General features: G+C 65.6%; 218 protein-coding genes, 1 tRNA gene and 1 pseudogene (1 of these 220 cut by a window edge). 116 read left to right on the top strand and 104 right to left on the bottom strand.

All coding sequences use genetic code 11. The features are described 5' to 3' along the window. Positions 1-102: 102 nt before the first annotated feature. Positions 103-345, bottom strand: coding sequence for a hypothetical protein (locus tag BMZ97_RS08535; RefSeq protein ID WP_092167479.1), 243 nt, complete (start codon positions 343-345; stop codon positions 103-105). A gap of 409 nt (positions 346-754) precedes the next feature. Between BMZ97_RS08535 and BMZ97_RS08530 the strand changes: the two genes are divergently transcribed. Next, a complete protein-coding gene (locus BMZ97_RS08530) occupies positions 755-2,392 on the top strand; it encodes an alpha-D-glucose phosphate-specific phosphoglucomutase (RefSeq protein WP_092168809.1) in 1,638 nt (545 codons plus the stop codon). Between the two features lie 183 nt (positions 2,393-2,575). On the opposite strand, the gene BMZ97_RS08525 is transcribed toward BMZ97_RS08530, so the two are convergent. Further along, positions 2,576-3,391: a GntR family transcriptional regulator gene (locus BMZ97_RS08525; protein ID WP_092167477.1), complete on the bottom strand. Its 816-nt coding sequence runs from the start codon at positions 3,389-3,391 to the stop codon at positions 2,576-2,578. Positions 3,392-3,578: 187 nt separating this feature from the next. Here BMZ97_RS08525 and BMZ97_RS08520 point away from each other — a divergent pair, with 187 nt between their 5' ends. From BMZ97_RS08520 to BMZ97_RS08490, 7 genes are read left to right on the top strand one after another with little or no spacing between them, the layout of a single operon-like run. After that, positions 3,579-4,853 (top strand): M20 family metallopeptidase, encoded by a 1,275-nt coding sequence (locus BMZ97_RS08520; RefSeq protein WP_244546307.1) that lies wholly within the window; start codon positions 3,579-3,581, stop codon positions 4,851-4,853. 11 nt (positions 4,854-4,864) lie between these two features. After that, positions 4,865-6,424 carry an ABC transporter substrate-binding protein gene (locus tag BMZ97_RS08515; RefSeq protein WP_092167475.1) on the top strand — a complete coding sequence of 520 codons (1,560 nt, stop codon included), beginning with the start codon at positions 4,865-4,867 and terminating at the stop codon, positions 6,422-6,424. A 13-nt stretch (positions 6,425-6,437) separates the two neighbouring features. Beyond that, a complete protein-coding gene (locus tag BMZ97_RS08510) occupies positions 6,438-7,385 on the top strand; it encodes an ABC transporter permease (protein WP_069692897.1) in 948 nt (315 codons plus the stop codon). Continuing rightward, a complete protein-coding gene (locus tag BMZ97_RS08505) occupies positions 7,378-8,202 on the top strand; it encodes an ABC transporter permease (RefSeq protein ID WP_092167474.1) in 825 nt (274 codons plus the stop codon). Before BMZ97_RS08510 ends, BMZ97_RS08505 begins: the two co-directional genes overlap by 8 nt. 8 nt (positions 8,203-8,210) lie before the next feature. Continuing rightward, on the top strand, positions 8,211-9,845 hold the full coding sequence (locus BMZ97_RS08500; protein ID WP_175525481.1) for a dipeptide ABC transporter ATP-binding protein: 1,635 nt from the start codon (positions 8,211-8,213) through the stop codon (positions 9,843-9,845). A 2-nt stretch (positions 9,846-9,847) separates the two neighbouring features. Further along, positions 9,848-11,065: a M20 family metallopeptidase gene (locus BMZ97_RS08495; RefSeq protein WP_092167470.1), complete on the top strand. Its 1,218-nt coding sequence runs from the start codon at positions 9,848-9,850 to the stop codon at positions 11,063-11,065. 3 nt (positions 11,066-11,068) lie between these two features. Further along, positions 11,069-12,235: a M24 family metallopeptidase gene (locus tag BMZ97_RS08490; protein WP_092167469.1), complete on the top strand. Its 1,167-nt coding sequence runs from the start codon at positions 11,069-11,071 to the stop codon at positions 12,233-12,235. A 9-nt stretch (positions 12,236-12,244) separates the two neighbouring features. Here BMZ97_RS08490 and BMZ97_RS08485 read toward each other — a convergent pair whose 3' ends face one another. Both BMZ97_RS08485 and BMZ97_RS08480 read right to left on the bottom strand, forming a co-directional pair. Beyond that, positions 12,245-13,585, bottom strand: a complete 1,341-nt coding sequence (locus BMZ97_RS08485) for an omega-aminotransferase AptA (protein ID WP_092168803.1) — start codon at positions 13,583-13,585, stop codon at positions 12,245-12,247. An 85-nt stretch (positions 13,586-13,670) separates the two neighbouring features. Next, entirely contained in the window at positions 13,671-14,552 is an 882-nt protein-coding gene (locus BMZ97_RS08480; protein ID WP_092167467.1) for a GntR family transcriptional regulator, read from the bottom strand. 84 nt (positions 14,553-14,636) lie between these two features. Here BMZ97_RS08480 and BMZ97_RS08475 point away from each other — a divergent pair, with 84 nt between their 5' ends. Both BMZ97_RS08475 and BMZ97_RS08470 read left to right on the top strand, forming a co-directional pair. Continuing rightward, entirely contained in the window at positions 14,637-15,779 is a 1,143-nt protein-coding gene (locus tag BMZ97_RS08475; RefSeq protein ID WP_092167465.1) for a C45 family autoproteolytic acyltransferase/hydolase, read from the top strand. A 48-nt stretch (positions 15,780-15,827) separates the two neighbouring features. After that, positions 15,828-17,420 carry an ABC transporter substrate-binding protein gene (locus tag BMZ97_RS08470; RefSeq protein WP_244546306.1) on the top strand — a complete coding sequence of 531 codons (1,593 nt, stop codon included), beginning with the start codon at positions 15,828-15,830 and terminating at the stop codon, positions 17,418-17,420. On the opposite strand, the gene BMZ97_RS08465 is transcribed toward BMZ97_RS08470, so the two are convergent. Further along, positions 17,363-18,064 carry a GntR family transcriptional regulator gene (locus BMZ97_RS08465; protein WP_092167463.1) on the bottom strand — a complete coding sequence of 234 codons (702 nt, stop codon included), beginning with the start codon at positions 18,062-18,064 and terminating at the stop codon, positions 17,363-17,365. The two genes, BMZ97_RS08470 and BMZ97_RS08465, sit on opposite strands and share 58 nt — an antisense overlap. A gap of 107 nt (positions 18,065-18,171) precedes the next feature. On the opposite strand from BMZ97_RS08465, the gene BMZ97_RS08460 reads away from it, so the two are divergent. From BMZ97_RS08460 to ggt, 6 genes are all read left to right on the top strand, one after another. Then, the gene (locus tag BMZ97_RS08460; RefSeq protein WP_092167462.1) at positions 18,172-19,056 is read left to right on the top strand and encodes an alpha/beta hydrolase family protein; all 885 of its coding nucleotides are present in this window, start codon (positions 18,172-18,174) and stop codon (positions 19,054-19,056) included. 33 nt (positions 19,057-19,089) lie between these two features. After that, positions 19,090-20,634 (top strand): ABC transporter substrate-binding protein, encoded by a 1,545-nt coding sequence (locus BMZ97_RS08455; protein WP_092167460.1) that lies wholly within the window; start codon positions 19,090-19,092, stop codon positions 20,632-20,634. A 35-nt stretch (positions 20,635-20,669) separates the two neighbouring features. Continuing rightward, entirely contained in the window at positions 20,670-21,614 is a 945-nt protein-coding gene (locus BMZ97_RS08450) for an ABC transporter permease (RefSeq protein WP_092167458.1), read from the top strand. Next, complete coding sequence (locus tag BMZ97_RS08445) at positions 21,611-22,429, top strand: ABC transporter permease (protein WP_092167456.1); 819 nt, start codon at positions 21,611-21,613, stop codon at positions 22,427-22,429. The genes BMZ97_RS08450 and BMZ97_RS08445 overlap by 4 nt, the downstream gene beginning before the upstream one ends. After that, positions 22,426-24,111, top strand: coding sequence for an ABC transporter ATP-binding protein (locus tag BMZ97_RS08440; protein ID WP_092167454.1), 1,686 nt, complete (start codon positions 22,426-22,428; stop codon positions 24,109-24,111). The genes BMZ97_RS08445 and BMZ97_RS08440 overlap by 4 nt, the downstream gene beginning before the upstream one ends. A gap of 140 nt (positions 24,112-24,251) precedes the next feature. Beyond that, on the top strand, positions 24,252-25,868 hold the full coding sequence (gene ggt / locus BMZ97_RS08435) for a gamma-glutamyltransferase (protein WP_092167452.1): 1,617 nt from the start codon (positions 24,252-24,254) through the stop codon (positions 25,866-25,868). Between the two features lie 94 nt (positions 25,869-25,962). Here the strand turns inward: ggt and BMZ97_RS08430 are convergent, their stop codons facing one another. From BMZ97_RS08430 to BMZ97_RS08400, 7 genes are all read right to left on the bottom strand, one after another. Further along, on the bottom strand, positions 25,963-26,985 hold the full coding sequence (locus BMZ97_RS08430; RefSeq protein ID WP_092167450.1) for an amino acid ABC transporter substrate-binding protein: 1,023 nt from the start codon (positions 26,983-26,985) through the stop codon (positions 25,963-25,965). A 93-nt stretch (positions 26,986-27,078) separates the two neighbouring features. After that, positions 27,079-28,263 (bottom strand): cystathionine beta-lyase, encoded by a 1,185-nt coding sequence (gene metC, locus BMZ97_RS08425; RefSeq protein ID WP_092167448.1) that lies wholly within the window; start codon positions 28,261-28,263, stop codon positions 27,079-27,081. A 103-nt stretch (positions 28,264-28,366) separates the two neighbouring features. Continuing rightward, complete coding sequence (locus tag BMZ97_RS08420; RefSeq protein ID WP_092167446.1) at positions 28,367-29,524, bottom strand: amidohydrolase; 1,158 nt, start codon at positions 29,522-29,524, stop codon at positions 28,367-28,369. A gap of 41 nt (positions 29,525-29,565) precedes the next feature. Then, positions 29,566-30,219 carry an ectoine/hydroxyectoine ABC transporter permease subunit EhuD gene (gene ehuD / locus BMZ97_RS08415; protein WP_092167445.1) on the bottom strand — a complete coding sequence of 218 codons (654 nt, stop codon included), beginning with the start codon at positions 30,217-30,219 and terminating at the stop codon, positions 29,566-29,568. After that, a complete protein-coding gene (locus BMZ97_RS08410; RefSeq protein ID WP_092167443.1) occupies positions 30,212-30,871 on the bottom strand; it encodes an amino acid ABC transporter permease in 660 nt (219 codons plus the stop codon). Before BMZ97_RS08410 ends, ehuD begins: the two co-directional genes overlap by 8 nt. A 43-nt stretch (positions 30,872-30,914) precedes the next feature. After that, positions 30,915-31,778 (bottom strand): ectoine/hydroxyectoine ABC transporter substrate-binding protein EhuB, encoded by an 864-nt coding sequence (gene ehuB / locus BMZ97_RS08405; protein WP_092167441.1) that lies wholly within the window; start codon positions 31,776-31,778, stop codon positions 30,915-30,917. 243 nt (positions 31,779-32,021) lie between these two features. Next, entirely contained in the window at positions 32,022-32,924 is a 903-nt protein-coding gene (locus BMZ97_RS08400) for a LysR substrate-binding domain-containing protein (protein ID WP_244546305.1), read from the bottom strand. Positions 32,925-33,095: 171 nt separating this feature from the next. Here BMZ97_RS08400 and BMZ97_RS08395 point away from each other — a divergent pair, with 171 nt between their 5' ends. Together BMZ97_RS08395 and BMZ97_RS08390 are read left to right on the top strand one after the other, a co-directional pair. Continuing rightward, positions 33,096-33,344, top strand: a complete 249-nt coding sequence (locus tag BMZ97_RS08395) for a hypothetical protein (RefSeq protein WP_092167439.1) — start codon at positions 33,096-33,098, stop codon at positions 33,342-33,344. A gap of 130 nt (positions 33,345-33,474) precedes the next feature. Next, a complete protein-coding gene (locus BMZ97_RS08390) occupies positions 33,475-33,846 on the top strand; it encodes a hypothetical protein (protein ID WP_092167438.1) in 372 nt (123 codons plus the stop codon). Positions 33,847-33,903: 57 nt separating this feature from the next. On the opposite strand, the gene BMZ97_RS08385 is transcribed toward BMZ97_RS08390, so the two are convergent. Next, on the bottom strand, positions 33,904-35,358 hold the full coding sequence (locus BMZ97_RS08385) for an undecaprenyl-phosphate glucose phosphotransferase (RefSeq protein ID WP_175525480.1): 1,455 nt from the start codon (positions 35,356-35,358) through the stop codon (positions 33,904-33,906). A gap of 380 nt (positions 35,359-35,738) precedes the next feature. Here BMZ97_RS08385 and BMZ97_RS08380 point away from each other — a divergent pair, with 380 nt between their 5' ends. Together BMZ97_RS08380 and BMZ97_RS08375 are read left to right on the top strand one after the other, a co-directional pair. After that, the gene (locus BMZ97_RS08380) at positions 35,739-37,157 is read left to right on the top strand and encodes a mannose-1-phosphate guanylyltransferase/mannose-6-phosphate isomerase (protein WP_092168794.1); all 1,419 of its coding nucleotides are present in this window, start codon (positions 35,739-35,741) and stop codon (positions 37,155-37,157) included. Between the two features lie 69 nt (positions 37,158-37,226). After that, positions 37,227-37,976 carry an aspartate/glutamate racemase family protein gene (locus BMZ97_RS08375; protein WP_092167435.1) on the top strand — a complete coding sequence of 250 codons (750 nt, stop codon included), beginning with the start codon at positions 37,227-37,229 and terminating at the stop codon, positions 37,974-37,976. A 16-nt stretch (positions 37,977-37,992) separates the two neighbouring features. Here the strand turns inward: BMZ97_RS08375 and BMZ97_RS08370 are convergent, their stop codons facing one another. Both BMZ97_RS08370 and BMZ97_RS08365 read right to left on the bottom strand, forming a co-directional pair. Further along, positions 37,993-38,910, bottom strand: coding sequence for a 3-hydroxyacyl-CoA dehydrogenase NAD-binding domain-containing protein (locus BMZ97_RS08370; protein WP_092167433.1), 918 nt, complete (start codon positions 38,908-38,910; stop codon positions 37,993-37,995). A gap of 7 nt (positions 38,911-38,917) precedes the next feature. Further along, positions 38,918-39,892, bottom strand: a complete 975-nt coding sequence (locus BMZ97_RS08365) for a Bug family tripartite tricarboxylate transporter substrate binding protein (protein ID WP_092167432.1) — start codon at positions 39,890-39,892, stop codon at positions 38,918-38,920. Positions 39,893-40,407: 515 nt separating this feature from the next. Between BMZ97_RS08365 and BMZ97_RS08360 the strand changes: the two genes are divergently transcribed. The 4 genes from BMZ97_RS08360 to BMZ97_RS08345 all read left to right on the top strand — a co-directional run bounded on the left by BMZ97_RS08360 (position 40,408) and on the right by BMZ97_RS08345 (position 43,530). Continuing rightward, positions 40,408-41,289: a transporter substrate-binding domain-containing protein gene (locus BMZ97_RS08360; protein ID WP_244546304.1), complete on the top strand. Its 882-nt coding sequence runs from the start codon at positions 40,408-40,410 to the stop codon at positions 41,287-41,289. Between the two features lie 85 nt (positions 41,290-41,374). Continuing rightward, positions 41,375-42,040: an amino acid ABC transporter permease gene (locus BMZ97_RS08355; RefSeq protein WP_244546355.1), complete on the top strand. Its 666-nt coding sequence runs from the start codon at positions 41,375-41,377 to the stop codon at positions 42,038-42,040. A 19-nt stretch (positions 42,041-42,059) separates the two neighbouring features. After that, positions 42,060-42,725 carry an amino acid ABC transporter permease gene (locus BMZ97_RS08350; protein WP_092168784.1) on the top strand — a complete coding sequence of 222 codons (666 nt, stop codon included), beginning with the start codon at positions 42,060-42,062 and terminating at the stop codon, positions 42,723-42,725. A 19-nt stretch (positions 42,726-42,744) separates the two neighbouring features. Continuing rightward, positions 42,745-43,530 (top strand): amino acid ABC transporter ATP-binding protein, encoded by a 786-nt coding sequence (locus BMZ97_RS08345; protein WP_092167430.1) that lies wholly within the window; start codon positions 42,745-42,747, stop codon positions 43,528-43,530. A 126-nt stretch (positions 43,531-43,656) separates the two neighbouring features. Here BMZ97_RS08345 and araD read toward each other — a convergent pair whose 3' ends face one another. The 3 genes from araD to BMZ97_RS08330 form a co-directional block, all read right to left on the bottom strand. Then, complete coding sequence (araD, locus tag BMZ97_RS08340) at positions 43,657-45,390, bottom strand: L-arabinonate dehydratase (RefSeq protein WP_092167429.1); 1,734 nt, start codon at positions 45,388-45,390, stop codon at positions 43,657-43,659. 146 nt (positions 45,391-45,536) lie between these two features. Further along, a complete protein-coding gene (locus tag BMZ97_RS08335) occupies positions 45,537-46,469 on the bottom strand; it encodes a dihydrodipicolinate synthase family protein (RefSeq protein WP_092167427.1) in 933 nt (310 codons plus the stop codon). After that, entirely contained in the window at positions 46,459-47,178 is a 720-nt protein-coding gene (locus BMZ97_RS08330; protein WP_244546303.1) for a GntR family transcriptional regulator, read from the bottom strand. Before BMZ97_RS08330 ends, BMZ97_RS08335 begins: the two co-directional genes overlap by 11 nt. Positions 47,179-47,417: 239 nt before the next feature. Between BMZ97_RS08330 and BMZ97_RS08325 the strand changes: the two genes are divergently transcribed. From BMZ97_RS08325 to BMZ97_RS08315, 3 genes are all read left to right on the top strand, one after another. After that, positions 47,418-48,386, top strand: a complete 969-nt coding sequence (locus tag BMZ97_RS08325; RefSeq protein WP_092167426.1) for a Bug family tripartite tricarboxylate transporter substrate binding protein — start codon at positions 47,418-47,420, stop codon at positions 48,384-48,386. 161 nt (positions 48,387-48,547) lie between these two features. After that, positions 48,548-49,261, top strand: a complete 714-nt coding sequence (locus BMZ97_RS08320; protein WP_092167424.1) for a ribonuclease activity regulator RraA — start codon at positions 48,548-48,550, stop codon at positions 49,259-49,261. A gap of 155 nt (positions 49,262-49,416) precedes the next feature. After that, a complete protein-coding gene (locus BMZ97_RS08315; protein WP_175525479.1) occupies positions 49,417-50,919 on the top strand; it encodes a methyl-accepting chemotaxis protein in 1,503 nt (500 codons plus the stop codon). Positions 50,920-50,949: 30 nt separating this feature from the next. Here BMZ97_RS08315 and BMZ97_RS08310 read toward each other — a convergent pair whose 3' ends face one another. Next, positions 50,950-51,981: an NAD-dependent epimerase gene (locus tag BMZ97_RS08310; RefSeq protein WP_092167421.1), complete on the bottom strand. Its 1,032-nt coding sequence runs from the start codon at positions 51,979-51,981 to the stop codon at positions 50,950-50,952. A gap of 442 nt (positions 51,982-52,423) precedes the next feature. On the opposite strand from BMZ97_RS08310, the gene BMZ97_RS08305 reads away from it, so the two are divergent. The 4 genes from BMZ97_RS08305 (at position 52,424) to BMZ97_RS08290 (ending at position 56,634) form a co-directional block, all read left to right on the top strand. After that, the gene (locus BMZ97_RS08305) at positions 52,424-52,999 is read left to right on the top strand and encodes a hypothetical protein (RefSeq protein ID WP_092167419.1); all 576 of its coding nucleotides are present in this window, start codon (positions 52,424-52,426) and stop codon (positions 52,997-52,999) included. Between the two features lie 447 nt (positions 53,000-53,446). Beyond that, a complete protein-coding gene (locus BMZ97_RS08300; protein ID WP_092167417.1) occupies positions 53,447-54,421 on the top strand; it encodes a GAF domain-containing protein in 975 nt (324 codons plus the stop codon). Positions 54,422-54,569: 148 nt separating this feature from the next. After that, positions 54,570-56,087 carry an aldehyde dehydrogenase gene (gene adh, locus BMZ97_RS08295; protein ID WP_092167415.1) on the top strand — a complete coding sequence of 506 codons (1,518 nt, stop codon included), beginning with the start codon at positions 54,570-54,572 and terminating at the stop codon, positions 56,085-56,087. A 139-nt stretch (positions 56,088-56,226) separates the two neighbouring features. Continuing rightward, positions 56,227-56,634, top strand: coding sequence for a DUF779 domain-containing protein (locus BMZ97_RS08290; RefSeq protein ID WP_092167413.1), 408 nt, complete (start codon positions 56,227-56,229; stop codon positions 56,632-56,634). Positions 56,635-56,832: 198 nt separating this feature from the next. Here the strand turns inward: BMZ97_RS08290 and BMZ97_RS08285 are convergent. After that, a tRNA-Met gene (locus tag BMZ97_RS08285) sits at positions 56,833-56,909 on the bottom strand. Between the two features lie 244 nt (positions 56,910-57,153). Between BMZ97_RS08285 and BMZ97_RS30665 the strand changes: the two genes are divergently transcribed. After that, complete coding sequence (locus tag BMZ97_RS30665) at positions 57,154-57,564, top strand: hypothetical protein (protein ID WP_139221178.1); 411 nt, start codon at positions 57,154-57,156, stop codon at positions 57,562-57,564. Between the two features lie 49 nt (positions 57,565-57,613). Here the strand turns inward: BMZ97_RS30665 and BMZ97_RS08275 are convergent, their stop codons facing one another. Both BMZ97_RS08275 and mnmA read right to left on the bottom strand, forming a co-directional pair. Continuing rightward, positions 57,614-58,261 (bottom strand): class I SAM-dependent methyltransferase, encoded by a 648-nt coding sequence (locus BMZ97_RS08275; RefSeq protein ID WP_092167410.1) that lies wholly within the window; start codon positions 58,259-58,261, stop codon positions 57,614-57,616. Between the two features lie 55 nt (positions 58,262-58,316). Beyond that, positions 58,317-59,501, bottom strand: a complete 1,185-nt coding sequence (gene mnmA, locus BMZ97_RS08270) for a tRNA 2-thiouridine(34) synthase MnmA (protein ID WP_092167408.1) — start codon at positions 59,499-59,501, stop codon at positions 58,317-58,319. Between the two features lie 238 nt (positions 59,502-59,739). Here mnmA and BMZ97_RS08265 point away from each other — a divergent pair, with 238 nt between their 5' ends. The 8 genes from BMZ97_RS08265 (at position 59,740) to BMZ97_RS08230 (ending at position 67,668) form a co-directional block, all read left to right on the top strand. Then, positions 59,740-61,236 carry a flagellar hook-length control protein FliK gene (locus BMZ97_RS08265; RefSeq protein WP_092167406.1) on the top strand — a complete coding sequence of 499 codons (1,497 nt, stop codon included), beginning with the start codon at positions 59,740-59,742 and terminating at the stop codon, positions 61,234-61,236. Positions 61,237-61,253: 17 nt separating this feature from the next. Beyond that, positions 61,254-61,943, top strand: a complete 690-nt coding sequence (locus BMZ97_RS08260) for a flagellar hook assembly protein FlgD (RefSeq protein WP_092167405.1) — start codon at positions 61,254-61,256, stop codon at positions 61,941-61,943. A 110-nt stretch (positions 61,944-62,053) separates the two neighbouring features. Continuing rightward, entirely contained in the window at positions 62,054-62,329 is a 276-nt protein-coding gene (locus tag BMZ97_RS08255; protein ID WP_038359348.1) for a CtrA inhibitor SciP, read from the top strand. A gap of 250 nt (positions 62,330-62,579) precedes the next feature. Next, positions 62,580-64,199, top strand: a complete 1,620-nt coding sequence (fliF, locus tag BMZ97_RS08250) for a flagellar basal-body MS-ring/collar protein FliF (protein WP_244546354.1) — start codon at positions 62,580-62,582, stop codon at positions 64,197-64,199. A 107-nt stretch (positions 64,200-64,306) separates the two neighbouring features. After that, positions 64,307-65,296, top strand: coding sequence for a flagellar motor switch protein FliG (gene fliG, locus BMZ97_RS08245; protein WP_244546353.1), 990 nt, complete (start codon positions 64,307-64,309; stop codon positions 65,294-65,296). Positions 65,297-65,298: 2 nt separating this feature from the next. Then, the gene (locus BMZ97_RS08240; RefSeq protein ID WP_092167400.1) at positions 65,299-65,898 is read left to right on the top strand and encodes a FliH/SctL family protein; all 600 of its coding nucleotides are present in this window, start codon (positions 65,299-65,301) and stop codon (positions 65,896-65,898) included. 10 nt (positions 65,899-65,908) lie between these two features. After that, entirely contained in the window at positions 65,909-66,259 is a 351-nt protein-coding gene (fliN, locus tag BMZ97_RS08235; protein ID WP_092167398.1) for a flagellar motor switch protein FliN, read from the top strand. 44 nt (positions 66,260-66,303) lie between these two features. Next, complete coding sequence (locus BMZ97_RS08230) at positions 66,304-67,668, top strand: sigma-54-dependent transcriptional regulator FlbD (protein ID WP_092167396.1); 1,365 nt, start codon at positions 66,304-66,306, stop codon at positions 67,666-67,668. A 15-nt stretch (positions 67,669-67,683) separates the two neighbouring features. On the opposite strand, the gene BMZ97_RS08225 is transcribed toward BMZ97_RS08230, so the two are convergent. The 3 genes from BMZ97_RS08225 to BMZ97_RS30660 all read right to left on the bottom strand — a co-directional run bounded on the left by BMZ97_RS08225 (position 67,684) and on the right by BMZ97_RS30660 (position 70,144). Next, on the bottom strand, positions 67,684-67,980 hold the full coding sequence (locus BMZ97_RS08225) for a hypothetical protein (RefSeq protein WP_139221177.1): 297 nt from the start codon (positions 67,978-67,980) through the stop codon (positions 67,684-67,686). A 124-nt stretch (positions 67,981-68,104) separates the two neighbouring features. Continuing rightward, positions 68,105-69,568 carry an MFS transporter gene (locus BMZ97_RS08220; RefSeq protein ID WP_092167392.1) on the bottom strand — a complete coding sequence of 488 codons (1,464 nt, stop codon included), beginning with the start codon at positions 69,566-69,568 and terminating at the stop codon, positions 68,105-68,107. A gap of 105 nt (positions 69,569-69,673) precedes the next feature. Further along, positions 69,674-70,144 carry a hypothetical protein gene (locus tag BMZ97_RS30660; RefSeq protein ID WP_139221176.1) on the bottom strand — a complete coding sequence of 157 codons (471 nt, stop codon included), beginning with the start codon at positions 70,142-70,144 and terminating at the stop codon, positions 69,674-69,676. Between the two features lie 91 nt (positions 70,145-70,235). On the opposite strand from BMZ97_RS30660, the gene flhA reads away from it, so the two are divergent. The 3 genes from flhA to BMZ97_RS08200 all read left to right on the top strand — a co-directional run bounded on the left by flhA (position 70,236) and on the right by BMZ97_RS08200 (position 73,969). Beyond that, positions 70,236-72,359, top strand: a complete 2,124-nt coding sequence (gene flhA, locus BMZ97_RS08210; protein WP_092167388.1) for a flagellar biosynthesis protein FlhA — start codon at positions 70,236-70,238, stop codon at positions 72,357-72,359. Positions 72,360-72,512: 153 nt separating this feature from the next. After that, complete coding sequence (locus BMZ97_RS08205; RefSeq protein ID WP_092167386.1) at positions 72,513-73,001, top strand: GNAT family N-acetyltransferase; 489 nt, start codon at positions 72,513-72,515, stop codon at positions 72,999-73,001. Next, positions 72,998-73,969, top strand: coding sequence for a DMT family transporter (locus BMZ97_RS08200; RefSeq protein WP_092167384.1), 972 nt, complete (start codon positions 72,998-73,000; stop codon positions 73,967-73,969). Before BMZ97_RS08205 ends, BMZ97_RS08200 begins: the two co-directional genes overlap by 4 nt. A gap of 127 nt (positions 73,970-74,096) precedes the next feature. Here the strand turns inward: BMZ97_RS08200 and BMZ97_RS08195 are convergent, their stop codons facing one another. Further along, positions 74,097-75,176 (bottom strand): lysylphosphatidylglycerol synthase transmembrane domain-containing protein, encoded by a 1,080-nt coding sequence (locus tag BMZ97_RS08195; RefSeq protein ID WP_175525477.1) that lies wholly within the window; start codon positions 75,174-75,176, stop codon positions 74,097-74,099. Positions 75,177-75,589: 413 nt separating this feature from the next. Between BMZ97_RS08195 and BMZ97_RS08190 the strand changes: the two genes are divergently transcribed. Next, complete coding sequence (locus BMZ97_RS08190) at positions 75,590-76,204, top strand: GNAT family N-acetyltransferase (protein ID WP_092167383.1); 615 nt, start codon at positions 75,590-75,592, stop codon at positions 76,202-76,204. A 183-nt stretch (positions 76,205-76,387) separates the two neighbouring features. Here the strand turns inward: BMZ97_RS08190 and fliJ are convergent, their stop codons facing one another. Then, the gene (gene fliJ / locus BMZ97_RS08185) at positions 76,388-76,798 is read right to left on the bottom strand and encodes a flagellar export protein FliJ (protein WP_092167381.1); all 411 of its coding nucleotides are present in this window, start codon (positions 76,796-76,798) and stop codon (positions 76,388-76,390) included. A gap of 363 nt (positions 76,799-77,161) precedes the next feature. On the opposite strand from fliJ, the gene BMZ97_RS08180 reads away from it, so the two are divergent. Further along, positions 77,162-78,382: an MFS transporter gene (locus tag BMZ97_RS08180; RefSeq protein ID WP_175525476.1), complete on the top strand. Its 1,221-nt coding sequence runs from the start codon at positions 77,162-77,164 to the stop codon at positions 78,380-78,382. Positions 78,383-78,490: 108 nt separating this feature from the next. Here BMZ97_RS08180 and BMZ97_RS08175 read toward each other — a convergent pair whose 3' ends face one another. After that, complete coding sequence (locus BMZ97_RS08175; RefSeq protein WP_092167377.1) at positions 78,491-78,844, bottom strand: DUF1304 domain-containing protein; 354 nt, start codon at positions 78,842-78,844, stop codon at positions 78,491-78,493. 143 nt (positions 78,845-78,987) lie between these two features. After that, positions 78,988-80,328, bottom strand: a complete 1,341-nt coding sequence (fliI, locus tag BMZ97_RS08170; RefSeq protein ID WP_092167375.1) for a flagellar protein export ATPase FliI — start codon at positions 80,326-80,328, stop codon at positions 78,988-78,990. A gap of 342 nt (positions 80,329-80,670) precedes the next feature. On the opposite strand from fliI, the gene BMZ97_RS08165 reads away from it, so the two are divergent. Further along, entirely contained in the window at positions 80,671-81,372 is a 702-nt protein-coding gene (locus tag BMZ97_RS08165) for a response regulator transcription factor CtrA (protein ID WP_069692841.1), read from the top strand. A gap of 494 nt (positions 81,373-81,866) precedes the next feature. Here BMZ97_RS08165 and BMZ97_RS08160 read toward each other — a convergent pair whose 3' ends face one another. From BMZ97_RS08160 to BMZ97_RS08135, 6 genes are all read right to left on the bottom strand, one after another. Further along, complete coding sequence (locus BMZ97_RS08160; RefSeq protein ID WP_092167373.1) at positions 81,867-82,757, bottom strand: CheR family methyltransferase; 891 nt, start codon at positions 82,755-82,757, stop codon at positions 81,867-81,869. Continuing rightward, positions 82,754-83,866, bottom strand: coding sequence for a chemotaxis-specific protein-glutamate methyltransferase CheB (cheB, locus tag BMZ97_RS08155; protein WP_092167372.1), 1,113 nt, complete (start codon positions 83,864-83,866; stop codon positions 82,754-82,756). Before cheB ends, BMZ97_RS08160 begins: the two co-directional genes overlap by 4 nt. 76 nt (positions 83,867-83,942) lie before the next feature. Further along, positions 83,943-84,308 carry a response regulator gene (locus BMZ97_RS08150; RefSeq protein WP_043237911.1) on the bottom strand — a complete coding sequence of 122 codons (366 nt, stop codon included), beginning with the start codon at positions 84,306-84,308 and terminating at the stop codon, positions 83,943-83,945. 31 nt (positions 84,309-84,339) lie between these two features. Then, positions 84,340-84,849 carry a chemotaxis protein CheW gene (locus tag BMZ97_RS08145; protein ID WP_092167370.1) on the bottom strand — a complete coding sequence of 170 codons (510 nt, stop codon included), beginning with the start codon at positions 84,847-84,849 and terminating at the stop codon, positions 84,340-84,342. After that, complete coding sequence (locus BMZ97_RS08140) at positions 84,846-87,467, bottom strand: hybrid sensor histidine kinase/response regulator (protein ID WP_092168777.1); 2,622 nt, start codon at positions 87,465-87,467, stop codon at positions 84,846-84,848. The genes BMZ97_RS08145 and BMZ97_RS08140 overlap by 4 nt, the downstream gene beginning before the upstream one ends. A 98-nt stretch (positions 87,468-87,565) precedes the next feature. Next, positions 87,566-88,207, bottom strand: coding sequence for a histidine phosphotransferase ChpT (locus tag BMZ97_RS08135; protein ID WP_092167368.1), 642 nt, complete (start codon positions 88,205-88,207; stop codon positions 87,566-87,568). Between the two features lie 130 nt (positions 88,208-88,337). Here BMZ97_RS08135 and BMZ97_RS08130 point away from each other — a divergent pair, with 130 nt between their 5' ends. Next, positions 88,338-89,177 carry a 3'(2'),5'-bisphosphate nucleotidase CysQ family protein gene (locus tag BMZ97_RS08130; protein ID WP_092167367.1) on the top strand — a complete coding sequence of 280 codons (840 nt, stop codon included), beginning with the start codon at positions 88,338-88,340 and terminating at the stop codon, positions 89,175-89,177. 19 nt (positions 89,178-89,196) lie between these two features. Here BMZ97_RS08130 and BMZ97_RS08125 read toward each other — a convergent pair whose 3' ends face one another. Beyond that, positions 89,197-89,778 (bottom strand): YHS domain-containing (seleno)protein, encoded by a 582-nt coding sequence (locus tag BMZ97_RS08125; protein WP_092167365.1) that lies wholly within the window; start codon positions 89,776-89,778, stop codon positions 89,197-89,199. A 341-nt stretch (positions 89,779-90,119) separates the two neighbouring features. Between BMZ97_RS08125 and BMZ97_RS08120 the strand changes: the two genes are divergently transcribed. From BMZ97_RS08120 to BMZ97_RS08105, 4 genes are all read left to right on the top strand, one after another. Beyond that, on the top strand, positions 90,120-90,647 hold the full coding sequence (locus BMZ97_RS08120; protein WP_244546352.1) for a DUF1134 domain-containing protein: 528 nt from the start codon (positions 90,120-90,122) through the stop codon (positions 90,645-90,647). A gap of 100 nt (positions 90,648-90,747) precedes the next feature. After that, on the top strand, positions 90,748-92,004 hold the full coding sequence (locus BMZ97_RS08115) for a coiled-coil domain-containing protein (protein ID WP_092167362.1): 1,257 nt from the start codon (positions 90,748-90,750) through the stop codon (positions 92,002-92,004). 194 nt (positions 92,005-92,198) lie between these two features. Beyond that, positions 92,199-93,143 (top strand): sugar kinase, encoded by a 945-nt coding sequence (locus tag BMZ97_RS08110; RefSeq protein WP_244546302.1) that lies wholly within the window; start codon positions 92,199-92,201, stop codon positions 93,141-93,143. Continuing rightward, complete coding sequence (locus tag BMZ97_RS08105; RefSeq protein WP_092167359.1) at positions 93,143-94,003, top strand: TIGR01459 family HAD-type hydrolase; 861 nt, start codon at positions 93,143-93,145, stop codon at positions 94,001-94,003. The genes BMZ97_RS08110 and BMZ97_RS08105 overlap by 1 nt, the downstream gene beginning before the upstream one ends. A 12-nt stretch (positions 94,004-94,015) precedes the next feature. Here BMZ97_RS08105 and BMZ97_RS08100 read toward each other — a convergent pair whose 3' ends face one another. The 4 genes from BMZ97_RS08100 to ribA form a co-directional block, all read right to left on the bottom strand. Beyond that, complete coding sequence (locus BMZ97_RS08100) at positions 94,016-95,545, bottom strand: MFS transporter (RefSeq protein WP_092168774.1); 1,530 nt, start codon at positions 95,543-95,545, stop codon at positions 94,016-94,018. Positions 95,546-96,045: 500 nt separating this feature from the next. Further along, positions 96,046-96,495 (bottom strand): hypothetical protein, encoded by a 450-nt coding sequence (locus BMZ97_RS30650; protein WP_139221175.1) that lies wholly within the window; start codon positions 96,493-96,495, stop codon positions 96,046-96,048. Positions 96,496-96,571: 76 nt separating this feature from the next. Then, on the bottom strand, positions 96,572-98,941 hold the full coding sequence (locus tag BMZ97_RS08095; protein ID WP_092167358.1) for a glycosyltransferase family protein: 2,370 nt from the start codon (positions 98,939-98,941) through the stop codon (positions 96,572-96,574). A 31-nt stretch (positions 98,942-98,972) separates the two neighbouring features. Beyond that, the gene (ribA, locus tag BMZ97_RS08090) at positions 98,973-100,100 is read right to left on the bottom strand and encodes a GTP cyclohydrolase II RibA (RefSeq protein ID WP_092167356.1); all 1,128 of its coding nucleotides are present in this window, start codon (positions 100,098-100,100) and stop codon (positions 98,973-98,975) included. Positions 100,101-100,370: 270 nt separating this feature from the next. Here ribA and BMZ97_RS08085 point away from each other — a divergent pair, with 270 nt between their 5' ends. Then, complete coding sequence (locus BMZ97_RS08085; RefSeq protein WP_244546301.1) at positions 100,371-100,955, top strand: cytochrome b; 585 nt, start codon at positions 100,371-100,373, stop codon at positions 100,953-100,955. Positions 100,956-101,077: 122 nt separating this feature from the next. Here the strand turns inward: BMZ97_RS08085 and BMZ97_RS08080 are convergent, their stop codons facing one another. The 4 genes from BMZ97_RS08080 to BMZ97_RS08065 form a co-directional block, all read right to left on the bottom strand. Then, positions 101,078-101,920, bottom strand: coding sequence for a class I SAM-dependent methyltransferase (locus BMZ97_RS08080; protein ID WP_092167355.1), 843 nt, complete (start codon positions 101,918-101,920; stop codon positions 101,078-101,080). Further along, on the bottom strand, positions 101,920-102,969 hold the full coding sequence (locus tag BMZ97_RS08075; RefSeq protein WP_092167353.1) for a glycosyltransferase family 4 protein: 1,050 nt from the start codon (positions 102,967-102,969) through the stop codon (positions 101,920-101,922). Before BMZ97_RS08075 ends, BMZ97_RS08080 begins: the two co-directional genes overlap by 1 nt. Continuing rightward, positions 102,966-103,367, bottom strand: a complete 402-nt coding sequence (locus tag BMZ97_RS08070) for a 6-pyruvoyl trahydropterin synthase family protein (RefSeq protein WP_092167351.1) — start codon at positions 103,365-103,367, stop codon at positions 102,966-102,968. The genes BMZ97_RS08075 and BMZ97_RS08070 overlap by 4 nt, the downstream gene beginning before the upstream one ends. Before the next feature lie 132 nt (positions 103,368-103,499). Next, a complete protein-coding gene (locus BMZ97_RS08065) occupies positions 103,500-104,507 on the bottom strand; it encodes a zinc-dependent alcohol dehydrogenase (RefSeq protein WP_092168768.1) in 1,008 nt (335 codons plus the stop codon). A gap of 74 nt (positions 104,508-104,581) precedes the next feature. Here BMZ97_RS08065 and mdoH point away from each other — a divergent pair, with 74 nt between their 5' ends. The 6 genes from mdoH (at position 104,582) to BMZ97_RS08035 (ending at position 111,232) form a co-directional block, all read left to right on the top strand. After that, complete coding sequence (gene mdoH / locus BMZ97_RS08060) at positions 104,582-106,450, top strand: glucans biosynthesis glucosyltransferase MdoH (protein WP_244546300.1); 1,869 nt, start codon at positions 104,582-104,584, stop codon at positions 106,448-106,450. Next, a complete protein-coding gene (locus BMZ97_RS08055) occupies positions 106,447-107,205 on the top strand; it encodes an FkbM family methyltransferase (protein ID WP_210188222.1) in 759 nt (252 codons plus the stop codon). The genes mdoH and BMZ97_RS08055 overlap by 4 nt, the downstream gene beginning before the upstream one ends. A gap of 8 nt (positions 107,206-107,213) precedes the next feature. Next, on the top strand, positions 107,214-108,197 hold the full coding sequence (locus BMZ97_RS08050) for a hypothetical protein (protein ID WP_139221174.1): 984 nt from the start codon (positions 107,214-107,216) through the stop codon (positions 108,195-108,197). A gap of 174 nt (positions 108,198-108,371) precedes the next feature. Beyond that, the gene (gene otnI / locus BMZ97_RS08045; protein ID WP_092167345.1) at positions 108,372-109,151 is read left to right on the top strand and encodes a 2-oxo-tetronate isomerase; all 780 of its coding nucleotides are present in this window, start codon (positions 108,372-108,374) and stop codon (positions 109,149-109,151) included. Continuing rightward, entirely contained in the window at positions 109,148-110,149 is a 1,002-nt protein-coding gene (locus tag BMZ97_RS08040) for a glucokinase (RefSeq protein WP_175525475.1), read from the top strand. The genes otnI and BMZ97_RS08040 overlap by 4 nt, the downstream gene beginning before the upstream one ends. A 36-nt stretch (positions 110,150-110,185) precedes the next feature. Further along, positions 110,186-111,232: an acyltransferase family protein gene (locus tag BMZ97_RS08035; protein WP_244546299.1), complete on the top strand. Its 1,047-nt coding sequence runs from the start codon at positions 110,186-110,188 to the stop codon at positions 111,230-111,232. Between the two features lie 56 nt (positions 111,233-111,288). On the opposite strand, the gene BMZ97_RS08030 is transcribed toward BMZ97_RS08035, so the two are convergent. Beyond that, a complete protein-coding gene (locus BMZ97_RS08030) occupies positions 111,289-111,648 on the bottom strand; it encodes a hypothetical protein (RefSeq protein WP_244546298.1) in 360 nt (119 codons plus the stop codon). 153 nt (positions 111,649-111,801) lie between these two features. Between BMZ97_RS08030 and BMZ97_RS08025 the strand changes: the two genes are divergently transcribed. After that, positions 111,802-113,613: an ABC-F family ATP-binding cassette domain-containing protein gene (locus BMZ97_RS08025; protein WP_092167340.1), complete on the top strand. Its 1,812-nt coding sequence runs from the start codon at positions 111,802-111,804 to the stop codon at positions 113,611-113,613. Between the two features lie 384 nt (positions 113,614-113,997). Continuing rightward, on the top strand, positions 113,998-114,744 hold the full coding sequence (locus BMZ97_RS08020; RefSeq protein WP_092167338.1) for an SDR family oxidoreductase: 747 nt from the start codon (positions 113,998-114,000) through the stop codon (positions 114,742-114,744). 147 nt (positions 114,745-114,891) lie between these two features. Here the strand turns inward: BMZ97_RS08020 and BMZ97_RS08015 are convergent, their stop codons facing one another. Further along, a complete protein-coding gene (locus BMZ97_RS08015; protein WP_092167337.1) occupies positions 114,892-115,785 on the bottom strand; it encodes a metallophosphoesterase family protein in 894 nt (297 codons plus the stop codon). 416 nt (positions 115,786-116,201) lie between these two features. Here BMZ97_RS08015 and BMZ97_RS08010 point away from each other — a divergent pair, with 416 nt between their 5' ends. Further along, complete coding sequence (locus BMZ97_RS08010) at positions 116,202-116,648, top strand: NUDIX domain-containing protein (RefSeq protein WP_244546351.1); 447 nt, start codon at positions 116,202-116,204, stop codon at positions 116,646-116,648. 216 nt (positions 116,649-116,864) lie between these two features. Next, complete coding sequence (locus BMZ97_RS08005) at positions 116,865-117,365, top strand: GNAT family N-acetyltransferase (RefSeq protein WP_092167334.1); 501 nt, start codon at positions 116,865-116,867, stop codon at positions 117,363-117,365. Positions 117,366-117,569: 204 nt separating this feature from the next. Here BMZ97_RS08005 and BMZ97_RS08000 read toward each other — a convergent pair whose 3' ends face one another. The 4 genes from BMZ97_RS08000 to BMZ97_RS07985 all read right to left on the bottom strand — a co-directional run bounded on the left by BMZ97_RS08000 (position 117,570) and on the right by BMZ97_RS07985 (position 124,656). Beyond that, positions 117,570-119,666 carry a hypothetical protein gene (locus BMZ97_RS08000; RefSeq protein WP_092167332.1) on the bottom strand — a complete coding sequence of 699 codons (2,097 nt, stop codon included), beginning with the start codon at positions 119,664-119,666 and terminating at the stop codon, positions 117,570-117,572. A 3-nt stretch (positions 119,667-119,669) separates the two neighbouring features. Beyond that, positions 119,670-122,486: a DUF4159 domain-containing protein gene (locus BMZ97_RS07995; RefSeq protein ID WP_092168758.1), complete on the bottom strand. Its 2,817-nt coding sequence runs from the start codon at positions 122,484-122,486 to the stop codon at positions 119,670-119,672. A 218-nt stretch (positions 122,487-122,704) separates the two neighbouring features. After that, positions 122,705-123,610 carry a DUF58 domain-containing protein gene (locus tag BMZ97_RS07990; RefSeq protein ID WP_244546350.1) on the bottom strand — a complete coding sequence of 302 codons (906 nt, stop codon included), beginning with the start codon at positions 123,608-123,610 and terminating at the stop codon, positions 122,705-122,707. Between the two features lie 23 nt (positions 123,611-123,633). Then, positions 123,634-124,656 (bottom strand): AAA family ATPase, encoded by a 1,023-nt coding sequence (locus tag BMZ97_RS07985; protein WP_092167328.1) that lies wholly within the window; start codon positions 124,654-124,656, stop codon positions 123,634-123,636. Between the two features lie 234 nt (positions 124,657-124,890). Between BMZ97_RS07985 and BMZ97_RS07980 the strand changes: the two genes are divergently transcribed. The 5 genes from BMZ97_RS07980 (at position 124,891) to opgC (ending at position 128,979) form a co-directional block, all read left to right on the top strand. Beyond that, the gene (locus BMZ97_RS07980) at positions 124,891-125,481 is read left to right on the top strand and encodes a DUF1285 domain-containing protein (RefSeq protein WP_092168756.1); all 591 of its coding nucleotides are present in this window, start codon (positions 124,891-124,893) and stop codon (positions 125,479-125,481) included. Continuing rightward, positions 125,478-126,137 (top strand): CoA pyrophosphatase, encoded by a 660-nt coding sequence (locus BMZ97_RS07975; RefSeq protein ID WP_092167326.1) that lies wholly within the window; start codon positions 125,478-125,480, stop codon positions 126,135-126,137. Before BMZ97_RS07980 ends, BMZ97_RS07975 begins: the two co-directional genes overlap by 4 nt. A 21-nt stretch (positions 126,138-126,158) precedes the next feature. Continuing rightward, positions 126,159-126,416 carry a DUF6111 family protein gene (locus BMZ97_RS07970; protein ID WP_092167325.1) on the top strand — a complete coding sequence of 86 codons (258 nt, stop codon included), beginning with the start codon at positions 126,159-126,161 and terminating at the stop codon, positions 126,414-126,416. After that, positions 126,413-127,681, top strand: a complete 1,269-nt coding sequence (locus BMZ97_RS07965) for a CCA tRNA nucleotidyltransferase (RefSeq protein WP_092167323.1) — start codon at positions 126,413-126,415, stop codon at positions 127,679-127,681. Before BMZ97_RS07970 ends, BMZ97_RS07965 begins: the two co-directional genes overlap by 4 nt. Positions 127,682-127,833: 152 nt before the next feature. Beyond that, complete coding sequence (gene opgC, locus BMZ97_RS07960; protein WP_092167321.1) at positions 127,834-128,979, top strand: OpgC domain-containing protein; 1,146 nt, start codon at positions 127,834-127,836, stop codon at positions 128,977-128,979. A gap of 42 nt (positions 128,980-129,021) precedes the next feature. Here opgC and hemF read toward each other — a convergent pair whose 3' ends face one another. Both hemF and BMZ97_RS07950 read right to left on the bottom strand, forming a co-directional pair. Further along, on the bottom strand, positions 129,022-129,909 hold the full coding sequence (gene hemF / locus BMZ97_RS07955; protein ID WP_244546349.1) for an oxygen-dependent coproporphyrinogen oxidase: 888 nt from the start codon (positions 129,907-129,909) through the stop codon (positions 129,022-129,024). 44 nt (positions 129,910-129,953) lie between these two features. Next, positions 129,954-130,430, bottom strand: coding sequence for a tRNA (cytidine(34)-2'-O)-methyltransferase (locus BMZ97_RS07950; protein WP_092167318.1), 477 nt, complete (start codon positions 130,428-130,430; stop codon positions 129,954-129,956). Between the two features lie 246 nt (positions 130,431-130,676). On the opposite strand from BMZ97_RS07950, the pseudogene BMZ97_RS07945 reads away from it, so the two are divergent. From BMZ97_RS07945 to BMZ97_RS07900, 11 genes and pseudogenes are all read left to right on the top strand, one after another. Next, positions 130,677-130,862 (top strand): annotated as a pseudogene (locus tag BMZ97_RS07945) (helix-turn-helix domain-containing protein); the annotation flags it as partial. A 129-nt stretch (positions 130,863-130,991) separates the two neighbouring features. Beyond that, entirely contained in the window at positions 130,992-131,153 is a 162-nt protein-coding gene (locus tag BMZ97_RS31200; RefSeq protein WP_175525474.1) for a hypothetical protein, read from the top strand. Positions 131,154-131,270: 117 nt separating this feature from the next. After that, a complete protein-coding gene (locus BMZ97_RS07940) occupies positions 131,271-133,136 on the top strand; it encodes an ABC transporter ATP-binding protein (RefSeq protein ID WP_092167314.1) in 1,866 nt (621 codons plus the stop codon). Positions 133,137-133,358: 222 nt separating this feature from the next. After that, positions 133,359-133,910, top strand: coding sequence for a ubiquinol-cytochrome c reductase iron-sulfur subunit (gene petA, locus BMZ97_RS07935; protein ID WP_210188221.1), 552 nt, complete (start codon positions 133,359-133,361; stop codon positions 133,908-133,910). 86 nt (positions 133,911-133,996) lie between these two features. Beyond that, positions 133,997-135,280 (top strand): cytochrome b, encoded by a 1,284-nt coding sequence (locus BMZ97_RS07930; RefSeq protein WP_092167311.1) that lies wholly within the window; start codon positions 133,997-133,999, stop codon positions 135,278-135,280. Between the two features lie 7 nt (positions 135,281-135,287). Further along, entirely contained in the window at positions 135,288-136,169 is an 882-nt protein-coding gene (locus BMZ97_RS07925; RefSeq protein WP_092167310.1) for a cytochrome c1, read from the top strand. A 204-nt stretch (positions 136,170-136,373) separates the two neighbouring features. After that, the gene (locus BMZ97_RS07920) at positions 136,374-137,252 is read left to right on the top strand and encodes an S-methyl-5'-thioadenosine phosphorylase (RefSeq protein WP_092167308.1); all 879 of its coding nucleotides are present in this window, start codon (positions 136,374-136,376) and stop codon (positions 137,250-137,252) included. Positions 137,253-137,326: 74 nt separating this feature from the next. Beyond that, on the top strand, positions 137,327-137,854 hold the full coding sequence (locus BMZ97_RS07915; protein ID WP_092167307.1) for an adenine phosphoribosyltransferase: 528 nt from the start codon (positions 137,327-137,329) through the stop codon (positions 137,852-137,854). Positions 137,855-137,858: 4 nt separating this feature from the next. Continuing rightward, complete coding sequence (gene mtnA, locus BMZ97_RS07910; protein WP_092167305.1) at positions 137,859-138,965, top strand: S-methyl-5-thioribose-1-phosphate isomerase; 1,107 nt, start codon at positions 137,859-137,861, stop codon at positions 138,963-138,965. Next, positions 138,962-139,606: a class II aldolase/adducin family protein gene (locus tag BMZ97_RS07905; protein WP_092167303.1), complete on the top strand. Its 645-nt coding sequence runs from the start codon at positions 138,962-138,964 to the stop codon at positions 139,604-139,606. The genes mtnA and BMZ97_RS07905 overlap by 4 nt, the downstream gene beginning before the upstream one ends. 61 nt (positions 139,607-139,667) lie before the next feature. Continuing rightward, on the top strand, positions 139,668-140,975 hold the full coding sequence (locus BMZ97_RS07900; protein WP_092167302.1) for a GGDEF domain-containing protein: 1,308 nt from the start codon (positions 139,668-139,670) through the stop codon (positions 140,973-140,975). Here BMZ97_RS07900 and BMZ97_RS07895 read toward each other — a convergent pair whose 3' ends face one another. From BMZ97_RS07895 to ychF, 3 genes are all read right to left on the bottom strand, one after another. Then, the gene (locus BMZ97_RS07895) at positions 140,976-141,986 is read right to left on the bottom strand and encodes a MaoC family dehydratase (RefSeq protein WP_092167300.1); all 1,011 of its coding nucleotides are present in this window, start codon (positions 141,984-141,986) and stop codon (positions 140,976-140,978) included. A 134-nt stretch (positions 141,987-142,120) separates the two neighbouring features. After that, on the bottom strand, positions 142,121-142,294 hold the full coding sequence (locus tag BMZ97_RS31195) for a hypothetical protein (RefSeq protein ID WP_175525473.1): 174 nt from the start codon (positions 142,292-142,294) through the stop codon (positions 142,121-142,123). Positions 142,295-142,417: 123 nt separating this feature from the next. Then, positions 142,418-143,515 carry a redox-regulated ATPase YchF gene (gene ychF / locus BMZ97_RS07890; RefSeq protein WP_092167298.1) on the bottom strand — a complete coding sequence of 366 codons (1,098 nt, stop codon included), beginning with the start codon at positions 143,513-143,515 and terminating at the stop codon, positions 142,418-142,420. 222 nt (positions 143,516-143,737) lie between these two features. Here ychF and BMZ97_RS07885 point away from each other — a divergent pair, with 222 nt between their 5' ends. After that, positions 143,738-144,343, top strand: a complete 606-nt coding sequence (locus tag BMZ97_RS07885) for a DUF5666 domain-containing protein (RefSeq protein WP_092167297.1) — start codon at positions 143,738-143,740, stop codon at positions 144,341-144,343. Between the two features lie 25 nt (positions 144,344-144,368). Here the strand turns inward: BMZ97_RS07885 and pth are convergent, their stop codons facing one another. The 7 genes from pth to BMZ97_RS07850 form a co-directional block, all read right to left on the bottom strand. Continuing rightward, entirely contained in the window at positions 144,369-144,983 is a 615-nt protein-coding gene (gene pth / locus BMZ97_RS07880; protein WP_092167295.1) for an aminoacyl-tRNA hydrolase, read from the bottom strand. A gap of 290 nt (positions 144,984-145,273) precedes the next feature. Further along, on the bottom strand, positions 145,274-145,894 hold the full coding sequence (locus tag BMZ97_RS07875; RefSeq protein WP_092167293.1) for a 50S ribosomal protein L25/general stress protein Ctc: 621 nt from the start codon (positions 145,892-145,894) through the stop codon (positions 145,274-145,276). Between the two features lie 150 nt (positions 145,895-146,044). Then, positions 146,045-147,910 carry a putative bifunctional diguanylate cyclase/phosphodiesterase gene (locus tag BMZ97_RS07870; RefSeq protein ID WP_175525472.1) on the bottom strand — a complete coding sequence of 622 codons (1,866 nt, stop codon included), beginning with the start codon at positions 147,908-147,910 and terminating at the stop codon, positions 146,045-146,047. Positions 147,911-148,007: 97 nt separating this feature from the next. Further along, the gene (locus tag BMZ97_RS07865; RefSeq protein ID WP_092167290.1) at positions 148,008-148,571 is read right to left on the bottom strand and encodes a VUT family protein; all 564 of its coding nucleotides are present in this window, start codon (positions 148,569-148,571) and stop codon (positions 148,008-148,010) included. Beyond that, a complete protein-coding gene (gene queC / locus BMZ97_RS07860) occupies positions 148,561-149,307 on the bottom strand; it encodes a 7-cyano-7-deazaguanine synthase QueC (protein WP_092167288.1) in 747 nt (248 codons plus the stop codon). The genes BMZ97_RS07865 and queC overlap by 11 nt, the downstream gene beginning before the upstream one ends. Positions 149,308-149,323: 16 nt before the next feature. Further along, the gene (locus BMZ97_RS07855) at positions 149,324-150,268 is read right to left on the bottom strand and encodes a ribose-phosphate pyrophosphokinase (protein ID WP_092167286.1); all 945 of its coding nucleotides are present in this window, start codon (positions 150,266-150,268) and stop codon (positions 149,324-149,326) included. Positions 150,269-150,533: 265 nt separating this feature from the next. Beyond that, entirely contained in the window at positions 150,534-151,094 is a 561-nt protein-coding gene (locus BMZ97_RS07850; protein WP_092167285.1) for a hypothetical protein, read from the bottom strand. Between the two features lie 340 nt (positions 151,095-151,434). On the opposite strand from BMZ97_RS07850, the gene BMZ97_RS07845 reads away from it, so the two are divergent. From BMZ97_RS07845 to BMZ97_RS07815, 7 genes are all read left to right on the top strand, one after another. Continuing rightward, positions 151,435-151,689, top strand: a complete 255-nt coding sequence (locus tag BMZ97_RS07845; RefSeq protein WP_092167283.1) for an accessory factor UbiK family protein — start codon at positions 151,435-151,437, stop codon at positions 151,687-151,689. A gap of 375 nt (positions 151,690-152,064) precedes the next feature. Further along, entirely contained in the window at positions 152,065-152,571 is a 507-nt protein-coding gene (locus BMZ97_RS07840) for a type III secretion system chaperone family protein (protein WP_092167281.1), read from the top strand. A 123-nt stretch (positions 152,572-152,694) separates the two neighbouring features. Then, positions 152,695-153,516 carry a pyrroline-5-carboxylate reductase gene (gene proC, locus BMZ97_RS07835; protein ID WP_092168754.1) on the top strand — a complete coding sequence of 274 codons (822 nt, stop codon included), beginning with the start codon at positions 152,695-152,697 and terminating at the stop codon, positions 153,514-153,516. Between the two features lie 66 nt (positions 153,517-153,582). Then, the gene (locus BMZ97_RS07830; protein ID WP_092167280.1) at positions 153,583-154,326 is read left to right on the top strand and encodes a TetR family transcriptional regulator; all 744 of its coding nucleotides are present in this window, start codon (positions 153,583-153,585) and stop codon (positions 154,324-154,326) included. Positions 154,327-154,430: 104 nt separating this feature from the next. Next, on the top strand, positions 154,431-156,395 hold the full coding sequence (locus BMZ97_RS07825; RefSeq protein ID WP_175525471.1) for a methyl-accepting chemotaxis protein: 1,965 nt from the start codon (positions 154,431-154,433) through the stop codon (positions 156,393-156,395). Next, on the top strand, positions 156,392-156,751 hold the full coding sequence (locus BMZ97_RS07820) for a tRNA-binding protein (protein ID WP_210188220.1): 360 nt from the start codon (positions 156,392-156,394) through the stop codon (positions 156,749-156,751). Before BMZ97_RS07825 ends, BMZ97_RS07820 begins: the two co-directional genes overlap by 4 nt. Before the next feature lie 30 nt (positions 156,752-156,781). After that, entirely contained in the window at positions 156,782-157,315 is a 534-nt protein-coding gene (locus BMZ97_RS07815) for a GNAT family N-acetyltransferase (protein ID WP_092167276.1), read from the top strand. 222 nt (positions 157,316-157,537) lie between these two features. Here the strand turns inward: BMZ97_RS07815 and BMZ97_RS07810 are convergent, their stop codons facing one another. Further along, complete coding sequence (locus BMZ97_RS07810) at positions 157,538-158,449, bottom strand: pyridoxamine 5'-phosphate oxidase family protein (RefSeq protein ID WP_092167275.1); 912 nt, start codon at positions 158,447-158,449, stop codon at positions 157,538-157,540. 5 nt (positions 158,450-158,454) lie between these two features. After that, on the bottom strand, positions 158,455-159,078 hold the full coding sequence (locus BMZ97_RS07805) for a glutathione S-transferase (RefSeq protein WP_092168748.1): 624 nt from the start codon (positions 159,076-159,078) through the stop codon (positions 158,455-158,457). A 98-nt stretch (positions 159,079-159,176) separates the two neighbouring features. On the opposite strand from BMZ97_RS07805, the gene BMZ97_RS07800 reads away from it, so the two are divergent. Beyond that, positions 159,177-160,085, top strand: a complete 909-nt coding sequence (locus tag BMZ97_RS07800) for a LysR family transcriptional regulator (protein WP_092167273.1) — start codon at positions 159,177-159,179, stop codon at positions 160,083-160,085. A gap of 21 nt (positions 160,086-160,106) precedes the next feature. On the opposite strand, the gene BMZ97_RS07795 is transcribed toward BMZ97_RS07800, so the two are convergent. Together BMZ97_RS07795 and BMZ97_RS07790 are read right to left on the bottom strand one after the other, a co-directional pair. Next, positions 160,107-160,799 carry an alpha/beta hydrolase gene (locus BMZ97_RS07795; RefSeq protein ID WP_139221173.1) on the bottom strand — a complete coding sequence of 231 codons (693 nt, stop codon included), beginning with the start codon at positions 160,797-160,799 and terminating at the stop codon, positions 160,107-160,109. A 129-nt stretch (positions 160,800-160,928) separates the two neighbouring features. Then, positions 160,929-161,852: a transcriptional regulator GcvA gene (locus tag BMZ97_RS07790; protein WP_092167270.1), complete on the bottom strand. Its 924-nt coding sequence runs from the start codon at positions 161,850-161,852 to the stop codon at positions 160,929-160,931. A gap of 104 nt (positions 161,853-161,956) precedes the next feature. Here BMZ97_RS07790 and BMZ97_RS07785 point away from each other — a divergent pair, with 104 nt between their 5' ends. Continuing rightward, on the top strand, positions 161,957-162,181 hold the full coding sequence (locus BMZ97_RS07785; protein ID WP_092167268.1) for a DUF1127 domain-containing protein: 225 nt from the start codon (positions 161,957-161,959) through the stop codon (positions 162,179-162,181). Between the two features lie 129 nt (positions 162,182-162,310). Here the strand turns inward: BMZ97_RS07785 and BMZ97_RS07780 are convergent, their stop codons facing one another. The 3 genes from BMZ97_RS07780 to BMZ97_RS07770 form a co-directional block, all read right to left on the bottom strand. Further along, on the bottom strand, positions 162,311-163,654 hold the full coding sequence (locus tag BMZ97_RS07780) for an ATP-binding protein (RefSeq protein WP_244546348.1): 1,344 nt from the start codon (positions 163,652-163,654) through the stop codon (positions 162,311-162,313). Positions 163,655-163,764: 110 nt separating this feature from the next. Then, positions 163,765-164,493, bottom strand: coding sequence for a response regulator (locus BMZ97_RS07775; protein WP_092167267.1), 729 nt, complete (start codon positions 164,491-164,493; stop codon positions 163,765-163,767). A gap of 120 nt (positions 164,494-164,613) precedes the next feature. Next, complete coding sequence (locus BMZ97_RS07770; protein WP_244546347.1) at positions 164,614-165,075, bottom strand: MarR family winged helix-turn-helix transcriptional regulator; 462 nt, start codon at positions 165,073-165,075, stop codon at positions 164,614-164,616. Positions 165,076-165,322: 247 nt separating this feature from the next. Here BMZ97_RS07770 and BMZ97_RS07765 point away from each other — a divergent pair, with 247 nt between their 5' ends. Then, positions 165,323-166,210 (top strand): branched-chain amino acid aminotransferase, encoded by an 888-nt coding sequence (locus BMZ97_RS07765; RefSeq protein WP_092167263.1) that lies wholly within the window; start codon positions 165,323-165,325, stop codon positions 166,208-166,210. A 162-nt stretch (positions 166,211-166,372) separates the two neighbouring features. Here BMZ97_RS07765 and BMZ97_RS07760 read toward each other — a convergent pair whose 3' ends face one another. The 5 genes from BMZ97_RS07760 to uvrC all read right to left on the bottom strand — a co-directional run bounded on the left by BMZ97_RS07760 (position 166,373) and on the right by uvrC (position 171,190). After that, positions 166,373-167,443: a DUF1176 domain-containing protein gene (locus BMZ97_RS07760; protein ID WP_175525470.1), complete on the bottom strand. Its 1,071-nt coding sequence runs from the start codon at positions 167,441-167,443 to the stop codon at positions 166,373-166,375. 12 nt (positions 167,444-167,455) lie between these two features. Continuing rightward, the gene (locus tag BMZ97_RS07755) at positions 167,456-167,917 is read right to left on the bottom strand and encodes a molybdenum cofactor biosynthesis protein MoaE (RefSeq protein WP_092167260.1); all 462 of its coding nucleotides are present in this window, start codon (positions 167,915-167,917) and stop codon (positions 167,456-167,458) included. A gap of 148 nt (positions 167,918-168,065) precedes the next feature. After that, entirely contained in the window at positions 168,066-168,317 is a 252-nt protein-coding gene (gene moaD, locus BMZ97_RS07750; protein WP_092168743.1) for a molybdopterin converting factor subunit 1, read from the bottom strand. Positions 168,318-168,343: 26 nt separating this feature from the next. Beyond that, positions 168,344-168,955 (bottom strand): CDP-diacylglycerol--glycerol-3-phosphate 3-phosphatidyltransferase, encoded by a 612-nt coding sequence (gene pgsA, locus BMZ97_RS07745; protein ID WP_092168740.1) that lies wholly within the window; start codon positions 168,953-168,955, stop codon positions 168,344-168,346. Between the two features lie 66 nt (positions 168,956-169,021). Beyond that, positions 169,022-171,190: an excinuclease ABC subunit UvrC gene (uvrC, locus tag BMZ97_RS07740; protein WP_092167259.1), complete on the bottom strand. Its 2,169-nt coding sequence runs from the start codon at positions 171,188-171,190 to the stop codon at positions 169,022-169,024. A 228-nt stretch (positions 171,191-171,418) separates the two neighbouring features. Between uvrC and BMZ97_RS07735 the strand changes: the two genes are divergently transcribed. Beyond that, positions 171,419-171,748, top strand: coding sequence for a hypothetical protein (locus BMZ97_RS07735; protein ID WP_092167257.1), 330 nt, complete (start codon positions 171,419-171,421; stop codon positions 171,746-171,748). Positions 171,749-171,826: 78 nt separating this feature from the next. Here BMZ97_RS07735 and BMZ97_RS07730 read toward each other — a convergent pair whose 3' ends face one another. Beyond that, complete coding sequence (locus BMZ97_RS07730; RefSeq protein ID WP_092167255.1) at positions 171,827-172,219, bottom strand: RidA family protein; 393 nt, start codon at positions 172,217-172,219, stop codon at positions 171,827-171,829. Between the two features lie 126 nt (positions 172,220-172,345). Here BMZ97_RS07730 and BMZ97_RS07725 point away from each other — a divergent pair, with 126 nt between their 5' ends. After that, the gene (locus tag BMZ97_RS07725; RefSeq protein ID WP_092167254.1) at positions 172,346-173,362 is read left to right on the top strand and encodes an NADP-dependent oxidoreductase; all 1,017 of its coding nucleotides are present in this window, start codon (positions 172,346-172,348) and stop codon (positions 173,360-173,362) included. Between the two features lie 33 nt (positions 173,363-173,395). On the opposite strand, the gene BMZ97_RS07720 is transcribed toward BMZ97_RS07725, so the two are convergent. Together BMZ97_RS07720 and BMZ97_RS07715 are read right to left on the bottom strand one after the other, a co-directional pair. Then, entirely contained in the window at positions 173,396-173,815 is a 420-nt protein-coding gene (locus tag BMZ97_RS07720) for a type II toxin-antitoxin system VapC family toxin (RefSeq protein ID WP_092167252.1), read from the bottom strand. Continuing rightward, positions 173,812-174,051, bottom strand: coding sequence for a FitA-like ribbon-helix-helix domain-containing protein (locus BMZ97_RS07715; RefSeq protein ID WP_092168737.1), 240 nt, complete (start codon positions 174,049-174,051; stop codon positions 173,812-173,814). Before BMZ97_RS07715 ends, BMZ97_RS07720 begins: the two co-directional genes overlap by 4 nt. A 145-nt stretch (positions 174,052-174,196) precedes the next feature. On the opposite strand from BMZ97_RS07715, the gene lgt reads away from it, so the two are divergent. The 5 genes from lgt to BMZ97_RS07690 all read left to right on the top strand — a co-directional run bounded on the left by lgt (position 174,197) and on the right by BMZ97_RS07690 (position 178,131). Continuing rightward, a complete protein-coding gene (lgt, locus tag BMZ97_RS07710) occupies positions 174,197-175,057 on the top strand; it encodes a prolipoprotein diacylglyceryl transferase (RefSeq protein WP_175525468.1) in 861 nt (286 codons plus the stop codon). Beyond that, on the top strand, positions 175,054-176,145 hold the full coding sequence (locus tag BMZ97_RS07705) for a class I SAM-dependent methyltransferase (RefSeq protein ID WP_092167249.1): 1,092 nt from the start codon (positions 175,054-175,056) through the stop codon (positions 176,143-176,145). The genes lgt and BMZ97_RS07705 overlap by 4 nt, the downstream gene beginning before the upstream one ends. A 32-nt stretch (positions 176,146-176,177) precedes the next feature. Continuing rightward, complete coding sequence (gene pgeF, locus BMZ97_RS07700) at positions 176,178-176,942, top strand: peptidoglycan editing factor PgeF (RefSeq protein ID WP_092167247.1); 765 nt, start codon at positions 176,178-176,180, stop codon at positions 176,940-176,942. A 118-nt stretch (positions 176,943-177,060) separates the two neighbouring features. Next, a complete protein-coding gene (locus BMZ97_RS07695; protein WP_348272100.1) occupies positions 177,061-177,330 on the top strand; it encodes a hypothetical protein in 270 nt (89 codons plus the stop codon). Positions 177,331-177,501: 171 nt separating this feature from the next. After that, positions 177,502-178,131 (top strand): 2-hydroxychromene-2-carboxylate isomerase, encoded by a 630-nt coding sequence (locus BMZ97_RS07690; RefSeq protein ID WP_092167244.1) that lies wholly within the window; start codon positions 177,502-177,504, stop codon positions 178,129-178,131. Positions 178,132-178,179: 48 nt separating this feature from the next. Here the strand turns inward: BMZ97_RS07690 and BMZ97_RS07685 are convergent, their stop codons facing one another. Together BMZ97_RS07685 and BMZ97_RS07680 are read right to left on the bottom strand one after the other, a co-directional pair. Then, complete coding sequence (locus BMZ97_RS07685) at positions 178,180-178,926, bottom strand: SDR family oxidoreductase (RefSeq protein ID WP_092168734.1); 747 nt, start codon at positions 178,924-178,926, stop codon at positions 178,180-178,182. Beyond that, the gene (locus tag BMZ97_RS07680; RefSeq protein WP_092167243.1) at positions 178,919-179,716 is read right to left on the bottom strand and encodes a glycosyltransferase family 2 protein; all 798 of its coding nucleotides are present in this window, start codon (positions 179,714-179,716) and stop codon (positions 178,919-178,921) included. Before BMZ97_RS07680 ends, BMZ97_RS07685 begins: the two co-directional genes overlap by 8 nt. Before the next feature lie 375 nt (positions 179,717-180,091). Between BMZ97_RS07680 and BMZ97_RS07675 the strand changes: the two genes are divergently transcribed. Beyond that, a complete protein-coding gene (locus tag BMZ97_RS07675; protein WP_092167241.1) occupies positions 180,092-180,766 on the top strand; it encodes an outer membrane protein in 675 nt (224 codons plus the stop codon). 168 nt (positions 180,767-180,934) lie between these two features. Here BMZ97_RS07675 and BMZ97_RS07670 read toward each other — a convergent pair whose 3' ends face one another. From BMZ97_RS07670 to BMZ97_RS07655, 4 genes are read right to left on the bottom strand one after another with little or no spacing between them, the layout of a single operon-like run. Then, a complete protein-coding gene (locus BMZ97_RS07670) occupies positions 180,935-181,540 on the bottom strand; it encodes a glutathione S-transferase (protein WP_092167240.1) in 606 nt (201 codons plus the stop codon). A 44-nt stretch (positions 181,541-181,584) separates the two neighbouring features. Continuing rightward, a complete protein-coding gene (gene rlmJ / locus BMZ97_RS07665; RefSeq protein WP_092167238.1) occupies positions 181,585-182,436 on the bottom strand; it encodes a 23S rRNA (adenine(2030)-N(6))-methyltransferase RlmJ in 852 nt (283 codons plus the stop codon). A gap of 31 nt (positions 182,437-182,467) precedes the next feature. Then, positions 182,468-183,139 carry a ribonuclease T2 family protein gene (locus BMZ97_RS07660; protein WP_092167236.1) on the bottom strand — a complete coding sequence of 224 codons (672 nt, stop codon included), beginning with the start codon at positions 183,137-183,139 and terminating at the stop codon, positions 182,468-182,470. Between the two features lie 17 nt (positions 183,140-183,156). Beyond that, complete coding sequence (locus tag BMZ97_RS07655) at positions 183,157-183,618, bottom strand: hypothetical protein (protein ID WP_092167235.1); 462 nt, start codon at positions 183,616-183,618, stop codon at positions 183,157-183,159. A 303-nt stretch (positions 183,619-183,921) separates the two neighbouring features. Between BMZ97_RS07655 and BMZ97_RS07650 the strand changes: the two genes are divergently transcribed. Further along, positions 183,922-184,557 (top strand): pyridoxamine 5'-phosphate oxidase family protein, encoded by a 636-nt coding sequence (locus BMZ97_RS07650; RefSeq protein ID WP_092168731.1) that lies wholly within the window; start codon positions 183,922-183,924, stop codon positions 184,555-184,557. Between the two features lie 11 nt (positions 184,558-184,568). Here the strand turns inward: BMZ97_RS07650 and BMZ97_RS07645 are convergent, their stop codons facing one another. After that, positions 184,569-185,702, bottom strand: a complete 1,134-nt coding sequence (locus BMZ97_RS07645) for an iron-containing alcohol dehydrogenase (RefSeq protein WP_092167233.1) — start codon at positions 185,700-185,702, stop codon at positions 184,569-184,571. 40 nt (positions 185,703-185,742) lie between these two features. Continuing rightward, positions 185,743-186,630: a DMT family transporter gene (locus BMZ97_RS07640; protein ID WP_244546297.1), complete on the bottom strand. Its 888-nt coding sequence runs from the start codon at positions 186,628-186,630 to the stop codon at positions 185,743-185,745. A 146-nt stretch (positions 186,631-186,776) separates the two neighbouring features. On the opposite strand from BMZ97_RS07640, the gene BMZ97_RS07635 reads away from it, so the two are divergent. After that, complete coding sequence (locus BMZ97_RS07635; RefSeq protein ID WP_092168725.1) at positions 186,777-187,115, top strand: ArsR/SmtB family transcription factor; 339 nt, start codon at positions 186,777-186,779, stop codon at positions 187,113-187,115. After that, positions 187,102-187,650, top strand: coding sequence for an SRPBCC family protein (locus BMZ97_RS07630; RefSeq protein ID WP_244546296.1), 549 nt, complete (start codon positions 187,102-187,104; stop codon positions 187,648-187,650). Before BMZ97_RS07635 ends, BMZ97_RS07630 begins: the two co-directional genes overlap by 14 nt. Positions 187,651-187,898: 248 nt before the next feature. Here the strand turns inward: BMZ97_RS07630 and BMZ97_RS07625 are convergent, their stop codons facing one another. After that, positions 187,899-188,462, bottom strand: a complete 564-nt coding sequence (locus tag BMZ97_RS07625) for a TetR/AcrR family transcriptional regulator (RefSeq protein ID WP_092167230.1) — start codon at positions 188,460-188,462, stop codon at positions 187,899-187,901. 121 nt (positions 188,463-188,583) lie between these two features. Between BMZ97_RS07625 and BMZ97_RS07620 the strand changes: the two genes are divergently transcribed. Then, entirely contained in the window at positions 188,584-189,240 is a 657-nt protein-coding gene (locus BMZ97_RS07620) for a glutathione S-transferase (RefSeq protein ID WP_092167229.1), read from the top strand. A gap of 311 nt (positions 189,241-189,551) precedes the next feature. On the opposite strand, the gene BMZ97_RS07615 is transcribed toward BMZ97_RS07620, so the two are convergent. The 4 genes from BMZ97_RS07615 to BMZ97_RS07600 all read right to left on the bottom strand — a co-directional run bounded on the left by BMZ97_RS07615 (position 189,552) and on the right by BMZ97_RS07600 (position 193,234). Continuing rightward, complete coding sequence (locus tag BMZ97_RS07615) at positions 189,552-190,073, bottom strand: winged helix DNA-binding protein (protein WP_092167227.1); 522 nt, start codon at positions 190,071-190,073, stop codon at positions 189,552-189,554. A 214-nt stretch (positions 190,074-190,287) separates the two neighbouring features. Continuing rightward, entirely contained in the window at positions 190,288-191,277 is a 990-nt protein-coding gene (locus BMZ97_RS07610) for a TRAP transporter substrate-binding protein (protein ID WP_092167225.1), read from the bottom strand. 36 nt (positions 191,278-191,313) lie between these two features. Continuing rightward, a complete protein-coding gene (locus tag BMZ97_RS07605) occupies positions 191,314-192,630 on the bottom strand; it encodes a TRAP transporter large permease (RefSeq protein WP_092167224.1) in 1,317 nt (438 codons plus the stop codon). 4 nt (positions 192,631-192,634) lie between these two features. Further along, a complete protein-coding gene (locus tag BMZ97_RS07600; protein WP_092167222.1) occupies positions 192,635-193,234 on the bottom strand; it encodes a TRAP transporter small permease in 600 nt (199 codons plus the stop codon). A gap of 186 nt (positions 193,235-193,420) precedes the next feature. Here BMZ97_RS07600 and BMZ97_RS07595 point away from each other — a divergent pair, with 186 nt between their 5' ends. Then, positions 193,421-197,020 carry a hydantoinase B/oxoprolinase family protein gene (locus BMZ97_RS07595; RefSeq protein WP_092167220.1) on the top strand — a complete coding sequence of 1,200 codons (3,600 nt, stop codon included), beginning with the start codon at positions 193,421-193,423 and terminating at the stop codon, positions 197,018-197,020. Between the two features lie 145 nt (positions 197,021-197,165). Here BMZ97_RS07595 and BMZ97_RS07590 read toward each other — a convergent pair whose 3' ends face one another. Beyond that, positions 197,166-197,960, bottom strand: coding sequence for a class I SAM-dependent methyltransferase (locus tag BMZ97_RS07590; RefSeq protein ID WP_092167218.1), 795 nt, complete (start codon positions 197,958-197,960; stop codon positions 197,166-197,168). A 95-nt stretch (positions 197,961-198,055) separates the two neighbouring features. On the opposite strand from BMZ97_RS07590, the gene BMZ97_RS07585 reads away from it, so the two are divergent. Beyond that, entirely contained in the window at positions 198,056-198,751 is a 696-nt protein-coding gene (locus tag BMZ97_RS07585; protein WP_092167217.1) for an SDR family oxidoreductase, read from the top strand. Positions 198,752-198,770: 19 nt separating this feature from the next. Here the strand turns inward: BMZ97_RS07585 and BMZ97_RS07580 are convergent, their stop codons facing one another. After that, complete coding sequence (locus BMZ97_RS07580) at positions 198,771-199,388, bottom strand: LysE family translocator (RefSeq protein ID WP_092167215.1); 618 nt, start codon at positions 199,386-199,388, stop codon at positions 198,771-198,773. 91 nt (positions 199,389-199,479) lie between these two features. Here BMZ97_RS07580 and BMZ97_RS07575 point away from each other — a divergent pair, with 91 nt between their 5' ends. Next, on the top strand, positions 199,480-200,064 hold the full coding sequence (locus BMZ97_RS07575) for a GNAT family N-acetyltransferase (protein WP_092167213.1): 585 nt from the start codon (positions 199,480-199,482) through the stop codon (positions 200,062-200,064). 7 nt (positions 200,065-200,071) lie between these two features. Here BMZ97_RS07575 and BMZ97_RS07570 read toward each other — a convergent pair whose 3' ends face one another. Then, positions 200,072-200,929 (bottom strand): alpha/beta fold hydrolase, encoded by an 858-nt coding sequence (locus BMZ97_RS07570; RefSeq protein ID WP_175525467.1) that lies wholly within the window; start codon positions 200,927-200,929, stop codon positions 200,072-200,074. 112 nt (positions 200,930-201,041) lie between these two features. On the opposite strand from BMZ97_RS07570, the gene dapB reads away from it, so the two are divergent. The 4 genes from dapB to BMZ97_RS07550 all read left to right on the top strand — a co-directional run bounded on the left by dapB (position 201,042) and on the right by BMZ97_RS07550 (position 205,396). Beyond that, complete coding sequence (gene dapB, locus BMZ97_RS07565) at positions 201,042-201,845, top strand: 4-hydroxy-tetrahydrodipicolinate reductase (protein WP_092167210.1); 804 nt, start codon at positions 201,042-201,044, stop codon at positions 201,843-201,845. Between the two features lie 161 nt (positions 201,846-202,006). Continuing rightward, positions 202,007-203,668, top strand: coding sequence for a methyl-accepting chemotaxis protein (locus BMZ97_RS07560; protein ID WP_175525466.1), 1,662 nt, complete (start codon positions 202,007-202,009; stop codon positions 203,666-203,668). Between the two features lie 92 nt (positions 203,669-203,760). Continuing rightward, the gene (locus BMZ97_RS07555) at positions 203,761-204,852 is read left to right on the top strand and encodes an ATP-dependent DNA helicase (protein WP_092167206.1); all 1,092 of its coding nucleotides are present in this window, start codon (positions 203,761-203,763) and stop codon (positions 204,850-204,852) included. Between the two features lie 67 nt (positions 204,853-204,919). After that, positions 204,920-205,396, top strand: coding sequence for a GNAT family N-acetyltransferase (locus tag BMZ97_RS07550; protein WP_092167204.1), 477 nt, complete (start codon positions 204,920-204,922; stop codon positions 205,394-205,396). Between the two features lie 57 nt (positions 205,397-205,453). On the opposite strand, the gene BMZ97_RS07545 is transcribed toward BMZ97_RS07550, so the two are convergent. Continuing rightward, complete coding sequence (locus tag BMZ97_RS07545) at positions 205,454-206,224, bottom strand: anti-sigma factor (RefSeq protein ID WP_244546295.1); 771 nt, start codon at positions 206,222-206,224, stop codon at positions 205,454-205,456. Continuing rightward, a complete protein-coding gene (locus BMZ97_RS07540; protein ID WP_092167202.1) occupies positions 206,221-206,784 on the bottom strand; it encodes a sigma-70 family RNA polymerase sigma factor in 564 nt (187 codons plus the stop codon). The genes BMZ97_RS07545 and BMZ97_RS07540 overlap by 4 nt, the downstream gene beginning before the upstream one ends. 202 nt (positions 206,785-206,986) lie before the next feature. Here BMZ97_RS07540 and BMZ97_RS07535 point away from each other — a divergent pair, with 202 nt between their 5' ends. The 3 genes from BMZ97_RS07535 (at position 206,987) to BMZ97_RS07525 (ending at position 210,752) form a co-directional block, all read left to right on the top strand. Continuing rightward, on the top strand, positions 206,987-207,781 hold the full coding sequence (locus BMZ97_RS07535; RefSeq protein ID WP_092167201.1) for a DUF4394 domain-containing protein: 795 nt from the start codon (positions 206,987-206,989) through the stop codon (positions 207,779-207,781). 209 nt (positions 207,782-207,990) lie between these two features. Next, positions 207,991-209,487, top strand: coding sequence for a DUF1800 domain-containing protein (locus tag BMZ97_RS07530; protein WP_092167199.1), 1,497 nt, complete (start codon positions 207,991-207,993; stop codon positions 209,485-209,487). A gap of 5 nt (positions 209,488-209,492) precedes the next feature. Then, positions 209,493-210,752 carry a DUF1501 domain-containing protein gene (locus BMZ97_RS07525; protein WP_244546294.1) on the top strand — a complete coding sequence of 420 codons (1,260 nt, stop codon included), beginning with the start codon at positions 209,493-209,495 and terminating at the stop codon, positions 210,750-210,752. Positions 210,753-210,853: 101 nt separating this feature from the next. Here BMZ97_RS07525 and leuD read toward each other — a convergent pair whose 3' ends face one another. From leuD to BMZ97_RS31190, 7 genes are all read right to left on the bottom strand, one after another. Next, positions 210,854-211,456 (bottom strand): 3-isopropylmalate dehydratase small subunit, encoded by a 603-nt coding sequence (leuD, locus tag BMZ97_RS07520; protein ID WP_092167197.1) that lies wholly within the window; start codon positions 211,454-211,456, stop codon positions 210,854-210,856. Positions 211,457-211,497: 41 nt separating this feature from the next. After that, on the bottom strand, positions 211,498-212,271 hold the full coding sequence (locus tag BMZ97_RS07515) for an RDD family protein (RefSeq protein ID WP_092167196.1): 774 nt from the start codon (positions 212,269-212,271) through the stop codon (positions 211,498-211,500). A gap of 86 nt (positions 212,272-212,357) precedes the next feature. Then, entirely contained in the window at positions 212,358-212,990 is a 633-nt protein-coding gene (locus BMZ97_RS07510) for a LysE family translocator (protein ID WP_092167194.1), read from the bottom strand. Positions 212,991-213,010: 20 nt separating this feature from the next. Beyond that, on the bottom strand, positions 213,011-213,484 hold the full coding sequence (locus BMZ97_RS07505) for a metallopeptidase family protein (protein WP_092167192.1): 474 nt from the start codon (positions 213,482-213,484) through the stop codon (positions 213,011-213,013). Further along, positions 213,484-213,729 (bottom strand): hypothetical protein, encoded by a 246-nt coding sequence (locus BMZ97_RS07500; protein WP_092167190.1) that lies wholly within the window; start codon positions 213,727-213,729, stop codon positions 213,484-213,486. Before BMZ97_RS07500 ends, BMZ97_RS07505 begins: the two co-directional genes overlap by 1 nt. Positions 213,730-213,752: 23 nt before the next feature. Further along, positions 213,753-215,171 carry a 3-isopropylmalate dehydratase large subunit gene (gene leuC, locus BMZ97_RS07495; RefSeq protein WP_092167189.1) on the bottom strand — a complete coding sequence of 473 codons (1,419 nt, stop codon included), beginning with the start codon at positions 215,169-215,171 and terminating at the stop codon, positions 213,753-213,755. 141 nt (positions 215,172-215,312) lie between these two features. Continuing rightward, a complete protein-coding gene (locus BMZ97_RS31190) occupies positions 215,313-215,489 on the bottom strand; it encodes a hypothetical protein (RefSeq protein ID WP_158516284.1) in 177 nt (58 codons plus the stop codon). A 173-nt stretch (positions 215,490-215,662) separates the two neighbouring features. Between BMZ97_RS31190 and BMZ97_RS07490 the strand changes: the two genes are divergently transcribed. Continuing rightward, positions 215,663-216,061 (top strand): hypothetical protein, encoded by a 399-nt coding sequence (locus BMZ97_RS07490; RefSeq protein ID WP_139221171.1) that lies wholly within the window; start codon positions 215,663-215,665, stop codon positions 216,059-216,061. Positions 216,062-216,315: 254 nt separating this feature from the next. Here BMZ97_RS07490 and rplS read toward each other — a convergent pair whose 3' ends face one another. Next, a complete protein-coding gene (rplS, locus tag BMZ97_RS07485) occupies positions 216,316-216,711 on the bottom strand; it encodes a 50S ribosomal protein L19 (RefSeq protein ID WP_244546293.1) in 396 nt (131 codons plus the stop codon). Between the two features lie 331 nt (positions 216,712-217,042). Here rplS and BMZ97_RS07480 point away from each other — a divergent pair, with 331 nt between their 5' ends. After that, the gene (locus tag BMZ97_RS07480; RefSeq protein ID WP_092167183.1) at positions 217,043-217,831 is read left to right on the top strand and encodes an SDR family NAD(P)-dependent oxidoreductase; all 789 of its coding nucleotides are present in this window, start codon (positions 217,043-217,045) and stop codon (positions 217,829-217,831) included. Between the two features lie 9 nt (positions 217,832-217,840). Continuing rightward, positions 217,841-218,206 (top strand): GatB/YqeY domain-containing protein, encoded by a 366-nt coding sequence (locus BMZ97_RS07475; protein WP_092167181.1) that lies wholly within the window; start codon positions 217,841-217,843, stop codon positions 218,204-218,206. A 296-nt stretch (positions 218,207-218,502) separates the two neighbouring features. Here BMZ97_RS07475 and BMZ97_RS07470 read toward each other — a convergent pair whose 3' ends face one another. Beyond that, entirely contained in the window at positions 218,503-219,405 is a 903-nt protein-coding gene (locus BMZ97_RS07470) for a LysR family transcriptional regulator (protein ID WP_092167180.1), read from the bottom strand. A 95-nt stretch (positions 219,406-219,500) separates the two neighbouring features. Between BMZ97_RS07470 and BMZ97_RS07465 the strand changes: the two genes are divergently transcribed. Together BMZ97_RS07465 and BMZ97_RS07460 are read left to right on the top strand one after the other, a co-directional pair. Then, the gene (locus tag BMZ97_RS07465; protein WP_092167178.1) at positions 219,501-220,220 is read left to right on the top strand and encodes an SDR family oxidoreductase; all 720 of its coding nucleotides are present in this window, start codon (positions 219,501-219,503) and stop codon (positions 220,218-220,220) included. 288 nt (positions 220,221-220,508) lie between these two features. Then, positions 220,509-221,158, top strand: partial view of an elongation factor G gene (locus BMZ97_RS07460; RefSeq protein ID WP_092167176.1) — the 5' portion only. It continues 1,429 nt past the right edge of the window; the window shows 650 of its 2,079 coding nt (coding positions 1-650); it begins with the start codon at positions 220,509-220,511; its stop codon lies off the right edge, out of view.

Below are 221,158 nucleotides of genomic sequence, written 5' to 3'. Positions count from 1 at the left end.
CTGTTTGCGATAGAAACGAGCCCCTCTACGCATCTGCCAATGTCAAGCGTTGTGGGCAGGGAGATGTTACCCGCCCCTATATGCAGGCGTTCTACGGCAAGATTAGAATCGGCGGTTGTGCTGGTCGATGACGTTGATGCCGCGAGACACGGCGCGAACTTGCTTGGGCATCCGATGGAAAAGAGCGAATGCGCCGAGCGAAGCGAGGATGAGCGGCCATCCTGCGCTGACGAATGCGATCGCGATCGCATCGCTCCAAGTGACGCGGCGCATCGGCAACTCCATGATTGAGTTCAGGCCGAGCCACACACCGCCCATTCCATAGATCAGCGCCAGCCAGATCATGAGAACGCTTTCGATATACCGCGTTTCAACGATAACATTAAATTCTTGGTAATCATAGTGTTCGATTTCGCTCGCGCAAGAAACAGGCCAAGACCGCATCTGCGTTGCGAGGCATGCGCTAGCATTCGGAAATTTGAGCGCCGAGTGACGGGTTCCAAGCGATAGATTCTTGGCTCGGGCGTGGCGGGCGACCCTTGCCAGTTTATGGGCGACAGAGAACCCGCACCGTCGATGCTTGGAGTGTAGGTGCGATCGGCTTGCAGATTTTTGCGTTGTTCCGCCCCTAGCCTTTAGTGGGCCTGGGCTGCCAGCGGCATGAGCTTCGTGCTAGTCAGGCCAGATCGTTCCTGCCCCAGGTCGTTCTTGCCCATAGTGTTCCCGCCTATCCGGAGTCAGCATGTCGAACGCGTTGCGGATTCTCCGCATTGAGACGAGCCCCTTTCCCGATCAGGAGCCCGGCACGTCGGGCCTGCGCAAGGCGGTCCCGGTTTTCCAGCAGCCGCATTATCTTGAGAACTTCGTTCAATCGATCTTCGATGCCGTTCCCGAACTGCGTGGCGGCACGCTGATCCTGGGCGGCGATGGCCGCTTCCATAATGCCGAGGCCGTCCGCGTCATCGTCGCCATGGCGCTCGCCAATGGTGTCGCGCGGATCGTCGTGGGCCAAAGCGGGCTTTTGTCCACGCCCGCCGTCTCGGCGATCATCCGCAAGCGCGGCGCGCAAGGCGGCATCGTGCTGTCGGCGAGCCATAATCCAGGCGGGCCGGATGGCGATTTCGGCATCAAGTTCAATGCCGATAATGGCGGGCCGGCAGCGCCTGCTGTGACCACGGCGATCTTCGCACGCACGCGCGAGATCACAGCATACCAGATTGCGGACGGTCTCGAGCTTGCGCTGGGAACGATCGGGACCACCACGCTCGGTTCGGGCCAGGTTGTCGAGGTGATCGATCCGGTCACCGATTACGTCGCGCTGATGCAGACCCTGTTCGATTTCGACAGGCTCGGTGCCCTGTTGCGTTCAGGCTTCCGGATGCGGTTCGACGCCATGAATGCGGTGACCGGTCCCTATGGCCAGCGCATCTTCGAGGAGCGCTTGGGCGCGCCTGCAGGCAGCGTCATGAATGCGGTGCCGCTGCCCGATTTCGGCGGGCTGCACCCGGACCCGAACCCGGTCTATGCGGCCGAATTGATCGCGGCGATGGCGGGATCGGAGAAGCTCGATTTCGGCGCGGCCTCCGACGGCGACGGCGACCGCAATCTGATCGTGGGACCTGGCGGCCAGGTCGTGGCGCCAAGCGACAGCGTTGCGATCCTCGCCGCTAATGCCCATCTCGCGCCGGGCTATGCCGCAGGTCTCAAGGGCGTCGCTCGCTCGATGCCGACAAGCCGCGCGCTCGACCGCGTCGCGAAGGGGCTGAACCTGCCGCTCTACGAGACGCCGACGGGCTGGAAATTCTTCGGCTCGCTGCTCGATGCGGGATTGATCTCGCTCTGCGGCGAGGAAAGCGCGGGGACGGGCTCGAACCATATCCGCGAGAAGGACGGCGTCTGGGCGGTCTTGCTCTGGCTCTCCATCGTGGCGGCGCGCAAGCAATCGGTGACAGAGATCGTTGCTGATCATTGGCGCCGCTATGGCCGCGATTACTACCAGCGCCATGACTATGAGGAGATCGACAGCAAGGTCGCTGCCGACCTCGTTGCCGGGCTCAGGAGCAGGCTCACGACCTTGCCGGGGCAGAGCTTCGCCGGCATGACCGTCACTGCTGCCGATGAATTCAGCTACACCGACCCGGTCGACGGCTCCGTGACCGAGCGCCAGGGCCTGCGCATCCTGTTCGACAACGATGCCCGCATCGTCTTCCGGCTGTCGGGGACGGGCACCAAGGGCGCGACGCTCAGGATCTATCTGGAGCGCTTCGAACCGGACCCGGCGCGGCACGGGCTCGACCCGGCGGCCGTGCTGGAGCCCCTCGCGAAGGCTGCCGCGGCGATAGCGGAACTGGCGGAGCGTACGGGCCGGACGGAGCCGACGGTCGTCGCCTAGCGTCGGGTAGAGTTCGCCCGAACCACGCCGTCCCGCTTGGAACCTGAGCGTCATTCCGGACAAGCGGCGTAGCCGCGCCGATCCGGAATCCATCGTAGAGTTCGTCGCTTTGCGATGGATTCCTGTGTCTTCGCTTCGCTGCGCCCGGAATGACGGCGTGATTCCGAGTATAAGCCGTGCGCTCTAACGCACCTCGTTGACGTAGATATGGGCGCGGGTGGTTGCGCGGTGCTGGCCCAGGATGGTCGGCACGCCGGCTTGGTCATAGGCCACTTCCTCGATCGTCAGCACGGCCTCGCGCCCGGTGAGAGCGAGCAGGGCGATGTCCTCGTCATTGGCGAGATCGGCCGCGATCTGCTCGCGCACGGCCGAGATGCGGACACCGTAGCGCTCCAGCAGATGCAAGTAGAGCAATTGGGGCAGGGCGGCGGGATCGCGCGGCAGGCCGGGCACGCGCTCCGCCGCGAGGACCAAACGGTCATGCATCACCGGCTTGCCGTCAGCATGGCGGATGCGGTGCAGCTTCACCACTTCGGCCTCCGGCTTGATCTGCAGCAGTGCGGCCTGCTCGGGCGTTGCCTGCGTATGCTCCACGCTGAGCATCTGGCTGGTCGAGCGCGTCAGGCTGCCATCGGCGCGATGCAGCCGGAAATACTGGAAGAAGAAGCGCAGGCTGTGATGCGGGCTGCGGCCGGTCACCACCGTGCCGGTCTTGCGCCGACGCGAGAGCAGGCCTTCCGCGACGAGATCGCTCATCGCCCGGCGCACCGTGCCGACCGCAATGCCGAAACCTTGGGCAAGCGCGGTTTCGTTGGGAAGCACCATTCCCGGCTGCCATTCGCCGACCAGGATGGCCTCCGACATATGGCGCTTCACCTTCTCGTAAAGCGGGGCGGCGTCGCTATTGGCCAGGTTGGGAAGCGTGGGCTGGGCGCTTGCCCGTTGCGTGGCGGGTTCGGAGGCTGCGGCCGTCGTTTTTTTGGCATTGACAGCAGGCATGCGCTCGTCCCTATTTCTATATAGTTTATATGAATGCGAGGTTCTTGCAAATGGCGACGCCAGTTTGGCCCGCGCAGCGTCTCCATCGCAGATCGTGGTTGCGCGCGACAAGCGCCGTCTCGGCGCGCTGATCGCGATGACCTCCGCTTCCGCCCCGAGACAGGATGCTTCAGCCTTGGCGCCGGCCATGGCGTGGATCGCTGGCGAGATTGAAAGCGCTGCCAACGATCTCGGCGCGATGATCGCAGTCGACACCTCGTTTCCGCCGGGGCGAGGCTATGACGCCTTCGCCGATCTGATGGAGGGGCTGGTCGCACCGCTTGGCTTCGCGCATGAGCGCGTCGTGGTGCCCGAGGCGCTTTGGCAAGTGCCGGGCGGCCCGGCATTCGGTCCCCGGACCAACCTCGTCTCGACGCGGCGCAGCGGCAAGCCGGTCTGTGGTCTGTATTTCCATGTCGACACCGTGCCGGCCGCGCCCGGCTGGCAGGGCGATCCGCTGCGCATGGCGCGCGACGGCGACAAACTGATCGGGCTCGGCGCCGCCGATATGAAGGGCTGCATCGCAGCCGTGCTGCTGGCGCTGCGCGCGGCGGAAGCCTGCAATGTGGCCCTCGCCTATGATCCGATGCTGCTGTTCTGCACCGACGAGGAAGGCGGGCTCTTTCCGGGTATTCGCTATCTCGCCGAGCAGGGCCGCCTCGAAGGCCATGTCCTGAATTTCAATGGCAGCGCGGAGGCCCGCATCTGGGCCGGCTGCTTTGGTCTTTTCAACCTGCTGGTCCGGCTGCGAGGCCAGGCGGTGCATGCCGGCGAGGGCAATCGCTCCGGCTCCGGCCTCAACGCGATCGAGGGCGCACTGCCATTGCTCGATGCGCTGGTGGTGCTGAAGGCGCGCGTGGCGACGCGCCTTTCGGCTCTGCCACCGCCACCGGGCAAGCCGGCGCTTGCGGCGCAGCTCAACATCGCGACGATCAATGGCGGCACAGCCGGGGGACAGGTGCCGGCGCTGCTCGAGCTGACGATCAACCGCCGTTATGCGCCCGAGGAGCGTTTCGAGGAGGCGCTGGCGGAGATCGAGGCCGTGGTCCGAGAGGCAGTCGCCAAGACGCCGGGGCTGAGCGTCGAAACTGCCCTGGTCGGTCATCTCGCCCTGACCTCCGATCCGACCGGGCCGCATTGGCCGCGCTGGCAGCGCGCGATGGGGCAGGGCTTTGGCTATGCGCCTGAAGAGTTCCGCAAATGGGGCGCTGCGAGCTGCTCCGATTTCGGCTGGGTCCAGCGCACTACTGGCATGCAGGAGGTGCTGCTCGGCGGGCTTGGCCGTCCGAGCCGCAACATCCATGCGCCGGGCGAACACACCACGACAGCCGATGTGGTCGCCCTGGCGCGCAGCGTCCTCGCTTATCTCGCGGCCGATTTCGCGCCTGAATTGATCCCCGAAAACACCTCGTCCCAAAGCTGAAGGAGCGCCCCATGCCGAGCGTCAATCGTCGCCATTTCCTCGCCGCCTCCGCTGCGCTCAGCGGTTTCGCCATGACCGGCTTCGATGCCGTGGCACAGGCCCAGGCTCCCCGCCGGGGCGGCACGCTGCGCGTCAGCGTCGACCAGGCCGTAGCCAAGCTGAACCCGCTCGTGACCCGGGTGAACCCGGAATATCTGGTCTCGGAGCTGCTCTATTCCGCGCTGACACGCCTCAAGGTCGATATGAGCGTCGAGCCGGACCTGGCCGAATCCTGGAGCAACTCCGCCGACCTGCTCGAATGGACCTTTGTCCTGCGCAAGGGCGTGACCTTCCATGACGGCAGCGCCTTCACGGCCGCCGACGTGGTCGCGACCTTCGAGGCGATCCTCGACGCCAAGACCGCCTCGCCGGCGCGCCAGAATGTCGGCCCGATCAGCAAGGTCGCCGCCAAGGACGACGCCACCGTCGTCTTCACCCTCTCGGCGCCCTATGCCGACCTGCCGGTGGCGCTGGCCTATACCAACGCCAAGATCGTGCCCGCCGCCGTGATCAAGGCCGGCCTTGGCCGTCTCGACCGCGAAGCTGTCGGCACCGGACCGTTCAAGCTGGTCTCCTTCGAGCCGGAGCGGCTCATCGTAGTCGCCCGCAACGACGCCTATTACGACAAGGCGCGGCCTTATCTCGATCGCGTCGATGTCGTGGTCTATCCCGACATCAGCGCCGAAAGCTCGGCCCTGATCGCCGGCGACACCGACCTGATCTCGACTGCCCAGCCGACCGAGTATGGCCGTCTGGAGAAGGCTGCCGGCGTCAAGGGGCTGCGCGTGGCCTCGGGCCAGTTCTGCAACGTCAATTTCGGTTGCGATACCAAGCCCTTCAACGATGTGCGCGTGCGCCAGGCACTGGCCCTGACGGTGGACCGCACCGCGATGGTCGACTTCGTCACCGAGGGCTATGGCACGCCGGGCAACGACACGCCTCTCAATGCCGCCTATCGCTTCTATTCCGAGCAGGCGCTGAAGAAGCCCGACATCGCCAAGGCCAAGGCGCTGCTGGCCGAGGCCGGCTATCCCAACGGCATCGAGGCGACGCTGATCGCCTCCGATCGTCCCTCGCTGCGCACCCAGATGGCGGTTGCGCTGCGCGAGATGGCCAAGCCCGCCGGCTTCCGCATCAATGTCGAGACGATGCCGCATGCGACCTATCTCGATCAGGTCTGGAAGAAGGGCTCGTTCTATGTCGGCTTCTACAACATGCAGCCGACGGCCGACGCCATCTTCGCGCTGCTCTACACCTCCAACGCCGCCTGGAACGAGACGCGCTGGAACAACGCCGCCTTCGACAAGCTGGTCAACGAGGCGCGCGCGACGGTCGACGAGGCCAAGCGCCGCGAGCTCTATGGGCAGGCTCAGGCTCTGATGAATACGGAAGTGCCGTCGATCATCCCGACCTTCTTCGATCTGCTCGCCGCCCGGCGCGACTGGGTGCAGGGCTATGAATTGCATCCGCGCGGCGCGGTGTTCCGGCTCGATCATGTCTCGCTGGGCGCCAATGCGCCCAAGCGCGCCTGAGGGGCAAGCGCGCGTGTCGCCGGCCTATATCCTCAAGCGTATCGTGCTGGTCGGCTACACGCTGCTTGTCGTGTCGCTCATCGTCTTTGCGATCACCCAGATCCTGCCGGCCGACGCGGCCGTCATGATGCTGGGTGAGAACGCGACGACTGAAGCGCTCAGCGCGCTGCGCGCCAAGATGGGCCTCGACGCGTCGATCTGGGCTCAATACGGCCATTGGCTCGCCGGTGTGCTGCGAGGCGATTTCGGCGTCTCGATGCGCACCGGCCAGCCGGTCGGACCGGTGATGATCGAGGCGCTCGGCCGCTCGCTGCTGCTCGCCTTGTTCTCGATCGTGCTGATGCTGGTGCTGGCCCTGCCGCTTGGCATCATCGCGGCCGTCAGGCGCGGCCGCATCGCCGATCTTTTGGTCAGCGTGATCTCTTATATCGGGGTCTCGCTGCCGGAATTCGTCACCGCCACGCTGGTCGTGCTGGTGCTGGCCGATTGGCTGCAATGGCTGCCGGCGACGGGCTATGTGCCGCTGACCGAGAACCCGCTGCAGGGCCTCAGGCATCTCGTCCTGCCGGTGCTGACCATTTCGGTCATCCTGATCGCGCATGTCTCGCGCATGGTGCGCTCGGAATTGGTCGATGTGCTGCACACCGATTATGTCCGCGCCGCCCGCCTCAAGGGGCTGCCGAAGCGCACGGTTCTCTACAAGCACGCGCTGCGCAACGCGCTGCTGCCGACGATCACGATCGTGGCACTCGATGTCGGCTATCTGCTCGGCGGCGTCATCGTGGTCGAGGAGATTTTTGCGCTGCCCGGCATCGGCCGCCAGCTCATCGTCGCGATCCAGAGCCGTGATCTGCCCTCGATCCAGGCCGGCGCGCTGATCATGGCCGCGACCTACGCCATCGCCAGTTTCCTCGCCGACATCGCCTATGCCCGGCTCGACCGGAGAATCCAGTATGATTGAGCTGTTGCGCCGCGTGCTGCGCTCGCCGCAGGGAGCGCTCGGGCTCGTCCTGGTCGGGCTGATCCTGCTCGTGGTCATCATGGGCCCGTGGATCGCGCCCTATGACCCTGAAAGCCTCGCGCCCCTGCAGCGCTACAAGCCGCCGAGCGCGCTGTTCTGGCTCGGTACCGACCAATATGGCCGCGACATCCTGAGCCGCCTGCTGCATGGCGCGCGCGCCACCGTGGTGATGGCGGTGTTCGCGACCGCGCTCGGCACGCTGGCTGGCGCCGTGATCGGCACGATCTCGGCCTTTCTCGGTGGTCGCAGCGACGAGGCGATCATGCGTACCGTCGATGCGGTGATGGCGATCCCGAGCCTGTTGCTGGCCCTGCTGATCGTCAACCTGCTCGGCAAGAGCAGCTGGAACGCGCTGCTCGCCATCGCTATTGCCTTCACGCCCGGCATGGCGCGGGTGACGCGCTCGGTCGCGCTTGCCGTGCGCAAGCAGGATTATGTCAACGCCGCCATCGCACGCGGCGAGAGCGCGCGCTTCATCGTCTGGCGCGAGATGCTGCCCAATGTCGTGGCGCCGATCATCGTCGAGATGACGATCCGCGTCGCCTTTGCCGTGATGCTGTTCGCGACCTTGAGCTTCCTTGGTCTCGGCGCACAGCCGCCGGCCTCGGAATGGGGGCTGATGGTCGCCGAGGCCCGGCGCTTCATGCATCTGAGCCCGTGGATGATCCTCTGGCCGAGCCTGGCGGTCGCCTTCGTCGCGATCGGCTTCAACCTGCTCGGCGACGGCCTGCGCGACGCGCTCAACCCGCGCACATGAGGCCGACCATGACGCCGATCCTCGACATCGCCGGCTACTGCCTCGACTACGCTACGCCCGCCGGCTTCACTCGCGCACTCGACGCGGTCACATTGAGCGTCGCCAAGGGCGAGGTGCTCGGTCTCGTCGGCGAATCCGGCTCCGGCAAGACCTCGCTCGCCTGGGCGATCATGCGCCATCTGCCGCAGAGCGCCCGGGAGGCTGGCCGCATCCGCTTGATCGACAAGGAGTTGACCACGACCAGCGAGGCTGAGATCGAGGCCATTCGCGGCCGGCGCATCGGCATGGTCTTCCAGGATCCGAGCACCTCGCTCAACCCGACCTTGCCGCTGGGTGAGCAATTGGCCGAGGTGCTGGAACATCATCGCGGCCTGACGCGCAAGCAGGCCTGGGCTGAGGGTGAGGCGATGCTTGCCCGCGTCGGCCTGAAGGTCCCGGCAGAGATGATGCGGCGCTATCCGCATGAGGCCTCGGGCGGCGAGAAGCAGCGCGTGGTCATCGCCACCGCCTTCGCCTGCCAGCCGGAATGCATCATCTTCGACGAGCCGACGACGGCGCTCGACGTCATCACCGCCCGCCAGATCCTCGATCTGTTCGGCGAGTTGCAGGCCGAGACCGGCGTTGCCTCGCTCTACATCTCGCATGATCTGGCTCTGGTCTCGCGCGTCGCCAATCGCGTTGCGGTGATCCATCGCGGCCGCATCGTCGAGCAGGGCAAGGTGGACGAGGTCTTTGCCAACCCGCGGGACGCCTATACACAAAAGCTGCTCGCCGCCGTGCCGCGCCCGGACCATCGCCTTGTCGAGGCGGGCCCGGGCACCGAGGCGAAGGCGCTGGTCGAGGTCGACAAGGTCAGCGTCCGCTATGGCCGCAAGCCCTTCCTGGCGAAGCTGCTTGGTCGCGAGAACACCCAGTTCACCGGCAATCGCGACATCAGCCTCTCCGTGCGCGAGGGCGAGATCCTCGGCATCGTCGGCGAATCCGGCTCGGGCAAATCGACGCTTGCCAGGGCGCTGACGGGGCTGAACCCGTTCGAGGGCGAGATCCGTTTCGCCGGCCGCCCGATCGGCGGATTGAAGGATATGGACCGGGCCTATCGCCGCGATGTCCAGATCATCTTCCAGCACCCCGATTCCTCGCTCAATCCGCGCCAGCGCATCCGCGAGATCCTGTCGCGGCCGCTGGCGCTCTACGGCACGGTCGAGCAACGCGAGGACGCAAAGGCGATCGGGGAGTTGCTCGAACAGGTGCGCTTGCCGGCGGCCTATGCCGAGCGCTATCCGCACCAACTGTCCGGCGGCGAGAAGCAGCGCGTGGCGATCGCGCGCGCCTTCGCCTCGCGGCCAAAGCTGGTGATCTGCGACGAGATCACCTCGGCGCTCGACGTTTCCGTGCAGGCCTCGGTGGTGGAGCTTCTGGTCGATCTGCAGAAGCGTTTCGGCACCGCCTATCTCTTCATCACCCATGATCTCAACCTGGTGCGCCAGATCGCGCATCGCATCGCGGTGATGTATCGCGGCGACCTCGTCGATCTCGTCGATGTCGCCGACCTCTCGGGCGGGCAGGTCCATGCCTATACCCGCTCGCTGATCGAGGCCGTTCCGGCCCCTGCCGCTCCCGCATCTGAGCTTCCAAGGATTTGACGATGGATCGCGCTGCCCTCCTGGCTCGTCTCGACGAGAAAGCCGCCCTCGATTTCCTCAGCGCCATGGCGCGCCACAAGAGCTATTCGGAGACGGAAGGCGAGCGCGTGCTCGCCGCCTTCATGGCCGACAAGATGCGCGAGATCGGCATCGAGGCCGAATTGCAGCCGGTCGTCGGCGAGCGCGTCAACGCCATCGGCCGCTGGAAGGGAACAGGCGGCGGCAAGAGCCTGCTGTTCAACGGCCATCTCGACACCAACCCGGCGACTGAGGGCTGGACGGTCGATCCCTGGGGTGGGCTCGTCGACAAGGAGTTCATCTACGGCATCGGCGTCTCCAACATGAAGGCGGGGGATGCTGCCTATTTCTGCGCGGTCAAGACGCTGATCGACGCCGGCGTGAAGCTGAAGGGCGATGTCGTGCTGACCTATGTCGTCGGCGAATTGCAGGGCGGCGTCGGCACGGTCGCGGCGATCAGGAACGGGGTGAAGGCCGACTACTTCATCAACTCCGAGCCGAGCGACCTGCAGGCCATCACCATGCATGCCTGCGCCTTCACCTTCGTCATCGAGCTGACCGGCAACACCCGCCATCTCTCCAAGCGCGAACAGGCGGTCGATGCCATCGTCGCGGCCTGCGACCTGATCCCGCGCCTCAACGCCATGACCTTCTCCGGCGCGAAATCCGACGAGCACCGCTCGATCAACCGCGTCCATGTCGGCGTGGTTCGCGGTGCGCTCGGCAAGGAGCTACATGAATGGCGTGCGCCGCAGGTCGCCGACTTCGCCCGGATCAAGGGTTCGGGGCGCTATGCGCCGGGCCAGACCGAGGCCGGGGCCATCGCCGATATGCGCCGCGAGCTCGATGCGCTGGAGGCGCGCTTCCCCGGTTTGAAAGCGACGATCCGCACCGAGAAGGAAGAGGGCCACAGGTCGATGCCGGCCTTCGAGGTCGCTAGGGACGCCCGCATCGTCAAGACGATCAACGCCGCCTATCAGGAGGTGCGCGGCGAGGCGCAGCCGACGGGGGCGATCGCGCCTCCCGGCTTCTTCGGCACCGATGCCGGCCATTTCTATGCGGAGCTCGGCATGGAAGGCATCGTCTGCGGGCCGGGCGGGCGCTACAACACCATGCCCGATGAGCGCGTCGAGATCGTCGACTACCTCGCCATGATCCGGATCTACATGCTCTGCATCCTCGACATCTGCGAGATCGCCTGAACGATGTTTTCGCCCCAGGAGTTCGCGCCCCAGGAGTTCGCGCCCCGGGAGTTCGCAAGCCGCGTCGCCAGGGCGCGGGCGGCGATGGTCGAGGCCGGTGTCGATCTCCTTCTGGTCGATCATGCGGAATGCCTGGCCTGGCTGACCGGCTACACCGTCTCTGAGACGATGTATCGCGCGGCTTTCCTGCCGCTTGCGGGCGAACCCTGGTTCGTCCTGCGCGAGCTCGATGCGCAGCCCTGCCGCAACGCCTGCTGGTTTTCCGACATCCGAGGCTTTGCCGACACGGCCGCGCCGCATGCGGTGATGGCCGAGGCGATCCGCGCCCGGGGCCATGCCGCCTCCCGGATCGGGGCCGACCACAACTCCTATGGCTTCACGGCTGCGACGCGCGACCGGCTCCAGGCGCTCCTCCCGGAGGCGCGTTTCGTCGACATGCCGGGCGCCGGCGACCTGCTGCGCCAGGTCAAATCCGAGGCCGAGATCGGATTGCTCGCGCAGGCGGCCGGGATCGCCGACAAGGCCATGGCGGCCATCGTGGCGAAGGCGCAGCCGGGATTGTCACCGCGTGCGGCGGCGGCGATCGCGGCTGCGAGCTTCCTGGAGAACGGCGCCGATACCGGCGAGACGGGGCCGATCGTGCCCGGCATCGGCGATCACGAATTCCTGCATGGCGTGATGACCGCGCAGCCGCTTGATGATGGCGACGTGCTGCATGTTGAATTGATCCCGAGGGTTGCGAATTATGGCGCAAGGCTGATGCGGCCGGTGCTGATCGGCTCGGACCGGCGCGGTCTTGCGCCATTGGCCGAGCGGCTTGTCGCTTTGCAGGACCGGCAATTCGCGGCGATGCGGCCGGGCGCTCTCGCTGGCGAGGTCGACGCCGTCCTGCGCGAGGCGGTGCTCACCGAGCGCCTGCGGCAGGCTTACGACAATGTCAGCGGCTATACGCTCGGGCTCTACGCACGGACGCCGCGCTCGAGCGATTTTTCGCGCGTCTTCCTGCCCAATGCGACGTGGCGATTGGAGGAGGGTATGGTCTTCCACATGTATGTCTCAGCCGGCGGGCTCGGCTTCAGTGAGACCATCGTCGTTCGCGCGGGCGGCGGGGAACGATTGACCGGGACGGCGAGGGGGCTGCTGCGGGCCGGCGGCCCGCAGCTCTCCTGACCGAGCCTCTCAACCGATCCGCGACAAGGCGGCGTCGATCGTCGCGAAGATCGTCTCGATCTCGTCGGGCGCGATGACCAGCGGCGGCGACAGCACGAGCGTGTCGCCGGCATTGCGGATCAAGAGGCCGGCGTCGTAGCAAAGCTTGGCGCAGGCGCCGCCGCGCGCGCCCTCCATGCCGGGGCGTGGCGAGAGATCGATGGCGCAGAGCAGCCCGGCCGTGCGGATATCCGCGACATGCGGCGCGCCCTTGAGGCGGTGGGCGCGATCCTCCCAGAGCGGCAGCACGCCGCGCAGGCGCCCGAGCAGATCCTGCTCGGCGAAGATATCGAGCGTCGCGAGGCCTGCCGCGCAGGCGAGCGGATGGGCCGAATAGGTATAGCCGTGGAAGAGCTCGACCGCCTCCGGCGGCCCGGCCATGAAGGCCTCATAGACATGGCCGGCGACGAGTACGCCGCCCATCGGTACGGCGCCGTTGGTCATGCCCTTGGCGCAGCTCATCAGATCGGGCTTAACGCCATAGGCCTGGGCCGCGAAGGGCGTGCCCAGCCGGCCGAAGCCGGTGATGACCTCGTCGAAGATCAAGAGGATGCCGTGCTTGTCGCAGATCGCGCGTAGGCGTTCGAGATAGCCCTTGGGCGGCGGGTAGACGCCACCCGAACCGGTGACGGGCTCGACGATGACGGCGGCGACGGTCGAGGGATCATGGATCTGCAGCAAGGTCTCCAGCGCCTCGGATGCGCTCGCCCCGCCCTCCGGTTGGCCGCGCGAAAAGGCCATGCTGGCGCGGTCATAGGGCAGCGGCAGATGGGCGACATCGGCGAGCAGCGGGCCGAAGGCGGCCTTGTGGCGGCCGATGCCGGCGACAGAGAGGCCGCCAAAGCCGACGCCGTGATAGCTCTTATGGCGTCCGATCAGCTTGGTGCGGCCGGCCTGGCCCCGGGCATGGTGGTAGGCGCGGGCGATCTTCAGCGCGGTGTCGACGGCCTCCGAGCCCGAATTGACGAAGAAGACATGGTCGATGCCCTCGGGCGCGAACTCGCAGAGCCGCTCCGCATAGGCTTCCGCGGCTGGGTGGCTCATCTTGAAGGAGGAGACGAAATCGAGCCGGCCGGCTGCCTCGCGAATGGCCTCGACGATGCGGGGCTGGCCATGGCCGGCATTGACGCACCAGAGCCCGGCCATGCCGTCAAGGATGCGCCGGCCTTCCGGCGTGACGTAATGCATGCCCTCAGCGCTTTCGAACAGCATCGGCTCGCGCTGGAAACCACGCATCGGCGTGAACGGCATCCAGAAGGCATCGCGCCGGTTGGCGAGGTGGGGCTGGGGCGGGGCGGCATGGGCGGTCATGATCGGTCCTCGGCGAAGCGGGACGATCATGATGTCTTTATTAGATACAAAAGACAATATCTGTTCGATGATGCCGTTTCGCGGTTCAGTCGAACCCGTTGGCGCGGCGGAGCTGGCTGGCGCGCTGGAGATGGCTGCGCATCAGGGCTGAGGCGAGTTCGCGGTCGCCGGCTTCGAGACAGTCCAGCATCTGCAGATGTTCGCGGCAGTTCACGACGACGCGCTCGAAGCCGAAGACCCAGTCGTAATTGGACAGGCGGCGCAGCTGATTCTGCCGCCGGATTGCCGAGTGGATGTAGCGGTTGCCCGAGGCCGCCGCCAATCCCTCATGGAAATCGGCGTTCATCTCGTAGAAGCCGATGCTGGAGGCTTCGCGCCAGGGGCGCTCGAGCGTCTCGCGATGGCGTGCGCGCATCTCATCGATCCAGCCCTGTTCGAGCGAGAAACCAGGCTCCAGCAGCGCCATCGGCTCGATCAGCAGACGGAAGCGGTAGCGTTCGTCATGGGCTGAAGGGTCGCGCGGATTGTGCAGGAAGCGCCAGCCATAACCGGGCTTGCGCTCGACCATGTCGAGGTCGGCGAGGCGGGCGAGGAGGCGCTGGACCTCGGGCCGGCCGAGATCGTAGCGCCGCATCACCTCCAGCTCGGAGATGTCGTCGGGAAGCTGCCCGGTCTCGCGGTCATGGGCGATCTTGACCATGGCGAGTTCGGTGGCGTCGGGATTCCCGCCATTGCCCGCGGTCGTCGCCGGCGTACTCAGCAACTCGACGCCCTTGTTGGGATGGCGCCGCACGACACCTTGCCCGGCGAGATAGTCCAGGGCGGCGCGGACCGGCGTGCGCGAGACATTCAGGCGGCGCGCGGCGCTGTTCTCATTCAGCCAGGCGCCGGCCTCCAGGCCATCCTCGCGCACCATCTGGAGAATGCGCTCGGCGATATCCTGCTGCAGCCGGGTGGGGGTCGTCATTGAAAAACTCTTGATTGTCTTAGTTGGCAATGAAATACATCAAGGATTGACGGTGCGCCAGCGCGCTACTGCGGAGTCCCGACCATGGTTGAACCTTGCCCCTTCGTCGACGTTTCCGGCACGCCCTATGAACGCGGCCGCCAGCATGGCGCTGCCGTGCCGCAGCGCGTCAAGCGCTCGATCGAGCTCTATGGCAGCCAGCTTGGGGATCTCGGCTATGACGCCGCCGCGAAATCGGCCCTGATCGCCGAATTCGCCCGCGAGATCGAGGCCTTCGGTGCGCATTACATCGAGGAGATGCGCGGCATCGCCGACGGCGCCAAGGTGCCGCTCGAAGACATCGTCATGATCAATGCCCGCACCGAGGTCATCGCCAAGGCCAAGCTCATCAAGAGCACGCCGATCACCGAGACCGAGGAGCTCGACGATGGCTGCACCGGTGCGGTGATCCTGCCCGAGCGCAGCGCCAGCGGCGAATTGATCCACGGCCAGAATTGGGACTGGAAGGCGGAATGTGCCGAGACCGCGATCGTGCTGCGCGTGCGCCGCGAGGACGGGCCGGATTTCCTGACTTTCGTCGAGGCCGGCGGCCTCGCCCGCTGCGGCACCAATGCGGCCGGCATCAGCATCACCGCAAACTATCTCGAATCCGAGCGCGATTTCACGCAAGTGGGCGTGCCGCTCGCCCTGATCCGCCGCAAGGTGCTTGAGCAGGAGCATCTCGCCTTTGCGATCAAAGCGGTCGCGACCACACCCAAGGCCTGCTCGAACAACATGATGCTCTCGACGGTGAAGGGCTTCGCCATCGATTTCGAATGTGCGCCGGACGAGGCCTTCCCGATCTATCCGAGCGAGGGCTTGATCGTGCACGCCAATCACTGGGTCGGCCAGGTCGCGCTGACGAAACTAAGGGATACCGGGACGCCGCGCGTCCCCGAGAGCTTCTACCGCGATTGGCGGGTGAAGAAGCTGCTCGACGAGGCCGGCGAGAAGCTGACGGTCGCTGATCTCAAGCACGCCTTCTTCGATGATTTCCTCACCCCCCATTCGGTCTGCCGGCCGCCGCGCCTCAACGATGCCGGCAATCTCTCGGCCACCGTCGCGATGGTGATCATGGAGCCGGGCAAGGGGAGCATGGAGGTCGCGCTGCTACCGGCGCTGAACCGGGTCTTCACGCGCTACAGCCTGACGGACGAGCCGGTCACGCTCGCGCAGGCCGCCGAATAGCGGAATCCACACACCGGCCGAACAGCTCGTCATAAAAAAGAGGGGAACATGCCGATGCGTCGATGGAATTCGTGGTTCGCAGGTCCTGCTACAAGTCTCGCTACAAGTCTCGCCGCCGGCTTCATGCTGGGCGTGACGATCACCGCTTCGGCGCAGGCGAGCAGCCTGCGCGTCCAGCTGCCCTTCGATATCCGTTCGATCAATCCCGGCGTCAATCGCGATCACAACACCGACGGCGTCGTGCTCCATATGGTCGAGGGGCTGGTCGCCTATGGCGAGGATGCCTTGCCCAAGCCGCTGCTCGCCGAAAAGGTCGAGATTTCCGGCGATGGCAAGACCTACAGCTTCACGCTGCGCCAGGGCGTGAAGTTCCACAACGGCGCCAGCCTGAGCTCGGAAGACGTGGTCTGGAGCTGGAACCGTTACATGGATCCGAAGACGGACTGGCGCTGTCTGTCCGAATTCGACGGGCGCGGCACGGTGAAGGTCGAGACCGTGACCGCACCCGACGCCCGCACCGTCGTGTTCACGCTGGACAAGCCGAGCGCGCTGTTCCTGACCTCTCTGGCGCGCACCGACTGCGCCATGACGGGCATCCTGCACAAAGATTCCGTCAAGGCCGATGGCAGCTTCGACAAGCCGATCGGAACCGGCCCGTTCAAGCTCGGCGAGTGGAAGCGCGGCGAATACATCAAGCTGGAGCGCTTCGCCGACTACGCATCCCTGCCTGGCAAGATCGACGGTTTGACCGGGGCGAAGCGGCCGCTCGTCGACGAGCTCCGTTTCGTCATCATCCCCGACAGCGCCACCGCCAAGGCAGCGCTGGAGCGCGGCGACGTCGATGTCGTCCCCGATGTCGCCAATGCCGATGTCGCCGAGCTCAAGAAGGGTGGCAAGGTCTCGCTCTCCGTCGTTTCCAGCATGGGCCTTGTCGGTTTGATCATCCAGACGCGCGACCCGGTGATGGGCAACGTCAAGCTGCGCCGCGCCATCGCGGCTGCGATCGACACCGACGAACTCGTCGGCGCGGTGACGGACGGCATCGGCAAGCCCAATCAGTCGATCGTTCCGGCGCTTTCGGCCTATCACGGCCCGGTCGAACAGCAGGGCGTGAAATACGATCCCGCAGCAGCGAAGAAGTTGCTCGCCGATGCCGGCTACAAGGGCGAGAAGATCGTGATGCTGGCGAACAAGCGCTACACGAACAGCTTCGACGCCGCCGTCATCGCCCAGCAGATGTTGAAGACGGCCGGGATCAATGTCGAGATCGAAGTGCTGGAATGGGCGACGCAGCTCGACCGCTACAACAAGGGCAATTACCAGATTCAGGCCTTCCCTTATTCAGGGCGGCTCGATCCGTCGCTCTCCTTCGAATCGATGACCGGGCCGAAGGACAAGCAGCCGCGCAAGCTCTGGGACGATCCGCAGGTGCAGGCGCTGCTCGACAAGTCGATGGTCGTTGCGGGGAAGGCCGAGCGTCAGGCGATCTTCGACGAACTGCACAAGCGCTTCATCGCCGATGTGCCGATGGTGATGCTCTATAACGGCATCGTCAGCGGCGCCTTCTCGAAGCGGGTCAAGGGCTACACCTCGTCCCTGACCTCGCTGCCCCGGCTCTGGGAGGTCTCGGTCGATGGCTGAGCGTGCGCCTGCGCCTCGATCATGTCCTTGACGATATGATGGGCGATCAGCCCGGCGAGGCGCGTCGCGTCACCTGCACGCAGGGCCTCGACCATGGCGTGGTGGTCGCGGTCGCTGTTGAGCAGCGCCTGATGCGAACTCCAGACCGTGACGGAGGAGCCGCGCGAGCGGTCCCGCAGCCCCCAGATCGTCTCTTCGAGCACGGGGTTGCCGGAGACAGCGTACATCAGATGGTGGAAGGCGCTGTTGATCTCGCTCTGCTCGATGCGCGTGCCGCTCAGGACCGCCTGGCTGAAGCGATCGGCGAGTTCGCTCAGTCGCGCGATCGTCGCGGCATCGATGCCGGCGACGATGCCGGGCGCAGCGGCGGTCTCCAGGATGATGCGGGTGTCCCGGATCGCGCGCTGGGTCTTCAGGTCGATCTCGGCGACACGGTAGCCGCGATTGGGGACATGCTCGATGGTCTTGCGGACGGCCAGTTCATCGAGCGCGCTGCGCACGTCGAAACGCGTCGCCTTGAAGGCCTCCTCGAGGTCGATCTGGCGCAGCCATTCGCCCGGCCGGTAGGCGCGCATATGGATCGCTTGCGCAATCTCGCTGGCCAGCGCGCGCTTCTCTCTCTGGCGGATCGGACGAGTCGTCATCGGGTGTCTTTAGCAGATTCCAGATTTGTCGCATCGGGCCGTTGCGAGCCCCATAATAACATGCAACATAATTGGCGCCAATTATTACGCCAATTGAAAGGCGCGCCATGACCGCTCCCGCAACCGCCTCCTCCCAGCTGGACGATGCCGCCGCGATCGCTCGCGCGCTCTACGATCTCGGCCCGACCCCGGTGATCGCCTGCAAGGCCGATCCGCGCTTCAGCTATTGCCTCTATGTGCCAAAGACGCTGGGGCAGGGCGGTGAGCCGCCGGAACTCGTCGTCGCCATGCACGGCACCGGGCGCGGCTTCACTGGCTATCGCGACGCCTTCGAGGAATTCGCGCGCTGGAACAATTGCGTCGTGCTGGCGCCGCTGTTTCCGATCGGCGTGCTAGGCGACGATAATCGCGACGGCTTCAAATATATGCGCGAGGGCGAGATCCGTTATGATCATGTCCTGCTCGCCATGGTCGACGAGGTGGCGCAGCGTTATGGCCTGAGCATCGATCGCTTCGCGCTGTTCGGCTATTCCGGCGGCGGCCATTTCGCCCATCGCTTCCTGTTGCTGCAGCCGCAGAAGCTCTGGGCCTGCTCGATCGGTGCGCCGGGTTCGGTGACCTTGCTCGACCCGACGCGCGACTGGTGGGTCGGCACCCGCAACATGGCGCAGCTCTTCGGCGTGGCTCCCGATATCGAGGCGATGCGCCAGGTTCCGGTGCAGATGATCGTCGGTGCGGCCGATCTCGAGACCTGGGAGATCACCCACAAGCAGGGCGGCCGCAACTGGATGCCAGACGCCAACCATGCCGGCGCGACGCGCCCCGAGCGGCTGGCGAGCCTGCAGAAGTCCTTCGAGGCCGCGGGCGTGTCGGTGCGCTTCGATCTCGTGCCCAACATGGCTCATGACGGCCTGAGGGCCGTGCCGCGCGTGCAGGATTTCTTTGCCGATGTGCTCGCCCGCCGACGTGCCGGCGCGGCCAGGGCCGCCTGAGCACCACCTAAAACAAACAATAAGGGGACCGTTATGAACCGTGTGCTCGCTTCCGCTTTCATGCTCGCCGCAATGGCTGGCCCCGCTGCCGCACAATCGCTCACTGTTTCGGTCCCGGCCGATGTCCGCAGCATCAATCCCGGCGTCAACCGCGACGACAACACCGACGATTTCGTGCTGCAAATGGTCGAGGGTCTCGTCGGCTATGACGAGGGCGGCACGCCCGGCCCGCTGCTCGCAGAAAAGATCGACGTCTCCGCGGACGGCAAGACCTACACCTTCACCCTGCGCAAGGGCGTGAAGTTCCACAACGGCGCCCCCCTGACCTCGGCGGACGTCTTGTGGAGCTGGAACCGCTACATGGATCCGAAGACGGACTGGCGCTGCCTGACCGAGTTCGACGGCCGCAATGGGCTCAAGGTCGAGGCGGTGGAAGCTCTCGACGCCAATACCGTGACGATGAAGCTGAATGCGCCCAACGCGCTCTTCCTCGACGCGCTGGCCCGCACCGACTGCGCCATGGCCGCCGTGATCCACAAGGATTCGGTCAAGGCCGACGGCTCCTTCGACAAGCCGATCGGCACCGGCCCATTCAAGATGGGCGAGTGGAAGCGCAACGAATTTTACACGATGAGCGCTTTCGAGGACTACGCATCGCCGAAGACCGACGGCAAGATCGACGGCTATCTCGGCTCCAAGCGCCCGCTAGTGAAGGATGTGAAATTCCTGATCGTGCGCGACCCCGCGACGGTCAAGGCCGGCCTGCTCTCGGGCGCCATCGACATGGGTGGCATCCTCAACAGCGATGTCGATGAGCTGCGCAAGGCGCCGAGCCTGACCGTCCAGGTCGGGACCAATGCCGTGCGCCATGGCCTGCTGATCCAGACGCGTGACCCGCTGCTCAAGAACGTCAAGCTGCGCCAGGCCATCGCCGCCGCGATCGATTATGACGAGCTGGTTTCCGCGGCCTCGGCCGATCTCGCCAAGCCGAACAACTCGCCGCTCTATCCCGGCTCGTCCTATTTCGGCGATGTCGAGAAGCAGGGCTTCAAATACGACCCGGCGCAGGCAAAGAAGCTGCTTCAGGAATCCGGCTACAAGGGCGAGACCATCACCATCCTCGCCAATAAGCGCCCGACCGCGGTGAGCTTCCCGCAGGCGGTCGTCGCGCAGTCCATGCTGCAGGCCATCGGCATCAAGGCGGAGATCGAGGTGCTGGAATGGGCGACCCAGCTCGACCGCTACAACAAGGGCAACTACCAGATGCAGGCCTTCTCGTTTTCGTCGCGCTTCGATCCGGCGCTCGGATTCGAGCAGTTCTCCGGCAATAAGGACAAGCAGCCCCGCAAGATCTGGGAGGAGCCGCAGGCGCTCGCCCTGATCGACAAGGCGATGGTGGTCGCCGACAAGGCCGAGCGTCAGAAGCTCTTCGACGAATTGCACAAGCGCTACATCGCCGAGGTGCCGATGATCTTCACCTTCAATGGTGTCGAGCCTTACGCCCTGTCCAAGCGCGTCAAGGGCTTCGAAGCCTGGCAGTCCAAGCAGCGCATGTGGGAAGTCACGCTCGCCAACTGAGCCATCCCCGACAGTCCTGAACCGGGGAGAGCCCGATGCTGCGTTTTGCACTGACCCGGATCGTGATGGCGATCCCGACCCTGCTGATCGTGGCGGTGTCGGTCTTCGTCCTGATCCGCCTGATACCGGGAGATCCGGCCTCATTGATGCTGGGCGACCTCGCGACGCCCGCTTCGATCGCCGATCTGCGGGCCCGGCTCGGGCTCGACCAGAGCCTGCCCACGCAGTTCGGCATCTGGTTTAGCCATCTGCTGAAGGGCGATCTCGGCATCTCGATCAATAGCCAGGAGCCGATCCTGCCGCTGATCCTGTCGCGCTTCTGGGTCAGCGCCCAGATCGTGCTGGTCGCGGTGTTCTTCGCCAGCCTCGTCGCTGTGCCGGCCGGCGTCATCGCCGCCTGGCGGCAGGACACGACGCTCGATCTCGGCCTCGTCGGCGCCGCCACGCTCTTGCTCTCGATCCCAACTTTCTGGCTCGGCCTGCTGCTGCTGCTGTTCTTCGGCCTCAAGCTCGAATGGCTGCCGGTGGTGGGCTATGTCTCGATCGGCGACGACCCCTGGCGCGGTATCATCTATCTGATCATGCCGATCCTGACGCTGTTCCTGCATGAGATCGGCGTGATCCTGCGCATGGCGCGGGCCTCGACGCTCGAGGTGCTGCGGCTCGACTACATCACCCATGCCCGCGCCAAGGGGCTCTCGGAAGGCGCGGTGCTCTGGCGCCATGCCTTCAAGAACGCCTTCGGGCCGACCTGGACTCTGATCGGCCTCGTGCTCGGCAATCTGCTCGGCGGCATCGCGGTCGTCGAAACCGTCTTCACCATCCCGGGCCTCGGCCGGCTCCTGGTCGATTCGATCTTCGCCCGCGACTACCCCGTCATCCAGGGCTGCATGCTCTTCGTCGCCTTCTGTTACGTGCTGGTCAATCTCGTGATCGATCTCTGCTATCCGATCTTCGACCCGAGGGTGACGGCGCAATGAGGCTCCCTGCATTCAATGCGCTGATCGGGGGCGGCCTCATCGGCGGCCTCCTCATCGCTGCCGGCACCGGCGCGCTCTGGACACCCTATGATCCGCTCAAGCTCTCCTTTCGCGAGAAGCTCGCCGCACCAAGCGCCGCCCATTGGCTCGGCACCGACGAATTCGGCCGCGACGTGCTCTCGCGCCTGATGGCGGGCGCCGCCACCAGCGTCTGGATCAGCCTGCTGACGGTGGCGCTCGCCGTGATCTTCGGCACGCTGATCGGTCTGTTCTCGGGCTATGTCCGCGGCTGGGTCGACCGGGTCATCATGGCCTTCAACGACGCGTTGCTGGCCTTCCCCGGCATCCTGCTGGCACTCGGCCTGCTGGCGGTCGTCGGCGCCAATAAATACGGCATCATCGTCGCGCTCGGCATCGCCTATACGCCGTCGGTCGCGCGCATCGTGCGCGGCACGGTTCTGTCGTTGCGTGAGAAGGAGTTCATCGCCGCCTCGCGCGTGATGGGCAATTCCGAGGCTTTCACCATGGCCCGCCACATCCTGCCGAACTGCATCGCGCCTTTGACCGTGCTGGCGACCTCGATGTTTGGCTATGTGCTGCTGGCCGAGAGCTCGCTCTCCTTCCTGGGGCTGGGCGTGCCGCCGCCGGCCCCGACCTGGGGCAACATGCTTGCGGGAGCGCGCCCCTATATCGGCCAGGCGATGTGGCTCGGCATCTTTCCCGGCCTGTGCATCTCGCTGACGCTGCTCGGCATCAACCTGCTCGGCGACGCGGTGCGCGACCGGCTCGATCCGCGGATGAGGGGCATGCGATGAGCGCCGGCAATCCCGTGTCCGAGAGCAAGCCTTTGCTCGCGGTATCCAATCTCACGCTCAAGATCGGCGCGTCCGGCAAAACCGTCGTCAACGATGTCGGCTTCTCGGTCTCGCCGGGCGAGATCGTCGGCATCGTCGGGGAGTCCGGTTCAGGCAAGACCCTGGCGGCCCGCGCCATCATGGGCTTCGTCCCGCCGGCGGTGAAACTCGTTTCCGGCTCGATCCTGTTCGACGGCGACGAGATCACCACGATGGCGCCCAAACGCCTGCGTGCGGTGCGCGGTTCCAAGGTCGGCATGGTCTTCCAGGAGCCGATGACCTCGCTCAACCCGTCGATGATGATCGGCCGGCAGCTCGAGGAGGGCCTTGCGCTTCATCGTGATCTCAATGCGGCCGGCCGACGGGCGCTGATCCTCGACATGCTCCGGCGCGTCGGCCTCTCCGATCCAGAAGGCGCGCTCCACGCTTTCCCTCACCAGTTCTCCGGTGGCATGCGCCAGCGCATCATGCTGGCCTCGGTGATGCTGCTGAAGCCCGCCTTGCTGCTTGCCGACGAGCCGACGACCGCACTCGACGCGGTCGTCCAGCGCGACGTCATGGAGCTGATGGTCGATCTGACCAAGGAGAACGGCACGGCTGTCCTGCTGATCTCGCATGATCTCGGCATGGTCGCGCGCTATTGCAGCCGCATCGTCGTGATGAGCCAGGGCGACGTCGTCGAGCAGGGCGCGGCCGACGACATCCTGGCGCGGCCGCAGCACCCCTATACCCGCAAGTTGCTCGCCGCGATGCCGCTGCGCGGCCTGGCCCGCGAGCTCCCACAGGCGAAGACGCCGATCGTCGCGGTGCGCGACCTCGTCGTCGACTATCCCGGCCGGCAGCGCTTCTTCCGCAAATCGGCGCCCAAGCGCGCGCTCCACGGCATCTCGCTCGAAGTGCGACCGGGCGAGGTCGTCGCAGTCGTCGGTGGCTCGGGCTCCGGCAAGACCACGCTCGGCCAGTCCATCGCTGGGCTCGTCAAATCGAGCGGCGGCGAGATCCTGTTCAACGGCAAGCCGATCTTCAAGAGCGAGACGGCCTATTGGGATTACCGGCTGAACTGCCAGATGGTGTTCCAGGATCCCTATTCCTCGCTCGATCCGCGCATGTCGATCGGCGAGCTCGTCACCGAGCCGCTGCGATTGGTGCCGGGTATGAGAGCTGCCGAGAAGAAGGCTCGCGTCGCCGAGGTGCTAGCCGAGGTCGGCCTCGGCAACGGTTTTGCCGAGCGCTTTCCGCATGAACTCTCCGGCGGTCAGCGCCAGCGCGTCGCGATCGCGCGCGCCGTGGTGCGCCGGCCGAGCTTCGTCATCGCCGACGAGCCGGTCTCGGCGCTCGACGTCACCGTGCGCGCCCAGGTGCTGGAACTCTTCGCGGAATTGCAGCGCAAGCATGGCTTCTCCTGCCTGTTCATCAGCCATGATCTCGGCGTGGTCGAGCAGGTCGCCGACCGTGTCGTGGTCATGCAGGAGGGCCGCATCGTCGAGGAGGGCTCGCGCGACCAGATCTTCGACGATCCCAAGCACGCCTATACCCGCAAGCTGCTCTCGGCCGTGCCGGGGCTGGAAAGCAGCGGGGATGGCGGGGTGAGGCTGTTCTGGCGGTTGGGCGAGCCGGATACGGTGCAACCGAAATCGGGCTGACGATGCGACGTCATGGTCGGGCTTGACCCGACCATCTCGGAAACCAGTGTCATCTCGTCATGAGATTCTCGGGTCTCCGCTTCGCTCCGCCCGAGAATGACGGTCACCTGAGCGCTATCCCAATGTCAGAGGCCAGTTCGATGAAGAACGGAATGATCGTCTGCCCGCAGCCCGAGGCCGCCGAGGCGGGGGCGGCGGTGCTGGAGCGCGGCGGCAATGCGGTCGATGCCGCCATCGCCTGCGCCTTCATGCAAGGCGTGGTCGATCCACTGATGTCGGGCATCGGCGGTTTCGGCTCGATGCAGCTCTACATGCCTGATCGTGGCGTCCACCAGATCGTCGAGTTCTACGCAAAAGCCTCGCTCTCGGCGACGCCCGAGATGTGGGTCGACAAATTGCTCGGCCAGTCGCGCGACGGCTTCGCCTTCCTGCTCGAGGGTGGCATCAGCGAGTTCGGCCATCTCGCCGTCTGCACGCCGGGCAGCGTCAAGGGCTATGACTACGCGCTCTCGCGCTTCGGCACGATGGACTGGGCCGATGTGATCGCGCCTGCGATCGCGCAGGCGAGGAGCGGCGTGCTGGTGCGCCCGCATATGCACTGGTTCTGGTCGCAGGATCAGAAGGGCTCGGGCCAGGTCAACACCGCCGACAAGCTGCGCTACAGCGAAACCGGCAAGAGCCTGTATTTCCGGCCTGATGGCAGCCTGAAGCGCGTCGGCGATCTGCTTGCCAATCCCGACATGGCCAACACGCTCGAACGTCTCGCCAAGGGCGGGGCGGAGCTGTTCTACAAGGGCGAGCTCGCCGAGGAGATCGCTGCCGACTTCGCGGCACATGGCGGCCTGATTTCGCGCGAGGATCTGGCGGCCTATGAGCTTTCGGTCGCCGAGCCGGTCTGGGGCTCCTATCGCGGTCACCGCATCTCGACCAGCCCGCCGCCGGCGAGCGGCATGCTGATGCTGCAGATCCTCAACATGCTGGAGAATTTCGAGATCGGCGCGCTGAGCCATGGCGGCACGGAGCATGTCCGGCTTCTGGCCGAGGCGATGAAGCGCATGACCATCGACAAGGACCAGCATATGGGCGATCCGGCTTATGTCGACGTACCGGTCGAGCGTTTGATCTCGAAGGAGCATGCCGCCGCCCAGGCTGACAGCATCCGCCGCGGCGAGCGTGCCGATGTGAAGCGGCTGGAGCGCTCCTCCTCGCGCGAGACCACGCATATCTCGGTGGTCGACAGCCAGGGCAACGCAGTCGCGCTGACGCATACGCTGGGCAGCCCATCGGGCGCGATCACGCCAGGGCTGGGCTTCATGTATAACGGCACGATGAGCCGTTTTGATCCGCGCCCAGGCCGCGCAGGGTCGATCGCACCGGGCAAGCGCCGCTCCTCTTCGGCCGCGCCGACCATCGTCTTCAAGGACGACAAGCCCTTCATCGTGATGGGTGCGCCGGGCGGCAGCTATATCGCGCCCGCCATGGCGCAAGGCATCATGAACGTCGTCGATTTCGGCATGTCGATGCTGGAGGCGGTCGCCGCGCCGCGCATCGTCGCGGTTTCGAATTCGATCGACATCGCGAACCGCATCCGCCGCAGCGTCAGCGATGAACTCGCGGCTCTGGGCTATGACATCAAGCGCTCGGCCCAGAGCTATCCCTTCGCGGCCCTGCACGGCATCAGGATCGATGACGGGCGTTGCTCAGGCGGCGCCGATCCGCAGCGCGACGGCATGGCGATCTCGGTCCCGGCAGGTTGATCTGCAGCACGCAGGTTGCCGCGATCGACTGGGTGCCGCCGACCCGTGCACGGACGGCTGCGCGCGGGCTTCTGAAGCCCGCGCGCGAGCGTCTTCACCGGAAGGGCGGGCTGTATTGCAGGCCGCCCTGCGTCCACAGGGCGTTGGGGCCGCGCGCTAGGCGCATACGGGATTTCTGGCCGAGATGGCGCTCGAAGCTCTCGCCGTAATTGCCGACGGCCGCGATGATGCGCACGACCCAGTCATTGCTCACCCCCATCGCCTCGCCGAATTTGCCGTCCTGCCCGAGGAAGCGCTTGATCTCGGGATTGGTCGACTTGGTCATCTCGGCGATATTGGCCTTGGTGACTCCGAGCTCCTCGGCATTGATCAGCGCGAACAGTGTCCAGCGCACGAGATTGAACCAGACCTCGTCGCCGCTGCGGACCCAGGGGCCGAGCGGCTCCTTCGAGATCACCTCGGGCAGCACGACATGCTCTTCCGGCACGCGGAATTTCAGCATGTTGGCCGAGAGCGCCGAGATGTCCGTGGTGTAGGCATCGCAGCGTCCGGCCTCATAGGCGCGCAAGGCTTCCTCGGAGGTGGCGAAGGCGGTGGGCTCGTATTTCTGGCCGAGCTTGCGGAAGTAATCGGCGAGATTGAGCTCGCTCGTCGTACCCTGCGCCACGCAGATCGAGGCACCGCCGAGCTGGCTCGCCGAGGTCACGCCGAGCTTTTTCGTCACCATGAAGCCCTGACCGTCATAATAGTTCACGCCAGTGAAGGTGACGCCCTGACTGGCGTTTCGCGACAGGGTCCAGGTCGTGGTGCGCGGCAGCACATCGACCTCGCCGGCCTGCAGAGCGATCAATCGGTCCTTCGAGGTCAGCGGGACATAAGCGGCCTTGTCCGGGTCGTTGAAGATGACGGCGGCGAGCGCCCGGCAGATATCGGTGTCGAAGCCCTCCCAGCGGCCATTGGCGTCCTGTAGCGAGAAGCCGGCGACGCCGGGGCTCGTGCCGCAAATGATCTTGCCGCGCTCGCGGATGGTTTTCAGCGTGTCGGCCGCGAAGGCGGGCATGGCGAGGCTCACAGCGAGCATGGCCGCGGTCGCCAGATGGAGCAGTATGCGTTTCATTCCAGATCCCCTTTTTGTTGATTTTGGACAAAGCTCTCCCTGCGCGGCGGTGCGTTGCCGCCGCGTTCGTTCCTCTCCCAGAGATGGTTTTGCTCAGGCGACCTTGGCTGCCGTCGGTCGTTCGAGCGCGACGAGCAGGGCGTCGAGATCGTTCCAGAGGTCGTCGGGATCCTCCAGCCCGATGCTGATGCGCAGGACCACGCCCGGATGCGTCCAGGGCTTGACCGTGCGGTCGCCCTTCACGGCCATGGGTGCGATCAGGCTGCGCGTGCCGCCCCAGGACGCGCCGATCGCAAAGATTTTCAACGCGGTCAGCGCGGCTTCGAGTTCCGCCTCGGCGACCGGCTTGAGCACCACGCTGAAGACACCCGAAGAGCGGCCCATGTCACGCTTCCAGAAGTCATGGCCGGGGCATGACGGCAGCGCTGGATGCAGCACTGTCTCGACCGCCGGAGAATGCGTCAGGCGCCGGGCGAAATCCTCGGAGACGCGGCCCATATGTGCGACGCGCAGACCCATGGTCTCGATGCCGCGAAGCGCCAGCGCGCATTCGTCGGGCGAGACGCCGACGCCGAGCCCGCGCAGGGTCTCCTTGAGCTTCTGCCGCAGCGCCATGTCGGCGACCGTGACCGAGCCGAGCAGCAGGTCGGAATGGCCGCCGACATATTTGGTCAGCGCTTCGCAGGCGAAATCGGCGCCATGCGCCAGCGGTTTGAACAGGAGCGGGGTTGCCCAGGTGTTGTCGCAGCCGACGAGCGCGCCCTTGGCCTTGGCCGCCTTTGCGATGGCGGGCACGTCCTGCACCTCCATGGTGCCCGAGCCCGGTGACTCGACCCAGACGAGCTTGGTCCTGTCGTCGATGAGGTCGGCGATGCCGGCGCTGATCAGCGGGTCGTAGACGCCATAATCGATGCCGCGCGGCTTGAGGTACTCCTCGCAGAAACTGCGGACTGGCGGATAGACATGGTCGGGGATCAGCACCTTGTCGCCTGGCAGCAGGACCGAAAGCATCACGATGGTGACGGCGGCCTGACCGGAGGGAACGAGAACCGTGCGTACACCGCCATGGAGCTCGGAGAGCTGCGCCTCCAGCGTGCGTGTCGTCGGTGTGCCGTGCAGGCCATAGGTATAGCCGTCGAAGCCGCGATATTTGCGGGCGGCGAAGCTTGCCGCATCCTTGTAGACGATGGTCGAGGCGCGGTGGGTCGCGACGGCGAGGCTGGCATAGCCCTCGTCGGAGACGGCGGGATGGTGAACGCAGCGGGTCAGATCGTGCATGATGGGCCTCTTTCGATACGTCAGGTTGACGAACCTGGTAGGTCGAGACAATCGAGCCGGGATCATGAGATCATGACCCCGGCTTATGGTTTGTCAGCGAAGCTCAGGCGCCCGGCGCCTCCGTGAGGGCGAGCTTGGCGACATTCGTCAGCCAGCCCACGGCCGCCGGCAGGATCGCGTCGTTGAAGTCGTAGCGCGAGTTGTGCAGTTCGCCGTCGGGCCCGGCCGGGCCGTTGCCGATCCAGACATAGGCGCCGGGGCGCTGCTGGAGCAGGAAGGAGAAGTCGTCTCCGGTGGTGCTCGGGCGCAGGTCGCGGCGGACGGCCAGGCCTGCCATTCTGGCGGCGGCGACGGAGAGCTCGCCCTCGGCCTTGGTGTTGATCGCCGCGCGCCCGGTCGAGAGGATCTCGACATCCGTGCGCATGTCATAGGCCTCGGCGATGCCGGAGATGATGCTTCTCATCCGCTTGATCACGGCCTCGCGCACCTCCGGCCGATAGGTCCGCAAGGTGCCGAGCAGCGTGACGCTCGGCGGAATCTGGTTGCTGACGACGCCGCCGCTGACCTGGCCGATCGAGAGCACGACGGCGTCGATCGGGTCGACATTGCGCGCCACGATGGTCTGGAGCGCGACGATGAGGTGGCCGGCGGCGACGATCGGGTCGCGCGTCTGGTGCGGGATCGCGGCATGGCCTGCCAGGCCGTGCAGGGTGACGCGCCAACGTCCGCCCGCCGCCATTACCGGCCCGTCATGGACGGCGACCGTGCCGGCCTCGAGCCCTGGCCAGTTATGGAAGGTGAAGACGCGCTCCATCGGAAAGCGCTCGAGCAGGCCGTCGGCGAGCATCGCCTTGGCGCCGACGCCGTTCTCCTCCGCCGGCTGGAAGATGAACTGCACCGTGCCTTTCCAGCTCGCATCGCGCGCCAATGTGGCGGCTGCCCCGAGCAGGGAGACGGTGTGGCCATCATGCCCGCAGGCATGCATCACACCGGGCGTCCTGGAGGCATAGGGAGCGTCGTTTTCTTCAGCGATCGGGAGGGCGTCGATGTCGGCGCGCAGACCGACGGAGCGGTTCGAGCCCGGCCGGCTCAGCGTCGCGACGATGCCGGCGCCGCCGATGCCCGCCACAAAGGGAATGCCGAGCTCGGTCAGCCTCTCCTGCACGAAGGCGGCGGTGCCGTGCTCATGCTCGGAGAGCTCCGGCTGGGCGTGAAGCTGCCGGCGCCATTGCGTCAGCGTCGCGAGGAATTCTGTATCCATGGCAGGCCTCGGATCGGGATGGCGGGGCGTATCGGAAGCTGTCACCGGCCTGGGAGGGCGAGACGCGCCTCGAAGCGGTGAATGAGCCAGGAGAAGCTGACGGCGATGGCGAGGAAGATCGCGCCGACCACCGCGAGCGGCTCGCCATAGCGGAAGGTGTCGGAGGCGATATCGAGCGCCGAGCCGAAGGATTCCGGCACGGCGATGACCGCGAGATAAGGCGTCGATTTGAAGATCGAGATGAAATAGCTGCCCATCGGCGCGGCGATGTTGCGCAGCATCTGCGGGGCGATGACCAGGATGACGGTCTGGAAGCGGCCAAGCCCGAGCGCCTTGGCCGCCTCGAATTGGCCCCGCGCGATGCCGTCGATGCCAGCCTTGAAGACCTCGGCGAGGTAGCCGCAATAATAGATGCTCAATGCCGCGACACCGACGACCAGAGCCGGCAGCTTGATGCCGTAGACGGGCAGCACGTAGTAGAGGAAGTAGAGCTGCACCAGCACCGGTGTCGAGCGGATGAAGTCGATGACGAAGCGCATCGCGTAGCGCATCAGCTTGTTGGAGCGGCGGGCGATCTCAAGGCCGAAGCCCAGGAGCGCCGCGAAGATGCAGCTCAGCAGCGTCACGGTGAGCGTGGTCGTCAGCGCTTTCCCTATGGTGGGAATGATCGACAGGGCGAAGCCGAAGTCAAACATCGTGGACGAGCTTCCGTCCGGCGCCGACCTTGCGCTCCAGCCAGCGTCCGACCACGGTCGCTGGGTAGCAGATGATGAAATAGGCGACGAGCAGCCCGGTATAGACCTTCACCGGGTCGTAATGGATCTGCGAGATCTCCTTGGCCCGGAAGGTCATGTCGCTGAGCGTGATCAGCGAGACCAGCGCCGTGCCCTTCACCAGCTGGATGAACTGGTTGATGAAGGTCGGCATCATCGCTAGCAGCGCCTGCGGCAGTTCGATCAGCAGCAGGATCTGCCAGCGCCTGAGGCCGATAGAGCGTCCAGCCTCGACCTGGCCGCGATCCAGCGCCTGCAGCGCTGCGCGCACCGCCTGGCTGCCATAGGCGCCGATGTTCAACCCCAGCACCATCGCGCCGACGGTGAGGCCTGACAGCCGCAATCCGAAGCCCGGTAGCGTGTAATAGAAGGCGTAGAGCAGGATGATGACCGGCGAGGAACGCCAGAATTCGATGAGCGCGGTGATCGCGGCATGCGGCCAGCCGCGCGCGCTGTACTGCGCGACGCCGGCGATGAAGGCGAAGGGCACGGCGTAGAGCATGCCCAGCAGGGTGACCAGGACGGTGACCCGGAAGCCTTCGAAAATGCCGGCAAGAACCTCGGCGAATGTCATGATGACGGTGGGTTTCTGGTCTGAGCGTCAGTTTTTCTGGGCGTCAGTTTTTGGCGCAGAGTTCGGCGGAGCTAGCGTGCGGAGGCGCCTCGGCGTCGGTAAAGTTATATTTGTCCATCAATGCCTTGACCGTGCCGTCGGCCTTCAGCTTGGCGAGCTGCGCGTTGTAGATCGCCTGCAACTCCTTGTCCCTGGGGGCGAACACCACGGCAGTTGCCATCATGTATTCGCTGCCGTCGGGCCGGACATAGCCCTTGAACGGCAAGGCGCGCTCGATGCCGTTCATGCCGCCGGCTTCCATCAGTCCCGATACGCTGGGCGCCGACAGGGTCGCGGCATCGACGCGGCCGGCCAGCATGGCGCTGACCACTGCCTCGTTGTTGGGGAAGAGCAGGAGACGGTCCTCGGGCACGCCGGCTGCGAGCGCATTCTTGGCGTTCTCCGTGCCACGCCCGCCACCGAGCTTCACCTTCGGATTTTTGATGATGTCCTCATAGCTGTGCAGGTTCAGCGGATTGCCCTTGAGCACGAGCAGCCCGTCGCCGGCCGAGAGATCGGGCTCACCGAAGAGCACCTGCTGGCAGCGCGCTGGGGTAATGGCGACACCGGATGCGATGATGTCGAAGCGGTTGGCCAAGAGGCCGGGGATCAGCGCGCCGAAATCGGCCACGGTGAACTCGATTGCCTTGACGCCGAGCGGGGCGAGTGCTGCGCGCACCAGATCGGGATGATAGCCGATCACATCGCCATTCTTGTCGCGATAGCCCCAGGGTGCGCGGTTATGGATGCCGATGGTGATGGTCTTGCCTGCGAGGCTGGATTGCTGGGCTTGTGTCGCACAGGGGGCGGCCGCGACGAGGCCAAGCGCCATGGCAGCCATCGTGATGCGTTTGGAAAAGAACGGCATGGCATGCTCCCTCTCGAGCAGGATGCGAAAAAGTGGGAACCGGTTTTTCGCATTGATCCTGCTCTCACTTTTAGATGAGAGACGGATTCAGATTTCGGATGGGATCACTCGGTGATCCCATCCGAAATCACCCGGCTCTATCAGCCGTCTGCGACGATAGAGGCCGTTGCCCGGGCGACAATCGCGTTGCGGTAATGAGACGATGCCTAGGATTTATACCTGCCCCGCTCCAGAGCGGTCGCGTCAGCGCGCCGCCATCAGGCAGTCGATGAAATCGCGCACGAGTTGGGATTTGGGGCGGTCGAGCGGCAGGATCAGCAGGCTCTTGCTCTGAACCACGGGCTCGAAGGGCCGCAGCACCAGCCGGGTCGGATCTGCTCCGGCGATAGCATAGGGGCTGACGAGGCCAACGCCGACACCCTCGGCCACCAGGGCGCAGACGGTCGCGGCATAGATCGTCTCGACCACGATGTTGGGGGCGACGCCGGCTTCGGTGAAGATCAGGTCAAGGCGCTGCCGGGCTCGATCCTCGGGGACATAGGCAATGAAATCGACGCCATCGAGATCATGGGGGCCGATGATCTCGTTCGCTGCCAAGGGATGGCCCTGCGGCAGGGCGCAGAGGACGCGCGGCGTGACGAAGGATTGGTGCAGCACGCCGGTGACGTCGATCTCGTCCGCCGCCAGCCCGATGTCGAACTCACCCGAGGCCACGCCGTCGCGTACGTCCCGCGATGGCAGCACCATCAGCGTGACGCGGATATCGGGATGCACCACGCGGAAACGCTTCACCGCGCGCGGGACAAGAGAGGAGCCCAGCGCCGAGAGCGAGCCGATGCGCAATTGGCCCGAGCCTTGGTCGCGGATGCGCGCGGCGGCCGCGCGCAACGTGTCCATGCCGAGGAAGGAGCGCTCGATATCGGCGTAGAATAATTTGCCTTCCGGCGTCGGGATGATGCGGTTGCGAACACGGTCGAACAGTGAGAAGCCGATGGCGCGTTCCAGTTCCGCGATGGCGCGGCTGACGGCCGGCTGCGTCAGCCCGATCAGCTCCGCTGCGCGCGAGACGGTGCCGGCCTTCATCACGGCCGAGAAGATTTCGATCTGACGGTAGTTCACGCCAAGCAGCCCGCTGGTCTCGGCCACCGGGCCGGCCTCTTCAGGCGCTCAGTCTCGCACAAGGCCGGCGGCTTCGCGAGTTGGCGCGTGCGTGGATCGACGGAGAGGTTCTTCAGATCTGACGGCAACCGTTCATCTTGGCCTCGATATTGCTGTTCTGGCGCGCCTTCGCGTTTTGTGCCGAATGGAGACGAATTGATGACGGGAACGGATGGGACGGCTCAGTTCGCCTGCAGCGCCTGCGGCTCGCCCTCGATCGTCCTCCCCGCCGTGCTGGCCGATGAAGCCGTCGTGTCCTGCGGGCGCTGTCAGAGTGCCTTGGGCTCCTGGCTCGGCTACAAATCCTATGTCAGCCGCTCGATCCATGCGGAATATGAGGCGGTTCCGGCGCAGCCCATGATCTGTGTCGACCCGATCATCGCGCCGGCATTGGCGGAGGCGCTCTGATCGCGGTCTTGCTTCCGCGATCCGTGGTCGTTAGCGGATAAGTCAGCCGGTCCGGGTAATCCCGGCTGATGGCGGCGCCGATTCGATGGGTTGGCCGTGTCCGGCCGACAATGCTGTGTTGGGGTTGTTCATGCGCGTCTTCAAATCGGCAGCCCTGGTTTGCGCCTGGATCGGGCTTGCTTATCTCGTCTGGGTTTCGATCATGCCGATCGGATCCAGGCCGCATCTCTTCGACGAGATTCCGGACATCAGCCGCTTCCTTGGCTGGTTCGTCATCACATCGGCCTTCGCTGCCGCCTATCCGCGCCACCTTGGCCGGGTCCTGCTCGCGATGTCGGTCGCGATCGTCATGCTCGAGGCCGCCCAATATCTTGAGGCTACGCGCCATGGCCGGATTCACGACGCCGTGGTCAAGGTCGCAGGCGCGGCGGTCGCGGTCGTGTTGGCCCTGGCCTATCTCGCCGTGGCGCGGAAGCGCGCGCTCGTGCAGGAGCGCTCCTGATCCGGCGCAGAGTTCCCTAAACAGCCTCTCGTTCTGTGAGCCGGCGAGACGCTCCGATCAGCCGGCATTGGCGAAGGCCTTCTTGCTGAAGACCGTCCGTAGCAGGATGCCAAGATCGAGCCAGAACGACCAATTGTCGATGTACCAGTGGTCATAGGCGATACGCTTGGCCATCTTCTCGTCGGTATCGGTCTCGCCGCGCAGGCCGTTGACCTGCGCCCAGCCGGTGATGCCGGGCTTGACGTTATGGCGGCGCGCATAAAGCGCGATCTTGCGCTGGAACTCGTGGTCATGCGCCAGGGCATGCGGGCGCGGGCCGACCAGCGACATCTGGCCGGCGACGACATTCAGCAATTGCGGCAATTCGTCGAGATTATAGCGCCGCAGCACGCGGCCGACGCGGGTGATGCGCGGATCGTTGCGCCGCGCCTGGCGGATGACGTCGCCGTCATCGGTCGTGGTCATGGTGCGGAACTTCAAGATGCGGAAGGTCCGCTGGTTGAAGCCATGACGACGCTGCAGGAACAGGACAGGGCCCGCTGAATCGAGCCGGATCACGAGGGCGATCAGCAGTAGCAGCGGCAGGCTCAGGAGCAGGATCGTCAGCGCGCCGACCATATCGAAAATGCGCTTGGCGGTGTTCTCGAGGGCGGACAGGGCCGGTCGCGTCAGGCGGAGGCTGGCGAAGGTTCCGGTGCGGACGATATGGGGGTTGTCGAAGCGGTCCATGATCCGCTCCGGGGCGAGGTGAATCGCGGCCGGCAGGTTCATGAAGGCGTCGATGCAGGCGTCGATCGCCTCCTGCTTCGACCAGGGCATGGCGATGTAAATCGCGTCCGGCTGCATCGCCCGACAGCGCGCGACGGCGGAGCCGAGGTCGGCTGCGAGCGCATCCGGATTATCGGTGTCGCCGAGGAAGGCGACATCGACGATGGCGAAGCCGATGTTCCAGGGCTGGTGCCGGGAGACGAAGGACATGACGTCCTGCTCACGTCCGATCAGGAAAATCCGCTCGGAGGTGATGCGCCCGGTCTTGCTCGCCATTGAGATGCTGCGGGTGATGGATGAGCGCGCCAGCGCGATCAGGAGGGGAGCGGTGAAATAGGTCGCGATGATCACGCCGCGCGAATAGTGATCGATGGTCTTGGCCATGAAGGTGATCGCGATGAAGGCGATCATGGTGATGTTCCAGACCGCGAAGGCCGCTGAAACCTGCCCCTTGGTCGAGAGATAATTGGCGATCTGGTAGCGGCCGCGCAGCAGATTGCTGAAGACGAAGATGGCCGCCAGCATCATCGCCAGCTCCAGCATGATCCGGGCGCTGCCGAACTCATCGAAAGCCAGCAGGTGGTATGTGACCGAGGTGAGGGCGACGATGGCCATGATCACGACGGCGTCGGTCAGCGCGGTGATCAGGCCGATCCAGTGTCGCAAGGGGGAGCTGCGCTCTGGCCTGACGCGTGCCTCTCCGGTTCGTCCGGCCGCGTAGTTCAGATCGTCGACGCTTGCCATCCTGCCCGACTCCACCATGGCGCGGGAGCCCGAAGGTCCGTGCTGCAATCGGCGACCCGGATCGGAACACTTGTCCGGCCGGGAACGCTTTCGGTGGTGAAATCGCAATCGGCGTACCGCTGCGGACTGTACCGAAACGAGACGAAATTCGGCGGTCGCATGGTTGGCGGGACGGGCCGGCTCCGTCACGTGCGAGCAAATGACCGGCGGCGTTTGCCGCGGATCAAGCCACCCGGCGCTGCCCGGCTCGAACGGCGCGCCGTTGCGGCGTGCCTTGCTGCTGTCCGCCGGCACTTTCCGCTGCGGTCAAGCTTGGCTATGACTGCCGTCTCCCGTAGAAAAACTTGCCGATTATCCTCATTCAGGTCGACACCAGCATCATGGCTTCAGCGCACATCATACCCTTGATCATGGCTGGTGGTTCCGGGACGCGGCTGTGGCCTTTGTCACGCGATACGATGCCCAAACAGTTCATCGGCCTGCTGGATGACGGTCTGTCGACCTTCCAGGCAACGCTGCTGCGGGTGAAGGATGCCTCCTTCGACAAGCCGATCGTCGTCACCAATCATGAATTCCGCTTCGTCGTCGCCGAGCAGATGCAGGCGGTCGGTGTCGCAGGCGACATCGTCCTGGAGCCGGAGCGGCGCGATTCCGCTGCCGCCATCGCCGTCGGCGCGCTCCTGGCGAGCAGCCGGGCGGGGGATGCGATCTGTGTCGCGCTGGCGGCCGACCATATCGTCGCCGATGTCGACGGCTTCCGCGCCGATTGCGCCAAGGCTGCAACGCTTGCGGCCTCGGGCCTGATCATGACCTTCGGCATCGTGCCGACGAAGCCCGCGACCGGTTACGGCTATCTCGAGCCCGGCGGCGCGCTCGACGTGCCTGGTGCGAGCCGCCTGACTCGCTTCGTCGAGAAGCCGGATGCGAAGACGGCCCAGCTCTATGTCGACCAAGGCTTCCTCTGGAACAGCGGCAATTTCGTTTTTGCAGCCGCCCGGATGATCGAGGAGCTCGACCTCTATGCGCCGGAGGTGATCGAGGGTGCGCGCGCCGCGCTTGCCGAGGCTAAACGCGACCTCGACTTCCTGCGGCTCGATGCGGCCAGCTTCGCGCGGGCGATGAAGGTCTCGATCGATTACGCCGTGATGGAGAAGACCAAGCATGCCGGCGTGCTCGCGGCGAGCTTCGACTGGTCGGATGTCGGCGCCTGGGACTCGATCTATGAGGTCAAGCCGAAGGACGGCGATGGTAATGTGTTGGAAGGGCCGGTGGTCGCGCTCGATACGCGCGGTACGCTGGTGCGCAGCGAGGACATCCTGACGACGGTGATCGGGCTTGATGACGCCGTCGTCGTAACGACGCGCGACGCGGTCCTGGTCACGACCAAGGCGCAGGCCGCCAACGTCAAGGTGCTGGTCGAGCAGATGAAGAGCGACGGCCGGCGCGAGGCGAGCGAGCATCTGCGCATCTACCGGCCCTGGGGCTGGTATCAGCGTATCGATCTCGGGGCGCGGTTCCAGGTCAAGCGCATCAACGTCAAGCCCGGCGGGTTGCTCAGCCTGCAGAAGCATTTCCACCGCGCCGAGCATTGGGTCGTGGTCTCGGGCACCGCCGAGGTCACCCTCGACGGCGCGGTCTCCTATATCCACGAGAACGAGTCGATCTACCTGCCGATCGGCTGCACCCACCGCCTCGCCAACCCCGGCAAGATCGCGCTCGAGCTCATCGAGGTCCAGGTCGGCTCCTATACCGGCGAGGACGACATTGTCCGCCTCGAGGATGTCTACGCGAGAACGTGACGCCAGCGGCGGGCAGCGCCTCTCCGTCCGCCCGGAGCCCTTACTGCTCAGCCCTTGTGGAATACCTCGATGACGTCACGCACTCTTTCGCCGGCTACCGGCCGCATCGCGCGCGGCGGCAAGGCGATCTATGGCGCGCCGCTCGGGATCCTGATGCTGGAGGCGCGCTTCCCTCGCATCATCGGCGATATGGGCAATGGCGCGACCTGGCCGTTCCCGGTGCTGTACCGCGTGGTGTCCGGCGCGAGCCCCGACAAGGTGGTGATGCAGGGCGCTGCCGGCCTGCTGCCGGATTTCATCAATGCAGCCCGGGATCTCGTCCGCCTCGGCGCGGAGGCGATCACGACCAATTGCGGCTTCCTGTCGCTGTTCCAGCGTGAGATCGCTGCTGCTGTCGGCGTTCCCGTCGCGACCTCGTCACTGATGCAGGTGCCCTGGGTGCAGGCGACGCTGCCGCCCGGCAAGCGCGTCGGGCTGGTCACGGTTTCGGCGGGAACGCTGAGCCCGGCTCATCTCGAAGCGGCGGGCGTGCCGCTCGACGTGCCGGTTGCGGGCACCGAGAACGGCCAGGAATTCTTCCGCGTCCTGATCAAGGCCGAGAAGGACGACATGGACATCGACCTTGCCGAGCAGGATGTGGTCGAAGCCGCGCTCGACCTCATCGCGAAGAACCCGGATGTCGGCGCGATCGTGCTGGAATGCACCAATATGCCGCCCTATGCCGCGGCGGTGCAGGCCGCGACCGGATTGCCGGTCTACGACATCTATTCGATGATCACCTGGTTCCACACGGGATTGCGGCCGCGCGTTTTCGCCTGATCGCAGGCGAAGCGTGCTACTCGCTGACGAGTTTGCGCGACTTCAACAAGGCAAGCAGACCCTCGTCGCGGCGCGTCTCCAGTTCAGCGATCGAACGGCCGGCAGCTTCTTCCGCGATGCCGGCGATGATCGCGCGCTGGACCTCCTCGCCCAGGCCCGGATTGCCCAGCGCTTGCCAGCGCCGCACCTGGCTTGGGCCGAGATGGGCGAGGTAGCCAGCGATGCCGCCTTCGCCGCCGCCGAGATGATAGGTCATATGCGGCCCCATCAGGGCCCAGCGCAGACCGGGACCATTGCACAAAGCCGCGTCGATTTCGGAGACGCTGGCGACGCCCTGCTCGACCAGATGCACCGCCTCCCGGTAGAGCGCCGAGGCCAGCCGGTTGGCGATATGGCCGGGCATTTCGCGGTTCAGGATCACCGGCCGGCGGCCGAGCTCGCGGTAAAAGGCGGTGGCGCGCGCAACCATAGCCTCGTCCTCGCCGACGATCTCGACCAGCGGCACGAGATGCGGCGGGTTGAACGGATGGGCGACGATGATGCGGGCAGGGTTTGCGCAATCGGCGACGATGGCGCTGCGGACCAGCGCCGAAGTCGAGCTGGCAATGATCGCATCCTGCGGACTTCCGGCATCGATGCGGGCGAGCAGCTCGCGCTTCACGGCCTCGTTCTCGGGGCCGTTTTCCTGCACGAATTGTGCACCGGACAAGGTTTCTGCGAGATTGCCGGAAAAGGCGATGTCGCCGGTGCCGATCAGGCCGAGCTCGGCGAGTTGTGCGCGAGCGCGTTCGACATAGGCGCGAAACTTTACCTCGGCTTCCGGAGCCGGATCATAGGCGCAGATGTCGAGGCCGTGGGCGGTGGCAAGCGCTGCCCAGCTCGCACCGATCATGCCGGCGCCGACGATGGCGACACGCTGGATGGTTCCTGTCATCGCGCCCTCATTCCGGCTTGATCCCGGTCGCCTTGATCAATTCGTTCCATTTCGTCATCTCGCTGTCGATCAGCGCAGCCGCCTCGGCCGGCGTGCCCGGCTTGGGCGCGACGCCCTGGAGCTTCATCGCCTCCAGCGCCCGCGAGCTCCTCAGCGCCTTGCCGATCTCGGTGTTGAGCTTGTCGATGACGGGCTGCGGTGTGCCGGCCGGGGCCAGTACGCCGAACCAGGAGCCGATCTCGAAATCGGCCAGGCCCTGCGAGATCGCGGTCGGATAATCCGGCATGAAGGGCGAGGGCTCGCGGCCGGTCGTCGCGATCGCCTTCAGCGAGCCGGCATTCACATGCTGGAGCACGGAGGGGATCGTGTCGAACATCACCTTGACCTGACCGCCGATCATGTCGGTCATCGCCGGGCCCGAGCCGCGATAGGCGACATGGCCGAGCTTGGTGCCGGCCCGCGCATTGAACATCTCGCCCGCCAGATGCTGCGGCGAGCCATTGCCGGAGGAAGCGTAGTTGAAGTCGTCGGGCCTGGCCTTGGCCAGTGCGACCAGCTCGGGGATGGTCTTGGCCTGCACCGAGGGGTGGACGACGAGCGCGAGGCCAACCGTGCCGGCGAGCGTGACCGGCGCGAAATCCTTTTTCAGGTCGAAGCCGGGCTTGGCCTGCAGGCCCATATTGATGGAATGGCTGGTGAGCGCACCCATCAGCAGGGTGTAGCCATCGGGCTGGGCCCGGGCCACGGCCGCCGCACCGACGCTACCGGCCGCGCCGGCGCGGTTCTCGACCACGACGCGCTGGCCGATCGTGTGCGAGACCTCCTCGGCGATGACGCGGCCGATGATGTCGGTGGCGCCGCCGGGCGCATAGGGCACGATCAGGGTGATCGGCCGCGTCGGATAGGCTTGGGACAAGGCGGGCGTCATACCGGCAAAAGCGAGGGCGGCGAGCGCGCCGCCCAGGAAGCTGCGTTTCAACATCGAGCGTTCTCCTCCTGTGATGAAGCGGGCCGGTTGATCCGGCCTCGTCAGGTTCCGGATGGTTCAGTCGCGGCAGAGATCCTTCACATCGGTCTTGATGGCGGCGATCTCGGCGAAGCGTTCGCGGGGCCGACCCGGGCAGGTCGCTGGCACCCGGCTCTCCTGCTCGATCCGGGATTGGGACAGGGGCCCGAATGCTTCGTCGCAGTTCAGGCGAGGCCGGGAGGATAGTGGCGTTTGGGACAAAGGCGACGTCTCGCTTGCGAGCGCAAGGCGGCCCGGAACCGGGCTGCCTGAATCTGCTCCAGCATGCCCTGCCGATGGCGCCGGGTCGAGGCCTGGCCGCGCGGGGGCGTGACCTTGCGAAAGTCCAAAAGATGGCCCGCTTCTTGCGAAAGCCGATGACGCGGGCCCTCCGAAATCGGCGGCGCGTGCAGAGCGAAATGGAGAGCGAGATGGGCGTTCAGGACGACATTGCATCCCCACAAGTTCCGGCTTCCCCGCGGGATCCGGCTTTGCTGGTCGAACGCCGCAGCCTTTTCGGGCTCGGCCTCGCCGGCGCTGCGATTGGCACCGCCGCAGCCGCCAGCCTGATCGCGCCCTCGGCCGCGCAGGCCCAGACTGTCGCCAAGAGCAAGCTCTATACGATCAAGGAGCGCGGCAAGCTCATCGTCGGCACGGGCAGCACCAACCCGCCCTGGCACTTCCAGGATGCCAGCGGCAAGCTCGTCGGCATGGATATCGACCTGGCCAAGCTCCTGGCGAAGGGCCTGTTCGATGATTACGAGAAGGTCGAGTTCGTGCTCCAGGGCTCGGATGCGCGCATCCCGAGCCTCGTCACCGACAAGGTCGACATCGTCGTGCAATGGATGACCGTGACGCCGGGCCGGGCGCAACAGGTCGATTTCACCATTCCCTATTACCGCGAGGGCAATGGCCTGCTGATGCTGGCGCGTGGCGGCAAATACAAGAATTATGAAGAGCTGAAGGCTGCCGGCAGCGCCGTCACGGTTGGCGGCATGCAGAACGTCTTCCTGGAGGAGTGGATCCACAAGGCTCTGCCGCAGGCCAAGGTCGATGCCTTCGATAGCCCGGATTCTGCCATGCAGGCGCTGAACGCCCGGCGCATCGACGCCTCGCTGCAGGATCAGTCGGCGGTGCGCTGGCTGATGCAGCAAGCGCCCGGCCGCTTCGTCGATTCCGGTTTCGGCTGGATGCCGAACTCCTATGCCTCGGCCGTCAAGCCCGGCGATCCGACTTGGCTGAACTGGGTCAACACAGCCTACAAGGAAGCGATGGTCGGCGTCGATTTCGACTATTTCGCCGCCTCCTACAAGAAATGGTTCGGCATCGAACTGCCGATCCCGAAGGTCGGTTTCCCGCAAGAGTTCGCCTGATGGCATGGTCCCTGCCGGGGTCGGTCGGCATCTGCGCCGGCCGGCACAGCTTCGTGCTGCGCTTCGGATGGTCGCTGCCATCATGATCGACTATCATTTCGACTGGTCCGTCATTGCGCGCAACGCCGGCAAGCTGACCGACGCCCTGCTGCTCGGGCTCGGTCTTGCGGTCGTGTCGCTGCTGATCGGCAGCGTGATCGGGCTCTTGGCTGCCTATGCGCGCGTGTCGGGCAAGGCCTGGCTCTCGGCCCCGGTCTGGGCCTATGTCGAATTCATCCGCTGCACGCCGCTGCTGCTGTTGATCTTCTTCCTCTATTTCGGCTTGCCGGAGTTCGACGTCACCTTTCTCGACAAGACGCAGAGCTTCGTCCTCTCGCTCTCGCTCTATGCCGGCGCCTATATGTGCGAGGTCTTCCGTGCGGGCCTGGCCTCGATACCCAAGCAATATGTCGAGGCGGCCAAGGCGATCGGCCTGCGCCCCTGGCAGCGCCAGGCCTATGTCATCCTGCCCGTGATGTTCCGCATCACCCTCCCGTCGATCGGCAACAATCTGATCTCGCTGTTCAAGGACACGTCGCTGGCCGCGGCAATCGCGGTGCCGGAACTGACCTTCACGGCGCGGCAGATCAACGCCAACACCTTCCGGGTCATGGAGGTCTGGTTGACCGTGAGCGCGCTCTATCTCGCCAGTGCCTATCTGATCGCCATGATGCTGCGGCTGCTTGAGCGCCGCTACGCATCGATCCGCTGAGGCCGCCATGGATTTTTCGATGGCACCTGGCACCTTCCTGTTCGAGGCCTGGCAGGCGCGGGCCTCGCTCCTCTCGGGGCTCGGTGTGACGATGCTGAGTTCGGCCCTGAGCATCGTCATTGCGACGGTCTGCGGGCTCGCGATGGGCGTGGCGCTGGCTTATGGCTGGTGGTGGCTGCGGCTGCTCGCGCGGCTTTATGTCGACCTGATGCGCGGCATCCCGCTGCTGGTGCTGATCCTCTTCACCTATTACGGGCTGGCGCTGTTCGGCATCAATGTGCCGGCCTTCTGGGCCGGCGTCATCGCGCTCGGCGCCTTCGCCACCGCCCATGTCGCCGAGAATTTCCGCGGTGCGGTCCAGTCCGTGCCCGCCGGGCAGATGGAGGCGGCCAAGGCGATCGGGCTGACCTTCGGCAAGCGGCTCTCCTATGTCATCCTGCCCCAGGCCGTGCGCCGCATGCTGCCGCCCTGGGTCAACACCGCGCTGGAGATCGTCAAGGGCACGACGCTGCTCTCGATCATCGGCGTGGTCGAGCTGCTGCTGTCGGCCCAGCAGGCGATGGCGCGCAATTACATGATCATCGATTTCTACCTGCTGACCGCGGCGCTCTATGTCGCGATCAATTTCACGCTCGCCCAACTCGGCGCATCGCTGGAGCGGCGGTTCTCCTATCTGCGTTACTGAGGGAAGGGAACGGCCGCCGATGACAGAGCCAGCGCTTCTGCAAGCCCGTGACGTGCGCAAGAGCTTCGGCCAGATCGAGGTGCTGAAGGGCATCGATCTCACCGTCAGCCAGGGGCAGGTGGTCTCGCTGATCGGTGCCTCGGGGTCAGGCAAGACGACCTTCCTGCGCTGCATCAATCTGCTGGAAGAGCATGATGGCGGCGAGATCCTGCTCGATGGCGACCCGGTCGGCTACATCATGGCCGGTGAGCGCCGCAAGCGCCTGAGCGAAACCCGGATTTCGGCGCAGCGTGCGCGGCTCGGCATGGTCTTCCAGCAGTTCAATCTGTTTCCGCATCTGACGGCGGCCGCCAACGTCATGCTCGGATTGACCAAGGTGCAGGGCAAGAGCGATGCCGAGGCGCGCGATATCGCCCAGCACTGGCTCGGCCGCGTCGGGCTGGCTGATCGCAGCGGGCACTATCCCTATCAATTGTCCGGCGGCCAGCAGCAGCGCGTCGCGATCGCGCGGGCAGTCGCCATGCAGCCGCGGCTGCTGCTGTTCGACGAGGTGACCTCGGCGCTCGATCCCGAGCTCGTCGCGGAGGTCCTGAGCGTGATGCAGGGGCTGGCCGAGTCAGGGATGACGATGCTGCTGGTCAGCCACGAGATGCTGTTCGTGCGCGATGTCTCGCACCATGTCGTCTTCCTCGACCAGGGCAAGGTCGCCCAGGCCGGGCCGCCGAGTGAGGTCTTCGACAACCCGCAAAGCGACCGGCTGAGGAGCTTCCTCGGGCGCTTCCACGGGCTGTTCGGGCGGGGGTGAGCGGGACTTGTGTCGCTTGTCGTCGTCCATCCCCGTCATTGCGCGGAGCGAAGCGACGAAGCAATCCGGGAGGATGTCGAGCATGCGGCTCTGGATTGCTTCGCTGCGCTCGCAATGACGGTGGGGCTAGTGAATCTCCGGCTCGGGGATCTTCGCGGTGCCTTCGAGATAGTCGAAATCGCAGCCCTTGTCGGCCTGGCGGATATGGGCGGCCGACATCTTGCCGTAGCCGCGCGGATAGTCGCGGTTCGGCGGCGACCAGGTCGCGAGGCGGGCTGTGATCTCGGCGTCGCTCAGATTGACGTTGATGCTGCGCGCCTCGACATCGACGCTGATGATGTCGCCGGTCCTGACCGCCGCGAGCGGTCCCTTGATATAGGCCTCGGGCGCGACATGGAGCACGCAGGCGCCGTAGCTCGTGCCGGACATGCGGGCGTCCGAAATGCGCAGCATGTCGCGCACGCCCTGCTTCAGGAGTTTGCGCGGGATCGGCATCATGCCCCATTCCGGCATGCCGGGACCGCCGACGGGGCCGCAATTCTTCAGCACCATGACGTGGTCGGCCGTGACGTCGAGGCTCTCGTCATTCACCGCCTTCATCATCGCATCGTAGTCCTCGAAGACCAGCGCCGGACCTGAATGCTTGAGCAGGCGCGGTTCGGCGGCGGAAGGCTTGATGACGCAGCCATCGGGGGCGATATTGCCCTTGAGCACGGCGAGGCCATTGGCGGTCGAGACGGCGCGGTCGAGCGGGCGGATGACGTTGTCGTCATAGATCTGGGCCAGCGCGATCGTCTCCGAGATCGGCTTGCCGGTAACGGTCATCGCGTCGGTATGGAGCTTGCTCTCAAGCTGCTTGAGCAGGGCGGGCAGCCCGCCGGCATAGAAGAAATCCTCCATCAGGAATTCGCCGGAGGGGCGCAGATTCGCGATCACCGGCACTGTCCGTGAGAAAGCATCGAAATCGTCGGGCGTCAGCGGCACGCCGGCACGGCCCGCCATGGCAATCAGATGGATGATGGCGTTGGTTGAGCCTGCCACGGCCATGTGCACCGTCAGCGCGTTCTCGAAGCTTTTCCGCGTCAGGATGCGGTCTGGCGTCAGATCCTCCCAGACCATCTCTACGATGCGCTTGCCCGACGCTGCCGCCATGCGTGGATGGGCTGCGTCGGCGGCGGGGATGGCGGAGGCGCCGGGCAGTGTCAGGCCCAGCACCTCGGCATGGCTCATCATGGTCGCAGCCGTGCCCATCACCATGCAGGTGCCATAGGAGCGGGCGATGCCGCTCTCCATATCCTTCCACTGGTCGTCGGTGATGTTGCCGGCTTCCTTCTCGGCCCAGTATTTCCAGACATCGGCGCCGGAGCCCAGCACCTTGCCGGCCCAGTTGCCGCGCAGCATCGGGCCGGCGGGGACGAAGATGAAGGGCAGGCCGGCACTGCAGGCGCCCATGATCAGGGCCGGGGTGGATTTGTCGCAGCCGCCCAGCAGCACCGCGCCGTCGAGCGGATGGGAGCGGATCGATTCCTCCGCCTCCATCGCCAGGAAGTTGCGGTAGAGCATCGTCGTCGGCTTCTGGTACTGCTCCGAGACCGACATCACCGGGATCTCGACGGGGAAGCCGCCCGACGCCCAGACGGCGCGCTTCACCGCCTCGGCGCGGTCGCGCAGATGGGTGTGGCAGGGGTTGATCTCAGACCAGGTGTTGAGGATGCCGATGACCGGCTTGCCCATGAACTCGTCATGGCCGAAGCCCATCTGCAGCGCTCGCGAGCGATGGCCGAAGGAGCGCAGGTCGCTGGCGCCGAACCAGCGCTTGCTGCGCAGGGTGTCGGGCGTCTTGCGGGGGTGGGACGACATCGGCGTTTCCTTCGAGTGATCTTTTTGTTTGTCGCAGGCATTCTCCGTCATGCTCGGGCTTGTCCCGAGCATCCACGTCTTGAACACAGGTCTCGACCAGCGAAGACGTGGATGGTCGCCACAAGGGCGACCATGACGGGGCGGCGCTACTCCGCGGCGGCCTTCGCTGCGCTCCAGCCGGAGACGATGCGGCGCAGTTCAGCGCGCTCGGCCTCATTCAGTTCGGGCAGGCCGGGCAGGCGCACCGGCCCCACCGGTGTGCCGAGCAGGCCCAGCGCCTCCTTCACCACCGTGACATTGGCGCCGTTGCCGTATTTCGTCCGCATCGTCTCGAAGCCGGCGATCTCGCTGACCTCGGCACGCGCCTTGGCGAAGTCGCCCGCTTCCAGCGCCCGCCAGATCGCGAGCGAACGTCCGGGCGCGACATTGACCAGCCCCGAGGTGAAGCCGCGGGCGCCCAGCGCATAGAAGGGCGCGGCCCAGCCCTCAGCCAGGCCGCAGATCCAGTTGGCGCTGGTGCCTTCCGTGGCGCGGACGCATTCGGAAAGCAGCATCACATTGGTCGAGGCAAATTTCACACCGGCTACATTGGCATGCGTCGCGACGCGGACGAGATCCTTCACGCCGATCGCATCCGAGCGGATATAGGCGACAACAGGCAGCGTCAGCGCCTCGGCGATGGCGATGATGTAGTCGGCCTGCGACTGCGGTGCGGCGAAGGGGTCGAGCGGGTGATGCACCATCACCGCGTCGCAGCCCGCGGTCGCGGCGAGCTTTCCGGTCGAGACGGCTTCGCGCAGCGAGCGGCCGATGCCGGCAGTCACCAGCGCCTTGCCGTTGGCGGCCTGCGCGGCGACGGCGTGGCTGCGCACGACCTCGTTAGTGGTCATCGGGTAGAACTCGCCGGTGTTGCCGGCGGAGACGATGTTGTGGATGCCCGCCGCCGCGATATGCGCGACGATCTTGCCGGTCACTGCCCAATCGGCCTCGCCATCGGCCCCCCAGGCGGTGACATGCACGCCGGAGATGCCGCGCAAAGCCTTGCGCACCTTGTTTTCGCGATTTTGATCATTCGTCATAGGCCAGTCCCTCCGCATCTGCGCCGAACACCTGGTGCACATGGGCTTTCGCCGAGCGCACGATGTGGCGTCTCATCCTCGTTTCGGCGAGCGCCGGATCGCGTCCCGCCAGCGCCTCGAAGATCGATTTGTGTTCCTCGAAGCCCTGGGCGCGCTCGGTGGGCTCAGAGAGCAGCGCGATGCGCTGGGCGTGATCGTACATGCGCTGGCCGTCGAGCCGGTGCTCGAGATAGGTGCAGCCCGAAATCCGGTGGATCGTGCCGTGATAAGCCTCGTTCAGGGTGACGAGGTCCTCGAGCGCGCTATGCGCCGTCGCGTGCTCCATGTCGTCGATCAGGCGCGCCATCTCGGCGATGTCGGCGTCGCCCAGCCGGTTGGCGGCGATATGAGCCATGATGCTTTCGAGCGCCGCGCGGCCGAGGGCCATTTCCAGCGCCTGCCGGGCCGAGAACTCGACGAAGACGCCGCGCCGGGCTTCCGTCCGGACCAGCCCCTCGCTTTCCAGCTTGCGGATCGCGTCCTTCACCGGGGTGGTGCTGACGCCGAGCATCTCAGCGAGCTGGCGCTCGTTCAGGCGCTCGCCATTGCGGAAACGCCCGGCGACGATCGCGCGCCGCAAACGCTCATGCACATGCTCGCGCAGGGAGCGCAGCAGATGCGGAGCGACGGGCTCGATGGCGATCGATTGCGGCATACCGTTCCAAGACATTACCATTCCGAAGACATGGCGGTTCCAAGACATGGTTCGCGGCCGGCGATTCCCCGACGGGGAGCGAGGCCGGCCAAGAGCCCATGGCGGCATCAAACATCACAAACCGCAAGTGCCGGCAAGTCTGAAATTTCAGATTTCAAATTCCGAATGCCATGCTATGTCACCCTCAAGGCCAAGCCAAGGGCCGCATCGGCGCAACGAGCCGGGATTGAAACGCAATGGGAGGATTGCCGACAATGAGACTGACACGCAGGGCCATGATCGCCGCCGCTTGCCTGGCTGCCGCGCCAGCCGCGATGGCCCAGGGCGATTACCCCTCCAGGGTCGTGACGATCGTCGTGCCCTTCGCCGCGGGCGGCACCACCGACATCCTCGGACGTCTGCTGGCCGAAAGGCTGGGCGCGCGGATGAACGGTCGCTTCATCGTCGAAAACCGGGCCGGAGCCGGCGGTAATACCGGCGTCGCCGCCGTCGCCCGCTCGACGCCCGATGGCTATACGCTGACCATGGGCACGGTCTCGACCCATGCGATCAATCCTGGCGTCTACGCCAAGATGCCCTATGATCACATCAAGGATTTCGCACCGATCTCGCAGGTGGCGAGCGTGCCGAACATCCTGATGGTCAATATCGACCTGCCGGCCAAGACGGTGCCGGAGTTGATCGCGCTCTTGAAGGCCAATCCCGGCAAATACTCGTTCGGCTCGTCGGGCGCCGGTACCTCGACGCATATGGCGGCGGAATTGTTCAAGGTCGCAACCGGGACAGACATGGCCCATGTGCCTTATCGTTCCAGCGGGCAAGTGACGCAGGATCTGCTCTCAGGCCAGATCCAGGTCTCGTTCGATAACATCACCATCGCCTGGCCGCATGTCGAGGCCGGCAAGATCCGTGCGCTCGCCACCGCGACGCCGGAGCGGCTGGCCGTTGCTCCGGATTTGCCGGCGCTGGCCGAGTTCATTCCGGGCTATGCCGCGACCTCCTGGCACGGCTTCTTCGCGCCGTCGGGCGTGCCCAAGGAGATCGTCGCCAGGCTTTCCACCGAGGTGCAGGCGATCATGCGCGAGCCTGGCACGATCGAGCAGCTGAAGAAGCTCGGCGTCGATCCCGTCGGTTCGACGCAAGAACAGTTCGCCGCCCATATCGCCGCCGAGACCAAGCGCTGGGGCGAGGTGGCGCAGAAGGCGAATGTGAAGATCGAATGATCGAAGGGCCGATCATTCCGCCAGCGCGGCCGCCTGACGTGGCGGTCTGCGCTTCCGGTGCTCACGTACTTGAGTACGCTCCGCTCCGGTTCCCGACCGCCACGCCATCCGTCTCACGCTGACGAAATGTTCGACCCTTCGCTGGAGCCCCGCTCAAGATCATGACGACCCTCACTCCCGAAAACCGCACGAAGCTGAAGCGCGTCTCGACCGCTACGCTCACCACCGCTCTGTTCAAGCGCGGCTTCCGCAACGTCTTCATCCAGGATGTGCGCCCGCTCGGCCAGAAGTCCGGCTCGATGGTCGGCGAGGCCTTCACGCTGCGCTATATCCCGGCGCGCGAGGATCTCGACCTGCTCTCGGCCTTCGAGGGCACGCAGCATCCGCAGCGGCGCGCGGTCGAGGACTGCCCGGCCGGTCATGTCATGGTGATCGACAGCCGCAAAGACCCGCGCGCGGCCTCGGCCGGCGGCATCCTGGTCTCGCGGCTGATGCAGCGCGGCGTCGCCGGCATCGTCACCGATGGCGGCTTTCGCGACTCGCCGGAGATCGCCGCGATGGCGATCCCCGCCTATCACAATCGCCCGAGCGCACCGACCAACCTGATCCGCCACCATGCGCTCGACATCAACGCGCCGATCGCCTGCGGCGACGTTGCGGTCTACCCCGGCGACATCATCGTTGGAGACGGCGAGGGCGTCTGCGTCATCCCTGCCCATCTCGCCAACGAGATCGCGCCGGAGGTCTATGAGCAGACGGCCTATGAGGATTTCGTCGCCGAGCGCGTGCGCGCCGGGCAAGGCATTTTCGGGCTTTATCCCGCCAATGCCGAGACCAAGGCAGAATTCGCCAAATGGCGGCCTAACTGGTCGTGAGGTGAGATTAACCTAGTCTTGAGTTCGCGCGTCCAAGCTGTCCGTAGGAGTATAAGCGCACCACGGCAAAGCATGGCATGGAGAGAGCGGCTCAACGGCGCCAAGTGCCGAAGATCATAGCGCTTTTGGCGCGCTATCAGATATGGATTGGCAGATTGCTGCGGCTGCCTCTCCTGAATGAGAGGGAGGCGGCGCTGCTGCGGCAATCGCAGGCAGACATCTTCGTCACGATCCTGCCGCCGATCCTGATCTCGAATGTGCTGGCCGCCTGGGTCATCGCGCTCGCGGCGCTTTACTATGGCTGGATCCTGCTGCCTCTCTCCTGGGCGGCCAGCGTTGCCGCCATCGGCTTCCTCGGGATTAGGCGGATCAGACAAATCAAGGCACGCCAGCGCAGCGAGCCACCTTCGGAACGCTTCGTCGCGCGCATCATCGCCGACTCGGCCATCATGGCGATGCCTTGGCTGGTGATCGCGGTAGGGCTCAATCCGGGCGTCGCGCCGCAGATGGAGGTGCTCTTTTCGACCATCCTGGCGGGCCTCATCTTCGCGGGCATCTTCACGATGGCGAGCATGCCGGCGGCTGCGTTGACGTTCTCGGGGCTGATCATGGCCGGCCGACTGACCCAGCTCGTCTTCACGGGGCTTGACCAGGCAGTCGCCAACCTTGCCATGCTGCTGATCTACTGCACCGTGCTGGTCATCTCGTTGCGAGCCTTCGCGCTGCTTTATATCGAGCGCGTTCGGGGCTCGGTCGCTGCAGCGACGCTGCGCGAGGAGGCACAGGCGCGCGCGCTGAGCGAGGAACGGCGGCGCCAGCAGGTGGAGGCGCAGGCTGCGGGTTTCCGTGATGATGTCGGCGATATCCTCGGCGCCTTCTCGCAATCGGCGAGCCGCATGAACGAGGCGGCCGAGGGACTGCGGACCATCGCCCGCAGCTCGCATGAATCACTGTCGGGAGCTCTCGGACGGGTCGGCTCGGCCAAGAGCGACATCGCCTCGGTCGAGTTTTGTTCGCGCCGGCTGACCGAGACAATCGGATTGATCCGCCACGAGACCGATGCGACGACGCAGCTCGTGCGCATGGCGGCCGCCGATGTCGTGGCTTCTATTGCCATCAAGACAGGGTTGACCGGGGCGGTGCGCGATATCGGCCAGGTTTCCAACCTGATCCGTGACATTGCCGCCCAGACCAATCTGCTCGCCCTCAATGCGACGATCGAGGCGGCTCGCGCCGGCCCCGCAGGCCGCGGTTTCGCGGTCGTCGCCAGCGAGGTCAAAGATCTTGCTGCGCGTACCGGAGCGGCGACGGAAGACATCGCCCAGCGTATCGAGGAGGTACGGCTGGCGACCGAGCGTTCGCTCGCGGCTGTGATGAACATCAGTGCTTCGACGGATGCGATCGTGGGCGCGACCGGCGGCATCGTTGTTGCCGTCGACCAGCAAGCCGAGGCCATCGAGACCATGTTGGCCCTGCTGGCACGCGCCGTGTCCGAGGCCGAGCAGGCGGCGCAGGCGATCGACCGCGTCGCGGCCGATGCGGCCCGCACTCTGGAAAGCGGCGAGGAGATTTCCCAGGCCGCGGCCGGGATCGACGGGTCCGCGCGGCGGCTGGACAGCTCGGTGGCGCAGTTTTCGCGCCAGGTCGTCACGCGCTGAGGGCCGGTATCCACTTCGCTCGAAAATGCTCTAGGCGGCCAGGCTGTAGAACTCCCTGTACCACGCGACGAAACGCGCGATGCCGGTCTCGATCGGCGTGTCCGGCCTGAAATCGACCTTCGCCATCAGGGCGGAGACATCGGCGAAGGTTGCGGGCACGTCGCCGGGCTGCATCGGCAGGTGGTGTTTGATCGCGGGCTTGCCGCAGGCCTGCTCGACCGCTGCGATGAAGCGGTCGAGCCGCACAGGCGTGTGGTTGCCGATATTGTAGATGCGGTGCGGGGCGGCGGCCGTCGCGGGGTCAGGGAGGGCCTGGTCGAAAGCGGGGTCGGCCTCGGGCGGCGCGGCTACGAGCCGGACGATCGCCTCGCTGATATCGTCGACATAGGTGAAGTCACGGCTCATCTCGCTTTCGGCGTAGACGTCGATCGGTCGGCCTTCGAGGATCGCCTTGGTGAACTTGAAATAGGCCATGTCCGGCCGACCCCAGGGGCCATAGACGGTGAAGAAGCGCAGGCCCGTTGCCGGGATGCCGTAGAGATGGGCGTAGGAATGCGCCATCAACTCATTGGCGCGCTTGGTTGCGGCGTAGAGCGACACCGGATGGTCGGCGCCGTCATGCTCGCTGAACGGCGTCTTGGCGTTGGCACCGTAGACCGAGCTCGACGAGGCATAGATCAGATGGCTGACGGGATTGTGCCGGCAGGCCTCCAGCACTGACAGGAACCCGTCGAGATTGGCGCTGGCATAGGCGCGCGGATTGTCGAGCGAGTAACGCACGCCGGCCTGGGCGGCGAGGTGAATGACGGCGTCGGGCCGGTAAGCCGCGAAGGCTGACAGGAGCCGGTCGTAATCGGCGATATCCAGCGCCTCGAAGGCGAAGTCCTTGCGAGGGGTGAGCCGGTCGAGCCGGGCCTGCTTCAGGGCCGGGTCGTAATAGGGCGTCAGGTTGTCGATGCCCAGAACCTCGATGCCCTGGGCGAGCAGCGCCTCGGCGACGTGGTAGCCGATGAAGCCGGCGGCTCCAGTCAGCAGGATGCGTTGCTGGCGAGTGTTGGTCATCTGGCGACGCGCCGTCCCTTGTCGCGAGGATGGCTGGCAGCGGGAGACTGTTTCGCCGCCGGTTCCCACATATCGCAGGCAGCGAATGGCGGCCTGCGGGCCGCGACCGGGTTCGATTGCAGCTTCGTCCTCTTCGGATGATTTGCGGCGTGAGGCAAGAGCCCGAAGGTCCCGCGTCGCGCCGGTTCCGCGGCATTCCTGGCCCTGACGGCATGTGGCGGACTAGCGATGAGCCGGGAAGAGCGGGCAATTTCTGCCCCCTGGACCTCGCAACATGGCAAAAGCTGCCGGGTCATTATGTCGGATGATTGTTCAATAGATTGATTCAATTGCCTTTTTCTCCGGCTCGGCAATTGCGTGTCGCTTGCCCAGGGGGCCGATACCGATGCGGCCTCTGCCACCGGCATCGATGACCCAAAGGGGCCAGTCAGGAGAGCATTCCATGAGTAGCGTATCGTCCAGCGCGCAGAACTATTCCCGGTTCGAGACGCGCGTCCAAAGCCGGCTGAACGCCGACATCACCTCCGGCAAGATTTCCGCAGCGGACGGGACTGCGCTTGGCAGTGCTCTCGGCGATATTCAGCAGCAGCTTACTGCCAGCTCGACCCAAAGCACCTCGTCTTCCACGAGCGGCAATCTGGGCAAGACGGTCGGTTCGCTCATCGATGGCGAAGTGTCGTCGGGAAAGCTGACCAGCGCTCAGGCCGACGAACTCAAGAGCCTGCTCGGGGGCGGGCACCGCGCTGGCGGCGCTCACCATGGCCACAAATCCCAGGCGGCCAAGAGCGACAGCAACGATCAGGATAGCGACGATACCCAGACGGGGCTCGCCGGGGTGCTGAACGCGGCCTCTTCCAGCGCGACGGATTCCAGCTCGGCCTCCGATCCGCTCGCGGAATTCCTCAAGGTCCTGCAGAGCGCCCAGCAGACCTTGTCCAGCTCATCCTACAATGCGGCGGGCGCAAGCGCGACCAAGACCCCCAGCGCAAGCCTGGGCCTCGTCGACACCACCGCCTGACAGGCGCGGCGGCAAAGAGAATGGCTGGGATGGAAACGGGACGGGCCGATGCATGTCGGCCTGGTCCCTCGTCAATGTCATCGGAGAACCGCACCTCCGTTGGGGGAAGTGTTGGTAGCGGGAGAGGCACTCATATTGCCTCCTCCTCAACACATCTAAGCGCCCAGCCAATTTCAGTTTAGCAACCGAGCCGAGTTAAAAATAAGTCCCAACCTTCGCGCGCCAACCTCTCGGCGATGAAAGAGCGATTCTGGCTTGGACTGCGTAATCATTGCGATGTTGGGCCAAGCTGAAGTCCGCCATACCCAGAACGAGCTCTCCGGGAAGCTGACTTGGTTGACAATACGACCGGAACGGCCGGAACATGTCTGAAATCGCATGCAAGCGATGGCGTCGCTGCCCTCGGCCTCAAAAGACATGCGAGGCGGGTGGAAACGGGTGTCAGGCATGGCTGAGACGGGGCGGGCCCATCACGCCAATCGGATATATTCGACCCTGAGCAACGCGGCTGCCGTCGGGCAGTCTGCGGTGGCGGCGTCCTGGTCGCGCTCGGTCGTGAAGTACGGCCTCGACCCTGATCACGCTCGTCCGCCTTGGCGCCTCGGTCAGGCTGAATTCGATGCGGCCTTCGAACGCCTGGATCCGTTGATCAGGCTGGCGCAGACCTCTCTGGATCGCCTCTTCCAGTCTGTCGACGATGCCGGCTGCTGTGTGCTGTTGACCGATCGCGAGGGCATTCCGCTCGACCGACGGGGCGCTGCCGGAGATGATCTCGACTTCCGCAACATGGGCCTCTGGACCGGCATGGTCTGGAGCGAGGCCAGCGAGGGCACGAACGGCGTCGGCACCTGCGTCGCCGAAGGTCGTCCGCTGACGATCCATCGCGACCAGCATTTCCTCACACGTAATATCGGCCTGAGCTGCAGCGTCGCCCCGATCTGGGATGCGCGGGGACGGTTGATCGCGACGCTGGACGTTTCGACTTGCCGCGCCGATCTGACGCCGGCCATGCTGAAGCTGGTCGCCAGCGCGACGGTCGAGGCGGCGCACCGGATCGAGGCGCATCATTTCCGGTTGGCCTTTCCGAAAGCGCGGATCGTGGTTGCTCAGGACGGCGCCGGCGGAGGCGCCGGGCTTCTGGCTGTCGACAAAGGAGACCTCGTCATCGGCGCGAGCCGCGCCGCGCGACTGGCCTATGGTCTGACTGATGAACGGCTCGCGCAGCCCTTTCCTGCGGAAGACCTGTTGATGGGCCACGAAGCCAAGCCAGGCGAGGAACTGAGCGTCGCCGAGCGCGGCGTTGTGCAAAGAGCGCTGGCCCGGGCCAATGGCAACGTCTCCGCCGCCGCCCGCGCGCTCGGCGTCAGCCGCGCAACCATGCACCGCAAGCTTGCGCGGCTGGGGCTTGGACGCGCCCGATAAGACCAATTCAGCGATCTCTTCAGCGATCTGTCGCAAAGCTGAGACAGTTCTGCTGCCGAAAATGCGGTTCTGATCCTGACAGCGGCGCTGGATAGGGCCGATCCTCCTTCTCAGGGCGCGGCCTCAATGCGCCGACTAGGAGGACACCATGAACAAGCCAGAATTCATCCGCTCGTCCGCGACGCCGTTCAAGGCGCGCTACGGCAATTTCATCAACGGCAGATGGGCCGAGCCGATCTCGGGGCGCTATTTCGAGAACACCTCGCCGGTGAACGGCCAGCTGCTCTGCGAGATCGCGCGCTCTGACGCCAAGGACATCGAGGCGGCACTGGATGCTGCGCACGCTGCCAAGGACGCCTGGGGTCGCACCAGCGCAGCCGAACGGGCGCTCCTCCTCAACAAGATCGCGCAGGTGATGGAGGACAACCTCGATCTCCTGGCGCAGGCCGAGACCTGGGACAACGGCAAGCCGATCCGCGAGACGACCGCTGCCGATATGCCGCTGGCGATCGACCATTTCCGCTACTTCGCCGGCGCAATCCGCGCGCAGGAAGGCAGCCTCTCCGAGATCGACCACGACACCGTTGCCTATCACTTCCACGAGCCGCTTGGCGTCGTCGGCCAGATCATTCCCTGGAACTTCCCGATCCTGATGGCGGTGTGGAAGCTGGCGCCCGCGCTCGCCGCCGGCAACTGCGTCGTGCTCAAGCCTGCCGAACAGACTCCTGCCTCGATCCTGATCTTCGCCGAGCTGATCGCCGACATCCTGCCGCCGGGCGTGCTCAACATCGTCAACGGCTTCGGCCTGGAGGCGGGCAAGCCGCTGGCCTCGTCCAACCGCATCGCCAAGATAGCCTTCACCGGCGAGACCACGACCGGCCGGCTGATCATGCAGTATGCCAGCCAGAACCTGATTCCGGTGACGCTGGAGCTCGGCGGCAAGTCTCCGAACATCTTCTTCAAGGACGTCGCGGTCGAGGACGACGACTTCCTCGACAAGGCGATCGAGGGCTTCGTCATGTTCGCGCTGAACCAGGGCGAGGTCTGCACCTGTCCTAGCCGCGCGCTGATCCATGAGAGCATCTACGACCGATTCATGGAAAAGGCGTTGAAGCGCGTCGAGGCGATCAAGCAGGGCGACCCCCTAGATGCCTCCACCATGATCGGCGCGCAGGCCTCGTCGGAACAGCTCGAGAAGATCCTGAGCTATTTCGACATCGGCCGTCAGGAGGGCGCACAGGTGCTGACGGGCGGAGAACGCAGCACGCTGCCGGGCGATCTGGCTGGCGGCTTCTACGTCAAGCCGACGGTCCTGAAGGGCCACAACAAGATGCGGGTCTTCCAGGAGGAGATCTTCGGTCCGGTGGTTTCGGTGACGACCTTCAAGGACGACGAGGAGGCGCTCGCGATCGCCAACGACACGCTTTATGGGCTCGGTGCCGGCGTTTGGACGCGCGATGGCAGTCGCGCCTATCGTTTCGGTCGTGCGATTCAGGCCGGCCGGGTCTGGACCAACTGCTACCATGCCTATCCAGCCCATGCCGCCTTTGGCGGCTACAAGCAGTCCGGCATCGGTCGCGAGAACCACAAGATGATGCTCGACCACTACCAGCAGACCAAGAACATGCTGGTCAGCTATTCCCCCAAGAAGCTCGGCTTCTTCTGAGAGACCTCCCCAAGGCCTGAACCAGGGCCACTTCCCGGCACGATCGCGGGCGCCCGTCGCCAATACATCGTGCCGGGCCTTCGCGATCCGTCACGGCAAGATGATGCCGGCTGCGGCTCCAGATGCAGGAGGCTTCGACATGAGCCAGCATGCGATCGAGCAGGTTTCGGCCACGCCCGCAGCGCTCGACCTGATCGCGAGGCTGCAGGCGGAAAACGGCCCTGTGCTGTTCCATCAATCCGGTGGCTGCTGCGACGGCTCCTCACCGATGTGCTACCCGCAGCACGAGTTCATCATCGGCGACCATGACGTGAAGCTCGGAGAGGTGGGCGGCGCTCCGGTCTATATCAGCGGATCGCAATTCGCAGTCTGGCGGCATACCCAACTGATCATCGATGTGGTGAAGGGGCGGGGTGGCATGTTCTCGCTTGAGAACGGCACAGAGCAGCGCTTTCTGACGCGCTCGCGCGCCTTCTCCGGCGAGGAAATGTGCCGTCTCGATGCTAGGCGCCTTGACTTGGCAGATGAACGCGCGCCGACGGCTTAAGCATCGATCGCCGCCATCTTTGCGCCCGCAGAACCCGAGGTCGTCAGCAGGCGCGTTGGTGGCTGCAAAGCCAGATCGACAGGATCATCGTCATGCCGGCGGCGGCCGGCGAGCGGCCCAGATTCACGATCGAGGGCCAGCTGACAAAACTAATCGGAGGAAACCACTTCCCCACAGGTCAAATCCTGGGGGGTTAGGTGGTAGCGGGAGAGGGACTCGAACCCCCGACACGCGGATTATGATTCCGCTGCTCTAACCAGCTGAGCTACCCCGCCCCGAGACTAGGGCTCGCCGCTGACGGCGTGCCTTTGTGAGGGCGCGTATAGGGGGCGAAGGGTGATGCCGTCAAGCCTCCGGACGGCATGGGATATAATCATATGACATGCGCATTACGCTCTTTGCGGCGGGTATTGTAGGTTTGCCATGCGTTCATTGCATCGAAGCAGTCTTGAAGCCCGGATGCGACGGCTTAGCTGATAGCCAGACCGGCGTCAGGGGCCGCTGCGGGAATGGCCGACGATGATCGCCGCCATCGCACCGCTGCGCAGCCGGTCATTTCGGAGGCCGCTTTTGATGGCAACGCTCATTTCATCCTTTCCTGTTTCGTTTGCGCAGTCCCTTTTGACGCATATTAGGCCGCGTATCGCCAGGCCGCGTATCGCCCACACCGTGGCGGCTATCGCTCTTGGCGTCGCCGCGTTCGGCGCCATGCCGAGTGCTCCTGCCGCCGCCGCCGAGTGGTCCGCCTGGCAGACCGCCTGCGCCTACAAGCAGCCCTCGGGTACGTTCGGCAACGGCTATACGGTGGTCGCCGACATGTGCGCGCGCCTGCGCTCCTGCCAAGCCATCTCAGATCGGGGCGGCGACCCCGCGCAGGCGGGGTGCTTCGGCTTCGAGGCCGCGCCGCGCCCGGCTGACCGGCGTTACTGAAGTACTCTTCCCGCCCGGCAGGCATGGCGCCTGCCGGGCGGGAAGCATATCAGGCCGGGGCGGCTTGATTCGACGCCGTCTTGCGCAGGCGGACGACCTTGAAATAGCCGCGGCCGACATGGACGGTCTCGTAACGTCCAGTACGCGCCGCCCAGTCGGTCAGGCGGCTGACCTTGAAATCCGTGCTCCAGCCGATTGCCTTGGCGAGGGGGGCGAGCGCCGCCCAGAATGGCGCGAGCAGGCCGCCATCGTCGACGAGGCGGCTCGAGATCACGATCTCGCCCCCGGGCTTCAGCACGCGGTCCATCTCTGCCAGGGCCTGCTCGGGGTCGGGCACGAGCGTGATCACGAATTGCGCGGTCACGGCGTCGAAGCGCTCGGCCTCAAAGCCCAGGCGGCAGGCGTCCATCACCATCAGCCCGCGGACATGGGCAAGCCCTTGGCTCGCGACCTTGCGGTTGGCGACCTTGAGCATGTCGAGCGAGAGATCGGCCCCGAGCACGCGCGTGCCTTGGGTGAAATAGGGCAGGGTCAGCCCGGTGCCGACGCCGATCTCCAGAATGTCGGGGCCGCAGGCGCAAGCCGCCGCGACGGCCTCGCGCTGCGGGCGGGCCAGCATGCGCAGATAGACCTTGTCGTAGAACTTGGCCCAGGCCGCATAGGCGCGCTTCTGGGCTTCGAGGTGAGTCACCGACATGGAGCGGCTCGCGGCGATGGGGGTTGCAGGAAAGCCGGGGCGGGCGGCGTCGGGCTCAGGGCTGCGCGTGGGCGAAGGCAGGCGCGGGCGCCAGCATGGCCAGCGGCGGCCGCAGGATCGTGCCGCCGCCGAGCACGCGCGCATCGGGGCCGGCATCAGTGTAGATCACGCAAGCCTGACCGGGCGAAACGCCCTCTTCATCGCTGGCGAGTTCAATCTTGAGGCCGTCCTCGTCGCGCATCAGGCGGGCTTCGCGCGGCGCCCGGGTCGAGCGCACCCGGACGGCGACATCGAGCCCCTCGGCCGGGAGAGCATCCAGAGACAGGTCGCCGAGCCAGTTGACGTCACGCAGCCTGATCTCGCGCACGCCGAGCGCCTCGCGGGGCCCGACGATGACACGGGCGAGATCGGCATCGAGTCGCAGCACATAAAGCGGCTCGGCTGCGCTGAGGCCCAGCCCCTTGCGCTGTCCAACTGTGTAGCGCAGCACCCCGTCATGGCGCCCGAGCACGCGCCCGTCGAGATGGACGATCTCGCCGGGGCGCGAGGCGCCTGGCTTCAGCTTCTCGATCACATCGGCATAGCGGCCATTGGGAACGAAGCAGATGTCCTGGCTGTCGGGCTTGTCGGCGATGCCGAGCCCGAGTTCGGCGGCGAGCGCGCGGGTCTGCGCCTTGTCGATGCTGCCGAGCGGGAAGCGCAGCAGATCGAGCTGCTCCTGCGTCGTCGCATAGAGGAAATAGCTCTGGTCGCGCGCGGCATCGGCGGCGCGAAACAGGCCGCGATGGCCGGTGCCGAGGTCGCGGCTGACGACATAATGGCCGGTCGCCAGCGCATCGGCGCCCAGCTCCCGGGCCAGGCCCAGCAGGTCGCGGAATTTCACCGTGCGGTTGCATTCGACACAAGGGATCGGCGTCTCGCCGGCGAGATAGCTCTCGGCGAAGCGCTCGATCACGGCGTCGCGGAAACGGCTCTCATAATCGAGCACGTAATGGGGGATGCCGATGGCCTCCGCGACGCGGCGGGCGTCGTGGATATCCTGGCCGGCGCAGCAGGCGCCGGCGCGGTGCACGGCCGCGCCGTGATCGTAGAGCTGCAGCGTCACGCCGATGACGTCATAGCCCTCGCGCTTCAGCAGCGCGGCGACGACGGAGGAGTCGACGCCGCCGGACATCGCCGCGACGACGCGCGTGGCCGCGGGCGGCTTGGCGATGTCAAGGGAGTTGAGCGGCGTGGTCATGCGATGGTCCGGTCCGGGACGGCGGCGGATGCGATCGGCGGTTCTATATCGGCTTTGGCGCGTGCCTGCCAGCGCGCGATCGGCAAATCCTGCCGGGCCGGGGTGCAAGACCGGCGCTTCTTGCCGTCATGCTGATCGTGTGAGACATCTAAGTCATTGATATCAATTATTCATTGCATGGCGCGGGACTTGCTCCGCGGAGGGGCGGGCGTTGTGTTGCCCGCGTCCGGAATCGCCGATGTCTGTTCAGTCGCTCACGCTTTCGTCTGCCTTGACCGAACCCGCTCCCGTGCGTCGTCGCGCGGCAGAGCCGGATTCCGGTCGCGCGGCTGAGGCGTTCACGCTGCCAGACGATACGTCTCGCGGCGCGACCTCTCCCGCGCAGGACGCCTCCGCGCCGCGCCCGAAACCCGAGCGAGCGCCGGCCGAGGATCAATCTTCGCCGCAACAGCCCGATACCAAGACGAGCGATACCAAGACGGATGCAGCCAAGACGAGCGCGGACAAGACGGATGCTGCCAAGACGGACGCTGTAAAGACAGACACGGCAAAGACGAAGGCCGCCACGCAGACGCCGATTGCTGTCAAGCCGGGCGAGACCGCGTCTGGCGCTCAGGCCGCCACGACCTCGCCCCCGGTGCAGCAGGATATCGGCGCGCTTGTCAGCATCGCCGTCGCTGCGCAGGCCGAGGCGCCGACGAGTGGCGAAGCCGTAAAGGAGAAGGACGCCAAGGGCGTCAAAGACAAGGCGACCGAGACGGCGGTGGTGGATCCCTCCGCGCTTCCCACCACGCCAGCCGAAGGCGTCGTTGTCCCGGCATTGCCGACCATCGATCTCTCCGCCGCGATCGTTCCTGGCATGGTGCCCACAGCCGCGACCCAGGCGACCGCGTCCACCGCAGGTGCGGCTCTCGCGGCGGGCATCGCCAAGGCCGGGCTTGCCTCGCCGAAGCCGGCCGCGACCTCCTTGCAGGGTGATGCCGCCGGCAATGCGGGAGCGAATGCCGGCGTCCTCGCTGATGGGGAAGGCGGCAAGGCGCAGCTTGCGAGCGGCGGACAACAGGCCGTGCATGCGGCTAGGACAGGCAAAGACGAGCCGGCTAGCTCTTCAACTGCGCCTGCTGCATCGCAGGCCGAATTCAAGCCACTTGAATTGCTGCAGACTCCGCAAAACCTGATTGATCTTTCGGCGCTGGCGCAGCCGCGCGCAGGCAAGGCGGGCGGCGCCCTGGACGTGACCACTCCGGAGCAGGTCGCGGCCGGACAGGCCACAACGGTCCATGGCCAGGCTGCCGCGGCCACGCAGACGACACCACTCCACATGGTTCCGATCGAGATCGGGATGAAGGCGCTGGCGGGCTCCCGCTCGTTCGACATCCGGCTCGATCCGGCGGAGCTCGGCCGCGTCGACGTCAAGCTCGAGGTTTCCGACAAGGGCGAGGTCAGCGCCAGGCTGGTCGTCGACCGGGTCGAGACATTGCACATGCTCCAGCGCGACTCGCGTACGCTGGAGCGGGCCTTCGAGCAGGCCGGCCTCAAGCCTTCCGATGCGGGCGTCGACATCAGTTTGCGCGACCCCGCCGATCAGTCCGGCTTCCGGCAGAACCGGCAGCAGGACGATACGCCGCGCCGCACGCCCACCGCCACGGAAACCGGCGAAGACATCGTCGCGCCCGCCCAGCCAATCCAGACCCGCCGCCTCGTCAGGCTCGGCGGCGTCGATCTCAGCATCTGACGGCAAGGAGAAGCACCATGGCCGTTTCCAACACCTCCCCGACGACGACCGCGGGGTTCCAGAACACCTCCTCGACGACGAGCGGCAGCAGCACCGTGTCCGGTTCGCAGACGGCGATTGCCGGGAATTTCGACCAGTTCCTGTCGCTGCTGACGACGCAGCTCAAGAACCAGAGCCCGCTCGACCCGCTCGACACCAACCAGTTCACCGCCCAGCTCGTGCAGTTCGCGGGCGTCGAGCAGCAGCTCAAGATGAATGATACGTTGAGCGCGCTGCTCACTCTCAACAAGGCGACGACGACGACGGATGCGGTGGGCTTCATCGGCGCGACGATCACTGCCGACGGCGCAACGGCGCCGCTGAAGAACGGGGCCGCCTATTGGTCGGTGAACATGGCGAGCGCCGGCACTGCCAATATCACGGTGAAGGATTCGAGCGGCTCGGTGGTCCGGACGATGACGACGAGTCTCGCCGCCGGCGAGCAGACCGTCCAGTGGGATGGCAGCACCTCGACCGGCGCGATAGCGCCCGCTGGCGACTACACCATTACCGTCGACGCCACGGATGTGTCCGGCCAGGCTGTGGTCGCCAAAACCGAAATCATCGGCGTCGTCGACAGCATCGATCTGAGCAGCGGCACGCCGATGCTCAAGATCGGCACGATCAGCGTCCCGATCGACAAGGTCAAGAAAGTGATCAAGGGCTGATGGCGGCCGGCGCGCAGATAGGGAAAGCCGTCCGATTCGCTTTAGGTAAATCTTAAAGCCGGACGCCTATGCTCAGCAGAAGTAGGTCTGTTGAGTTGTGTGAGTGTACCATGACCGAGCCTTTGCGACCGCGGGTGAAGTACGTGATCGGACCGGACGGAAGTCCGTTGACGATCGCCGATCTGCCGCCCATGAATACGCGCCGCTGGGTGATCCGGCGTAAGGCCGAGGTGGTCGCGGCCGTCCGCGGCGGCCTTCTCAGCCTCGAGGAAGCCTGTCAGCGCTATACGCTGACCGTCGATGAATTCCTGAGCTGGCAGATGTCGATCGATCAGCACGGCCTTGCCGGCCTGCGGACGACGCGCATCCAGCACTACCGCCAATAGGACCCCTTTTCCGGTCCATTGCCCGGTTCATTACCAAGGCGTCGGTTCGATCGGACCGGCGCCTTTCGCATTTTCGGTGCCTATCGCCATCAATCCACCATTCGTTAACCCGGCGCTAACCATGCACTGGGAAAAACTTGCCTAGTGCGTCGTGCCTTGTGTGCGGCGATGTCGGTTTTGTGGAACGGATGGCTGCGTGAACGGCATCGTCGGTCAGTTTACGAAATTCGGAGCGGCGCGCCTGGCGGCGATGCTAGCGGTGACGCTTGGCCTCGTCGGCTTCTTCGGCTTCGTCATGCTGAGGATGTCGCAGCCGGCGATGAGCGTGCTGTTCTCCGACCTGTCGAACCAGGATGTCAGCGCGATCCTGAAGGATCTCGATACGCGCGGCATCAAATACGAGCTGCGCGGCGACGGGCAAACCGTGCTCGTCGCAAAGGCCGATGTGCCGCGCCTGCGGCTCGACCTCGCCAGCAAGGGTATCCCGTCCGGCGGCGGCGTCGGCTACGAGATCTTCGACAAGGGCGACGCCTTCTCCTCGACCAGCTTCGTCCAGAACATCAACCATCTGCGTGCGCTGGAGGGCGAACTCTCGCGCACCATCCGCTCGATCAGCCGCGTCCAGGCGGCGCGCGTGCATCTCGTCATCCCGGAGAAGCGCCTGTTCGAGCGCGATCGCGAACCGCCGCGCGCCTCGATCGTGCTCAAGCTTGCCGGCGAACTCGACGCGGCGCAGGTGCGCGCCGTGCGCCATCTTATTTCCTCCGCCGTTGATGGGCTCAAGCCCGAGCGCGTCTCGATCGTCGATGAGCGCGGCAGGCTTCTGGCCGATGGCGCCCAGGGCGAGCAAGGGCTTGTCGGGCTCGGCATCGACGAGCGGCAGACGGGGATCGAGAAGCGGGTCAAGACGCAGGTCGAGGATATCGTCGCCAGCGTCGTCGGCCAGGGACGGGCGCGGGTCCAGGTCTCGGCTACCCTCGACGCCAACCGCATCGAGAGCCGCTCGGAGACCTATGACCCGGAAAGCAAGGTCATCCGCTCCAGCCAGAACCGCACCGAGAATGCGACGACGACCGATGGTGCGAACGGGGCCGTCACGGTCGGCAACGAACTGCCCGGTGCCCAGGCGGGGCAGGGCGCCCAGCAGAATCAGAAGGACGCCTCCTCGAAGAACGAGGAAGTGGTCAATTACGAAATCTCGCGCACGACCCGCACCGAGGTGCTGGAGGGCGGGCGTGTCAAGCGGCTCTCGGTCGCTGTGCTGGTCGATGGCAACTACACCCGCAACGGCACCGAGGTCGCCTACCAGCCGCGCAGCAGCGAGGAGCTCGATCGGATCGGCCAGCTGGTGCGCATGGCGATGGGCTATGACGAGACGCGCGGCGACAAGGTCGAGGTCGTCAATCTGCGCTTTGCCGAAGCGCCGCAGGCGATCGTCGAGCTGCCCGAACAATCCTTGATGCAGCAGCTGCTCTCCTTCACCAAAGAGGATCTGATCCGTTTCGCCGAACTCGGCGTCATCTCGCTGCTGACGCTGATCGTGCTGATGGTGGTGGTGCGGCCGCTGCTGAAGCAGGCGCTCGCGCCCGATCCGAGCGTGCGGCCGATCCCGAGCTTCATGCGCGAGGGCCTGGCCCTGGCTCAATCCGACGGCACCGGCGACCCTGCGAGCCCGCGCTCCGTGATGGGGCCGGACGGCTCGCGCGATATGGACGTCGAGGCGCCGTCCGAGCGCATGCTCGCGGTTGCGCAGATCAAGGGACAGCTCAAGGCCCAGTCCGTCGAGAAGATCGGCGCGCTGGTGTCGCAGAACCCCGCCGATTCGGTCGCGGTGCTGCGCGGCTGGATTCACGAAAAGTCCGCGGCATGACGGGTCTTTGAGCCATGGCCGCTGAACGTTCCATCGCTACGCGCAACTCCAGCAGCAGGGACAACGAAGCTGTGAGCTATGGCGGCGGCGTAACCACGATCGCGGAAATGAATGGGCCGCAGCGCGCCGCGGTGATCCTGCTCGTGCTCGGGGAGGACCATGGCCGCACGATCTGGCGGGAGTTCGATGATGAGGAGATCCGCATCATCACCCGCGCCATGGCCGAGCTCGGGACGGTCGACGCCGACGAGGTCGAGCGGCTGATGCTGGATTTCGTCGGCCGGCTGTCGAGTGCGGGCGCGGTCACAGGTTCGTTCGACCGGACGATCTCGCTCTTGGAGAAGATCCTGCCGAGCGATCAGGTCGCGCTGATCATGGAGGAGATCCGCGGGCCGGCCGGCCGCAACATGTGGCAGAAGCTCGGCAATATCGATGCGGTCGTGCTCGCGAACTTCCTCAAGAACGAATACCCGCAGACGATCGCGGTCATCCTTTCGAAGATCAGGGCGGAGCACGCCGCCAATGTTCTGCGCAACCTGCCCAACGAACTCTCGATCGACGTCGTCAGCCGCATGCTGCGCATGGAATCGGTGCAGAAGGAGGCGCTCGACCATATCGAAAACACGCTGCGCACCGAATTCGTCTCGACGTTGACGCAAACCCGTCGGCGCGACCCGCATGAGATGATGGCGGAGATCTTCAATGGTTTCGACCGCCAGACTGAGATTCGTTTCCTCGCGGCACTCGACGATTCCAACCAGGAATCGGCCGCCCGCATCAGGGCGCTGATGTTCACCTTCGAGGATCTCGGCAAGCTCGACCCCGCCGCGTTGCAGACGCTGATGCGGCAGGTCGACAAGGATACGCTCGCGCGGGCGCTCAAGGGCGCGAGCGAGGACATGCGCAACTTCTTCTTCAGCGCGATGTCGCAGCGCGCCACCAAGAACATGCAGGACGACATGCAGGGCCTTGGCCCCTTGCGCCTCAAAGAGGTCGACGAGGCGCAGGCCAAGATGGTGGCCTTGACCAAGGAGCTCGCCGACAAGGGCGAGATCGTCCTGGCCAAGGGCAATTCCGAAGACGAATTGGTTTATTGACGATGCGTACCGCCACAAAATTCACGTTTGGCACTGATTTCCGCGAGGGCGGCCGGCGAGCGGCCGGCGAGGCCGATCTCGCCGCGGCGAAGTCCGAGGCGTTCCGCGCGGGCGAGGCCCAGGCGCGGCGCGACGCCGAGGGGCAGCTCAACGGCATGGTCGCCCAGCTCGCCCGCACGGCCGAGCGCCTGCTCGCCCAGGAGGACGCCCGCACAGCCGCGATCGAGGCACAGGCCGCCCATATCGCCATCGCTACGGCCAAGGCGCTGGCGGGCGCGGCGCTTGCCGAGAAGCCGCTGGCCGAGATCGAGCACGCCGTACGCGAATGCCTTTCACATGCGCGGCTGGCGCCGCACCTCGTCTTGCGGGTGAACGACAGCGCGGCGGAGGCCGTAGAGGCGTTGATTGCTCGTCTGGCGCGGGAGAGCGGCTTTGCCGGGCGTCTCGTCGTGCTCGGCGAGCCGGAGATCGCTCCCGGCGACGGGCGCATCGAATGGGCCGATGGCGGCTTCGTGATCGACGCGCAGCGTCTATCGCAACTGGTCGAGCAGGCTGTGACGGGCGTTTTCGGCCATGCCGGTCCGCGCAGTCTTGCCGAGTGAGGACACCAAGATGACCCAAGGCAACGACTTGAACCTGCCTCCGCTGAACCCGGCCGATCTCTCCTTCGATCGCGAGGCGCCCTCGGTGGCGCGTTCGGGTCCGGTACCGGTCAAGACCGCCGAGGATTTGGAGCAGGTGTTCGACGTACCGGTCACGGTCTCGGCAGTGCTGGGCTCGTCGCGGATCGCGGTCGGCGACCTGCTGCAGATCGTGCCCGGCGCCGTACTCGAACTCGACCGGCGCGTCGGCGAGGCCATCGACATCTTCGTCAACGAGCGACTGGTCGCGCGTGGGGAGGTTGTCGTGGTCGAGGACCGACTCGGCGTCACCATGACCGAAATCATCAAGGCCGACCGGTGAAGACCGGCCGTCCCATCACGCTCTCATACGGAAAGGCCTGAGCCATGCGCCTTATCATCGTCGGCGGTCTCAAGGGGCAGATCATCGCGGCCGCCCGGATCGCGATCGCCCATGGCGCGAGCGTCACGCATACGGAGAGCCTCGACCAGACGCTCGCCGTGCTGCGCGCCAAGGGCGCGGATCTCTTGATGATCGACGTCGTTCAGCCGATCGCGAAATATGTCGCGGCGCTGGAGGCCGAGCGCATCCGCACGCCTATCGTCGCCTGCGGTACCTCGACCGATGCGCGTGCCGCCGTCGCCGCGATCCAGGCCGGGGCGCGCGAATATGTGCCGCTGCCGCCCGATCCCGAACTGATCGCTGCCGTGTTGGAGGCCGTCGCGGCCGATCAGTCGAGCCTGATCTGGCGCGATCCGGCGATGGAGCGTGTCGTCCAGCTCGCGGCCCAGATCGCCCGCTCGGATGCCCCCGTGCTCGTCACCGGCGAAAGCGGCACCGGCAAAGAGGTCATCGCGCGCCATCTGCACCAGAAGTCGCTGCGCAAGGACAAGCCTTTTGTGGCCGTGAACTGCGCCGCCATTCCCGACAACCTGCTCGAATCGGAGCTGTTCGGGCATGAGAAGGGCGCCTTCACCGGCGCGGTGGCGCGACGCATCGGCAAGTTCGAGGAAGCGAGCGGCGGCACGCTGCTGCTCGACGAAATTTCCGAGATGGATGTGCGGCTGCAGGCCAAGCTGCTGCGCGCCTTGCAGGAGCGCATGATCGACCGTGTCGGCGGCACGCAGCCGGTCAGGGTCGATCTTCGCATCATCGCGACCTCGAACCGCAATCTGGGCGATGCTGTCCGCGAAGGTTCGTTCCGCGAGGATCTGTTCTATCGGCTGAACGTGGTGCATCTGCGCCTGCCGGCGCTACGTGAGCGGCCGGCCGATATCCTGGCGCTCGCCGACCACTTCACCAAGAAATATGCCGAGATCAATGGCCTGCCGCTAAGGCCGCTGGCGAGCGACGCGCGCAAGCTCCTGCTGACCAATTCATGGCGGGGGAATGTGCGCGAACTGGAGAATACGATCCATCGCGCCGTGCTGTTGGCGCAGGGACCCGAAATCGGCACCGAGGCGGTGATGACGCCGGAGGGCGAGACGCTCGGCCCTGCCAGCGGCAGGGATCCCGCGGCGCGGGCGGCGCAGACGGCGGAGGCGGTGACGCGTTCGCTCGTTGGTCACACGGTCGCCGATGTCGAGCGCGAGCTTATCCTCGACACGCTGGACCACTGCCTCGGAAACCGTACCCATGCGGCCAAGATTCTAGGGATCTCGATCCGTACGCTGCGTAACAAGCTGAGCGAATACGGAGCGGCCGGCATCGCCGTGGCCGAGCCGGGTCAGGCGCGCGTGAGCGCGGCCTGACCCGCTCTCTTCAGGTCACCAGCGGCGATAGCGGCGATAATAGCGGGGCCGGCGATAATAGCGCGGGCGGTAATAATACCGTGGGCGGCGATAGTAGCGCGGCCGGCGGTAGTAATAATACTGGCTGAACTCGGCGTCGGTCTTGTCCAGCCCGTCCTTCACCTCGGCGGCGATCTGGTCGTCGGCCTTGGCGGGCTGCGGTTCCGGCAGTGGTGCGGGCTTGGGCTGGGCGGCTTCGGCAACAGCCATGCCGCCGAGGCTGGCTGCGGCCATGCCGCCGATCAGGGTCATGATGAATGAGCGTCTATCCACGACATCCTCCGAAGACTGGTTTTCTATTCCCTATTCGTGCCCGCATCACAGCGCGCAATCGGGGCTAAAAGATAACGCATTTTCGTGGTCTGTGTTCCCAATCCTCAAATTTCTCTGATCATGCCTAAAGCTGCTCGGGTGCGGGCGCGTCGACGGCATTGAGCGGCCGAGTGACGTCTTCCAGCGATTTGCGCTCGGCGCGGACAGCGAAAAGCGCAGCGATCAAGGCTGCGGTCAGCATCAGAGCGGCGCCGAACAGATAGCCGCCGAAGACGCTCAGGCGCGAGCCGGTGTCGATCAGCGCGCCGAACAGCCAGGGACCGGCAATGCCGCCGATGCCGGTGCCCACCGCATAGAAGGCGGCGATCGCCAAGGCGCGCATCTCGACCGGGAAGGTCTCGCTGACGGTGAGATAGGCAGAGCTCGCGGCGGTGGAGGCGAAGAAGAAGACGATGCTCCAGCAGGCCGTCAATTGCGTGGCGCTGACGAGGTCGCGCCAGAACAGATAACCTGTCGCAACCAGCAGCAGGCCCGACATCGCATAGGTGAAGGTGATCATGCGCCGCCGCCCGAGGGTGTCGAAGAGGCGGCCCAGGATGATCGGCCCGAGCACGTTGCCCGCTGCGAAGGGCAGGATGAACCAGCCGATCGCCTGCGAGGGCACCGCATAGAAATCCGTCAGGATCAACGCATAGGTGAAGAAGATCGCATTGTAGAAGAACGCCTGTGCGGCCATCAGCGCCAGCCCCACCAATGCCCGCTGCCGATGCCTGACGAACAACGCGTGGAAGACCTCCCGAAGCGGGGTCGCAGCGCGCGGACGCAGGTGGATCTTCGGCAGGGCCTCGTCAGGGCTGTGGGAAACCCCCGCACGCCGTTCGATCCCGGCGACGATCATGGCGGCCTCATTCGGGCGGCCATGGCTGATCAGCCAACGTGGACTCTCCGGTATCCATTGCCTGAGGACGAGGATGACGAGGCCGAGCGCCGCGCCGATGAAGAAGGCGAGCCGCCAGCCCAGTTCTGGATCGATGACCGCAGGATCGAGCAGGATAATCGCGCCGACCGCGCCGAGCGCCGCGCCGATCCAAAACGAGCCGTTGATCACGAGATCGACCCAGCCGCGCATCCGCGCTGGAACGAGCTCCTGGATGGTCGAATTGATGGCCGTATATTCGCCGCCGATGCCCATGCCGGTGAAGAAGCGGAAGACGATGAAGCTGGCAAAGCTCCAGGAGAAGGCGGTCGCCGCCGTCGCGACGAGATAGACCAGGAGCGTGATCGTGAAGAGCCGTTTACGGCCAAGCCGGTCGGTCAGCCAGCCGAAGAGGAGCGCGCCGAGGACGGCGCCTGCGAGATAGGCGGCCCCGGCGATGCCGATCTCGGTGTTGCTGAAGCGCAGCGTCGGGCTTTGCTTCAGCGCGCCGGAGACCGAACCAGCGAGCGTGACCTCGAGCCCATCAAGGATCCAGGTGACGCCGAGCGCCACCACCACCAGCGTATGGAACCGCGACCAGGGCAGGCGGTCGAGCCGGGCCGGGATGTCGGTCGAGATCGTCGGCCGCAAAGCCGTATCCGGCGCTGTCATGCCGGCGTCCTCCCGATTATTGCGACGGCCGCTATCGGTCGAAGGGCCTCGTATGAAAAAGGCGGCGCCTCGCGGGCGCCGCCTCGTTAGGTCCGGGCGCTAATGTCAGCGCACGTAAACCGGGCGCCGGCGAACGACGCGATGGGGGCGCCGGACGATAACGGGCCGGCGCACGATGACCGGACGGCGATGACGCGGGCCGAAGGGTCGGTGCGGACGATGACGCCCGACATACTGGCTGAACTCAGCCTCGGCGCTGTCAAGCGCGGTCTTGCTCGCGGGGTCGATCTCATCGGCTGCCGGCACGGCCGGGGCAATCTCAGGCTTGCGCGAAGCGGCCTGCGCAATCGCGGTGCCGCCCAGGCTGGCGGCAGCCAGGCCGCCGAAAAAGCTCATCACAAAGGAACGTCTATCCAAGTCTTCCTCCAATATCCGCGGTCTTGCAAAACCAATTTTGTCGACCCGTGCCAAGTTACGCGGCGCAATACGGCGATAACGCGGCAGTTCGATAACGGCCTGTTCAGGGAAAGGTTCCCGGGGCGGTTTTTCCAGCCGTCTTAACCACTCGTTCACCATGTACCCGGCAAGAATTGCCGGGCTATGCCTCTGTCGGGGCGTATGTCCGCATGCGGACGGGTTCGCCGTGGCGACGGGAGTGGGTTGGTCGATGACCGATGTGACGGCAGGCCAGGGCGGCGGCTTCAACATGCCGAGCCGCGGCGCGATGGGGAAGCTCCTCAACCGGCCGGACCTTTTCCTGGCGATCGGCGTCATGGGCATCCTGGTGGTGCTCATCTTCCCGCTGCCGGCGCTGTTGCTCGACCTGTTGCTGGCACTCTCGATCATCCTGTCGGTGCTGGTTTTGATGACGGCGCTCTTCATCGAGGAGCCGCTGGAGTTCTCTGCCTTCCCGACGGTGCTGCTGATCGTCACCATGCTGCGCCTGTCGCTCAACCTCGCCTCGACGCGCCTGATCCTGGCGCATGGGCATGAGGGCAGCGCGGCCGCCGGCCACGTCATCGAAGCCTTCGGCAACTTCGTGATGAGCGGCAATTTCGTGATCGGGGTGATCGTCTTCACCATCCTGATCATCGTCAATTTCGTCGTCATCACCAAGGGCTCGGGCCGCATCGCCGAGGTCGCGGCGCGCTTCGCGCTCGACGCTATGCCGGGCAAGCAGATGGCGATCGATGCCGATCTCTCGGCCGGGCTGATCGATCAGGAGGTCGCGAAGGTCCGACGCAAGGCGCTGGAGGACGAGGCGAACTTCTTCGGTTCGATGGACGGCGCCTCCAAATTCGTGCGCGGCGATGCGATCGCCGGCCTGCTGATCACCTTCATCAACGTGCTCGGTGGCATCATCATCGGCGTCGCCCAGCAGGGGCTGAGCTTCGGCGAGGCGGCGCATAACTACACCCAGCTCACGGTTGGCGACGGCCTCGTCAGCCAGATCCCGGCGCTGATCGTCTCGACGGCGGCGGGTCTGCTCGTCTCTAAATCGGGCGTGCGCGGCGCGGCCGACAAGGCGCTCGGCAAGCAGCTCTCGGGTTACCCCAAGGCGCTCGGCATGTCGGCGGCGGTGATGCTGCTGATCGCGATCCTGCCCGGCATCCCGATGATGCCCTTTCTCGTGCTCGCCGGCGGCTCGGGCTGGCTTGCCTATCATTTCGGCAAGCTCGCCAAGACCAAGCAGACTGAGGAAGCGGTCGCGGCGCAGGCTGCCTCGCCGCTCTCCGCCGACGGCACGCCGAAGGAGGAGACGCTCAACGACTTGCTCAAGCTCGACGAGCTCAAGATCGAGATCGGCTACGGCCTCCTGCCGCTGGTCAATGCGGCGGGGGGACAGGACAGGCTGACGGACCAGGTCCGCGCGCTGCGGCGCCAGCTTGCGGCCGAGCTCGGCTTCGTCATGCCGGCGGTGCGCATCGTCGACAACGTCCAGCTCGAGGCGAACTACTACTATATCAAGATCAAGGAGATCGATGCCGGGCACGGTATCGTCTATGCCGGCCAGTACATGGCCATGGACCCGATGGGTGGCGCGGTGAACCTGCCCGGCCATAATGTTCTGGAGCCGACCTTCGGCCTGCCCGCGACTTGGATCGACGCCGCCTTGCAGGACGAGGCGCAATTGCGCGGCTTCACCGTGGTGGACGCCGCGACCGTGATCTCGACGCATCTCACCGAGGTGCTGAAATCAAACATGCCTGAGCTGCTTTCGCATGGCGAGGTGCAGAAGCTGCTGCGTGAGCTGCAGAAGGACCATGCAGACTTGCTCAAGGAGATCGTGCCGAGCCAGATCTCGACCACGGGCATCCAGCGTGTGCTGCAATTGCTCCTGGCGGAACGCGTCTCGATCCGCGATCTCGCCACCATCATCGAGGGCATCGCGGAGGTTGCCGGCAACGTCAAGAATCCGCGCGACATCGCCGAGCATGTCCGCACACGCCTGGCCCGTCAGATCTGCGCGCAGTTCTCCAACGCCCAGGGCAATCTGCCGATCATCACGCTCTCCTCGGCCTGGGAGAGCATCTTCGCCGAATCGATCATCGGCCAGGGCGAGGAGCGCCATCTCGCCATGCAGCCCTCGCGGCTGCAGGAATTCGTGCGCCATGTCCGCGACAAGTTCGAGGAGGCGGCGCGCATCGGCGAGATGCCGGCGCTCGTCACCTCCGGACTGGCGCGGCCCTTCGCACGCCAGATCATCGAACGTTTCCGCCGCGAGACGCCAGTGCTCTCGCAGGCCGAGATCCATCCCCGCGTCAGGCTGAAGACGGTCGGCAGCGTCTGAAACCGCTGTCGGCGGCACCGCTCTATCGCGTGACGCCGCTCGGACTTGCCCCCGCGCCTCACATCCCGGCCGCATGCGGCCAGACTGCTTGACGCTCGATCGTTCACTATAATAGCATATTGTACTCTATAGTGGATTATCGAGGGCGCGACCATGAGCATCCGACCGGCCCTTGCGGCCGACCTGCCAGCGATCCTGGCGATCTACAACGCCGTGATCGCGACCTCGACCGCCGTCTACACGGAGACGCCGGTGACCCTGACGGATCGGCAGGCCTGGTTCGCGGCGCGGAAGGAGCAGGGCTATCCGGTGCTGGTTGCCGATGAAGGTGGCGAAGCTGTCGGCTATGCGAGTTTTGGCGATTTCCGGCCCTGGCCGGGCTATCGCCACACCGTCGAGCACAGCGTCCATATCCGCGCCGACAAGCAGGGCAGAGGGCTTGGCAAGGACCTGGTCTCGGCGCTGTTCCCCTATGCCGCGGGACTCGACAAGCATGTGATGATCGCTGGCATCGACGCGGCGAACGAAGCGTCGCTGCGGATGCATGAGCGCCTCGGCTTCACCCAGGCGGGGCGTTTCAACGAGGTTGGGCGCAAGTTCGACCGCTGGCTCGACCTCGTCTTCCTGCAGCGTTTGATATGACGGATCTGCGCAGCAGCGCTGAGGCATTCGTCGCGCCGACCTCGACCGAGGCGCGAGGCGGCGTGGCCAGGCAGCCCTATCTATCCCTCAACGCTTTTCTCTTCGCTGCGATGTGCCTCGCCTGGGGGCTCACCTTCCTGCCGGTCAAGATCGCCGTGGCGCATGTGCCGCCGATCTTCCTCGCGGCGGCACGCTTCAGTCTTGCCGGCCTGCTGCTATTCGGCTGGGCCGGGCGTGATGCATTCAAGGTTCCGGTGCGGGCATGGCTTCGGCTCGCCGGCACGGCGCTGCTGGTCAACAGCTGCAATTACGCCTTGCTGTTCTGGGGCATGGCGCATGCGCCCTCGGGGCTCGCTGCGATCATCAACATGGCGACGATCCCGATCTATACGGTGCTGGCGAGCCGCGTGATCGAAGGGCAGCCGATCAGCGGGCGCCGCATTGCTGCGGTCGCTCTCGGGGCCATCGGGCTCGGCTTCCTGTTCGCGACGCGTGCGATGGGGGGGGTGAGCGCGGCAAAGGGCGATGGGCTCGAACTCTGGGGTCTGGCGGCGATCGCACTGGGCACGTTCTGCCACTGCGTCGGGGCGGTGCTGAGCCGCAAGATCGCCGGCACGATGCCGACCCTGACGCTGGCGGGCTGGCAGACCGCGATTGGCGCGCTCGGGTTGATTGCGGCCTCGCTCGCGCTCGAGCCCGTCGGCGTTGCGCATCTGCGCGCGCTCGTGGAATGGCCGACGGCGCCGGCTCTCGCCTTCGTCGTCATTGTCGGCTCGCTGATCGGCTTCACCATCTTTCTGAGGCTGCTGCGCGATTGGGGCGCGTTCTATGCAGGGCTCTTCGCCTTCGTCAGCCCAGTCATCGCGGTCGGCGCCGGCGTGGTCGCGCTGGGCGAGCCTTTCGGGTGGCCCGAGGCGGTCGGCGCGCTCCTGATGTTCGGCGCGGCGGCGATCGCGCTCAGGAAATGAGCCCGGCCGGTCGTCGCCTGGAGCGTTTTCGAGCGAAGTGGACACCGGTTCGCGTGAATAAAACGCGGTAAAGCAAAGAGCCAGAGCAGTTGAACGATCCCATTGAATCGGAAATTGCTCTGGAGCCTCAAACGATCGGCGGGTCGGCGCTTCGGGCCTTGGCGTCGGCCTGCGCGACTGCGACCGCTAGCTTGTGTTTCTTGAGCTGGGAGCGCTCGAAGGCGAGCACCACCGGCAGCGACACCACCAGCGGGAGAATGAGATAGAACAGCCGCCAGATCAAAAGCGCGGCGAAGACGGCCGGAGCCGGCACGCCGGGCATCACAGCGAGGAAGACCGCTTCCATCACGCCGACGCCGCCCGGCACTTGGCTCAGCAGCCCAGCCGAGAAGGACAGCAGGAAGGCGCCCAGCACGATCATGAAACCCGGATTGCCCTGGTCGGGCAAGGCGAAATAGATGATGCCGGCCGCGCCGGCGAGCTCCAGCGGCGCCGCCAGATACTGGCGCGCGACGATCGGCAGGCGCGGATAGATCAATTCGAACTTGCCGATCTTGAACGGCTTGAACTTCAGCCAGGAGCCGATCGTGTAGAGCACGACGAAGCCGAGCATGCCGAAGCCGATCAATCGTGCCGTCTGGTCACCGATCGCGAAGCGCGTCGAGAGCCGTGTCAGGGGACGCAGGATTTCCGGCTCGATCACCAGGACGAGCCCGAGCAGCAGGATCGTGCCGAACGCGAAGGTGAAAGAGCACAGCGCCACCAGTACCGCGACGTCGGCAGCCGTCAGCCCCTTGGCCGTATAGGCGCGGAACCGCACCATGCCGCCGGAGAAAACCGACGCGCCGATATTGTGGGACAGCGCATAGGTGACGAAGGAGCACAGCGAGATATAGGGCCAGGAGATGCCCTTCTCCTTGCCGATATGGATGAGCGCGATGCGATCATACCAGGCAAGCGCGGCATAGGCGACGAGGGTAGCGAGCGCGGCATGCAGGAAGGCGTCGGGCGAGATCAGGCCGATCTTCTGACCGATGCGGATCGCGACGATCTTGATGTTGTCCCAGAGGTTGCCCTGCTCCAGCAGGGCCTGGATCGCGGCGTCCGTGCCGGCCTCGGTCTTGAGCTTCTCCCAGAGCAGGTCGACGGACCAGACGACCGCGACAAGCCCGATGATCGGCCAGAGATAGTCGAGATATTTTTTCATTGGACCCGCGGCTGCGAGGAGACGAAAAGCCATAGATACGCCATTGCTCGCACATGCGGGGAACACGCGAGCCGGAGGCTTGCGTCTTCTCTGCCAGCCGTCGCGCACGAGGGCAAGCGGCGCATGGCTGGATGCCCCTTTGGGAGCGGGCTGGGCGCTAGAGCCGGATGATTTCAGATGGAATCACGAAGTGATCCCATCTGAAATCTGAATCCGTCTCTCATCAAGGAGTTAGAGCAGGATCAATGCGAAAAACCGGTTCCCGCTTTTTCGCATCCTGCTCTTGCGGCCGGCTCATATGCTGATCACGGGGATGGCTCTTGTGTCGCGGGCGAAATCCCCCGACCCTGCCGCCGCGATCATGTCATGATCGCGGCATTGCCCATCCCACCTCGTCGCATCAAGAAGCCAGCATGTCCGAAAGCCTTTCCATCAGCCTGACTGGCATCACCGACCTGCCGCCGGGCAAGATCGCCGCCATCGTCACCTCGCTCGAAATGTTCGCGGCCCCGCCGCCACGCTCCGACCCGCCTGGCATGGAGGGGTTCGCACTCGATTCGATCGGGCGCGAGGATGTCGCCCGCTATCTCGCGATCTACCGCGTGCTGGGCGAGCGCTGGATGTGGTTCAGCCGGCTGGTCAAGCCGGTAGCGGAGCTCCAGGCAATCCTGGCCGATCCGGCCGTGGAGTTTTTCGCCGTCCGGCATGATGGCCGCGATGTCGGCTTGCTCGAACTGGATTTCCGCGTGCCAGGCGAAGGTGAACTGGCTTTCTTTGGCCTCGACGAGAGCGTGATCGGGCGCGGCGCGGGGCGCTGGCTGATGAACCGGGCCCTCGCCAAGGCCTGGGCGAAGCCGATCGGCCGTTTCTGGGTGCACACCTGCACGCTGGACCACCAGGGAGCGCCGGAGTTCTACCAGCGCTCCGGCTTCACCGTGTTCAAGCGCAGCGTCGAAGTCGATGACGATCCACGGCTGCGCGGCCATATGCGGCGCGATAGCGTGCCGCATCATCCGGTCATCGCCTGAAACGAACGAAGCCCTCATTCCGGCGAGAGCGAGCCATGCTCACCTCTCGCCGGAATGAGGGCTGATCGTTGCGGGCTTCGCTTAGAGCGTTTTCGAGCGAAGTGGCTACCGGTTCGTGTGAAGAAAACGCGTTAAAACAAGGATCGAGAGCAATTGAACGATCCAATCGGATCGGAAATTGCTCTAGGCGCCGGCGCGGGCGCGCAGTCCAATCGAGTCCATCATCGCCTGGTCGCGGGCGGCCTCGGCGGCGCGCTCGGTGGCGCGTTCGCGGTCATCGAGGATCTCGACCTTCTTCATGTCCTCGAAGGCTTCCTGCAATTCGGCCTTGGCCTCGTCGAGCTGACCCTTCAGATTGTCGGCTGATTGACGCAGGTTGTCGCGACGGCCGAGAGCCGCTTTGGCATAGGTCGGGTAGGCGAAATGCGCCGGATCGGAAATTCCGGCCCGGGTTTCTTCGCTCTGGATCTCGCGATCCAGATCGGTCGCCATCCGATGAAACTCGGCGATCATCATCTCAATCTGGCTAACCCGGCGACGCTTTTCGTCCACCTGGAAGCGTTTGAGACGCAAAAGGGTCTCTCGCGACTTCATGTTGTGTCCAACTCCTGATTACACTTGGTCGCGCGCCGACCCCTCGACACGCAACCGGAACTCCATCCGCGAGACAAAAAGCACAATGGGGCAAGGAGGTTGACCGTTCCTTACCGAAATCGGTTGCTTTGCGTGCATGTTGAGACCGCGTCGCGGCCTCTGCCGCTCCTGACACGCTTCGTCAGAGCCGGATGATTTCAGATGGAATCACGAAGTGATCCCATCTGAAATCTGAATCCGTCTCTCATCCAAGAGTGAGAGCAGGATCTAATGCGAAAAACCGGTTCCCACTTTTTCGCATCCTGCTCTATGGCTTCCGCAACAGAGTGGGGCGCTGCTCCCGCCATCGACGGAAACGCCTTCTTGCCCGCCCCTTTCCTGCCTGCCCCCTCGCGCCTGTCCGGGCATGGACCGCTGCTCTGCGGCCTGGCGCTGACCCGCATCATCGGCTGGGGCTCGACCTATTACGCGCCGTCCGTGCTGGCGGGCTATCTCGATCGCGAAATGGGGCTCGGGCCCGAGCTCGTCTTCAGTGGCATCACCATCCTGCTGCTCACCGGGGCGTTCGCGGCACCGGCCTTGGGCAAGCATCTCGATGTGCATGGCACGCGCCGCTCGATGTGCGTCGGCGCGGTGATCTGCGGGCTCGGCCTGGCGACGCTCGCCCTGGCGCAGGGGCCGGTCAGCTATCTCGCAAGCTGGTTCGTCATCGGCATCGGCCATGCGATGACGCTGGCCAATACCGGCAACGTCACCGTGGCCCAGGTCATGGGTGAGCGCACGCGTCGGGCGCTCGGCCTGATGATGCTGGTGACCGGGTTCTCCTCGAGCGTGTTCTGGCCGCTCGCCGCCTTCCTGTCGCAAGCCTATGGCTGGCGCGTCGCCTGGCTGATCTTCGCGGCGATGCAGATCGTCATCGTACTGCCGATCCACCTCGCCATCCCGGCCTATCATCGCTCGCCGGCCGCGGAGGCGGTGGCTGAACCGGCGAAGACAGCCGATGAGGGGAGCGCTCCCCATGGCCAGCGCCGGGGCATCTTCTGGCTGCTCGCCTTGATCTTTTCCGCCAGCGGGCTCGTCTCCTGGGGCTTGCCCCTGAACCTCATCGCCCTGTTGCAAAGCTCGGGGCTGAGTCAGGCGAGCGCGGTCGGCATCGCCTCTTTGGGCGGCCCGGCGACGCTTTTGGCGCGCCTGGTCGATGCGGTCGCGGGCGAGCGTTTCCCGGTCGAGCGCGTGGCGTTGGGCGGGCTTGTGCTGGGGCCGCTCGCCTGCCTGATCATGGTGTTCGCGCCGGGCTCAGTGATGACCGCCGTAACCTTTGTCGTCTGCTTCAGCGCGGCGATGGGAGTGATCTCCGTCGCACGTGCCACGCTGCCGCTGGCGCTCTTCGGTCGCCAGGGATTCGGCGCGATGCTGGGCAAGCTCGCTGTGCCGCAGAACATCGCCTTCGCCGTGGCGCCCCTGTTGTTTGCGGTGATGATCGAGAGCATGGGAAACCGCGCCACGCTGGTCGCCTCGGCGGCGATCCAGCTCGTCGGCTTCCTGGCGATGCTGTGGCTGGTGCGCCTGCTGAGAGGCGCCTAGAGCATTTTCCGATCTCATTGGATCGTTCGACAGGTCCCGCTCTTTGTTTTAACGCGTTTTCTTCACGCGAACCGGTCTCCACTTCGCTCGAAAACGCTCGAGACGGATTCAGATCCTGATCAGCAGCGCCATCAGAGCCAGGGCGGCGGGAGCGGCCTGGATGTAGAGAATCTTGCGGCTGGCCGTCGCTGCGCCATAGAGACCCGCGACGACCACACAGGCGAGGAAGAAGGTTTTGATCGCGAAACCAGCCTCGCCGAGCCACAGGCCCCAGACCAGCCCTGCGACCAGGAAACCGTTATAGAGGCCCTGATTGGCGGCGAGCGTCTTGCTCTGGGCCGAGAACTCCGCCGTGGTGCCGAACGCCTTGCGGCCGCGCGGGGTGTCCCACCACACCATTTCGAGCATGACGATATAGGCATGGATCAGCGCGACGAGGCCGATCAGAATGGTCGCTGTCATCGGGCTGGCTCCAGTCATGGCAGATAGGCGGCAGTGAACCTCCATTTGCGCTGATTCAGCAAGCGGCCGGCCGGTTCCCTCCCCGGAAGCTGCTGTTCCGAAAGCCGCCTGCGCTCGTCGCAGGCACGGCCGTCGCCCGCGCCTTAACCGTTCATGATCGCTGACAGCATGGCGTAGCATTCGGGCAGGGAGGTCGCTTCGTCCTTGGCCTGCTTGAGGAAGCCTTCCAGCGCCGGGTTGAGGCGGATCGCCTCGTCGACCTCCGCCGAGGCGCCCTGGCGATAGGCGCCGAGCCGAATCAGCTCTTCCATGTCGGCATAGGTCGCGAGCGTCGCGCGCGCTTTCTGAACCACCGGATAGAATGCCGGGTCGCAGGAGCGCGGCATAGTGCGCGAGACCGATTTCAGGATGTTGATCGCCGGATAGCGCCCGCGCTCGGCGATCGAGCGCTCCATCACGATATGGCCGTCGAGGATGCCGCGCACCGCGTCCGCCACCGGCTCGTCATGGTCGCCGCCATCGACGAGCACGGTGAACAGGCCGGTGATGGCGCCGTCCCCGATGCCCGGCCCGGCACGCTCGAGCAGGCGCGGCAGTTCGGCGAAGACGGTGGGCGTATAGCCCTTGGTCGTGGGCGGTTCGCCGGCGGCGAGGCCGATCTCGCGCATCGCCATGGCGAAGCGCGTGACCGAATCCATCAGGCACATCACCTGCTTGCCCTGGTCACGGAAATATTCGGCGAGCGTCAGCGTGGTCATGGCTGCCTGCTTGCGCATCAAGGCGGGCTCGTCCGAGGTCGCGACGACCACGACCGAGCGCGCGAGACCGGCGGGGCCGAGATCGTCCTGCAGGAATTCCTGCACTTCGCGGCCGCGTTCGCCGACGAGGCCGATGATGTTGACGTCGGCCTTGGCGTAGCGCGCCAGCATAGAGAGCAGCACCGACTTGCCGACGCCCGAGCCGGCGAAGATGCCCATGCGCTGGCCGAGGCAGCAGGTCAGGAAGGCGTTGAGCGCGCGCACGCCGAGATCGAGCGGCTTGCCGACGCGGCGCCTGGAATGAGCGGGCGGTGGATCGTTGCGGAAGGTGCAGAGCTTTTCGCCCTCGGGCAAAGGCGGGCCACCATCGACGGGGCGGCCGAGTGCATCGACGACGCGACCGAGCCAGGCGGAGGTTGGTCTGATGCCGGGCTGCGCCTTGTCGACATAGGCGGGGCAGCCGCGGCGCACGCCGTCGAGCCCGCCATAGGGCATCACCAGCGCCTTCTCCCCGGAGAAGCCGATGACCTCGCAGGGCACGCGGATGCCCGGCGCGATCTCGATCTGGACGCGGCCGCCCAGGCTCATCGCGCCGATCGGCCCTGAAATTTCGACGAGCAGTCCCCGGACCGCTGTCACACGGCCGTAAACCGTGACGCTGTCGAGGCCGCCGATGATGGCGGCGAGGTTGGAAAGCCGGTCTGGGCCGCGCGAGGCGCTGTTCATAACTGCTTCCGTCAACCTTTCATTTACCTGTGTGATTAACACTGTGTTTCGAGGCTGCGGCGCTTCGCAGGGCCTTTCTGCCCTGTTCTGCGACGCTGGTCTCCGCGAAAGGCGATTTCGCGGGTGAAGGCTCTACGATCCGTGTCAAATTCGACTCACCTCGACAAGGATCGTTCACTTTCTCCCAAGAAGCGCTTGCGCTCGGGAATCACGGTTTGTTAACCATTTCTCCGTAGCGTGTCGCGTGGCGTTTCATCGGGCAAGCACGTCATCGTCCTGGGCCGCGGGGGCCCGGATGAGAAGAACGATCAGCTTGCCTGCGGGCGGAATTGGGGACGTGACATGCGGGTTCTGCTGATCGAGGACGATAGCGCGACCGCTCAAAGCATCGAGCTGATGCTCAAATCGGAGAGCTTCAACGTCTACACCACCGATCTCGGTGAGGAGGGCGTCGATCTCGGCAAGCTCTACGACTACGACATCATCCTGCTCGACCTGAACCTGCCCGACATGTCGGGTTACGAGGTTCTGCGTTCGCTCCGCGTCGCCAAGGTCAAGACGCCCATCCTGATTCTGTCCGGCCTTGCCGGCATTGAGGATAAGGTGAAGGGGCTCGGCTTCGGCGCCGACGACTATCTGACCAAGCCCTTCCACAAGGACGAGCTCGTCGCCCGGATCCACGCTATCGTGCGCCGCTCGAAGGGCCATGCCCAGTCGGTCATCACGACCGGCGACCTCGTGGTCAATCTCGACACCAAGACCGTGGAAGTCGACGCCGCGCGCGTCCACCTCACCGGCAAGGAATACCAGATGCTGGAGCTGCTTTCGCTCCGCAAGGGCACGACGCTGACCAAAGAGATGTTCCTGAACCATCTCTATGGCGGTATGGACGAGCCCGAACTCAAGATCATCGACGTGTTTATCTGCAAGCTGCGCAAGAAGCTCGCCAATGCGTCGGACGGCAAGAACTACATCGAGACCGTCTGGGGCCGCGGCTATGTGCTGCGCGAGCCGATGGACGTCGAGGAACGCATCCCGGCCTGAGATGCGATGGCCCGTTTCGCTCGTCATCGGGCGGTCATGAACGGATGCCAAAACGCCCTTGGCCTGATCGTCGGATGTACACGACAGGTCGACGGGGACCCCGCCGAGAGGCGGGGTTTTTGTTTGGGCGAACCCTGGTTTTAGTCAGGAACTGCGCGGCGAATCTAAAAGCTTAGAGCATTGCTCACGCGAAAAACCGGTTCCCACTTTTTCGCATCCTGCGAGAGCCGGATGATTTCATCCGGGATCACCAGGTGATCCCAGATGAAATCTGAATCCGTCTCTCATCTAAGAGTGAGAGCAGGATCAATGCGAAAAACCGGTTCCCACTTTTTCGCATCCTGCTAGAGCCGGATGATTTCAGATGGGATCACCAAGTGATCCCATCTGAAATCTGAATCCGTCTCTCATCTAAAAGTGAGAGCAGGATCAATGCGAAAAACCGGTTCCCACTTTTTCGCATCCTGCTCTGGCGCACCGGCGAGAGAGAAGCCTCAACCGCGGATGCTGCTCAGCGTTGGCGTCCTCGTGCGGTCGAAGGGCAGGCCGAGGCCGGCGCTTTGCGCATTGCTCGAGCGGCTTTCGCGATAAAGACCGCGGTGGCTCTTATCAGGCACGATGGTCGTGGTGATGCCGATGACGGTTTCGGCGGCGCCAAGTACGAAGACGCCGTCCGCCGTCAGGCGCTGGGCAAGCGCCGCCATCACCTTGGCCTTGGTCGGTACGTCGAAATAGATCAGCACGTTGCGGCAGAAGATGATGTCGAACTGCCCGAAATGGCTGTTCGGTAGCAGCAGATTATGGGGTTTCAACTCGACCATGGCGCGGATGCGCTCGGACACCTGCCATTTGTCGCCATCCTGCCGGAAATGCCGCAGCAGCATCTGGATCGGCAGGCCGCGTTGCACTTCGAACTGGCTATAGATGCCGGCCCGCGCCTTCTCCAGCACCTCCGAGGAGATGTCGGTGCCGAGAATCTCGACCTTCCAGCCAACGAGCCGTGCGGCCATCTCATCGAGGATCATGGCGAGCGAATAGGCTTCCTGGCCGGTCGAGACCGCCGCGCACCAGATGCGCAACGTCCGGCTGGCCGCGTTGGCGGTGAGCTTTTCCGGCAGGATCACGTCACGGAACAGGTCGAATGGCGTCCGGTCTCGAAAGAATAGTGTCTCGTTGGTCGTCATCGCCTCGATGACGGCGTTCTCGAGCAAGAGATCGGTGCCCGGGCGCAGCGCCTGCACGAGCGTGCTCAAACCGTCGATGCCGCGGCGGCGGCAGAGCATGCCGAGGCGGCTTTCGGCGAGATAGCGCTTGTCCTGACCCAATGAGAGGCCGGAGCGCACATGCAGCAGGGCGCGCAGGAAGTCGAAATCTGCCTCGGTCATGAGGGTTTGCCCCCACGCAGCAGGTCGCGGATCGCGCTGCCGATACCGTCGAGCGGGATCACGGCGCTGGCATGCCGCGCCCGCACTACGGAGCCCGGCATGCCCCAGATCGTGCTCGACAATTCATCCTGGGCGATGACTGCCGCGCCGGCCCGTCGCAATGCGCCGGCGCCCTCCGTTCCGTCACTGCCCATGCCGGTGAGGACGAGGCCGAGCGCCGCGGAACCGAGATGGCGGGCGCCTTCTGTGAAGAGAACGTCCACGGCGGGCCGGCAGAAGCGCACCGGCGGCGCGTCGCTGATACTGGCGACGAGATGGCCGAGCTTGCGGTCGATGCCGAGATGCCGGCCTCCGGGCGCGACATAGATCGTGCCGCGCGAGAGGCGCTCGCCGTCATAGGGTTCGCGCGCCGGCATGCCGATCTGCGCGCTGACCTGCTCGGCGAAGGAGGCGGTGAAGAGCGGCGGCATATGCTGGACGACCAGGGTCGTCAGGTCATTCAACGCATCGCCGATATCGGAGAGCACCTTGGCGACGGCGCGGGGACCTCCGGTGGAGGCGCCGATCATCAGATAGCGCGGCATCACCGAGACGAGATTGCGCAGGTTCACCGGTCCGGCCGGAGCGAAATCGAGGTCGATCTCGGGCGGCAGCGCTCCCGCGCGGGCCGAGGACTGCGCGATGTTGCTGAGCTTGAGCAGGAATTCGCTGCGGAAATCGAGCGACAGCGTCATGCCGCCACGGCTGTCCGGCTTGGAGAGCACATCCATCGCGCCTTTGGTCATGCATTCCAGCGCGATGCGGGCGTTGCGCTCGGTCAGCGTGGTGGCAAGCAATACGCCGGTATGGGGGCTTTCCCTGAGGATCTGGGGCAGGGCTTCGGCTCCGCCGAGGCCGGGCATGTCGAGGTCGAGCACCATCACGTCCGGGTGGAAGCGCCCGGCATGGGCCACCGCCGTTTCGCCGTCGCCAGCGACGGCGACGACATGGAATTGTCCGCTCTCGCCGAGCCAGCGCGCGAAGAGACCGCGCACGACGACGGAATCATCGGCGATCACGACCGTCTTGGGTCGCTGCGCCGCTGCGCTCGCTGGTGAGAGGCTCGTCATGTGTCCCGCCTCCGGCGGACTTGTCACAGGTCGTAGAGGCACCGCGCAGCGGCGAGGGAACTCGCCGCGCTAGGACTCACAGCAGGCCCACTTGATGGAACTTCGACGCGACGATTTCCTTGTCGAAAGGCTTCATGATGTATTCGTCGGCGCCGGCATGCATGGCCCGCGCAATATGGGCGATGTCGTTCTCGGTGGTGCAGAACACGACCTTGGGCCGCTTGCCACCCGGCATTTGCCGCAATGTGCGCAGAAAATCATAGCCGTCCATGATCGGCATGTTCCAGTCGAGCAGGACGGCGTCGGGCATCTCGCCCTTGCAGGCGTCGATGGCGCGCGCGCCATCCTCGGCCTCGGCGATGCGGAACTGCAGCCCTTCCAGAATACGGCGAGCGACTTTGCGGATCACGGCGGAGTCATCGACGACAAGACAATATTTCATGGTCATTCTCCAAAAATCGTAGGGCGACGCCTCAGGCGGCCACCGGCAAATCAAGCTTCAGGACGGCATCAACATCGAGGACGACGAGAAGACGCTCGTCGAGACGATGCACGCCGGCCGCAAGCGCGGCCCAACTGGCATCGAGATGCACGGGAACGGGTTCGAAGGTCGACTGGTCGAGGCGCATCACCTCTCCGACCGCGTCGACGATGAGCGCATAGGCCTCGCCGCCGAGGTCGATGCCGACCGCGACGAGTTCGCAGGCTTCGTCATAGCGTGTGGTGGCCGCGACTGGATGGCCGAGACGCCGGCGCAGGCAAATGGCGGTGACGACACGCCCGCGTAGGTTCAGCAGGCCGACGATCTCGGAGGGAGCGCGCGGGACGGTCGTGACGTGGTTGGCGATGAAGACGTCGTGGACGCGTCCGATCGGCAGCCCAAGCAGCTGCTCCCCGACGGTAACGGTGACATAGTCGAGCGATTCGCCGAAAGCTGCAGCCGCCGAGGTGGCTGCGGGCGCATTGGCTTCGTGCTTGCTCATGCGGCCTGCCTCATGCCGGATTTGCGTTCCGCCAGCTCGCTTAGCAAGGCGCGGCGATCGAATTTGGCGATGATCTCGTCGAGCCGCACTTGCGCCGCGCGCATATGCAATTCCGGGGTGGCAAGCGAGGTCAGGCCGAGGATCCGGAGGCTATCGCCGCTTTCGGAGGCGCGCAGCGCCGCGGCGAAGGTGAAGGCGGCGTCTGGGGTGCGGTCGAGGTCGATCAGCACGCAGGTCATCGCCTCATGCGCGGCCAGCCGCGTAGCGGTCTCGAAATCGGAGGCGAAGGCGATCTGCCGCCCCGAGGCTTTCAACACGGGGCTCAGCATCTCGCGCAGGAAGTCGGAGGGCTCGACCAGCAGGATCTGCGCGGCATCGATCGGCTGCGCTTCGGAGCGTCGGCCGCTCAGCCAGCCCGGGTCGTCCTTCGGCAGGTAGTGGGCGAGGTCGAGGATGTCGGTGGCGCGGCCGCGAATGATGGCCGAGCCGATCACGCCGCGGTCGATCATCGAAGCGATCTCGACATCGAGCACCTCATCGACGATGTCGACGATGGCATCGACCGCGAGCCCGAGGATCAGTTCTCCGTCGGAGATGATGACGAGCGGCTGCAGTCCCTCTGCGCGGATCGCGGCCTCGCCGACCGGAATGATCGGCATCAGCCGATTGCGATAATGCAGGAGGACGCGGCCGCCGCTATGCTGGAATTCGCTGGCGTCGACCTCCTCGAGCCGGGTCACCAGCGAGAGCGGCACCGCCTTGACGCCTTCGAGCCCGGCGCGGAACACCAGCATCGTCGTCTTCTCGGCGGCGGGCGACTGGGCTTGCGCCGGCGTCTCGACACGCAGTGCATCGACGGACGCGGCCGCGCCGACGAGCCGGGCGATGCCGTTGGGATCGACGATCAGCACCACGGCGCCATCGCCGAGGATGGTGTTTCCGGAGAACAGCGGAATATGCCGCAGTTTCGTCGACATCGGTTTGACGACGATTTCCTCGGTGTGGAAAACGCCGTCGACCAGGATTCCGAACTGGCGCTCGCCGATCTGCGTCACCACGATGAAGCCGTCATCGGTCGGCGCGCCGGCTGCCCCCATCAAAGCGGACAGGGCGATGATCGGCAGCAGGCGGTCGCGCAGGCGCAGCACCGGTGCGCCGTTGATCTGCTCGACGCGATGGTCCGCGCCCGCCTTCACCCGGACGAGCTCGCGCACCACGATCTGCGGAATGGCGAAGCGCTGCTTGCCGGCCACGACGATGAGGGCGGAGACGATCGCCAGCGTCAGCGGGATCTTGATGGTGATGGTGGTGCCGACGCCGGCCGTGCTGGCGACGTCGATGATGCCGCCGATGGCATCGACATTGACCTTGACGACGTCCATGCCGACGCCGCGGCCCGAGACCGCGGTCACGCTTTCCGCCGTCGAGAAGCCGGGGTGGAAGATGAAGCGGCTGATCTGCGCATCGCTCATGCGCTCGAGCTCGGCCTCCTGAGCGAGGCCCTGCTGCAGGGCCTTGCGCCGGATGCGCGCGATGTCGAGGCCGCGCCCGTCATCGGAGATCGCGATCGTCACCGAGCCGCCCTCGTGATAGGCGGCAAGACGGATGGTGCCGTGTTCGGGCTTGCCCGCCGCCAGCCGCTCTTCCCGCGATTCGATGGCATGGTCGGCGCAGTTGCGGACCATATGGGTGAGCGGATCCTTGATCAGGTCGAGGATCTGGCGGTCGAGCTCGGTGTCGGTGCCCTCCATCACCAGTTCGATACGCTTGCCAAGTTCAGCGCCGAGATCGCGTACGATGCGCGGCAGCTTCGACCAGGCGTTGCCGATCGGCTGCATGCGCGTCTTCATGACGCCGTCCTGCAGCTCCGCCGTGATCAGTGAGAGCCGCTGCAGCGGCGCCTTGAGGCCGACATCCTCCTGCTTGCGGGATATCTCCAGAAGCTGGTTGCGGGTCAAAACGAGCTCCGACACCATCGTCATCAGATGCTCGATGGTGTCGACACTGACGCGCAGCGTCGCGGAGCCGCCGGGCCGGATCTCGCGCGGCGCTGCCTCGTCCGCCGCCTTCGCCGTGGCCGGCATTTCGATGCGTCCGTTCGGGCCGCGCTCCGGCCCTGGCGCGCTGCGGAAGACGAGATCGAGCTCGTCCTCGCTCAGATGCGAGCCATGGCGGGTGAGATAAGCGGCGACCGGGTCACTCGGCTCGCCGTTCTCCGGCGGCAGGTGCTGCAATTCGGCTTTCGCCTGGTCGGCCAGAGCCAAGAGTTCCGTGATCAGCACCTCGTCATTGCCGACGGGCTCTTGGCCCTTCTCGGCGAGCTCGGCGAGAATCTCCTTGATGCAGTCGATGGTTTCGAGAATGGCGGTGACGGCGATCGCGCTGACGGTGGCCCCATCCCGGAACTGGCCGATCACCGACTCGGCCGCATGAGTCAGCGCTTCCAGCCGGGGCAGGCCGATGAAGCCGCAAGTGCCTTTCACCGTATGCACCAGGCGGAAGATATTGCGCAGGATCTCGCGGTTGTTCGGCTCCTGCTCGAAGCGTACGAGTTCCCGATCGACCGTGTCGATGTTCTCGCCGGTCTCGCTCAGGAACTCTTGCAGCAGATCATCCATGCCGAAGACCATCACCCACGCAATATTACCGGGCGATCTAAGCAGGAGAAGGGTTTATGATCTGTTTCGATCGAACCCGCAGCGCAATGATTCGGCGCTCAATCAGCCTTCTGCGCAGTGATGCTCACCGTGTCGGCCTCGATGGTGAAGCTGATCGTCATACCCGCCGCACGGGCGACCATGCCGGTATAGAGCGGCTGGACGGCATGGGCGTCGATCGTGCCGGTCTCGGAATGGCCCGCGATCAGATCCTCGACATGGTTGGGAATGCGCGCATGCGAGCCCGTGGCGGTAATGACGAAGCGGCCCTGCTCGCCGTCGATCGTGGCGCGGGAGACCAGTTTGCCGCCGCGCGGCACTGCATGGGTCGCCAGAATGAGCAGGTTGAGGAGCAGCTTGACCTGGTTCTTCGGCAGCAAGGCGCGCGGCGCCTCCCAGTCGAGCGAGAGCTTGTCATCGTTGAGGAAGCCGTTGGCGACATTGCCGGCGTCGCCGAGGTCGATCATCGCGCCGGCGGAACCCGCCGCTCCGAAGGCGAGGCGGGCGAATTGCAAGCGCGCCGAGGCGCTTCGGGCGCTCTTCTTGATCAGGTCCAGCGCGAAATCACGCATGGAGGGATCGTCTTCCTCCAAGACCTCCAGCGCGTTGACAATGGCGCCGACCGGGCTGATCACGTCATGGCAGACGCGGCTGCAGAGGAGCGCGGCCAGGTCTAGCGGCTCGAGCGAAATGGCGGTCATGGCTTGGTGTCCTGCGATCGACGGTGCGGAGCGCGCGGTGTAAAGCGGCGCCATTCATACAAAGATATGGTGCCATCTTGGTTTGCATGTGGTTAACCCTGATTTTCTTGTCGAAGGGGCGCTCGGGACGATGATCGGCCAGGACGACCCCCGCCTTTGCGACTGCAACGATCTGGCGCGCCGGCTCGCGGAAGCCGCGCGCCTGAGCGCGGCGGTGCTGCTGACGATGCGCATGGCGCGCGACGTCAAGGTCAAAGCCGACGGGTCGCCGGTCTGCTCGGCCGATCTCGCTGCCGACCACACCGCCAAGAGCGCGCTCGCGCGCCTGCTGCCGGGCTTCCCGGTGATCAGCGAGGAAAGCGCCGACGCCGTCGCGCCCGCTCCGGTCTTCATCCTGCTCGATCCGCTGGACGGCACGCGCGAGTTTCTGGCCGATGGCGACAGCTATTGCGTGGCGATCGCGATCATCCGTGATGGACGGCCGGTCGCGGGCGCGATCGCGGCCCCGCAGCTCGGGCGGCTCTGGTTCGCCGGGGAGGGCGCCTTCGCGCAGCGCCTGGCATCGGATGGGGCGGCGCTGGGCGAGCCCGAGCGCATTCATGTCCGGTCGCTTCCGCCCGATGGGCCGGTCACCCTGGTCAGCCGCTTCCATGGCGACGAGCTCAGCGACAGGGTCGCGGTGGCTATGGGATCGCGCATTACGATGCCGATGTCGTCGGCGGTCAAGTTCGGGCTCATTGCCTCGGGCGAGGCCGATCTGCATGTCCGCGCCGGCCAGACGATGGAATGGGACATCGCGGCCGGAGACGCGATCCTGAAGGCCGCGGGAGGCAGCGTGCTGATGCTGAATGGGGACTTGCCGCGCTATGGCGCAAGCGAGCGTCAATTCCGCAATCCGCCCTTCGTTGCGGCCAGCAGCGAAGTGCTCGCACGTCGCGCAATCTCCGCGGCGGACGGCTCCCGCGGCTGATTGGGAGCGGCGGAATTAATTACCGTGCGATGGTCCCGTAGACATCCCTCCACTGCGCTTCGGCGAGCTGGCACAGTGCGGCGTTGTTGAGGAAGCGCCGGCGGTTTTCCCCGGTCCGGAACAGGTAAAGCCGCGAATCGATCACGGCGAACAGGTGCGGATCGCTTTCGACCGCCCTGCCATCGGCGACGCCCGTCGCGTCGAAGCCGGCGAAGGCCGGCTCATAGACGTCGGGCGCGTCGCGGAACGCCTCGCGATTGGCGGCGGAGGCGAAGCGCCAGACCGCGCCGCCATGGACGAGCTCGTAGTCCGGGAGGCCCGGCGTCGCGCGCGCCAGCAGTTGATAGGCGACGGGGTCATAGCCGTGGAGGGCGAAGCCCGAGCGCGTGTCGCGCTGCATCGTCTCGCCCAGGCGCGGCAGCTGCGGCAGGCCCGAGGGCAGGCCGGGCATGACCGAATCCTCGGAGGAAAGGCTTTGCGCGGAGGCAAGGATTGGCGCGGAGGCGAGCGGCTGCGTGGCCAGGACCGGCTGGACCGCAATGGCAAGCACGAGCGCGCCGACCGCAATCGAAATCCAGCGCTGCCATGTTACGGCCTTCATCGCGTCAAATCCTTTGGATGTCAGTTCTTCGGTGAGCCGTAGCGCGCCGGAATCTTCACGGGTTGGATACACTTGCGAGGTATCAAACCCGTTACCGAAATGGTGCGTATTTGCGCGGTGTCATGCTTCGCGTTCGAAAACCGCGCGTTTCTGCGCGGTCCAGAGCTCCCCTCCGACAGGGGGATCGACACGGATCTGCAGTCGACTGCACTGCGAGCTCCACGGTCTTCCGGTCGGTTTGAATTCACGAACTGGCGCCCAGCCCGGAGATTATCTCGATGATAAAGACACGCCGCAGCTTCGTCGCCGGGGGGCTCGCGCTCGCGAGCGCCGGTCTGGCGATGCAGTCCGCTCCCGCCCTCGCTCAGCAGAACTACAGCCAGAGCCGGTCATTCTCGCAAAACGAGCTCGTCACCTCTGGTCATCAATTCTTCGGAAACGTCTCGCGCGGCCTTGCCTTGACGATCGAAGAGGCTGTGCGGCGCTGGGGCGAGCCCAATGGCTATGTGCTGGGCCAGGAGGCCTCGGGCGCCTTCGTCGGCGGGTTGCGCTATGGCGAGGGTACGCTGTTCACCCGCAATGCCGGCGACCGCAAGGTGTTCTGGCAAGGGCCGTCCGTCGGCTTCGATTTTGGCGGCGAGGGCGCCCGCACGATGATGCTGGTCTATAACCTGCCGGCGGTCGAGGCGCTCTACCAGCGTTTCGTCGGCGTCGACGGCTCGGCCTATTTCATCGGCGGCTTCGGCTTCACTGCCATGGCGGCCGAGAACGTGACGCTGGTGCCGATCCGTACGGGCATTGGTTGGCGGCTGGGCGTCAATCTCGGCTACCTGAAGTTCACGCCCCAGGCGACCTGGAACCCTTTCTGAGAAGGTTCTGCTGAGAGGGTTCTGCCGAAGCGCTGGTCATGATGCGGCTGGCGTGGCAGTTTCACGCGTCTGATCATGTCCAGATGCGGAGCGGCAAGCCTTGATCGAAGCCGTCATGCTCGTGATGCTCGGCTTTCTGTCGGCGACGCTTTTGGCGTTGGCGGTGGTCCCGGCTTTGGCGCGCCGCGCCGACAGGCTGGCGCGCAAGCGGGCCGAGGCGGCGTTTCCTCTGTCGCTTGCCGAGATCGCTGCCGACCGCGACCATTTGCGGGCGGAACTCGCCCTGCGCGCGCGGGGGCTGGAGCAGCAGGCCGAGCGAGGCTTTGCCGCCAAGGCGGCGGCGATGCAGGATATCGGCCGGCGCGATATGACGATCAGCCAGCTCGAACGCGATCTGCGCGCCGGTGAGGCGCGGATCGCCGATCTTGAGGCGGATCTGACCGCGACGCGCGGCAAGCTCGTGGAGACGCAAGGCAGTTTCGCCGCCGAGACCGCGAGCCATGTGGAGACGGGCAAGCTGCTGGACAAGCGCGTCGCGGACCTCGCCGCCCTCGAACGCAGCCTCGCTGAGTCGCGCATGGCGCTGACCGGCACTAGCGCCGATCTATCTGCGCGCGGCGCCGAGCTCGACCAGGAGCGCGCCACCCTGGGCCGGGTTCAGGCGCTGCTGAGCGAGCGCGATGCGGAACTCGCCGCGCTGCGAGCGCAGAGCGACGTGCTGCAAGCCTCGCAGCTCAAGCATCAGACGCAAATGCTGGTGCTGGAAGGCCAATCCGTCGAGCTGTCGAGCCGTCTTGCGGCTGCCGAGCAGGGGCTCGCTGTGGCCAGGACCGCGCTCTCGGCGATGACGGTTGATCGCGACAGCGAAAGGCTGCGCGCCGACACTTTGTCTACGCGCGCGGCTCAAGCTGAAGCCGGGCTGGCGGCGGCGGATGCTGCGAGCGCTGCGGCCGCAGTCGAGACCCGCCGCATCCAAGGTTTGCTGAAGCAGGAGGCCGAGGCGCTCGCTTTGCAGATGCAGGCGCGTGAGGCGGCCGAGCAGCTCGCCGAGGAGGTGAAGGTCGCGAGGCTCGGCGCGGACCATAAGCTCAAGCAGGAAAATGAGACCTTGCGCGGGTATTTGCGTGAGCGCGAGCAGCGCCTCGAGACGCTGCATGCCGAGATCCAGACCTTGCAGGGCGCGCTGATGCAGGCGCGGACCGAACGCGGCGTCCCGAAGCGCGAGGACGCGAAACCGGCCGCGCCGGTCGCATCCGCCGCCGTGCCGACCGGCGGCAAGACCGCGCTCCGGAGCGACATCATGAAGGTCACTGGGCGCTTGAAGACCAGGCGGCAGAAGCAGGAAGCCGCCGAATAGATCCGGCGCCGGAGCCGGCATGGCTTCGTCAGGTCTGGCTTCGAAAAACAGGCTTCTGCTTCTCGGTCCGCGGCTCGCACCAAAGAGTGAGAGCAGGATCAACGCAAAAAACCGGTTTCCCCTTTTTCGCATCCTGCTCTAGGAAAGCGCGCCCGCGCATCCCTGCAAGACCCCTGTCCGAAATGGTTTCTGCCGTGACCGAACCCAAGATCGATCTGCTTTGCATCGGCGAACCGCTGGGCGAGTTCAACGCGACTCGCGGCGAGCCTGGCGCCTTCCAGTTCGGCCATGGCGGCGACACCTCCAACTGCGCCGTCGCAGCGGCCCGCCAGGGCGCTTCGGTCGCCTATGCGGGCGCGCTCGGCGACGACAGCGCCGGCCGCTCCCTGCGCGGTCTGTGGCAGCGCGAGGGCGTAGATGATCGCCATGTCTCGACGCATCCAAGCGCGCCGACCGGGCTTTATTTCGTCGACCATGGGCCAAGCGGCCATGTCTTCTCCTATCTGCGGGCGGGCTCCGCCGCGAGCCTCTACGGGCCGCGCGACCTGCCGCGCGACCTGATCCGCTCCGCGCGCATCGTCCAGGCCTCCGGCATCAGCCAGGCGATCTCGGCGAGCGCCTGCGATGCGGTGTTCGAGGCCTTCGCGACCGCGCGCGAGGCTGGCGTGCTGACCGCGTACGACACCAATCTGCGCCTCAAGCTCTGGCCGTTGACGCGGGCGCGCGCGATCATCCACGCCGCCTGTGCGATGTCCGACATCGTGCTGCCGGGGCTGGACGATGCGATCCAGCTCACGGGCCTGAATTCTCCCGACGCCATCGTCGATTTCTATCTTGGTCTCGGCGCACGGGTGGTGGCGCTGACGCTCGGCCATGAGGGCTCGCTGGTGGCGACGCCTGTCCGGCGCGAGCGTTTGGTGCCGATCAAGGTCGATGCCATCGACGCGACCGGAGCAGGCGATTGCTATGACGGCGCTTTCCTGTCGGAATATATCCGCACCGGCGACGCCTTCGCGGCCGGGGCTTACGCCAATGTCGCCGCTGCGCTCTCGACGCAGGGCTATGGTGCAGTCGCGCCGCTACCCCGTCGGGCCGATGTCGAAGCGCGGATGGCGCTCGAGGCGAAGGCTGCACAGTGATGGGCGTTCCGGTTCTGACCGAGGCGGGCGCGCTGCTCGCCCGCTACGATGTGCTGATCAGCGATGTCTGGGGCGTAGTTCATGACGGCGTCTGGGCGCTGCAGCCGGCCTGCGACGCCTTGATCCGCTTCCGCGAGGCGGGCGGGGCGGTGGTGCTGCTCTCGAATGCGCCGGGCCCTTCGCAACAGGTCGCCGGCGTGCTCGACAAGAAGCGCGTGCCGCGCCAGGCCTGGGACCGGTTGGTCACCTCGGGCGACGTGACGAAGGCGCTGATCGCTGGGAGCCATCACCATAAGGTCTTCCATATCGGCTGGCATGACGACCGCTCGATTTTCGAAGATGCCGACATCGTCCTGGTCGGGGAGGAGGAGGCCGATCTCGTCGTCGCCACCGAGCTCAATGATTACCGTACCGAGACGCCGGAGCAGTACCGCCCGCAGCTCGCGCGCTTTGCCGCGCGCGGCGTGCCCTTCATCTGCGGCAATCCCGATCTCGTCGTCCATGTCGGCCATGACCTGCTGCCCTGCGCCGGGGCACTGGCGACGATCTATGAGGAGCTCGGCGGCAAGGTCGCCTGGGCCGGCAAGCCGCACCGGCCGGCCTATGACCTCGCGCTGGAAGCCGCCCGCGCAGCGCGCGGCGGTCGTGCGGTCGATCCCGCCAAGGTGCTCGTCATCGGCGATGCGGTGCGTACCGATCTTGCCGGGGCGCGCATGATGGGCTTCGACAGCCTGTTCATCGCCGGAGGCATCCATCGCGACGAGGCGATGCGTGGTGGCGAAGTCGACCCGGCCGGCCTTGCCAAGGTGCTCGCCGGACTGCCTGTCCAGCCAAGGGCAGCGATGGGCGCGCTGGGTTGAGCCTGGTGCGTTTTAGTGCGGCTCTCCCGGATGGGCGTCGCGCAGCACCGTCAGCGTGACGGCGATGCAGAACAGCATGCCAGCGACCGACAGGATGGCCGATGCGTGGAAGCCGGCCATGAAGGCCGCGCTCGCCTGCGCCAGAATCGGTCCCGCTTGATCGGGGGTGAGTTTGGCCGCGAGGGCGAGCGCCCCGCCCAGCGTCGCCCGCGCCGGGGCGAGTGCGTCTGCACTGACGCCGGTCACCGCTATATCCGTCATGCGGCTGCGATAGAGCGCGGCGCCAAGGCTGCCGAGCACGGCGATACCGAGCGCGCCGCCGAGCTCCGCGCTGGTCTCCGACATGGCGGAGGCCGCGCCCGTCCGTTCCGGGGGCGCGGATCCGACGACGATTCCGGTTGTCAGGGTGATCACAGGCGTGAAGCCGACCGAGAAGACCACCGATGCCGCGACGATCTGGACGAGATCGGGCGCGAAGACGAGCCAGATGAAGCCAAGCGCGGAGACTGCCAGGCCGCTTGCCATCAGCGTCGCGGGTTTGCAGCGGGCGGCGAGCGCGGGCGTCACGAAGGAGGCGAGCGTGAAGGCTATCGCCGAGGGCAAGGACCAGAGGCCGGCCTGCAGCGGCGTCAGGCCGGCGACGAGCTGGAAATACTGCGCCAGGAAGATGAAGCTGCCGAACATGAACAGGATGCTGGCGAGGTTGATCGCCAGCGCAGCGCTGAAGGCGGGGATGCGGAACATGGCGAGCTCGATCATCGGGTCGGCCAGCCCAGCCTGTCGCCGCAGGAAGACCCAGGCGAGGCTAAGCCCCGCCAGGATCGCCACCGCGGCCAGCGGCCCGAAGCCGAACTCGGCCCAGTGCTTGATGCCGTAGATCAGCCCGAGCACCGCTGCCAGCGAGAGCAGCGCGCTGAGGATATCGATGCGTCCGGCATTCGGCGCCCGGTATTCCGGCAGCAGAACGGGGCCGATGACCAGCAGCAGGAGCATCGGTGGCACGGCGATGAGGAACACCGAGCCCCACCAGAAATACTCGATCAGCAAACCGCCGACGACTGGGCCGATGATGGCCCCGGCGGAGAAACTCGCGATCCACATCGATATCGCGAAGGTCCGTTCCTTCTCGTCGGTGAACATCACGGCGATGAGCGAGAGGGTGGAGGGGGCCAGCGTTGCGCCGGCGATGCCGAGCACGGCGCGCATCGTGATCAGCATCTCGACACTGTTCGAGAAGGCGGCGATGGTTGAGGCCAGGCCGAAGAACGCCGCGCCGAGCATCAGCAAACGGCGGCGGCCGATGCGGTCGCCGAGCGTACCCATGGTCATCAGGAAGCCCGCGACCATGAAGCCGTAAATGTCGATGATCCAGAGGAGCTGGCTCGCGCTGGGCTTCAGCTCGCGTGTCAGCGTCGGCACTGCAAGGTTCAGCACCGTCAGATCCATCGAGTAGATCATGCAGGGCAGGGCGATCGCGATCAGGCCAAGCCATTCGCGGCGCGTCGCCTTTCTGCCGCCCTGCGGCGAGGGTGCCGAAGTCATCATGCTCTCGCAGTCGTTCTTTCCGGGGCGGGCCTTCTGCCACGAGCGTGCGGCCGAAGCTGGCAGGAGACGGTGTATCGGCTCGTCCCCGCGACGAGACTGCCAGCCCGCCTTCGAGCAGGCCTGAACGCGAAGCGCAATCGTTATGGTGAGGCGAGCGGTTCGGCCTGATAGGCCCGCTGCAGCAGTTCCAGGAAGGAGGGCGCTTCGGGGAGGGGCATGGAGCCTCGCTTCACCCCTGTAGCTTTGTCCGCTCCGCGCGCAGCCGCTTGCCGATATCTTCGAACAGACCTTCGAACGGCCTGAATACGAAGCGCACCGTCGAGCAACCGGAGGCATCCATCGCGACGAGAAGGTGCGGAGTGCAGAGGTTGATCCCGCCGGGCCGGATGCTGTGCTTGCGGGGTTGCCGACACTGCCGGTCGCGACGGTAAGAAGGATAATTAGATACAATAGGAAATTAAATCAATTGACCAGCTTTGCCGTCGCTCTAGCCGCTCTTAGCGCATGTTTTGTATCAATTTTCCATGTGCCAGTGAATGTGTGGCTTCTAAAAAACCAGGATTATTCTGAGATGCTAATTTAATTGCTCGATCTACGTCGTTCGAAAGATTGTCGGAATATTCGAAGAATCCGACGCATTCCGAATCAAATTTAACCGCCCTCTGTATCGCATATCGTATATTTTCTGCGCTCTCTTCCGGATGGGATGTCTTAGTTCTATCAAATGTTAGCCCGAAATGAGCGTTCCGGCGTTCAAAAAATATTTGTGCAGCGATTTTTGACGCAACGCGAATAAAGTCGCGTTCGTTGTTGACGACTTGCTTTGCGCGCGGGAGGTCAGAATTTTCTTCTTGATCAATTTCGAATTTGTATATCCAGAGCAAGAAGGCTGCGTCGAGCAGCGGTAGCTTTGAAGCTCGTTCAATAAGCTCGGCTCTCGTTGGCATTTGTATTCTCGACTGCGGGTCTCAAATGTACATTGAGCATAGCGCTTGCCAATAGGGCGCACGGTGGTGCAGGAGCCTATCCCAGCCGCTCTGCGCTCCGCGCTGCCTTCAGCCGCTTGCCGATATCCTCGAACAGCCCTTCGAACGGCCTGAATACGAAGCGCACCGTCGAGCGGCCGGGCGGCACCGCGACGGCGCGGAACAGGACATTGGCGCGCAGCAATTCGGCCGGCTTGCCGTCGATCTCGACCTGCCACCAATGATGCCAGACATCGTTGAGCACGACGAAGCCGCCGCGCGGCGCATCGACCCTCAGCGACACCTCGGTGGTGCCGTAATCGGTGATGATGACCGAGCCGGGCTGGGCCGGGCCGGTCGGGACGGGCGGCGGGGCGCGGTCGAGCAGCACGCTCGTCTTCGGATCGAAGCCCTGCGGCCATTGCCCGCTCGTCAGGATCACGTCGAAATCGGCCTTCTGCGCCTGGGTGACGAGCAGCACGCGCGGTAGCGCGCGCGGGTTCTCATAGACATAAGCGTCCTTGGTCCGGGCGATCTGGGTGAGGTCGCCGGGCTTCAGGCGCTTGTCGATCTGCTCGACGGGAACGCCGGTCGCGATGAAGCGCAGGCCCAGCATGTCGGCGAGCAGCGAGCGATAGCCCGGCATCAGCGGGGAAAATTGGCGCTGCTCGGGCAGGGCGACATGATCCTCGGCCCCGGTCGCCTTGCTGTAGAGGCCAAGCCTGAGCGGGTTGTAGCCCAGCGTGTTGTCGAGCTCGTGCACGAGGCTGGCATTGGGCCAGTGAAAGCCGATGCCGGCGAGCTCGATGCGGTCGCGTCGGTCGGGTGCGGCGGTGCGGGCGGTCTCGCGCTTGAGCAGGGCGATCGTCTCGTTCTTGCTGTCGGCGCGCAGCACCTCATAGCTCTGCGAGGGCAGGGCGGTCGATTCGCTGGGGCCGTTATTGACGGAGAGATCGACGGTCAGCGTCGCGGCCAGCACGATCGCCGCCGCCAGCCCCGAGCCGCGCAGGCTCAATCCGCGCGCCGCAACCAGCGCGCCCAGGCTGAGCACGGCGCAGAGCAGCGCGGTGAGCAGTGGCACCGCCGCGACGGGCAGCCGGCCGACCGTCCAGGCAAGCCAGAGTGCCAGGCCAAGTGCCCCAAGGACAATCGCGGCCTCGATGGCATAGTGCCAGGGCCGGGGGCGCGGCGCAGTGTCGGTCATGACGAGATGGGTGAGGTAGCCGCCGAGCAGCGCGAGAAGCGCGCCGAGAATGAAAAGCGCATCGGCCGGCCGCCGGTAGAAATCGACGCCGGGCAGTTCGAACAGCAGGCGGAAGCCCGGCGTGTAGCGGCCGAGTGCATAGATCAGCACGATCGCGGCGGCTGCGCTCAGCGCGATGATTTCGCGCCGCAGCAGCGCCCCGCGCACGATTCCCACGGTGAGGATCAGCAGCATCGGCAGGAGGCCGAGATAGAGCTGGCTCATATTGCGCGCGAGATAGAGATCGAGCGGGCCGAAGCGCGCCTCGAAGGCCGGGCTCGGCGCGCCCCAGAAATTCTCCAGCGGGCCGGCTGCGCCGTAGAGATTGGCGAAAAGGGCTGTGAGCAGCGCGGCTGGATGCAGCGAGCCCTTGCCCGCCCCGATCAGATCGATCTCAGGCCGGTTGGATTCCTGGGCGAAGAAGGCGGTGAGCAGGATCGGCACGGTCGCGACCAGGGTGGCGCCGAGGACGCCGGCCATGAGTGGCCACAGGCTCGCGCGCAGCGCCCGCCCGGGATGGCGCGCCATGGCGATCGCTGCGACGACGAGTCCGACCAGCACATAGACGCCGATCAGCGCGACCTGGTCGCGCCCCAGCACCATGAAGCCGGCCATGACGCCCGCCGCGAAACCGTAAAGCGCCGAACCGCGTTCCAGCGCACGCGCGACCAGCAGCAGCGTGATCGCGAAATAGCCGAGGCTCAGCACCTGCCCGACATGCTGGATGCGCCAGGCTGCCGAGGCGCCGAAGGCGAAGGCGAGTGCGGCGACGACCGCGCCTGCCGGGTGCCAGTCGCGGTCCCGGAAGAGCAGGACGATGGCGAATGCGCCGGCTAGCAGCGTGCCGAGCACGGCGCCGTCGCTCCAGCGGAAATCGGGCGTCGGGTTCAGCGCCGCGATCAGGGCGAAGGAGGGCGAGAAGATCAGCGATTGCGGGTCGGCGACCTGCGGCGAACCGGAAAAGACATAAGGCGTCCAGAACGGCGAGAGCCCCTTGTGCCAGGCGCTCGCCAGGAACTGGAGCTGCGGGTGAAAATGCGCCTTGGCGTCCCAGGGGATCGTGACTGCGCCCGAGAGCCATGGCCAGGACAAGGCAAACCAGGCCAGCGCCACGATGCAAAACACGCTGGCGAGCGGCCAGCGTGCGCGGGGAAGCGAGGTATGGTCGAGCGCGGGCTCGGACATCGGTCGACTCTGCCCGGAGTTACGGCCGCGATCAATCCTTCGGCGCGGCCCGCGCCATCAGCGCGTCCATGTCGATGATGTGGCCGGCACGATCGCGCTTCGAGGCGAGATAGCGGACATTGTGGATATTGGGGCGGCCGAGCACGCGCTGGGTCGCTGCGACCTCGAGCCCCGCCGCCTTGATGGCGCCGACCTTGAGCGGGTTGTTGGTCAGGGCGGTGACCCGGGTCACGCCGAGCTGCTTCAGCATCGTCGCCGCGAAATCGTAATGGCGCTGGTCGAGGTCGAAGCCGAGGACCTCATCGGCGTCATAGGTGTCCCAGCCCTGGCTCTGCAGCTTGTAGGCGCGCATCTTGTTGGAGATGCCGTTCCCGCGGCCCTCCTGGTCGAGATAGAGCAGGATGCCGCCATCGTTCTGCGCCATCCACTGGACGGTTTCGCGGAGTTGGTCGCCGCAATCGCATTTCAGCGAGCCGAACAAGTCGCCGGTCAGGCAGGCCGAATGCAGCCGCACAGGGACCGCCTCGGCGAGGTCGGGCTCGCCGACGATGATTGCGACCTGATCGCGCAGGCCTTCGCCCCCGCGGAACACGACGAATTCGGTTTCGGGAGCGCCCTCCAGTGGAACGGGCGCGCGGCCGACGATGGTGAGCGAGGCGGCCTGCGCGGCGCGATAGGCGTTCACGGCCTCGACCGAAACCTCGATCAACGGCTCGCCGGAAACGGCCTCGGTGCTGACCGGCACGAGGATGACAGCCGGCAGCACAAGCGCCAGGCGGGCGAGCTCGAGCGCGACATTGTCGACCTCGGAGGCGGGAGCGACGGGCGCATCGACCTTGCCGTCGGTCTTGAGGGCGAGCGTCTCGATGCGGTCCAGATCGATCCGGGGCATTGCGAGCACGCCGGTTTCACTGCGGCCCTTCGCGCCCAGGCGGCGTAGCCGGGCGGCGCTCAGGACGAGATGGGCATGGCCTTTCGCGAGCTCGTCGAGGCGCTGGACCAGCACGGCGTCGGCAAGTTCGGCGGAGAGGGCCAAGGCCAGACGCTCGCCGGCGCGCAGCAGCACGGGGCGGCCGGCGCGGAATTCCGAGATCGCGCGATCGACGGCCACCAGGCTCGTCTCATGCGGGCGTCCGAAGAGCGTACGCGACTTGGGCATCGGGATTGTATCCGTCAGATTGCGCCGGTGATCGGCAGTGAAGTGTAGCTTCTACGGGCGAAAGGTCGATATGGATGCGACCGCATGGCCGTCTCACCAAACCCGCCGACTGCGATGGGGGTTCCCGCCGCCGGCATTATCTCTTCGCCCGACCCCGCAGCCATTCAATCTCATGACGTTGCCCATGACGTCACCAATGACGTTGCGTATAGGGTTGCGACGTTGAACATGAGATGAATGCGAAGGCATCGACCCGGCCCGGAGAGTTGCATGACGCAAGATCACGACCTGTTCGCGACCATGGCTGCGCCACCGCCCACATATAGTGCAGCCGCGCGCCATTTCCATTGGGCTACGGCTGCGGCCGTGCTCGTCATGCTGCCGCTCGGTTTCGCGATGAGCTATCGCGGCAATACGCTGGATATCTGGGACGGGCTGACCGATGCCCTGTTCAGCGCGCATAAGCTGATCGGCTTCCTGCTGATCTGGCTCGTTGCCGGGCGGCTGGCCTACCGGCTGCTGCGTGGCGCTCCGCCTGACGAGCCCAGCCTGCTCTGGTGGCAGAAGGCGGCTTCGCATCTGGTGCACTGGCTGCTCTACGGGCTGCTGTTGATCGTACCGCTGCTCGGCTGGATCGGTGTCTCGCTCTATCCGTCGCTGACGCTCTTCGGCCTGTTCGACCTGCCGCGACTGGCGGCGCCCGACCAGCCGCTGGCGGAGAATGTGCTGCGCGTCCATAGCAAGCTCGCCATCCTGACGGCGTTGCTCGTCGGCGCGCATATCGCGGCCGCGCTTTACCACCATCTGATCCGCAAGGACGGGGTCCTGCGCCGGATGCTGCCTGGGCTGCGGTAGAGCATTGCGCGAAAAAGTGGGTACCGGTTTTCGCGGGAGCAATGCTCTAAACTCCAGGAATCGATCACGTTTTTTGCATTCGGACGATGCCGTCCGAATGCAAAAAACGTGATCTAGGGGCTTCAGACCGGGCGCGCCCAGAGATCATTGTGCCCGATCTGGCCGGAGGCCGCCTCTGTCGTGCGGGCGCCGAGCCAGTCCGCGACGATGCCGGCCTCGACATGGCCAGTCTCCAGAACGGCAGCGGCGATGCCTTGTGTCAGGGCCTTGGCTAGGTCGCGCTGCCCCGCATCGATGGTCCAGGCGCTATCGCCGGTCGAGACCGCGAAGCCGGATTTGCGGAAGGCTTCCGCCATGATCTCCGTGGCGTCGGGGCCGACCGCCGGGCCGAAGCCCTTGTCGGTGCGCTGGTGATGCGCGAAGGCGGCGAGCATCCTGGCGTCGGCCTCATGGGGTGGCTGCCATTTCTCGCGCCCATCATAGGTCAGCACGGTGTAGAGCGGCAGGCGCTGGCTCGCGAGCGCCGCGACGAAGCGCTCGATCCAGCGTTTCGAGGTCAGGTCGAACAGGGCGGCGGCGGTGACGAGATCGGGCTGCCAGCCGAGAACCCATTCCAGGTCCTTCATCAGGTCGGCCTGGCGGAAATCGACCGTGATCGACTTGCCGCCCTTGGCGAGGACGAGTTCCTCGCCTTGTTCGCGCGCCTCGTCGGCCCAGAGCCCGAGCGTTTCACGCGCGGCGTCGAGCAGGCGCTGGTCGAAATCCACCAGCGTCCAGTGCTGGCGCGCGGGCAAGGCGGAGAAGGCGCCGCGCAGATTGGAGCCGGCGCCGCAGCCGAGATCGACGATCGAAATCGAGGTCTTGGGCGAAAAATGCGCGCCGACGGCTGCGAGCAATTCAGGATTGCGCGCCGCATGGTCGGCCGGCTCGCGCAGCGCCAGCCATTCGGGGGAGAAACCACCCATCACATCACCTTCCGGCAGGTTTGCGCGACGATTGTCGCGGTGTCGCGCCAGCGCGGTAAATCGTCAGCCGCCGCCCAGGCCGCATTCGCCATGCCTTCGCGAAGCGCACGATCGTCGATGAGCTTGCCTAGCACCTCAGTGAAGGCAGCGATATCGCCGGGCGGAACCTTGAGCGCGGCGGCATTCGGCGCGGTCTCGGCGGCTGCTCCGCCGGTCGTGCACAGGATCGGCAGAGCGCGTGCCAGCGCCTCGGTCAGAACCATGCCGTAGCCCTCAAACAGGGAAGGCATGACGAAAAGGTCGGCTTTGTCGTAGGCCTCGGCCAAAGTACTCGCATCCACGGCTCCGGCCAGAAAGATGCGGTCCTCGAGCCCGACCGCCTCGATCTGGGCTTGGAGTGCGCGGGCCGTATCGGGTGCGCGGTCGGCCGCGCCGATGATCGTCAGCTGCCAGTTCCGGTCCTTGAGATCGGCAAGGGCGGCGACGAGCACGTCGTATCCCTTGCGCGGGACGAGCGAGCCGACGGCGAGCAGGGCAAGCGGGCCGCCGTCGCGGCTGCCGCTGGCGCGGGGCGCGCGATCAACGCCGGGCGGCGCGACGGTGATCCTGTTCTCGGCGAGGCCGAAATCGGCGACCAGGATGCGTTTAGTCGCCGGGCTGGTCGCGATGACGGCGCTGGCATGGCGCAAGGCGGCGGCTTCGCCCGCCAGCAGCGCACTCGCCCGCTCTGGACTGAGCCCGGTCTCCAGCCCGAGCGGGTGATGGACGAGCGCGACGACGCGGCCGGCGAGGCCCGCGGCGATGCTCTCGGGGAAGGCGCCATAGGCCAGGCCGTCGATCAGCAGGGCGGTATCGAAGGGCTGCGACAGGATCAATCGCCCGGTCTCGGCGAGGTCACCAGGCGTCGGGTTCGGGAAGGAGGAGGGGAGGGCGAGGTGGCGCGCCGCGATGCCCATCTCGCGCCATTCGGCGAGCAGCCGGCGGTCATAGCCATAGCCGCCGGTCGGCAGATCGATGTCGCCGGGTACGGCGAGAACGATGCCGCTCACGCGAGCGCGCCCTCATAGCTAGCGCGCGCCAGATCGGTCTCGTGCAGCGTCACCTTGATGCGGGAAAGGCCGGCTCCGTCCTCGCCGAGCGCGCCGGATGCCGCGGCTTGCGCCATTGCGTCGAAGATGTGCTTGCAGAGGAATTCGGTCGTGGTCAGCACGCCCGCAAATTGCGGCAGCGCGTCGAGATTTTGGTAGTTCAGCGGCTTCAGCGTCCTGTTCAGCACCTCGAGCGCGGCTCCGATGTCGACGACGACATTGTGCCGCGTCAGTCGCTCGCGGAAGAAGGCTACATCCACGATAAAGGTCGCGCCGTGCATGTTCCGGGCCGGGCCGAAGAACGGATCGGGCAGCGAATGGCCGATCATGATGCGGTCGCGGACTTCGACGGAAAACATGGGCACGGCTCCTGCAAGGCGGCTCTCGTCAAAAAGCGAGAGCAGGATCAATGCGAAAAACCGGTTCCCACTTTTTCGCATCCTGCTCTTGCCGGCTGAGAGGCCTGTCTTGGCCAAAGCTGCGGGGTCAGGTCAATAGCGCAGCACGGCAGTCAGCCCCGGCCAATCGGAGGCAAGGACGCCTGGAAGCAGCACGGGCGCATCCGCGAAGGCGATCTCCTGCGTGATCAGCGCATCCAAGCGGTCGTCGCTGAGAAGCGCCATCGCGGCTTGGCTGCGGCGCGCATAACTCCAGCGGGGACGGCGCGACGGCGCGACCTGTCCGACCTGCGATGAGATCAATTGCAGGCGCTTGGAATGAAACGCGCCGCCCAGCGAAACGGGGACGGCGCCCTCGCCATACCAGCTCAATTCGACGATACGCGCCTCGAAGCCGGCGGCATTGATCGCAGTCGCCAGCCCCGCGCCCGAGCCGCTGGCATGAAAGACGAGATCGGCGTCGACGGGCGCATCCGCTGGCAGAGCAAAGCCGAAGCCGAGCGTGGCGGCAAGCGCGGCGCGGTGGGCATCGATATCGACCAGCGTCACCTCCGCGCCCGGCAGCCGGGCCGCCAGCCACGCGACCAGCAGCCCGAGCACGCCGCCGCCGACCACGACGATCCTGTCACCGGGGCCGGAGCCCGCATCCCAATGCGCGTTGAGCGCGGTTTCCATATTGGCGGTGAGTACGGCCCGGCGCGCCGGCACATTCTCGGGCACGATCGTCAATCGGTCGCTGGGCGCGGTGAAATGGTCCTGGTGCGGATGCAGGCAGAAGACAGTCTTGCCGAGCATGCCGGGCGGGCCTGCATCCACCTGGCCCACCGCGCAGTAGCCGTACTTCACCGGAAAGGGGAATTCCCCATCCTGGAAAGGGGCACGCATGCGCTCATATTCGCAGGCCGGCACGCGGCCCTCAAGGACAAGACGCTCCGTGCCGCGACTGATGCCGCTCCAGAGCGTATGGATGCGACAATCTTGCGGGCCGGCCTCGGGAAAAGCGTCGGCGTTCAGGGCGCATTCACGCGGCGAGATATACCAGAGAGCGGTCGCCTTCGCGCTTGCGCTCGCTACGGTTGCCGGCTTTAGCTCCTTCGCCATATCGAGCCGATCCCTGTTCCCGACCAAGCCTTTACCGCAAGCCTTTACCGACCGCAGGCCTTTCGACTGATATCATGACAGAGACCGCCATGAACCAGCGCCCCGCTCCGACCACGTTCCAGTCGGCGGCGCAAGAGGCCGAGAGCTTGCGCGGCCTGACGCCAGCGGGCGTACAGGCGACGGCGACGCTGAGCGCCCGGCGCTGGCTCGTGCTGACGCTGAACATCGTCACGCTCGGTGTGTTGCTGCTGGGGCTGGGGCGTGTGCTTGGGACTGGGGGCTGGACGGTCACGGATGTGGTCATCTTCGTCGCCTTCCTGTTCGGCGCGCCCTGGACGGTGCTCGGTTTCTGGAATGCGCTGATCGGCCTGTGGCTCCTGCATGGCGCCGATGACGGGCTCGACCAGGTCGCGCCCTTCGCTGCCGACGGCGAGGCCGCGACGCCAATCGCGATCCGCACCGCCATCCTGATGACCTTGCGCAATGAGGATCCGGAACGCGCCTTCCGCCGGCTGCGCGTGGTCAAGGACAGCGTCGAGGCGACGGGCGAAGGCGCCTGGTTCGACTATTTCGTGCTCTCGGATACGAGCGATGCCGCGGTCGCGGTGGCGGAAGACCGGCTCGCGGCGCAATGGGCGAGCGAGATCGGCGCGACAGCGCGCCTCACCTATCGCCGCCGCACCGACAATGCCGGCTTCAAGGCGGGCAATGTCAGGGATTTTTGCGAGCGCTGGGGCGATCGCTACGAGGTCATGCTGCCGCTCGACGCCGACAGCGTCATGTCGGGTGACGCGATCGTGAAGCTGGCGCGGATGATGCAGGCGCATCCCAAGCTCGGCATTCTGCAAAGCTTGGTCGTGGGCATGCCGAGCAGGTCGGCCTTTGCCCGTATCTTCCAGTTCGGCATGCGCCAGGGCATGCGGCCCTACACCATGGGCTCGGCCTGGTGGATCGGCGATTGCGGTCCGTTCTGGGGCCATAACGCCATGGTGCGGATCGCTCCCTTCCGCGATGAATGCCATCTGCCGGTCCTGCCCGGCGAAGGGCCGCTCAGCGGGATGGTGATGAGCCATGATCAGGTCGAGGCGACGCTGATGCGCCGCGCCGGCTACGAGGTCCGCGTCTTGCCGCAGGAAATGGGGAGCTGGGAGGAAAACCCGCCGACCATGCTCGAATTCGCCAAGCGCGACCTGCGCTGGTGCCTTGGCAATCTGCAATATCTCAAATTGCTCGACTTACCCGGCTTGAAGCCGATGAGCCGCTTCCAACTGGTCTGGGCGATCCTGATGTTCCTGGGGCTACCGGCCTGGACACTGATGATCGCGCTCGTGCCGGTGAAGGTCATCGAGGATGCCGGCATAGCGGGCTATCCCGCGGGCCTGGCCGCCTCCCTTTATGTGCTGTTCTTCGCGATGTATCTGTCGCCGAAGCTTGCAGGCTTCATCGACATCCTGCTGACCAGGGGCGGCACCCGGCGCTATGGCGGCACCGGGCGCTTCATTGCCTCGGCGCTGATCGAGATCGTCTTCGCCTTCCTGCAAGGCGCGGTCTCGACCTTCCGGACGACGCTGTTCATGGTCGGCTTGGCCTTCGGGCGCGCCAGGATCGGCTGGAACGGCCAGTCGCGCGATGCGCATGCCTTGTCCTTTGCCACGGCCTTCGCCGGCTTGTGGCCGCATCTGCTATTTGGCCTCTACATCTTCGGCGCGCTGATGGCGCTCTCGCCGACCGTGCTGCTCTGGTCGCTGCCGCTGACCGCGGGCTATGTGCTGGCGATCCCCTTTGCCATGCTGACGGCCTTGCCCGCACTGGGGAGATGGTTCGCGCAGAGCGGGCTTTGCGGGATCCCTGAGGATTTCGACCCGCCGGTCGAGCTCTTAGCAATTGCAAATCTCCCGGCGATCGCAAATCTCCCGGCGGTCGCGAATGAGGCGTCGCGATGAGCGCGAGCGCCTATCGCAAGGGCATGGCCAAGGCGGTTTCGCGTTCCTTGCGGGTCTATCACGGCGATCCTGCGCGCAATGCCGCGATGGACGCGCTTTATGCGCGCTTCCTCAAACCGGGCGATCTCGCCTTCGACATCGGCGCGCATGTCGGGGACCGGGTCTCCTCGTTTCGCCGGCTGGGCGCGCGCGTCGTGGCGCTGGAGCCGCAGCCGGGGCCGGCGCGCGCGATCCGCCTGATTCATGGCCGCGACCCGCTGGTGACGCTGATCGAGGCCGCCTGCGGCGACAATGAAGGAGCGGTGACGCTGCAGATCAACAGCGCCAACCCAACGGTCTCGACAGCCTCGCCGGCTTTCGTCGGCGCTGCGCAAGGGGCTGGTGGCTGGGAAGGGCAGGTCTGGGACCATGAGATCACGGTTCCCTGCACGACGCTCGACAAGCTGATCTGGCGCCAGGGCCTGCCGGCGCTCATCAAGATCGATGTCGAGGGCTTCGAGGCGCATGTGCTGGCGGGGCTGACCAAGGCCGTGCCGGTGATCTCCTTCGAGTTCACGACGATCCAGCGCGACGTCGCGGAGGCTTGCCTGGCGCTGCTGGATACGCTTGGGCCTTATCGCTTCAATGTCGCGCTCGGCGAAAGCCAGAGCCTCGAACTCGCCGAGCCAGCGAGCGCGGAGGCGATCGGCGGCTTCCTGCGCGACCTGCCTCATTCCGCCAATTCCGGCGATGTCTACGCCATGCTGACGAGTTGATATCGATGATGACGCTTTTCTCCCGCCTGCGCTCCGTGGTTCTGCCGCTCGCTTTGGCCTGCGCCGCTTGTCCGGCTCTTGCCGCCGGCGACGTCGCCGTCGAGGTCAAGAACGAGTCCGAGCCGGTGCTCTGCGCCGAGAAGGACAACGTCACCATCAAGGCGATCTCGCCCGAGGTGCGGCGCTTCCAGATCGAGGCAGCGCATCCTGCCTACAATGCAGGTCTCTTGCGGGATAACTGGGACGCGGACTGGACCGATTGCGAGATGAAGGGCGATCCCTCCTTCGCAGCCCCCGTGCCGCCCCGGCGTGTCACCTTCTATGAGAGCATCGACTACTGGCTCGTCGGCTACACCTTCCCGACCTTCTGGCGGCCGGCCGATACCACTTTCCGGGTCGGCGACAGGGTCGAGAAAGGCCTGCACCTCGTCCAGCTCTGGAAGCTCGGCAAGGATCGTTCGCATGAATTGCTCGTGGTCTATCCGCAGGACGGCTATTGGCGCGCCAGGCCGATGCCGCCGCAGCAGCTTGCGTCTTCAGCCTATGGCTCGTCCTTCCTGTTCGGGCCGATCGAGACCGACGGGCGCCCGGTCGTGAACATCAAGGAGATCGAGTTCGATCCCAAGACCACCACCTTCAAGCTGAGCTTCAAGGACGGTTCGTCGGGCAGCTTGAAGCTCGACAGCGTCGATGAGAACCGCATGGTGCTGGACGCGGTGCTCGACAAGCCAGTGACCGGCGGCAAGGGTTTCGTGGCGCTGCGCTCGATGTATGTCACCGAGTTCAACAACGATGTCGCCCGCATCGCAGTGCGCGAGCCCGGCGCCAAGGGCTGGCGCGAGGAGCCGCTGATGCCGTTCATCGGTGGCAAGGCGACCGATATCTGGATGGGCCGCACCACCCATTCTCGTCACAACACCTCCTCGCCCGACATGGTCTTCCGCAATTTCTCGAAGGACCCGAACCCGCCGGTCGTGCCCGTCAAGAAGTAAGTTTGCTTCTACATCCGCGCCGTCATCCCGGGTCAGCGCGGCTTTGCCGCTTGCCCGGGATGACGGCGCGGATGGGATTGACGGACGGAACGCAAGCTGCCCGGTTGCGTTTGATCATGACGGCCGCGGCGCTTCGCGCTAGCTTGCCCACCCTGATCCAGCCTTGAGGCCGACATGCCGCGCTTTGCCGCCAATCTCTCGATGATGTTCACAGAGTGGGACTTCCTCGACCGCTTCAAGGCTGCGTCCGATGCCGGCTTCGAGGCGGTCGAGTTCCTGTTCCCCTATGAGCATGCGCCTGAAAAAGTTGGCCTCGCGCTCGCCGGCGCCGGGGTCGAGCAGGCGCTGTTCAACCTACCGCCGGGCGACTGGGCCAAGGGTGAACGCGGCATGGCGGCGATCCCCGGCCGCGAGGAGGAGTTCCGGGCGGGTATCGAAACTGCGCTGCCCTATGTCCATGAGACCGGCGTCAAGCGCCTGCACATGATGGCGGGGCATGCCGACCCGCAGGACCCCGCTGCGCAGAAGGCTTATCGCGCAGCGCTCGCCTATGCCGCCGACAAGCTGGCCGAGCACGACATCGACCTGCTGCTAGAGCCGATCAACGGCAAGGATATGCCGGGCTATTTCCTCAATGATTTCGACCAGGCGGCGGCTTATGTCCGCGAGTCGGAGCGCCAGAACGTCAGGCTGCAGTTCGATATGTATCATTGCGAGCTGATCCATGGCGACGTCTCCGGCAAGTTGAAGGCGCTTTACCCGCTCGTCGGCCATGTCCAGATCGCGCGCGCCAATGGCCGCCACGAGCCGGACGCTTCGGGGCCCGACTATCCGCGCCTGTTCGATGAGCTGGACGGACTCGGCTATGAGGGCTTCGTCGGCTGCGAGTACCGACCGGCGGCCGGCACGCTCGAAGGGCTCGGCTGGTTCTCCGATTTCAGGAAGCCGGCGTGACCTCGCCTTTCGCCCATCCGGTTCTGGTCGCCGATATCGGCGGCACGAATTGCCGGCTTTCACTCGTATCCCGGGCAGGGGCGCCGCAAGAACCTCTGGCGCGGATCAGCACCGGCGGCCACCCGACGCCGGAGGCGGCGCTGGAGGCTGTGCTGTCAACGCTGGCGAAGCGGCCGCGCAGCGCCGTCCTCGCCGTCGCTGGGCCCTTGGACGGGCGGGAGGCGCAGCTCACCAATGCCAATTGGCATTTCGACGGTCCGCGGCTCGCCAAGGCGCTCGGGCTCGAACAAGGACTGCTGGTCAATGATTTCGAGGCGCTGGCGGCTTCGCTCGCCGTATTGCGCGAGGCGGATTTGACGACGCTGGTTCCGGGCCAGCCGGAGCCTGAAGGGCTTCGCCTCGTGCTCGGGCCTGGCACGGGCTTTGGCGCCGCCGCGCTCCTGATGCGGGGCGAGCGCGGCGTCCTGGTGCCGACGGAGGCCGGCCATATCGGTATCGGCCCGGAAGACCCGACCGAGCACAAGCTCTGGCCGGCGCTTGCCGCCGAGCAGCCACGCGTCACGGTCGAAGGGCTGCTCAGCGGCTACGGGCTGGTGCGTTTCCACCGCGCAGTGGCGAAGCAATCGGGCATGCTGGAGGCCGATGTCAGCGCCGCTGATGTGACGACGCTGGCGCTCGACGGCGACCCTGCCGCGCTGATGGCGGTGATCTGCTTCTGGCGATTGCTGGCGCGGGTCGCGGGCGATCTCGCGCTCGCCTTCAAGGCGACGGGCGGTGTCTATATCGCTGGCGGCATCGTGCCGCGGCTCCTGCCGCTGGCCGACCTGGCGACGATCCAGGCCGTGTTCCATGGCAAACCGCCGATGGAGGATCTGGCGAAGCGTTTCGCTTTGCATGTGATCACGACACATGATGCCGCCGAGCAGGGGCTGGCCGCCATCGCCGCCACCCCGACGCGGTTCGGACTGGACGACCCTGCGCGGCTGTGGTTTGCGTGAACGCGTCGGTTTCGCGCGTCTGAGGCTCTTTCCGGTTTGTTCCAGCTTTACGGCATCCAGGCCCTGCGCGCGGCTGCGGCCTTCATGGTCGCCGTGCACCATGTCCAGTATGATGCGATTGCGCTGGCGGCGCGGAGCGGGACCGGTTTCTCGCCTTCGCTGCTGTTGCCCTGGATGGCGGGCGTCGACATCTTCTTCGTCGTCTCCGGCTTCATCATGGTGCATGCCTCCGCCGATCTCTTCGGCCGGGCGGATGGTGCGAGGCTCTTCCTGCAGCGCCGGCTCGCGCGCATCGTGCCGCTCTACTGGGCCGCGACGACTCTGTTCCTGCTCGTTGGACTGGTCCTGCCGGGGGCACTGAATTCGGGCGCGCCGGATCTGGCGCAGATCGCCGGCTCCTATCTGTTCTGGCCCACGATCTCGACGATAGGGCTCGTCCAGCCGGTCTATTCACTGGGCTGGACGCTGAACTACGAGATGCTGTTCTACGCCCTCTTCACCCTGGGGCTGCTGCTGCCGCGCGCCTGGACGCTGCCGACCATCACCTTGGCCCTGGTGGCGCTGGTCACGGCCGAGACACTGGCCGGGCCGCTGGCGGTACCGCTGCGCTTCTGGGGCCAGCCGATCGTGCTCGAATTCGTGGCCGGGATGGGGATCGCCCTGCTGTGGCGGCGGGGCTTTCGACTGGGGCTCGCCTCGCGCGCTGCGGTCGCTGCGCTTGGCGTGGCGCTGCTCCTGGTCGCGGCCGAGGTGCCGGGCAGCGATGCGCCCTGGGCGGCGCTTGCATGGCGCGGCTCGGCCGCGGCCCTGCTCGTGCTGGCGGCTGCATGCGGCAAGCGGCGGGAGGCGCCCTCAGCGCCGGTTCGCTGGCTGGCGCTGGTCGGCGACGCGTCCTATGCGCTTTATCTGGTGCACCCCTTCATCATTCGGGGCCTGCGCGAGCTGTTCCAGCGCCTAGGCCTGGGATCGCCACCGCTCTTCATCATCGTGGCTCTGGCGGGCGCAGTCGTTGCCGCGCTCCTGGTCCACCGCGCCTTCGAAAAGCCGGCGACGCGCTTCATGCGGCGAATGCTCGGCGCCTAAAAGCTCAGAGCCTTGCTCCTGCGAAAAAACCGGTTCCCCGTTTTCGGGCCGATGCTCTATTTCAAGCGCATCCCCTTCAGCGACTGGCCGACGACACCTCCGGAGCGGCGTCTCTCGGCGCGCTTGGCCTTGATGGCGGCAACATCCTCCGGCTGGGGATGGCGGCCGCGCTCCAGCAGTTCGAGCGTATATTCCTCATAGGTCAGGCCGAGCGCCTCGGCGCGCTCCTCGCGGCGCAGCGCGATTGCCGGCGGCTTGCGCCAGGCCCGGCGATGGGCCGTGCGCCATTCGAAATAGCGGTTGATCTCGCCCTTACCCCATTCCGGCTCATGTGGCGGCGGCTCATCGAGCGGTGGGCCGCCATTATCGCCCATGCGGGCCGGGCTTTCATCTCGCAGTCGCTTCGGTCTAGCCAAGGGGCACTCCGGGTGGACGCTCGTTCGAAGGGGATCCTGCGCTCACGATAATAGCGGTTGTGCGCCGCACCAAGATGGAACTCATCGCAGCACGGCGCGTGACAGAGCCGCCGTGCCGGTCTATCCCGCCAGCATTCCCCTCACGGACACCCCATGGCCCCCTTGCTCCATCTGCGCGACGTCGCGCTCACCTTCGGCGGACAGCCGCTTCTCGAGGCGGCGGAGATTGCCGTTTCCGCCGGCGAGCGCGTTTGCCTGGTCGGCCGCAACGGCTCGGGCAAGTCGACCTTGCTGAAGATCGTGGCGGGGCTCGTCGAGGCCGACAGCGCCGACCGTTTCGTGCAGCCGGGTTGCACGGTCCGCTATCTGCCGCAGGAGCCGGATTTTACCGGCTACAAGACATCGCTCGCTTATGTCGAGGCCGGCCTGGGGCCGGGCGACGACGCCTATCGCGCGCAATATCTGATCGATGAGCTCGGCCTGACCGGGCAGGAGGACCCCGCCACGATGTCGGGTGGCGAATCGCGCCGCGCGGCCTTGGCGCGGGTGCTTGCGCCCGAGCCCGACATTCTGCTGCTCGACGAGCCGACCAACCATCTCGACCTGCCCGTGATCGAATGGCTGGAACAGGAGCTGAAGTCCTTGCGCTCGGCCATGGTCCTGATCAGCCATGACAGGCGCTTCCTGACCTCGCTTTCGCGCGCCACGATCTGGCTCGATCGCGGCCTGACGCGGCGCATGGACAAGGGTTTTGGCGAGTTCGAGGCCTGGCGCGACGAGGTGCTCGCCCAGGAAGAGCTCGACCGCCACAAGCTCGACCGCAAGATCGCCCGCGAGGAAGACTGGCTGCGTTACGGCGTGAGCGCGCGCCGCACCCGCAACCAGCGTCGCCTCGGCGAACTGCATGGCCTGCGCGAGCAGCGCCGCACGGCCCGCAATGTCGTCGGCAATGTCCGCCTTGAGGCGAGCGAGGCGCAGACCTCCGGCAAGCTCGTGATCGAGGCGATCGATGTCGCAAAATCCTTTGGCGACAACGCGGTGGTGAAGTCGCTGTCGCTGCGCGTGGCGCGTGGCGACCGGATCGGCATCGTCGGCCCCAATGGCGCCGGCAAGACCACGCTGATCAACCTGCTGACCGGCGCGCTCGCGCCCGATTCCGGCAAGGTCAAGCTCGGCGTCTCCTTGAACATGGTCACGCTCGACCAACGCCGCGAAAGTCTCGACCCTGCGACGCCGCTCGGCGATGCGCTGACCGGTGGTGGTTCCGACCAGGTCATGGTCGGCGACACGCCGCGTCATGTCATCGCTTATATGAAGGACTTCCTGTTCCAGCCGCTGCAGCGGCGCACGCCGGTGGGAGCGCTGTCGGGCGGCGAGCGCGGTCGATTGATGCTGGCGCGGGCGCTGGCGAAGCCTTCCAACCTCCTGGTGCTGGACGAGCCGACCAACGATCTCGACCTCGAGACGCTCGACCTGCTGCAGGAGCTTCTGGCCGACTATCAAGGCACGGTTCTGCTGGTCAGCCATGACCGCGACTTCATCGACCGCGTCGTCTCGGCGACGTTGATCTCGGATGGCGACGGCGTCTGGACGGAATTCGCCGGTGGCTATTCCGACATGCTGGCGCAGCGCGGGCGTGGCGTCGGCGCGAAGGTGAGGGCGGTCCCCGGGAAATCGGCGCCTGCCGAGGACAAGCCCACGGTGGCAGCCGCTCCTGCGCCGGTCTCGAAGCGCAAGCTTTCCTTCAACGAGAAGCATGCGCTGGAGACCTTGCCCAAGCGCATCGCGGTTCTGCAAGCGGAAGCCGCCAAGCTCAGCCAGGCGCTCTCGGGCGATCTCTATACGCGCGACCCCAAACTGTTCGCCAAGGCAACGACGCGGCTGGAAGAGGTGACACGCGAGATCGGGCAGGCGGAAGAACGCTGGCTGGCGTTGGAGATGCTGCAGGAAGAGTTGGGGGCGTGAGGTTCGGGCGTGAGCGCTCCTTTCCAAGATGAGCGCGGGGAACCCTCTCCCATCCAAGTCGGATGTTTCCGACTTGGACCACGATCGATGCCAATCTCGGGCAGGCCCGAGATTGGTGGGAGAGGGCAGGGTGAGGGGTCGGCCGTCGGACGATTTGACTGTGACCTCACCGTTGCTTCGCTGTGAGGCTGGCGCTCGACTGGTCCAGGGGCCTACACCTCACCCCTGCCCCTCTCCTTACAGGAGAGGGGTTCCCCGCGCCCTGCCCGCCATACAATTTCCGTCTCCACCCAATCGCGAAAACGCATTTGTTGCCGGCGGCAAATCTCACCAATGTCGCGGACCCCGAGATAAACGGACCTTGGGAAAAGCTGAGGAAGCACGATGAGATTGAAGGGCAAGACGGCGCTGATCACCGGTGCGGCACAGGGGTTCGGGCTCGGCATCGCCGAGACTTTCGTGCGCGAGGGCGCGCGGGTGGCCGTGCTCGACATTAATGCCGACAAGGCCAAGGAGGCGGCCAAGGCGATCGGCCGCAAGGCCTTTGCCGTCGGCTGTGACGTCGGCCGGGCTAAGAGCGTCGACAAGGCGGTGGAGCGCGTGCTGGCGAAGTTCGGCCGGCTCGACATCGTCATCAACAATGCCGGCATCAGCCATCGCAACCAGCCGATGCTGGATGTGTCCGAGGAGGAGTTCGATCGCGTCTTCGCGGTGAACGTGAAGTCGATTTATCTCATGGCGCGCGCGACCGTGCCGCATTTCCGCGAGCATGGCGGCGGCGTCATCCTGAATATCGGCTCGACCGCCGGCATTCGGCCGCGCCCGGGCCTGACCTGGTACAATGGCTCCAAGGGGGCGGTGAACCTGCTCTCGAAATCGATGGCGGTGGAGCTTGCGCCCGACCGCATCCGCGTCAACGCGATCGCGCCCGTCGCCGGCGAGACGCCGCTGCTGGCGACCTTCATGGGCGAGGACACGCCGGAGAAACGCGCACAGTTCAAGGCAAGCATTCCCTGGGGCCGGCTCTCGACGCCGCAGGACATGGCCAATGCGGCGCTCTATCTCTGCTCGGACGATGCCGAGATGGTGACGGGTACGGTTCTTGCCGTGGATGGTGGGCGCTGCATCTGATGCAGCGCGTCATCCCGTGCGCGTTGCGGCGCGAAGTGCCGCTACGCAGACACGGGACCGTCATCAGGAAAAGGCGCCCTTATCGTCGCGCGGTCCCGCATCTGCGCGGCGGCATTGCATGCCGCAGCGCGTGCGGGATGACACCGCTCACACCGGCTTTGCGTGCAGCGCGATCTCCTGGCGCAGCATCACCGTGCCGTCGGGCTCGAAGCCGCGCTGCTCGACGCTGATCTGGGGGGCGCTTGCGTCGCCCTCGATCTTGAACAGATGCCAGGTCGCCCTCTCGCCATGGCCGAGTGGGCCGATCGAGGCCGAAGGCACGCCGACGATCGGCACGTCGCGGCCCAGCCCCGGCCGCCAGGCCAGCGAGAATGTATGGTTGTGGCCGTGCAGGATCAGATCGGCGCCGCTGCGCGCGAGCATTGCCTCGAATGCCTCGGCATCGACGAGCTCGCGCGCGCGCCGCGCGCCGCCGACATAGGGCGGATGATGGATCAGCACGACACGGATCAGCCCCTCGTCGCGGGCCCGATTCAGCAGGACCTCGGCCTTGGTGATCTGCGCCTGGCCGAGGCGCCCCGTTGCCATGAGAGGCAGGGTCGGAATGCCGCTGTTGAGGCCGATCAGGGCGACCGGGCCGCGACGACGATACCAGGGATAGCCGGCCGTGCCCTCGTCATCGGCACACCACGGGCCGAGATGGCTGGCGAGCGGCTTCAGGGATGAGGGGGCATAGGCGTCGTGATTGCCCGGCACGAAGCTGACGGCGTCGCGCGGGCCGAGCGTGTCGAGAAAGGTGACAGCCGTCTTGAATTCGTTGGGCAGGCCGATATGGGCGACATCGCCGGTGCAGGCGACATGGTCGGGCGCTTGCGCGCGGATATCGGCGACGATCAGGGCCAGTACGTCCATGTCATGGGCATGGCGCCGCTTGCGCCGCCAATTGACATAGCCTGTCGCACGCTTGCCCAGGAGCTGGTGCAGCGAAAAACCGGCGAGAGGACCGAGATGGGGGTCGGACAGATGCGCGAGCTTGAACACAGCCTAAGCGCTTGCCCTTGCCGCCCGCCAGCCGTCAAGCGCGAAAGATGCGTCGATAGCGACGCAAGCCTCGCGCAGGTCGGCTCAGTTGGCGGTGCCGGTCAGTTCGGAGACGATGAACGAATCGGTCAGGGTGACGGCGGGCTTCCAGACATAAGCCGGCTTGGCGCGCAGGCGAGCAATGATGAAAGAGAGTAGCATGACGGGAGTTCCTGTTTGTGAGGCTGTCTTCTCTGCCTCGTTTGCGGCGCGTTTGTGACGTAACGGAACCGGAAACGGGCCTCTGCCATGCGTTATTTGCATAGACAATTAGGATTTCGTTTGGATTTGACGAGTCCATGACCGCGGATCGTGCATCCGAGCCTCCTGCTGACCGGCTGCCGGGGTCTGAGACCGGTCGCAGCTTGCCGCAAAAGATGCTTGGCCGGCTGCTGCATCTCTATTTCCGCATCGTGCGGGGCATGACGCTGGGCGTGCGGGCCGTCGTGCTGGACGACGAAGGCCGCGTCTTCCTGGTCCGCCATACCTACACCCCCGGCTGGCACCTGCCGGGTGGCGGAGTCGAGGTCGGCGAGACGCTCGAGGAGGCGCTGGCCAAGGAGCTGCGCGAGGAGGGCTGCATCCTGCTGACGGGGCCGGTGCTGCTGCACGGGGTTTTCCTCAACCGGGCGATGTCGCGGCGCGACCATGTCGCGGTGTTCGTGGCGCGGGAATTCGTGGTGGCGAGTGTAAAGCAGCCGGACCGGGAGATCGCCGAAGCCGGCTTTTTTCCGCTCGCTACGCTCCCGGAAGGCATAACGCCGGCGACGCGGCGGCGGTTGGACGAGATCGCGGCTGGCGCAAGAGCTCCGGCCGTCTGGTGAGCCCGCGCTTATCTCGAGAAGCGTGATGGACGCCCGCGCGCCACTCTGCTACAGCCCGCCGCCATGACGAACGGGCAACGCCTTTCCACCCTGCGACGACCGGCGCGCTAAGCGCGCCCTTGAGGCATGCCGCCGATGCGCGGCCATGTCCTCGTCCTCCTATCCGCAAGTTTTTGCCCATCCGCAGGTTTCTGCCCGCCCGCAGGTTTGCCCGTCATGACCTCCTTGCCTTTGACCATTCGCCATGAGCTTCCCGCCGATGCCGCCGCGATCGAGCGTTTGCACGAGCGCGCCTTCGGGCCGGGGCGTTTCGCGCGCACGGCCTTCCGTCTGCGCGAGGGGGTGCCACCCGATGCAAACCTGACCTTCGCCGCCCATGTCGGCACGTTTCTGGTCGGCTCGATCAGGGTGACGCCGGTTTCCGCGGGCGGCAGCACCGCGCTGATGCTGGGGCCGCTGACGGTCGATCCGGCTTTTGAGGGACGCGGCATCGGGGCGGCCCTGATGAACCGCTCGATCGAGGCGGCGCGGGCCGCAGGGTATGATCTGATCATGCTGGTGGGGGATGCGCCCTATTATGCCCGCTTCGGCTTCAGGCCGATCCCGCCGGGTCAGCTCGTCCTACCGGGGCCGGCAGACCCGGCGCGTTTCCTCGCGCTCGAACTGGTCGAGGGCGTGTTGGCGCAGCGCAAGGGCGCCGTGATGCCATATCGCTGAGGGGCGTGTCATTCCGGGGCTCGGCGAAGCCGAGAACTCGGAATCCACGACCGGGTGAGGCCTTGGCTGTGCGCGGTCGACAACGCTCGCCCGGTCGTGGGTTCCGGGTTCGGTCCTTTGGACCGCCCCGGGATGACAGGGCGAGCTCTCTGTTTTAACGCGTTTTCTTCACGCGAACCGGTGTCCACTTCGCTCGAAAACGCTCTAGGCCGCGTCGGGCTTCCGGTTGAACCGTCTGCCGCTTTCTCCCAGCCAACCGGCGACGAGCGCGCCAAACAGCAGGGCCAGACCGATCAGGCCGATGAAGAGCGGCGAGATCTGGACGCCGCGCACGATGCCGGAATCGCTGATGCGCAGGCCGATCCAGTCTGAGCCGGCGAATTGCGATCCGGACCGTACCGGCACGATGCGCGGAATGGTCACGTTCGAGCCGATCTCCTGGCCGATCCGCCTTGAGGAGCCGCCGCTGGCTTCGGCCAGGGCCTGAAGCTGGGCCGGGTTGCTCACCACTTCCATCAATTCGCGCGGATTCTCGGGGCCGACACTGGCGAAGGCTGTGAGGTTGTCGGCCGCGACGCGGTGCAGGCCGAATTCGCTGGTCGCGATGCGCGCGGTGAAGAGGCCGGGTCGGCCGGCCTCGAGCGGCACGGAGCGCGATTGCCCGTCCGGCCCGGTGATGGTCACGGGGGAGGGCGTGTCGCCCAGCGTCTGGCGCTCGACCTCGATGACGCCGCCGCGTGCCGAGGCGCGCAGCGCTTCCTCTTCCAGCTCGGGTTCCTTCATCAGCCAGTGGCTGAGCCGGCGCAGCAAATCGAGATAGGGGCCGCCATCGCGAAAGCCGCGCGCCCAGAGCCAGGCATGGTCGGAGAGGAAGAGCGCGACGCGGCCCTTCTGCTCGCGCGCCAGCATCAGCAAAGGCCGCTCGCCCGGGCCGGTCATCACGGCCGAACCGGTGCGGGCGCGGGCGCCCACCATGCGCAGCCATTCGCCCCAGCGCGGCGGCTCGACCTCGGAGCCTGGCAGGTCGCGGGTGACCGGGTGCCGCTTGCCGGGTTCGCTGACACGGGCGCGATAGGCCTCGTCAATCACGGAGCCGTCCGGCACGGCTGGCAGGATCTGCCCCAAGGGCGTGCGCGACAGGCTTTGCGAGCCGGCGTATTCCGGCCCGGCCGCGATCAGCAGCGCTCCGCCCTCGCGGACATAGCGGACGATGTTGTCGAAATAGATCAGCGGCAGGATCGACTGGTTGGCGTAGCGGTCGAAGATGATCAGGTCGAATTCCTTGATCTTGACCTGGAACAGCTCGCGCGTCGGGAAGGCGATCAGCGAAAGCTCGTTGATCGGCGTGCCGTCCTGCTTCTCCGGCGGGCGCAGGATAGTGAAATGCACGAGGTCGATATTGGCGTCGGCCTTGAGCAGGTTGCGCCAGGTGCGCTCGCCCGGATGCGGTTCGCCCGAGACCAGGAGCACGCGCAGCTTGTCGCGCACGCCTTCGATGGTGATCACGGCGCGGTTGTTGGCGAGGGTGAGCTCGTTTTCAAGCGGATCGGCTTCGATCTCGACGACGTTGGGGCCGCCGCGATCGATCCGGATCGGCACCTGCACGATCTCGCCGGCGGTGACCTCGCGGCGCGCGATGATCTCGCCGTCGCGGCGGATGGTCAGCCCGGCCCGGCCCGGCCCGCCTCTCTCGACGACGCGCAGGCGGACGTTCTGGTCCTTGCCGACGATGCCGAAGCGCGGCGAATCGACCAGAACGATGCGGCGGTCGATCTCGGCGTTGCGCCCCGTGGTCAGCACATGCAGCGGCGCGCGCAGGCCAAGCGCCTCGGCATTGGCCGGGGCGTCATGGGCGAGGCCGTCGGTGATCATGATCGCGCCGGCGACGCGCTCGGAGGGCACATCGGCGAGGCTGGCGGCCAAGGCCTCGAACAGGCGGGTGCCGTCGCCCGAACCTTGCGCATCGCGAACCTCGACGATACGCGTTTCGACATTGTTCAGGCCGCGCAGCTGGCGCTCGACTTCGGCCTGGGCGGCCTGCGTCTGGGCCGCGCGGTCGGCCAGCCGGTTCGAGCCGGAGCGGTCGACCACCACGGAGACGACGTCCTTGACCGGCTCGCGATCCTCGAAGACGAGCGAGGGATCGGCCAGTGTCAGCGTCAGCATGACGAGCGCGAGCGCGCGCAGGATGGCGCTGCGTCCCGCCAGCACGATCGCCGCGCCGGCCGCGAGCGCAGCCAGCAGGCTCAGGCCTATCAGCAGCGGCAGCGGCACCAGCGGGGCGAAGGAGAGGCTCCACATGACCTATTGTCCCAGACGCTCGAGCAGGGCCGGGACATGGACCTGGTCGGCCTTGTAGTTGCCGGTGAGCGCATACATCACGAGATTGACGCCGGCCCTGAGCGCCATTTCGCGCTGGCGTGGGTCGGAGCCGGAAAGCGGTACCAGCCCCTCGCCGCGCCGGCCGACGGCCCAGGCGGAGGCAAGGTCGTTCGAGGTGATGACGATCGGCGAGACATTGTCGCCGGCGCGCGCCGGGCGGCGGCCGTCCTCGCCTGCGGGCGGCAGAATCTCGACCCAGGTCGTGCCGGTATCGTAGCGGCCGACGAAGCCGTCGAGAATGTAGAAGGTCTTGGTCAGGACATGGTCGCGCGGCAGCGGTTCGAGCTCGGGAATGTCGAGCGTCTGCAGCATGCGGCGCAATTGTTCGCCCTCGGGCGTGGTGCCGCCGCCGGGCCGCGCGCTCATCGCGTCGCGGGTGTCGAAGATCACGAGCCCGCCGCCCTTCATATAAGCCTCAAGCTTACGCAGGGTCTCGGGGGCGGGGATCGGGCGGCCTGCTACGATCGGCCAGTACAGCACCGGAAAGAAGGCGAGTTCGTCGCGGTCGGCATTGACGCCGACCGCCTCGCCGGGTTCGAGCGCGGTGCGCGCGCCGAGCACGACGTTGAGACCGGCAAGCCCGGCCTTGGACATGTCGTCGACCGCCTTGTCGCCGGTGACGACATAAGCCAGCCGCGTCACGGCGCCGGCTGCGAAAAGCTCGCGCGGAATCGGCGGGCGGTCGTCCGCCGCGCCTGTCGGCGCGGCTTGAGCGCGCGCCATCTCGGGCGTTGCGGCGCCGACGAGCACGAGCGCCAGCAGGATCGCGGCTGGCGCAGCGCGCCCTGCGCGGCGCGCAATGTTCAGCCGGCCACCGAGCCACAACGTTGCCAGCGTGTCGGCGATCAGGCACAGCAGCGCCAGCACCAGCAATTGCGGGCGGATGTCGAAGGCGACCGGCTTGTCGACCGGCAGGATCGGTGCGCCGAGTGCCGCGAGATCGATCGCCTTCAGGCTGTCGGCCGGGTTCAGGGCGTTCACCGCAAGCGAGCCGTCGGCAGGGCCGTAGATGCCTGGCGGATGCGCCAAGGTCGCCCGTCCGGAGAACGTCCGGGCCACCGGCTGGGCGGTCGCGGGCGGACTGCGGAAGGCGCCGTGGCCATCGAGCACACGGGTCGGCGACAGCGTGTCCACGCGCGCATCCTCTCCTTGAGCCTCGCTCGGCCCGGTTCCGGCAAGGCTGACGACCTTGCGCAGCATGTCGACGAACAGCCCCGAGAGTGGCAGGTTCGACCATGTCGTGTCGGCGGTGACGTGCATCATCGCGATCATGCCGTCGCCACGGCGTTCGCCGGTGACGACCGGCGTACCGTCCTCCAATGCAGCCCAGGTCTTCTTGGCCAGGTCGGCTTCGGGCTCGGCCAGGATCTGCCTGGAGACGCGGACATCGTCGTTGATGGCGATGCCGAAGAAGGGGCTCTCGCGGGTGAAGGGGGCGAGCTTGCGCGGGGTCTCCCAGGAAAGGCCGCCGCCAAGCGTGCGGCCGCCACGGCGCAGGCGCACCGGCGTGAGGTCATCGGCCGCCGCCGCCAGCCGCGCTCCGGCGAAGCGCAGCAGCACGCCGCCGCGCTGGATGAAGCTGTTGATCTTGCCGACCGTGTCGCCGTCGAGCGCGCCGATATCGGCGAGCACCAGCACGGAGAGGTTCTGCGCCAATAATTCGCCGATCGGGTCGGTCGAGCCCGGGCGCGGTTCGCGGATCTCGGCGAAGGGAGAGAGCGCGCGGGAGACGTAGTAGGTCGGTGAAAGCAGCGGTTGGGCCGTGTCGGTGGTGGTGCCGGAGACGATGCCGACGCGCCGGCGCTTGGCGCGGTCGTCGAGCAGAGCCACGGCCGCCGCGCTGCGCTCGCCGACGATCTCGAGCCGGGACACGGCGTTACGAACCTCGATCGGCAAGGTCAGCCGCGCCGAGGCCTGCAGGTCCGAGCCGTTGAAGATGAAGGGCGCATCGCCGAGCGGGAGCCCCTTGAGATCGAGCGCGCGGACATGGCCCGTGGCAGTGGCCGCGCTGGTAGGGCGCAGCACCTTCACGGCAAGCGCACCGGCGAGGTTCTCGGGCGATGTCAGGGCGAGCTGGCTGGGGGAGCCGGCATGGATCGAGAGACGGCGGGCATCGGCTTCCTGCTTCAGCCGGGCGAGGAAGGGGCCGTCATCCGCAATCGAAAGGCCATCGCTGACCCAGACGGTCTCGGCCTCGGGCGCGCTGCGCAGGAAGGCCTCGATACGCTGGAGATGGGCGGAGCGGTCGGGCGCGTGCGGCTGCAGCGCCAAGGCGCGCAACCGGTCGAGCGCGGCGCGAGGCTCGGACAGGGCGATTTCACCGGACGCCTCGGCGAGGCCAACAATGGCGACGGGGCGGCCTTCGCGGGCGGCGGCGGCGAGGCGGGATTCGGAGATGGCCTGCCGCTCGGGCCAGTCGGTCGCAGCGCCGAAACCGTTGTCGATCAGCAGCAGCATCGGGCCGCGCATTGGGCCAGCCTCGCGCGGCGGGTTCCAGACCGGGCCGGCCACAGCGAGGATCGCGAGCGCAGCGACAGCCATGCGCAAGGCCAGCAGCCACCAGGGTGTATGGGCCGGCATTTCCCGCTTGGCGATGAGGTCCGCCATGATCTTCAGCGGCGGAAAGTCGATGCGTCTCGGGCGCGGCGGTGTCACGCGCAGGATCAGCCATAGCGCCGGCAGCAAAGCCAGCGCGGCGAGCGCCAGCGGGGCGGAGAAGGCGATCGGCAGGGAGCTCAGCATGGGGGCAGCTCCCTCTCATTTGCCGGTTTCTCACTGAAACACCGCGTCATCCCGGACGCAGCCCTCGGGTCCGATCTTCGATCGGCCCAAGGATAAACTCCGCGAAGATTCGGGATCGATCGTAGAACTCCGGAGTTCTTCGATGGATCCCGGATCTGCGCCGCTGCGCGGCTTGTCCAGGATGACGCAGTGGTTCCGGGCAAATCTGTCATGGCCTAGCGTCCGGGGCCGCGCGACGCGGCGATCAGGCTGGCGATGCGCAGCACGCCTTCGCTGGCCGGCCGGTCGGTGCGATGCAGCGTCAGCGTCCAGCCCACCTTGCGGCAGGCTTCCTTGATCGCGTCACGATGGGCTTCGAGCCGCTGCCGGTATTCCAGGCCCCAGGAGCCGGCATCGCCGACCCTGAGCGACAAACCGTCTTCGAGGTCAAAGAGTTCCGCCTGACCGGTGAAGGGGAAGGTCTCCTCGATCGGGTCGGCGATCAGCAGGACATGGCCGCGCGCGCCTGATGAGGCCATCGTGGCGATGCGCTTGGCCAGCGAGGCGGCCGGCGAAAGACCATCGGTGATGATGATCGCATCGGCCAGGCGCGGCAGCGGCGCGTCCGGCGGCAGGTCGGCCTCTGCGCCCTTGGCGTCGACCAGGATCGCTTGCGCCAGCGTCTCGACGATGCGGCGCGAGGCAAGCGCGCGGGTCAGACCGAGATGGCCGACGCGCTCGCCGCCCTCGACCAGCGTCTCGGCCAGGGCGAAGCCGGCGATGAGCGCGCGATCGACCTTCGAGGCCAGGGCGAGCGAGGAGGCAAAACCCATCGAGGCCGAGCGGTCGATCCAGAGCCAGATCGCATGCGAGGCTTCCCATTCGCGCTCGCGCACGAAGAGATGGCCGTCACGGGCCGAGCGGCGCCAGTCGATGCGCGAGGCGGATTCGCCGGTGACGAGGGGGCGATACTGCCAGAAGGTCTCGCCGGGGCCTGCGCGCCTGCGCCCATGAATGCCGTGCACGCTGGCCGAGACCCGTCGCGCCTCCAGGATCAGCCGGGGCAGACGCGCGGCGAGATCGAGCGAGGCGGTGAGAACCGGCCGGGCCGGTTGGCGTTCGGAGGTCCCGAGAACGCGCATGCGCAGCATTGTCGTGTCGCCTCCTATCCCAACCGTTCCACAAGCTTGCCGATGATGCCCTCGACGGTCGCGCCATCGGCGCGCGCGGCGAAAGTGAGCGCGATGCGATGCTTCAGAACGGGAATGGCCAGCGCTGCGACATCGTCGACCGAGGGCGCGAGGCGGCCTTCGACCAGCGCCCTGGCGCGGCAGGCCAGCGTCAGCGACTGGCTGGCGCGAGGCCCGGGGCCCCAGGCGAGCTTGTCGGTGATGGCGGCGTCGCCGCCCTCGGGCCTGGCCGAGCGCACGAGGTCGAGGATCGCATCGACCACGGTCTCGCCCACCGGCAGGCGGCGCACCAGCCGCTGCGTCGACATCAGCGTCTCGGCGGTCATCGCCTGGACGGGCTTGTGCTCTGTGGCGCCGGTGGTCTCGAGCAGGATACGGCGCTCCGCCTCGCGGTCGGGATAGGCGACGTCGATTTCGAGCAGGAAGCGGTCGAGCTGGGCCTCGGGCAGGGGATAGGTGCCCTCCTGTTCGATCGGGTTCTGGGTCGCGAGCACATGGAAGGGGGCCGGCAGGTCGTAACGCTCGCCGCCGATGGTGACATGATGCTCCTGCATCGCCTGCAGCAGCGCCGACTGGGTCCGGGGGCTGGCGCGGTTGATCTCGTCGGCCATCAGCAATTGCGCGAAGACCGGACCCTTGATGAAGCGGAAATGACGCTTACCCTCCGGGCTCTCGTCGAGCACCTCGGAGCCGAGGATGTCAGAGGGCATCAGGTCCGGCGTGAACTGGACGCGGCGGGCGTTCAGGCCGAGCACCGTGCCCATCGCCTCGACCAGCTTGGTTTTGGCGAGGCCTGGCACGCCGACCAGCAGGCCGTGGCCGCCGGCCAGCAGGGTGATGAGCGAAAGATCGACGACCTTCTGCTGACCGAAGATGACCTGGCCGATTTCCTTGCGCGCCGCGCCGATGGCGCCGAGCGCGGCCTCGGCAGCTTCGACGATGCCGGTGTCGAGATTGATCGGCGGGTTGCTCTCCGCCGCACGGACTTGCGCCACCATGTCGATCTCCTTCACCCTTGTCGTCGCAGCTTGCGTCTTCTGGTCCCGGCGTCTTTGCTTCCGGCCCGTCCCGAACCCACAAGGCCTTGAGCCGTTGAGTGTGGACGGGTCGCCATGCCGGCTCAAGGGGCCCGATGGCGCGGTGCACATAAACTCCGCTTCACGATTATGTGGAGTTCAAGGCAAGAAGGCGATGCAACCAATATGCCGCATACGGCGCAGCCGGGGTTTTCGATGACAGATTCCGTTTCTGCGATGGACCGGCTGCTGACCTCGCTGCGCGATGGCAAGGGCCGTGGGCTGCCGCCGGTCGAGCGCTGGAATCCGCCTTTCTGCGGCGATATCGACATGTGCATCGCTGCCGACGGCACCTGGTTCTATCTGGGCACGCCGATTGGACGGCCGGCCCTGGTCAAGCTTTTCTCCTCCGTTCTGCGCCGGGATGATGGCGATTACGTTCTCGTGACCCCGGTCGAGAAGGTCGGGATCACGGTCGAGGATGCGCCTTTCCAGGCGGTCGAGATGGCGGTGGACGGCGAGGGGGAGGGGCGCTCGCTGGCGTTCCGGACGCAAGTCGACGATGTCGTGAGCGCGGGATCCGGCCATGCGATTCGCTTCGAGCGCGCGGCCAAGGGCGGGCTCAAGCCCTATATCCACGTCAGACGCGATCTCTGGGCGCGGGTGACGCGGGCCGTGACCTATGACCTGCTCGCGCTCGGCGAGGTGCGTGAGGTCGACGGCGTGCCGATGTTTGGCGTGGCTGCCGGTGGCGCTTTCTACCCGGCCGTGCCGGCCAGTGAGATCGAGGACAGCGAGGCAGAATGACGGCGTTGAACCTGACAGCGGATGCGTTCGCGGCGCTGGCGCTCGAACGGCTGCGCCACGAGCCACCTGCGCTTGGCGACCTGATCAGCCGTCTGCGCGGCGACCATGAGATGCAGCCCGCAGACCTGCAGTCCGAGCCGTTTGCCATGCCCGACGAGGCGACTGCGATACAGGCGGCGGTGCTGATCGGTATCGTGGCTCGCCCGGAAGGGCCGACCGTGCTGCTGACGCAGCGCGCGGCAGCGTTGCGCAGCCATTCCGCGCAGATCGCCTTTCCCGGCGGGCGGGTCGATGCCGTCGACGGCTCGCCGGTGGTCACGGCGCTGCGCGAGGCGGAGGAGGAGATCGGCCTGCCGCGCCAGCAGGTGCGGACGCTCGGCTTTCTCGACGCCTATCTGACCGGCACCGGCTATCGCATCGTGCCGGTGGTTGCGCTGATCGAGCCGCCATTCTCGCTGACGATCAACCAGTATGAGGTCGATGAAGCCTTCGAGACGCCGCTCGCCTTTCTGCTCGACCCCGCCAATCATCACCGCGAGGGACGCCTGTGGGAAGGCCGCTATCGCACCTACTATGCGATGCCGTTCGGGGATCACTATATCTGGGGTGCAACCGCTGGCATGATCCGCAACCTTTACGAACGGCTCGCCGGCTGACCTGACTGGGAAGAAACGCCGATGCTGCGTTCGCTGATCGAGGAGTTCCTGCTCTTCGTCCTGCCTTTCTGTGCCTTTGCGGCTTATCTCGTGCTCAGGCGGCGCAATCCGTTCGATGTCGAGCATTGGAGCCCGCATCTGTTCCGGCTCTCCGTCCTGGGACTCGCTCTGGGCATCGCCTCCTTCTTCGTCGCCGGATGGATCGCGCCGCGCAACCGGGGCGCCTATGAGCCGCCGCATATGGAAAACGGCCAGCTTGTACCGGGACGGTTCAAATGAACGATGCGGCGACAATGCGGATCGCTGCCTTCCTGGCGCGCCCCGCCGTTGCCGCCGTGCTCGCGGCACTGAACCTGAAGGGCGAGGAGACCCGCATCATCGGCGGGGCCGTCAGGAATCTCCTGCTCGATGAGCCCGTCGGCGATGTCGATCTTGCCACTACGGCGCTGCCGCAAGAGACGATCCGGCTTGGGCGAGCGGCAGGTTATAAGGCGGTTCCGACAGGCATTGAGCATGGCACGGTGACGCTCGTTCGCGACGGGGCAAGCTTCGAGGTGACGACGCTCAGGCGCGATGTCGAGACCGATGGGCGCCGCGCCAAGGTCGCCTTCGGGCGCGATTTTGCTGAGGATGCGCTGCGGCGCGATTTCACCATCAACGCGCTAGGCCTTGATCGGCATGGCGGCCTTCACGACTATGGCGACGGACTGATCGATCTCGCCGCGCGGCGTATCCGCTTCATCGGTGATCCGGCCGAGCGCATCCGCGAGGATTATCTACGCATCCTGCGCTTCTTCCGGTTTCATGCCCGCTATGGACATGGGGGTCCCGATCCGTTGGGGCTCGCGGCCTGCATCGCGGGGCGCGCCGGGCTGGAGGGCTTGTCGCGGGAGCGCGTGCGGGCTGAGTTGTTGAAGCTGCTGGTGGCGCCCGGCGCGGTTGACGCCGTTACCGCGATGGCCGGAGCGGGGCTGCTGATGCCGCTCCTCGGCGGTGTGCCCTATCTGTCGCGTTTCGCGGCAATTGCGGCGGGAAATGCACTGGTGGGAGGCGAGGCGCAGGCCTATCCCGCTTTCCGGCTGGCGGCCCTGGCTGTCGCTGTCGGCGAGGATGCGCTCCGGCTGCGTGAGCGGTTGCGCCTCTCGAATGAGGAGTTCGACAGGATCGAGCGCATCGCGGCTGCGCTCGAGGCGCTATCGGGGCATGTTGCTTCGCCGACGATCGCAAGCTTGCGTCACTTGGCGCAGCGGACGGGGGCTGATGCGGCGGCCGCTGGGCTCGTTCTTCTTACGGCTAGTGCTGGCGAGCCGCGGCAGATCGAAGCGCGGGCGCTGATCGGCGATCTCGGCCGGACACCGTCTTTCCTGCCGAGCGGCCGCGATGTGCTGGCGTGCGGCGTCGCTGCCGGGCCGAAGGTCGGGCGTGTTCTGGAGGCGGCGCGGAGCGCCTGGATCGGTGCGGGGTGCCCGGCTGGGCAGGAGGAGCAGGCGGCTTTCGTCGAGGCGGCTGTCGAGATGCTCGATGGCGCCGCAATGGGGCGCTGATTTTACCAATCTGCAATCATAAATTGAAGCAATGGCAGTTTATGAGTTCGCAACTCCAGATTTTATCTGTCCCCCATTTGCGACTTCGTCGATTATTATACAACCTCCGGTAAGGGGCGGGGATATCGCTTCGCCAGGATGGTTGCAGGCTAATGACGGGTCGGATTCATTCCATTGATGCGGTTCGAGGGTTTTGTCTTCTCAATATTTTCGTCAATCACATCACTCTCGGATTCTTTAAAGAATTATCGTTTTCCAAGGTCGGACTTTCGGATTCGTCTGAAATTTTTGTTTTAATTTCCGGTATTTCTACATATATTTTTTATGGTAGAATGCAATTAAGATCTATGATCTTGATGTTTTTACTTAGATTTACGAAATTGTATTATTTCAGCACCGTCGTGGTGATTACGACAGTCGCGTTAGTATTGTTCGTTGATTTTCTGAATGGCGATCTCAATGTTCTTAATAGAGGTGCTGTCGATGCCGTTTATGGCAACGGCGGTGTATCTTCTATTTTATCGATGTTTAATTTTCAGAACAAAATTGGATATTCAGCTATACTTGCGCTTTATGCATATTTAATGCTTTTTGGCCCGATTCTAGTGGGTTTATCAGCTAAGATGTGGTGGTACTCGCTTCTACCGGCTGCTTTTATCTGGGTCGTGGTTGGCCATTTTGGTTTGGTTTTACCCAATGATTCCATCGATGAACCATTCGTGATGACCGTTCTTCCCTGGACGCTGACCTTTGCGTGCGGGGTTGCGCTGGGGGCTGCAATCAAGCAGGGCGTTCGAGTGCCGCAATCGCGCCTCCTCAAGGGCTTAGCGCTCGCTTATGTGCTCGGTTACGTGATCTTCATAGCGTTGATCGCTCCGCGCTGGCCGGCAGGAATGGACTGGCTGATCGCGCGGGATGATCATTTCTGGTTGGGTGGAAGCAAGACCTACCAGTCGCCTTTGCGGCTGCTGCATGTCCTGGCATTGGCTTATCTGCTTATTTCTTGCCCGGATGCGCCACTGATACGCCTGCTACGCCGAGCTGACCCGCGAAATGTTCTGTGCAGGCTAGGGCGTAGATCGTTGCCGGTCTTTGTATTCGGCGCGATCGTTTCGACTGCCGCTAATGAAGCTCTATATGCCGCCCATCATTTTTTCGGGGTAAAGTCTCTTCCCTCGATTGCTGTCGAGCTTGTTTTCGTTGCCCTGGGTATCGCAGTCATGATCGCAATCGCGGATCGTCGCTGGCCATTCCAACGGCCAAGCCGCGTCATTGCAGAGCAGCCGATATCGCCGTGATCTTTTACGCGGCGGGACTGTGGCGCGCAGGCGCCGCTCACCTCACGGCCATCGGACTGTCGGCGGCAGTGATGAGAGGATCGAGTCGACATTGCCGCCGGTCTTCAACCCGAAGATCGTGCCGCGGTCATAGAGCAGGTTGAACTCGACATAGCGGCCGCGCCGGACCTGCTGCTCGTGGCGGTCCTCCTCCGTCCAGGGTGTCGTCATATTGGCGCGCAGGATGGCGGGATAGGCTCCAAGAAAGGCTTCGCCGACCGCTTGCGTGAAGGCGAAATCGCCCTCCGGTTCGCCCGACCAGACATAGTCGTAGAAGATGCCGCCGATGCCACGCGGCTCATTGCGATGCTTCAGGAAGAAATACTCGTCGCACCATTGTTTGAAGCGAGGATAGTCGGCGATGGGCGCGAAGCGCTCGCAAGGGCTGCGCATCGCGGCGTGGAAGGCGATCGCATCCGGGTCTTCCTGCGAGCGGCGCCGGATCAGGACCGGGGTGAGGTCCGCGCCGCCGCCGAACCAGGGTTTCGTCGTCACCACGAAGCGCGTGTTCATGTGCACGGTCGGCGCATGCGGATTCCAGGGATGGGCGATCAGCGAGACACCCGTCGCATGGAACCGCGGATCCTCGGAGGCGCCCGGGATCTGGCCGGCGAATTCAGGCTGGAAGGTGCCATAGACGGTCGAGACATGGACGCCGACCTTCTCGAAGACGCGCCCCTGCATCACCGACATGACGCCGCCGCCGCCCTCGGCGCCGTCATGGTTCTTGCGCTGCCAGGGCGTGCGTACGAAGCGTCCCGGGGTCGAGGTTTCGGGTGGGAAAGGACCAGCCGCCTCGTCCTCTATGGCCTCGAAGGCGGCGCAGATGCGGTCGCGCAGGCTGGCGAACCAGGCGGCGGCGCGCGGCTTCATTGCCTCTGCAAGCGCCATCTGGGTTTGTTTCGCGTGATCTTCCGCCGCCGTAGCCTCAGTCATCATCCGTCCTCGCGGGCGGCTGGATAGCCACCGACCTGCCGCAAGGCTTCGCCCAGAACGATGGCGGCCGCAACCGCGACGTTGAGCGAGCGCAGGCCGGAGCGCATCGGCACATGCACGCTCGCATCGGCCGCCGCGTAGACCTCCGGCAGGACGCCGGCGGATTCCCGCCCGACCATGACGATGTCGCCCGGCTGGAAGGCGAAGGCTGTGTGTGTGATCGCGCCATCGGTCTCGGCCAGGATCAGGCGATGGCTGGCCGCGCGCCGCCAGGCGTCGAAGGCCGTGAAGGAAACATGGCGTGCGATCGCGGCCCGTTCGAGATAATCCATGCCTGAGCGCCGGAAATGCCGATCGGAGACGTCGAAGGCCGCAGGCTCGACGATGTCGACCGTAACGCCGAGACAGGCGCAAAGCCGGATCATCGTACCGGCATTCTGCGGGATGTCGGGCTGATAGAGGGCGAGGCGCAACATGGCTGCCGTCATGGGCTGGCAGCCTGACGAGCGTCAAGGAGGCGCAGGGCGATTCGCCAAGGAGACGGGCTTGACGCGGGAGCCAGGTGCCCGGCGCAAAGCGCCGGCCCAGGGCCGCGCACCCCCGGTTTAACTAAGCATTAACCGTTTTCTCGGCCTCATCCGACTTTCCCGAGTTGGAGCTGGGGGCTCTCGAAGGACAATGCGATGCACGATTTCAACTCCGATCCGCACGCCGCGGACCATCTCGTCGGGCGTCCGGTTGCCGATGTTGAACGTGAGCTGATTCTGGCCACGCTGAGGGAAACCGGCGGCAACCGCACGCATGCAGCCAACATGCTCTGCATATCGATAAGAACCCTGCGCAACAGGCTCAGCGCCTACGCGTCCGAGGGGTATGACGTGCCCGAGCCCGGGCAGGCACCGCAGTAGAGCGGGTTCTTTTATCGCTCCGCCGAAAGCACGCTGCCGTCCCAGGCCTCCCTTCGGGCGCTCGGGATGACGGCGTATTTTCGTCCTGAACCAGCCTGCATTAGCGCGCATTGGCGACGGGCATGGCTGATGGCCGTGCATGTCGAGACGCTCATTCCGTTCAGACCGGGGCGGGCGCTGTCCGTGCCCAGCAACGATCCGGCCGCGCTTGCGGCGCGGCGGGGAGTTGTATTGCCCTTTGCCGAACAACACATTGCGGGCGCGGGTGCCGAGTGGCGGCTCCTGACGTGATTGGCCGTTTGCTTCAGCTCATAATCGACCGTCTCATCCCGGTGTGGCCGGGGCGAGTATTTTCCCAGAACGGTTTATGCCTTAATTTCAAAGATATACGGGATTAATCAGACGATTATGTTTGCCGCTCTGTTCCGCTATCTCGAAACCCGCATCGATGTGTTCGCGCCTTTCGACGAGCGCGAGACGCCGCCGCGTGGCGTGTGGCCCTTCATGTGGCACCACATCAAGGGCGTGAAGGGCTGGATGGCCCTGATCATGCTGACCGGGCTGGCCTTCAGCGGCATCGAGGCGCTGATGTATCTGATGGTCGGCTGGTTCGTCGATCTTCTGGCAACGCAGTCGCCGCAGACGATCTGGAGCGACCATGGCTGGCTTCTGGCCGGCGCGGCCTTCCTGCTCGTCGTCGTCCGGCCAATCGTCTATTTCGCCAACCACGCCATCGTCGACCAGGTCGTGGTACCGCAGATCACCAACCAGATCCGCTGGCGCAACCATGTCTATACGCTTGGCCACGCGCTCTCCTATTTCCAGAATGATTTCGCCGGGCGCCTCTCGGCGCGCGTCATCCAGGCCGGGCAGTCGATCCGCGGCGCGACGATCGAGGTCATCGACGACCTCTGGTACGCGTTGATCTTCGTCACGGTGGCTCTCGGCTTCTTTGGCAAGACCAGCGCCTGGCTCGCCTTGCCGGTGGTCGCCTGGCTCGGGGCCTATGTTGCGTTGCTGATCTATTTCGTGCCGCGCGCGAAGAAGCGTTCGGAGGCCAATTCGCTCGGCCGCTCCTCGACGACGGGGCGCATCGTCGACGCCTACACCAATATCCTCACTGTCAAGCTGTTCGCGCGCGCCGATGCCGAGCGCTCTTCGGTGCGCGATTCGCTGACGCGCTGGAACGCCTCCTTCCTGCATCTCTCGCGCCTGATCACCGGCGTCAGCGTCATCCTGCAGACGATGAACAGCTTGCTCGTCGTGGTGACGGCCGGTCTGAGCCTCTGGCTCTGGAGTCACGGCGAGATGACACCGGGCGCGGTTGCCGCGGCGATCGGCCTCGTGCTGCGGCTGGTGCAGATGTCGGGCTGGCTGATCCATCTCGTGCGCGGCGTCTTCGAGAATATCGGCTCCGTGCAGGAAAGCATGGAAACGATCGCCAAACCCCACGACCTGACCGACGCGCCCGACGCCGTGCCGCTCGTCGTGGACAAAGGCGGTATCCGCTTCGATCATGTACGCTTCAACTATGGCCGTCAGGGCGGGCTCTTCGAAGATCTGACGCTCGACATAAAGCCCGGCGAGCGCATCGGTCTCGTGGGGCCTTCCGGTGCCGGGAAGTCGACGCTGGTGAACCTGCTGCTCAGGCTCTATCCGGTCGCCGGCGGGCGCGTTCTGATCGACGGCCAGGATATCGCGTTGGTGACCCAGGACTCCTTGCGCGCGCAGATCGGCATGGTGACGCAGGACAATTCATTGCTGCACCGCTCGATCGGCGACAACATCGCCTATGGCCGCATCGGCGCGACGGAAGGCGAGATCGCCGCGGCGGCCGAGCGTGCCTCGGCCCATGACTTCGTGCAGGGCCTCAGCGATCAGGATGGTCGCCAGGGCTTTGAATCGCGCGTCGGCGAGCGCGGCGTCAAGCTCTCGGGCGGGCAGCGCCAGCGCATCGCGATCGCCCGCGTGCTGCTCAAGGATGCGCCGATCCTAATCCTGGACGAGGCGACCTCGGCGCTCGATTCGGAGGTCGAGGCGACGATCCAGGAACAATTGACCAGCCTGATGCAGGGCAAGACGGTGATCGCGATCGCGCACCGGCTCTCCACCATCGCCGCACTCGATCGTCTGATCGTGCTCGACCAGGGCCGGATCGTCGATTCCGGCAGCCATGCCGAGCTGGTGGCGCGGGGCGGGCTCTATGCCCGGCTCTGGTCGCGGCAATCGGGTGGATTCCTGGCTGCCGCCGACCCTGAAATGGTTTCGGTTTGAATCTCTGCGGCGTTGCCACAAGCCTCGCGTCGCAAGAGGGTGGGGCGAGCGCACCGCAACAGTAGACTTCGTCCAAACTGCGTGCCAAAGAGCGCGACAGTGACGTGCCGTCGCATTGCGGTGGTAACGACACGCCCGTAAGACCGGATTCAGGCGAAAAATTCGAGTCATTCCAGACTTGGACGAATTGCCGGGCCAGAGCGACTTGCAGAGGATTGGATCGTGGCGCACGCGACCGATACGACATCGACCGAAACCACTCGCCGCGACTTCCTCATTCTAGCGACCGGCGCCGCCGGCGCCGTAGGCCTGGGCGCCGTCGTCGTGCCGCTGGTGAGCCAGCTTGCCCCCGACGCGCAGACGATCGCCGCCGGCGCTCCGATGGATGTCGATCTCGCCCCGATCGCCGAAGGGCAGGCGATCAAGCTGTTCTGGCGCGGCAAGCTGATCTTCGTGCGGCACCGCACCAAGAAGGAAATCGACGAGGCGCTGGCGGTCGATATCTCGATCTTGCGCGACCCGCAGACGGACCAGCAGCGCACCAAGCCGGGCCACGAGCCCTTCCTCATCGTCTATGGCAACTGCACCCATCTCGGCTGCGTGCCGCTGGGCAACTCGCCTGGCGACCCGAAGGGCGATTTCGATGGCTGGTTCTGCCCCTGCCATGGTTCGCATTACGATTCCTCCGGCCGCATCCGCAAAGGCCCCGCGCCGCTCAACCTGCCGGTGCCGCCCTATGCGTTCAGCGCCGACACCAAGATCAGGATCGGCTGAACCATGCCGGCTTCCTCTGGTTTCCTTGCGGGCCTTCCCTGCCCGACGCGCCTTCGCCAAGACGACACAGCCCCGAGGCATTCCTCATGAGTGGTCATAGCTCCTACGTTCCGAAGTCGGGCATCGAACGCTGGCTGGATGCGCGCCTGCCGATCGTGCGGCTGATGCATGATTCGGCCGTGTCTTATCCGACGCCGCGGAACCTGAACTATTTCTGGACCTTCGGTGGCATCCTGACCTTCATGTTGGTGGCGCAGATCGTCACCGGCATCATCCTGGCGATGCACTACACGCCGCAGTCGACGCTGGCTTTCAACTCCGTCGAGCACATCATGCGTGATGTGAACTATGGCTGGCTGATGCGCTATCTGCACGCCAACGGCGCCTCGATGTTCTTCGTCGCGGTCTATGTCCACATCTTCCGCGGGCTCTATTACGGCTCCTACAAGGCGCCCCGCGAGGTGCTCTGGATCCTCGGCGTGGTCATCTTCCTGCTGATGATGGCGACCGCCTTCATGGGTTACGTCCTGCCTTGGGGCCAGATGTCGTTCTGGGGCGCGACCGTCATCACCAACCTGTTCTCGGCGTTGCCGGTCATCGGCGAAACGATCGTGACCTTCCTCTGGGGCGGTTATTCGGTCGACAATCCGACGCTGAACCGCTTCTTCTCGCTGCACTACCTGCTGCCGTTCATGATCTTCGGCGTGGTGATCCTGCACATCTGGGCGCTGCATGTCGTAGGGCAGAACAACCCGACCGGCGTCGAGGTGAAGAACGTCGCCAAGGACACCGTGCCGTTCACGCCCTATGCGACGATCAAGGACGTCTTCGCGATGGTGGTTTTCACCATCGTGTTTTCCTGGTTCGTCTTCTACCAGCCGAACTTCATGGGTCATGCCGATAACTACATTCCGGCCAACCCGGCGGTGACGCCGTCGCATATCGTGCCTGAATGGTACTTCCTGCCGTTCTACGCGATCCTGCGCGCCATCCCCGACAAGCTTGGCGGCGTCGTCGCCATGGGCTCGGCCATCGTAGTGCTCGCCTTCCTGCCCTGGATCGACACCTCCAAGGTTCGCTCGATGTCCTATCGGCCGATCGCGCGCCAGCTCTTCTGGGCCTTCGTGGCTGTCTGCATCGGTCTCGGCTATCTCGGCGCCATGCCGGCCGAGGGCGGCTATGTCACCGCTTCGCAGATCTTCACGGTGCTGTATTTCGGCTTCTTCGTCGCCCTGTTCATCATCGGCTTGTTCGAGCGGCCCCAGGCGCTGCCCAACTCGATCGCCGACTCCGTGCTGGACACGCTGAAGGGTGGCTCGGGAGCGCGCCTGGCCACCGCCACCGCTTCAGAACCGAACGCCAAGGGCTGACGAAACCATGACGACCACTTCGTTTCGCCTGGCTCTCGCCGGCCTCGCTGCAGGCCTCACGCTTTCCCTGACGGTCCCGTCGGCGCTTGCCGCCGAAGGGCGCGTCGAGCCGCCGGCGCAGAGCTGGTCCTTCTACGGGGCCTTCGGCAAGTTCGACCGCGCCCAGCTGCAGCGCGGCTACAAGGTCTATAAGGAAGTCTGCTCCAACTGCCACTCGGCAACGCTGGTCCGCTTCCGCAATCTGGCGCAGCCCGGTGGGCCTGAGTTCTCCCGGAGCCAGGTCACGGCGCTGGCGGCGACCTTCCAGGTCAAGGACGGCCCCAATGAGCAGGGCGAGATGTTCGACCGGCCGGGCCGGGCTGCGGACGCCTTCCCATCGCCGTTTCCGAATGAGCAGGCGGCTCGCGCGGCCAATGGCGGTGCTTATCCGCTGGACTTCTCGGTTCTCGCCAAGGCGCGCACCTATGAGCGTGGCTTCCCGCGTTTCATCTTCGACATCTTCACCCAGTATCAGGAGCAGGGGCCGGACTATATCCACGCGCTCCTGACCGGCTACAAGGATGCGCCGCAGGGCTTTCCGCCGCTCCTGCCTGGCCAGAACTACAACGAGTATATGCCTGGCCATCTGATCGCGATGCCCAAGCCGATCTCTGATGGGCAGGTCGAATATCCCAAGGGGGCCGACGGCAAGTCGCCGGTGCCTGAGACGGTCGATCAGTATGCCAAGGACATTGCGACCTTCATGGTCTGGATGGCCGAGCCTCACCTTGAGGAGCGCAAGCGCATCGGCCTGTTCTGGATCAGTCTCATGGTGATCCTGGCGGGGCTGCTCTACTACACCAAGAAGAAGGTCTGGGCCCGCATGCCCGACGGTTCGCCGCTTCACTGAGCGGTTCGCGACAATCAGGAAGGCCCCGGTAACGGGGCCTTTTTCATTCTGGAGCATCGCCCCGAAAGGCGGGGCCGGGTTTCGGGACAAGCCGATGCGGTTGGGGCTTATCGCGTCAACTGCCCGGTTGTGGTCACAACCGTCATACAAAGCTGATTTGTCCTGCACATTGGGGCCGTCCTGTCTGACATCAAGGAAGCACGCATGAGCGAAGCCGTTCTGGGAATCATCGGCGGATCGGGCATCTACGATCTGCCGGGCCTGACCGATCTGCGCGAGGAGCGCATTGAAAGCCCCTGGGGCGAGCCTTCCGACGCCCTGCGGATCGGCCGCATCGGCAAAACCAAGATCGTCTTCCTGCCGCGCCATGGCCGTGGCCACGCGATCCCGCCCTCGGAGATCAACTACCGCGCCAATATCGACGTGCTGAAGCGCGCCGGCGTCACTGACCTCGTCTCGCTCTCCGCCTGCGGCTCCTACAAGTCGGAGCTTTATCCCGGCTTGTTCGTCCTGGTCGACCAGTTCGTCGACCGCACGTCGCGGCGCGAGAGCTCCTTCTTCGGCACGGGCTGCGTTGCCCATGTCTCCTTCTCGCATCCGGTCGGCCCGGTGCTGCAGGCGCGTATCGCCGAAGCCGCCACAGCCGAGGATCTCGCCTTCGTGCGCGGTGGCACGCTGGTGACGATGGAAGGCCCGCAATTTTCGACCTATGCCGAATCCCTGACCTATAAAGGCCTCGGCTATGATCTGATCGGCATGACCGCGATGCCCGAGGCCAAGCTCGCCCGCGAGGCCGAGATCACCTATGCGACGGTAGCAATGGTGACGGATTTCGACTGCTGGCATCCCGAGCATTCCATCGTCGACGTCGCCTCGGTGGTTGCAGTGCTGCACGGCAACGCCGAGAAGGCGCGCCGGCTGGTGGCGCGCCTGGCGTTGGACTTTCCGGCTGAGCGCGAGCCCTGTCCGGCGGGTTCGCACAATGCCCTCGAACACGCCATCATCACCGCGCCGGACTACCGCGACCCGGCCTTGCTGGCGAGGCTTGATGCGGTTGCCGGGCGGGTGCTCAAGGCCGGCTAAGCGGCGCGCTCTTGACGTCGGGCCTTCAAGGCCCGACCAAGGCGGCGCTGCCATTCCGTTCGAGACGGTCTTTCATGAACCTCGCCGACACGATCCGCGCGATTCCGGACTACCCCAGGCCCGGTATCATCTTCCGCGACATCACCACGCTCCTGGGCGATGCGCGCGCTTTTCGTCGCGCCGTGGACGAGCTGGTCCAGCCTTTCGCCGGGTTGAAGATCGCCAAGATCGCCGGCATCGAGGCGCGCGGCTTCATTCTCGGCGGCGCGGTCGCGCACCAGCTTTCAGCCGGCTTCATCCCCGTGCGCAAGAAGGGCAAGCTGCCGCACGAGACGGTCAGCGTGACCTATCAGCTCGAATACGGCACCGACGAGATCGAAGTGCACAAGGATGCGGTCAAGCGTGGCGAACGCGTACTGCTGGTCGACGATCTGATCGCGACCGGGGGCACGGCGGAGGGCGCAGTCAGCCTGCTCTCCAGCCTGGGTGCCGAGGTCGTGGCCGCCTGCTTCATCGTCGATCTTCCGGATCTGGGCGGCGCCGACAAGGTCAGGCGGCTCGGCGTGCCGGTGCGCACGCTGGTCTCCTTCTCCGGACATTGAGCCCATGAAGATCCACGGCCAGCCCTACCGCACGATCTGGCTCGCACAGGATGGCTGGCGTGTCTGTGTCATCGACCAGACCAGGCTGCCGTTCCGCTTCGAGACCGTGACGCTGGGCTCCGTCGAGCAGGCGGCCGACGCGATCCGCACGATGATCGTGCGCGGTGCGCCACTGATCGGCGCGACGGCAGCCTATGGCGTGGCGCTGGCGATGCGGAGCGATCCGTCCGATGCCGCATTGGACGCTGCGCTGGCGCTGCTGGGTGCAACGCGACCAACCGCCGTCAATCTGCACTGGGCCTTGAACCGCATGCGCGTTCGGCTCGTGGGCCTGAAGCCCAGAGTGCGTGCCCAGGCTGCGTACACCGAGGCCGCGCTGCTCTGCGACGAGGACGTCGCGCTCTGCCGGTCGATCGGCGACCATGGTTTGCCGCTGATCCGCGAGATCGCGTCGCGCAAGCCTGTCGGTGAGCCGATCAACATCCTGACCCATTGCAATGCCGGCTGGCTCGCCACCGTCGATTGGGGCACGGCGCTCGCGCCGATCTACCGCGCTCATGATGCCGGCCTGCCCGTCCATGTCTGGGTCGATGAGACGCGCCCGCGCAACCAGGGCGCGGCGCTGACGGCCTATGAACTCGGCGCCCATGGCGTGCCCCACAGCGTGATCGTCGACAATGCCGGCGGCCATCTGATGCAGCGCGGACAGGTCGACATGGTCATTGTCGGCACCGACCGCACGACTGCGACCGGCGACGTCGCCAACAAGATCGGCACCTATCTCAAGGCGCTCGCCGCGCATGACAATGGCGTGCCCTTCTATGTGGCGCTGCCCTCGCCGACGATCGACTGGAGCCTGCGCGATGGTTTCAGCATTCCGATCGAGGAACGCGCGGCGCGCGAGGTCACGCATCTTTCGGGGTTGAACGAGGATGGCGAAATCGCTTCGTTCCGCGTCGTTGCACCCGGCAGTCCAGCGGTGAATCCCGCCTTCGACGTCACGCCGGCCCGGCTCGTGACCGCGCTGATCACCGAGCGCGGTGTCGCCCCGGCCACAGTCGAGGGGTTGGCCGCTCTCTTCCCCGATCTCGCGCGCGGAGCCGCAGCATGAATGAGGCAGCCCTGCGCTCGCAGGTCGTCGCGGTCGCCCAGGCGATCGACAAGGCCGGTTTCTGCCCGTCGAAATCCGGCAATGTCTCGGCGCGCTTCGGGGAGGGCCTGCTGATCACGCCGTCCGGTCTGCCCTATGCGCAGACGACGCCTGACGACCTGATCCATCTCTCGCTCGAGGGAGCCGTTCTCGGCGGGGCGCGCAAGCCCTCTTCGGAATGGCCGTTCCATGTCGAGATCTACAAGGCGCGGCCCGATGCGCAGGCGATCGTGCACACACATTCGCCGCGCGCGACCGCACTCTCCTGCACGCGGCGCGGCATCCCGGCATTCCACTACATGATCGCGCTTTGCGGTGGGGCGGATGTCCGCTGCGCGCCTTACGCCACCTTCGGCACGCCGGAGCTGGCGGAGAACGCGGTCAGGGCTCTGGAGGGTCGCAAGGCGGTCCTGCTCGCCAATCATGGCGTCATCGCGCTGGGCGGGTCGCTTGCGGGCGCGCATCAGATCGTGGCGGAGGTCGAGAACCTCGCCGGGCAATATCTCGACATTCTGGCGGCGGGGCTGGAGCCGGTGATTCTCGACGAGGCGGAGATGGCGCGAGTAAGCGCGAAGTTCGCGGGTTATGGCAAGGTTGGCTGACCTTAGAGGCTGTTAGGGAGCCCCATACCGCTTGTTAAGGCCTTTCGCCGAATGTTGAGGCATGAAGCTCTCGCCTTATCTGCTCGACTCGCTCGACATGCTTGGCACCGGTGCATGCGAATACGATGCGGGCATGAAGGCCTTGGGCTGGAACAAGACCTTCCTACAATTCTTCCCCGAGGACGATGGCGAGATTTTCGTCGGGGAGTCCTATCGCGACAATCTCCGGCGGTTTTATAGCGGCCGCCTGTCGCCCGAAGAGATGCCGGAGATCGAGCGCTACATCGCGGAGGGCGTCGCTCGTCACGAGAACCAGACGCAGCCGTTCGAGTTCAAGCATCATGGCCGTCGCCTGCGCGCCTCTTCGCTGCGCGCGCCCGATGGCGGCCGCGTGCGCTTGTGGCAGTGGCTGGACAGTGAGCGCCATGCCGGCAGCTCGCCGGCATTCGCGCTGCCTATCATCGACGCACTGCCCTTCATTCCCGACGGCGCCACGATTCTGGACGCGTCGGATCGCATCATCGCGGCGAACGATGCCTTCGCCCGGCTCTACGATCTGCCGCGCGGCCACGTTGTCGTCGGCCGTACGCTGGACGAGATCATCGCCTGGTGCTGGCGCGATGCCTCGCCGGCCGGCGCTTGGCGCGCCGCCATCCACAACGGCCTGCGTTACGATGGCGCGCCTTTCGAGATCGAATTGCCGGGGCAGCGTTGGCTCAGGGTGATCGCGCGGCACAGCGCCGACGGCGTCGGCTTCTTCACCCATGCCGACATTACCTCTGCAAAACGCCAGCAGATGGAGCTGCTGGAGGCGCAGGAGGCCCTGCGCCAGGCCAATGCGGCGCTGGCGGAGCTTGCCGAGACTGATGTGCTGACTGGTCTCGCCAACCGCCGCCGCTTCGTGACCGGCCTTGCAGAGGCCGTTGCGCTGGCGCAGCCGCTTGCGCTGATGATGATCGATGTGGATCATTTCAAGACGATCAACGACCGCTTCGGCCATCTGGTGGGCGATGCCTGCCTCAAGGCGATCGCCGACGCCGTGGCCAGGCAGGTCTCGTCGGCCTCGGCGCTCGTCGCGCGGATCGGGGGCGAGGAGTTCGGCGTCCTGCTCGCTGGCATGCGGATCGAGCCCGCTCGCGAGATGGCGAGCGCCATCCGCCGCTCGCTGGTGCAGGTGCCCTGGCGCACGCTCCACGCGGATCTGGCTGACGTAACCGTCTCGATCGGGCTCTGCGCGGGCGAGGCTCCGCTGGACGGCACCAGCCTTCATGCCCAGGCCGATGATGCGCTCTATGCCGCCAAGCGCAACGGCCGCGACCGCATAGAAACCGCGACCTTGCTGGCGATGCCGCTGCGCATCGTGGGCTGATCAGGCCTGGCGCTCCACGAAAGCGCAGCCGTCGAAGCTGAAGACCTCTTCGCCATGCTGGTTCACACCGGTATTGTGATGGAAGAACAGACCCCATTGCGGGCGCGAGGCGCTGGCGCGCTTGTCGGTGATCGTCGAGTGATAGGTGATGCGGTCGTCGACGAAGACTGGCTTCGACCAGCGCAGATTGCTGAAGCCGGGCGAGGGACCCAGGCGCGGTGTTGTCTCGGGTAGGCTGGCCGCGACCTGGCGCTTGCGATGGGCGACCATCGCCGCCATCCAGACCGAGCCGGTATGCCAGCCTGACGCGGCAAGGCGCCCGAAGGAGCTCTTGGCCGCCGCCTCCGCATCCATGTGGAAGGGCTGCGGATCGAAGGAGCGGGCGAAGCCGACGATCTCCTCAGCCGTGAACAGGAAGCTGCCGAGCTCATGGCTGCTGCCGATCTCCAACTCCTCGAAGAAACGCGCCGGCTCGATCTCCCCGCGAGGCTCTTCGAGCGGGCCCTCGACGGCCGGGCGGATATAATGCGGCGGATGCGCCAGCCAGTTGCCGGGATATGGGGTGACGGAGGAGCCGCGACGACCGAACATGATCCAGTTGGTCTGTTCGAGCACGGCTTCGTCGCGCTGGTTCAAGAGCTCGAAGCGGAAGCGCACCAGCCCCATCTCCGGCCGGGAGCGAGAAGCCTTGCTTTCGAGCACGGTGCGGCGCGCGCTCAATGTGTCGCCCGGCTTGACCGGCCGCAGCCATTTGACCTCTTCGATGCCGGGAGCGCCCATCGCGGTCGAGTCGAGCAGGACATTTTCCGCGATCAGCCGCATCAAGAGCGAGCAGCTGTGCCAGCCCGAGGCGATCAGGGTCCCGACGAAGCTCTGCTTGGCGGCGATCGGGTCGGTGTGGAAGTCCTGCGCGTCATAGCGTGAGGCATAGGCGATGATGTCGGATTGCGAGATACTGATACTGCCGGCCTGCGCCGTCTCGCCCGCAATGAAATCCTCGAAGCAGATCATGAAGCGCGCCCCTCGGCTTGCAATGCGCCGAGGGTGTATCACGCCGAAACGGGGGTGGAAGGCCCGTCCTTGCAAAAGCCGCGTGCAGGCTGCGCTTGTCCGTCACAGATCCTGCCCGTCACAGATCCTGCCGGTCACAGATGCCGAGGCTGATGCTTCGTATCGGTTTTGTCGTCCCTGCGCCCGGTGACAAGCCAGATGATCAGGCCGAATGCCACGCCCAGGCCAAGAACCAGCTCGTTGGAGGCCATTGCCAGGATACCGGCAAAGCCGCTTGCAGTCTCGAACACGGTCTCGAGAGTGTCCATCGGAACCTCCCTTGCTGCGTTCATGAGATATCTGCCTGACGAAGAGGCAATTCAACTTACAGTTTCGTCATCTTTCATGAGCGAGGCGCATAGCTGCCCCGCCCAGCGGTCCGGAAAGCCGGCTCAGTTGGCGAAGCGGAAATGCAGCACGTCGCCGTCAGCGACGACATATTCCTTGCCTTCGAGCCGGAACTTGCCGGCCTCGCGCGCCCCGGCCTCGCCCTTGTTGGCGATGTAGTCGGGATAGGCGATCGTCTCGGCGCGGATATAGCCCTTCTCGAAATCGCTATGGATCACGCCGGCGGCGGCTGGCCCCTTGGTGCCCTTTTCGATCGTCCAGGCGCGGGCTTCCTTCGGACCGACGGTGAAATAGGTCACGAGGTCGAGCAGGGTGTAGCCGGCGCGGATGACACGGTTGAGGCCAGGTTCCTCCAGGCCCACGGCCTCCAGATAGTCCTTCTGGTCGGCTGCCGGCAGAACGGCGATCTCACTCTCGATCTTGGCGGAGACGACGACGGCGACCGCGCCTTCCTCGGCCGCGCGCAGCTTCACAGCTTCCGAGAAGGCGTTGCCCTTGTCGGCGCTGGCTTCCTCGACATTGCAGACATAGAGCACGGGCTTCGACGACAGCAGGCCGAGCGTCTCGAACGTCTTGCGCTCGTCGGCGGCGACCTGCACCAGTCGTGCGGGCTTGCCCTCGCGCAGCAGCACGAGGCAGCGATTCATCAGATCGGCCAGCTCCTTGGCCTCCTTGTCGCCGGCCTTGGCCTTCTTTTCCAGCGGCAGCACGCGCTTCTCGAGGCTTTCGAGATCGGCGAGCATCAATTCGGTCTCGATGATCTCGATGTCGTTGATCGGTGCGACCTTGCCCTCGACATGGGTGATGTCGCCATCCTCGAAGCAGCGCACGACATGGGCGACGGCGTCGCATTCGCGGATATTGGCGAGGAACTGGTTGCCGAGCCCTTCGCCCTTCGAGGCGCCGCGCACCAAGCCGGCGATGTCGACGAAGGTCAGCCGGGTCGGGATGATCTCCTTCGAGCCCGCGATGGCGGCGAGCTGCTCAAGCCGATCGTCAGGCACAGCGACGTCGCCGACATTGGGCTCGATCGTGCAGAAGGGATAGTTCGCGGCTTGTGCCGCCGCCGTCTGCGTCAGCGCGTTGAACAGGGTCGACTTGCCGACATTCGGCAGGCCGACGATACCGCATTTGAAACCCATGATGGCTGGTCCGTTGCGTCGCCGCCTAAAATTGCGGTCGCGCTGATGTTCTCGTGAATGGTTCGCGTCTTATTGCGGGCGAGGCGCGATAAACACAAGATGCCGCGCTGCGATAGGCTGCATGGAAAAGCTCACGCGAACGTGCATGGCGACGATGGCGGGGGCATGCACGACATAGGGCAGGGCGCGGCAGCATGCCGGGCCGCATTCGGAGACCCTGTCATGCGCCTTGTTCCCGTCAGCCTGCTTGCCGCCGGCATCGTCCTTGCCTCCAGCCTGGTGCAGGCCCAGGCCCCGACCACGCGCGTCCGGGGCACGGTCGAACGGGTCGAGGCTTCAGCCTTGAGCCTCAAGACCCAGGCTGGGGATGCCGTCACGGTTGCTCTGGCCCCGGGCTATGCGGTCGGCGGCGTGGTCAAGGCCTCCGTCGCCGACATCAAGAAGGGCGGCTTCATCGGCGTCGGCGCGCGGCCGCAGGCGGACGGGTCGCTGCTCGCCGTGCAGATCTTCATCTTTCCCGAGGCGATGCGCGGCACCGGCGAGGGCCACAGGCCCTGGAGCGTCCTGCCCGAATCGACCATGACCAATGCGACGGTGGCGGAGACGGTTACCCGCGTCGACGGCGCCAACATCGTGCTGAGCTATCCCGGCGGCGAGCAGAAGGTGACGATTACCGCCGACGCCAACATCATCATGGCGGCGCCGGCGCAGGCCTCGGATCTGGCGGCAGGGGCTCAGGTGGCGCTGACGGCGAACCGGCAGCCGGATGGGAGCCTCGTCACCAACCGCATCACGATCGCCAAGGCAGGTGCGCAATTGCCGCTGTGACGGGCTGAGGCCGAGACCCCGCGATCTATTCGGGGGTCTTCTCGCCGAGCCGCTTCACGGCGGCGTGGCCGCGCGCATCCATGAAGAGATGCACCTTGTTCTGGAAGCCGGCATCGTCATGGGCGGCGAGCAAGGTCGCGTTGTCGGCGCAGGCGATGCAGAGATCCTCGACCCAGGGCTGCTCGGCCTTGCCGAAATCGTTTAGCACATAGGCGTGGACGAGCTCCTTGAGGCCGGGATGGCCAATGCCCATCCGGACGCGGCGATACTCGTTGCCGATCGCGGCCGTGGTCGAGCGCAGACCGTTATGGCCGGCATTGCCGCCGCCGAGCTTTATGCGCAGCTTGGCGGGAGCGAGGTCGAGCTCGTCATGGAAGACGATGACGTCCTCAGGCGCGACCTTGAAAAAGCGCGCCGCTTCGCCGATCGCGCGGCCGGATTCGTTCATATAGGTCTGTGGCTTGAGCAGGATGACCTTTTCAGAGCCGATCGTCGCCTCGCAGACTTCGGCCTGAAAACGTGCCCGCCAGGGCGATGCGCGATGCGCGCGCGCGATCGTCTCGACTGCCATGAAGCCGATATTGTGGCGGTTGCGGGCATAGCGGGTGCCTGGATTGCCGAGACCGGCGAAGATCAGCATGGGGCATTTCCAGCGTCAGAGCGTGATGCCAAGCCGAAGGCCCGCGTCAGCAAACAGCCTCTAGTGCAGTTCCGATCCAAATGGATCGTCCAACCGCTCTCGTTTTTTTGTTTTAAGGCGTTTTCTTCTGGCGAACCGGTGCCCACTTCGCTCGAAAACGCTCTTAACTTTTAGAATCGATCACATCGCATTCGGACGATTCCGTCCGAATGCGATGTGATCGAGGGCGTCAAACGCAAAACGGCCGGGCAAGCCCGGCCGCCATGCATGCCTCACGGCAAGAGATGGACTCAGGCCGTCGGCTTGGCGGCGGCTTCCGCCGGCTCGGCCGCAACGACTTCGCTATCGACCGACGGCGGCACGATCGAGACCAGCGTCAGGTTCTCGCGCGAGGTCAGTGAAACGCCGGCCGGCAGCTTGAGGGCGTCGACATGGATCGAATCGCCGATATTGAGGCCGGCCACCGAGATCTCGAGGAATTCGGGGATGCTCTCGGGAGAGACGTCGATCTCGACGGCGTGCTCGACGATCTGCATCGCGCCACCAGCCTTGAGGCCGGGGCAGGCGTCCTGGCCGACGACGTGGACCGGCACTTCGACCTTGATGGTCTGGCCCGCCGCGACGCGGAGGAAATCGACATGGATCGGGAAATCCTTGACCGGGTCGAGCTGATAGTCGCGCGGGATGACGCGCGTCTTCTTGCCGTCGACGCTGACTTCGAACAGCGTGGTCAGGAAATGTCCGGCATAGATCAGGAGGCGGGTCTTGTTGGCGTCGAGAGCGATGGCTTCGGGAGCAGCGCCCCCGCCATAGATCACGGCAGGTGTAAGGCCTTGACGACGAACTGCACGGGCGGCCCCCTTGCCGACCTGTGCGCGCGCCGAAGCCTCGATTTGCTTCACGGCGGTCATGATTTTAGTCCTTGCTTCAAATGACAAGGCCGCCAGTTGGCGGCCTCTTTCGGTTCGCGCCCGTGCCTCCAAGGGTGTCAGTCGGGCGCTGGCAGGCTCATAAGCGAATTGGCCGGCAATCTCAAGTCCGTTGACGGGAGATCCGCGTGCTCAGGCGGCGGAGGCCGTGATGGCGACGGGCTGCTGTGTCTGCGCCCGGCGTTTCTCGCCGAGATGCTGCAGCAATTCGGTGACGATGTCAGCGGGAACCGCGCGCGAGTAGAGATAGCCTTGGCCAAGGCGGCAGCCGATCACCTGCAATCGCTCGGACTGCCCTTGCGTTTCGATCCCCTCGGCGATGACCTTCATGCCGAGGCGGTTGGCGATCCCGACCAGCGCCTCGACGATTACGCTGCTCCTGGAGCCGCTTTCGATGCCGCCGACGAAGGAGCGGTCGATCTTGATGATGTCGACCGGGAAATCCAGCAGATGCGTCAGCGACGCGAAGCCGGTGCCGAAATCGTCCAGCGCCACGAGAATGCCCCGTTCGCGCAGCGCTGCCATGGTGCGGGCGACGCTGTCCTTGCGGTCTCCCATGAACACCTGCTCCGTGATTTCGACGACGAGATGTTCCAGCGGGAGATGGAAGCGCTCGAAGGTCTTGCTGATGCGCTGGACGAGATCACCCTTCTGGAAGTCTGCGGAGGTGACGTTCAGGCCGACATGCTGGACGTGGATGCCGGCCCGCTTCCAGGCGGCCATGTCGGCCGCGACGGCGGCCAGCATCTGCCCGGAGATCCGGTAGGCGATCTTAGGATCGAGCATGGCCTCGTGGAATTCGCCGGCCGCGACGGTCCTGCCATCGTCGAGGCGCATTCGGGCCAGCGCCTCGACGCCGACGATCTCGCTGGTGTCGAGACGGATGATCGGCTGATAGTAGGGGACGATGCGTCCTTCGGTCAGGGCGTCCGCAACGCTGCGGATCGTCTGGATGCGCCGCGTCATCGAGGTACGCAGGCCGTCCCTGAAGTGGACATAACCGCCGCGGCGCGTCTCCTTGGCATGGTAGAGCGCGAAATCTGCATTTTGCCGAAGGGTCGTGCTGTCCGTGCCGTCCTCGCCGGCGAGGACTCCACCGATGGTGACGCTCGGGATGATGCTGTGCCCGTCATGCTCGAATGGTGTGAGCATGGCGGCGAGAATGCCACAGGCCACCGAGCGAAGCTGAGTCGTCTGGGAGCAACCGGGCAGCAGCACGGCGAACTCGTCGCCTCCGATCCGGCAGGCCATGCCGTTGACGGCGACCCGCGCGAGTCGCGCGCCCACCGTCTCGATCAGCGCGTCGCCGACGACATGGCCCATTGTGTCGTTGATCGTCTTGAGGTGATCGATGTCGATCAGCATCAGGCCGAAAGCCATGGGCGACACGGCGGTCATGCGGGCGATGGCGTCATTGAAATGGACGCGGTTCGGCAGGCCGGTCAGCGTATCGTAATAAGCGAGCCGGTGATTGCGGGAGCTGACCTCCTCATGCTCGATCGCGATCGCGCAGAGATGAAGGCAGGTCGTTACGATCTGGCGCTCAAGATCGTCAGGGCCGCGTCGCTGCATGTAATAGAAGGCGAAGCTGCCGATCACGCGGCCGTCCCGCGCCGTGATCGGGCTCGACCAGCAGGCGCGCAACCCGAGCGGCAAGGCCAGTGTCTTGTAGTCGGCCCAGAGCGGGTCGTTCTCGATGTCCGTGACTTCGACCGCTTCACCGCGATGGATCGCAGTGCCACACGAGCCGACCGTCGGACCGATCGGTGTTCCGGTGATCGCGGTCGAGTAGTCTTGCGGCAGGCTCGGGGCGGCCAGTGTTTTGAGCCGATATTCGGCGTCCGCCGCGATCACGGTGCAGATCACGCCGGGTGCGATCACTTCGACCTGCCGGCAGAGGCTGTCCATAATCGCGGCGAGCGGTTCGCCGCGAGCAATCGCCTCAAGGGTCTCGTTCTGCAAGGACTGAAGGCGTTCGACCGAATCCATCACCCGCATCGCGGTACTCATTTCCTATGAGCAAACGACTATGAGGCCGGGGCGTGAAACCCGAGTTGCGGCGTTGTGTCGAATTGTCTGCTTCGAGCGAACGGCTTCAGGCCGGCATCAGCCCCAGCCGCTCATCGCGGCGGCGCAGCAGATGCATCAATGGCAGTGCGAACAGCACCATCCAGGCTTTGCCGACGATCTGGCCGGCGACGAAATCCAGGCTGCCGAAGGCGAGCCAGAGGAAGACGATGCTGTCGACGATGAGGCCGACAACACTCGAGGCGACGACAGCGGTGACGAAGCGGCGGCGCTGAAGCGGCGTGTAGACCGCAAAATCCGCCAGCTCGGAGATGAGGAAGGCGGCGACCGAGGCAACGACGATGGCGGACGGGGCGAGGAAGGCGGAGATCGCGGCGCCGACGGCGATCGCACCAAGGCCGGCAACGGGGCCAAGCCGGCGCTGGACGATGTCGCGCAGCACGAGCGCGAGGCCGATCATCAGCACGCCGCTCGGCGCGGCGATGCCGGGCGCGACCGGCACAAGGCAGGGGCCATTGGGCACGCAGACGGTGCCGACATTGCCGATCAGCCAATTCGCAGCGGGGATGGTAAGGGCGAAGAGGGCGAGGGCTACGAGACCCTCGGTGCGGCGCTGCTGGTCAAGTGTCATGGCTTGGTCCGGTGTCGTCTGGAGAAATCAGATAGGCAGAGTAGCCGTTGGCGCGCAATTCGCAGGCCGGGCAATGGCCGCAGCCATGGCCCCAGGCATGGCGCGTCGCCCGGTCGCCGAGATAGCAGCTATGACTGTCCTCTACCACCAGATCGAGCAAGGGCTGTCCGCCGAGCGCCTGGGCCAGAGCAAAAGTCTGCGCCTTGTCGCGCCACATCAGCGGCGTGTGCAGCACGAGCCTGCGGTCGAGCCCGAGGCCGAGCGCGACCTGCATCGCCTTGATCGTGTCGTCGCGGCAGTCGGGATAGCCGGAATAGTCGGTCTCGCAGACGCCGAGCACGATGTGCCGGCAATCGCGGCGATAGGCCAGCGCGGCGGCGAAGGAGAGGAAGATCAGGTTGCGGCCCGGCACGAAGGTCGTGGGAAGCCCGGTCTGCGCGAAGGCGATCTCGGTCTCGCGTGTCAGCGCGGTGTCGGAGATCGCGCCCAGGGCCTTGAGGTCGATGAGGTGATCGGGGCCGAGCCGTTCCGAATGGAGCGTGGACAGGAAGGGCAGCTGGTCGCGAATGACCTGCCGGCATTCCAGCTCGATGCGATGGCGCTGGCCATAGTCGAAGCCGACGGTCTCGACGCTGGCGAAGCGCTCCAGCGCCCAGGCGAGAGCGACGGTCGAATCCTGGCCGCCGGAGAACAGCACGAGCGCCCGGCTTTCACTGGCTGAGGCCGCTATCGCCATCAGACGCCTCCTTGCCTCAGTCGAACAGGCTGGAGACGCTCGATTCACTCGCCGTGCGCTCGATCGCCTCGCCCATCAGCGAGGCGATCGAGATGACGCGGATATTGCGCGCCACCTTCACAGCCTCGGTCGGCAGGATGGAATCGGTGATCACCAGTTCCTTGAGCTTGGAGTTGGCGATGCGAGCCACTGCGCCGCCCGAGAGCACGCCATGGGTGATGTAGGCGTAGACTTCCTTCGCGCCCTGGTCGAGCAGCGCTTCGGCGGCGTTGCAGAGCGTGCCGCCGGAATCGACGATGTCGTCGAGCAGGATGCAGGATCGCCCCTCGACCGAGCCGATGATGTTCATCACTTCGGATTCACCGGGGCGGTCGCGGCGCTTGTCGACGATGGCCAGCGGCGCGTCGATGCGCTTGGCGAGGGCACGAGCCCGGACCACGCCGCCGACATCGGGCGAGACCACCATGGCGTTTTTCCAGTCGAGCCGCTCCTTGATGTCACGCGACATCAGGGGGGCGCCGAACAGGTTGTCGGTCGGAATGTCGAAGAAGCCCTGGATCTGGCCGGCATGGAGATCGAGCGTCAGCACGCGGTCGACACCGGCATGGGTGATCAGGTTGGAGACGAGCTTGGCCGAGATCGGCGTCCGGCCGGAGGCGCGGCGGTCCTGCCGCGCATAGCCGAAATAGGGGATCACCGCCGTGATGCGCCTGGCCGAGGAGCGGCGCAGTGCGTCGGTGATGATCAGCAACTCCATCAGATGGTCGTTGGTCGGGAACGAGGTCGACTGGATGATAAAGACATCCTGGCCGCGCACATTCTCCTGGATCTCGACGAAGACCTCCATGTCGGCGAAGCGCCTGACGGAGGCCTTGGCGAGCGGAATGCCGAGATGCGCGCAGATCGCCTCCGCGAGCGGCCGGTTGGAATTGCCGGCGACGACTTTGATCGAAGAGGGCATGCCGGGGCGCACCGTTTGAGACTTGGCTGGGCTGGACCAGCACGAAGCTGGCTCATTTCGCAGGGCTCATAACAGCGAGATGACAGCGAGTCGACCGCTGCACTGCAACAGAAGCGTGTAAAACCGCCTGTCCAGGGCGCTTCATCGCGATTGTGCCGTGCCAGGGTCGCTCGCGCCCCTGGCCGAGGCACGCTCGCAACGCGACCGTGAGCGCAATGCGAGGATCCGGCTGGCTGAGGCGGAAGGCGTCGAGCCCGCCCGAATCCTAGAGCTTTTTATTGCCTGTTGTCGAAGCGGTCTTGGCTCCCGCCGCGGTCTTGCCCTTGGTCTTGTCGCCGGGATTCAGCGCTTCCACGGCGGGCGCCGTCACCAGGAAGCTCGCGATCGCATCCATCGATTCGGCGGCCGCCTTGGCGACGATGGTCTGGTCGAGGCCAGCCCAGGGATCGTCGCCGCCGCCGCGCCTGCCGAGGCTTTCGCCCTGGACGCGCTGGGCGCGCTTCTTGCCCGCATCATAAACGTCCCAGACGAAGGCGAGCGAGGTCTGGCCGTCCTCTGTCGGCTGTGCCGTGAGATAGCCGCGCACTCGGAAGCGGGCGGGCTTGTCGCCGGGCACGATCTCCATGCTGCGCTCGGCCGCCGCTTCGCCGAGCAGGCCGGCAAAGCGCGTCGTCACCGAATCGGGCGCGCCGGTAATGCTCTGAACCGAGACGGGCACGCCGGGCGCATCGACCCGCTGCCGTGCCGCCGTCGTGGTTTCCTGGCAGCCCGCGAGTGCAAGCGCTGCCACCGGCCCCAGGACGAGGCCGCTCAAACGTTGGATCATGACGCCTCCGCTCGGTTGGTTCGAGCTTGGATTGCTGTTCCCTGCGCCGCAGGTTGTAAGCTCAACGGATGGCGAGGTCCAGTTCGGGGAGATTTAGGGCCTCGACGCGGTTTTCAGCCGTGAAGTGGACCCGCTCCCAGGCGTATTGCCGGCCTGAGCGTCGAATCGATTGGAGTCATATGGGTGGGCTTCGGGGACAGGCAGTCTTCGCCCTTGGGCGCTCCTGCCGATGCGGCAAAGCACTCAACCCGGGCGTGCTCGCGAAAGATTGCGGGTTTTGCCCTTGTCGCCCATATGTGGGGTCAGCGCGGGCTGACAGGCCCCTTTATTGGAGAGCCCCATGGTCACCACCAGCAACCGCTTCCTCGACGACATCGCCCGCCTCGCCACGGATGCCGCCGGCGCTGCCCAGGGCGTGCGCCGCGAGGTCGAGACCGTCGTGAAGACGCAGATCGAGCGCCTGCTGCGCGACATGGATGTCGTCACCCGCGAGGAGTTCGAGGCCGTGCGCGAGATGGCGCTGCTGGCGCGCGAGGAAAACGACAAGCTGGCGCAGCGCCTCGCGGCGCTGGAAGGCAAGAAAGCCAAGTCCTGAAAAAGCCAAGTCCTGAGGCCAGGCCCCCGAAACCAGGCTCGAGACCTCGCCTTGAAGGTTTCGCGTCCGGCGTGCCGTTAGGTCGCGCCATCCACAACCATGTGCTGTGGACAGGTGCGGCCGGGTCTTGAGCCGCGCCCCCGAATCCGGGGAGCTTCACGCCGTGTTGGGAGCGTCACAGCGCCTGCGCTATCGTCGAGGAAGAGAGTTGATTCGACGGTCGGTCCCGCGCCTCGGGGTCTGCCGCCGGAAACGGGGCGCAGACCAGCGCGCTCCGGCAGTCGGGTTGTGTCCGTTGCGCTTTCCAGTCGCCGTGTTCCCGTTCTCGAACGTGTCGGACCGCTTGTGCGGATGTCGACAGTTGGACCTTAGGGCATGATGGATCTTGACCTGGATGCTGAACTCGACCGGCCTTCCAACCCCCTCGACCTGATCGAACGCTTAGCCGCCCTCAACAACTGGACCTTCGACCGAGACAGCGACGACGAACTCTCCGTCGCGGTCACAGGCGGCTGGGCCGATTATCATGTCGCCATCACCTGGCTCGCCGAGGTCGAGGCGATCCATATCGCCTGCGCCTTCGACCTGAAGGTGCCCGATCGCCGCCGGGCCGAGGTGCTGCAGCTCGTCAGCCTCGTCAACGAGCAGCTCTGGCTTGGCCATTTCGACCTCTGGAGCTCGGAAAACGTGGTGATGTATCGCCACGCCCTCCTGCTCTCGGGCGGGGCGGAGCCGACCGACGAGCAGGCCGCCGCGCTGATCAAGGCGGCGATCGACGCCTGCGAGCGCTACTTCCAGGCCTTCCAGTTCGTCGTCTGGGCGGGAAAGACGGCCAAGGAAGGCCTCGAGGGCGCGATGCTGGAGACGGTCGGCGAGGCCTGAGCTTTCGGTTTTCGTCATGCCCGGGCTTGACCCGGGCATCTCATGACGAGAAGGCTTCCCGATAGAGAGATGCTCGGGTCAAGCCTGGGCATGACGCCCGTTGCCGCCTTGCGAGAGACCGCCATGCCCAGCCCCTTGCCGCAGACCCTCGTCCTCATCGGTGCGGGCAAGATGGGGGGGGCGATGCTGGAGGGCTGGCTGCGCATCGGCATGAAACCGGCCGGCATCAGCCTGATCGATCCCAAACCCTCCGACGAGATGGTGGCGCTCGCGACCGAGAAGGGCATGGTGCTCAACCCCGCGCCCGGCGCCATCGCTCCAGCCGAGGTCGTGGTGCTCGCGACCAAACCGCAGATGCTCGACACGGCGGCGCCTGCCGTCCAGGCCTTCATCCATCCCAAGACTTTGCTGATCTCGATCCTCGCCGGCAAGACGCTGGGCGATCTCGCCGCGCGCCTGCCGAACGCGACCGCGCTGATCCGCGCCATGCCGAACCTGCCGGCCTCAGTGCAGCGCGGCGCCACGGCGGCGGCTCCGGGACCTGGCGTCAGCGCGGCGCAGCGGGCGACGGCCGACGCCTTGCTTGGCAGCATCGGCAAGGTCGAGTGGCTCGACAATGAGAACCTGATCGATGCCGTGACAGCCGTCTCCGGTTCTGGCCCAGCCTATGTCTTCCATCTCGTCGAATGCCTGGCGGCGGCGGGGGCGGCGGCGGGCTTGCCGCCTGAAATCGCCGAGAGGCTGGCGCGCGCCACGATCGAGGGGGCGGGTGAGATGCTGTTCCAGTCGTCGCTTTCGCCTGCGACCTTGCGTCAGAACGTGACGTCGCCGGGCGGGACCACGGCCGCGGCCCTCGAGGTCCTGATGGCCGATGACGGGCTCAAGCCCCTGATGGGCCGGGCGGTGGCTGCCGCTAAACGTCGCGCCGAGGAGCTTTCGGGCTGATCGGCCTTTCAACGGTCGCGATCGGGGCCTAGTTTTATCGGATCGCGTCGCGAGAGGAGATTTCCTATGGCCCGCAAACCCGTTTCCCCGACATCTGAAACCGCCGCGCCGCCAAGCGATCCGCGCAGGCGGGCGATCGAGGCGCTGATGCGCCTGGCCGCCAATCGCGCCTGGAGCGAGATCGAGCTCAGCGACATCGCCGCGGAGGCTGGCCTGTCGCTCTCCAGCCTGCGCGGCCTCTTTCCCTCGAAGCTCGCCATGCTCGGCGGGCTGACGCGCCTCGTCGACGACGCCGTGCTGGCGGGCTCTTCCGACGATCTCGCGGGTGAGCCCATCCGCGAGCGGCTCTTCGATCTCGTGATGCGCCGGCTCGATGCGCTCGCGCCCTATAAGGAGGGGTTGCGCCGGATCATGCCGGTCATCCGGCGTGATCCGCTGACGCTTGCTGCCCTCAATCGTGGCGCGGTGAACTCCTGGCGCTATATGCTCGCCTCGGCGGGCATCCCAACCGAGGATGCGCTTGGCGGCCTGCGCGTGCAGGGCGCGGTGCTGTTGATGGCGCGCGTCGGCGAGACCTGGCTCGGCGACGACGAGCCCGAGCTGTCGCGGACGATGGCGCGGCTGGATCGCGAATTGAAGAGGGCGGGCGCGATCATGGCGCGCGTCGAGGACGTCCACAGGCTCACCGCGCCGCTGCGCGGGCTGGCGCGGGCGCTGTGCTCAGGCAAGCGGCCGCATATCCGTCGCCGCGAACGCAGCGACGAACGCCCGCGCGGTGGCGAAGCGGAGGATTACGCGCCGGCGATCTGAGGCCGGCCGGAAACGTGGCGAAAACGAGGCATCGTTAAGCGGCCCTTAGCCATTTCACGCAAATGTGGGGAATCTCACTTTGCGCGGGGGGCGCGGTGTCGCTGATGAAGAAACTTGCCATGTTGTCGGTCGGCCGCTCCTTCGGACTGGTCGCGATCCTCGCCGCCATCATCGCCATCGGCAGCGTGAGCTTCACGCTGTTCGAGGCGCGCAATGAGATGATCAATCTCAAGCGCGCCGAGATGAAGAATGCGGTCGAAGCTGCAGCCTCCACGATCAACAGCTATCTCGCACGCGCTGAGAAGGGCGAGCTGAAGGAAGCAGATGCCAAGAAGATGGCGATCGACGCGATCTCCAGCGCCCGCTTCGACAACGGCAACTACTATTTCGTGATCAATTTCGACTACATCAGCGTCTCGCATGCCAACAAGAAGATCGAGACGACGGACATGTCGCCGCTCAAGGATGCGACCGGCAAGTTCTTCGTCAAGGACATGGTCGAACTGGCCAAGACGAAGGGCGCCGGCTTCATTGACTATGGCTGGACGAAGCCGGGCGACAAGGAGCCTTCGCTCAAGATCTCCTATGTCATTGCCGTGCCGAAATGGCAGTGGGCGATCGGCGCTGGTCTGCATGTCCATGATGTCGATGCCGCGTTCAACAGCGTGATCGGCGACGTCGCCAAGGTGCTGGTGCCGCTCGGCCTTGTCATGCTCGGCGTCGTGATCTTCCTCAGCCGCCGTGCCTCGGGCATGCTCGCTTCGACCGCCAAGACGATGAACGGCCTTGCCGCCGGCGATCTGCAGGCCGAGATCGCTTATCAGGAGCGGTCCGACGAAGTCGGTTCGATGGCGCGCGCGCTTGTCGTGTTCCGCGATGCCGGCCTCGCCAAAGCCGAGATGGAAGCTGACAAGACCCGCGTCGAGGCGCAGGCGAATGCCGAGCGCGACGCCGCCGACAGCGCGCGGCGGCACAATGAAGCCGAGCGCGCCGAGGCGTCCAGGACGCAGGAGGGCGTCGTCCAGGCGCTCGGCGCCGGCCTCGAGCGGCTTGCCGAGGGCGACCTGACCTACCGGATCAACGAGGCTTTCAACGCCGACTACGCCAAGCTGAAGGACGATTTCAACGCCGCCATCGCCAAGCTGCAGGAGACGATGCGGCAGATCGCGACCAACACCGAGAGCATGAAGGCGGGTTCGGTCGAGATCAGCCAGGCGGCCGACGACCTCGCTGGGCGCACCGAGCAACAAGCCTCCTCCGTCGAGGAAACCGCGACGGCGCTGGACGAACTGACCGCAACCGTACGCCAGACCGCCGAGAGCGCTCGCCTCGCCAGCCAGGCGACGAGCCAGGTCAAGACGGAGGCCGAGCAGTCGACCTCGATCGTGCGCGACGCGGTGCTTGCCATGGGCGGCATCGAGAAATCGGCCGACGAGATCTCGCAGATCGTCGGTGTCATCGACGAGATCGCCTTCCAGACCAATCTGCTCGCGCTGAATGCCAGCGTCGAGGCGGCTCGTGCCGGGGATGCCGGCAAAGGCTTTGCCGTCGTCGCCTCCGAGGTGCGTGCGCTGGCGCAGCGCTCGGCCGAGGCGGCCAAGGAGATCAAGGGCCTGATCTCGGCCTCGAATGTCGAGGTCGAGAAGGGCGTCACGCTGGTCGGGCAGACCGGCGGCGCGCTGCAGCGCATGGCTGAGGAGATCACACGCGTGACCTCGCTGGTCGCCGAGATCGCCAGCGCGGCGCAAGAGCAGGCGGCCGGCCTCCAGGAGGTCAACTCCGCCGTCAACGAGATGGACCAGGCGACGCAGCAGAACGCCGCCATGGCCGAGCAATCGACCGCCGCCGCGCATTCGCTCTCGCAGGAGGCCGACAAGCTCAGCGGGCTCGTGGCGCGCTTCCAGCTTGGCGGCGATGTCAGCGGGCTCAAGGCCATGGCCAGGACGATGCAGGCGGCAGTGGCCGCCGCGCCGCGCGCGGCTGCGCCCCGGCCCGCGCGGGCCACAGGCAATGTTGGGGCGGCGACCATGTCAAAACGCGACCATGACAAGGCTTGGGAGGAATTTTGAGCATCTCTTCGCAACCCGCCGCCACGATCGGCTTCGACGATTTCCTCAAGGTCGACATCCGTGTCGGCACGATCGTCGAAGCCGCGCCCTATCCCGAGGCACGCAAGCCCGCGATCAAGCTCGTGATCGATTTCGGCGGCACGATCGGGCTGAGGAAGTCTTCGGCCCAGATCACCAAGCATTACCGGCCTGAGGATCTGCCCGGCCGGCAGGTCCTCGCGGTGGTGAACTTCCCGCCGCGCCAGATCGGCAAGTTCATGTCCGAGGTCCTGACGCTCGGCGTGCCGGATGCCGATGGCGAGGTCGTGCTGCTCGCACCGACCCTGACCGTGCCGGATGGCGGGCGGTTATTTTGAGCCTGCCGCACGGTTCTGCCTGAACGACCCATGTCGGAGCACTCGCAGCAGCATGAGGCGGTTGCCTTTCGGCGGTCCAGCCGCCTCGTGCTGCGTATCCCGCGGCCAGACGATCTCGATTTCGTGGTCGCGCTCTTTCAGCGGCCCGAGCTCGTGGCGCATCGCCCGCATCCGGTTCCCGACACGCCCGCGGCAAGCGCCGAGCGCCTGGCGCGCGACATTGCGCATTGGCGGCAGCATGGCTTCGGGCGCTGGGCGATCGAGCAATCGGGTGCGCTGATCGGCTTCGGCGGCCTGACGGTGAAGCCGGGCGTCGAGGGGCTCAACCTGTCCTATCATCTCGACCCCGCCTCCTGGGGGCAGGGGTTCGCGTCCGAGTTCGTGGCGGAGGCCATGGCGGTCGCGTTCGGCCCGTTGCGGGCCGGCCGCGTCATCGGGCTGGTGCGCCCGGCCAATCCGGCCTCGCGCCGCGTGCTCGAGAAATCCGGCTTCGTCTTCGAGCGCGAGATCATGCTCGAGGGTGCACCGACGCAGCAATTGGCGCGGTATCCGCAGGCGGATTGAGGCGGGCGGTGGCGTCGAGACCGATGATTCTCGCCCGAACCACGCCGTCATTCCGGGGCAGGCCACAGGCCTGAGCCCGGAACCCAGAACCGACGCGCTCGATCGTCGAGGCTCACCATGCGGGCGCGTCATCGAGAACCGGCATCGGTTCTGGGTTCCGGGCTCTTCGCTGACGCGAAGCCCCGGAATGACGGCGGCGGTCCCGAGCAAAGCCAGCGCGCCCTAAGCCCAGATGCCGGTCGCAAGCGTGGTCACGGCCGGTTCGGGCGGCGACCATTGCAGCGGCAGGGCGGCGTGGCGCCGCCAGCCGCCGGTGACATGCAGGCGCCAGATCCGCTCGGCGCCGGTCAAGCGTGCGACCTCGGGCCCCGACCAGACGATCTCGACGCGGCCCTGGAGCTGCAGCATCGCGCCGTTCTCGAAATCGATGAAGAGCAGGGAGGCGCGGGGATCGCGCAGCAGATTGCCGAGCGTGTTGAAGTAATTATTGCCGGCGAAATCCGGCACGCTCAGCACCTCGCCATCGATACCGACGAAGCCCGGCCTGCCGCCGCGATGCGAGATGTCGAGGCCGCCAAGCTTGCGCGCCTCGCTCGTGCTGGCGACGAAGAAGGTATCGGAACGGCCGATCAGGCCGCGCACCGCATCGTCGAGCTGCGCGATGATCTCGGTCGAGCCACTGGGGGCATGCTCGACCGCCTGCGGCGTCCGCGTCTGAATGTATTTCGCGCAATTGCCGAAGCTCTGCGTCACCGCGACCGAGAAGCCGTCGATGTCGCGCGCTGTGATCAGGCCGTTGGCGCGGTTGCGCCGGCGCGTCGGAAATTCGAGGCCGAGCAGGCCGATCGGCTGGCCCGGCTTGAGGTGAAAGGCGGCAGGATCGTCCGAAGCGGGCAGGGCGCGGACCGAGAGCGTCGTCGGTGTCGGGCTGCGGATGAAGCCGGGCTCGCCGCTCAGCACGGTTGCGATCGGGTGCTCCGTCTCGTCGCTCAACGCAGCGAAGAGCAGCGGCAGCTGCCCGAAGAAGATGCGGTGCTGTTCCGGCATGAGGTCGCGGATGCCGGCGCCGCGCGAGCCGGTTCCGGCAAGGGCCTGCGCCTCAAGCTCACCTGGGTGGAAGGGCGTGCCGTCCATGGCGCTCAACTCGCCTTGGGCAAGGGCGAGGCGGGCATCGCCTTGAAGAAGGGCAGGGCCTCGATCCGGGCGATCCAGCCCCGCAGGGCGGGATAAGGCGCTAGCGATATGCCGCCCTCCGGCGCATGCGCGACATAGGAGAAGCAAGCGAGGTCGGCGAGGGTGGCGTGCCCGGCGGCAAGGAAGTCGCGCCCGGTGAGGTGCTCCTCCATGAAGCCGAGCAGCTTGTTGGCGATCCGACCGGCGCGTGCGGCGTCATCGACCACACCGAATTGCGCGATCAGGCGGGCGCTGCCCGGCCCATGCATGACCTCACCGGCGGCGATTGAGAGCCAGCGCTGTACTTGCGCCGCCGCGATCGGTTCCTCCGGCAGCCACTGGCTGCCCGCGCCATAGCGCTTGGCGAGATAGACCATGATCGCGTTGCTGTCGCAGAGCGTGAGCGCACCATCCTGCAGCACCGGGATCTGCTGCAGCGGGTTCAGCTTGCGGAAGGCGTCGCCGCGGCGGATGTCCGCGGGCGCGGCGGCAAGCTCATAGGGCAGGTCGAGCGCCAGCAGCAGCAATTCGACGCGGTGGGCATGGCCGGAGAGCGGCGTGCCGTGGAGAACGATCCGGGGCTGTGTCATCGGAACCTCGCTGAAGAACGGCCACAACATGATCGTTCCAGCTATCGGAGAAAATCTGCTATCCGTTGACTTCAGAATTTCATTCTTTGGAACAGTCCGTGGATCGTCTCGACGAGCTCTCGATCTTCGTCGCCATCATCGACGCCGGCAGCCTTGCGGGCGCGGCGCGGCGCCTGCGTCGCTCGCGCCCGGCCGTAACGCGCGCACTCGCCGGGCTCGAGGAGCGTATCGGCGCAAGGCTGATCGCCCGCACCACCCGCCAGCTCGCGCCGACCGAAGCCGGGCAGGAATTGGCGGTCGCGGCGCGGCGCATGCTGGCGGATTACGAGGAGACGCTGGGCGGCGTGGCGGCGGCACCGGTTCGCGGCCTGTTGCGGGTAACCGCGCCGCTCGCCTTCGGGCGAAGGCATGTGACGCCGCTGGTCGCTGAATTCCTCGATCTTCATCCTGAGCTGCAGGTCGAGCTCGTGCTGGCCGACCGCAATCTCGATCTGATCGAGGAGGATCTGCATGTCGCGCTGCGGATCGGGATGCTGCCCAATTCGCGGTTGGTCGTGCGCAAGGTCGGCGAAGTCAGGCGCGTGCTGGTGGCGTCTCCGGCCTATCTGCAGCGCCGGCCGGCGCCCAAGCGCCTTGCCGATATCGCTGGGCACGATGTCATCGCCAATGTCGGCGCCGGCGGCGATCTGATCTGGCGTTTTGGGGGAGGGGGGCGGTCCTCGCGCATCGCGATCACGCCGCGTCTCATCATCAACGAGGTCGAGGCGGTGCTGATCGCGGCGCGGGCCGGGCGTGGCCTGGCGCGGTTGCTGTCCTATCAGGCGGCCGACGATCTCGCGGCGGGTGCGCTCGTTCGCCTGCTGCCGGAGCTCGAGCCGCCGCCGTCACCGGTCCAACTCGTGGTGCCCAGCGGCCAGCGCCTGGCGCCGAAGGTGCGCGCCTTCATCGATTTTGCGGCCGCGCGCCTGCTGCATCTGAGCGTCATCCGGCCCGAGCCCGGCCTCTGACGCTGCGACATCCGGAATGGTTCAGCGCAGCGATCCCGCAAAGCTCGTGATCGCGGAGACAACGGCGCCTTCGCGGCCGATGAAGCCGTGATAGGCTTGCGCCTGACAGGGATTGCCGGTCGAGGTGCCGCCATCGATCCAAACCGTCCTGGCGCGATTTCCTGCCCAGCTCTGGAAGGGCGCGACCGAGTCCGCCAGCGTCACGCGGCAACTATCCTGGCGATGATGCACGACCAGCGTCGGCGGCAGGCGCGAGGGATCGCCCAGCGTGGCGCGGACGTCGTCGAGCATCGACGAGACGAAGACCACGCCGTCGGGCCGCGACGCGAGCAGGCCTGGAACCTTGAGCGACCCCCGGCTCATCGCGACGACGATGACGCGCGGCGCGATGCTGCGCATGACATCGATCGCCTTGCTCGGATCGGCGTCGCCATCGACGAGAATGCTGGCGATGCCGCTGCGGGCATAGGCACCGCGCATGCGCACGATCCAGTTGCCTTGCCGGGCGACATCGCCGCCGCTGCTTATCCCGACATAGCCGTCGCCGCCGGTCAGCAGGACGAGCCCGGCCCTGACCTTGCCGGCGGGCTTGTTGAGCAAGGCCCGGCCGCCGCCGAACAGGCCGCCGCCGAGTTCAACGACCTCTTCGGCCGAAGCGGCGCAGGGCAGCGCTAGCAGCAGTGCCGAGAGCAAAAGCATCTTCGTCGTCGCCATCATCCGTTCCCCCTGTCCCCGATCGGGAAGCTATGCTTCGCTCGCCGGAGGCCATGATGCGACGAGGTGAGGCCGGACGCTACTGCCATTCGAGGCGGGCGGCCGTGGCGCACTGGCCGCCCGCCGTGATCAGCGTAGATCGGCGTGCTGGGCGGCCTCTTCGCGGATCCAGCTGCGGAACGCGGCGATTGCGGGCCGCTCTGCGGAGGCCTCGGGGCAGACCACATAATACTGGAAGGAGCTCTGCAACTGTTGCGGAAACGGGCGGACGAGGCGCCCGGCGTCGAGATAGTCGCCGATCAGGGCGCTCGTCGCCAGCGCGATGCCCTGGCCGGAGGCCGCCGCCTGCAAAGCGAGGAAGGTGTGCGAGAAGCGCGGCCCGTGCGTCGCGTCGATGTCGTTGACACCGGCGAAGGCGAGCCATTTTGGCCAGGTGACGTAATCCGGGATGCCCTCCGCGTGCTCGTGCAGCAAGGTATGGTGGCGCAAATCCGAGGGCTGGCGCAGCGGGCGGGCCGGATCGTTGAGCAGCGCTGCGTTGCAGACGGGAAAGAAACTCTCCGCCATCAGCAGCTCCGAATGCAGGCCCTGATAGCCACCGGGCCCGTAGCGGACCGCCACATCGACGTCCTCGCGCGCGAAGTCGGTCAGGTGGAGCGAAACCGAGATACGAACCTCGAGCTCGGGATGGCGCTGCTTGAGCGTGCCCAGTCGCGGGATCAGCCAGCTCAGGGCGAAGCTCGGCATGGTGCTGACCGTCAGGACGTTCGACGCATCGGGCCGCAGCGCCCGCGCCGTGGCCTCGTCGAGCTGGTCGAGCAATTGTGAGATCGAGGCGGCATAGCGCTGTCCGATTCCCGTCAGCGCGATGCCCTTGCTCGGCAGCCTGATGAAGAGAGGCCGCCGGAGCCAGGCTTCAAGCGTCTTCACCTGCTGGCCGACTGCGCTGGCAGTGACGGCGAGCTCGTCGCCTGCACGCTCATAGTTGAGGTGCCGCGCGGCGGCCTCGAAGGCGCGCAAGGAAGTGAGGGGCGGGAGCTGGCGGCGGGTCATCGTATGGCCAAGTTTTGCTTGGGCTGGGGCGAAGAACTTCTCATTTGCTTAGAGGCTCCACAACCCCCAATTTACGGGCAGGAAATCTCTCACAGGAGGCCGCTATGCCGGCCATGATCACCACAGAAAATCTTGCCTTCTCCACGCATCGCACCGCGCACGGGCTTTCCGGCCTGTTCCTGCGTCTGGAGGATTGGCTCACGGCGCGGGCCAGCGCGCGAGCGCTCTATCGCATGGATGATTCCGCGCTCTCGGACATCGCGCTGTCGCGCAGCGATGTGGAGCGGGTGAACGAGACGGCCCGCTGGGCGTTCTGGAAGCGCCGGTAGCGGCAGGCCGGCTTCTGCGGGATATGCAGGAATAACAGATTGTCCCGGCTACCGCCGGGGCGGTCTGGCGTTTGCCGACAGGCTTCCGGAGATGATCTACCGGGGCCCATAGTCCCTAACAGCGTCTGGTCAGACGGGCAGCCGTACCGTCGCCCGCAATCCACCCAGGCTCGAATCCGCCAGGATGATGTCGCCGCCATGGGCGCGCGCGATGTCGCGGGCGATGGCAAGACCGAGCCCCGTGCCACCGCTGTCGACATTGCGGGCCTCGTCCAGTCGGAAGAAGGGACGGAAGACCTCCTCGCGCTGCTCGGGCGGGATGCCAGGACCGTCATCCTCGACCATCACGATCAGGTAACGCGCGTCATGAGTCGCGCGGATGGCGATACGGTCGCCGAAGCGGGCGGCGTTGGAGACGAGGTTGGTCAGCAAGCGGCGAAAGGCGTCGGGCCTGATCACGACGAGCGGGTCGCCGACGACCTCGAGTTCAGTCTGGTGGCCCTGCCTTTCGGCGTCGAATTTCAATTCCTCAAGCAGAGCGCGGATGTCGGTTTCGACGGCCGCTTCGCCGGCGTCGCCGCGCGCGAAGGCGAGATAGTCCTCCAGCATGCGGCTCATCTCGTCGACGTCTTTTTCAAGCGCGTCGATCTCGGTGGAGCGCTCCAGAAGCGCGAGCGAGAGCTTGAAGCGGGTCAGGATGGTGCGCAGATCGTGGCTGACCCCGTTGAGCATCGTCGTGCGCTCGCCGATGGAGCGTTCGACGCGGCGCTTCATCTCGATGAAGGCGTTGCCGGCGCGGCGGACCTCGCGTGCGCCGCGCGGGCGGAACTCGGCGTCGCGGCCCTTGCCGAAGGCTTCCGCTGCATCGGCCAGCTTGAGGATCGGTCGGATCTGGTTGCGCAGGAATAAGACCGCGATCGTCAGCAGGATCAGTGAGGTGCCGAGCATCCAGAGCAGGAAGATGTGGCTGTTCGAGGCATAGGCCGAGTTGCGCCGCGTCAGCACGCGCATCACGTTCCTGCCGAGCTTGATCCTGATCTCGATCAGGCTGGAGCGGCCGACCGTGTCGAGCCAGAACGGCCGCGCCACCTGCTGGCTCAGCTCGGTCGAGAGCGCGTTGTCGAGCAGCGAGAAGAAGGGCCGCGGGCCCGGCGCCGGCAGATCGGAATCGGGCAGGATGTCGACGTCCATGCCGAGCCTGTCGGCCGCGATACGCGACAGGATCGTGGTGTCGGCGTCCTGCGGATAGCTCTCATAGACGTCGATCAGCATGGCGATGTCGGCTGAGACGGCCGAGGACAGGCGCTGCGTCACGGTCTGCCAATGCCGCTCCATGAAGACATAGGCGATGACGGATTGTAGCAATACGACCGGCGCGATGACGATGACGAGCGCGCGCGGATAGAGCCCCTTGGGCATGTAGCGCGCGATGCCGCGCAGCGGCCGGCCGGCCGTCCGCAGGATCGGCTTCAGCGTGCTGTTCAGGTTGGTGCGCCAGCGTGCGCCCGCCGCCAGTGCCCGGTTCAGGCCCAGCCCTGTCGCCCGGGCCAGGCGCGACCGGCGATCGGCGGGCTGCACGGGTGTCACGCGCGATCCGTCACGAGACGATAGCCGACGCCGCGCACGGTTTGCAGATAAAGCGGATCGGCGGGGTCGCGCTCGACCTTGCGGCGCAGGCGGTTCATCTGCACATCGACGGTGCGGTCATTGGCGGCGCTGCCCTGGGCGGCTAGCTGTTCTCGCGGCACGACCTCGCCGGCGCGTTCGGCCAGTGCGGTCAGGATTTCGCGCTCGCGCTCGGTCAGGCGGATCATTTCCTCGCCCTTGTGGAGGTCGCCGCGCGCCAACCCATAGACGAAGGGACCGAAGCGGACGAAATCTGGGCGTGTCGCGGATTGCGCGGTATCGACGACGATGGTGCGCTTGAGGATGTTGCCGAGCCGCAGCAGCAATTCGCGCGGCTCGAAGGGCTTGGCGAGATAGTCGTCGACGCCGAGCTCGAGCCCGTTGATGCGGTCCTTGCTGTCGGCGCGAGCCGTCAGCATCAGGATCGGGATGGCGGAATCGGAGCGGAAGCGCTTGGCGAAATCGAAACCGTTCTCGCCCGGCATCATGATGTCGAGCACGATGGCGTCGAAGACGAAGCTGGTCAGCCGCATATCGGCTTCCGCGGCGCTGGCGGCGGTGGTGATGCGGTAGCCATTATCGCCAAGGAAGCGGCCGAGCAGATCGCGCAGGCGGCGGTCGTCGTCGACCACGAGGATATGGGGCGCTTCGTCGGGGAGCGGTTGTCGCGCGCTGGCGGCGGCCATCGGCTGTTCACATCCTTGTTTTCGGGCCGGTGAGGCACCCGGCATGCCGGTCAAGCCATCCTTCTGGCACGCCATGGTGACGCTGGCGTGTTGCTGGCCGCCAAGGCCCGGCCCCCTCGCTCATCGAGGCTTGGCGAGGAATCCCAGCACTTTGTGGCGTTCCGACGTATCGATCAACCCCGCTAGATAGCGTGCGACGATTGGGGCCGCCTCGGGACCGATGCCGTCGAGAGCGGCGTTGATGCGCTTGGCCTGCAATTGCACCAGGCTGAGTGCGAGCTTCTCGCCCGCCGGCGTGCTGTGGAGATGGCGCTGACGCTTGTCCTGGACGCCGGTGCGCTGCTCGACATAACCGGTCTCGACCAGCTCCTTGAGGACACGGTTCAGGCTCTGCTTGGTGATCTGGAGGATGTCGAGCAGTTCGGCGATTGTGAGGCCCGGCCGGCGCAGAACGAAATGCAGCACGCGATGATGGGCTCGTCCGAAGCCGTATTCGGACAGGATGCGGTCGGGATCGCCGACGAAATCGCGATAGGCGAAGAACAGCAATTCGATCAGATCGAAGGGCACTTCGTCGGTCATTGCCGGGGCCTTGGCCGGGTCGATCGGTCGAGCCTGCGTGTCCGTCACCAGAAGCATCCCCGCTATACGTCAGTGATGTTGACATATCTCAGACGTAAGATTACCGGTCAAGCGTGCATGGCGACGGAATATGTCGCAATAGGCCGCCGTCGCGCATTTTTCGGTCCGGACTTGCGCGCTTTGCGCCGTTGTGGCGGTGTTTGGCCGAACCGGATGTTCAAAATCGGATGTGCAAGAGGAGCACCCCATGTCAGTCATTCCTTTCGACCAGCGCGACGGCGTCATCTGGTTCGACGGCAAGCTCGTGCCGTGGAAGGACGCCAAGGTGCACGTACTGACCCATGGGCTGCACTACGGCTCCTGCGTGTTCGAGGGCGAGCGCTCCTATGACGGCGTCATCTACAAGGGCACCGAGCATTCGCAGCGCTTCCACAAATCGGCCGAGATCATGGATTTCACGATCCCCTATTCGGTCGCCGAGCTCGACGCCGCCAAATATCTCTGCCTGAAGGAAAACGGGCTGAAGGACGCCTATATCCGCCCGGTCGCCTGGCGCGGCTCGGAGATGATGGCGGTGTCCGGCATGAACAACACGATCCATACCGCGATCGCGGTCTGGGAGTGGCCGAGCATGTTCGACATGGCGCAGAAGCTGAAGGGCGTGCGCCTCGACGTTGCGACCTATCGCCGGCCTGATCCGGCCTGCGCCCCGGTCCATGCCAAGGCGGCGGGCCTCTACATGATTTGCTCGCTGTCGAAGCATAAGGCTGAGCGCGCCGGCTATGCCGATGCGATGATGCTGGATTGGGAAGGCAATGTCGCCGAATGCACCGGCGCCAACATCTTCTTCATCAAGGACGGCGTGGTCCATACCCCGCTCGCCGACCGCTTCCTCAACGGCCTGACCCGCCAGTCGGTGATCGAGCAGTGCAAGAAGCGTGGCTTCGAGGTGATCGAGCGCCGCATCCGCCCCGAGGAGCTGGAGAGCTTCAATGAGTGCTTCATCACCGGTTCGGCTGCCGAAGTGACGCTGGTCTCCGAGATCGGGCCTTATTCCTTCATCACCGGCAATATGGGCAAGGTGATCATGGAGGATTACTCAGCCGCGGTGCGTCCGCAGTCGAAGGCGGCGTAAAGGCTGCAAGCCTCAAGCACTACCGTCATGCCCGCCCTTGCGGCGGGCATCCACGTCTTGAACGCAGACTTCGAAGACGGAAGACGTGGATGGTCGGGACAAGCCCGACCATGACGGGGTTGGCTCAACAATTCCGCTTGGCCTCGCCGGCATGCAGCCAATCTACTTCGCGACCTTCACTTCGCTGCGGAATAGCGTGATCCAGTCGTCGCCGATCAGGCCCTTGCATTCGTCCATCGCCTGGAACGCGGTCAGCACGAAGCCGGCGCTGGTCCAGGCATAGCTGCCGCTGGCGCCACAATCGCCTATGCCCCGCCCCTTGCTGAAGAAGCTGACCTGCCCGCTGGCGGGGTCGAACGCAGCATTGACGAGGAGATTATCCTTGCCGCCATCGAGCTGAGGGAACACGGCCTTGCGCGCCCTAGCGACATCCGTGCCCGGCACGATCCAGAAACCCGTCGAGAGATTATAGGCGCCGCGCGAGCAGAGCAGGCCGACGAGCCGGGTCGCTGCGTCCAGCGGCCAGGCGTTCTCAGTATCGTCCACATCCTCGGGATTGTCCTCGCAGGCGTCGGGATCGAGCTGCTTCAGCTGCTTGCGCAGCGCCACGGTCAGCGCCTTCGCCGCCTTGGGCGGGATGGCGGGCAGGGCTGAGCCCTTCGCCGTGATGATGGGCAGCGCCGGCGCGGCCGGGACGGTCGTGCCGGGCCCTTTTCGGATCAGCGCCGAAGCGGTGTTGAGCCTGCCCTGCTGCTCGTCAATCCAGAGCATCGCGGCGACAGAGCCGGCGAGCGAGACGCCATAGCTCTTGCCGGCGAGCGTCACGGTGAGTTTGGTGCCTTTGCGCGCGGCCGCGATCAGCGCCTCGGTTTCTGTGGGCGAGAGCGCGATCGTCGCGTCCTCTTCGTCGACTATCGCGGCGGTGAGGCGCTTTCCGGCAGCGGGAAAGGGAGCGCCGTCGATTGTGAGATCGGCTGCGAGCGGGGCTTTCAGCTTTTCGCTCCGTACCTTGATCGCGAGGTTTGCGATGCCATCCGGCCCGGCCGGCCGTTCGAGCTTGAGGAAGGCGATCTGTTCCTCTGCCTCGCCCGGCAGGGACAGGGCCGTGCAACTCTTGGCGTTGTCGCAACCGGCGACCCAATCGCGGAATGTTTTGCTCGCTGGGCCGGCGGCCCAGGCAGCGCCTGAAAGCAGCAGAGCGAGAGCCAGCCCTCCAGCCAAAGAATGTCCCAACCGAACCATATCCTAATCCCAGCGTTGCGCTGCGGCGTCGTCTTCCGCCTTGGCCTCGACCCAGCCGCCAATCGTGCCATCGACCAGATGTTCGCGTTTCCAGAACGGGGCGCGGGTCTTGAGATAATCCATCAGGAACTCGGCCGCCTCAAAAGCGGCGCGGCGATGGGCGGAAGCCGCGATCACCAGCACGATCTGCTCGCCTGGCGCGACCAGCCCATGGCGATGGATCGCAACGAGGCCGGAGAGCGGCCAGCGCCGCGCCGCCGCCTCAGCGACGCGGGCGATCTCGGCCTCGGCCATACCGGGATAATGCTCCAGTTCGAGCGCCGTCAGCCGGCCACCCTCGTCGCGGCAGAGCCCGGCGAAGCTGACGACCGCGCCGATATCGCAGCGACCGGTCGTGAGCGCCGCGATCTCGGCGGAGAGATCGAAATCCTCGCGCTGGATGCGGATGACGGGCGTCATGGCCATAGTGTCATTCCGGGGCGCGCCGCAGGCGCGAGCCCGGAACCCACGACCGGGCGAGCGAACCTGGATGGAACCTGCCGTCCCGTCCAGTCATGGGTTCCGGGTTCTTCGCTCCGCGAAGCCCCGGAATGACAGAGGGGCGGCTCACGACTCATCCCCCCGTCATTGGGGGGAAGAAGGCGATCTCGCGGGCACCGGTGATCACCGCATTCGGCTTGACGTGATGGTGGTCGATCGCAGCGCGCACGATCGCCTCGTTCTCGAAAGCGGCCTCGTAGCCCTCGTCGCGCGTCTTCAGCCAGCGCACCAGATCGGCGATCGTCTCCGTACCGGCAGGCGGCGCGACGGTCTCCTCGGACACGCCGATGCGCTCACGCACCCAAGCGAAATAAACCAGCTTCACAGTGCGAGCCTGGGTCGGCGCTTCGGTCATGGCGTGCGCGTATCCTCCTCGACGAGGTGGCGGATGCCGGCATTGAAATAATCCCAGCCGGTATAGATCGTCAGTCCGGCAGCGATCCAGAGCATGACGATGCCGATCTGCGTATTGTGAGGCAGCACCGTGTCGCCCGCGGGGCCGGCGACGAGGAAGCCGAGCGCCAGCAATTGCGCCGTGGTCTTCCATTTCGCGACCTTGCTTACGGGAACGCTGACCTTGAGATCTGCCAGGAACTCGCGCAGGCCCGAGACCAGGATCTCGCGGCAGAGAATGACGATAGCGGCCCAGATCGCCCAGCCCTTGATCGTCTCGGTATGGACCAGCATCAGGAGCAACGCGCAGACGAGCAATTTGTCGGCGATGGGATCGAGCATGCGGCCGATCGCCGATTGCTGGCTCCAGGCTCGTGCGATCCAGCCGTCGAGATAGTCGGTGACGGCCGCAAGCACATAGACGGCAAGCGCAATCCAGCGGACCCAGTCGTCCTTGGGCCAGAATAGCAGGCCGACCAGCGCCGGAATCGCCAGGATCCGGCCGTAGGTCAGGAGGTTTGGCAGCGACCAGGGGCCCCGCCGCCTTATGGCGTCTGGAAGAATCGTCACGGAAAACACCAAAGCAGTGCGGCTGTGACAGCGTCAACACGCAAGGACGCGAGGTCGCAAATACGTTCAAGCATCATGAAAGAATTCATGCACGGCCTTGGCGGTGGCGGCGTTGACGCCGGGCGTGCGCATCAGGTCGTCGAGCTTGGCGCGCTGGATCGCCTTCACGGTGCCGAAATGCAGCAAAAGCGCGCGTTTGCGCGAGGGGCCGATGCCGGGAATCTCGTCGAGCGGGTTCTTCATCGTGTCGCGTTTGCGCTTGGCTCTGTGGGTGCCGATGGCGAAACGGTGCGCCTCGTCGCGCAGCCGCTGGATGAAATAGAGCGCCGGATCGCGCGGCGGCAGCTTGAAGGGCTCACGGCCGGCCATGAAGAAGGTCTCGCGCATGGCGTTGCGGTCGGCCCCCTTGGCGATGGCGACGAGCGGAATGTCGGTCGCACCGAGCTCGGCCATGATTTTCCGCGCCGCCTCGAACTGGCCCTTGCCACCGTCGACGATGACGAGGTCGGGCCGGGAAGGGAAGGCGACGTCGTCTTCGGCGGGCGCAGCCACTGCTTGCTGGCTGATCTCACCTGAGCCCTCATCCTGAGGAGCAGGCTGGAGGCCTGCGTCTGGAAGGATGGTCGGGGAGGCTCCATCGCCCTCTGGAACATCCTTCGAGACGACCGCTGGCGCGGCCTCCTCAGGATGAGGGCTGGGGGGAGCATCGGTCTTGGGATCGGTGTTTCCGCTCTCCTTCGCCAACCGCGCGAAGCGTCGCTGCAGCACCTCCCGCATCATGCCGAAATCGTCGCCCGCGATGGTGTCCGTCGAGATGTTGAAGGTGCGGTAATGGCTCTTCATGAAGCCGTCCTTGCCGGCGACGATCATGCCGCCGACCGCATTGGTGCCCATGATGTGCGAGTTGTCGTAGACCTCGACGCGGCGCGGCGGCCTCTCCATGCCGAAGGCGGCGCCCAGCGCCGCCAGCAGCGATTGCTGGCCGGCATTGTCGGCGAGCTTGCGGGAGAGTGCCTCGCGCGCATTCTTCTGGGCATGGGCGACGAGGTCGTATTTCTCGCCGCGCTTGGGTGCGGCGACCTCGACCTTGCGGCTGGCCCGGGTCGAGAGCGCCTGGGCGATCAGCTCGATCTCCTCGACGGGATGGGAGAGCAGCACGAGGCGCGGCGGCGGCTTGTCGTCGTAGAACTGGCTGACCACCGAAGCCAGGACCTCCGCCGGGGTCAGGCTCTTGTCGGCGCGCGGAAACAGCGCCCGGTTGCCCCAGTTCTGGTGGTTGCGGAAGAAGAAGATCTCGACGCAGAACTGCCCAGCCTGCTCGTCGATGGCGAAGACATCCGCCTCCTCGACGTCTTGCGTGTTGATGTCCTGCCCAGCCTGCACGGCCGAGAGCGCCGCGAGCCGGTCGCGATAGCGCGCCGCCTTCTCGAACTCGAGCTCCTCGGCCGCCTCCTGCATGCGGGTGGACAAGGTCTGCTTCACCGTCGATGAGCGCCCCGACAGGAAATCGCGGGCCTGGCTGGCGAGGCCCTGATAATCGGGGATCGAGATCTCTCCGGTGCAGGGGCCGGAACAGCGCTTGATCTGGAACAGCAGACAGGGCCGGGTGCGGTTCTCGTAGAACGAGTCGGTGCAGGAGCGTAGCAGGAAGGCCTTCTGCAGCGCGTCGATGGTGCGTGTCACTGCCCAGACTGAGGCGAAGGGGCCGAAATAATCGCCCTTGCGCTGGCGCGAGCCGCGATGCTTGGCGATCTGCGGCGCCTCGTGGTCGCCACTGAGCAGGATATAGGGGAACGACTTGTCGTCGCGCAGCAGCACGTTGTAGCGCGGCCGCAACTGCTTGATCAGGTTGGATTCGAGCAGCAGTGCCTCGGCTTCGGTGCCGGTGGTGACGAACTCCATATTCGCCGTCTCGGCGATCATGCGCGCGACGGCGTTGGTGTGGGCCATGCCGCGGGCATAGGCCGTGACCCGGTTCTTCAGGTTCTTGGCCTTGCCGACATAGAGCACCTCGCCCGCACGATCGAACATGCGGTAGACGCCGGGCTTGCCCGGCAGATGCCTGGCGAAGCCGGCGATCACCTCGATGCCGTGCTTCAGCGCGCCGGGCGTTGCCTCTGTGAGATCAGCCGCGAGCGTGGGAAGCGGGAGACCCTCCTCCTCGTCCTCCATCTCGGCATCCGGCAGGTCGGCTTGACCCAAAAGGCTTTGGCGTTCGCGATTCATGCCACGCATGTAGGACGTGATGCGGGTTTCGTCATGTCAGGAGCGTGCGATTCTTGAGCTTCGGCTGCCGACCCTTCGAGAGATTGCATTGAGGCATCGGCTGCCACAGAAGTCGATTCCGGGCTGGCCCCCGGACTCGGATCACCAAAGAGGCACAGAACGATCCTCTCCGCCGTCATTGGCCGATATAAGGCCGGCTGGTTCGTCATTTTCGAGACAGAACGGAAAGCTCAATCGATGTGGCAAGATCTCAAGGCGCGGCTGGGTGGCCTGGTTCTCATCGCGCTCGGGCTGGGGCTGGGTTGGTACTTCGTGCTGGGGCCGCTTCAGGAAGCTCGGCAGGGCGCGCCGGAGGTGCGGTATTTCCTCAAGATCTTCGCGATCGTACCGCTCTGCCTCATTTGCGGACTGGGTTTCGTGCTGTTCGGCGAGAGGCTCAAATATGCCGACGCCTCGCGCCAGAATCTGACCGCGACCGGCTGGTTCATGTTCGTGCTTATCGCGGCTGTGACTGCGGCCGGCTTCTGGTGGTTCAAGGAGCAGTTCACGGCGCTCGGCTATCGCTGAGCTCTGCACGGGAGCGAGTGTCGCAATCCTGTGCCGTGCCGATCGGTCTCGAAGGCCGATGGTCTGGCTACGAGGCGCTCACACCGCGGCGACGCAGTCGATCTCGATGTCGAACGGCCCAAACCAGGCCGGCACGCAGAGAAAGATGCGGGCCGGCGGGTCCTTCGGGAAGTAGCGCGCATAGACCGCGTTCACAGCCGAGAACTGTTCGACGGAGGTGCAATAGACATTGCATTTCAGCACATTCTCCAGCGACGAACCGGCTGTTTCGAGGCAGAGTTTCATCTGCTCCAACACGATCTCGGTCTGGCGTTCGATCGAGGCCTGGACGATCTCTCCGGTCGCCGGATCGAAGGGCGGGATGCCCGAGAGATAGAGCGTGTCGCCATGGCGGACCAGCGTCGAGACCGGAACCTTCAGGCGCTCGCCCCAGCTCGAGAAGGGTTCGACGCGGATGACTTCTCGTTTCATGGGGCGGCTCCGATGTCGTGTTCCGGGGTGTCTTGCATTCCGGCGGTGTTGTGCCGAGCTTAATGGAAAGCGGCGTCGTTGCGACGCCGAACGCTACGGCCTGCGCCGAAGGATGGGAGATCGATCATGACTGCAGAGGACAATCGGGGCATCGTTCTCGCCTCCCGCCCCACCGGCCGGCCGACGCCCGGCAATTTCAGGCTTGAGACCGTCGTTTGCCCGAGCCCGGCCGAGGGGCAGGTGCTGCTGAAGATCCTCTATCTCTCGCTCGACCCCTATATGCGCGGGCGGATGAGCGCGGCGAAATCCTATGCCGCGCCGGTCGAGATCGGCCAGGTGATGGAAGGCGGCACGGTGGCGGAGGTGCTGGAGAGCCGCCATCCCGGCTTCAAGCCTGGCGATATCGTGCTTTCCCATTCCGGCTGGCAGTCCCATGCGGTGGCCAACGGAGCGCAGCTGCGCAAGCTCGATCCCGCTGTGGCGCCCGTCACGACGGCGCTGGGCGTGCTCGGCATGCCAGGGTTCACCGCCTATGCCGGCCTGTTGACGATCGGCCAGCCCAAGCCGGGCGAGACCGTCGTCGTGGCGGCAGCGAGCGGGCCGGTCGGCTCGGCCGTCGGCCAGATCGCCCGGATCAAGGGCGCGCGCGCCGTGGGCATCGCCGGCGGTGAGAGGAAATGCGCCTTCATCCGCGAGACCTTCGGCTTCGATGCCGTCATCGATCACAGCGCTCCCGATTTCGCGGCGCAACTGGCGGCGGCCTGTCCCGGTGGCATCGACGTCTATTTCGAGAATGTCGGCGGCAAGGTCTGGGACGCTGTCTTCCCGCTCTTGAATACCTTTGCCCGGATCCCGGTCTGCGGCCTCGTCGCCCAGTACAACAGCGAGGGCGATTTCGAGGGGCCCGACCGGCTGCCAGTCGTCATGCGCCAGGTGCTGTCGAAAAGCCTGACGATCCGCGGCTTCATCCAGCGCGAATTCGTCGCGCAGCGCCCGGCCTTCGAACAGGAGATGCCGCGCTGGATCGCGGAAGGTGCGCTGAAATACAAGGAGGACATCGTCGAGGGGCTGGCCAATGCGCCCGAAGCCTTCATCGGCTTGTTGGAGGGCAAGAACTTCGGCAAGCTGATCATCAAGATTTGAGAGCCGTCAGACGAGACATCTCTCAAACGCCCCTTATATCGTCCACGGATTGATTATGGGCACGCCCGCCGCCTCGAACGGGCTCGTGTCACGCGTCGCGACGGTCAGTCGGTTGGCCACTGCGATCGACGCGATGTAGCCGTCGACGGTGGCGATCGCCTTGCCGTCGGCGCGCGCTTTTGCGCGTAGGAATGCGTAGGCGCTTGCGGCTGCGATGTCGAAAGCCAGAATGCGGCCCTCGAACAGAGGCAATACGTCCCGCTCCAGCCGTGTCTGAAGCTGGCTCCTGCGCCGCCCATCGGGAAGCGCAGCGATCCCGAACAGAAGCTCCGCGAGCCCGATTGTCGACAGGCAGAGCGTCTCGATGGCCTGCGCATCGAGCCAGCGCAGTACGGCCGGGTCGGGGTTTGCCTTGAGCGGCTCGGAGACGACGTTGGTGTCGAGCAAAATCATTCGAAGCGCATCGGCTCGGAGGTCGCTTTATCGCGGACGATGCCAAGCTCGACCCCGCCGCTCGCCTGGCCGATCTCGGCGAGAAGCGAACCGAGCCGAACGCTCGTCTCGGGCTTTACGGTGGCATCGAGAATCGCGCGAATCTCGGCTTCCGTACTCCGGCCGTGACGAGCCGCCCGCAGTTTCAGCGCACGGTGGGTTTCCGCCGAGAGCTGGCGAACGGTGACGGATGGCATTGTCGGCATCCTTTCCGATGATATCAATGCTATCACTGTATCATCAATGATTGTGGTGTCGATCTCGCTATCCTGAGGGCAGCCCCTTGACCCTGCCTCATTCAGATGGCCATCAACATCCGCCCGTTCACCGGACCCTTTGCCCATGCCCGTCTTCGCCATACCCTTTCCGGTGATCGACCCGGTTGCGCTGTCGATCGGCCCGCTTACGGTGAAATGGTACGGGCTTGCCTATGTTGCGGGCCTGCTCGGCGGCTGGTGGTACTCGCGCCGGCTGGTCTCGGCCGATCCGCTCTGGGCCGGGCGGTCGCGGCCGAAGGCCGAAGAGCTCGACGACATGATATTATTCGTGGCGCTGGGCGTCGTGCTCGGCGGACGAATCGGCTTCGTGCTGTTCTATGATCTGCAGCGCTATCTCGCTCGCCCGCAGGACATCATCGCGATCTGGCAGGGCGGCATGTCTTTCCATGGCGGGCTGCTTGGGGCGGCGACCGGCCTGTGGCTGTTTGCAAAGCGGCGCGGCTATCCCGTGCTGGCAATGTTCGACCTCGCCTCCGCTGTCGTGCCGATCGGCTTGTTCCTCGGCCGCATCGCCAATTTCATCAATGCCGAACTCTGGGGCCGGCCGGCGCCGGGGCTGCCCTGGGGCATGGTCTTCCCCAATGCCGGGCCGTTGCCGCGCCATCCGAGCCAGCTCTACGAGGCTTTTGGCGAGGGCCTGCTGCTGTTTGTCCTGCTTGCGCTCGTCGTGCGCCTCGGCGGCTTCAAGCGGCCGGGGCTGGTCGCCGGCGTCTTCGGCATGGGCTATGCGGTCGCGCGTATCGTCTGCGAGTTCTTCCGCGAGCCCGATCCGCAGCTCGGCTTCCTGTTCGGCGGCAATGTCGACGCGCTGAGCGGCGGCGTCACCATGGGTATGCTGCTCTCGCTGCCGCTCTTTCTCGCCGGGCTCGTGCTGGTGCTGCGGGCGAGGCGCGCCCATCAGATGTCATCCGGCGCCAGCGCGTGAGCGCGCTCAAGGCCGAGCTTACCGGCCTGATCCGCGAGGAGGGGCCGATCAGCGTCTCGCGCTACATGGCGCTCTGCCTCGGCCATCCCAGCCATGGCTACTACATGAAGCGCGATCCCTTCGGCGCGCAGGGGGATTTCACCACTGCGCCCGAGATCAGCCAGATGTTCGGGGAGCTGATCGGGCTCTGGGCCGCGCATGCCTGGCAGGCGATGGGTGCGCCGGCCTCGCTGCGCTTGATCGAGCTCGGGCCCGGGCGCGGCACGCTGTTGGCCGATGTCCTGCGTGCGACGAAAATCGTGCCCGGCTTTCGCGAGGCCGTCTCGGTGCATCTCGTCGAGACCAGCCCAGCGCTGCGCGAGGTGCAGGCGCGGACGCTGGCGGGGCAGACCGAACCCGTCTGGCATGACGGCATCGCGACGGCGCTGGACGGCCCGGTGCTCGTCCTCGCCAATGAATTCCTCGACGCGCTGCCGCTCGACCAGTTCGTGATGACGCCGCAGGGCTGGCGTGAACGTCTGGTCGGGCTCGATGCGGCGGGCGAGCTGAGCTTTGGTCTGGCCGCGATCGACGCCGGGCTGTCGCTGGCTGCGCCAGAGGGGGCGCTTCTCGAGCAGCCGCTTGCGGCGCTCGATATCGTCGCAGTGCTAGCCCGTCACCTTGCCGAGGCTGGCGGAGTGGCGCTGCTGATCGATTATGGCTCGGCCCGGCCCGGCTTTGGCGACACGCTCCAGGCGATGAAGAGCCACGCTTTCACACCGCCGCTCGGGGAGCCGGGTGAGGCCGATCTCACCGTCCATGTCGATTTCGCGCGTATGGCGCAGGCCGGCCTCTCGTCCGGCGCGGCGGCGCATGGTCCTGCAACGCAGCGTGATTTCCTGCTGGCGCTGGGCTTGGGCGTGCGCGCGCAGGCGCTGTCGCACAAGGCCAGTCGCGACCAGGGGGCCGCGATCTCTGCCGCCTTCGACCGTCTGACCGAACAGGGCGCGACCGGCATGGGCGAATTATTCAAGGTTTTGGCGCTATCGCATCGGAACCTGCCGGCGCTGCCCGGATTTGACCTTCATCGGCTGCCAGAGCAGGTCTGAATCCGTCTCTAGCAGATGAAACCGGACAAGCGATGTTCATCACTTCCCCCGATCTCGCCAATGAACCCGGCATCCGCCACGCCTTCTTCACCCGCGAGGGCGGCGTTTCGACCGGGATCTTTGCGTCGCTCAATGGCGGCATGGGTTCATCCGACGAAGCTGCGGCGATTGCCGAGAATCGGGCACGCATGGCGGCCCATCTCAAGGTTGCGCCCGATCATCTGATCAGCCTCTACCAGGTGCATTCGGCTGATGTGGAGGTCGTCACTGGTCCCTGGCCGGGCGACCGGCCCAAGGCCGACGCGATGGTGAGCACGGCCCATGGCGTCGCGCTCGGCGTGTCGAGCGCCGATTGCGGGCCGATCCTCTTCGCCGATAGCGAGGCACGGGTCATCGGCGCGGCGCATTCCGGCTGGAAAGGCGCCTTCACCGGCGTTATTGCCGCGACGGTGACGGCGATGGAGAAACTCGGAGCAAGGCGCGAGCGCATCCTCGCCGTGCTCGGCCCGACGATCAGCGCTCAGGCCTATGAGGTCGGCCCTGAATTCGTCGAGCGCTTCAAGGCCGCGAATCCGACCTATGCACGCTTCTTCGCGGCCTCCGAGCGGCCAGCCCACGCCATGTTCGATCTGCCCGCCTTCATTGGACTTCGGGCGCAGGAAGCCGGCATCGGCCGATTCGTCGATCTGGGTCTTTGCACCTATGGCGATGAGCAGCGCTTCTTCAGCTATCGCCGCACAACTCACCGCGCCGAGCAGGATTATGGCCGGTTGATCTCGGCGATCACGTTGGATTGAGCGGTAAAGGCGAGTTTTTTTCCTTCATTCGATCGGGAGTTGCATCGATCCGCTGACGGAGTCATCGTTCCTGCGCCACATGGGGTGGCCTCTTGGGGGGAACATGGAACAGATCTTGATGAACCTCGTCGCCGGTGCCATCGGCGGAAACGCGGCGGGCAAGGCCACTCCGACCTTCGATCTCGGTACATTGGGCAATACCATCTCGGGCCTTGTCGGCGGCGGCGTTCTCGGCCAGCTCATCCCGCTCGTCCTGCCGGCGCTCTCCACGGCGATGCAAGGCGGCAACTTTAGCGTGGGCAGCATCCTCACGAACCTGATCGGCGGCGGCGCCGGCGGCGCCATCCTGACCGCCATCATCGGTGCGGTGAAGAACAAGGCGGCCTGAGCCTGAGCCCGGGCCTGCGGCGGCCAGTCTGGTCGGCTGCCGTTTGAAGGATCCGAGGCTGATTTTGTCGCGCGATAACGCAACAAGGGCGCGCTCCTGGATTGGGTGCGCCCTTGTTTCGTCGTGCCGAAGGATCGTAGCTTCGGTTGCCTCCAACGAGTTGAAGCCAGCATGCCCCGCTCCATCGACTATTATTTCACGCTGCTCTCGCCCTGGACCTATCTCGGTCACTCCGCTTTCGTCGCGATGGCGCGGCGGCATGGCTGCGAGATCGTGTACAGGCCGACGCCGCTGCGTATGGTCTTCGACGAGACCGGCGGCCTGCCCTTGCCGAAGCGTCATCCGGTGCGCCAGCGCTATCGCATCCTCGAACTCCAGCGCTGGCGCGAGAAGCGCGGCCTGCCGCTGGTGCTTTACCCCAAGCATTTCCCGTTCGATGTCTCGCTGGCGGACCGGGCGGTGATCGCGATTCGCGAGGCCGGCGGCGATCCGTCCGGTTTCGTCGGTGAGGTGCTCGCCGGCGTCTGGGCACGGGACGAGGATCTGTCGCGGCGGGATTTGCTCTCCGGTATCGCCGATGCTGCGGGCTTCAACGGTGCCGCCTTGCTTGAGACCGCCGAGAGTGAGGCGGTGCTTCAGCTCTACGCGGCGACGATCAACAGCGCCATCACGGCCGGCGTGTTCGGCGCACCCAGCTATGTGCTGGATGGCGAGGTGTTTTGGGGGCAGGATCGGCTCGAATTGCTGGACGATGCCTTGAGCAGCCAGCGCGCGGCCTATCGCGACGACGCGCAAGTCTGACCGACGCGCAAGTCTGACGCCGGGTCGACACCCGGCGCCGGTTCCCAATCAGCCGACGATATCGGGCGTACGCCAGCCGAGATGCTGGCCGGCGTCGACCGCGATCATCTGTCCGGTCACCGAGCGCGCCCGGGCGAGGTAGAGCACGGCCTCGGCGATCTCTGCCGCGTCGACCTTGTGCCGAAGCAGGGTTCCGGCGATCTCCGCTTCCATCAGCGCGGCGCCGTCATGCGAGTTGGGCAGGGTCGGACCGGGGCCGACGGCGTTGACGCGGATATGCGGCGCCAGCGCCTGCGCCATGGTCTGCGTCGCCGTCAGCAGTGCGGCTTTGCTCAGGGTGTAGGAGTAATATTGCGGCGTCAGTTTCCAGACACGCTGGTCGATGATGTTGATGATCGCGCCATCGGTCCCGGCAGGCAGGCGATTGGCCATCGCGCCGGCGAGCACCGAAGGCGCGCGCAGATTGATCGAGAACTGCCGGTTCCAGGTCGGCACGTCGATATTGCGGACATCGTCGAGCACGAAGCTCGATGCGTTGTTGACGAGCAGGGTGATCGGGCCGAGCACCGCCTCGACCGCTGGCAGGATCGCTTCGACGGCTACGGGATCGGCGAGATCGGCGGGAATCACGCAGGCCTGGACACCTTGCGCCACCAGGCTGGCGGCAAGCGCGTCCGCCTCCTCGCGTGCGCTGCTGCAATGGATCGCGACGGCGTAGCCAGCCTCCGCCAAGCGTTCGACGATGGCGCGGCCGATCCGCTTGGCGCCCCCCGTGATCAGCGCGACCTCAGCCATCGCGGCCATCCGCAGGTTTTGCTGAGGCGCGACGTTGCAGCCGCCGCTCCCAATGCTTGGCGACGCGGAGATAGCGATAGAAGGCGTAGTTCATCGCCGTCATGAAGCCGTAGACGCCGCGCAGTGCATGGCGCCGGCCGATATAGGCCTTGATGAAGTTGGCGGGGAATTCGGCGACGAGCCGGAACACGGACAAGGTCGCGTTGCGCCGGTCGAGATCGTCGGCCTGCGCGTCGCTATAGCCGTTGAGCTTGTCCATCTGCTCGCCGAGCGACCGGACGGAGTAGTGATGCACCGTGCCCTTCAGTCGCGCGACGCGGGCATCGGGCGCAAGATCGACGCGGTCATGGACCGGGGAGGGCGAATAGCGGCCCTTCGCCTTGCGGTAGAGCCGCACCGGCGAGAGTGCGTAAGCGAAGCGATGCGGCGCGGGCTCGCCGGGGAAGATCTCCGCGATGCGCAGCTTATAGGCGTCGGCGGCCGGCTGGCCCTGGCTGAAAAGCTCCGTGATCTCGGTCGCGAGATCGGTCGGCACGACTTCGTCGGCATCGAGATTGAGCAGCCAATCATGGCGGCAGAGATCCTCGGCGAAGCGCTTCTGCGGGCCGTAACCCGGCCAGGGATTGAAGACGACGCGCGCGCCAAGGCTCTCCGCGATGGCCTGGGTGCCGTCCGTCGAGCCGGAATCGACCACGAGGATGTCGTCGCTCAGCGCGCGAACCGCCTCAATTGTCCGTGCGATGCGATCGGCCTCGTCGCGCGTGATGATGAAAATCGAAAGAGGCGGCACCCGCGGTATCTCATTCTGTGATTGGTCGTTTCCGGCTTAAGCACGCGTCGCCGATACCGGCAAGCGGGTCGATGAGACCCCCGCGTCAGGAGCAGTGGAACCTTACGACAAGGTCCGCGTTATGCGTTTGGACGGGTAGGGCGTTTCAAAAGTGTATTAGTATTCAATTTACTATTCAGCGTGCTTTAACAGTGATTAATCTGGATTAATGCTTTTGCCGTAGTCATCCCCATTCGTGCCGCATTTCTGCCGCGGTCTGCAGGCCTGATGTGCTTCTGACGCAACAGACAAAGGCGCGGCGTCGTCTTATATACGGTTCATCGAATTCACCCGCCGCGCCTCAAGCCGGCACTAGCGACGACTAAGGAGTATACCATGAAGAAATATCTGCTTTCGAGCGTCGCGGCTCTGGGCCTCGTCGCCGCCGGCGCCGCCTCCGCCGCTGACCTGCCGTCCCGCAAGGGCCCGGTCGTCGCCCCGATCTATGCCCCGATCTTCACCTGGACCGGCTTCTACGTCGGTGTGAACGCCGGCTACGGCTTCGGCAACTATGACGTCAAGGGCGCCGCCACCAACACGCTCGGCGATCCCGATGGCTTCATCGGCGGTGGTCAGATCGGCTACAACTACCAGATCGGCCAGATCGTTCTCGGCCTCGAGACCGACCTGCAGTACTCGGACATGAAGTCCAGCCGCGTGAACACCGTCGGCGGCACCAACAAGGGCGAGCTCGAGTACTTCGGTACCGTCCGCGGCCGCGTCGGCTATGCCTTCGACCGGTTCCTGCCCTACGTCACCGGCGGTTTCGCCTATGGCCAGAACAAGATCACGGTCACGGGTCTCGGCCTCACCACCTCCGACGACGCCACGCATTACGGCTACACCGTCGGCGCTGGTCTCGAGTACGCCTTCACCAACAACCTGACCGCCAAGGTCGAGTATCTCTACACGGATCTCGGCGAGAAGCGTTACTTCACCAACGCTGGCGTCGGCACCAAGGTCAGCAACGACTTCTCGGTCGTCCGCGCCGGCCTGAACTACAAGTTCTAGTCTTCAATCCCCTCACGGGGCTTGATGAACCCGGTGGCTTCGGCCACCGGGTTTTTTGTTGTCTGGAGCCATGTTGAATCGCGAGCCCTCATCCTGAGGCGCCGCTTCGCGGCTCCTCAGGATGAGGTTGGAGGCTGAGGGCTCTGCGCAGCCGCGCAGGAAAGCAATTCAGCCCTTGAAGCGGGTCGCCTCGAAGGCCGGCACCTTTGCCGCGAAGGCATCGAGCCAGGCGACAAGCGCCGGATATTCGGCACGCCATGTCCCGGCGAAGCGCAGATCGAGATAGCCGAGCGCGCAGGCGAGCGCGATCTCGCCGATGCGGGGCCGGTCGGGATAGGCGGGAGGCGTGACCTCCAGGGCGATCAGCGCCCGCGAGACTTTGCCGGCCTGATTGGCGACCCAGGCCGCGTTGCGGCCTTCCTCGGGACGGAAGCGGGTCTCATAGACCTGCAGCAGCGCGGCATCGCAGATGCCGTCGGCCAGCGCCTGCAGGCGCAGTTGCGGGAATCGTGCCTCGCCGACCGGGATGATTTTGCCGCCGCCGGCGAGATGGTCGAGATAGTCGACGATGACGCGCGAATCGAAGAGCGTGGTGCCGTCCTCCAGCACGAGCGTCGGGATCTTGCCGAGCGGGTTCTGCTGGCGCAGCGGGTCGGCCGGGTCGTTGGTGTCGGCGGCGACGATCTCGATTGTGTCCATCAGGCCGAGTTCGAGCGCGGCGATCTTGACCTTGCGGCCGAAGGGAGAGGCGGGCGAGGAGCGCAAGGTCAGCATCAGTCGTATCCTGGTCGTGGGAGAAAGGCAGGCGAGGGGGAATGTCAGCCGTCCGGGCGGATCGGCTCGCAAAGGTAGCGCGGGCTCGGCCCCTGCGCGAGGCGCTCGGTCAGGACAGGCAGCAAAATCGCGGCCTCCTCCGCCAGCTTCCAGGGCGGATTGACGATGAGCAGGCCCGTCGCGCTTAGCCCGCCGGCAGCTTCGGGGCGATCGACATCGATCTCGAGGCGCAGCAGACGCCCGATCCCAGCCGCCAGGATGGCGCTGGTGAGATTGGCGACGGCGACGCGGTCCTTGACCGGATACCAGAGCGCATAAATCCCGTTGGGCCATTTGCGGTGAGCGGCGATGAACTCGGCCTCCAGCGTCGCGAATTCGTCCTTCTCCTCGAAGGGCGGGTCGATCAGCACGAGGCCGCGCCGTTCCTTCGGCGGCACATTGGCGCGTAGGACGTTCCAGCCGTCGATCGCCAGCGCCTTGCAGCGCGAATCGCGCCCGAGCACGGCGGCGAGCTTCTTATGCGTGTGCTCGTGCAGTTCAGCTGCGATCAGCCGGTCGTCGGCGCGCATGGCGTGGCGGCAAAGCCAGGGCGAACCGGGATAGGCGTTCGCGCCATAAAGCGCACGCGCGCCGGCAAGTGCATCGCGCCAGGGCTTCAGCAGCTCTTCGACGGCGGGCGACAGCGGCGAACGGTCGATCCGGGCGACGCCGTCCTTCCATTCATGGGTGCGCAGTGCTTCTTCCGAGCCGAGATCGTAACGGCCGGCTCCGGCATGGGTGTCGATGACGCGATAGGGCGTGTCCTTGGCGTTCAGATGCGCCAGGATGCGCGTCAGCATGACATGCTTGAGGACGTCGGCGAAATTTCCGGCGTGGAAGCCGTGACGATAGTTCATCGCGCGCTCTTACGCGGCTTTTGCGCGTGTGTCAGCGCGGCGCAATGACGGTGATGTCGCGGGTGCGGCAGCCGGAGCGGTCGACCTCCTGGCAGGTCTGGAAATTGCGCAGATCCTTGCTGAAGCAGATGCGCACTTCCTGCAGCACGCCGCGCTTGCAGCCGACCGACATCATATCGGTGCGCAAGCCCGGATTGGCGGCCACAAAGGCGCGTTCGATGTCGAGCGCCGTCCAGCTCTGGTCGCTATCGGCTTTCGCCAAAGAAGGCGGGATCACAACCTTGTCGCGGGCGCGGCGGATGTCGGCGAAATAGTCGCTCGGGCTCGATCCCGAGCAGGTGCCGTGCTTGCGCCATTCATAACGGGCGAGGCTTTCGCTCGGGAACAGGCCTTGCGCCTGATCGAACACCATGCGCGACGGGGTGCGACCGGACGGGCCGCAATCGCTGGGGTAGCCGCGCTCATATTGCGGCCACAGGCCATGCACGACGAAGCGCAGATTGGCGCCGCTGGCGCATTGCTCGCGATTGCGGTCGCTGCCGCCGTCGAGTTCACAGAAACCTGGCGACCAGGACAGCGCCAGCACATAGAAATCGAAATCGCCGGGCTCGGCACCGCGGTTGTTGCGGCCTTGCGCCAGTGCCGGCAGGCCAGAAAGAATCAGGCCGGCGAGGAGCATGGCGATGAGGCGCAGCATGGTCATGGCGCGCGGTCGGCCGTTCAGGGCCGCGCCATCTTGCAGTCCGGCGCATAGGAGCGGTGCCGATCGAGCCCGCTAACACACCAGTTGACGTTCCAGGTGTAGCCGAACAGGCCGAGACTCTCGCGCACGGAGTAATCGACGCGGTGCAGGCTGCCATCGTTCAGCGCGACGCGGCCGGTGCAGAAGCGGCGCGGGATGAAGTCATCGCCCCAGGGCCTGAAGGCGACCGGCGCGATGCGGTCATAAGTCACGACCTGGAGCGGCCCCCAGAACTTGGCCTCGCGCGAGTTGAACCAGCTGCTGAGCTGGCCCAGCACGGCAGGGTCCTCGCAAGCCGGCAGGTTGCCGTACATCGGGATGACACGGTTCTCGGCGATGTCGGACGGCGCGACATAGCGGCGGCTCGATGCCTCGGCAGGCAGCGCAGCCGTCAGGCAAGCGAGAGAGAGCAGGGCGGTTCGCAGCAAAGTGCGGCGCATGGGAGCAAAGCCTCGTGCAGGTGGGCGAGATTATGGCACACGATGGCTGGCGGCGGAGTCGGGGTCAAGGCGCTCGCATGCGCGCTAGAGCAGGATACGAAGAAGTGGGAACCGGTTTTTCGTATCAATCCTGCTCTAACTCCTTGATGAGAGACGGATTCAGATTTCAGATTGGATCACTTTGTGATTCCATCTGAAATCATCCGGCTCTCGTGCTGCTGGGCATGCGCTGTTGCATTTCGATCCGGTCTGGTGCCGCTGGCTGGATCGTGGAAACGTCCGCAAATGCAGCTGGAGGGCAGAATGGCAGCGACCTTCGATGATCCCGCGACCCGGATCGATGATCCCGTCGAGTTGCGGAGCCATGTGGGAGCGGTTGCTCCGCTCGCCGAACGCAAGGTCTTGAATCATCTGGACCAGTTCTGCCGCGACTTCATCGCGCTCTCGCCCTTCCTGGTGCTGGCGAGCGCGGACGAGGCGGGGCGCGCCGACGCCAGCCCGCGCGGCGATGCGCCCGGTTTCGTCCGCGTGCTGGACGACAAGACCCTGCTCATCCCGGACCGGCGCGGCAACAACCGGGTCGACAGTTTCGGGAACATCCTGTCTGCGGCCGGCGTCGGCCTGATCTTCATGGTTCCGGGCATCAGCGAAACCCTGCGCGTCAACGGACCGGCGCGGGTGACGCGCGACCCGGCGCTGCTGGAGCCTTCGACGGTTCAGGAGCGGACGCCGACGATCGGCCTGCTGGTCGCGGTCGAGGAGGCGTTCTTCCATTGCGGGAAGGCGCTGATCCGCTCGAAGCTCTGGGATCCAGCCTCGCAGGTCGAGCGCGGCAGCTTCCCGACGCTTGGCCGCATCGTCGCGGAGCAGACGAAAGTGATCGGTGTCGCGGAGTTGGAGGCGACCCTGGAAGAGGGCTATCGCACCCGATTGTACTAACCGCGCAGGGGCTATCCGAACGACGCCTCCAGCATCGCGGCATAGTCGGCGGCTGATGCGGCGCGCGGGTTGGTGGCGCTGGAATGATCCTTCACTGCGGCTTCGGCGATGGCGGGGATCACCACATGCGGCAGGCCCATCTGCGACAGGCTGGCGGGCATGCCGAGCCGTTCGACCAGGCTCGCGATCCAGGCGGCGAGGTCGGTCTCGGGGGCAAGGCCGAGCGTGCGGCGGATCTCGGCGTATTTCGTCTTGGCCTCGGGCTCGTTGAAGCGCAGCACCGCCGGCAGCAGCACGGCGTTCAGCGTGCCGTGATGCAGCGAGACCTCCTTCAGCCCGCCGAGCGGGTGGGAGAGGGCGTGGACTGCCCCTAACCCCTTCTGGAAGGTCATGCCGCCCTGCAGGGCCGCCATCATCATCTCCTTGCGGGCCTCGCGGTCGGAGCCGTCTTTCACTGCGCGTTCGATGAAGGCGATCGCGCGCTTCAGCCCGTCGAGCGCGATCGCCTCGGCGGGCGGATTCTCGCGCGGGCTAAGATAGGTCTCGATGCAATGCGTCACCGCGTCCATGCCGGTCGCAGCGGTGAGCCAGGCTGGCAGGCCCAGAGTCAATTCGGGATCGCAGATCGCAAGTCTGGGGATGAGATGGGGCGAGATGAAGCCGAGTTTGCGGCCGTCGCGCAAGGTGATCAGCGCGGCGCGGCCGACCTCGCTGCCGGTGCCCGAGGTCGTCGGCACGGCGATGACGGGCGCCACGCTTGCCGTGATCTTCGGGATGCCGCCGAGGATCGCGGCATAGCTTTCGAGCGCCCCCTCATGGCTCGCGAGCAGGGCGACGCCCTTGGCGAGGTCGATCGGCGAGCCGCCGCCGATGGCGACGAGTCCGTCGCAACCATGCTGGCGGTAGAGCGCGAGCGCGGCCTCGACCGCCTCCTCGGTCGGATTGGTCGGTGTCGCATCGAAAACCGGGGCGGCCTGCAAGGTAGCCGACTGCTTCTGCACGCCGGCGATCAGGCCGGCTGCGACGACGCCCTTATCGGCGATGATCAGCGGCTTTTTTACTCCGAGCCCGGCGAGATCGGCCTCGATGCCGGTGATCTCGCCGAAACCGAACTTGATCGTGGTGAGATAGGTGATCAGGGCCATGTCGTGTCCTCCTCGGGCGGCGGGAGCTTCGCGCGGGGTATCAGGGAAGATCAACCGCTGCTGTCGCCGGGGCGGTACGGCGTTCGAGCAGGAGCAGGGCAAGCCCGGCGGCGACGATCAGGGCCGAGCCGAACAGCATCGCCGGCGTCGGCCAGTCGCCGAAGACGAGCCAGCCGAAGAGCAGCGCCCAGACGATCAGCGTGTACTGATAAGGCACGACGACCGAGGCCTCGGCGAGCTTGAGCGAGCGCGTGACGCAAAGATGCGCCACCATCGCGACGATGCCGAGAAGGCTAAGAAGTGCGGCATCGGTCAGCGTCGGCGTGACCCAGCCGAAGGGCAGCAGGACAAGCCCCATGATCAGCGCGCCCAGCGTCTGCCAGGCGACGAGGGTGACGTCGGGCGTACCGCGCAGTTGCCGGCCGGCGATCATCATCGCCGCGAACAGGACGCTGCCGGCGAGCGCGATCAGCGCCGGCATCGAGAGGCTCGCGCTGGTCGGATTGAGTGCGATCGCGACGCCGATGAAGCCGGTCGCGGCGGCAAGCCAGCGCGCGGCGTCGACGCGCTCGCCGAGCAGGACAGCCGCCAGTACCACGACCCAGATCGGGGCGGCGAGCCAGATCGTCATCGTGTCCGCCAGCGGCAGATAGGAGACGGCAAGATAAAACAGCGCGACCTCGCCTGAGCCGAAGATCACGCGCAGGACCTGAAGGCCCGGCCGCTCGGGCCTGAGCGTGCGCATCACGCCCTGCTTGAAGACGAAAGGCAGCAACAATGCGAGGCCCGCAGCGCTGCGCAGCAACAGCACCTGGCCGACCGAATAGGTGGCGACCAGCCATTTCCCCATCACGTCGTTGAGCGAGAACATCAGGATGCCGATGAGCATCATGGCGATGCCGTTCAGGGTCGCGTTTCGTGAAGGCATGGTGGGCGGCAGGCAGCTCCGGAGCGGGCCGCTGCTTTGGCGCAGAGACGGCCTCAGCGCAATCCTGCGGTGCAGCATGGCGCATGCGTATTCGATGATGATATTTTGTTATTGACTTAATTAAGTGAATGACGAATTATAAAGGCATGGATCGTTTCGCTGCCCTCGCCGAGCCGACACGCCGCAGCATCGTCGAGATGCTGGGGCAAGGTGCTCTGTCCGCCGGCGAGATCGGGGCGCGGTTCAAGGTCAGCGCACCAGCGATCTCGCAGCATCTCAAGGTGCTGAAGGAGGCTGGGCTGGTCAGGGTCGAGGTCAGCGGCCAGCGCCGCATCTACCGGCTCGATCCCGCGGGCCTCGACGAATTCGACGCCTGGGTGCGCAAGGTCCGCGGCTTCTGGGGACCGAAACTCGACGATCTGGAGCAGGAACTGGCGAAAGCCGAGACAATGAAGGGAGAGAGCGATGCAAATGGCGGCACCTGAATATGGCGTGGTTCTGGAAAGCGGTGCAGTGCGCTTCGAGCGGCTGCTGCCGGGCCCGATCGAACGGGTCTGGGCCTACCTGACCGAGAGCGACAAGCGCGCGACCTGGTTCTGCGGCGGCGAGGCCGAGCCGCGCGATGGCGGCCATGTCGCGCTGTTCTTCAAGCATTCGCAGATCACCAAGGAGCCGCCGCCCGAAGGCGCCCGCAAGATGAATGACGAGGGCGCGCTGATGGGTGGCACGATCACCGCCTGGGAGCCGCCGCATCGCTTCGCCTTCAACTGGGTCGGCATGGGCGATCCCGACTCGGACGTCGAGTTCGTGCTGTCCCAGGCCGGCGACAAGGTCCGCCTCGTCCTGACGCATCGCAGGCTTGCCACCAAGGACCGGATGGCGATGGTCTCCAGCGGCTGGCACCTGCATCTGGGCCTGCTCGAGGACCAGCTCACGGGCTCGAAACCACGCGGGTTCTGGTCGCTGCATGAGGCGCTGAAGGCGGAGTATGCGGAGCGGCAGAAGGGGGCGGAAGCGTAGAGAGCGATTGCCGGCTTAAGGCGACTCAAAAGCGACCCGGCGGGATGTCGGGTCGCTTCGCGTTGCGTGGAGGCGGGTTTGCGAGCTGTTGCGGGCTCGACTTCGAAGCAGTCGCGGCGGCTGGGGTTGGCCCATCCCAGAGATTCGTGCGGCGGCTGCAATGGCCGCTGGCCGACCCATTACCGTTCTCAGGCAACAGGTCGCCTGCTCGCTTCATGCCACGCATTCGCTATGGAAGATTGCGCCATTTACGCCGGCAAAAGCCCCGCCGCGCGATAGCTGTCGATTACCGCGTCATAGAGCGAAAGATCCGAGCGGCTCCTCGCAATGAGCTGGGCGCCGACGATTGCCGCGAAGATGGCGCGAGCCCGCCCTTCACTCTCCTCGGACCCGACGATGGCCGCAGCCGACAGGACCCTGCTCAACCATGCGACATTGACGTCGGCAAAGGTCTGGACCTCTTTTTTCACGGCTTCCGGAAGCCCGTCATATTCGGCGGCCATGAAGCTGCACAGGCAGATGCGGTTATCATTTTCGAGCGCCTTGCGAAAAATGCCGGGATATTGGCGCAGGCAGCGGACCGGATCCGATGTTTCGGCCAGCATAGACTCGAGACCAGCCGCTGTGTCCTCCCAATAGCGTCTCGCGACCGCCGCGCCGAGATCGGCCTTGCCTGGGAAATGATAGTGGATGCTTGCGGCTTTGATGCCCACATCTTCCGCGAGTTCGCGGAAATTCAAGCCGCCATAGCCATGCGCCTGAGCAGTCCTTTTGGCGGCCGCCAGGATGGCCTCCCGAGAGCTCGAACTCATTTCGCTGCCTCACTGCTTCGTAGCCGAGAACCTACCAAGTGACAGATAGGCGTTGACCGGGGAGGTGTGAAGCTCTACGTATTTGTCTACCAAGTGGCAGGTAGACAAAAAGGAAGCGGCGATGAAGATTTACGATTGGCCCACCGGGCCGTATCCCGCTCGCGTCCGCATCGCTTTGGCCGAGAAAGCCCTGCAATCGCGCGTCCAATTCGTGTCGATCAATCTCCGGAAAGGCGAGCACAAGACGCCCGAGTTCCGCGCCAAGAACTATTCGGGCACGCTGCCGGTGCTCGAACTCGAGGATGGGACCTTCATTGCCGAGTGCACCGCCATTACCGAATATCTCGACGGGCTTGATGGGGTTCCCACGCTCACCGGCGGAACACCGCGCGAAAAGGGCGTGATCCATATGATGAGCAAGCGCGCCGAGCTGGAATTGCTCGACGCCATCAGTGTTTACTTCCACCACGCCACGCCGGGGCTTGGCCCCGATGTCGAGATTTATCAGAACGCCGAGTGGGGCTTCCGTCAGCGCGACAAGGCCCTGAAGGGCATGCACTATTTCGATGGCGTTCTGAACAGACAGCCATTCGTCGCCGGTGAGGCCTTCTCGATGGCCGACATCACGGTCATCGGCGGCTTGATCTTCGCGGGGCTCGTGGAGCTTCCGGTGCCCGCAGAGTGCGAGGCGCTGCAAGCCTGGTACGCAAGGACGCAGGAGCGCCCCAGTGTAAAGAACCGGGTGACGATGTCGGAGCCGACCGAGGCGTCTGTCTGAAAACCTTATCTGAACAGGCGTATCGGCACGCAGCAGTGCCTGCGACGCTACCCGGCTCCGCGCATCCCCTTGGATACGCAACCAAGCCAAGCCCGAAACCCTCGCGGCGATGAGCCAGCCGGGTTTTCGGTGCCGCCTCTCCCTTCTCCCCTCGCGGGGGAAGGTGGATCGGCGAAGCCGAGACGGATGAGGGGGCGCTGTGAGCTTTCCGCCTCAGCCGAACACGACGCCAACCGGAAAAGGCACGGCTCCCCCTCATCCGCCCCTGCCGGGGCACCTCCCGCGAGGGGAGAAGGGGAGGTGGAGCCACTCTACAGGCTTGCCGCCGCCCGCGCCGCCTGGTCGTAATGGCCCGAGAGCGAGCGCATCGCGGCGGCGATCTCGGAAAGGCGTGCCGGGTCGAGGCCGGTGCTCAGCACCGATTTGACCAGGAGCTGCTCACGGATCTGGGCGTAGCGCTTGCAGGCATCCTCGCCGGCCTGGGTGACCTGGACGGTCTTTTCCTTGCCCTTGCGGCCGCCCTTCAGGAGCCTGAGGCGCTCGAGCTTCTTGAGCGAGTAGTTCACCAGATGGGTGTCCTCGATATTGAGGACGAGGCAGATATCGGCGAGGCGCTTGGGCTTGGCGCGATGGTTGACGTTGTGCAGCACCAGCACGTCGAGCGGCGACAGGTCGGCCAGCCCGGCAGCCGCCATGGCGCGCACGATCCAGCGCTGGAAGGCATGCGCCGTCATGTTCATGGCGAACTCGAACTCCGACAGCGCCGGCATCGCGCCCGAGGCGAGGTGGCCGGAGGAGACGATGGGGCCGAGGTCGTCGGGGGGAGATTGCATATGACTTAGCCGGGAAGGGCGCGGGGAACCCCTCTCCTGTAAGGAGAGGGGCAGGGGTGAGGTGTAGGCCCATCGACCAGTGGAGCGCCGAGCTCAAAGCGAGAGGGCGGTCAAGCCTCGGCCAAAGCGTCAAACGGCCGACCCCTCACCCTGCCCTCTCCCTACGGGAGAGGGTTCCCCGCGCGCCGCCTTCAAGGGGCGGAGATCGTGTTCCTCACATCTTCTTATAGGCGTCGACGATCGCCTGGCCGTCGGGGCCGGCCTTCTTCAGCCAGTCGGCGGTCAGGGTTTCGCCAGCCTTCTTGAAGCCGGCGGTGAGTGCGGGCGTGGGCTGCAGGATCTTCAGGCCCTTGGCCTTGAGCTGCTCAAGATACCAGTTGGTCTTGTCTTCCCAGGCCTTCCAGCCGCGCGCCTCGGCGGTCGCGGCGGCTTTCAGGATCGCCTCCTGCGTCGGCTTGTCCAGCGCATCGAAAGCTGCCTTGTTGACGAAGGTCGCGTCCTTCGGAATCCAGGCCTGCACATCGTAGAAATGCGTCAGCGATTCCCAGACCTTGCTGTCATAGCCGGTGCCGCCCGAGGACATGAACGAGTTGACCACGCCGGTTGCCAGCGCCTGGGGCAGTTCGGCCGCCTGGATCGTGACGGACTGCATGCCGAGCAGTTCGCCCAGGCGCGCGGTACCGACATTGTAGGAGCGCCATTTCAGCCCCTTCATGTCCTCGATCGTGTTGAGTTCCTTCTTGGCGTAGACGCCCTGAGGTGCCCAGGGAACCATGAAGAGCAACTGCAGGCCCTGGGCTGCGAGCTTCTTCTCCACCGCGGGCTTCGAGGCCTTGTAGAGCTTCATCGAGTCCGCGAAGCTGGTGGCCAGGAACGGCACCACGTCGATGCCGAACAACGGATCCTCGTTCTCGTGGATCGAGAGCAGCACTTCGCCCATCTGGGCCTGCCCGCTTTGCACAGCGCGCTTGATCTCCGGCGCCTTGAACAGCGATGCGCCGGGGTGGATGGTGATGATGAGCTTGCCTGACGTCGCAGCCTCGACGTCCTTGGAGAAGGCGACGAGGTTCTCGGTGTGCGGGTTGTCGGACGGGTAGGCGCCCGGAAGGTTCCACTTGGTCTGGGCTGCCGCGGAGGCTGCGAATGCGAGCGCGCTGACGCCGAAGGCGAGCGCGGCGGCGGCCAGGTTTCTACGGCTGATCATGATGCGTATCCCTCTCTGTTGTTTGGATTTTTTGGGTCAGTCCGGGAAAGCGAGCTTCGGCAGATAGAGCACGATCTGCGGGAAGGTGGTGATGATGATCACGGCGACGTTGAGCAGAAGGAAGAACGGAAAGGCCGCCTTCGCTACCGTCATCGTGTCCTTGCCGCTCATGTTCTGCAGCACGAAGAGGTTGAAGCCGACAGGCGGGGTGATCTGCGCCATCTCGACATGGATGATCAGGTAGACGCCGAACCAGACCAGGTCGAAGCCGGCCTCCTTGACCATAGGCAGCACGATCACGGCGGTGAGCACGATCATCGAGATGCCGTCGATCAGGCAGCCCAGGATGATGTACATGCAGGTCAGCGCCAGCACGAGCATATGTGGCGAGAGCTGCTGGCCCTTGACCCATTCGGCGAGCGCGGCGGGGATGCCGGTATAGGCCATGGCGGCGGTGCAGAACGCGGCGCCCGCCAGGATCAGCATGATCATGCAGGTCAGCCGGGTCGCGCTCATGATGCTTTCGAGCAGCGTCGGCCAGGTCAGCGTGCCGCTCCACCAGGCGAGCAGCAGCGCGCCCATCACGCCCCAGGCGGCGCATTCGGTCGCAGTGGCGAAGCCTAGCACAAGCGAGAGGAAGACGAGCGCGATCAGAATGAGGCAGGGCGCGAGCTTGGCCGATTCCCTGAGTTTGGTCAGGAACGGCATGACCGGGTCGCGCGGCGGTGTCTTGTCCGGGTTCAGCAGCGACCAGATGATGACGTAGCCCATATAGAGCGCCATCACGAGCGCGCCGGGCAGGAAGCCGCCGAGGAAGACCTGCAACACCGATACATTGGCGGTGACCGCATAGACCACCATCGGGATCGAGGGTGGGATCAGCAGGCCGAGCGTACCGGAGCCGGCGAGCGAGCCCAGCGCCATGCTGTCGTCGTAGCCGCGCTTCTTCAGCTCGGGCAGGGCGATCTTGCCGATCGTCGCGCAAGTCGCCGCCGATGAGCCCGAGACGGCGGCGAAGATGCCGCAGCCGATGATGTTGGTATGGATCAGCCGGCCCGGCAGCCATTGCAGCCAGGGCGAGAGGCCTTTGAACATCTGCTCGGAGAGGCGGGTGCGGAACAGGATCTCGCCCATCCAGATGAAGAGCGGCAGCGCTGCCAGCGTCCAGGAGGCCGAGGCGCTCCAGACCGTGGTGGCGAGCACCTGGCCGATCGGGATGTTGGTGGTGATGACCATGGCGAGCAGGCCGACGAGGCCCAGCCCCACCGCGATCCAGACGCCGCTGGCGAGGATGGCGATGAGGAAGCCGAGCAGCACCATCGAGAGTTCGGGCAGACCGAGAGCGGGAAACATGGTCTCAGACTCCCCCGCCCGAAGCGACGCGTTCGATCAGTTCCTCGGGCGTCGCTGCCGGCTCCTTCTCATAGGTCGGCCGCCGGCCGGAGGCGACGATCAGCCATTCGTCGAGAATGGCGATCAGCAGGATCGCAAGCCCGGCGACGAGCCCGAGCTGCGGAATCCAGAGCGGGATCGAGACAACGCCGGTCGACATGTCGAAGAAGCGCCAGGAATCATAGGCGAGTTGGCCGGCCTGCCAGGTAAAGTAGCCGATGAAGGCTGCCGCGATCGTCAGCGAGAGCAATTCGGCGATGCGCTTGGGTCGGCCTTGCAATCTTTCGAGCAAGAGCCCGACGCGGATCATCTCGCCGCGCTTGAAGGTGTGGGCGAGGCCGAGGAACGCCATCGCGACGAGCGACCATGAGGTGAAATCGTCGCCGGAAGGCACGTTGAGATTGATCTCGCGGCCGATCGAGAGGAGCATCATCAGCACGAAGATGGCGACGAGGAAGGCGCCGGCGGCGTAGCCTGCGGCGAGGTAGAGGAAATCGAGCGCGCGACGGATCACTCCAGCCTCGTGGCGGCGCGCGTCGTCGATTGTCAGGGCTGACCCCGTCATTGCATCCTCCTGCTTCGTGAGAGCCCAAGGATGTCAGGCTCCAGATCGGTCTGGCCCCTCAGCCATGTTCCGGTCACAATTGGGATCGTAGCCGTCGAATCCTGCTTGTCAACGTTTCATCGACAATTTATCGATGAAACGTCATCGGGCCTCTCGCCCGCTTGTTCGCGCCGGGGGAGGCTTCACATGACGACGGGTCGCTGGGACTTCTGGATCGACCGTGGCGGCACCTTCACCGATGTGATCGGCCGCGATCCCTCAGGCAAACTTCACGCCAGAAAGCTGCTCTCGGAGAATCCGGGCGCCTATCGCGATGCGGCCGTGCAGGGCATCCGCGACCATCTCGGGCTGAAGACGGGAGAGCCGATCCCGGCCGGGCTGATCGACGAGGTGCGGATGGGCACCACGGTCGCCACCAATGCGCTGCTCGAGCGCAAGGGCGATCGCACGCTGCTGGTCATCACCAAGGGCTTCCGCGATGCGCTGCGCATCGGCTACCAGGCGCGGCCCGACATCTTCGCCAAGGAGATCATCAAGCCCGAGCAGCTCTATGACGCCGTGGCCGAGATCGACGAGCGTGTGCTGGCCGATGGCGAGGTCGAGCGCGCGCCTGACGAGGCCGCGATCCGTGTTGCGCTTCAGGCGCAGTTCGATGCCGGCTTCCGCGCCGTCGCGATCGTCTTCATGCACGCCTATCGCTATCCCGCCCATGAGCAGGTCGCGGCCCGCATCGCCCGCGAGATCGGCTTCCCGCAGGTTTCGGTGAGCCATGAGGTCTCCCCCCTGATCAAGCTGGTCGGGCGCGGCGATACGGCGGTGGTCGATGCTTATCTCTCGCCGATCCTGGGCCGCTATGTCGCGCAAGTCTCGGAGGAACTCGATATCGCCCGCACCGGCGCGCGATTGATGTTCATGATGTCCTCGGGCGGCCTCACCGCTGCGGAGCTGTTCCAGGGCAAGGACGCAATCCTGTCCGGCCCGGCCGGCGGCGTCGTCGGCCTTGCCGAGACCGGCCGCTCGGCCGGCTTCGACAAGGTCATCGGCTTCGACATGGGCGGCACCTCGACCGATGTCGCTCATTTCGACGGCGAATATGAGCGGGCCTTCGAGACCGAGGTCGCCGGCGTGCGCATGCGCGCGCCAATGATGCTGATCCATACCGTTGCGGCCGGCGGCGGCTCGATCCTGCATTATGACGGCGCGCGCTTCCGCGTCGGGCCCGATTCCGCCGGCGCCAATCCGGGGCCGGCCGCCTATCGCCGTGGTGGGCCGCTCGCGGTGACCGATGCGAACGTCATGGTCGGCAAGCTGATCCCGGCCTATTTCCCGCCGATCTTCGGCGAGAAGCGCGATCAGCCGCTCGATGTCGAGACCGTCAAGGCGAAGTTCGCGGCGCTCGCGGCCGAGGTCGGCGATGGCCGCTCGCCCGAGGAGGTCGCCGACGGCTTCATCCAGATCGCGGTCGCCAACATGGCTGAGGCGATCAAGAAGATCTCCGTCCAGCGCGGCTACGACATCACCCGCTATGCGCTGAACTCCTTCGGCGGCGCCGGCGGGCAGCATGCCTGCCTGGTGGCCGATGCGCTCGGCATCAAGACCGTGCTGCTGCATCCGTTCTCCGGCCTGCTCTCGGCCTATGGCATGGGGCTCGCCGAAATCCGCTCGACGCGGACGGCGGCGCTCGATGTGCCGCTCGACGATGGGGCGAAGGCTGCCATCGCAGGCGTTGCCGACAAGCTCGCGGGCGAGACCCGCTCCGAGCTGACGGGGCAGGGCGTGCCCGCTGAGGCGATCGCCATCTATGTCAGAGCCCATATCCGCTATGCCGGCACCGACACGGCGATCGCCGTCGCGGCCGGCCCCCGCGCCGAGATGAGGCAAGCCTTCCAGCTCGCACACAAGGCGCGTTTCGGCTTCATGGATGAGAGCAAGGCGCTGGTCGTCGAGGCGGTCGAGGTCGAGGCTGTCGGCGGCGGGGCGAAGTTCGAGGAGGCATCGTCGACGGAGAGAGCGGGCGAGCCGGCGACGGCGGAGCGCACCCGCCTGTTCTCGAAGGGGCAGTGGCATGAAGCGGCGATCGTGCGCCGTGAGGCGATGTCGCCCGGCCAGCAGATTGCGGGGCCGGCCATCATCATCGAGCCGAACCAGACCGTCGTGGTCGAGGAGGGCTGGTCGGCCAAGCTCACGGCCAAGGACCATCTCGTGCTGGTGCGCGCGAAGGCGCTGGTCCAGAACGCCGCGATCGGCACCAAGGCTGATCCGGTGATGCTGGAGATCTTCAACAACCTGTTCATGTCGATCGCCGAGCAGATGGGCGTGACGCTGCAGAACACGGCCTATTCCGTGAATATCAAGGAGCGGCTCGACTTCTCCTGCGCCGTCTTCGACACCACCGCCTCTCTCGTCGCCAACGCACCTCACATGCCGGTGCATCTCGGCTCGATGGACAAGTCGGTCGAGACCGTCATCAAGAACAATCCGGTGATCAAGCCTGGCGACGTCTATTGCCTGAACGCGCCCTATAATGGCGGCACGCATCTGCCCGACATCACCGTCTGCACGCCGGTCTTCGACGAGGCGGAGAAGGAGATCCTGTTCTGGGTGGCGAGCCGCGGCCACCATGCCGATGTCGGCGGCGTGGCGCCTGGTTCGATGTCGCCGCTGGCGACGCATATCGAGGAGGAGGGCGTCTATATCGACAATTTCAAGATCGTCGATCGAGGCCGCTTCTGCGAGGATGATCTCGTCAAGCTCCTGACCGGCGCGCGCTACCCGGTCCGCAACGTCGTCCAGAACGTCAACGATCTGAAGGCCCAGATTGCCGCCAATGAGAAGGGCGTGGCGGAGCTCAGGAAGATGATCGCCTCCTTCGGGCTCGACGTGGTCCAGGCCTATATGGGCCATGTCCAGGACAATGCGGCCGAGAGCGTGGCGCGGCTTTTGACCAAGCTCCACGACGCCGAGTTCACCTATCCGATGGACCAGGGCTGTGCGATCAAGGTCAAGCTCACGATCGATCGCGAGAAGCGCGAGGCGACGGTCGATTTCACCGGCACTTCGGAGCAGCGCGGCGACAATTTCAACGCGCCGGCCCCGGTGACGCGGGCTGCCGTGCTCTATGTCTTCCGGGTCATGGTCGACGACGCGATCCCGATGAATGCCGGCTGCCTCAGGCCGATCAGGATCATCATCCCGGAGGGGTCGATGCTCTCGCCGCGTTATCCGGCCGCCGTGGTGGCGGGCAATGTCGAAGTCAGCCAGGCCGTGACGAACACGCTGTTTGGGGCGCTGGAGGCGATGTCGGCCTCGCAGGGCACGATGAACAACCTCACCTTCGGCAATGACGAGTACCAGTATTACGAGACGATCTGTTCGGGCTCGCCTGCGGGCCCGGGTTTCAACGGCACCTCGGGCGTGCATGTCCATATGACGAACTCCCGCCTGACCGACCCGGAAATCCTGGAGACGCGTTTCCCGGTCGTGCTGGAGGATTTCCACATCCGGGCCGGCTCCGGCGGCAAGGGTGAGTGGAGCGCCGGCGACGGCACCAGCCGCACCATCCGTTTCCGCAAGACCATGGACTGCGCCATCCTCGCCTCACATCGCAAGGTCCGCCCCTTCGGCGTGAAAGGCGGCGAGGCCGGGCAAGTGGGCAAGACGACGGTGCGCAGGCTGTCCGGCGCAGTCGAGGAGCTGAAGCCCTGCGACCAGACGCTGCTGCAGGCTGGCGAGGCGGTGACGGTGATCACGCCGACGGCCGGGGGATATGGCAAGCCGAAGGGGTGAGGCATGGCCCGCGTCTTGCCGTGTTGGGGGTGACGATGCGTTTCCGGCCCTAGCGCAATTTCCGATCTGATTGGATCGTTCACTTGCTCCAGCCCTTTGTTCTAACGCGGTTCGAAAACGCTCTAACAGCGCGCTTTACGTCTCCTCATGAGGTGGCTGGCGTCGTGCCTTTCACGGCATTGGCCCGTGCGACGTAGGAGACCTGGCCGTCGCGTCCGGCGGTCAGGCGCGCCTTGACCCTCTCCTTCAGGAGCGCGACATCGTCGGGCAGCATGGCGGCGACCGCGCCACTGATCGCCGAGCTGAGCAGGCAGATCCTCCAGAACTCGTCGAAATCGGCAAAGTCGCGTTGCACCACGATCTCGCGCGTCTCGACATTGATCAGGCCGGCTTCCGTCCAGAGCCGCGCCAGGGCGTCGATCCGCGCGATGTCGGCCTGTGGCGGGCGCAGCGGCTCGAACCCGAAGGCCCTCATCTCCGCCTGGATCGGCTCGAGCGGGAAGCCGCCGCCGGGAATGTCCCAGGCATAAGCCGCGACCAGCCCGCCCGGGCGCAGGACCCGGACCATTTCCGCGACGCCTTTGGCTGGGTCGGGAACGAAGAAGATCACCAGCGCCATGATGGCGGCATCGAAATCCCCGGCCGCAAACGGCAGCGCCATGGCGTCGCCTAGCATAAACTCCGCCAGCGCGGCGACGGGCCGCGTACGCGCGAAAGCCAGCTGCCCGGGCGATGGATCGATGCCTTTCAGCACGGCGGGCGCGCAGCGATCGAAGACCAACTGGGTCGAAGCGCCGTTACCGCAACCTACATCGACCCAGCGCAGGCCCTGGGCCGGGGCGAGCCAATCAAGGAAGACGTCGCCGGCGAGCCGGCTCCATTTGCCCATCATCTGTTCGTAGGCGGCTCCGTCGTCGAAGCGAATCTGCTGCTGGGTCATCAGGACATCCTTTCACCTGCGTTGGGCGGCGAACCATCAGACTGGAAAGAAGCGGCGGCAAGGCCTAACTCCAGAGACAACCACGGAGACACCCCATGCCTCAGACTTGGATGATCACCGGCGCCAATCGCGGCATCGGCCTTGCCATCACGATGGAATTGCTGCGCCGTGGCGACCATGTCGTGGCGGCGGCGCGCAACCCCTGGGGCGGGGCGCTGGCAGAGCTCGCAGCCGAGCACACATCGACGCTGATCCCGCTTGAGCTCGACGTCACCTCCGATGACAGCGTCGCCGCAGCCAAGGCCGCGCTCGGCGATCAGCCGCTCGATGTGCTGGTGAACAATGCCGGCCTCTATGGCCCGCGTGACAAGCAGACCGGGCTGAGCGTCGATTTCGACGCTTGGCGCGAGGTCTTCGAGGTCAATGTCTATGCGCCCTTACGGGTGGCGCAGGCCTTCCTGCCCAATGTCGAGGCTGGCGCCGGCCGCAAGATCGCAACCATCTCCAGCCGCATGGGCTCGATTGGCAGCAATCCGTCGGGCTCGCTGATCTATCGCTCCTCAAAGACGGCGGTGAACATGGCCATGGTCGTGTTCGGCAACGCCATCCGCGAGCGCGATGTCAGCGTGCTCTTGTTCCACCCCGGCTGGGTCCAGACTGATATGGGCGGCGGCGCGGCCGACATCACGCCGACTGAGAGCGCCTCCAGCCTGATCCGCACCATCGATACGTCGGGCATGGCCCAGACCAACAGCTTCCGAAGCTGGACAGGCGAGGCGATTCCCTGGTGAGGGTGCCGCTCGCCGCCGCTCAGCTCACGCGCGCCGAGGCGAGCCAGAGGCCGCCGCCGATTAGGAAACCGCCGCTGACTTTCGACAGCAGCCGGACGCGCTTCTGCGAGAGCAGGCGCCCGGCCCGGCTTGAGAGCATCGCATAGGCGCTGTCGCTGATCGCGGCGAAGAGCATGGCGGTTGCGCCCATGATCGCGATCTGGGTGAGGTGGTCGCGAGCCGGATCGAGAAACTGCGGGAAGAAGGCGCCGAAGAAGAGCAGCGTCTTCGGATTGCTGAGCGCGACCAGCACGCCCTGCAGGAAGAAGCCGCCACGCGGCGCCTTCGCTGGTGCCGCGCCGTCCTCACTGCCGCCGGCCGCGCGGAACATCTTCCAGCCCAACCAGATCAGATAGGCCGCGCCGGCAAGGCGCAGCCAATCGAACCAATGGCCCATTGCCGCGATGACCGAGCTCAGGCCGATACCGACGATGCCGATCATGATCGCGAGGCCGGCTTGCGTTCCCGCCACATTCTGGAGCCCGGCGCGGCTACCATGCTTCAGGCTGTTGGCGATGATCAGCGTGACGGTCGGGCCGGGTACGATGATGATGACGAGACAGGCAACGAGATAGGCGGCGTAGAGTTCGAGCGACATGGCCGGTGGTCTCCGATGGGACCGGCTCTTGCTCTGCCGCTCCATCATGCAAGCCTAGCCTTGCGATCCGTTGGAGGGAAGGGAGGTTGGAATGGGTGAAACCGGTTTCAAAGTGGTTCCGCTGACGCCGGAGCACTGGCCTGATCTCGAAGATCTCTTCGGCCCCAAAGGCCCTTGCTATGGCTGCTGGTGCAATCATTTCCGCATGCCGCAGAAGCAGCGCATGCCCTTGCTGGGCGAGGGCGCGCGGCTGCTGTTCGAGGAGCGGGTGCGAAAAGGGCCGCCGCCCGGCGTCCTCGCTTTTGAGGGCGACATGCCTGTCGGTTGGCTGCAGGTCGGCCCGCGCGCCCATATTCCCGAATGGAACAACCCGCGCCGCGCCTCGACGCCGCTGGCGGACGCGCCAGCCGAGGATGAGCGCAACTGGGCCGCCTCCTGCTTTTTCGTGCGCAAGGGCTTTCGCGGCAAGGGCGTGACCGCCGATCTGCTCGACGGAGCAATCAGCTTAGCGCGTGACAGCGGCGCGCGGCTGCTCGAGGCCGCACCGATGGATCACGAATTCAAGCGCAGCAGCGAAGGGCTCTATGTCGGAGCCGAACGTGTCTTCCTGCGGGCGGGTTTCAGAGAGGTCGCGCGGCAGAAGGAAGGCCGGCCGCTGATGCGTCTGGTCCTGTGACGCCTTCTCAGGCGCCGGCGAGAATGAAGTCTCGGATCGCCCGGTAGTAGCGCTCCGGCTCATCTTCCACGATGCCATGGCCGCAATCGGCGAAGCGCTCGAACCGGGCGAGGCCGGCGGGACAATGCTGCATGATCTCCTCATTGAAGGCGATCGGCGTGATCGGGTCGGATTCACCTGCCATGATGAGCACCGGGCATGCGATGCGGCCGAGCGCCTCGCGGAAATCCATGCGGCCATGCTCGTTGGCTGGGCCGTTGAAGCATTGGCCGGTCTCGTTGCGCAGGATGGCGCGCTGGACCCAATCGGGCGGCCCACGCCGTTTAGTCCGGTAGAGCGGGGCGCAGCGTTCGAGATAGGGCGCGCGTGTTTCCGGCGAAGGATTCGACCAATAAGCTTCGGCAACGCGGCCGGCCTCCGGGCCGCCGAACTGCTGGAATGCCGCATAGATCGCGGGAAAGTCGACTTTCGCCGCCGTGCTGATCAGGATCAGCTTGCCGGGATGCTCCGGATACCGCGTGGCATAGGATTGAGCCACGAAGCCGCCGAACGAGGTGCCAAGCACGATGGGCTTTTCGATGCCGAGCCCATCGCAAAGGCCTTTCACGTCATCGCCCCATTGCGCGAGCGTCCAGCTTTCGCGCGGACCGTCCTGGCTACGTCCGCAGCCGCGATGGTCGTAATAGACGATCTGCGCGATGTCGCTCAGCGCGGAGAAGGTGGGCTTGTAGAGGCTGTGGTCGGCACCGGGGCCGCCATGCAGCAGGATCAGCGTCGGTTTTTGCCGCATGCGTGGGCCGTCGGGCACCAGGCCCGAGCCCTCGACGTCGACATAGAGCTTGATGCCATTGACCTTGACGAACATGGCCGCGCTCCCTTGCCTCAGGCGCATTCCCTTGCCTCGGGCGATGGAGCGACGATAGTCACGCTCCGGATTCGCTCAAGCCCGCGGTTCCGCCCTCATAAGGACCCCATCCATGATCCGCATCACGCTCGCCGGCTGCACCGGCTGGGTCGGCAAGGCGCTCGTCGCGGCGATCATGGCCGCGCCCGATCTCGAACTGGTCGCCGGCGTCTCGCGCAAGGCGGCGGGGCGTGATCTCGGCGAGGCGGCGGGGCTCCCCGCCAATGGGCTGCCGGTGTTCGCCAGCATGACTGAAGCGCTGCGCATGCCCTGCGATGTGGTGATCGACTACACCAAGCCCGATAGCGTGAAGGGCAATGTGCTCGCCGCGGTCACGGCCGGACGCCATGTCGTCGTCGGTGCATCCGGCATGACGGCCGAGGACTATGCCGAGATCGATGCGGCGGCGAAGGCTGCGAGCGTCGGCGTGCTCGCCGCCGGCAATTTCTCGATCACCGCGACATTGCTGCGCCGCTTCGCCCGCGAGGCGGTCAAATATGTCCCCGATGTCGAGATCATCGATTACGCCTCGCCTTCCAAGCCCGACACGCCGTCCGGCACCGGGCGCGAATTGGCCGAGACGCTCGGGGCCGAGCGCATGGCCGCGACCTCCAAGCCGGTATCCGAGCTCGGTGGCGTCCGCGAGACGCGCGGCGGCGCGATCGGCGCGCCCCATCCGGTGCAGGTCCATTCGGTGCGGATGCCGGGCTTCGTGCTCTCCTGCGAGGCTGTGTTCGGGCTGCCCGATGAGCGCCTGGTGATCCGCCACGATGCCGGCACCTCGGCTGCGCCCTATGTCGGCGGGACCTTGCTGGCGGCGCGGCGGGTCTCCGATCAGACCGGCCTGAGGCGCGGGCTCGACAGCCTGATGGGCTGATGAAGTTGCTGCGAGGAAGCGGCGCCGCGCAAAGGTCGATAACTGGCTAAATAATTGATATTATTTGATTTAACTGCGCTCTGTTAACCGCTCGTTCGTCTGCCTCTGCGAAACCTCGCGCCAATCTGGCGAGAGTGGCTTTGGCGATGCGGCGAGTGGGTTTGACGGCGAAGATCACGCTGCTGTTCGCACTGCTCGGCGTTGCAGCGGGGCTTGGCCTGTTCAGCGCGGTGAAGGGCCTCGACGAGGTGCGCGAGATCGACCGGCAGGCTTTCACCAGCCTGGCATTGGCGAACAAGGCCGCCTTGCTTTCGAACCGGGTGGCGAATGCCTCCTTGCTCAGCCAGTTCGACGAGACGGCAAGCCCGCGCGCCATTGAGGCGGCGCTCGATACGCTGGACGGCGCCGTCGAACTCGTCGACGCGGCGCGGGCAAGCCTGCTCTCGGCCTTGCCGGACGCGATCCGTCAGGCCAACGCGACACTCGACCCAAACATCCACACCTTCATCGCCTTCAAGAAGGACATCGTCGATATCGGCCGGCGTATCTCGCCCAAGGCCGCCTTGCTCGAAGCGAGCGCCGATGCGGCGCGCGAAAACGTCCGCCAGATCATCTCCGTCACGTCCAAACTCACCGACGATCTCGACAAGCGCGCGCAGATCAGCGCGGCGCAGGCAGGCGCATTGGCCCAGGCGCTGCGCCTGCGCGTGATCGTGATCGCGCTGTGCCTGCCGCTCGGCGGGGCGTTGCTGGCGGTCTATCTGCTGCGTACCCATTTGACGCGGCCCCTGCGTGAATTGATGGCGGCGATTGGCGTCGCGACCTCCTCGTCTCAGGTCATCGAAGTGCCGCATACGCAGCGACGCGACGAGATCGGCCAGCTTGCCCGCACGGTGCGGACATTGAGCGAGGTCCGCGCCACGCTGGTGACGCGCGAGGCGGAGGCCGATCTCGCACATTCGCATGCTGGTGTGCGGACGCAGGAACTCGGCCGGATCGCGGAAGACTTCGAGGACAGGATCGGCGTGCTGCTGGCCGACATCGCGGGGCTCAGCGAGGTGCTGCACGGTGCGTTGCAGGAAGCGGCCGTGCGCGCCCAGCAGGTCTCGGCGGCCTCGGGCACGGCGGCGTCCGCGGTCGAGGGGGCCGGTGCGGATGCGCGCGGCATCACCGAGGCGGCCTTGCGGCTCGAACATGTCGTGGGGCAGATCAACAGTGAGGTCGGCCGGGTTTCGCAGACGGCCTCAGCGGCGAACCGGGACGCGGCAGGCGCCGTCCATCTGGTCGGCCGCCTGACCGAGAATGCAGCGCAGATCCGCGACGTCGTCGGCCTCATCGAGGCGATTGCGCGGCAGACCAATCTCCTGGCGCTGAACGCGACGATCGAGGCGGCACGTGCCGGCGTGCATGGACGCGGCTTTGCCGTGGTCGCCAGCGAGGTCAAGGCGCTCGCCGGCCAGACAGCCGACGCGACGGCGCGGATCGTGCGCCGCATCGGCATGGTCAATAGCGCCTTGTCGGACGCGGCCCAGGCGGTCTCGGGCATCGTCGCCAGCGTCGGCGCGGTCGAGCAGACCAGCACCGAGATTTCGACCATGGTCGGTTCGCATGCCGAACTGCTCGGCTCGCTCGGCGACACCGTCGCGCGGATCTCCTCCGTCACCGGTGCTGCCGCTGACGCCATGGCCGAGATCGCCATGGCCAATGCGCAATCGGTCGCCCAGGCCGATATGGGCGCGGCCGGCGCCCGTGATCTCGACGCCCGCATCGCGGCGCTGCAGGGCGAGGCCGACGAGTTCGTCCGTCGTCTGCGCGCGGCTTAGAGGTTGTCAGGGAGCATGGAGGTCGCGCTTGCCATTCCGGCGCGACTCGCGGCGTTGTGCGGCATGATCTGGACCCACCCATTGTCCCGCCGATGAACTGGTCGCCGCAGCAGGATGCCGCGCTCACCGCGGTCGCACGCTGGCTCCAGGCCGGCGAGCCGCAGCTTTTCCGGATGTTCGGCTATGCCGGCACCGGCAAGACCACTTTGGCGCGCCATATCGCCGAGGCCGTCGACGGCGATGTCGTCTTCGCCGCCTTTACCGGCAAGGCCGCGCTCGTCCTGCGCAACAAGGGTTGCGTCGGCGCGCAGACGATCCATTCATTGATCTACCGCTCGCGCGGCGTCGAGGAGGAGAGCCCGACCTTCGTGCTCAACCGCGAGAGCGTTGCGGCCAAGGCCAAGCTGATCATCATCGACGAATGCTCGATGGTCGACGAGGATCTCGGCAAGGACCTGCTCTCTTTCGGCACGCCGGTGCTGGTGCTGGGCGACCCGGCGCAGCTCCCCCCGGTCAAGGGCGGCGGCTTCTTCACCGAGGTCGAGCCCGACGTGATGCTGACCGAGGTGCATCGCCAGGCTGCCGACAACCCGATCGTGCGGATGTCGATGATCATTCGCGAGGGGGGCCGGCTCGATGTCGGCGATTACGGCCAGAGCCGCGTCATCCGGCGCGATGAGGTGACGCCTGAGATCGTGCTCGGCGCCGACCAGGTGCTGGTCGGCATGAACAAGACGCGGCGCAACTACAATGCCCGCATGCGCCAGCTGATGGGGCGCACCGAGACCGTTCCCGTCGCGGGCGAGAAGCTGGTCTGCCTGCGCAACGACAAAAGCAAGGGCCTGCTCAATGGCGGCTCATGGATCGTGCAGGAACTGAAGACCTCGAAGAAGGGGCTTGTCACCATGCGGGTGACGCCCGAGGACGACACCGGCGGCAAGCCCGTCAAGGTTTCGGTTTTGCCGAATTTCTTCGACGGCACCGAGGACGAGGTGCCCTGGGAGCTGCGCAAGCACACCGACGAATTCACCTTCGGCTACGCACTGACCGTCCACAAGGCGCAAGGCTCGCAATGGGACGACATCGTCCTGTTCGACGAAAGCTTCGCCTTCCGCGAGCACCGGGCGCGGTGGCTCTATACCGGGCTGACGCGGGCGGCGGAGACGATCACGGTGGTGGTGTAGGGGCTCGGATCTCGATGGGGTTACTACGGGTAGCGAGCAGCTTTGCGAACGCGATAGACTTCGCATCATGGACCTCCCCGATCTCCCTCCGGATTTAACCTTTGCGCGCTTGCCTTGGACCTCCGAAGCCTGCGACTTCGCCTTCGAGGCCAAGCGAGCAGCTATGGGACCTCACATCCTTCACCGCTGGTCGTGGGATGAGGCATTTCAGCGTAACCTCCACCAGTGTCACTTCAATCAAAAGCCGTTCTTCATGATCGGGCGCGCGGGTCAATCTATCGGCACGATTTCGTTTAAGGTCCTGCCAGACCACGTCAGGCTTGGAGAGTTCTATCTCCTTCCGGCCTTTCACGGACAAGGATTTGGCACAGCCATTCTCCGCCATTGCCTTTCCTTGTCGGACGAGCTTGGCCTTCCTGTGCGGTTGGAACACCTCCACTGGAACCCGGTTCGTTCCCTCTACCAGCGGCATGGATTTGTGGAGATCGAGCGTTCAGAAACTCATTGTTTCCTTGAACGCCCCGCCTCGCGAAGGCTCGTCTAAGTCCGAGTCGGGTCGCAAGCAGTTGCGCGGCAATGCCGCCACTTGCCCCGTTCGTCCTCACAATGCCTGCGCCGTCGTCCCCTTCGCCACCACCGGCCCGGTCGGTCGACCGGTCGGCGAGCCTGTCGCCGGCTCCAGCGTGATCTCGAAGAGCTGATCCTTGCCAAGCGGGAGCTGGTCGAGCCTCAGGCTCGTCATGCGGGCGCGCTCGATCAGCCCGACCGAGCGCGGGCCGACGGCGCGGTCCCAGAGCGTCCAGATCTCGAGCGCCTTGCCCTCGGGCACATGGATTGCCTGCAGCGGCACCATCTCGACGCGGCCATCGGCGAAGGTATTGACCACGGCCGCCGCGACGCTGGCCTCGGTCAGCAGCACGGCCACCATGACCGGCTGGCGCCTGGCCCGGTCGAGCGCTCCGTTGAGGCCGATGGCGAGCAGGATGGCTGCGAGCGCACCGGCAAAGGCCGCGCCGCGCCAGATGAAGAGGCTGTTCCACCAGGCCGACAGGCGGCTGCCGGCGGAGGGAGCGGCCTTGCGCTGGATTGTCGTCGTCGCCGCTCGCGCCGGGGCTGCGTTCTGCCCCAGCGTCGCCAGTTCGGCTTCGATCCGGCTCCATAGGGCAGGCGAGGGGGCAAGCGGTGTTGCCGTCGCGTCGATGCCGGCGAAATGGCGGCGCCAGCTCTCGACGGTGGCGGCGAGCTCGGGATCGCTTTCGATCTGCTGCTCGAAGGCGATGCGATCGGCCCCCTCGATCAAGCCGAGGACATATTCGCCGGCCAGCGCGTCGCGCTCGCCTTGCGTCAGGTTCATCTTGGCGGAGGGGCTCATCCGAGGCACTCCTTCAGCGAGATCAGCGAGCGCCTGATCCAGGATTTCACCGTGCCGATCGGCATGTTCAGCCTGCCGGCGATTTCGCCATGGGTCAGGCCCTGGACGAAGGCGAGCAGCACGATACCGCGCCGCTGCGGCGGCAGCGTCTCGAGGCAAGTTCGCAGGGCCCTGGCGTCCGACAGCTTCGACATGACCGTCTCGGGGTCGTCCTCTTCGCTCGCCATCTCCTCGGCGACAGGTTCTTCACGTGTTTCGGTGCGCTTCTCGTCGCGCAGGATCGAGAGCGAGCGGTTGCGCAGGATCGCGTAGATCCAGGTCAGGCCGCCGCCGCGCTCGGGATCGAACCGCGCCGCATGCCGCCAGATCAGGACAAAGGCGTCCTGCACCGCCTCCTCGGCCAATGCGCGACGCTTCAGCAAACGCAGCGCCACACCCAGCATACGCGCGGACTCGGCGTCGTAGATGCGCCGGAGCGCCGATTTATCGCCGGAAGCACAGGCGCGCAGCGCGGATTCGATCTCTGCAGCCTTTGCCGTCAGCGCGGCGTCGCTCGCCATTCCGGTCTCCCTTGTTGGCGCAACCAACGCCGCGCCGGCCGCGGCCCGACCTGTTGTTACACGTCCCGGGCGGCTGCGGATGCGCCAGGATTCTTTATTTTTCCTGCCGCATCCGCAAGCGGGAACGCCGCGTTGTCGCATCCGAGTGCCGCGGCCGGACAGAGGCCGGCCGCACCGAAACAGACAACCGGAGGATAACGGCATGGACCGCAACACCCGCCTTGCGCTGATTGCTTCGACGATTCTTGGTGCATCTTTCGCTGCGCCGCTGGCTGCCCAGGCCGGCATGCTGGCCGCGCTCAGCGGCGACGACACCCTGACGATGATCGACACCGCGACCCTGAAGGCTGGCAAATCGATGAAGGTCAGTGGCATCACCGGCAAAATCGCCGGCATCGACGTGCGCCCCGCCGACGGCATGCTCTATGCGCTGACGATCGACGGCACGATCTATACGGTCGACACCGCCGGCAAGGCGACGATGAAGTCCAAGATGGACACGGTGCTTTCGGCCGGTGCCATGGCCACCGTCGATTTCAACCCGGTCGCCGACCGCATGCGCGTCATCGGCTCGGACGGCACCAATCTTCGCGTCAATGTCGATGACGGCAAGACCACCGTCGATGGCAAGCTGAAATTCGCCGAGGCCGACATGCATAAGGGCGAGGCGCCGATGATCGTCGCCGGCGCCTATATCAACGCGGTGAAGGGCGCCAAGGAGACGACGCTCTACGACATCGACGCCAAGATCGGCGCCCTGATCAAGCAGGCCCCGCCGAATGACGGCGTCCTCGGAGCGGTAGGAAAGCTCGGCGTGATGCCGAAATCTATCGCCTTTGATATCGAGACGGCGGCGGATGGAAGCAATACCGGCTGGCTGCTGGCGGATGGCGCCCTGCACAAGATCGATCTCGCCACCGGCAAGGCCACAATGGTTGGACAGGTCACCGGGCTGAACGCGCCTGTGCGTGATGTCGCGGCGCTTCCGGCGTCGTAAGTCCGGGACGACCTGATCTGGCCATTCGGGAGGGCCGCCGCCTCGCAAGGGATGGCGGCCTTTTTCATGTTCCGCTCCACCGGCTGGCGTATGAGAAACCAGCTGTTTCGTTCGCCATCAAATGGCGCGATGTCCCTCGGTTTTTCGCCATTATTTGCATCGACCTTGTATCGTGATGTTTCGGTCGAATCGCGATCGGAGATGCATGCATGGCGACCCCAGACGACAGCCGCGCCGGCGGCATCGGACTCCAGCGTTTCGGCCTTGGCGCAAGGCCGGGGCAGCCGCGCGATCAGCGTGGTGGGGCGCGTGAGCGTATTCTCGCGGAGGTCTCGCGCGGCGGCGTCGCGCAGCCGCTTAATCCGCCCTTTTCAGGCGTTGCCGAGATCGGCTCGGCGCTCTTCGCCTTCGAGGACAGAGAGCGCATGGAGCGCGAGGCGAAGCTTGCTGCCGGGCAGGCGCAGGCCATGCAGGCCGCGGCCGCGCCACCAAATCCGCAGGCCGTGCAGAACCCGCAAGCTCCGGTCACTCCACAGCCCCCGGCCGGTCAGCAAAACCAGATGGCGCAGCCGGCCAAGCCTCCCAACGAGCCGCCGCTGCCCTTCAAGACCTATCGCGATGAGATCGTCGCCCGGGTTCAGCTCGCGCTCGATGCCGAGAGCGGTTTCGCCGAGCGGCTGGTGATGTTCTGGTCGAACCATTTCTGCATCGCGGCGACCAAGAGCAATATCGGTCGCAGCATGGCGGGGGCCTATGAGCGCGAAGCCATCCGGCCCCATATCTTCGGCCGTTTCGAGGAGATGCTGCTCGCGGCCGAGAGCCATCCGGCCATGCTCGATTTTCTGGACAACCGGCTCTCGATCGGGCCGGGCTCGCCCGCCGGAAAACAGCGCGGGCGGGGCCTCAACGAGAACCAGGCGCGCGAAATCCTCGAGCTGCATACGCTCGGCGTCCATGGCGGCTATTCCCAGGCCGACGTCACCAATCTCGCTCGCGTCATCACGGGCTGGACCATGGTCGGGCGCGAGGCGGTGCTGGGCTTTCCCGGCTCCTTTGCCTTCAATATCGGTTTGCACGAGCCCGGAGCGCAGCCTTTGCTCGGCAAGCAGTATGCTCAGCCGGGCATGGGCCAGGGGCTGGCGGCGCTGACCGACCTCGCGCATCATCCCGCCACCGCCGATTTCATCGCGCTGAAGCTGGCGCGGCATTTCGTGGCCGACGAGCCGCCGCCCGCCCTGGTCGCCTCGCTGTCGGAGGTGTTCCGCCGGACGCAAGGCGATCTCGCCGCCGTCTCGCGCGCGCTGCTCGAATCGAACGCGGCCTGGAATGCCGAGCCGACCAAGATCCGCTCGCCGCAGGAGTTTTTGATCGCGAGCTATCGCGCGCTCGGCCGCAAGGCCGATCCCGGCCAGATTCTCGGGCCTCTCGGCGTGATGGGCCAGCCCTTCTGGCAGCCGTCGGGACCCAATGGCTATCCCGACACCAACGCCGCCTGGGCCTCGGCTGAGGGCATCAAGACCCGCATCGACGTCGCCGCCGGCTGGGGCAGGCAGGCGGCCGGCAGCGTGCCCGATCCACGCGCGCTGACCGAGGACATCCTTGGCCCGCTCGCCTCGCCCGAGACCCGCCAGACCGTGGCGCGGGCGGAAAGCAAGCCGCAGGCGCTGGCGCTGCTGCTGATGTCGCCCGAGTTCCAGCGGAGGTGAGCCCCATGACTGATCACTCCAAGGCGGATCTCGACGATTGCGAAGCGATGACGCCCTCGCGGCGGGCGGTTCTGGGCGCGGCGGGGGCGCTTTTCGCCTGGTCCTTCGTGCCGAAATTCGCCTATGCGGCGGCGGGCAGCCGTGATCCGCGCTTCCTGCTCGTGGTGCTGCGCGGTGCGCTTGACGGCCTCTCGGCCGTGCCGCCGATCGGCGATCCCGACTATGCCGGTCTGCGCGAGGGCATCGCTCTGACCAAAGACGGTCCCGACGCCGCCTTGCCGCTCGACGGCTTCTTCTACCTGCATCCCGCCATGCCGAATCTGGCGCGGCTCTATGGTTCCGGCCAGGCTTCGATCGTGCATGCGGCGGCGACGGGCTATCGCGACCGCTCGCATTTCGACGGGCAGGACGTACTCGAAAGCGGGCAGGCCGGTCCCGGCCACACCGATAGCGGCTGGCTCAACCGCCTGATCGCGAACCTGCCGCCCGGTGAGACGGTGTCGCGCCATGGCGTGCTCGGCGTCGGCGTGGTGCCGCCTTTGGTGGTGCGCGGCTCGGCGCCGATCCTGGGCTGGTCGCCGCCGCGCATGGCGCGCGCGGGGCCCGATCTGATGCAGCGCCTGTCCGATCTCTACGGCCAGCGCGATCCCGGACTGGCGCGCGCGCTCTCGCAGGCGATCGAGACAGAGGGCATCGCCCTGCGCAGCAGCATGAATAGCGATATGCGCAGCGGCGGCGGGCCCGACAGTGCCGATGGCATGAAGCGCATCGCCGAGGGCGCGGCAGCGCTTGTCGGCGCCGATGATGGGCCGCGCATCGCCGCGCTCGCCTTCGAGGGCTGGGATACGCATGCCAATGAGGGTGGGGCCAAAGGACGTCTCGCGCAATTGCTGGGAGGGCTCGACGGCGCGCTGGCTGCCTTCGAGCAGGGTCTCAAGCCGGTCTGGAAGGATACGGTGGTGATGGTCGTCACCGAATTCGGCCGCACCGCGAAGGTCAACGGCACGGTCGGCACCGACCACGGCACCGGCACGATCGCCTTCCTTGTCGGCGGTGCGGTCAAGGGCGGGCGGATGGTCGTGGACTGGCCGGGCCTGAAGCCCGAGCAGCTCTACGAGAAGCGCGATCTCAAGCCGACGACGGACATCCGCGGCGTAGCCAAGGGCGTGGTGTCGGAGCTGTTCGGGCTCTCGGGCCCGGTCTTGGCGGAGCGGGTGTTCCCGGGCACCGGCGAGCTTGCGCCGATGCGGGGGCTGGTGGGGTAGGGGAGATCGTCATGCTCGGGCAAGCGAAGCGCAGACCCGAGCATCTCGTTCAGGAGATTCCCGGGTCGCTGCTTTGCAGCGCCCGAGAATGACGCTGTGGTTCAAGCCCATTCGCGCTTGGCGAGCTTTTCCTCGAAAGCCTGGATCTTCGGGGCCTTCTCCATGGTCAAGCCGATATCGTCGAGGCCGTTGATCAGGCAGTGCTTGCGGAACGGGTCGAGGTCGAACTTCACCGTGCCGCCGTCGGGGCCCTTGATCTCCTGCTTTTCGAGATCGACCGTCAGTGTCGCGTTCGAGCCGCGATCGGCGTCGTCGAAGAGCTTTTCCAGATCTTCCGGGCTGACCACGATCGGCAGGATGCCGTTCTTGAAGCAGTTATTGTAGAAAATGTCGGCGAAGGACGTCGAAATCACGCAGCGGATGCCGAAATCGAGCAAGGCCCAGGGCGCGTGCTCGCGCGACGAGCCGCAGCCGAAATTGTCGCCGGCAACCAGAATCTCCGACTTGCGATAGGCCGGCTGGTTCAGCACGAAATCGGGGTTCTCCGAGCCGTCCTCCTTGTAGCGCATCTCGGCGAACAGGGCGGTGCCGAGCCCGGTGCGCTTGATCGTCTTGAGGTACTGCTTGGGGATGATCATGTCGGTGTCGACATTGATCACCTTCAGCGGCGCAGGCGTAGAGGTCAGCGTGGTGAAGGGCTGCATGGGATAACTCCTATTCTCGCGTATCTAGTTCAAATATCTGATCAGGCAGACGCATCAACGGTTGGTCGGATGATCCGCGTGCCCGCTAGAATGTCGTGCAGCGGTGCACGTGGCAGCGTGGGACGAACACTGTAGGGGTGCCACCAGCAGAAGCCGATCAGCAGTGACATGATCAAGTCTGCCGGGATGAGCCAGCCGCTAATGCCTTTGACCGCAATCAGCCACAGGCTGCCGAAACCTATTGCAACGATGACCAGCAGCGGGATGCAGGCATAGAGCAGCCGTAAGGCGACCGGTTTCAACCCTGCCCGCTCACCTTCCTGTCCTATGAGCTTGATGCCAAGCAGGCGCATCGCCGGTGTGGCTTGCAGGCGCGAGGTCACGAAGGCCAAGTAGGCGGCGAGGAATAGCAGAAAACCAAGCCAGTCCAGATAAAACGGCGAGATCGGATTGCCCGAGGCATCCACTGAGACTGCGACCGCTTGGGTGGTCGTCACATTTTTCGTTGGCTGTTCGATCCGGGCCAGACGCACGAAACGATCCTCGGCGACACCGAAACTCGTCACGCGACAAAGCGCTGCCGCATTCCAGACGACTCCTGGCATCATCCGGTCGCCGGCGCTGACGACCTCTGCGGAAGGCTTCGCCTCGGCGCAGGCGGATGTGGATACGCCAAATCCGCTCAAGCGCGCCTTGTCGCTGTTTCCGCCGACGAGCATCACGAAGAGCGCCACAAAAATCAACGAGACTGGGATGAAATCGAGGGATACCGCGATCATCCTGCGCCAGAACCACAGCTTCTTCGGCTCGATCATGCCTTACTCCGCTGCCTGCTCGATGGTGCCCATATCTGCGTTGGAAAAACCGGAACCATGGCCGATTTCGTGATCGATGACATGTTTCACAGCTGCGAGGTCAGCAGCTTGAAGCTGGCGAAGGTGAAGAAGGCGGCGAGACAGGCCTCCGCGCGGCGGCGGATCCGGCGATAGCCGGAGATCATCGAGGCGGTCGAAAACAGCACCGCGTAGAACTGGTTGATCCCCAGCGAGATCAGCATGCAACCGGCTATGATGGCGTAGAGCACGACCGGCGGCGTATCGGGGCGCAATCCCAGCGCGATGATCGCCGTCCAGCTCAGGATCGCCTTGGGGTTGGTCAGATGCATGAGGTAGCCGCGCAGGAAGCTGCGGCGTCCCGAGACGGCGGCTTTCGGCGGCGGCATCTCGACCCGCATGGCCGAGCGCGCCGAACGCCAGGCCAGGAACAGCAGATAGACCCCGCCGATGATCTTGATGGTGTAGAGCGCCCCGGGATGGGCCACGACCAGGCCGGTGACGCCGATCGCGGCCAGAATTCCCCAGGTCAGCGAGCCAGCGGTGACGCCGAGCGCCAGTATGGCGCCAGCGTCCCGGCCGCGCTCCATCGAGGTCGCCATGACGACGAGGTTGCTGGGGCCGGGGCTGGCGACAGCCAGGAAGAAGGCCGAGTAGACCAGCGCCAGATCAGGCAGGTGACGGATCAGATCGTCGATCATCGAGTGCTCCGCTGCATGATCTAGCGCTCCGCCTCGGCTTCGATGGCGTCCATGTCTTCATCGGAAAAGCCGAAATGATGGCCGATCTCGTGGACCAGCACATGGGTGACGATCGCGCCCAGGCTCTCGTCGTTCTCGGCCCAGTAGTCGAGGATCGGACGCCGATAGAGATGGATGGTGTTGGGCATCTGGCCGGTCTGCGGGGCATAGCCCTGCTGCGGCAGGCCGATGCCGCTGAACAGGCCGAGGATGTCGAAGGGGCTCTCGGCCTCCAGTTCCTTCAGCACCTCGCCCTCGGGGAACTCGGTGACGTTGAAGACGACGTCGCTGCAGAGCGCGCGGAAAGCATCCGGCAAATGGTCGAACGCCGCCTGCGCCAAGATCTCGAACTCGGCGATGGACGGCGCTTTCGCGCTATCCCAACCGATGCTGGAGCTGGCTTGCGCATGAGCGCTCGCACTGGCCGTGGCCGAGACTGAAGGTACGCTTCCCATCACCAGATCTTCAATTGATGGCCGAGCCAATAGGCCAGCACGATCACGCCGAGCAGCGACAGGGACCGGCCGATGCGCCGGCCCCAGAGCTCGATCTTGTCGCCATCGGGCGCATCGCCGCCGGAAAAATGCTCGGCGGCGCGGCCCATGGAGGAGCCGAGCAGGCTCTCGCTGTCGCGCTTGACGCGGTCGAGCGCGGCCTGGGCCTCGGCGGCGCGAGCGGTTTCGCGGGGGTCGTTCGACATGCTCGTTACCCCCCGCTTACCCTTCACCCCAACTGCCTGACATCGACGAAGTGGCCCGCCAGAGCGGCGGCGGCCGCCATCTGCGGCGAGACCAGATGCGTCCGGCCCTTGTAGCCCTGGCGGCCCTCGAAATTGCGGTTCGAGGTCGAGGCGGCGCGCTGGCCCGGCTTGAGCTGGTCGGGGTTCATCGCCAGGCACATCGAGCAGCCCGGCTCGCGCCATTCGAAGCCGGCCGCGAGGAAGATCTTGTCCAGCCCTTCCTGTTCCGCCTGCTGCTTCACGAGACCCGAGCCCGGCACGATCATGGCGTAGTCGAGCGAGCCCGCGATCTTCTTGCCTTCGACGATCTTGGCGACGGCGCGCAGATCCTCGATGCGGCCATTGGTGCAGGAGCCGATCCAGATCACGTCGAGCGGGATGTCGGTGATCTTGGTGCCGGCGGTCAGGCCCATATAGTCGAGCGCGCGCTGCTTGGATGTGCGCTTGGTCTCGTCCTCGATCAGGGCGGGATCGGGCACAGCGCCCGCGACGGAGATGACGTCCTCCGGGCTCGTGCCCCAGGAGACGATCGGCGGCAGGTTGTTGGCGTCGAGCCGGACGATGCGGTCGAAATGCGCGCCCTCGTCGCTGTAGAGCGTCTCCCAATAGCGTATCGCCGCATCCCAGGCCGCGCCCTTGGGCGCCTTGGGGCGGCCGTTCAGATAGGCGAAGGCCTTCTCGTCGGGCGCGACCATGCCGGCGCGGGCGCCGCCCTCAATCGACATGTTGCACAGCGTCATGCGCCCTTCCATCGAGAGCGCACGGATGGCGTCGCCGGCATATTCGATGACCGAGCCTGTGCCGCCGGCCGTACCGGTCTCGCCGATGATCGCCAGCGTGATGTCCTTGGCGGTGACGCCCTTGGCGAGCGTGCCGTCCACCTGGACGAGCATATTCTTGGCCTTCTTCTGGATCAGCGTCTGGGTAGCGAGCACATGCTCGACCTCCGAGGTGCCGATGCCATGCGCCAGCGCCCCGAAGGCGCCGTGGGTCGAGGTATGGCTGTCGCCGCAGACGATGGTGGTGCCGGGCAGGGTGAAGCCCTGTTCGGGTCCGATGATGTGGACGATGCCCTGGCGGATATCGAGCTCGTCGAAATACTCGACGCCGAACTCCTTGGCGTTCTTCGCGAGAGCCTCGACCTGGATGCGGCTTTCTTCCTCGACGATGCCCTTTGACCGGTCCGTCGTCTGGATGTTGTGGTCGACGACGGCCAGCGTCTTGTGCGGGGCATGGACCTTGCGCCCGGTCATGCGCAGGCCCTCGAAGGCTTGCGGGCTCGTGACCTCATGGACGAGGTGGCGGTCGATATAGAGCAGGCAGGTGCCGTCCTCCTGCTGGTCGATGATGTGGTCGTCGAAGATCTTGTCGTACAGCGTGCGTGGGGTGGCGTTGGACGTCATGACGTGGTGGCCTCTGTCGGATACCGAGAATGTCTTACGGATATCGGGAAGTCTTGGCAGGTATCGGGATGTCTTGAACGAATCCGGCTCATGCCGGAGGGCGCAGCGCAACGGCCTGTCGCCGACCGTAAACGGCCGGTCTCAGGCGCGCGTAAGGCCTGCGGCGATCGACGCCGTGAAACGTCCGAAGAAGCGCCAGGGCAGGCGGGCGTGATCGTCGAGCGCGACAAAGTCCTGCGTCGTCGGCAGGGCAGGCAGATGGCCTTCACCCTGGACGGCGCAGACGCGCAGCATCGATCGATCGGAACGCAGTGACATGAGGGAGTGTCTAGCAGTTCTAAGGTGGCGCGACAATCGAGATGCGAGCCTGCGAGATGCAGCCGCGCGTGGCGCGCATGCCGCGATGGGATAGATGCCTCCGGGCCGCCATACTGATAAGCAGGGACCGGTGCGTCCGAGCCGGAGCTCAGGCGACGAAGCGAGGTGTGGCGATGCTCAGGTCTTTTCCCTTCATGGTGCTGGCGGTCTTGGTATACGCCGTCGTCATCGCCGTCATGGGGCAGCCGCTGGGGCGTGAGGTCCTCGGCTTCGGCCTGCCGTCGGGCGTGCGCTTTTCGCTGACGGTGAGCGAGCTCCTGCTTTTCGTCGCGACGACCATATTGTTCTTCGAGGTCATGAACGCGGCCAGCGCCAAGACGAACTCGATCCTCAATCACGGCCTGTCGATGCTGGTCTTCCTCGCCAGCTTCATTGCCTTCCTGCTGCTGCCAGCCTTCGGCACCGGGACATTCCTGATCATCATGCTGATGTGCCTGGTCGATGTCATCGCCGGCTATTCGATCAGCATCCTGACGGCCCGGCGCGACATGACCTTTGGAGCGCAGGAGTAGGCGCGCCTTCGCGGAGCTGGATCCCGCAATTGCGCCTCCCTCCGCCGTCATCCCGGACAAGCCGCGTAGCGGCGCCGATCCGGGATCCATCGGAGGGCCAATCCTGTGACAGATTTGGCTCTACGATGGATCCCGGATCTCCGCTTCGCTGCGTCCGGGATGACGGCGCGCGTTATGCCGAAGGCCGCGGGAAACGAAAAAACGCGGCCCTGAAGGACCGCGTTTTCCAAATCTCTTGCGATTGAAGCCGAAGCTTACTTCGCGGCGGCCTTGTCGGCCTTCGGCGCGCGGGGCTCGACGCGCTCGGCGATACGGGCCGACTTGCCGCGACGATCGCGCAGGTAATACAGCTTGGCGCGGCGCACCTTGCCCTTGCGGACGACCTTGATGGAGTCGATGTTCGGCGAGTAGAGCGGGAAGACGCGCTCGACGCCCTCGCCATAGGAAATCTTGCGGACGGTGAAGGCCTCGTTCAGGCCGCCGCCGTTGCGGGCGATGCAGACGCCTTCATAGGCCTGGACGCGGCTACGCTCGCCTTCCTTGACCTTGACGTTGACCTGCACGGTGTCGCCGGGCTGGAAGTGCGGGATCTCGCGACCTGCGCTGAGCTTGGCGATCTGCTCTTTGTCGAGCTGTTCGATGATGTTCACGGGTCTCTCCAATAGCCGTTGTCGCGCTTGAGCTGCGCGGGCGTTCGGCACGCTGTTTTCAGTTGTGAGCGGGGCCATACAGCAGAGTCGAGCGCTTGTCGAGCTAGAGCCGGATGATTTCAGATGGGCTCACGAAGTGATCCCATCTGAAATCTGAATCCGGCTCTCATCTAAAAGCGAGAGCAGGATGCGAAAAACCGGTGTCCACTTTTTCGCATCCTGCTCTCGCCTTTCGCAGAGCGGCTTGGCCGGCAAACCGAGGCTTGGCGAGGCCCTTGCCGACGTGCATAGCGGTACGCAACAACAATGACAGTATCCCGGGTCGGAAAACATGCCTGAGAACCTCCACAAGATCGCCCTCGTCACCGGCGCCGCGCGCGGCATCGGGCTTGCCACCACCAGGCGTTTTCTCTCCGAGGGCTGGCGGGTTGCGTTGCTCGACATCGACGCAGAGACTTTGGACAAGGCGATGGCCGAACTGGCGCAGCCCGAGGCGACCCTGGCGCTGGCCTGCGATGTCTCTGATCCTGCCGCGGTAGCAGTTGCCTTCGCGGCGCTGACAATCCGCTTCGGCCGACTCGATGCGCTGGTCAACAATGCCGGCACGGCCGTGTTCAAGCCGCTGCTGGAGACCACTTACGAGGAATGGCAGCGTGTCCTGGCGGTCAACCTCACCGGTCCGTTCCTGACGACGCAGCTCGCCGCCCCGCTGATGGCCGATACCGGCGGCGGCGCGATCGTCAACATCACCTCGATCTCGGGCCTGCGCGCCTCGACGCTGCGGGTCGCCTACGGCACCAGCAAGGCCGGGCTCGCCCATCTCACCAAGCAGCAGGCGGCGGAGCTCGCCGGCTTGGGCATCCGCGTCAACGCGGTCGCGCCCGGGCCGGTCGATACCGCCATGGCCAAGGCGGTGCACAGCCCCGAGATCCGCGCCGATTATCACGACGTCATCCCGCTCAACCGCTACGGGTTGGAGGAGGAATTGGCCGAAGCGATCTTCTTCCTGTGCAGCGACAGGGCGAGCTACATCACCGGCCAGGTTCTGGCGGTCGATGGCGGCTTTGATGCTGTCGGCATCGGGTTGACGACGCTGCGCGGGCAGCGGCGGAATCGGTAGGGGGCGGTCATGGATACGGATCCCGCCAGCACCCTTCAGCTGCGCTTGAGAGCCGACCTGAAGGTCGCGATGCGCGAGCGGCGCGCCGGCGAGATCTCCTGCCTGCGTTCGCTCATTGCCGCGATCGACAATGCGCAGGCCGTTCCGCTCGGCGAGCTTCACCAGGCCTATGTCGTTCGCCAATTCGGCGACGATGCTGTGGAGGTGCCGCGAAAAGCTCTGTCGGATGCGGAACTGACCGGGCTGATCGACCGGGAGATTAGCGACAGGACGGCGGCAGCCCGGGAGCTGCGCGAGCTAGGCCAGGCTGAACGGGCCGCGCGGCTGACCGAGGAGGTCGCCGTCATTGATCGCTACGTTTCGGCGAGGCGTTGAAGGCACGGTTCGGAACAGACGCGCCGCGCAGGCCTGTTCGCATCCCACCGACAAAGCGCTTGCGTCCGGCCTCGAACGGCGCGAACCCGCCCTTCGAAATCCCTCTTCGACGGCCGCCCGAGCCCTGCCGGGCCTGAACGACCGCCGCCTTTCCGGCGTGGGCGCTTCACTTGTCTTCCCGTGCCGGTCCCTGCCGCATCGGAGGTCTGGGCCCAACGGCTTTTTTGGGCGCGGTCGATGTGACTGCCGCCGACCTGAAGCGTTGAGCAGCGAGCGCTGTCCACAAGACCTCGCCATCAAGCTGCGAGGCTGAGCGCGATGAAATCCAGGAAAGCGCGCACCTTGCCCGGCAACTGGCGGCGCGACGCGTAGTAGGCATGGAGCGGGAAGCGCTCCTCTGCCCAATCGTCGAGCACGGTGACCAGACGACCACTGTTCAGCCAGGGCTCAAGCCCCAGTTCGAAGCTCTGGAACAGGCCCAGCCCCGCCTCGCAGGCGGCCAGCGCGGCGGAAGGATCGTCCAGCACCAGGCGGCCGGCGACCGGGACTTCGATCGCCTTGCCGCCACGATGGAACTCCCAGGTGAACGGCCGCCCGGATTGCGGATCCCGGAACAGGATCGCGTCATGCCGGGCGATGTCGGCGGGTGCGCGAAGAGGAGGGCGGCCGGCCAGGTAAGCCGGTGTGGCGACCGTAAGGACCCGCGTGTCCAGGAGCTTGCGGGCGATCAGGCCTGAAATCGGCGGAGGACCGAAGCGTATGGCAAGATCAACGCCGCCAGCGAGCATCTCCTCAAAGGCGTTGGTGACGCGAAGCTCCAGCGAAAGCTCGGGATAGCGGGCCAGTAGCGCCGGCAGTCGCGGCGCGAGCACAATGCGTGCGAACCACGGATCAACGCTCAATTTCAGTCGGCCGCGAACCTGGCTGGAGTCGGCGGCGGCTGTCTCTGCAGCCTCAGTGATGGCGGCAAGGAGCGGCGCGACCTCGGCATGGAAGCGCGCACCGGCTTCGGTGAGAGCCATCATACGAGGATGCCGGTCAAACAGCCGGGCCCCAACCTGCGCCTCCAGCCGCGCCACGGCTCGGCTGACCCCCGACGGCGTCAACCCCACAGCTTCCGCTGCGCGAGCGAAGCCGCCGTTTTCGACGACGGCGATCATCACACCGACGCCCGAGAGCAAACGCGCGTCAAATGCCATGAGTGAATCTCCGTCAACATTGCTGTGAGAAAGATGCGTTGGATTCCGGGCCGGGCAAAGCGGATCTTGCGTCTTCCCATCCTTAGGAGTTCGCCATGACCTTGAATGAACAACGCATTGTCGTGCTCGGCGGCACGTCCGGCATAGGCTTCGCGGTCGCGAAGGCCGCCTCTGAAGCGGGAGCGCAGGTCGTGGTCGGCTCAAGCTCCCCGGCGCGGGTGACGGCGGCTGTCGCCGCCCTGGGGGCGGGTGCCGAAGGGCGGGCGGTCAACCTCTCGGACGAGACGGCGACGCGAGCGTTTTTCGAGGAGGTGGGTGAGTTCGATCATCTCGTCTACACGGCGGGAGAGCCATTGCAGCTTCTCGGATTGGAGACCGATCTCGCCGAGGTCCGCCGATTCTTCGAGCTTCGATACTGGGGCGCGCTCGCCGCGGCGAAGTACGGGCGCAAGGCGATCCGGGAAGGCGGCTCCCTGGTTTTCACCTCCGGCACGGCGGGGGCTCGGCCGCTCGGCCCCGGCTGGGCCGCGGCGTCGAGCATCTGCAGCGCGATGGACGGGCTCACCCGGGCGCTCGCCGTGGAACTGAAGCCCCTACGGGTGAACTGCGTGGCGCCCGGTGTCGTGAAGACAGACCTTTGGGCCGGCATGGGCGAGACGCAACGCGACGCCTTCTACGCCTCTGAGGCCGCACGCCTGCCTGTCGGCCACGCCGGCGAAGTGGAGGAGATTGCGGAAAGTTACCTCTATCTCATCCGCCAGACCTATGTGACGGGCCAGGTGCTCTACGTCGATGGCGGGGGCCTCCTGGCTTAGTCGCTGTGCCGCGGCTACCCGCCCGAGCGAGCCAGCCGCGCTTCGACCGTGGCGTCTCACGCACGCCGCGGCGCAGCAGACAATTTACTTGCGCCGCCTCCCGAACGGCGCGAACCTGCCCTTCGAAATCCCTCTTCGACGGCCGCCCGACCCTTGTCGGGCCTGAGCGACCGCCGCCTTTCTGGCGTGGGCGCTTCATTTGTCTTCCCTCGCCGGTTCCTGCCGCGTCGGAGCCCTGAGCCCAACGGCTTCTCGCCCCTTCGCGGCCAATGACCGAAGGAGGAAGCCATGGCTGCGACATCCCGGAACGAAGGAAACGCAAGCGGAGTCAGAGGCGGGGGCCCGCGATGCATCGCCATCGTCGGCCCCTTCCAGAGCGGCAAGACGACGCTGCTCGAAAGCATTCTGGAGCGCTGCGGCGGCGTTTCCCGCGCCGGCTCGGTCAAGACCGGCAACAGCGTCGGCGATGCGAGTGCGGAGGCTCGCTCGCATCAGATGAGCACGGAGCTCAACGTTGCCTCCGTCGAATTTCTCGGTGAGCGCTTCCAGTTCGTCGATTGCCCCGGCTCCGTCGAGTTCCTGCACGAGATGCGCCATGTCCTGCCGGTGGTCGACGCCGCGGTGGTGGTCTGCGAGGCGGATGACCGCAAGGCGCCGGCGCTCGAACTCGTGCTGCGCGAGCTCGAGGAAGCGGATATTCCGCGCTTCCTGTTCCTGAACAAGATCGACACCGCCTCGCGCCGGGTGCGCGAGACGCTCGGCATCCTGCAGCGCGCCTCGCGCACGCCATTGCTGCTGCGCCAGATCCCGATCTGGCAGAAGGGCATCGCGGTCGGCTTCATCGATCTCGCGCTGGAGCGCGCCTTCATCTACCGCGAGCATGCGCCCAGCGAGATCGTGCCGCTCGGCTCCGAGGAAACGGGGCGCGAGAAGGAAGC

The organism is Allobosea sp. OK403, from assembly GCF_900113835.1.
Classification (GTDB): Bacteria; Pseudomonadota; Alphaproteobacteria; order Rhizobiales; family Beijerinckiaceae; genus Allobosea.
The sequence above is the reverse complement of the archived record's forward strand: the minus strand, read 5'-3'. Positions and strand labels throughout refer to the sequence as shown.

Excerpts from the sequence above, each read along its gene's own strand:
- BMZ97_RS08535 (WP_092167479.1), bottom strand. The coding sequence starts at position 345 with ATGATCTGGCTGGCGCTGATCTATGGAATGGGCGGTGTGTGGCTCGGC.
- BMZ97_RS08525 (WP_092167477.1), bottom strand. The coding sequence starts at position 3,391 with ATGCCTGCTGTCAATGCCAAAAAAACGACGGCCGCAGCCTCCGAACCC.
- BMZ97_RS08520 (WP_244546307.1), top strand. The coding sequence starts at position 3,579 with ATGGCGTGGATCGCTGGCGAGATTGAAAGCGCTGCCAACGATCTCGGC.
- BMZ97_RS08515 (WP_092167475.1), top strand. The coding sequence starts at position 4,865 with ATGCCGAGCGTCAATCGTCGCCATTTCCTCGCCGCCTCCGCTGCGCTC.
- BMZ97_RS08505 (WP_092167474.1), top strand. The coding sequence starts at position 7,378 with ATGATTGAGCTGTTGCGCCGCGTGCTGCGCTCGCCGCAGGGAGCGCTC.
- BMZ97_RS08500 (WP_175525481.1), top strand. The coding sequence starts at position 8,211 with ATGACGCCGATCCTCGACATCGCCGGCTACTGCCTCGACTACGCTACG.
- BMZ97_RS08495 (WP_092167470.1), top strand. The coding sequence starts at position 9,848 with ATGGATCGCGCTGCCCTCCTGGCTCGTCTCGACGAGAAAGCCGCCCTC.
- BMZ97_RS08490 (WP_092167469.1), top strand. The coding sequence starts at position 11,069 with ATGTTTTCGCCCCAGGAGTTCGCGCCCCAGGAGTTCGCGCCCCGGGAG.
- BMZ97_RS08485 (WP_092168803.1), bottom strand. The coding sequence starts at position 13,585 with ATGACCGCCCATGCCGCCCCGCCCCAGCCCCACCTCGCCAACCGGCGC.
- BMZ97_RS08480 (WP_092167467.1), bottom strand. The coding sequence starts at position 14,552 with ATGACGACCCCCACCCGGCTGCAGCAGGATATCGCCGAGCGCATTCTC.
- BMZ97_RS08475 (WP_092167465.1), top strand. The coding sequence starts at position 14,637 with ATGGTTGAACCTTGCCCCTTCGTCGACGTTTCCGGCACGCCCTATGAA.
- BMZ97_RS08470 (WP_244546306.1), top strand. The coding sequence starts at position 15,828 with ATGCCGATGCGTCGATGGAATTCGTGGTTCGCAGGTCCTGCTACAAGT.
- BMZ97_RS08465 (WP_092167463.1), bottom strand. The coding sequence starts at position 18,064 with ATGACGACTCGTCCGATCCGCCAGAGAGAGAAGCGCGCGCTGGCCAGC.
- BMZ97_RS08460 (WP_092167462.1), top strand. The coding sequence starts at position 18,172 with ATGACCGCTCCCGCAACCGCCTCCTCCCAGCTGGACGATGCCGCCGCG.
- BMZ97_RS08455 (WP_092167460.1), top strand. The coding sequence starts at position 19,090 with ATGAACCGTGTGCTCGCTTCCGCTTTCATGCTCGCCGCAATGGCTGGC.
- BMZ97_RS08450 (WP_092167458.1), top strand. The coding sequence starts at position 20,670 with ATGCTGCGTTTTGCACTGACCCGGATCGTGATGGCGATCCCGACCCTG.
- BMZ97_RS08445 (WP_092167456.1), top strand. The coding sequence starts at position 21,611 with ATGAGGCTCCCTGCATTCAATGCGCTGATCGGGGGCGGCCTCATCGGC.
- BMZ97_RS08440 (WP_092167454.1), top strand. The coding sequence starts at position 22,426 with ATGAGCGCCGGCAATCCCGTGTCCGAGAGCAAGCCTTTGCTCGCGGTA.
- ggt (WP_092167452.1), top strand. The coding sequence starts at position 24,252 with ATGAAGAACGGAATGATCGTCTGCCCGCAGCCCGAGGCCGCCGAGGCG.
- BMZ97_RS08430 (WP_092167450.1), bottom strand. The coding sequence starts at position 26,985 with ATGAAACGCATACTGCTCCATCTGGCGACCGCGGCCATGCTCGCTGTG.
- metC (WP_092167448.1), bottom strand. The coding sequence starts at position 28,263 with ATGCACGATCTGACCCGCTGCGTTCACCATCCCGCCGTCTCCGACGAG.
- BMZ97_RS08420 (WP_092167446.1), bottom strand. The coding sequence starts at position 29,524 with ATGGATACAGAATTCCTCGCGACGCTGACGCAATGGCGCCGGCAGCTT.
- ehuD (WP_092167445.1), bottom strand. The coding sequence starts at position 30,219 with ATGTTTGACTTCGGCTTCGCCCTGTCGATCATTCCCACCATAGGGAAA.
- BMZ97_RS08410 (WP_092167443.1), bottom strand. The coding sequence starts at position 30,871 with ATGACATTCGCCGAGGTTCTTGCCGGCATTTTCGAAGGCTTCCGGGTC.
- ehuB (WP_092167441.1), bottom strand. The coding sequence starts at position 31,778 with ATGCCGTTCTTTTCCAAACGCATCACGATGGCTGCCATGGCGCTTGGC.
- BMZ97_RS08395 (WP_092167439.1), top strand. The coding sequence starts at position 33,096 with ATGACGGGAACGGATGGGACGGCTCAGTTCGCCTGCAGCGCCTGCGGC.
- BMZ97_RS08390 (WP_092167438.1), top strand. The coding sequence starts at position 33,475 with ATGCGCGTCTTCAAATCGGCAGCCCTGGTTTGCGCCTGGATCGGGCTT.
- BMZ97_RS08385 (WP_175525480.1), bottom strand. The coding sequence starts at position 35,358 with ATGGCAAGCGTCGACGATCTGAACTACGCGGCCGGACGAACCGGAGAG.
- BMZ97_RS08380 (WP_092168794.1), top strand. The coding sequence starts at position 35,739 with ATGGCTTCAGCGCACATCATACCCTTGATCATGGCTGGTGGTTCCGGG.
- BMZ97_RS08375 (WP_092167435.1), top strand. The coding sequence starts at position 37,227 with ATGACGTCACGCACTCTTTCGCCGGCTACCGGCCGCATCGCGCGCGGC.
- BMZ97_RS08370 (WP_092167433.1), bottom strand. The coding sequence starts at position 38,910 with ATGACAGGAACCATCCAGCGTGTCGCCATCGTCGGCGCCGGCATGATC.
- BMZ97_RS08365 (WP_092167432.1), bottom strand. The coding sequence starts at position 39,892 with ATGTTGAAACGCAGCTTCCTGGGCGGCGCGCTCGCCGCCCTCGCTTTT.
- BMZ97_RS08350 (WP_092168784.1), top strand. The coding sequence starts at position 42,060 with ATGGCACCTGGCACCTTCCTGTTCGAGGCCTGGCAGGCGCGGGCCTCG.
- BMZ97_RS08345 (WP_092167430.1), top strand. The coding sequence starts at position 42,745 with ATGACAGAGCCAGCGCTTCTGCAAGCCCGTGACGTGCGCAAGAGCTTC.
- araD (WP_092167429.1), bottom strand. The coding sequence starts at position 45,390 with ATGTCGTCCCACCCCCGCAAGACGCCCGACACCCTGCGCAGCAAGCGC.
- BMZ97_RS08335 (WP_092167427.1), bottom strand. The coding sequence starts at position 46,469 with ATGACGAATGATCAAAATCGCGAAAACAAGGTGCGCAAGGCTTTGCGC.
- BMZ97_RS08330 (WP_244546303.1), bottom strand. The coding sequence starts at position 47,178 with ATGTCTTGGAACGGTATGCCGCAATCGATCGCCATCGAGCCCGTCGCT.
- BMZ97_RS08325 (WP_092167426.1), top strand. The coding sequence starts at position 47,418 with ATGAGACTGACACGCAGGGCCATGATCGCCGCCGCTTGCCTGGCTGCC.
- BMZ97_RS08320 (WP_092167424.1), top strand. The coding sequence starts at position 48,548 with ATGACGACCCTCACTCCCGAAAACCGCACGAAGCTGAAGCGCGTCTCG.
- BMZ97_RS08310 (WP_092167421.1), bottom strand. The coding sequence starts at position 51,981 with ATGACCAACACTCGCCAGCAACGCATCCTGCTGACTGGAGCCGCCGGC.
- BMZ97_RS08305 (WP_092167419.1), top strand. The coding sequence starts at position 52,424 with ATGAGTAGCGTATCGTCCAGCGCGCAGAACTATTCCCGGTTCGAGACG.
- BMZ97_RS08300 (WP_092167417.1), top strand. The coding sequence starts at position 53,447 with ATGGCTGAGACGGGGCGGGCCCATCACGCCAATCGGATATATTCGACC.
- adh (WP_092167415.1), top strand. The coding sequence starts at position 54,570 with ATGAACAAGCCAGAATTCATCCGCTCGTCCGCGACGCCGTTCAAGGCG.
- BMZ97_RS08290 (WP_092167413.1), top strand. The coding sequence starts at position 56,227 with ATGAGCCAGCATGCGATCGAGCAGGTTTCGGCCACGCCCGCAGCGCTC.
- BMZ97_RS30665 (WP_139221178.1), top strand. The coding sequence starts at position 57,154 with ATGATCGCCGCCATCGCACCGCTGCGCAGCCGGTCATTTCGGAGGCCG.
- BMZ97_RS08275 (WP_092167410.1), bottom strand. The coding sequence starts at position 58,261 with ATGTCGGTGACTCACCTCGAAGCCCAGAAGCGCGCCTATGCGGCCTGG.
- mnmA (WP_092167408.1), bottom strand. The coding sequence starts at position 59,501 with ATGACCACGCCGCTCAACTCCCTTGACATCGCCAAGCCGCCCGCGGCC.
- BMZ97_RS08265 (WP_092167406.1), top strand. The coding sequence starts at position 59,740 with ATGTCTGTTCAGTCGCTCACGCTTTCGTCTGCCTTGACCGAACCCGCT.
- BMZ97_RS08260 (WP_092167405.1), top strand. The coding sequence starts at position 61,254 with ATGGCCGTTTCCAACACCTCCCCGACGACGACCGCGGGGTTCCAGAAC.
- BMZ97_RS08255 (WP_038359348.1), top strand. The coding sequence starts at position 62,054 with ATGACCGAGCCTTTGCGACCGCGGGTGAAGTACGTGATCGGACCGGAC.
- fliF (WP_244546354.1), top strand. The coding sequence starts at position 62,580 with ATGCTAGCGGTGACGCTTGGCCTCGTCGGCTTCTTCGGCTTCGTCATG.
- fliG (WP_244546353.1), top strand. The coding sequence starts at position 64,307 with ATGAATGGGCCGCAGCGCGCCGCGGTGATCCTGCTCGTGCTCGGGGAG.
- BMZ97_RS08240 (WP_092167400.1), top strand. The coding sequence starts at position 65,299 with ATGCGTACCGCCACAAAATTCACGTTTGGCACTGATTTCCGCGAGGGC.
- fliN (WP_092167398.1), top strand. The coding sequence starts at position 65,909 with ATGACCCAAGGCAACGACTTGAACCTGCCTCCGCTGAACCCGGCCGAT.
- BMZ97_RS08230 (WP_092167396.1), top strand. The coding sequence starts at position 66,304 with ATGCGCCTTATCATCGTCGGCGGTCTCAAGGGGCAGATCATCGCGGCC.
- BMZ97_RS08220 (WP_092167392.1), bottom strand. The coding sequence starts at position 69,568 with ATGACAGCGCCGGATACGGCTTTGCGGCCGACGATCTCGACCGACATC.
- BMZ97_RS30660 (WP_139221176.1), bottom strand. The coding sequence starts at position 70,144 with ATGGTGAACGAGTGGTTAAGACGGCTGGAAAAACCGCCCCGGGAACCT.
- flhA (WP_092167388.1), top strand. The coding sequence starts at position 70,236 with ATGACCGATGTGACGGCAGGCCAGGGCGGCGGCTTCAACATGCCGAGC.
- BMZ97_RS08205 (WP_092167386.1), top strand. The coding sequence starts at position 72,513 with ATGAGCATCCGACCGGCCCTTGCGGCCGACCTGCCAGCGATCCTGGCG.
- BMZ97_RS08200 (WP_092167384.1), top strand. The coding sequence starts at position 72,998 with ATGACGGATCTGCGCAGCAGCGCTGAGGCATTCGTCGCGCCGACCTCG.
- BMZ97_RS08195 (WP_175525477.1), bottom strand. The coding sequence starts at position 75,176 with ATGAAAAAATATCTCGACTATCTCTGGCCGATCATCGGGCTTGTCGCG.
- BMZ97_RS08190 (WP_092167383.1), top strand. The coding sequence starts at position 75,590 with ATGTCCGAAAGCCTTTCCATCAGCCTGACTGGCATCACCGACCTGCCG.
- fliJ (WP_092167381.1), bottom strand. The coding sequence starts at position 76,798 with ATGAAGTCGCGAGAGACCCTTTTGCGTCTCAAACGCTTCCAGGTGGAC.
- BMZ97_RS08175 (WP_092167377.1), bottom strand. The coding sequence starts at position 78,844 with ATGACAGCGACCATTCTGATCGGCCTCGTCGCGCTGATCCATGCCTAT.
- fliI (WP_092167375.1), bottom strand. The coding sequence starts at position 80,328 with ATGAACAGCGCCTCGCGCGGCCCAGACCGGCTTTCCAACCTCGCCGCC.
- BMZ97_RS08165 (WP_069692841.1), top strand. The coding sequence starts at position 80,671 with ATGCGGGTTCTGCTGATCGAGGACGATAGCGCGACCGCTCAAAGCATC.
- BMZ97_RS08160 (WP_092167373.1), bottom strand. The coding sequence starts at position 82,757 with ATGACCGAGGCAGATTTCGACTTCCTGCGCGCCCTGCTGCATGTGCGC.
- cheB (WP_092167372.1), bottom strand. The coding sequence starts at position 83,866 with ATGACGAGCCTCTCACCAGCGAGCGCAGCGGCGCAGCGACCCAAGACG.
- BMZ97_RS08150 (WP_043237911.1), bottom strand. The coding sequence starts at position 84,308 with ATGAAATATTGTCTTGTCGTCGATGACTCCGCCGTGATCCGCAAAGTC.
- BMZ97_RS08145 (WP_092167370.1), bottom strand. The coding sequence starts at position 84,849 with ATGAGCAAGCACGAAGCCAATGCGCCCGCAGCCACCTCGGCGGCTGCA.
- BMZ97_RS08140 (WP_092168777.1), bottom strand. The coding sequence starts at position 87,467 with ATGGATGATCTGCTGCAAGAGTTCCTGAGCGAGACCGGCGAGAACATC.
- BMZ97_RS08135 (WP_092167368.1), bottom strand. The coding sequence starts at position 88,207 with ATGACCGCCATTTCGCTCGAGCCGCTAGACCTGGCCGCGCTCCTCTGC.
- BMZ97_RS08130 (WP_092167367.1), top strand. The coding sequence starts at position 88,338 with ATGATCGGCCAGGACGACCCCCGCCTTTGCGACTGCAACGATCTGGCG.
- BMZ97_RS08125 (WP_092167365.1), bottom strand. The coding sequence starts at position 89,778 with ATGAAGGCCGTAACATGGCAGCGCTGGATTTCGATTGCGGTCGGCGCG.
- BMZ97_RS08120 (WP_244546352.1), top strand. The coding sequence starts at position 90,120 with ATGCAGTCCGCTCCCGCCCTCGCTCAGCAGAACTACAGCCAGAGCCGG.
- BMZ97_RS08105 (WP_092167359.1), top strand. The coding sequence starts at position 93,143 with ATGGGCGTTCCGGTTCTGACCGAGGCGGGCGCGCTGCTCGCCCGCTAC.
- BMZ97_RS08100 (WP_092168774.1), bottom strand. The coding sequence starts at position 95,545 with ATGACTTCGGCACCCTCGCCGCAGGGCGGCAGAAAGGCGACGCGCCGC.
- BMZ97_RS30650 (WP_139221175.1), bottom strand. The coding sequence starts at position 96,495 with ATGCCAACGAGAGCCGAGCTTATTGAACGAGCTTCAAAGCTACCGCTG.
- BMZ97_RS08095 (WP_092167358.1), bottom strand. The coding sequence starts at position 98,941 with ATGTCCGAGCCCGCGCTCGACCATACCTCGCTTCCCCGCGCACGCTGG.
- ribA (WP_092167356.1), bottom strand. The coding sequence starts at position 100,100 with ATGCCCAAGTCGCGTACGCTCTTCGGACGCCCGCATGAGACGAGCCTG.
- BMZ97_RS08085 (WP_244546301.1), top strand. The coding sequence starts at position 100,371 with ATGACGCAAGATCACGACCTGTTCGCGACCATGGCTGCGCCACCGCCC.
- BMZ97_RS08080 (WP_092167355.1), bottom strand. The coding sequence starts at position 101,920 with ATGGGTGGTTTCTCCCCCGAATGGCTGGCGCTGCGCGAGCCGGCCGAC.
- BMZ97_RS08070 (WP_092167351.1), bottom strand. The coding sequence starts at position 103,367 with ATGTTTTCCGTCGAAGTCCGCGACCGCATCATGATCGGCCATTCGCTG.
- BMZ97_RS08065 (WP_092168768.1), bottom strand. The coding sequence starts at position 104,507 with ATGGCGAAGGAGCTAAAGCCGGCAACCGTAGCGAGCGCAAGCGCGAAG.
- mdoH (WP_244546300.1), top strand. The coding sequence starts at position 104,582 with ATGACAGAGACCGCCATGAACCAGCGCCCCGCTCCGACCACGTTCCAG.
- BMZ97_RS08055 (WP_210188222.1), top strand. The coding sequence starts at position 106,447 with ATGAGCGCGAGCGCCTATCGCAAGGGCATGGCCAAGGCGGTTTCGCGT.
- BMZ97_RS08050 (WP_139221174.1), top strand. The coding sequence starts at position 107,214 with ATGACGCTTTTCTCCCGCCTGCGCTCCGTGGTTCTGCCGCTCGCTTTG.
- otnI (WP_092167345.1), top strand. The coding sequence starts at position 108,372 with ATGCCGCGCTTTGCCGCCAATCTCTCGATGATGTTCACAGAGTGGGAC.
- BMZ97_RS08025 (WP_092167340.1), top strand. The coding sequence starts at position 111,802 with ATGGCCCCCTTGCTCCATCTGCGCGACGTCGCGCTCACCTTCGGCGGA.
- BMZ97_RS08020 (WP_092167338.1), top strand. The coding sequence starts at position 113,998 with ATGAGATTGAAGGGCAAGACGGCGCTGATCACCGGTGCGGCACAGGGG.
- BMZ97_RS08010 (WP_244546351.1), top strand. The coding sequence starts at position 116,202 with ATGCTTGGCCGGCTGCTGCATCTCTATTTCCGCATCGTGCGGGGCATG.
- BMZ97_RS08005 (WP_092167334.1), top strand. The coding sequence starts at position 116,865 with ATGACCTCCTTGCCTTTGACCATTCGCCATGAGCTTCCCGCCGATGCC.
- BMZ97_RS08000 (WP_092167332.1), bottom strand. The coding sequence starts at position 119,666 with ATGTGGAGCCTCTCCTTCGCCCCGCTGGTGCCGCTGCCGCTGCTGATA.
- BMZ97_RS07990 (WP_244546350.1), bottom strand. The coding sequence starts at position 123,610 with ATGCGCGTTCTCGGGACCTCCGAACGCCAACCGGCCCGGCCGGTTCTC.
- BMZ97_RS07985 (WP_092167328.1), bottom strand. The coding sequence starts at position 124,656 with ATGGTGGCGCAAGTCCGTGCGGCGGAGAGCAACCCGCCGATCAATCTC.
- BMZ97_RS07980 (WP_092168756.1), top strand. The coding sequence starts at position 124,891 with ATGACAGATTCCGTTTCTGCGATGGACCGGCTGCTGACCTCGCTGCGC.
- BMZ97_RS07975 (WP_092167326.1), top strand. The coding sequence starts at position 125,478 with ATGACGGCGTTGAACCTGACAGCGGATGCGTTCGCGGCGCTGGCGCTC.
- BMZ97_RS07970 (WP_092167325.1), top strand. The coding sequence starts at position 126,159 with ATGCTGCGTTCGCTGATCGAGGAGTTCCTGCTCTTCGTCCTGCCTTTC.
- BMZ97_RS07965 (WP_092167323.1), top strand. The coding sequence starts at position 126,413 with ATGAACGATGCGGCGACAATGCGGATCGCTGCCTTCCTGGCGCGCCCC.
- opgC (WP_092167321.1), top strand. The coding sequence starts at position 127,834 with ATGACGGGTCGGATTCATTCCATTGATGCGGTTCGAGGGTTTTGTCTT.
- hemF (WP_244546349.1), bottom strand. The coding sequence starts at position 129,909 with ATGGCGCTTGCAGAGGCAATGAAGCCGCGCGCCGCCGCCTGGTTCGCC.
- BMZ97_RS07950 (WP_092167318.1), bottom strand. The coding sequence starts at position 130,430 with ATGTTGCGCCTCGCCCTCTATCAGCCCGACATCCCGCAGAATGCCGGT.
- BMZ97_RS31200 (WP_175525474.1), top strand. The coding sequence starts at position 130,992 with ATGGCCGTGCATGTCGAGACGCTCATTCCGTTCAGACCGGGGCGGGCG.
- BMZ97_RS07940 (WP_092167314.1), top strand. The coding sequence starts at position 131,271 with ATGTTTGCCGCTCTGTTCCGCTATCTCGAAACCCGCATCGATGTGTTC.
- BMZ97_RS07930 (WP_092167311.1), top strand. The coding sequence starts at position 133,997 with ATGAGTGGTCATAGCTCCTACGTTCCGAAGTCGGGCATCGAACGCTGG.
- BMZ97_RS07925 (WP_092167310.1), top strand. The coding sequence starts at position 135,288 with ATGACGACCACTTCGTTTCGCCTGGCTCTCGCCGGCCTCGCTGCAGGC.
- BMZ97_RS07920 (WP_092167308.1), top strand. The coding sequence starts at position 136,374 with ATGAGCGAAGCCGTTCTGGGAATCATCGGCGGATCGGGCATCTACGAT.
- BMZ97_RS07915 (WP_092167307.1), top strand. The coding sequence starts at position 137,327 with ATGAACCTCGCCGACACGATCCGCGCGATTCCGGACTACCCCAGGCCC.
- mtnA (WP_092167305.1), top strand. The coding sequence starts at position 137,859 with ATGAAGATCCACGGCCAGCCCTACCGCACGATCTGGCTCGCACAGGAT.
- BMZ97_RS07905 (WP_092167303.1), top strand. The coding sequence starts at position 138,962 with ATGAATGAGGCAGCCCTGCGCTCGCAGGTCGTCGCGGTCGCCCAGGCG.
- BMZ97_RS07900 (WP_092167302.1), top strand. The coding sequence starts at position 139,668 with ATGAAGCTCTCGCCTTATCTGCTCGACTCGCTCGACATGCTTGGCACC.
- BMZ97_RS07895 (WP_092167300.1), bottom strand. The coding sequence starts at position 141,986 with ATGATCTGCTTCGAGGATTTCATTGCGGGCGAGACGGCGCAGGCCGGC.
- BMZ97_RS31195 (WP_175525473.1), bottom strand. The coding sequence starts at position 142,294 with ATGGACACTCTCGAGACCGTGTTCGAGACTGCAAGCGGCTTTGCCGGT.
- ychF (WP_092167298.1), bottom strand. The coding sequence starts at position 143,515 with ATGGGTTTCAAATGCGGTATCGTCGGCCTGCCGAATGTCGGCAAGTCG.
- BMZ97_RS07885 (WP_092167297.1), top strand. The coding sequence starts at position 143,738 with ATGCGCCTTGTTCCCGTCAGCCTGCTTGCCGCCGGCATCGTCCTTGCC.
- pth (WP_092167295.1), bottom strand. The coding sequence starts at position 144,983 with ATGCTGATCTTCGCCGGTCTCGGCAATCCAGGCACCCGCTATGCCCGC.
- BMZ97_RS07875 (WP_092167293.1), bottom strand. The coding sequence starts at position 145,894 with ATGACCGCCGTGAAGCAAATCGAGGCTTCGGCGCGCGCACAGGTCGGC.
- BMZ97_RS07870 (WP_175525472.1), bottom strand. The coding sequence starts at position 147,910 with ATGCGGGTGATGGATTCGGTCGAACGCCTTCAGTCCTTGCAGAACGAG.
- BMZ97_RS07865 (WP_092167290.1), bottom strand. The coding sequence starts at position 148,571 with ATGACACTTGACCAGCAGCGCCGCACCGAGGGTCTCGTAGCCCTCGCC.
- queC (WP_092167288.1), bottom strand. The coding sequence starts at position 149,307 with ATGGCGATAGCGGCCTCAGCCAGTGAAAGCCGGGCGCTCGTGCTGTTC.
- BMZ97_RS07855 (WP_092167286.1), bottom strand. The coding sequence starts at position 150,268 with ATGCCCTCTTCGATCAAAGTCGTCGCCGGCAATTCCAACCGGCCGCTC.
- BMZ97_RS07850 (WP_092167285.1), bottom strand. The coding sequence starts at position 151,094 with ATGATCCAACGTTTGAGCGGCCTCGTCCTGGGGCCGGTGGCAGCGCTT.
- BMZ97_RS07845 (WP_092167283.1), top strand. The coding sequence starts at position 151,435 with ATGGTCACCACCAGCAACCGCTTCCTCGACGACATCGCCCGCCTCGCC.
- BMZ97_RS07840 (WP_092167281.1), top strand. The coding sequence starts at position 152,065 with ATGATGGATCTTGACCTGGATGCTGAACTCGACCGGCCTTCCAACCCC.
- proC (WP_092168754.1), top strand. The coding sequence starts at position 152,695 with ATGCCCAGCCCCTTGCCGCAGACCCTCGTCCTCATCGGTGCGGGCAAG.
- BMZ97_RS07830 (WP_092167280.1), top strand. The coding sequence starts at position 153,583 with ATGGCCCGCAAACCCGTTTCCCCGACATCTGAAACCGCCGCGCCGCCA.
- BMZ97_RS07825 (WP_175525471.1), top strand. The coding sequence starts at position 154,431 with ATGAAGAAACTTGCCATGTTGTCGGTCGGCCGCTCCTTCGGACTGGTC.
- BMZ97_RS07815 (WP_092167276.1), top strand. The coding sequence starts at position 156,782 with ATGTCGGAGCACTCGCAGCAGCATGAGGCGGTTGCCTTTCGGCGGTCC.
- BMZ97_RS07810 (WP_092167275.1), bottom strand. The coding sequence starts at position 158,449 with ATGGACGGCACGCCCTTCCACCCAGGTGAGCTTGAGGCGCAGGCCCTT.
- BMZ97_RS07805 (WP_092168748.1), bottom strand. The coding sequence starts at position 159,078 with ATGACACAGCCCCGGATCGTTCTCCACGGCACGCCGCTCTCCGGCCAT.
- BMZ97_RS07795 (WP_139221173.1), bottom strand. The coding sequence starts at position 160,799 with ATGGCGACGACGAAGATGCTTTTGCTCTCGGCACTGCTGCTAGCGCTG.
- BMZ97_RS07790 (WP_092167270.1), bottom strand. The coding sequence starts at position 161,852 with ATGACCCGCCGCCAGCTCCCGCCCCTCACTTCCTTGCGCGCCTTCGAG.
- BMZ97_RS07785 (WP_092167268.1), top strand. The coding sequence starts at position 161,957 with ATGCCGGCCATGATCACCACAGAAAATCTTGCCTTCTCCACGCATCGC.
- BMZ97_RS07775 (WP_092167267.1), bottom strand. The coding sequence starts at position 164,493 with ATGGCCGCCGCCAGCGCGCGACAACCGCTCCCCGACGAAGCGCCCCAT.
- BMZ97_RS07770 (WP_244546347.1), bottom strand. The coding sequence starts at position 165,075 with ATGACCGACGAAGTGCCCTTCGATCTGATCGAATTGCTGTTCTTCGCC.
- BMZ97_RS07765 (WP_092167263.1), top strand. The coding sequence starts at position 165,323 with ATGTCAGTCATTCCTTTCGACCAGCGCGACGGCGTCATCTGGTTCGAC.
- BMZ97_RS07755 (WP_092167260.1), bottom strand. The coding sequence starts at position 167,917 with ATGGCCATGACGCCCGTCATCCGCATCCAGCGCGAGGATTTCGATCTC.
- uvrC (WP_092167259.1), bottom strand. The coding sequence starts at position 171,190 with ATGCGTGGCATGAATCGCGAACGCCAAAGCCTTTTGGGTCAAGCCGAC.
- BMZ97_RS07735 (WP_092167257.1), top strand. The coding sequence starts at position 171,419 with ATGTGGCAAGATCTCAAGGCGCGGCTGGGTGGCCTGGTTCTCATCGCG.
- BMZ97_RS07730 (WP_092167255.1), bottom strand. The coding sequence starts at position 172,219 with ATGAAACGAGAAGTCATCCGCGTCGAACCCTTCTCGAGCTGGGGCGAG.
- BMZ97_RS07725 (WP_092167254.1), top strand. The coding sequence starts at position 172,346 with ATGACTGCAGAGGACAATCGGGGCATCGTTCTCGCCTCCCGCCCCACC.
- BMZ97_RS07720 (WP_092167252.1), bottom strand. The coding sequence starts at position 173,815 with ATGATTTTGCTCGACACCAACGTCGTCTCCGAGCCGCTCAAGGCAAAC.
- BMZ97_RS07715 (WP_092168737.1), bottom strand. The coding sequence starts at position 174,051 with ATGCCATCCGTCACCGTTCGCCAGCTCTCGGCGGAAACCCACCGTGCG.
- lgt (WP_175525468.1), top strand. The coding sequence starts at position 174,197 with ATGCCCGTCTTCGCCATACCCTTTCCGGTGATCGACCCGGTTGCGCTG.
- pgeF (WP_092167247.1), top strand. The coding sequence starts at position 176,178 with ATGTTCATCACTTCCCCCGATCTCGCCAATGAACCCGGCATCCGCCAC.
- BMZ97_RS07695 (WP_348272100.1), top strand. The coding sequence starts at position 177,061 with ATGAACCTCGTCGCCGGTGCCATCGGCGGAAACGCGGCGGGCAAGGCC.
- BMZ97_RS07690 (WP_092167244.1), top strand. The coding sequence starts at position 177,502 with ATGCCCCGCTCCATCGACTATTATTTCACGCTGCTCTCGCCCTGGACC.
- BMZ97_RS07685 (WP_092168734.1), bottom strand. The coding sequence starts at position 178,926 with ATGGCTGAGGTCGCGCTGATCACGGGGGGCGCCAAGCGGATCGGCCGC.
- BMZ97_RS07675 (WP_092167241.1), top strand. The coding sequence starts at position 180,092 with ATGAAGAAATATCTGCTTTCGAGCGTCGCGGCTCTGGGCCTCGTCGCC.
- BMZ97_RS07670 (WP_092167240.1), bottom strand. The coding sequence starts at position 181,540 with ATGCTGACCTTGCGCTCCTCGCCCGCCTCTCCCTTCGGCCGCAAGGTC.
- rlmJ (WP_092167238.1), bottom strand. The coding sequence starts at position 182,436 with ATGAACTATCGTCACGGCTTCCACGCCGGAAATTTCGCCGACGTCCTC.
- BMZ97_RS07660 (WP_092167236.1), bottom strand. The coding sequence starts at position 183,139 with ATGACCATGCTGCGCCTCATCGCCATGCTCCTCGCCGGCCTGATTCTT.
- BMZ97_RS07655 (WP_092167235.1), bottom strand. The coding sequence starts at position 183,618 with ATGCGCCGCACTTTGCTGCGAACCGCCCTGCTCTCTCTCGCTTGCCTG.
- BMZ97_RS07650 (WP_092168731.1), top strand. The coding sequence starts at position 183,922 with ATGGCAGCGACCTTCGATGATCCCGCGACCCGGATCGATGATCCCGTC.
- BMZ97_RS07645 (WP_092167233.1), bottom strand. The coding sequence starts at position 185,702 with ATGGCCCTGATCACCTATCTCACCACGATCAAGTTCGGTTTCGGCGAG.
- BMZ97_RS07640 (WP_244546297.1), bottom strand. The coding sequence starts at position 186,630 with ATGCCTTCACGAAACGCGACCCTGAACGGCATCGCCATGATGCTCATC.
- BMZ97_RS07635 (WP_092168725.1), top strand. The coding sequence starts at position 186,777 with ATGGATCGTTTCGCTGCCCTCGCCGAGCCGACACGCCGCAGCATCGTC.
- BMZ97_RS07630 (WP_244546296.1), top strand. The coding sequence starts at position 187,102 with ATGGCGGCACCTGAATATGGCGTGGTTCTGGAAAGCGGTGCAGTGCGC.
- BMZ97_RS07625 (WP_092167230.1), bottom strand. The coding sequence starts at position 188,462 with ATGAGTTCGAGCTCTCGGGAGGCCATCCTGGCGGCCGCCAAAAGGACT.
- BMZ97_RS07620 (WP_092167229.1), top strand. The coding sequence starts at position 188,584 with ATGAAGATTTACGATTGGCCCACCGGGCCGTATCCCGCTCGCGTCCGC.
- BMZ97_RS07615 (WP_092167227.1), bottom strand. The coding sequence starts at position 190,073 with ATGCAATCTCCCCCCGACGACCTCGGCCCCATCGTCTCCTCCGGCCAC.
- BMZ97_RS07610 (WP_092167225.1), bottom strand. The coding sequence starts at position 191,277 with ATGATCAGCCGTAGAAACCTGGCCGCCGCCGCGCTCGCCTTCGGCGTC.
- BMZ97_RS07605 (WP_092167224.1), bottom strand. The coding sequence starts at position 192,630 with ATGTTTCCCGCTCTCGGTCTGCCCGAACTCTCGATGGTGCTGCTCGGC.
- BMZ97_RS07600 (WP_092167222.1), bottom strand. The coding sequence starts at position 193,234 with ATGACGGGGTCAGCCCTGACAATCGACGACGCGCGCCGCCACGAGGCT.
- BMZ97_RS07595 (WP_092167220.1), top strand. The coding sequence starts at position 193,421 with ATGACGACGGGTCGCTGGGACTTCTGGATCGACCGTGGCGGCACCTTC.
- BMZ97_RS07590 (WP_092167218.1), bottom strand. The coding sequence starts at position 197,960 with ATGACCCAGCAGCAGATTCGCTTCGACGACGGAGCCGCCTACGAACAG.
- BMZ97_RS07585 (WP_092167217.1), top strand. The coding sequence starts at position 198,056 with ATGCCTCAGACTTGGATGATCACCGGCGCCAATCGCGGCATCGGCCTT.
- BMZ97_RS07580 (WP_092167215.1), bottom strand. The coding sequence starts at position 199,388 with ATGTCGCTCGAACTCTACGCCGCCTATCTCGTTGCCTGTCTCGTCATC.
- BMZ97_RS07575 (WP_092167213.1), top strand. The coding sequence starts at position 199,480 with ATGGGTGAAACCGGTTTCAAAGTGGTTCCGCTGACGCCGGAGCACTGG.
- BMZ97_RS07570 (WP_175525467.1), bottom strand. The coding sequence starts at position 200,929 with ATGTTCGTCAAGGTCAATGGCATCAAGCTCTATGTCGACGTCGAGGGC.
- dapB (WP_092167210.1), top strand. The coding sequence starts at position 201,042 with ATGATCCGCATCACGCTCGCCGGCTGCACCGGCTGGGTCGGCAAGGCG.
- BMZ97_RS07555 (WP_092167206.1), top strand. The coding sequence starts at position 203,761 with ATGAACTGGTCGCCGCAGCAGGATGCCGCGCTCACCGCGGTCGCACGC.
- BMZ97_RS07550 (WP_092167204.1), top strand. The coding sequence starts at position 204,920 with ATGGACCTCCCCGATCTCCCTCCGGATTTAACCTTTGCGCGCTTGCCT.
- BMZ97_RS07545 (WP_244546295.1), bottom strand. The coding sequence starts at position 206,224 with ATGAGCCCCTCCGCCAAGATGAACCTGACGCAAGGCGAGCGCGACGCG.
- BMZ97_RS07540 (WP_092167202.1), bottom strand. The coding sequence starts at position 206,784 with ATGGCGAGCGACGCCGCGCTGACGGCAAAGGCTGCAGAGATCGAATCC.
- BMZ97_RS07535 (WP_092167201.1), top strand. The coding sequence starts at position 206,987 with ATGGACCGCAACACCCGCCTTGCGCTGATTGCTTCGACGATTCTTGGT.
- BMZ97_RS07530 (WP_092167199.1), top strand. The coding sequence starts at position 207,991 with ATGGCGACCCCAGACGACAGCCGCGCCGGCGGCATCGGACTCCAGCGT.
- BMZ97_RS07525 (WP_244546294.1), top strand. The coding sequence starts at position 209,493 with ATGACTGATCACTCCAAGGCGGATCTCGACGATTGCGAAGCGATGACG.
- leuD (WP_092167197.1), bottom strand. The coding sequence starts at position 211,456 with ATGCAGCCCTTCACCACGCTGACCTCTACGCCTGCGCCGCTGAAGGTG.
- BMZ97_RS07515 (WP_092167196.1), bottom strand. The coding sequence starts at position 212,271 with ATGATCGAGCCGAAGAAGCTGTGGTTCTGGCGCAGGATGATCGCGGTA.
- BMZ97_RS07510 (WP_092167194.1), bottom strand. The coding sequence starts at position 212,990 with ATGATCGACGATCTGATCCGTCACCTGCCTGATCTGGCGCTGGTCTAC.
- BMZ97_RS07505 (WP_092167192.1), bottom strand. The coding sequence starts at position 213,484 with ATGGGAAGCGTACCTTCAGTCTCGGCCACGGCCAGTGCGAGCGCTCAT.
- BMZ97_RS07500 (WP_092167190.1), bottom strand. The coding sequence starts at position 213,729 with ATGTCGAACGACCCCCGCGAAACCGCTCGCGCCGCCGAGGCCCAGGCC.
- leuC (WP_092167189.1), bottom strand. The coding sequence starts at position 215,171 with ATGACGTCCAACGCCACCCCACGCACGCTGTACGACAAGATCTTCGAC.
- BMZ97_RS31190 (WP_158516284.1), bottom strand. The coding sequence starts at position 215,489 with ATGTCACTGCGTTCCGATCGATCGATGCTGCGCGTCTGCGCCGTCCAG.
- BMZ97_RS07490 (WP_139221171.1), top strand. The coding sequence starts at position 215,663 with ATGCTCAGGTCTTTTCCCTTCATGGTGCTGGCGGTCTTGGTATACGCC.
- BMZ97_RS07480 (WP_092167183.1), top strand. The coding sequence starts at position 217,043 with ATGCCTGAGAACCTCCACAAGATCGCCCTCGTCACCGGCGCCGCGCGC.
- BMZ97_RS07475 (WP_092167181.1), top strand. The coding sequence starts at position 217,841 with ATGGATACGGATCCCGCCAGCACCCTTCAGCTGCGCTTGAGAGCCGAC.
- BMZ97_RS07470 (WP_092167180.1), bottom strand. The coding sequence starts at position 219,405 with ATGGCATTTGACGCGCGTTTGCTCTCGGGCGTCGGTGTGATGATCGCC.
- BMZ97_RS07465 (WP_092167178.1), top strand. The coding sequence starts at position 219,501 with ATGACCTTGAATGAACAACGCATTGTCGTGCTCGGCGGCACGTCCGGC.